The following is a 223,906-nucleotide window of genomic DNA, read 5'->3' as shown; positions in this document are numbered from 1 at the left end:
GCCTCACGACGACCCGCAGCAGCGCGAACTGCACCCGCCGTCCACCGCCGCCACCCTGAACCTGGCCGCCACGGCCGCGCAGGCCGCCCGCCTGTACCGCCCCTACGACAGGGCGTTCGCCGACAAGGCGCTGACCGCCGCCCGCAAGGCCTGGTCGGCCGCGCTCGCACACCCCGACCGTCTCGCCTCCGACAGTGACGGTGTCGGCGGCGGCGCCTACGCGGACAGCGACGTCACCGACGACTTCTACTGGGCGGCGGCCGAGCTGTACCTGTCCACCGGCGAGAAGCGGTACGAGGAGTACGTCCGGAAGTCCCCGGTCCACACGGCCGACCTCTTCAAGCCCATCGGCTTCGACTGGGCCCGCACCGGCGCGGCCGGCCGGCTCGACCTCGCGACCGTGCCGAACAAGCTGCCCGGCCGGGACGCGGTGCGCCGGTCGGTCGTCCGGGGCGCCGACCGCTACCTGGCCACGCTCAGGGCACACCCCTACGGCATGCCGTACGCGCCCGACGGCAACACCTACGACTGGGGCTCCAGCCACCAGGTCCTCAACAACGCCGTCGTCCTCGCCACCGCGTACGACCTCACCGGTGCCCCGAAGTACCGCGACGGCGCGCTCCAGAGCATGGACTACATCCTGGGCCGCAACGCGCTGAACATCTCCTACGTCACCGGCTACGGCGAGGTCAGTGCGCAGAACCAGCACAGCCGCTGGTACGCCCACCAGCTGGACCCCGCTCAGCCCAACCCGCCGAAGGGCACCCTCGCGGGCGGGCCGAACAGCGGCATCCAGGACCCCTACGCACAGAGCAGACTCCAGGGCTGCGTCGGCCAGTTCTGCTACATCGACGACATCCAGTCCTGGTCGACCAACGAGCACACGATCAACTGGAACGCGGCCCTGACCCGCATGGCCTCCTTCGTGGCGGACCAGGCGTAGGGACAAGGGCAGGGACGGGGCAGCCGCCGCGTGCCGGGGGAGTCCGCCGGGAGGACGCCTCCGGCACGCGCGCGTAGCCTGGTGTCATGCCAGCGGTGCGGGTCGACGGCATCGAGGTCGCGTACGACCGGGTGGGCCAGGGCCCGCCCCTCGTGCTCGCTCACGGCGCCACCGCGGACGCCCGGCTGTTCCGCCCCCAGGCCGAGGATCTGTCCGACGAGTTCACCGTGGTCGCCTGGGACGAGCCGGGCGCGGGCCGCTCCTCCGACGTCCCCACCCCCTTCACCCTGGCCGACTACGCCCGCTGTCTGGCGGCCGTCATCGAGGACGTCGACCTCGGTCCCGCCCACGTCCTCGGCGTCTCCTGGGGCGGGACCGTCGTGCTGGAGCTCTACCGTCACCACGCCGGGCTCGTCCGGACGCTGCTCCTCGTTGACACGTACGCGGGCTGGAAGGGGTCGCTCCCGGCGGCCGAGGTGCGGTCGCGTGCCGAGGGGGCCGAGCGGATGCTCGCGGTCCCGGCCGAGGCGTTCGCACCGACCATGCCGGGCCTGTTCGCCGGGCAGCCACCCGCCGAAGCCGTACGTCTGCTGTCCGTGATGTCGGCCGACACCCGGCCCCGGAGCATGCGGACCGAGCTGACCGTCATGGTCGAGGCGGACCTGCGGGACCTGCTCCCGAAGATCGAGGTGCCGACGCTCCTGCTGTGGGGCGAGCTCGACGCCCGCTCACCCGTGGAGCCCGTCGCCCACCAGTTCCTCGGAGCGATCCCGCAGGCCACGCTGGTCGTGCTCCCGGGCGTCGGGCACCTCACCAACCTCGAGGCCCCGGAGCCGTTCAACCGGACCGTCCGGGAGTTCTGCCGCGCGCACTCCTGACGGGCCGCCCGGCCCATCGCCGCCGCCGGAGGCACTCACGCGGCCGGCCCGGGCAGGTGAGTGAGCTTGTCGGGGTTGGCCACGACGTAGATGCCGCGCACCCGGTCGCCCCGCGGGGTGAGGTCCAGCACCAGGACGGCGAACGGCGCGTCACCGTCGAACAGCACGGCCGCGTCGTCGCCGTTGACCCGCCGGTAGCGCCAGACCGGATGGTCCGGGCCGCCCCGCCCGGCGGTCAGCAGACGGGCCACCTTGTCCCGGCCGTGCACCGGGCGCAGCCCGGCCCGCCTGCGCTTGCCGCCCGCGTCGGTCCACGCCGTGACGTCCGGCGCCAGCACCTCCATCAGCTCGGCGATGTCCCCGCCGAGCGCCGCCCGCACGAACCGCTCGGTCGCCTCGCGCCGCACCCGCGGATGCGCCTCGTACCGCGGCCGCCGGGCGTGCACGTGTTCCCGGGCCCGGTGCGCCAACTGGCGTACCGCGGCGGGGGAGCGGTCGATGATCTCCGCGATCTCGGCATGCGGGTAGCCGAAGACCTCACCGAGCACGAACACCGCCCGCTCCAGCGGTGTCAGCGACTCCAGGACCACCAGCATCGCGAGCGACACCGACTCGGAACGCAGGGCCGGCCCCTCTGCGGTCTCGGCGTCCTCCGCGGCGACCAGCGGCTCGGGCAGCCAGGGGCCGACGTACGTCTCCTGGCGGCGGCTGATCACGGCACGGCGGCGCAGCGCGTGGTTGACGGCCACCCGCACGAGATAGGCGCGCGGATGGCCGACGCCGGCCAGGGGAGCGCCCCCGCCGCGGGCCGTCCAGGACAGCCACGTCTCCTGCAGCACGTCCTCGGTGTCGGCGACACTGCCGAGCATGTTGTAGACGACGCCGAACAGCAGCTCGCGATGGTCGACGAACACCCCGGTCGCCGCGTCGAACGGGGCGTCGGTACGGGGTACGGGGATCTCGGTCATGCCAGGGCCTCCTCGGGCGCGCTCACCACTGCGAGCCGGACAGCTCCCCGGAATGTGACATCCCGCGCTGTGATGTGACCCGCCTCTCAGCTGGAGCCTGGGCTCCGGTACCGTCGGGTGGACTTCCTGACCTGGGGATATTTACGCGCCAGTACCCGAGCGGTACCGTGAGGGCATGCCAGCTCTCAACGTGGAGTTCAGCGACCGCGAACTTGAGGACCTCAGGCAGATCGCCAAGGAGCGCGGTACGTCCATGAAGGCGCTCGTGCGGGAAGCGGCCGCGGCCGACATCGCCCGCCACCGGGCCCTGCAGGAGGGCGCGGAGGCCTTCCGCCGGTTCTTCGCCACCCACGCCGACGAGTTCGCCGCCGCCTTCCCCGACGACGAACCGCCCGCCAAGGGCGAAGGGCGGGCCGCCTGACCCATGGCGCCCGTGATCCATATCGACGTGCCCTGGCTGCTGCAGCGCCATGAAGAGGTCCTGCCGGACCAGCCCACCGTCAACGACTTCTCCGCGCTGGTCGCCGCCGTCGCCCGGCACCGCGTCGACCCGCCGCGCCTCGGGGTGAACTCCGACCCGGCCTGGCGGGCCGCCGCGCTGCTGCACACCATCACCGTGCTCCGGCCGCTGCCCTCGGCCAACGCCCGCTTCGCCTGCGCGACCGCCGTGGCGTACATGTTCGTCAGCGGCGTCGGCATCGACCCGCCCTACGGGGCCCTCGTCGACCTCGCACGCGACCTGCTGTCCGGCGCCACCGACGTGTACGGCGCGGCGGACCGGCTGCGCTCCTGGCAGATCTGAGGAACCGGGCCGGACCCCCGATGCGCACAGGCCGCAGGGAAATGTCGAAAACGGGTGCGAGCAGCGCGCATCCGTTCCCCCTTTCTGACTTTCTGTCAATGGCGGGGATGTTGTCCGGGCGCCTTGTTGGTCGTGTGCGGGTTGTGCAAGAGTGAAACGCGTGTGCGGGGGGAATGACCGGGTGTCGCACGTGATTTGTGGACCACGTCCGATTCACCGTCGGTGAATTCGCACCTCCCGCGCCGCGCCAAAACAGGTACGCACCAACCGGGCCTCCTTTTTCGGCGCCAGGTCTTCTGTGTGTCACATGCGTGGGAAGGAACCATCTCAGTGCCCACCCCCCACCCCCCTCGTCCCCCGTATCCCCCGCCCGGCGGGGATCCGGGGGAATCCGATGAAGCACTCGCCGCACCGCTGAGAGGCAGTCCGGAGGGCGAGGTCGCCGCCCATTCCGTCGCGCTGCTGATGGCGCGGCACCACCAGGCGGTGCACGACTACGCGGTCATCTGCCTCGCCTCGTCGGCGCAGGTCGCCGCGATGGTGACCGGGACCGCCTACCACCGCACCCTCAACCGTCTCGCCTTCGGCGAGTCCGCCGTCGCGCTGCGCCCGGCCCTGCTGGTGACCGTGCGCGACACGATCCGCGAGTGGGCCGGCGACGATCGAATATCAGCCGTTCTGCCCGCATTGCAGAAACCGGCCGGAGGGCGCGGGCTGCGTGCGGCGACCTCCATGACGCCCGAAAATCGAACCCTCGCGGAGCGGGCATTCCAGGCACTTCCCGCGGGGGCGCGCTGTTTGCTCTGGCACGTCGAGGTCGAGGCAGATCCTTTAAACGTCCCGGCCGGCCTGCTGGGCATGGACACCGACATCGCCTCGGCGGCCCTCGAACAGGCGCGGGACAAATTCCGTGAAGGCTGTGTACGCGCCCATCGGGAACTCGCGCCGACCTCGGATTGCCGGTTCTACAACCGCCTCCTCGACGTGCCGATCCGCCGGGGCGGCGCACTGCTGCCGGACGTCCAGCAACACCTGGACGAGTGCCGCTACTGCCGGAACGCGGCGGAGCAACTCAGCCACTTCGAGGGCCCGCTGGGGCAGTTGATCGCCGAGGCGGTGCTCGGCTGGGGCGCCCGCCGCTACCTCGACTCGCGCCCCGGACGGGCCTCCCACGGCACCCGGGGCGCTCGCGCGGGGCGGCGCGGCGGTGGGCGGCGGGGCGGCGGGCGGCACGGGCTGCTGTCCCGGCTCCCCGTGCCCGCCCGCCGGGTTCCCGAGGGGCTGCGCTCCCCGCGGGCGCTGCTCTCGGGTGTCGGCGCGGTCTCGGCCGGGGTGCTGGCGACGGTGCTCATCATCAGCGCGTCCTCCTACGACGGCGGTGAGGCCGACCCGGCCGGCTCCAACAGCGCTGCCGGCGGCAAGGGGCCCACCTCGGCGGCGCCGCCCGGCACAGCAGGTCTTCCCGCGGCCCAGGGGGTGACACGGCTGCGCAACACCGGCGCCGACCTCTGCCTCGACATCCGCGACCTGCCGAAGGAGGGCTCGGGCACGAAGCTGGCGCAGTGCTCGACGGTCTGGACGCAGCAGTGGACGTACGAGGACGACGGGCTGCTGCGCAGCGTCGCCGACCCTGGGCTGTGTCTGGACTCCCACAAGGACGCCGGTGTCGTCGTCCTCGGCAGCTGCGCCGACGACGATGCCGAGCGGGGCGACGATGTGCGCTACGACCTCACCGTGCAGGGGGAGTTGCTGCCCCGCTGGGACGAGCAACTGGCCCTGGCCCCGGCCGACGACGACCCGGACGCCGACATCGTCGTCAAGGTGCGCGACGGCTCCTCCGACGCCCAGCGCTGGCAGTCGGAGCCGCTGCCGACAGCGGAGGGATCCTTCTCGGTCGAGGGGCAGGACGACCCGGCCGCCCGGCAAGTGACCCTGTCCGGGGGCAGCACCGCGTGATGCAGGGCCTCGGGGCCCGAACGGGGCTGCGCGGCGAACGCGCCGCGCAGCCCTCACACGGATCCCCGGCTCACACCGGATCCTCGACGAGGTCGGCCGGACCGACCGTGCTCGGCGTGGCATGGCCCGACAGGGCGAGCGTCAGGTCGAGTTCGGCGAGCAGACAGCGGATGACGTGCTCGACACCGGCCCGCCCGTCGAGCCCGAGGCCGTAGACGTACGGGCGGCCGACGAGAACCGCGCGGGCACCGAGGGCGAGGGCCTTGACGATGTCGTCGCCGGTGCGGATACCGCTGTCGAAGAGGACGGTGAGCCGGTCACCCACGGCTTCCGCCACGCGGGGGAGGGCGTCGGCCGCGGCGACGGACCCGGCCACCTGACGGCCGCCGTGGTTGGAGACGACCACACCGTCCATGCCCGCGTCGGCGGCCAGGCGCGCGTCGTCCGGGTGCAGGACGCCCTTGAGGACGATCGGGCCGTCCCAGTTCTCCCGCAGGAACGCCAGGTCCGGCCAGCTCTTGGCCGGGTCGGAGAACATCCCGACGAAATGCATCACGGCCGCGTTCGGATCCTCGTGCACCGGCTTGGCCAGACCTGCCAGAAAGGCCGGGTCCGAGAAGTAGTTGGCCGTGCCGACCCCGTGCAGGAACGGCAGGTACGCCTGGTCCAGATCGCGCGGCCGCCAGGACAGCAGCGGCGTGTCCAGGGTGACGACCAGCGCGGTGTACCCGGACGCCTTCGCCCGGTTCAGGAAACTGCGGGCCACCTCGGGATCCTTGGGCCAGTACAGCTGGAACCAGCGCTCGGCATCGCCCATCGCCTCGGCGACCTGCTCCATGGGGGTGCTGGACGCGGACGACAGGATGTACGGCACGCCCTGCGCGGCGGCGGCCCGGGCCGCGGCGGACTCGGCGTCCGGGTGCATGATCGACAGGACTCCGACCGGCGCCAGCGCGAGGGGCGCCGGCAGGGCACGGCCCAGGACCTCGACCGACAGATCCCGGTCGTGCACGTCCCGCAGCATGCGCGGGACGATCCGCCGGCGCTCCAGGGCCGCCCGGTTGGCCCGGGCCGTACTGCCGTCGCCCGCGCTGCCCGCGACATAGCCCACCGGGCCGGGCCCGAGCCGCTGCTCGGTGAGTTCCTCCAGCCGGGTCAGATCGGTGGGCAGCCGCGGCACGGCGCCCGTCATCCCGTTCAGATAGATCTCGTACTGGAAGTCCGCCCAGTGCTTGCCCACCGTACGCCCCGCCTCTCGTCGTCTCCTCGTCGAGACCGTGCCGTGGGGGCGACGATACCGAGCGGTATGCGCTCCGGTGGATCAGGGGCGGGCCGCCGCCTCGTGCAGCACGCGTGCCAGGGCGCTCGGCTGCGAGAACATCGGCCAGTGGCCGGTGTCCAGCGTCACCAGCTCCCAGCTGTCACTCCCGAGCAGCGCGGCCACCGCCGGCATCGGTTCGTGGCCGTCCAGGAGGCACTTCACGTACGTCGCCGGCAGCTCGCTCAGGGGGCGGTCGAGGACGGCCGGTTCGGTGAGCGTGATGCCCGGGTGCGGGGTTGCTTCCACGATCCGGGCGATCTGCTCGTCCGTCAGGCCGTGCCCCGCGTACTCCTCGGGACCGAGCGGCGGCCAGTATCCGCCCTGCGCGTCGATCGTCCGCCGTACGTGCTCGCTGGGCCAGCCGGACAGGAACGACTCACCGTCCACCGGTACGTTGGCGTCGACGAACACCACGCGCCGCAGCCGGTCGCCGATCCGCGCGGCGGCCTGCCCGACCGGAATACCGGCGTAGCTGTGCCCGACCAGGACGACGTCCCGCAGATCGAGCCGCTCCACCTCCTCGGCGATGTCCCGGACGTGCGTCTGCTGCCCGTCCGGCCGTGTGTCCCGTCTCTCGGCGAGCCCCGACAGCGTCAGCGCGTGGACGTCATGCCCGGCGCCGCGCAGCTCCACGGCCACCTCGTCCCACGCCCCGAGCCATGCCCCGGCCACCAGTATGAAGTCGCTCATGCCTGCAACGTAACCGAAGGGTCTGACAACCCCTCACTCCTCCTCGTCCGTGCGCGGTGTGGGGTCCGGCTCGGTGTCCGGTCCCTGGGCCCTGACGCGCTGGACGTGTTCGAGGGAGTCGCGCAGCTCAGCGAGCCAGTCGTCCGTGTGGCGCTGGACCAGACGCACGCACCAGGCCAGCGCGTCGCTGCGGCTGCGGGCGACGCCGCCGGCGATCAGGGTGTCGAGGACCTGGCGTTCGGGCTGGCGCAGCCGTGTCATGACGGGTGCGGCCACGTGCGTGAAGAGGGTCCGCCGCCCGCCGCACTCCACGCCCCAGGACACCTTGCGGCCGAACCGCTGCTCGGCCTCCCGCGCCACGGCCATCCGGTCCTCGCGGGTGCGCTCCCGGAACTCCTGTGCACGGCTCTCCAGGGCCGCGTCCCGCTCGGCGGCCGGGGCGTCCCCGGCAAGTCGGGGTGCGGGGATGCGGCCGATGACGGTGATCTCCTCGCGGTCGACCGTGATCTCGGTCAGCTCATCGAAGAGGTCGTCGGGCAGGCGGCCGGCGAACCAGCCGCGGAGCTTCTCTCGCTGCTGTCTCGTAATCATGTAATGACGATTACTCGGCCGTTCCATGAACACAAGGGGTCGCAAAGCAGTCGGCCGAGAGCGGAATCGGAATGTTTCAGGCCTATTAACGAACCCGCGGCAATCGGCCATCTGGCCGCTTCACGCCCCCGGGAACCGCGCAGTTACGGGCTTCACACGCGCAGATTCCGTAACTTCACGCCACTGTTTCAATACGCAATGTTACTGAAACCCGTGGGGTCGATGTGTGTTTCCGCTGCGGACTCGGCAGACTCGCGCTCGCCGCTCCGGGCACCGACCGAGCACGGGACGGCGCACCCTGTAATCGATGCGGAAGGATGCACACAATGCGGACCACCGCGCGCTGGGCCACGACCATCGGCATGACGGCCACCGCCGTCTGCGGACCCCTCTCCGGGGCCGCGCTCGCCTCTCCGGGTCAGGCCCCCACCGCGCTCTACGCCCCCTCGGCCCTCGTCCTCACGGTGGGCCACGGGGAGAGCGCGATCGCAGCGACTCCCGAACGCGCGGTCACCCTGAGCTGTGCGCCGACGCCCACCGGAACACACCCGGCGGCCGGCGCGGCCTGTGCCGAACTGCGCGGCGTCGGCGGCGACTTCAACGCCCTGACGGCGAGGGACGGCGTGATGTGCACCAAGCAGTACGACCCCGTGGTCGTCACGGTGGACGGAGTCTGGCAGGGCAAGCGCGTCTCCTACGAGCGCACGTTCTCCAACGACTGCATGAAGAACGCCTACGGGACGGGAGTCTTCTCCTTCTGAGAGGGCTGAGCCCACAGACCGGGATCGCGCCGTACCCGTGAAGCACAGCGGGCCGTGGCTGGGGAGCCGGGCCGTTGTCACGAGGAGTCGCGATCTCGCGCAAGGGGGCCGGCGGGCGGAGTGGGGCCGCCCGCCGGCCCCTGGGTCGTTCCACGCCCGGGCTCTCACGTGGGGTCAGGGTGTCCAGGCCGGTCGTGCTGAGTCCGGGCTAGGCCCGGTCGCGGTGGCTGGTGTCGCACCACGGGTAGCGGCGGCTGCGGCGGCAGGTGCACAGGGCCACGCGGAAGCGGTCGGAGGAGACGACGGAGCCGTCCTCCAGCTCCACCTCCACCGGGCCCTCCAACAGCAGCGGGCCCTTGCGCTGGACGCTGACGCGGCGCGGCGCCGCGGACCGGTCAGACGGGGAGTTCGGCACGGACGACCACCAACTCTTCCTTGTCCTCGGCGGCGGGCAGCAGTCCCCGCTCCCGCAGCCAGCGTTCCCGGCCGCGCAGCACGGGCCCCAGCGCGATGCGGCGCCGGCGGGTCACCGCGGCCTTCAGACCGGCCGACCGCAACTGTTCGACGGTCAGGTCCGGGCCGCTGAGTGCCGACTGCACGAGCAGCAGCACCCCGCCCGGCCGCAGCAGACCGGGCGCTTCGCGGCAGATCCGGTCGACGACCAGCCGCCCGTCGGCGCCCGCGTCCCACGCCCGGGCAGCACCCCGGGGCGGCCTGTGATGGCCGTCCGGCGACGGCACGTAGGGCGGGTTGGCCAGGATCAGATCGAACGTCCTTCCGTGCACGGGCTCGAAGAGGTTCCCGTGCCGGATGCGGACCGGGAGCCCCGCGAGCCGGGCGTTCAGCCGCGCGGCCCACACGGCGCTCCAGGACACGTCCACGGCGGTCACACGGCCGCCCCGGCGCGCGGCCTCCAGGGCCAGGGCGCCGCTGCCGGTGCCCACGTCGAGGACGCGCGCACCCGGAGGCAGCGGCTCGTCGGACAGGGCACCGGCCAGCAGCTCGGTGTCTTCCTGTGGGGCGTACACGCCCGGGAGTACCAGTGCAATCACGGACGCCGGGTACCCCGGACATCAGGAGATATGAGCTGCTTCCTGGGCGAGGGGAGCATGCAGTGACGAACGAGTTGCGCGCCAGTCGGCCAGGAGCCGGGCGCCGAAGCGTTCCTCCACGAACTCCGTGGCGCCGATGCCGAAGGCGACGTCCGGGGCGAGATACGGCTCGCATTCCAGCAGTCCGCCGATGACGTCGTGCCGCACCACCTGCTCGTGGACCGCGTCCGCCTCGACGTGCTCGTCGTAGAAGTGCTCGGCGGCGGGCCCCGCGCCGGTGCGGCGCATCGCTTCGGCGAGCCGGCGCGACCCCGGTGACGAGGTGATCTCCACCGTCGCGAAGTGCCCGACGAGGGCGCCCCTGAGGGCCCGGTGCAACCCGAAGAGCGACATCATGTTCACCGTGACGAGGGCCTCCGCGCACGCCGCGTCCAGGTAGCGGCCGTAGGCGGTGTCCAGGCCCAGGTCCGCCATCAGGTCCGCGAACAGGCGGGCGTGCACACGCTCCGCGCGGCCGCCGCCCCACTCGTCGAACTCCACCGCCGCCATCGCCGCCTTCGCCCGGCCCGACAGCCGGGGCAGCACCCAGGCGTGCGGGTCCGCCTCCTTGAGGTGGTAGAGGGAGCGCTGGGCCGCGTACTCGCGCACCTGCCACAGCTCGCCCTCGTCCCGCAGGAAGTGGCTGACGCCCGTGCCCTCGACGGGCTCGACCAGAAGCCCGGCCAGTGCCTCGTCCACGCTGTCGTGGACGTGTGCGTCACTGCGCAGGGCGGACAGGAAACGGTGCTCCATGGCCGCGCGGACGCGCAACAGGTCCGGATCCCACTCGCGCTCCGGGGGAACGCCCGCGAAGCCGCGGTAGTGCAGCTCGTAGCACAGGTAGAGGGCGAGCTGGAGGTCGTCGCCGTACACCTCGGCGCGGGCGACCTCCTCCAGGCGGGGCAGGCGGCCTGCGCCCCGCAGATGGGCGTCGACGCCCCTGCTCAGCGGTCCGCGCGGGGTGGGAAGTGGTGGTCCTTCGTGCTCCATGCGCGCCGGGTACCCGCGCGGCGCGCATGGTCACCCGCAGCGTGACACCCGCCCAGGGGGTACTCCGGCGGGTCATGAAGGCACTGGTGGTGAACTGCACCCTCAAGAAGTCGCCCGAGACCTCGAACCGAGGCGCTGCCGAACGTCGTGGTCGAGCAGCTGCGGAAGGACGGCGTGGACGTCGACGTCCTACGGGCCGTCGACCCGGACATCGCTCCGGGAGTGACCAGCGAACCGGTGGACGACGGTGTTGCGTGGCCGGGGGTGCACGCACGCCTGCTGGAGTCGCAGATCCTGGTCATCGCCTCGCCGACCCGGCTGGGCGGGCCGTCCTCGGTGGCGCAGCGGGTCCTGGAACGGATGGACGCCAAGCTGTCCGAGACCGACGAGGAGGGCCGGCCGGTGGCCTACAACCGGGTGGCGGGCGTGGTCGTCACCGGCAACGAGGACGGGGCCCATGTGATCGACGAGATCACGAGAGGCCTTGAGGACATCGGCTGCACCATCCCGGGCCAGGCCTGGACGTACTGGAACCAGGGGCCGGGGCCCGGGCCGAGCTTCCTCGACGCCGAGCGGGGCCACGACTGGTCGCGGTCGACCGGACGGGCCATGTCGGCGAACCTGCTCGGTGTGGCCCGGGCCCTGGCCGCGCGGCCGCGCGGACCGCCGCCCCCGTAGCCCGGGCCCGCCCGGTACCCGTCAGTCCCCCTCGGACTCCTCCTGCGCACGCGTGTTCGGAGTGGTGGCATCCCCGGCCTCGCCCCGGTGGCGGCGCTCCTCGGCGGAGTCCCGGGCGCGTTTCTCGGCGTCCTCGACCTCCCGCAGCACCTCTTCGAGTGCTGTCTCGGCCGGCTTGCCCTGCCGGTCCTCGTCGCGGTGCTGATCCTGGTGCTGGGTCACAGGGTGCTCCTTTCCGTGTGCGGTACGTCCGGTCGTGGTGGAGGTGGTCCGGTCAGCGGGTCACGGCGGGGGCGGTCAGCTGGAGGCCCGGGCGATGCGCAGCGGCACCGGGTCGGCGGGGGCGGCCTCCTCGCTGCTCCTGGCGACCTCGGCCCACCAGGAGGGGCCGTCCTCGATGTGGCGCAGCAGCACGCCCTCTCGGATCGCCCAGGGGCAGACCGTGACGGCCTTGATGCCGGTCAGCTTCAGCGCGGTGTGCCCCACCACCGCTCCGGCCAGGCTCTGTGCGGCGCGCGGTGCGGAGATGCCCGGCAGGTGCGCGCGTTCGGCGGCGGGCAGAGCGGCCAGCTGCGTGATCGCCGTCCGCAGGTCGGAGCGGCGCATCTGGCGGTCCACGAAGGGTCCGTGGCGTCCGGGCGCCGCGCCGCACAGCCGGCCCAGCTGCTGGAAGGTGCGGGAGGTGGCGACCGCGGTGCGCGGTCCCTCCCACCGGATCCGCGCCGCCACGTCCCGCAACTGGTGGCGTACCTTGCGGCGCAGCGCACGGACGCGCTCCGGCGACGGCGGGTCCTCGTCGTCGAAGAACTCGTGCGTCAACCGCCGCGCCCCCAACGGCAAGGACGCCACGAAGTCCGGCAGCCGGCCGCGCCCGAAGGCGACTTCGAGGGTGCCCCCGCCGATGTCGAGCAGGGCGAGCGGCCCCGAGCGCCAGCCCATCCAGCGCCGGGCCCCGAGAAACGTCAGTTCGGCCTCGACCTCGCCCGGCAGGGTGCACAGGTCGACGCCGGTACGGGCGCGGACGGTGCGCAGCACCTCGTGCCGGTTCGGTGCGTTGCGCACCACGGCGGTCGCGAAGGCCGGCGGGTCGGCCGCACCCCAGCGGGTGGCGGTCCTGCTCGCCTCGGCCACCGCGTCCACGAGTTGCGCAACGGCCTGCTCCGGGATGGGTCCCCCCGGTGTGACCTGCTCGGACAGCCTGAGTCGCCATTTGGCGGTGTGCACGGGCAGCGGCACCCCGTCCGCCGCGTCCGCGACCACAAGTCTGACCGTGTTCGATCCCACGTCCACCACGCTGATTCGCATGGCCGGTGGGTACCCATTTACGGGGCCGCCCAACAGGCAGCGCAGCAGGGAAGAGGGACTGCCGGGCCCTGTGCGTGACGGCCCCCTGCGCTCCCGGCCGGTCACCTGCGCATGACCGGCGGAACCGGCGGACCACCAGGACGCGCTCGTGTGGCTCGTCCGGCACCCCCATCGACCGGGCGAGGGCCATGACCGCGAGAGACCGCGAGATCCACCACCGCTTCGGCGAGGCCGCGGGGGGCGTGGTCCGGGCGGCGGGGCCCTCGGGCGCGCTGTCGGGGGAGGGATTTCCGTGGCATGGGAGCACCACGTTTTCGAGGGACGTGTACGAGAAGGGGAAAGTTCGCATTCCTTGACGCGCATATAACTCGGGAGGCATATTGAAGTCATGCCCGACGCCGCCCTCTGGACCGCGCTCGCCGACCCCCATCGGCGGGCCATGGTCGCCCTGCTCCTGGAGCGGCCCCGGTCCGTCGGTGAGATCGTCGAGGCGTGCGGACTGAGTCAGCCGAGCACCTCCAAGCACCTGAAGGTGCTGCGCGAGGCGGGGCTGGTCCGGGTGCGGCAGGACGCCCAGCGCCGCGTCTACGCCCTCGACCCCGGCCCGATCGCCGCCCTGGACACCTGGCTCGCCCCCTACCGCGCGCTGTGGAACAAGAGCCTCGACGCGCTGGGCCGCCGGCTCGACGATACGCCGGACGCCTCCGAACCCCCCGCAGCCAAGGACTGATCACCGTGACCACGGACCTCACCGGCACTTATCTGACCCTGGAGGACGGCCGTCCCGCCGTCCGTTTCAGCCGCCTCTACGACCACCCCGTCGACCGTGTCTGGCAGTTCGTGACCGACCCGGACGAGCTGGAGCGCTGGTTCCCGTCCCGCGCCGAGATCGAGCTGCGCCCCGGCGGCACCGTCACCTTCAGCGGAGACCCGCACATGGAGGACTCCACCGGCCGGGTCCTCGCCGTCGACCCGCCCCGGCACCTGTCGTTCGAGTGGGGCGGGGACGAACTCCACTTCGACCTGGAGCAGACCGGCGAGAGGAGCACCCGCTTCACGCTCACCAACGTCCTCGACACCGACGAAAGCGCCGCCCGCAACGGCGCCGGCTGGGAGGTCTGCCTGGCCGCTCTGGACGCCAGGGCGCGCGGCGAGGAGACCGCGGCTCCGCACGCCGGGGCCGACGCGCCCTGGAAGGAGCTCTACGCCGCCTATGTGGCGGCAGGGGTGCCCTCTGGCGCACCGGTGCCCGGACTGGACTGACCGCTCACGCCATCTGACGCCGCACCAGCTCGTGCAGCCGTCCGCTCGTGTCGGCGAGGAGCTGGGCGGGCGGGCCCTGCTGGATGACCTTGCCGTCCTCCATCACCACGACCCGGTCGGCGTCCATCACGGTCGACAGCCGGTGCGCGATGACGACCCGGGTGGCGTTGAGGGCCTTGGTGCTCTCGATGACCGTGCGCTGCGTCTCGTTGTCGAGCGCGCTGGTCGCCTCGTCGAAGAAGAGGATGCGGGGCCGCCGGATCAGTGCCTGGGCGATCATCAGCCGCTGGCGCTGGCCGCCGGAGACGGCTCCGCTGCCCGCGACGATGGTGTGCAGCCCCATCGGCATCCGCTTGATGTCCTCGGCCAGGCCCGCCATCTCCGCCGCCGCCATCGCCTCCTCCGGCGTGTACGGCTCGGTGCCGCAGATGACGTCCAGGATCGAACCGGTGAACGGCTGCGCGTGCTGGAGCACCACACCGCACTGGCGGCGCACCGCCGACTGGTCGAGGGCCGCCAGGTCCTGCCCGTCGTAGAGCACGCTGCCCGACACCGGCCGGTCGAAGCCGATCAGCAGCCGCAGCAGTGTCGACTTCCCGCAGCCGCTCGGGCCGACGACCGCGACGAACTCGCCCGGCCGCACCTCGAACGACACGTCGTCCAACACCAGGGGACCGTCGTCCGAGTAGCGGAACGACAGCCGCCGCGCCTCGATCGCCCCGGTCAGCGGACCCGGCCGCGTACTCGCCGTACGCACCTCGGGCGTCGCGTCCAGCACCGGCTTGATCTCCTCGAACAGCGGCAGCGCGGCCACCGCCGAGACGAACGAGCCCGTCAGCTGCGTGACGGAGGTCAGCACCATCGTCACCGAGGTGTTGAAGGTGAGGAACGCCGCCGCCGACATCGAGCCCCGGGCCGGACCCGCCAGCAGCATGAACATCAGCAGGGTGCACAGCGGCAGGTACACCGCGCCCAGCACCGTCGTGAGGTTCTTGATGCGGCCGACCTTCTGCTGGAGCTCACGGCTGCGTGCGAACTCCGACGCCCACGCGGCGTACGCGTAGTTCTCGGCGGCCGCCACCCGCAGCTTCGGCAGTCCGCGCAACGTCTGGAACGCCTGGTTGTTCAGCTTGTTGGAGAGCACCACCAGACGCCGCTGCCAGCGCACCTGCCACAGCCCGAGTCCCAGGAACACCGCCGCGATGACGACGAGCATGCCGATCGCGGCCATCGCCATCGGCACGCTGTACCAGAACAGCAGCCCCAGGTTCATCGCGCCGATCGTCACCGACTGGGCGACCGTCGGCCCGACACCCGCCAGCAGCCTGCGGATCGCGCTGATGCCCATGGCCGCGCTCGCCAGCTCGCCGGTGGAGCGCTCGGTGAAGAACTTCGTCGGCAGCCTCAGCAGCCGGTCCCACACCGCCGGCTGGAGCGTGGCCTCGATCCGGCCCTCGATCCGCAGGATGGTCAGGTTCTGCAAGAGCATGAAGGCCGCGGCCACCACACTGCTCAGCATCACCGCGAGACACACCTGCACGATCAGGCCCGTCTGCGCCTTCGGCACGAACTCGCCCAGCACCTTGCCGGTCGCGACCGGCACCAGCGCGCCGATCGCCACCGTGACCAGACCGCTGAGCAGCAGACCCGTCAGATCGCCGCGCATGCCCCGCAGGCAGAACCGCAGCAGCCCCAGTGGACCGAGCCGCCGCTCCGGCAGCGGACGGTAGAACATCACCGCGCGCGGCTCGAACTCGTCGGCGTTGGCCTTCTCGATCGGTGTCTCACGCCCGGTCGACGGATGCACCGCGACGTAGCCGCCGCGCCGCCACAGCAGCGCCACCGGCGCCCCCGACAGGGCCCGCTGACCCACCAGCGGCCCCACGTCGTCCCGCCACCAGCGGCCGTCGAGGCGAACCGCCCGGGTGCGCACGCGGGAGGCCAGGGCGACCTGCTCGACCGGGTCGAGACGGTCGCCGCCGGTGCCCTTCTGGGTCGGCTCGGTGATGCGGATCCCGGCCGCCTGCCCGACCAGCCTGCACGCCGCGTACGTGGCGTCGGCGTCGGCCGAGGTGGTCCGCTTGCCCGACCGCTTCCCGATGGAGGCGAGCAGTGTCCGGTCCGCCTGGGCGCGCACCGCCTCACCGGCCTTGATGCCCTCGGCGGTGCGCGACTCGTGCGTGCGCTCCAGCTGCTCGATCCAGCGGTCCAGCGTGGTCAGCAGCCGGTACTGCTGGTCGACCATGGACTGCCACAGCGCCGGATCCATCAGCAGGTCGGCCGCGGCCTCTGCGCCGTACAGCGAGCCGTACTGCACGCTGCCCGGGGGCACCTGCATCCAGAACACGTCGTCGTCGGTGGGGGCCGCCGCCCGCTCGGTGGCCATCGGCGCCTGGAAGAGGATCGACAGGCTGCGGCCGACCCCGAGGGCGAGTGCGTACTCCAGTGGACTCGTCGTCGGCGGCACGTACTGCGGATTGCCGTACTCGTCGTACGACCAGGTCGCCGTGTCGGCCGGCTGGTACAGCTCGCGCAGCCCGATGCGGTGCACCACGCAGTCCCGCAGCGGCCGGGCCACCAGGGTGTGCTCCGGGCCCGGCACCGGGCCGAGCACCAGCGAACCGGCCTCCAGACGGCCGAGGTGATGCCAGTGGCCCTGCTGCCCGGCGTCGACCGCGAACAGGTCCACGGCGCCGGACACGACCAGCCACAGCACCTGCGGCCCCTCGAGGTCGAGCCGGTTGAAGCCGGCGCAGTCGATGCGCGAGCCCATCTGCCCGAAGGCGCCCAGCACGAGGTCGCCGTCGTGCCCTTCGTGAACGGTCGTCATCTCACCGCTCCCTGACCAGGGCCGCGTACGCACCGCCGCGGGCCACCAGGTCCTCGTGCCGTCCCCGCTCCACGACCGTGCCGTGCTGAAGGACGACGATCTCGTCGCTGTCGCGGACCGTGCTGAGCCGGTGCGCGATCACCACACAGGCACAGCCGCGCCGGCGCAGGTTGTCCATCACGACCTGTTCGGTCTCCGCGTCCAGCGCGCTCGTCACCTCGTCGAGCACCAGGATGCTCGGCCGGCGCACCAACGCCCGCGCGATCTCCAGGCGCTGGCGCTGACCGCCGGAGAAGTTGCGGCCGTCCTGCTCCACCTTGCTGTGGATACCGCCCGGGCGGCGCGTGATCACGTCGTACAGGGCGGCGTCGCGCAACGCCTCCTCCACCGCGTCGTCCGGGATCGACGGGTCCCACAGCGCCACGTTGTCGCGGACCGTGCCCTCGAAGAGGAACACGTCCTGGTCGACGAAGGACACCGAGGCGGCCAGCGCCCCGCGCGGGATGTCCTCGATGCGCTGCCCGTCGATGCGGATCACACCCTCCCACGGCGCGTACAGCCCGGAGATCATCCGGGACACCGTGGACTTGCCGCTGCCCGAGCCGCCCACCAGCGCCACCTGCTGCCCGGGCCCGACCGTCAGGTCGAAGCCGGACAGCAGCGGCTTGTCGAGGGGGCTGTAGCCGAAGGTGATGTTCTCCAGCTCGACATGGCCCTGGAGACGGCGCGTCGACTCGGAGGCGCCCGGCCGGCCGTAGAGCGGGTCGGCCTGGAAGTTCTCCACGTCCTTCAGCCGGGCCACGTCCGCCGCGAAGTCCTGGATGCGGCCCGCGACGCCGTTCAGCCGGGTCAGGGGGGCCGTGAAGCGGGTGACCAGTGCCTGGAAGGCGACCAGCAGACCCACCGAGATGTGTCCCTCGACCGCCCGCATACCGCCGATCCACAGGATCAGCGCGCTGTTGAGGGTGGCGAGCGTCGGCGCTACCACGCCGAGCCAGGCACTCGGCACGCCGAGCCGCTGCTGCTCCTCCAGGGTGGTGGCATGCTGTCCGGCCCACTTGCGGAAGTAGCCGTCCTCGCCGCCGGTGGCCTTCATCGTCTCGATGAGCTGCAGGCCCGTGTAGGCGGTGTTGGTGAGGCGTGCGGTGTCCGCGCGCAGCTTCGCCGTGCGGGTCGCCCGCAGCCGGATGACGACCCGCATCGCCACGACGTTCAGCAGGGCCACGCCGATGCCGACGAACGTCAGCTGCGGGTCGTAGGTGTAGAGCAGCACCGCGTACAGCACGACCACGATCGCGTCCACGCCGGCCGCCGCGAGGTCGCGGGACAGGGTCTCGGAGACCGCGTCGTTGGACTGCAACCGCTGCACCAGGTCGGCCGGGCTGCGCTGGGAGAAGAACGTCACCGGCAGCCGCAGCAGATGCCGCAGGAAGCGGGCGCTGGACAGGGTCGAGGAGATGATGCGGCCGCGCAGCAGGTTGGCCTGCTGGAGCCAGGTCAGCACGACCGTGAGCAGCACGCAGGCCGCCATCGACGTGAACAGCACGCCGAGCAGCGAGGTCTGGTCGCCGATCAGGAACTCGTCGATGTAGGTACGGCTCAGGGCGGGCACCGCCGCGCCGACCGCCACCAGCAGCAGGCTCGACAGGACCGCGGCGGGCATGGTGCCCGCGGTGCCGCGCAGCCGTGCGGGCATCGCGCCCAGCACGCCCGGCTTGCGGCCGCCCCGGGTGAAGTCCTCGCCGGGCTCCATCACCAGCACGACACCGGTGAAGCTGCCGTCGAAGTCCTCCATGGGGACGAACCGGCGGCCCTTGCCCGGGTCGTTGATGTACACGCCGCGGCGGCCGAAGCGGCGGCCCGTGCCGTCGTAGACGACGTAGTGGTTGAACTCCCAGAACAGAATGGCCGGCGACTTCACCTCGGCGAGGGCGGCCAGGTCCATCTGCATGCCCTTGGCCGTCAGGCCGTAGGAGCGGGCCGCCTTGAGGAGGTTGCTGGCGCGAGAGCCGTCCCGGGAGACGCCGCAGGCGATGCGCAGCTCCTCCAGCGGGACGTGCTTGCCGTAGTGGCCGAGCACCATCGCCAGGGAGGCGGCGCCGCACTCGACGGCTTCCATCTGGAGCACGGTAGGGGTGCGGACGGTCTTGGCCCGGGCCTTGGGCACCTTGCGCTTCGGCGGGGCGGCGCGGCGCCTGCTGCGGGGTTCCTGTGCGGTCGCGCTCATGGCAGCAGCCAGTCGACGGGGCGCTGGTCGGCGAGCCGGATCGAACCGGAGGCCAGCGTCATGGAGGTCAGCCTGAAGGGGGGCCCGTCCGCGGACGACCACCGGTAACCGCTCTTCGTGGCGGAGGACTTGTCCAGCCGTACCGTCACGGCCACCGGCCTGCCCTTCTTGGTGAACTGCTCGCCCAGCTGGCTGTCCCCGAGGAAGGCGGCGATCGTCTGCGGGGACTGCGCCGCGCGGTCCACCGACTTCACATGGCCGCGCAGCACGCCGTACTCCTGTGTCGGCACCGACTGCACGGTGAGGTCCACGGCCGCGTCGTCGGGGATCGAGGCTGCGTTCTCCGCCGGGACGTACACGGTGGCGTAGAGCGGATCGCCGGTGTGGGCGACCTTCTCCACGGCGGCGACGTTCGCGCCGGTCCGGATGATCTGCCCGACGGTCGCGGCCAGCGCGGAGACCCGGCCGGCGGCGAGGGTGCGGACGACCGCCTCGCCCTCGGGCGTGCGGACCTTGAGCACGGGGGAGTTCGCGGGGACCTGCTCGCCCTGCTCGGCGAGCACCGCGGTGACCTGGCCCGCGACGGGGCTCTGCAGGAGGTAACTGCCCTGCCCGTGCGTGATGATGGCGGGCGCGCTGACGGTGGAGGTCACCGAGCCGGTCACGGCCCACACCGAGGCGGCCGCCATGGCGACGACCGTCACCGAGAGCACGAGCCAGCCCTGCGGGCGGGCGAAGCGCACCGGCAGGTCGAGCTCCTCCGGGGACTGGAGCTTGGCGAGGGCCTGTTGGCGGAACTGCAAGGAACTTCCCTCACCCGTGGAAGAGGTTCATACGGGACCGTGGAGGAGACTCACGCGGAACCGTGGGAGAGATGTATACGGAACCCGAAGAACCCGGAACCGCGGGCTGCGGTTCCGGGAATCAACGGCACAAGGGCTCGATCAGAGGCCGGAGACCAGACCGGTGACCGGGGCCGTGTTCAGGCCGGTGACGCCCTCGACGGTGCCGACGGCGGTGTCGACCAGGCCGGAGACGGGGGCAATGCCGTCAACGGTGTCGGTGACGGTGTTCACGGCGTTCACGGACAGGCCGCCGGAGATGGCGTCGAGCGCGGCGTCAGCGATTTCGACGGTCTCGACCTGGGGGGTGGAGTTCATGGTGGAACTTCCCTTCATATGGATATCTCACAAGGGGGGAGCGGCCCCCTCTGGGGGACAGATGACGGCCGCGACCGCGAGCGCCGGACATCCGTTTCCGAGTGCCCTGAGCGGCCCCCGCGGTGCGATGGATCAAAGCACGCCGCAGCTCGCAGCTTCCAATCAACCACCCCCCTCACCAGGACACTTGCGCCCCAGCGGTACCGATGAGTGGAGGTCTGCGCACCGCTTGGCGGCGAGTTCTTCACATGCGCCATCGCATCGGCGCATTCGGGGTCTTGAGTCGCCGGGAGGCGAATCCGGCACTCCCGCCCCAAAGGCGTGACCGACGCGGCGGGGTCTGTGGACAACCCTCCTTTCGGTGACCGGGTTGAGCATTCGATGTGCAGATTCGCTGAAGCCGGGATTCGACTCCGGAACTGCGACAGATCGTTCCCGGCCGGATACGAAGCGTTTCCTTCCGGTGGGGCTGACGCGGCGTCGGTTGCTGAAAGGCCGTCATCCGGCCATGGCGCGCCGCGGACCCCGCCGGGCCAGGCCCGCCGGACCGGCCGCTGTGAGCAGGGCGGTCGCCGCGTGCACGGGTCCGCTTGCGCACGGCGGGAGTTGGCTGATTCCGCGGTGCGAAGGGATCACTTGCAAACGGAATTGAACGCCCCGTGCGGCCCGTGCGTACCAACAGCCATCCAGGCGCCCCCCAGAAGCTGCCGGACGGCGGCACCTACTCCGTTCCCCAGGAGGAGAGAAGTTTGAGTCACAAGCGAATTCCGAAGCGCAAGGCCGCGATAGCGGCGGGCAGTGTGGTGGCGCTCGGCGCCGCCGCGATCCTGCTCCCCAACGCCAACGCCTCGCAGGACGGTTCGTCCGGCGACGCGGCCGGCGCGCCGAAGACCCTGAAGGCGGGCGACGCCTCGGATCTCGCCTCCCAGCTCTCCGGGCTCCTCGGTGACGCGTTCGGCGGCTCGTACTACGACGGCGACAACAAGCAGCTCGTCGTCAACGTCGTCCCGGGCGACAACAACAACGTGATCGTGCAGGCGAAGGCGGCCGGCGCGAAGGTCCGCGAGGTCGACAACAGCTGGTCGGAGCTCCAGGAGGGGGCGTCGACGCTGAAGTCCGAGGCGACGATCGCGGGCACCTCGTGGGCGATCGACCCGCGCACCAACAAGCTCCTCGTGACGGCCGACAGCACCGTGACCGGCGCCAAGTGGGACAGACTGGAATCCACCGTGCAGGAGCTCGGCTCCGGCATGGCCACGCTCAAGAAGTCCTCCGGCACCTTCAAGCCGTTCGTCTCCGGCGGCGACGCCATCTTCGCGGGCGGCTCACGCTGCTCTCTCGGCTTCAACGTCACCGCGAGCGACGGCTCCCCGGCCTTCCTGACCGCCGGCCACTGCACCCTCGGCGGCAACGAATGGTCCGACACCCAGGGCGGCCAGCCGATCGCCACGGTCGACCAGTCGACCTTCCCCGGCAACGGTGACTTCGCACTCGTGAAGTACGACGACCCGGCGACCGAGGCGCCCAGCGAGGTCAACACCGGCGACCAGACCGTGCCGATCACCGAGGCCGCCGAGGCGACCGTCGGCCAGCAGGTCTTCCGGATGGGCAGCACCACCGGGCTCAACGACGGCCAGGTCCTCGGCCTGGACGCCACGGTGAACTACCCGGAGGGCACGGTCACCGGCCTCATCCAGACCGACGTCTGCGCCGAGCCCGGCGACAGCGGCGGCTCGCTGTTCACGCAGGACGGTCTCGCCATCGGCCTGACCTCCGGCGGCAGCGGTGACTGCACGGCCGGCGGCGAGACGTTCTTCCAGCCGGTGACCACCGCGCTGGAGGCGGTCGGCGCGACCCTCGGCGCGGGCGGTGCCGCGGGCGGCGGCGCCGGTGCCGGCGACGAGGCCGGTGCGGGGCAGGAGGCCGGCGCGGGCGACGAGGCGGGCGCCGGTGAAGAGGCCGGTGCCGGCGGCGAAGCCGGTGCGGGCGCCGGTGAGGAAGCCGGAGCCGGTGAAGACGCCGGAGCCGGCGAAGAGGCAGGTGCCGGTGCCGGCGAGCAGGCCGGGGGCGACGAAGCGGGCGCCGGAGCCGGTCAGGACGCGGGCGCCGGTCAGGACGCGGGTCAGGGTGCCGAGGACCACTCGGGTCTGACCGAGTCCCGCTGACCCCTGCACAACCGTCGGCAGCCGGTCCGACGCGGCCGGCCCGGTTCCGCCCCCCTTCCTGGCGGAACCGGGCCGGCTCGCCTGCGTCCCCGGCCGGCTGCCGACCCCCGACGGCCCTATCCCAGCGCCCGGATCAGCAACAGGGCGATGTCATCGAGCCGTTCCTCCCCGTCCGCGTGGTGCCGCTCCTGGTGGACGAGGCTGTCGGCCAGCTCGTCCAGCGGCAGGTCCCCGGAATCGCCCACCCGCCGGCCGAGATCCGCGAGGGCCTCCTCGAAGTCCGTACCGGGGGACTCGACGAGACCGTCCGTGTAGAGGACCAGCAGCGAACCGGGGAGCAGGGCGACCTCCGTCGTCGGGTACACCGCGGAGGCGTCGATGCCCAGCAGCGGGCCGCCCGCCAGATCGAGGACCCGCACCCGGCCGTCCGGCCGTCTCAACAGCGGCGGGGGATGCCCCGCCCGGGACATCACGGCCCGCCCGTGCTCCGGGTCGAGCCGCAGGTACAGGCAGCTGGCGAACAGGTCGGACCCGAGGTCGAGCAGTAGCCGGTTGGTGCTGCGCATGACCTCCTCGGGCGCCTGCCCCACGGTGGTGTACGCGCGCACCGCCGTGCGGACCTGGCCCATCAGCCCAGCCGCCGTCACGTTGTGGCCCTGCACGTCCCCGATCACCGCCGCCGCCCTGCCCTGGGCGCCGACCAGGTCGTAGAAGTCGCCGCCGATGTCCATGCCCTGAGTGGCCGGCACATAGCGGCCGACCGCCTCGATGCCGGGCAGCGCCGGCAGGGAGTGCGGCAGCAGCGCCTCCTGCAGACCGTGCGCGAGCCGGTGTTTGGCGTCGTACAGCAGCGCCCGTTCCAGGGCCTGGGCGATCAGCCCGGCCATGCTCGTCATCACGGCCCGCTCGTCCGTCGGGAACGGGTGCGGTTCGGCGTAGGAGAGCACGCACGTGCCCACCGGGCGGCCCTGGGCGATCAGCGGCAGGAACGCCCAGGCCGCGAACCCGTCGGGGGTCGCGCGCCGCGCCGGGTACAGGCGCTCCAGCTGCTCCTGCGACTCGAAGAACGCGGGCACGCCCGTCCGCAGCACCTGGGTGCCCGGTGTCGACTCGGTCAGGGGCATCCCGTCGAACCGCTCCACCACGTGCGGGTCCCGGTACCCGCGGTGCCCGAGCACCCGCAGCCGCTTGGCCCGCGAGCCCAGCATGACCAGGGCCTGGCTGCCCACCGCCGGGGCGATCTCGTCGGCGACCAGCTGCACCACGTCCTGCACACCCACCGCCTCGGTGAGCGCCCCCGCCAGGTCCAGCACCTGCGAGATGGTGACCAGCCGGGACGGCGCCCCGTCGGGCGGCGGCGTGGTCCGGTTCATCCGGGAGACGGTCCGGGACCTGGTGATGCGGACGCTCAGGCCTGTCGTGCTCGGGTACAGCCGGAACGACAGCCACTCGCCGGGCGGGCGCAGCGCCACGAAGGAGGTGACGTGCTGGCTCAGCAGCGCGGCCCGGTAGCGGTCCTCGTACACCGGGTCGTTGAGCCAGGGCACCGATGCCCACAGCTGGGTGCCGAGCAGCCGGCTGACCGGGACGTTCAGCAGCTCGGCCGCCGCCGCGTTCACGAAGCCGACCCGTCCGTGCAGGTCCAGCGAGACCAGACCGTAGGGCAGCCGGCTCACCATCCGGGCCGCCTCGACCGTGCCGAGCGTGCCCGCCATGTCGCCCACCAGGGGCGAGGCGAGCATGTCGGTCTCGGGGTGCGGCGGGATGCTGTGCTGGGCGGCCCGCTCCAGCCGGACCGCCAGCCGCCCGCAGGCCGCGGTCAGATGGTCGCGCTCGTGGTCGGACATCTCCGCCGGATGCGCACCCGGCCAGGTCACGAAGACCGCGCCGTAGACGGTCGACTCGGTGGCGACCGGCACCGCGGCCAGGGCGAACGGGTAGGGCAGCACCACGGCGATCCGCGGGTAGAGGCGGGCCATCTCCTCCTCGCCGCCGACCCACACCAGCCGCCGTTCGCGCGCCGCGTCCGCGACCGGGATCGGCGAGCTCAGGCCCACCCGCTCCCAGGGCGCCGCGAACGCCCGGGGCAGGCCGGCCATCACGGCCATCTCCAGCACCGGCTGATCCGGTGCCATCAGGTACACCGCGCCGGAGTGGGCGTGCACCTCGTCCATCATCGAGGCCAGGGCCAGCGAGAGCAGGGGACGGCCGACCGGCGTCCGGGCGGCTGCCGGCGCCTGTGCGGACGACTGCCCGTCGGACACGCCGACCACCTCCTCGCACGGCCGCGCGACCGGGTTCAGGAACAAATCTCCTCCCTGGCGGCCCGTCCCGCACGACGAGCGGTTCCGCGACGGGTGCCGATTACCGTCGGTCACACGGGGGTCGGCCCCACAGGGCGAATTCTCGTACCCCGACCTTGCCGACCCATGCCCCCGTAGTCGAAGCGTGGCCGGGCGTACGGGCGCTGGGCGTGCGCCCCCGCGCATCCTGATGGCCGGTTCTTCGCGCCCACGGAGGGTCACGGTCGCGAACAATGGGGCAGACGCTCACCACGACGAGGGGGCGTACAGCGAGCCGAGGGGTGGCAGTGATCCGGGTGCTTCTGGTCCACGACGAGTGTCTGGTGCGGTCGGTGCTGGCGGAGTGGCTCCGCCAGAAGTCCGACCTGGCGGTGCACGACACGTCGTGGCGCGGCGCGCCGGGCACCGTGCGGTCGGTCCGGCCGGACGTGTGCGCGGCGGACCTGGAGTGCGCGGACTCCTACGGCATTCCTCCGCTGGGCGAACTGTGCCGGCCCGGGCCGGACCGCGTGCGCCCCCGATTACTCGTGCTCGCCACCGCGAACCGGCCGGGCCTGCTGAAGCGGGCGGTCGAGGCGGGGGCGCTCGGGTACGTCGACAAGGAGGGATCCCCGCAGAATCTGCTGCGCGGGATCCGTCGCGTTGCCGAGGGGGAACGTTTCGTCAACGACTCGCTGGGCTTCGGGTTCCTCAAGGCGGCCGAGATGCCGCTGACCCGCAGAGAACTGAGCGTGTTGTCGCTCGCGGCCGAGGGAGCCTCCATCGCGGAGATAGCCGGGAGTCTGCACCTGTCCCACGGGACGGTGCGCAACTACATGGCCGCCATCACCCGCAAGACCGGGGCCCGCAACCGCATCGACGCGATACGCATCTCCCAGGGCCAGGGCTGGCTCTGACCCCTGCGCGTCGCGTCCGGCCGGATCCGGTCGTTACCGGGCCGGTGCGGGGGTCCAGCTTCCGACCAGGTCACGGTACAGCGCGCAGGACCGCAGCAGGTCCTCATGGCCGCCGTACGCCGTGCTCCGCCCGTCCATCACGAGGATCCGGTCGGCGCGGCGGGCCGAGCTGATGCGGTGGGCCACGACCACCAGGGTCCCGCCCGGCCGCGCGGCGAACGCCCGCTCGGCGCGCTCCTCCGCCCCGGGGTCCAGATGGCAGGTCGCCTCGTCCAGCAGGGCGAGCGGGGCGTACGACAGATAGGCCCGGGTCAGCGCGATCAGCTGCCGTTCGCCCGCCGACAGCGCCGTGGGATCGACCCGGGCGCCCAGTCCGCCGAGCCGCGCGGCCAGCGGGGCGAGGCCGACCGCCTCGGCCGCGGCCAGCAGCTCCTCCTCGGGCACCGGGCCCGGACGCAGATAGGCGAGGTTCTCGGCCAGGGTGCCGCCGAAGACGTACGCCTCCTGCGGGATGAGCACCCGGGCGGCGGCGGCCTCGGGGCCGGGCACGGGGTGCCCGGCGACCCGGACGGTGCCGTGCGAGGGCATGAGCAGCCCCGCCACCAGCGCGGTGAGCGTGGACTTGCCGGTACCGCTGGGGCCGACGACGGCCAGGTGCGCGCCGGGCGGGAGGGTGAGGTCGAAGTCGTGCACGACGGGCGCGCTGGCGGGGCCGTAGGCGAAGGTTACGGACGTGAGCGAGAGGGCGGGGGGCGCGGTGGCGTGGTCCGCCGCGACGCCCGGGGTCACGGGCACACGCAGCCCGGCACCGGCGAAGGCGGGCCGCGTCAGCATGTCCCCGCTGGTGTCGGTCGCCCGGATCTTCTCGGTCACCGTCCCGCACACCGGGCCCGAGTCTTCCGGCGGGCGAGGCGGGTCGGTGTCCGTCGCGGCCAGTCTGCGCAGCACCACCGTCAGGCGGGATCCGCTCGTGCCCAGCCCGTGGATCAGGTTCCGCAGGGCCGGGAGCAGCGACTGGGTGACGTAGGCGAGGGCACCGACCAGGGCGCCCGCGGTGACGCCGTGGGCCAGCAGCCAGGGAGCGGCGGCCAGCAACAGCACGATCGGCATCTGCCCGCCGATCGTCAGGGACGCCACCCGCAGCACGCCCCAGCGGGCCAGCGCGCGAGCCGCCCGCAGTTCCGCCTCGACCCGTTCCCCGGTGCCCGCGGCGATCTGCGCCTCGGCGCCGGTCGCCGTGACGTCGCGCAGGCCCGGGCACACGGTGCCGAGGTCGCCGGCGAGGGCCTCGTCGGCGACCAGGAACGTCTCCTGCCGCCGGGCGAGGGGCCGCAGCGTCGCGGCGAACAGCGCCATGCCCAGGGCCAGGGGCGGCCCCACGACCAGCAGAAGCGGCGGGGCGAGCGTGAACAGCCCCGCCAGGGCACCGGCGGAGGTGAACACGAACGAGCGGGAGACCATGACCAGTCCGGCGAAGGTGTCCCGGGCGATCTCCACCTGCTGGGTAAGCCCCGACAGGGAGCGGGCCTCACCGGTCCGCACACCGCGCGAGACCACCCGCTCCACGAGCCGGTCCCGGAGCGGTTCGACCAGGTCGGCGACGGCTGCGTAGACCCGGGCGGTCCCGAGCGCGCCGAGCAGGACGCCCAGGCCGGTCACCGCCAGCCAGGCCAGTCCGACATCCGCCCGGCCGCGCAGGAACCCCTCGTCCAGGGCCCGGGCGGTGCCGTACCCGATGAGGAAGGTCTGCCCGGTCTCCAGCACGGACCAGGCGGTGAGCCGCAGCAGCACCCGCCGACGGGCCAGCAGGAAGGCCAGGCCCCGGGCGGCAAGGCCGGTGGCGGCGGTCATGGCCGCACTCCGGCCCCGGCAGACCCACCTGTCCAGGTCCGGCTGCTGCTCACGCCGTCACACCCCTTTCCCCGCTCACCGTGCCCCGGGTGTCCGGCGCAGGCCGTGAACCGCCGTCCGCCGCAGGGGTGTCGGCGGGGTCGGCTCCGTCCCCGAACACCGCCCGGTACTCCGGCAGCCGCCACAGCTCCTCGTGCCGCCCCACGGCCCGCACCCGCCCGCCGTCCAGCCACGCCACGGCATCGGCACACGCTGCCGTCGCACCCCGGTGGGCGACCAGGAGGCGGGTGGTTCCCGGGCCGTCGCCCAAAAGCGAGTCGGTGATGTGGCGTTCCGTCACCGTGTCGAGGCTGGAGAGGGCGTCGTCGAGGATCAGCAGGCGCCCCCCGTGCGCGAACGCCCGGGCCAGGCCCAGCCGTTGGGACTCGCCACCCGAGCGTTGGGCATCCGCGACGGGCGTGCCGTATCCGTAGGGGAGACGGCGGACGAAGTCGTCCGCGCGGGCCGTGCGGGCCGCCTTCCGGACCCGGGCGGGGGAGGGGGCGGCCAGGCCGAGGCCGATCGCCTGCTCGACCGTCCCGCCGAGGAGCGCCGGGCGGGCGAAGGCGTAGCCGACGGCACCCCGCAGGTCGTCGTGGCCGAGCTCGCGCAGCGGCACACCGTCGAGCAGTATCTCGCCCCCGTCCGGGTCGGCCAGCCGTCCGGCGAGCGCGGCCAGGAGCGACTTGCCGGAGCCGGACCGGCCGACCACCGCCAGCGTCGTGCCGCCGGGCACGTCGAGATCCACCCCGTCGAGCACGGTGCGTCCGCCGCGCCGGGCCGTCACCCCGCGCAGCTCCAGCCGCCCTGGCCCGGCGGGCAGCCGGCGGTCGCCGTACGTCGTGGCGGGTTCGGTCCCGACCTCGCCGAGGCGCCGGGCCGCGGCCCGGGCCCGGGCCAGGCCCGCGAGGCGGCCCACCACCACACCGACACCGGTCGCCAGCACCGCGTACCGGGAGGCCGCCAGCACCTCGCCCACCGAGAGCCGGTCCCGGGTGAGCAGGACCCCGGCCACGGCGACGACCGCGAGCTGCAGCAGCGGCGCCACGGCGACCGCCCGGGCCGCCGCCCGCCCCTGCACCCGCCACATGCGGTGCCCTGCCCGGGACAGCTCGGGCAGCGGCCGCAGCACCCGGGCCGCCTCCCGGCCTTCCGTGCCGGCCGCCCGGACGGTGCGGACCCCTTCGACGGCCTCGGCCAGCGCGGCAGCGATCCGCCCCTGGGCCTGCTGATAGCGCGACGCGCTGTCGGAGGTGTCCCGGGAGACGGCACGCAGGAGAAACGCCAGCACGGGGGCTCCGGCGAGGAACACGGCCGCGAGCCACCAGTCGATCACCGCGAGGGCGATCACCCCGCCGACCGGCCCGGCGAGCGCGGCCAGCAGCGCCGCACGGGCCGCCGGGGTGGTGCCCGCCTCGGCGGCGTTGCCCACCAGACGGGCCACGAGGTCACCGGAGCCGAAGCGGTCGGCGGCCCGCGGGCCGACGCCCAGGACGTGCCCGGTCAGCCGGCGGCGCAGCCAGGCCGTCGTACGGGCGTCGACGGTGCCGGTGAGGACGGTCTGGGCCGCGTCGAGCAGACCCAGCAGCAGGACGAGGCCGGCGCAGCAGAGCACCCAGCGGGTCGCCGGGGCGTGTGCCAGCACGAGATCGAGGGCCCGGCCGAGCACAGCCGGGAGCAGCAGTCCGGCACCGGTGGCGGCGGTGCTCACCAGGCACAGCACCACACAGCGGGACCCGCTGTACCGGGTGGCCGTGCGCAGCAGCGTGCGCGCGTGTCCGGCCGCCGGGTCGTCGTCGCCGCGCGGGGTCATACGGGCCTTTCCTGGAACGGGAAGGAGCCCGGGCGGCCCCTCCTCGAAGGGAGAGAGCCGCCCGGAGCGAGCAGACCGTGGATCAGAGACAGAGCAGAACGCTCGCGGCGCTGATGCAGGAGAGCAGGCTCACCGTGCTGTTGCCGCCGTCCGTGCGCTCTTCGGTCTCGATGGTCTGCAGGTCGAGAAGTGCCATGGTGATTCCTTCCGTTGGGTGTCCGTCCGTGGTCATCCGTGGGGACGGGGTGGTGTCACGACTCCGCGGGATCGCGGAACCGCGTCTGGGGGCCGCCGGTGGGCGGCGGGAGGAACGGCAGGTGGGCGCCGGCCGCGGGGTCGAGCGCCGCGCCGAGCGCCAGCAGGCACCCTGCCGTTCCGGTGGCGAGGTCCATGGAGAGCCGCATCATCTGGTGTCCCGGGAAGGCGAGTTGGCCCTCGTAGGTCATCGCGAACCAGCCGAGCCCGGCGATCTGCGCGGCCAGCCGGTCCTCGGTCGCGCCCGGCGTGGTGGTGCGGCTGAGGTGCAGGATCATTCCCGCGCGGCCCTGGAAGAGCCCGGGCTGCGCGTAGAAGCGGGAGGTGGCCGCGGTGAGCACTCCGGAACGGGCCCCTGCGAACTCCGCTGCCCGGCCCGGGGAGTGGGCCACGAGATCGTCGAGGACCATGCCCAGGCCCGCGCTGCCGTCGCCGAGGTAGGGCAGGGTCCGCCAGCCCTCGTCGACCTCCAGCGAGCCGTTCTCCCGGGTCACGCAGGACGCCAGGTCCCGGTGCAGGGCCACGGCCGCCGCCTCCAGCCAGGCCTCCTCACCGGTCCACTCGTACTGCCGCAGCATCAGCAGGGCGGCGCCGCTCGCGCCGCGCAGCAGGCCGGCGCGCGGCCGGGACCCGGCAGGGACCGGCTCGGTGAGCCGCTGGACGAGGATCCGGGCGGCCTCGTGGGCCCGTTCGCCCAGTTCCGCCTCGCCGGTCGTGCCGGCCAGGTGCCCGAGGACCAGGCCCAGCCCGGCGAGTCCGCCGTGCAGGTCGGAGGAGAGGTTCTGCCACCGCTCGGCGAGGATGCCCTCGACCAGGTCCAGGGCCCGCTGCCGGTGCCCGAGCCGGTCGAGGACCAGGGCGACGCCCGCGAGCCCGTCGTACAGGCCGAGCGGGGTGCCGACCGGGGGCGGTGAAGTACGGTCCAGCAGCCAGCGCTCGCCCTCCTCGTACCGCTCGGCGCCGGCCGCGTCCAGCGCGAACAGCACCCCCGCGGCGCCGTGTGCGAGCCCGAGCCCGCCGCCGTCGGAGAACTGGGCGATGTCGCCGGGGAAGAGCCGGTCGTCGCGCTCCGGGGTGGCCGAGGCGAGGATGGCCTTGACCATCGAGTCGCGGCTGTAGGGCCAGTCGCCCGGGTCCACCGGCGCGGAGGCGGTGGCCACGGTACGGCCGGACACCTCCCGGGTGATCTCGGTGACCGCCTCGTCGAGGAACTCCCGCGGCACGTCCGGGAACTCCTTGGAGATCACCTCCGCCAGATGCGCCGCCTTGCCGCGGTCGACCACGAACAGCGTGGTGACCGGCAGGAACAGGGCCAGCCGCAGACAGGCCAGCGCATAGCGGTCGACGTCGGCGCCGCGGCGGTCCGGCGGGGCGAAGAACCCGGGGTGGGCGACGACCTGACGGCCGTTCTCCCCGGCCGGTGCCGCGGCCTCGAAGTCGAGGAGGAACACCGTCTCCTCGTCCGGGGCGACCATGATGTTGAAGACGTGCAGGTCGTTGAAGACGATGCCCCGGGCGTGCACCGCCGCCACGGCCTCCTCCACCCGGCGGTGGATGCGCAGCGCCCAGGACGTGTAGGAAGCGACGGTCTCCGCGTCCGGGTCCTGGGTGAGCAGCGGATGCCGCTCCGCGAAGAAGGAGTTGAGCGGACGGCCCTCCAGGAAGTCCATCACCAGGAACCGGTGGCCGCCGAGCTCGAACCAGTCCCGCACCTCAGGCACCACGCCGGTGCCCGCGACCTGCTCCAGCGCCTGCTTCTCCCGCTCCAGCCGGGCGATCGCGTCGGTGCCGTCCGAGGCGAGCCCCGCGTGCGGCCGGCCCTCCTTGAGGACGACCTTGCGCCCGTCACGGGTGTCGGTGCCCGCGTAGACGCCGCCGCCGTTGGAGAAGTGCAGCGCCTTCTCGATGCGGTACGGCAGTTCGCCCGTCGTCGTGTTGTTCCGGGCGTCGAGATACGGCTGGAGGAACGGCGGCAGCGTCACCCACTCGGGCACCTGGAACGACGGCGACCGCCGGTCCGGCACCAGCCGGCCCTCCCCGTCGCGCACCGCCGGCACCAGCGAACCCCGCTCGTCCACCACGAACGCACGGGCGAAGGCGCCGTAGCGCACGTACAGCGGGCCCTCGCCCCAGCGCAGGTCGGTGAGGATGTACGGCCCCTCGAAACCCTTCAGCAGCTCGCCCAGTTCACGCAGCACCCGGTGCAGCTGCCGCTCGTCGGCCGGGTAGACCGTGACGAACTTGCCGCTGCCGTCGCGCGGGGCGTACTTGGTGTTGCGCAGGTGGAGCAGGTGCGGACCCGGCACGAATTTGAAGGGGACCCGCTGCTCGACGCAGTAGTCCCACACGATCCGGGCGATCTCCTCCGCGTTCGCCCGGGTCGCCGAGGCGTGGATCTTCCACCCTTGGGCCGGGCCCTGCAGCGGTTCGCCGTCCGGGCCGAGCGGCGTCATCGTCTGCCAGTCGCCGATCCGGGCCGACTCCCAGCCCTCGGGCAGCGGCCGGCGGGCCGTCTCGTAGAGGTGGACGGCGGCCGTGTCCTGGCCGCCCCGCGTGAGCCGGTCCGGCGTCTCGTAGAAATGCCGGTCGGCCAGCGCGTACACCTCGTACCGCTTGTCCATGCGTCCCCCTCCGTGACGAGCACCGAGCTTTCCAGCCACCCACCGGCCACGCACAGTCACGCCTGTCACGAGAACACCGTGCGGAACGCATGCGTCAAGACATGTTCGGTTTCATTCGAGCGACCCCCGTCGCCGCCGGTCCACGGAACGCCCACAGGGGCTGCGCGGGTGTCCCATTAGCGCTGTAATGGCCAACGTGGTCAGTCAGGGCGCCCAGGAGCGCGGAACGCGGACACTGCGTGCCGAAAGTGCCCTCAAGGCGATCGCGGCCGATCAGGACTCGCCCGGACGGCTGCGCCGCGTCCTCGAACAGGCCCTGGTCTTCGCCGGCGCGTCGCTCGCCGCCGTCTACGCGCCCGGCGAGGACGGCGAGCTGCTGTGCCTGATGGAGTCGGCGGGGGTCCCGAGGACGCTGTACGGACTGCGCGACAGCTACCCGCGCACCGGGCGGTCCCCGGTCGCCGAGGCCCACCGCGGCGGCCGGACGGTGTCGCTGGGCCCGGCGGAACTCGCCGCGAACGCCCAGGCCCGGCGCGTTCCGTCCGCCGACTTCTCCCTGACCGCCCTTCCCGTACGGGCCGAGGGTGGCTGCCTGCTGGCCGTGAGCGAGTGCCCCGGAGGGTTCGCCGCCGACGACATCGCATGCCTGGAGCTCGTCGCCGACGCGGTCGCCTTCACCGTCCCGGCCGCGCCCGCCGAGGCCGGGGAGCTGCCGCCGAGCGCCTTCAGCCTCGCCATGGACACCGGCCGCGTCCGGGTCGGAGACGACCTGCTGGACCTGTTCGGCCTGGACCCGGTGGAGTTCGACGGCCGCGTCGAGACGCTGCTCAGCCTGACCGTCCCCGAGGACCTGCCCTCACTGATGTCCGTGGTGGAGGCCGACCACATGTCCATCGGCGACCGCGAGCTGGAGTTCCGGGTGCTCCAGCCCGCCGGGCCACCGAAGTGGCTCCGGCTGCGCGGGCGCCTGCTGCCCGGCGGCGAGGGCCGCCCGGCGCGGCTGGTGGGCACGGTCGTCGACGTCTCCACGTTGCGCTCCGACGTCACCGACGTGGCCCGGGTCCAGCGGCTGGCCGCCGCGCTGGCCACCGCCGTGACCGTCCGCGACGTCGGCAAGGCCGTGGTCGCCGCGCTGCGCCGGCCCCTGCGGGCCGACCGGATCGCGCTCGCCGAACTGGAGGGCGACCGGCTGGTCGTCACCGTCCTCGACCCGCCCGAACCGGAGGCCTGGCCGGAGTTGTGGCGGTCGGAGTGGCGCAGCGAGTGGCCCGACGCGCCCGTGCGCGCCATGCCCACACTCGCCGCGGCGATGCGCGAGGGCCGGGCCCGCATCTGGCCCGCCGGCAGTCCCCTCGAACGCGCCCTCGCCGAGGTGGGCCCCGGCGGCCTCGCCGTGCTCCCGCTGCCCGCCGGGAACCGCATGGCCGGAGCCTGCCTGATCGGCTGGGACACCCCGCACGACTTCGGCGCCGACGAACGCGCCCTGCTCACCGCCTGCGCCGGCCTCGCCGGACAGGCCCTGGTGCGGGCCCGGGCCTTCGACGCCGAGCACGAGCTCGTCGGCATGCTCCAGCGCCAGTTGCTGCCGCGCAGCCTGCCCAGGCTGCCGGGCGCGGTGGCCGTCGCCCGCTACCTGCCCAGCACCGCCGGGCTCGAACTCGGCGGAGACTGGTACGACGTCATCCCGCTGCCCGACCACCACGTCGCCCTCGTCATCGGCGACGTCCAGGGCCACAGCGCAGGTGCCGCGACCCTCATGGGCCAGATGCGCACCGCCCTGCGCGCCTACGCCGTCGAGGGGCACCCGCCGGACGTGGTCGTCGCGCACGCCAACCGGCTGCTGACGGACATGGAGAGCGACCTCTTCGCCACCTGCTGCTACGTCGACGTCGACCTGGAGGAGGGCGCCGCGTGGTGTGTCCGGGCCGGGCACCTGCCGCCGGTGCTGCGCTACCCGGACGGCCGGACCGAGATCGCGGAGGCCGAGGGCGGCCCGCCCCTCGGGGTGGTCACCCGGGCCGACTTCCCCATGAGCCCGCTGCGGCTCCCGCCGGGCACCGTGCTCGCCCTCGCCACGGACGGGCTCGTCGAGACCCCCGACTCCGACATCGACGAGGGCATGGACCACCTCGCCGAGCGGCTGGCCGACGCCACCCCCGCCGACCTCGGGCTGCTCGCCGACGCCCTCCTGGGCGACGCCCCGCGCAGCGACGACGTCGCCCTGCTCCTGATGCGCTACGACGGCATGGACCTGCGCCCGCTGCGGGAGAGCTGGACGGTCTGGCGGGTGCCGCAGGCGGTCGGCCACGCCCGCCGCTTCGCCCGGCGCACCCTGCGCTCCTGGGGCGTCACCGCCGACTACGACGCCGTGCTGCTCGTCGTCTCCGAGCTCGTCACCAACGCCCTGGTCCACACGGACGGCAAGGTCCGCATGGACCTCACCCTCGTCAACGACCGGCTGCGCATCGCGATCGCCGACGCTTCCCCGCGCTCACCGGTCCGGCCGGCCAGCATCAGCTGGGAGGCCACCGGCGGCCGCGGCATCCTCCTCGTCGAGGCCCTCGCCGCGACCTGGGGCACCCTGCCGGTCAGCGGAGGCAAACAGGTGTGGGCGGAGCTGCTGCTGGGCCGGCCGACGACGTGACCGGCCCCGCGGGGTGGCAGGACGGCCCCGTGCGCGGGGGGCGTGCGTGCCGGCACCCTCAGGCTCGGCTGCGGAGACACGACCGGCCCCGCGGGGCGGCAGGGCGAGTCCGTGCGCGGGGGCGTGCGTGCCGGCACCCTCAGGCTCGGCCGCGGAGGTACGACCGGCCGGGCCCCTGGGCTGCGATACGGACGCCCGGCCCCTCGGTCGCGGGACGCGACCGGCAGGCAGGAGGCGTGGTCCTGTCCCGGTCCTGTCCCCCTGCCCCGTCGAGCCGTGGGGGCCGGGCCGCCCGGCGATGACGCCCTCAGCCCAGCCGCTTCAGCAGCTCCTCCGCCAGCGGGGCCGACGACGCGGGGTTCTGGCCCGTGACCAGGTTGCGGTCGGTGACCACGTGCGGGGCCCACGGCTCACCGGCCCGTACGGTCACCCCGGCCTCGGTGAGGCGGTCCTGGAGCAGCCACTTCGCGCGGTCGGCGAGACCGCCCTGGGCCTCCTCGGCGTTGGTGAACGCCGCGACCTCGTACCCGGCGAAGACGTTCCGGCCGTCGGCCCCCACGGCGGCCAGCAGCGCCGCCGGCCCGTGGCAGACGACGCCGAGCGGCCTGCCCGACTCCAGGGCCCGGGCCAGCAGCCGACCGGAGTCGGCGTTCACGGCGAGGTCCTCCATCGGGCCGTGGCCGCCGGGGTAGAAGACGGCCGCGTAGTCCTCCAGCCGGACGTCCTCGAGCCGGACGGGGCTCCGCAGCTCCGTGAAGGACTCGAGCGCCTTCGCGATGCGGTCGGCGTTCTCCTGGCCCCCGTTCACCTCGGGTGCCAGGGATGACCGGTCGACGGTGGGCTCGACACCGCCGGGCGTGGCCACGACGACCTCGTGACCGGCGGCCCGGAACGCCTCGTACGGGGCGACGGCCTCCTCGGCCCAGAAGCCGGTCGGGTGCCCGGTGCCGTCGGCCAGGGTCCAGGTGTCGGCGCCGGTGACGACGAAGAGGATCTTCGACATGGTGGTGCATCTCCATCAGACGGGCCGCGGTCGGACAGCGCGGCGATGATTCGGACGCTGACGACCGTAAGCGCCCGGATCAGATGTTTTCCAATGGCCTGACCGATGGCTGCCATAGGTTTTCCCATGGCGGACCCCGGTAGGGTCGGGTCTCGTGAGGCCCCACGACCCCGTCGGCGCGGCCGGGACCCCCGCGCAGCCCGACCTCAACCTGCTGCGCACCTTCCTGGCCGTGTACCGGTCCGGTTCCTTCACGGCCGCCGCCCACCTGCTGGGCCTGTCCCAGCCGACCGTCACCACGCAGATCCGCTCGCTGGAGCGGCAGACCCGCCGGGAGCTGTTCGAACGACTGCCCCGCGGCGTCGCCCCGACGGCCGTGGCTCACGACCTCGCGGCGCGTGTGGCGGCCCCCCTCGACGCGCTCGCGGCCGCCACCGGCCCGGGCCCCCGCGAGCAGGCGCACGCGGAGCCGGTCCACCTGGCCGGGCCCGCGGAGCTGCTCTCCACCCGGGCCCTGCCCGCCCTGGCCCCGCTCGTCACGGAGGGCGTCCGGCTGCGCGTCACGACGGGACTGACCGAGCCCCTGCTCGACGAACTGCGCGCGGGGCGCCACGACCTGGTGATCGCCACCAGCCGGCCCCGCGGCCGCACCCTGTCCGCGGTGCCGCTGGCGGACGAGGAGTTCGTCCTGGTCGCCGCCCCCGCCTGGGCCGACCGGGTCGCCGCGCGCACGGCCGCCGACGGACCGGCCCCGCTGCCCGGCAAGCCGGCCGCGGTGCACGAGGGACCGGCCGCGGCGCACGACGTACCGGCCGCCTTGCACGACGTGCCGCTGATCACGTACGCCGAGGACCTGCCCATCGTGCGGCGCTACTGGCGACACGTCTTCGGCCGCCGCCTCAACTGCCGCGCCGCGGTCTCGGTGCCGGACCTGCGGGCCGTCCTCGCGCTGGTCACGGCCGGTGCCGGCTTCAGCGTGCTGCCGCGCTACCTGTGCGCCGGGGAACTGGCGTCCGGCGCCCTGGTCCTGCTCGACGCCCCCGAGGACGCGCCGATCAACACCGGCTTCCTCGTCCAGCGGCCCGGCGCCTCCGGCAACCCGCACGTCGCCCTCGTCCGTGACCGCCTGCTGGAGGCCGGACGCACCTGGTGACGCCGCGGGCCGAACGGGTACCCGCCGTGGCGTAGGACGGAGAGACCGCCACGAGCCGAAGGAAGAGGAACGACATGGCTCAACATGTCCGCGACATCATGACCGGCGACCCGGTCACCGTCGAGCCGCAGACCTCCGTCGCCGAGGTGGCGCGCCTCATGCGCGACGAGGACCTCGGGGCCGTCCTGGTGACGGACGGCGACCACCTGCGCGGCCTGGTCACCGACCGTGACCTCGTGGTGCGCACGGTGAGCCGCGGCGGCGACCCGGAGCGGATCAGCGTCGCCGGCGCGTGCAGCGACGAACTGGTCACCGTCAGCCCCGACGAGGAGCTGGCCCAGGCGGTGCAGCTGATGCGCGAGCACTCCGTGCGCCGCATCCCGGTCGTCGACCACGGGCACCCCGTCGGCATCGTCTCCCTGGGGGACATGGCCATGGAGCGCGACCCCGAGTCCGCGCTCGGCGACATCAGCGCCGCGCGGCCCAACGCCTGACCGGCGACCCGCCGGACGGCCCCGCGCACCACACGGTGCGCGGGGCCGTCGCGCGTGTCCCGAACACCGAGCCGGTGGAGGGCAGTTCGACGCGGTGACACGCGTGTTCCATGCCGGGTTTGTTCGGTTTTTCGCCGGGAACTCGAACGGCAGTGGAAGCAGAAGGAAGATGATGAGTCGTGGAGTCCATGGACACCAGTGAGAAGCCAATCGTCCGTCAGCACGAGACCGGCTGGTCGAAGGCACGCCGACTGCGCGGCAAGGCCGCCCTGCGGACCTGCCTCCCGGCCGTGGAGGACCGCGGCGCACCCGTGGCGTCCCGCTCCGGCGCGGAGTCGAACATCGTCCGGGGTGAAGACTGAGCCCTCCCCGCAGCACCGCGCGGTGACGATCCGAGCAACTCCGCGCATCGACAAGTAAAAGAAGTGATGTTCACATCCGCCGGTTCACGACTAAGGTGAACCGAATGAAGGCTCTCGTGCTGTCCGGCGGCGCAGGAACACGACTGAGGCCGATCACGCACACGTCGGCCAAGCAACTGGTGCCCGTGGCCAACAAGGCCGTGCTGTTCTACGGGTTGGAGTCGATCGCCGAGGCCGGCATCACCGATGTGGGCATGATCGTCGGAGAGACGGCCGACGAGATCGAGGAAGCGGTCGGGGACGGGTCGAGGTTCGGCCTCAAGGTCACCTACATCCCCCAGGAACGGCCCCTCGGGCTGGCCCACGCCGTGCTGATCGCCCGGGACTTCCTCGGTGACGACGACTTCGTGATGTACCTCGGCGACAACTTCATCGTCGGCGGCATCACGGGCCTCGTCGACGAATTCCGCAGCAACCGGCCCGACGCGCAGATCCTGCTCACCCGCGTCGCCGACCCGCGCGCCTTCGGGGTCGCCGAACTCGACCCGTCCGGCCAGGTGATCGGCCTGGAGGAGAAGCCCGAGCAGCCCAAGAGCGATCTCGCCCTGGTCGGCGTCTACATGTTCACGCCCCTCATCCACGAGGCGGTCCGCGCCATCGAACCGTCCTGGCGCGGCGAACTGGAGATCACCCACGCCATCCAGCACCTGATCGACACCCGCGCCGACGTGCGCTCCACGGTCATCAAGGGCTACTGGAAGGACACCGGCAACGTCGGCGACATGCTCGAGGTGAACCGCACGGTCCTCGAGGCCATGGAGCGGCGCATCGACGGCGACGTGGACGACGCGTCGGAGACCATCGGGCGCGTCGTGGTCGAAGAGGGCGCGCGGATCATCGGCTCCCGTGTCGTCGGGCCGGTCGTCATCGGCTCGGGCACGGTCGTCACCAACTCCTACGTGGGTCCCTTCACCTCCGTCGCCGAGAACTGCCGGATCACCGACAGCGAGCTGGAGTTCTCGATCGTGCTGCGGGACTCCTCGATCGAGGGCGTCGGCCGGATCGAGGCCTCGCTGATCGGCCGGCACGTCGAGGTGACCCCCGCCCCCAGCGTCCCCAGCGCCCACCGCCTCGTCCTCGGAGATCACAGCAAGGTGCAGATCACTTCATGAACCTCCTCGTCACCGGCGCCGCCGGGTTCATCGGCTCCCGCTACGTCCGCGCCCTGCTCGCCTCGGACGCACCCGACGCGCCGCGCATCACCGTGCTGGACAAGCTCACCTACGCCGGCACCCTCGACAACCTCGAACTGACCCACCCGCGGCTGGAGTTCGTCCAGGGCGACATCTGCGACGCCGAGCTCGTCGACAAGCTCATGGCCGACGCCGACCAGGTCGTGCACTTCGCCGCCGAGTCCCACGTGGACCGCTCCATCAGCGGCGCCGCCGACTTCGTCCGCACCAACGTCCTCGGCACCCAGACCCTGCTGGACGCCGCCCTGCGCCACGACGTCGGCCCCTTCGTGCACGTCTCCACCGACGAGGTCTACGGCTCCATCGAGTCCGGCTCCTGGCCCGAGGACCACCCGCTCCAGCCGAACTCGCCGTACTCGGCCTCCAAGGCCTCCTCCGACCTGCTCGCCCTGGCCTACCACCGCACCCACGGCCTCGACGTGCGCGTCACGCGCTGCTCCAACAACTACGGGCCGCACCAGTTCCCCGAGAAGGTCATCCCGCTCTTCGTCACCAACCTCCTCGACGGCCACACGGTGCCGCTGTACGGCGAGGGCCGCAACGTCCGCGACTGGCTGCACGTCGACGACCACTGCCAGGGCGTCGACCTCGCCCGCACCAAGGGCCGGCCCGGCGAGATCTACAACATCGGGGGCGGCACCGAACTCACCAACAAGGAGCTCACCGGCCTGCTCCTGGACGCCTGCGGCGCCGGCTGGGACCGGGTGGAGTACGTCGAGGACCGCAAGGGCCACGACCTGCGCTACTCCGTCGACTGCACCAAGGCCCGCGACGAACTCGGCTACCGCCCCCGCCACGACTTCACCACCGGCCTCGCCGAGACCGTCGCCTGGTACCGCGACAACCGGGCCTGGTGGGAGCCCCTGAAGCGGCGCGTCGCGCAGGAGCGGGCATGAGGTGGCTGATCGCCGGGGCGGGCGGGATGCTCGGCCGTGACGTCGTCGAGGAACTCACGCGGCGCGGCGAGACGGTCGTCGGCCTCGACCGCACCGCCCTCGACATCACGGACCCGGGAGCCGTCGACGCCGCCGTACGGGAGCACCGCCCCGACCTCGTGGTGAACTGCGCCGCCTACACGGCCGTCGACGACGCCGAGACCGACGAGGCCCGTGCCCTGGAGATCAACGGCGACGGCCCCCGCTTCCTGGCCCGGGCCTGCGCCGCGCAGGGCGCCCGCCTGATCCACGTCTCCACCGACTACGTCTTCTCCGGCGAGGCCCGCACCACCCCCTACCCGGAGGACCACCCGACCGGCCCGCGCACCGCCTACGGCCGCACCAAGCTGGCCGGGGAGCGGGCCGTGCTGGAGGAACTCCCCGGTGCGAGCGCGATCGTGCGCACGGCGTGGCTCTACGGCGTCCACGGCTCCAACTTCGTCCGCACCATGATCGGACTGGAAGGGCGCCGGGACACCCTCGACGTCGTCGACGACCAGCGCGGACAGCCCACCTGGAGCGCGGACGTCGCCGAGCGGATCGCCGGTCTCGGTCCCCGGCTCGGCCCCGAGGCGCACGGCGTCTTCCACGCGACCAGTTCCGGAGAGGCATCCTGGTACGACCTCGCCCGCGAGGTGTTCTCCCTCATCGGCGCCGACCCCGACCGGGTGCGCCCCACCAGCAGCGCGGCCTTCCCCCGGCCGGCGCCCCGCCCGGCGTACAGCGCCCTCGCGCACCGGCGGTGGCAGGAGATCGGCCTGCCGCTGCCCCGTGACTGGCGCTCCGCCCTGCACGAAGCACTGCCCCGTATCCGCAAGGAAGGTCTTCCTCGTGAAACGCCATGAGTTCCTCCGGGAACTGCACAAGGTCAGCGCCAATCGCAACTACCTGGAGATCGGCGTCAACGACGGGCGCAGCCTGACGCTGTCCCGCGTGCCCAGCATCGCGATCGACCCGGCCTTCAAGGTGGTCTCGGAGCTGAGGTGCGACGTCCACCTGGTGAAGGCCACCAGCGACGACTTCTTCGCGCGTGACAACCCGCTCCAGCACCTCAAGGGCGGCCGCCACCCGCTGCGCAACCTGCGCCGCGGCCGCAGCCCGATCGGCTACTGGCGCCGTACGACGCTGGACCTGTCGTTCATCGACGGCATGCACCTGTTCGAGTTCGCGCTGCGCGACTTCATGAACGTCGAGAAGTACTCGGACTGGGGCAGCGTGATCGTCCTCGACGACATGCTGCCGCGCAGCGTGGACGAGGCCGCCCGGGACCGGCACACCAACGCCTGGACCGGCGACGTCTTCAAGATCACCGAGGTGCTGGCGCGGTACCGCCCCGACCTGGTCACGGTGCAGGTGGACACCGCCCCCACCGGCCAGCTGGTCGTCTTCGGCGCCGACCCGAACAACCGGGTCCTGCACGACAAGTACGACGAGATCATGGCCGAGTACAAGATCCCCGACCCGCAGAAGGTGCCGGAGGCGATCCTGGAGCGGGCCGGCGCGGTCCGGCCCGAGGCCCTCCTGGAAGCGGGCTTCTGGCGGCCCCTCACCCAGGCCCGCAACCGTGGCCTGCCCCGCTCCGTGGGCTGGGAGCCCCTGCGCAAGGCCCTGCAGCAGGTCGGCGTCAGCCGCTGAGACGACGGGGCCGGCCACCGCCCGGGAGCGGCTGGCGCCGACGCCCTTCCCGGGCTGTACGGAGCGCAGGCCCGGACGCCGCTCGCGTCCGGGCCTGCGGTGTGCCCCAGGTCGGGTCGAGGGCTACGTGCCCTGCCCGCTCCGCAGTTCCTCGTAGTACGCCAGGCAGGCCTCGTACGAGGGCAGGAGGCCCTGGCGCTCCGCCTCGGCCAGGGTCGGGGCCTGCTGGTCCTTGGGGGACAGGAGCGGGGTGATGCCCTCGGGCCACTCGATGCCCAGGGCCGGGTCGAGCGGGTGGATGCCGTGCTCACGGCCCGGGGCGTAGCCCTCCGAGCACAGGTAGACCACCGTCGCGTCGTCCGTGAGGGCCATGAAGGAATGACCCAGGCCCTCCGCGAGGAACACGGCGTGGCGCGTGTCGTCGTCGAGCCGTACGGCCTCCGACTTCCCGTAGGTGGGGGAGCCGACGCGGATGTCGATCACCACGTCCAGGACGGCGCCGCGCACACACGTGACGTACTTGGCCTGGCCGGGCGGCACGTCGGCGAAGTGAACACCGCGCAGCACGCCCCGCCGCGAGACCGAGCAGTTGGCCTGGGCCAGGGACAGGTCGTACCCCGTCGCCTCGTGGAACTCGGCACCGCGGTACCACTCGTGGAAGCTGCCCCGGTCATCCGGGAAGATCTTCGGTTCCAGGACCCAGGCGCCCTCTATCCCCAGGGGTCGCATGTCGTCACCGCCCTCCGGCCTTGATGCGGGAATTCACCTTCCGGCGTGCGGCGCCGAGGACGCGCCGCGCGCGCCGGGCCAGCCGCAGCGCGGCACCGGGCCCGGGCGCCGGTGTCACCAGTACGCTTCCGCCCCCGGCGCGCAGCGCGAACGGCAGGCCGGCGAAGCGGGCTCCCTCGGCGCCCGGGTTCGGACACACGGCCACCCGCCAGACGTCGCCGGAGAGGTCCTCGGCGGGCAGGTCCGCCGCCAGCACCGAGCTCGCCCGGTCCCCGTCGGGGGAGAGGGTGCCGGAGATCTCCAGGATCCGGCTGGAGGAGACGAACCGCAGCCGTGCCCGGGTCTCGCCCGGGACGTGCACCGGGAGCAGGACACGCAAGCGCCCGTCGGAGACGGTGACGTCCCCCAGCTGCACGCGGCCCAGTCCGAGCCGCTTGCCGCGCACGCCGAGCTCCAGGGAGAGGTTGCCGTGCGGTGCGGTCCAGTACGGCAGTACCGCGCGGTCGCCGACGACCCCCGCGGGGGGCGTGGGCCGCTCCTCGCGCGGCGCCGGGCCCAGTCGGCACTCCTTGGTCCAGCCGCCCGACTTCACCCGGACGAGGGCGTCCCAGACGCCGTCGCGGGGCAGGTCGGCCGGGTCGACCGTGGCGGTCGCCCGCAGCACCAGCCGGACCTCCTCGCCGTCCCCGGCCGGCACGGTCTCGCGGGTGAACTCCACCGGCTGGAAGTACTGCGCGGCGCTGGTGCGCTCCCGCAGCAGCAGATCGGCCGTGGCCTGCCCGAACCGCGCGGCGGTCTCCGAGGCCACCCAGCGCACCGCCTCGGTGACGTCCTTGGGCACGTCGGTCAACGGCGCCGCCTCGGCGTCGGCGGGGAACAGCATCGGTTCGCCGCCGGACAGGTACTCGGCGGTGAATGCGATGCGGAGCGCGCCGTCGCGCCACTCGATGTCCCCGGGGGCCGCCGTGGGGGCGACGCCCGCCTCCCACTCCGCGAAGGCCACCACGTCGTCGTACCGGTCGGCCGCCGTCAGCGCGGCGATGACCTGCTGCGTCGGCTGCAGACCGGCCGCGACGCCGGGCCCGAAGCGCTCGACGACGACCTCGTGGATCTCCCCGAACAGCTCGCGGCGGTAGTCGTCGGGCAGGCTCAGCAGGCGCCGGGACCGCAGCCGCTCCACCATCTCCACGCGCAGCCACCGCCGGAACAGGCGGTCGCGCACCGGACCCGGCTCCGTGTACTGCTCGACGACGTCGAGGGCCTCGCGCAGGTTCGCGAAGTAGCCGACGGGGTCGAAGCGTTCGAAGCCCGCGTTGGAGCCGTCGTCCCGCCGGATGTGGTAATAGCAGACGTAGTCGCTGAGCACCGAGACGTTCTCCGCGCGCAGATACGCCTCGGTGACGAAGACGTGGTCCTCCAGGCGCCGCCTGCCCTCGGGAAAGCGCAGGCCGATACGGTCCAGGAAGGCCCGGCGGACCATTTTGTGCGGGGTGAGGCTGTCGATGAGCGGGGCGTTCTCGACGGTGGCACGCGGACGGTTGCGGCGGAACAGCTCCACCGGCACCCCGCGGTTCTTGCCCGCCATCTTGCCCACGACGACGTCGGCGCCGTGGGCCGTGCCGTAGTCGTACATCCGCTCCAGGGCCTCGTCGCCCAGGTAGTCGTCGTTGTCGACGAACATCACGAACTCGCCCCGGGAGGCCTCGATGCCGACGTTGCGGGGCTTGCCCGACCAGCCGGAGTTCTCCTGGTGGATGACCTTCATCCGGGGGTCCTCGGCGGTGAGCGCGTCGAGCCGGGCCGGGGTCTCGTCGGTCGAGCCGTCGTCGACGAAGATCACCTCGAACTCGTCGGGAGGCAGCGACTGCCGCTGCAGCGAGGAGATGCAGTCCTCGATGTAGATCCCCGGGTTGTACACGGGGACGATGACGCTGACCTTGACCGGCATCGGGTTTCCGGGCCCCTTCGGGTCGCTTGCCGTAGACGTCCTGTTGTACTGCGTGTTGCCCGATGCTAACCCGCTCGGCGAGGTCGCCTCACCTTTCGAGACCTCGCCGTGATCATCTCCGCCGAAGGGCAACTGAGCTGCTGCGTCTGTCTGTTCGCGGTCAAAGAGTCTCGTCGGCCGCGTCAGTCGGAGACATCCACGCCGTAGCCGCGGGCGAGAGCGACCAGTCCCCGGTCGTACCCCTGGCCCACCGCACGCAGGGCACGAACGGCAACGGCAGTTCGAGGCGCGCCGCCTCCCGCAGCGAGGCGCGCAGCACGCCCGCCAGCACCCGGGTGTCGTCGAGCGCGTCGTGTGCCCTGCGCCGGGGGAACACCGTAGTGGGCGGCGAGCGTGCCCAGCCTGAGGTCCTCGGTCGGCGGGTCGACCCGTCGATGCAGCGCGAGGGTGCACAGGCGACGGGCTACCGGCAGCGCCGCGCCGGCGCGGGCGAACTCATGGGCGAGGAAGTCGTAGTCGAACTGCGCGTTGTGCGCGACGAGCCCCCGGTCCCGCTGCATCCCGGCGATCCGCGGCGCGACCTGGTCGAAGACCGGCGCACCCCGCAGCCTCTCGGCCGTGAGCCCGTGGACATGCACCGGCCCGGGATCGCAGCCGAGGTCCAGGAGCGTCGAGAACTCGTCCGTCTGTTCCCCGTCCGGCCCCAGCACCCCCAGGGCCACCGCCAGCACCCGGTCCCGTCGGGCGACGAGTCCTGACGTCTCCACGTCGAGCACCGCCCAGTCGTGGGCGTGGTCGCGCAGGCCGGGCGAAGGCGGGGGAGAGGAGAGACGTGGAGGAAGGATGGAGGGATCTTCACCATTCCTTCAACCCGGATGCCGATTCATCCGGATACGTGGATGGCGAACGACACCCTCTAGGGTGAGGACGTGCGACTGCTCCTGATGTCCGACACCCACCTGCCCAAGCGCGCCAGGGAACTGCCCGCCCCCCTGCTCGCCGAACTCCCGCACGCCGACGTGGTGTTCCACGCCGGGGACTGGGTCGACACGGACACCCTCGATCTGCTGGAGGCGCGCTGCCGCAGGCTCGTCGGGGTGTACGGGAACAACGACGGGCCGGATCTGCGGGCCCGGCTGCCGGAGGTGGCCTTCGCGGATCTGGGCGGGCTGCGCTTCGGCGTGGTGCACGAGACGGGCGCCAAGCAGGGCCGGGAGCAGCGGTGCGCCGCCCGCTTCCCCGACCTGGACGTACTCGTCTTCGGCCACAGCCACATCCCCTGGGACACCACGGCCTCCACCGGCCTGCGTCTGCTGAACCCGGGCTCCCCGACGGACCGGCGCCGCCAGCCCCACTGCACCTACATGACCGCCACGGTCGCCGACGGACGGCTCACGGACGTGGAACTGCACCGGCTGCCGCCCCGCGCACCGCGCTGAACCGCCCGGCCGTGCCCGTGCAGTGATCGCCGCATGGGTCCGGACGAGGGGTACCTCCTGAATCCGGACAACCGGCAGGCCGAGGAGATCGACGGGCATCTCGCCGCGGTGGAGGCGGGCCGCCTGGACCTCGCGACCTCGCCGATGATCTCGGCGTGGGGCCGCACACCGGCAGGCGACGGCTCCCACCTCCTCGTCTAGAGTCGCTCCCATGACGGAGGCACCGGCTCTGCACCGCGGCGCACGCTCCCGTGACGCGATCCTGGACACCGCCGGTGAGCTGATGTCGCTCCACGGCTACGCCGCCACGTCCATCTCGATGATCTCCACCGCATGCGGTCTGCCGGTGAGTTCGATCTACTGGCACTTCGGAAGCAAGGACGGGATCTACGTCGCGGTGCTGGAACGCGCCAGGACGGCGCTGCTGGCCGCCCTGCCCCCGGCCGAGGTGCCGGGGGCCGACGTCGGGCAGCGTCTGGACACCTTTCTCGGCGACTTGGCGGGCGCCTTGCGGCACCACCCGCGGGGTGTGAAGCTGCTGCTGGGGCTGGGTACGGTGCAGAAGGACGCCAGCGCGGCGGCCCTGACCGAGGTGCGCCGCTACCGCGACGCGCTGGTGGCCTGGGCCCGGGATTCCGTCAGTTCCGTCTTCGCCCTGCACGACCGCCCCGAAGTGGCGGACGAACTGGCGCGCTTCACTCTGAGGATGACGACCGGGACCGCGGTGGCCCGCTGGTTCGAGCCGGACGCGGTCCTGGAGACCGAACCGCTGCGCGTGGCGTTGCTGGCGCTGGCCGCCCACCACGGCGTTGGCGTCCGCGTCAGCGGGGGCCGTGGCGCGGAATCATGACGCGGCCTCGTAGGCGCCGATGTCACAGGCTGCGCCCTGCGGGCGGGCGACGCCGCGCTGGTCGGTGTCCGGGCAGCCGACGGCCGCGTCCAGAGCGGGACTGCCGGGGAGCAGCGCGACGGTGTCGGTGGGGCCGCCGTTGTCCGTCAGCGGCCCGAACAGGGCCGTGCGGCTGGGCAGATCGCCCGCCGCGGTCAGTCGGCAGCTGCCGTCGCCGTCGAGGTTGTGGCCCTGCGACGCGATGGTCGCGAATGCCTTCTTGCAGTCGGCGGGCGCCCCGTCGACCGTGTTGTTCGCGATGACGGAGTTGCGCAGCGTCAGGCGCCCCAGGGGAAGATCGACGATGTCGGGGATCGGCGCGGGCAGGCTGTCGAGGTAGGCGGGGGCGATGTTGATCCCGCCCCCGCCGTCGCTCGAACGGTTGCCGGTGATGGTGGAGTTGAGGATCTCCACGGCTCCGGTGCCCCGGATGTCGATGCCTCCGCCGTATCCGGCGAGGCTGCCGGGGCGGTCGCCGGGGTTCGTCACCCGGTTGTCCGCGATCGTGGAGTTGGTCACGGTGCCGGTGTCGTCGAATCTGATGCCCCCGGCCTCTCCCGCGGTGTTCCCGCTGACGGTGCTGTCGATGAGGTCGAGGTGGGAGTCCGGGACGTTGAAGACGCCGCCGCCGTAGCCCGCGGAGTTCCCTTTCACGGTGACCCGTCGCAGTGTCATGTGATGTCCGTTGGCGATCGCGCCACCACCGGTGTCGGTGATGGGGAGTTCGCGTTGTCTGGCCACGCCTCCGGTGATCGTCAGATCGGACAGCCGGGAGTCCGCCTGCATGCGGAAGGCCCGGTCGAGGCGGTTGGCGTCGATGACGGTGGTCCGTGCGCCGCCGCCCTTGATCGTGACGGGGGCGGCGACGTTGAGGTCGCCCGTGGTGGGGTCGGGGTTGTCGCCGATGATCAGCCGCGGGTCGGGCGGGATCGTCAGCCGGTAGTGGCCGGGAGGCAGCGTGATCGTGCTGCCCGGCCGGGCGTTGGCGGCCATCACCGCGGCACGCAGGCTGCATCGGCCCGAGGCGGTGAGGCACCGGCCGTCCGCACCGTCGGCGTCGACCGCGTCGGACGTGGTGTCCACGGTGTATTCCGCAGGACCGGAGTCCACGGGAGCGGCGGCATGGGCCACGGGGAGTGCGGCGGTGGTGAGGAGGACGGCGGTGATGGCGGCCGTGACGGCGGTGCGTTTCATCTGGAACCCCTCTCGGCGAGGCATCCGGGCATACCAGGGCCCGGCTGCTGCGGGGACTTCGTGGAGCACGTCGTGCCGGTGAGCGGTGCGCGGTTCGCACGGGGTGCGGCATCAGGGCGTCCGGAGGTGCGCCTTCCGCGTACCGCCTCGCGTTCTGGAGGGAGCGTTCCATTCAGAGTGGCTGATGTCCACCGACGCACTGCGAAATGGCCGAATGGGGATGCCGCCGCCACGGGCCGGGCGAGGTCGACGCGGAGCGAGGACCCGTGGTCCCCTGCGCCTCCGGCAGGCCGGTGCCGGGGAAGCCGGACTCCAGTTCCACACGGTGGCGTTCAGGAAGAAGGCCATCATCCGGTACTGCCCCACGGGCATGACGATCGCGATGAGATGAGGTGTGAAGATTTTAGGGACCCCGCCCCCCGGCTCGTGGGGAGCGAGGGCCAGCCGTTCGCGGGTCCGCGGGTCCCGCTGCTCCTCGGGGAGCGACATCAGCCGCGGACGGCTCGGTCGGGCGGCTCCGTCGCGCTGGGGCGGGGCGGCCTCCGGTCTCCGGGGGTACTCACCCTGGGAGACCGGCCGCACGCCGGGCGGTGACGTGCCGGGAGCGGTCAGCCCGTCGGGTCGAGGACGATCTTGCGGACGCCGTCGGAGCGGCCCGCGAACAGTTCGTACGCCGCCGGTCCGTCCGACAGGGCGAAGCGGTGGGAGACCACGACCTCGGGCTTGATCCGTCCGGCACGGGTGAGAGCGATCAGGGGAGGGAGCTCGTAGTGCACCGAGCACAGCCCGATGGCGAACTCCAGTTCCTTGACCTGCGCCAGGTACATGTGGAACGGGAAGGCCTTGTTCTGGCTGACCCCGATCACACTGACCCGGCCCGCCTGCCGTACGGCCTTGCAGGCGAGCTGGATGGTGGCGTCGGACCCCACGGCCTCCACGACGGCGTCCGGCCCGCGGCCGGCGGTCATGTCCCGGACGGCCGACCGCACGTCGTCCCCCTCGACCGGCTCGACGCCCAGTCCGGCCGCGAAGGCGCGGCGTTCCTCGACCAGGTCGACCCCCAGCACCCGTGCAGCGCCCATCGCGAAGGCGGACTGAGCCGCCATCAGGCCCACCGGGCCGAGGCCCACGACCAGGACGGTCTCACCCGGCTGGATACGGGCACGGCGGCAGCCGTACCAGGCGGTGGGGGCGTTGTCCGTCAGGACGACGGCGGCCTCGTCGGAGATGTCCTCGGGCACGTGCACCAGGTTGACGTCGGCCTGGGGCACCGCCAGGGCCTGGGCCTGGCTGCCCGGGAGCTTCGGACCGACTCCGTAGCAGAGCTCCGTGCTCGACGTGGCGCGCTCGCACCGGGCGGTGAACCCGGCCGCGCACTGCCGGCACTGCGCGCAGCCGACGGAGGCGGGCACCAGGACCCGGTCGCCGGGCTTGAAGCGGGTGACCTGGCTGCCGGTGTCGACGACCACGCCGACGCACTCGTGGCCCGGCGTGTAGCCCAGCTCCGGGCTGAACGCGTTGCCCTCGTAGATGTGCAGGTCGCTGCCGCAGATGCCGGCCGCGGTCACCCGCACCACCGCGTCCGCGGGGCCGGTGACGGCCGGGTCCGGGACGTCCCCGTAGCGGATGTCGTGACGGCCGTGGTAGGTCAGTGCCTTCATCGGATCTCTCCCTCCCCTCGGCCCGGTCAGTCCGCGATCTTCAGCACCAGCTTGCCGTGGTTGTCACCACGGAACAGGCGCATCAGGGTCTCGGGGAACGCCGTGACCGGGCCGGACACCACGTCCTCCAGGGACTTCAGCCGGCCCTCCGCCCGCCACGCGGCCATCTGCGCGATGCCCTCCGCGTACCGGCCGGCGTAGTCGAACACCACGATGCCCGTCATGGAGGCGCGGTTGACCAGCAGCGACAGGTAGTTGGCGGGGCCCTGCGGCTTGGTGCTGTTGTACTGGGAGATCGCGCCGCAGACCACGACCCGGGCGCCGCGCGCCAGTCGGAGCAGCACGGCGTCCAGCACGTCGCCGCCGACGTTGTCGAAGTACACGTCGACGCCCTCGGGGGCGTGCTCGCGCAGCGCCTTGCGGACGTCCTCGCTCCGGTAGTCGATCGCGGCGTCGAACCCGAACTCCTCCACCACCATCCGGCACTTGGCCTCGCCGCCGGCGATGCCGATGACCCTGCAGCCGAGGATCTTGGCGATCTGCCCGACGACGCTGCCGACGGCCCCGGCCGCTCCGGAGACCACGACGGTCTGCCCCGGCTCGGGACGTCCGACCTCGATCAGGCCGAAGTAGGCCGTCAGACCCGACATGCCGAGCGTGCCGAGGTAGGTCGGCAGGGGAGCGGCCTCGGGGTCGACCTTGGTCACGCCGCGTCCGTCCGACACGCAGTACTCCTGCACACCGAACGTGCCCGACACATGGTCGCCGACCGCGAACCCGGAGTGCCGGGAGGCGACCACCCGTCCCACCGCGCCGGCGCGCATCACCTCACCGATCTCCACCGGGCGGATGTAGGACCGGCCGGCGTTCATCCAGCCGCGCATCGCCGGGTCGATCGACAGGAAGAGCACCTGTACCAGGAACTCCCCGTCGCCCGGCTGCCCCGCCGGCTCCTCGACGTGCTCCCAGTCGGTGGGGGCGGGCTCTCCCACGGGACGTGCGGCCAGGCGTATCTGGCGGTTGATCGTGCTCATCTGCGGCGACTCTCCTCGGCTGCATACCGTCCAGTCGGTACGGCCGTGAGCGTACGGGCGCCCGCCGTCCGAGGCAAGAGCCGGGCCGCAACGACGTGCGGCTCCCGCGGACGGCGGCGCCCGGGGAGTGAGCTATCCCTGCCCGGGCACGGCCATCTCGCCGAGGAGCGACCAGTCGTCCTGCGGGACGTTCGCGTTCACGATGCGCGGCGTCTCGGCCAGATGCGGGGGCAGCGTCTGCTGCGCGGCCTTGAAGTGCGCGGACTGCACGTGTGCGGCTCCGGCCTCGTCGTCGCGGAAGGCCTCGACGAGGACGTACTCCGACGGCTCCTCCACGCTGCGCGACCAGTCGAACCACAGGCAGCCGGGCTCGGCACGTGTCGCCCGGGTGAAGTCGGCGGCGATCTCGGGCCAGCGGTCGGCGTGCTCCGGGCGGACCCGGAACTTGGCGGTGATGAAGATCATGGAGTTCCCTTCGCGGTGTGCTGTTCGATCACTGTGTCAGGAGGGGCGGCGCGGATGCACCGCGCCCTCCGTCGCGCTCAGCGGCGCTCCGCTGCCGCCCCAGCGCAGTGCCACGATCTCGGCGGCGACCGACACCGCCACCTCCTCGGGCGTACGGGCCCCGAGGTCGAGGCCGACCGGTGAGCGCAGCCGTACAAGTTCGCCTTCGGTGAGTCCGGCCTCGGACAGCCGCGCCGTCCGGTCGGCGTGGGTGCGGCGGCTGCCCATCGCCCCGATGTAGGCGGCGGGGCGGCGCAGTGCCTCCGTCAGCAGCGGCACGTCGAACTTCGGGTCGTGCGTAAGGACGCAGATCACCGTGCGCTCGTCCGTGGCCGTCTCCCGAAGGTAGCGGTGCGGCCATTCGGCGACCACCTCGACGCCCTCGGGGAAGCGCCGCGGCGTGGCGAAGACGGGGCGGGCGTCGCAGACGGTGACCCGGTAGCCCAGGAAGGCGCCGATGCGGGCCACGGCCGCGGCGTAGTCGATCGCGCCGAAGACCAGCATCCGCGGCGGCGGGGCGAACGACTGCAGGAACACGCTGACGGCGTCCTCGCGGCGCTGCCCCTCGGGCCCGTAGTGCCGCAGGCCGGTCGCGCCGAGGGCGAGTTCGCCGCGGGCGTCGGCGGTCACGGCCGCGTCCAGGCCGCTCGTGCCGAGCGTGCCGAGGGTCCGGTCCGGCCACACGGCGAGGGCGGCCCCGCGCGGTGCCGGTCCGTCGGTCACGGTCGCCACGGTGACCGGTTGGCCCGCCGCGACCGCGTCCGCGACCGCGCCGAAGCCGGGATCGCGCTCGGGTGTGACGGCACGCACGAGCAGCGTGATCTCGCCCCCGCAGGTCAGGCCGACCGCGAAGGCGTCCTCGTCGCTGTAGCCGAAGGTCTCGAGACGGGCCTCGCCGTCCGCGGCGACGGCCTGCGCCAGCTCGAACACCGCGCCCTCGACACACCCCCCTGACACGCTGCCCACGACCTCGTCGTCCGGGCCCACCGCCATCGCCGCGCCCGGGTCGCGCGGCGCACTGCGGCTGACCCCGACCACCGTCGCGAGACCGAACGGGACCGCGGCCGCGTACCAGCGGCCGAGCACCGGCAGAACGTCACGCACGAGCCGCTCCTCTCCCTGCGGGCACCTCGCCGGGTACCCCGGCGGCGGTTAATTCCGTTGTGGCCCCCCGCGCCGGTCTGCTGCACTGCCCAGGACAGCGACGCCGACAGTTCCGAGGAGTTCCCGAATGCGCACTGCGTGCATGTCCCCCCAGTCAGGAAAGGACCTCTCTCCGAAGGACATGACGCTCCGTGCACATGCTCAACCTTGGAATTCTCGCCCATGTCGACGCCGGTAAGATCAGCCTGACCGAGCGGCTGCTCCATTCGGCCGGTGTGACCGACGAGATCGGCAGCGTCGACGACGGCAGCACCCGCACCGACACCCTGGCCCTGGAACGGCAGCGCGGCATCACCATCAAGTCGGCCGTCGTGTCGTTCCCGCTCAACGGCGTGACCGTCAATCTCATCGACACCCCCGGCCACCCGGACTTCATCGCCGAGGTGGAGCGCGTCCTCGGCGTGCTCGACGGCGTCGTCCTCGTGATCTCCGCCGTGGAAGGTGTGCAGGCACAGACGCGGGTGCTGATGCGGACGCTCCAGCGGCTGCGCATCCCGACCCTGCTCTTCGTCAACAAGATCGACCGGAGCGGCGCCCGCCACGAGGCGGTGCTGCGGGAGATTCCGGCGCGGCTGACGCCCGCGATCGTGCCGATGGGGACCGCCACGGCCTCGGCACCCGCGCCGCCCGCTTCACCCCAGGGCCGGGCCCGGCCGGCGCCCTGGACGTCCTGGCCGAGCACGACGACGCGCTGCTGACGGCGTACGTCGAGAACACCGTCACGGACGCGCTGCTCCACGCGTCCCTCGTCCGGCAGACACGGGAGGCGCTCGTGCACCCCGTCTACTTCGGTTCCGCCGCCACGGGTGCGGGCGTGACGGCGCTGCTGTCCGGCGTCGAAACCCTGCTCCCGGTGGCCGGCGGCGACGCGGACGGGCCGGTCTCCGCCACCGTGTTCAAGATCGACCGGGGCCCTGCGGGGGAGAAGGTCGCCTACGCCCGGATGTTCTCCGGGACCCTGCGCACCCGCGACAAGGTCCCCTTCGGAGCGGACGGAGCCGAAGGCAGAATCACCGGTATCAGCGTCTTCGGCCACGGCACGCAGACCCGTGCGGAGTCCGTCGGGGCGGGCCGGATCGCCTGCCTCACCGGGCTCGCCGACATCCGGATCGGCGACGCGATCGGCGAACCCCGCAAGACGCACGAGCACTTCTTCGCCCCGCCGACCCTGGAGACGGTCGTGGTCCCGGGCCCGGACACCGACCGGGGAGCGCTCCACGTGGCGCTCACCCAGCTCGCCGAGCAGGACCCGCTGATCGGTCTCCGTCGCGACGAACGCCGCCGCGAGACCTCCGTGTCCCTGTACGGCGAAGTACAGAAGGAGGTCATCCAGGCCACCCTCGCCGGGGAGTACGGCTTGGAAGTCACCTTCCGCGAGACGACGCCCCTGTGCGTCGAGCGGCTCGTCGGCAGCGGGCACGCAGTGGAGTTCAACAAGCAGGACCCCAATCCGTTCCTCGCGACGGTGGGCCTGCGCGTCGAGCCCGCCCCGGTCGGCTCGGGCGTCGCCTTCCGGCTGGAGGTGGAGCTCGGCTCGATGCCGTTCGCCTTCTTCAAGGCCGTCGAGGACACCGTGCGCGAGACCCTGGAGCAGGGCCTGCACGGCTGGCGGGTCACGGACTGCGTGGTCACCATGACCCACAGCGGCTACTCGCCCCGCCAGAGTCATGCCCACCAGGGATTCGACAAGGGCATGTCGAGCACGGGCGCCGACTTCCGCGGCGTCACCCCACTGGTGCTCCTCGAGGCGCTGCGGCGGGCCGGGACGCGGGTCCACGAGCCGGTGCACCGCTTCCGCATCGAGGCGCCCGCCGACACCCTGGGTGCTCTGCTGCCGGCCCTCGCCCGGTCCGGGGCCGTTCCGGAGACGACGCGCAACAGGGACGAGCGCTGCGTCCTGGAGGGCACCGTGCCGGCCGCCCGGGTGCACGCCCTCCAGCAGGAGCTGCCGGGGCTCACCCGTGGGGAGGGCGAGCTGGAGAGCTCCTTCGCCCACTACGCCCCGGTCACGCACGGCACGATCCCCGAACGCCCGCGCACCGACCACAACCCGCTGAACAGGAAGGAGTACTTGTTGAACGTGACACGAAGGGTGGGTGGTTGACGTGTGAGGGTTCCCCGAGCGGGAACTTACTCTGGAGTCAGGGGTGTTGACGGTGTCCTGATATGGCCGGACTGTAATGGACATGCCGACTATCCGAGCGCGTCTGCTGGTCGTCCTGGCTGTCCTCTCAGGCTCCGTCTCGGTGGCGGGCGTACCGCCGGCCACCGCCGCGCCTCCGTCCGGTTCCCTCTGGTTCGACGATCCCACCGTCACCGTGCAGGGCGGCCGCTTCACCGACGCCCACGGCCGCGAGATCGTGCTGCGCGGCTACAACGTCTCCGGCGAGACCAAACTCGCGGAGAACAAGGGCCTGCCCTTCGCCTCGGTCGCCGACGCCCGCACGTCGGCGACCGCGCTGCGCGCCCTCGGCGGCGGCAACACCGTCCGCTTCCTGCTGTCCTGGGCGTACGCCGAGCCCGAGCGCGGCCGGGTGGACCCGGCCTATCTGGCCGCCGCGACCGACCAGATGAAGGCCTTCCTGGACGCCGGCATCCGGGTCTACCCCGACTTCCACCAGGACCTCTACTCCCGGCACCTCTTCGACCGCGACAGCTGGTACACCGGCGACGGCGCCCCCAAGTGGGCCGTGGACGCCGGGAACTACCCGGACGAGTCCTGCGGGATCTGCCTCTTCTGGGGACAGAACATCACCCAGAACGAGGCCGTGAAGCGCGCCTCGTACGACTTCTGGCACAACGCGCACGGTGTGCAGGACGCCTTCCTCGCCACCGCCCAGAAGACCATGGCGTATGTGCGACAGCACCTGAGCGCCGACCAGTTCCAGGGCATCGCCGGCTTCGACCCCTACAACGAGCCGCACGCGGGGGTCCACGACTCCGGGCAGACCAGCCGCTCCTGGGAGAAGGACCTGCTCTGGCCCTTCTACGAGAAGTTCCGGGCCCGCATGGACGCGGCCGGCTGGCGCGACAAGCCCGCCTTCGTCGAGCCGAACCTCTTCTGGAACGCCAACCTCGACTTCCAGAAGCAGGAGGGCGGTCTGCTGGACGCCGGCCCACTCGGCCCGCGCTACGTCTTCAACACCCACTTCTACGATCAGAAGGCCATCTCCGGGGTCTTCATGTGGGGCAAGGCGGCCGACGGCCAGTACACGGGCGACTTCCGCACCGTCCGCGACCGGGCCGCCGCCGCACGGACCGCAGCCGTGGTCAGCGAGTTCGGGCACCCCCTCGCCGGCACCGTCTCCGACAAGGCGCCGACCGTCCTCAAGGCGATGTACCAGGCGCTCGACTCCCGCCTCAAGGGCGCCGACTGGTGGTCCGACCCGGCCGCCTCGGGGCCCGTGCTCTCCGCCTCGCAATGGCAGTGGGACCTCTACAACGGCCGCCATCGCGAACCGATGAACGGCAACCCCGACAAGGTGCTCACCACCGGCGACGCCTGGAACGACGAGGACCTGTCCGCCGTACGTCTCGACGACGCCGGCAAGCCCGTGCTGCGCCAGGACGCCCGGCTCCTGGACCGCCTCTACCCGAGCGCCACGGCCGGTGAGACCGTCGGCTTCACCTACGAGGACCGCTCCCGTGACGGCTCGACGACCCTGACCTGGAACCCGGTGCCCGGCTCCCTGCCGAACGTGCAGCGGCTGGTGGGGTCCGGCCAGTACGGGCTTCTGCTGTGGCGCTCGAACGGCGGCCCGGCACCCACCGAGGTGCACCTGCCGGCGAGCTTCCCGACCGCGTCCACCACGGTCGTCTCCGACCTGGGCACGGTCCACGGCCCACCGGCCTACACCTCGACGACCCCGGTCGGCGTGGCGCTGGAGCCCGGCGGCACGGGAAGCCGCCGCCTGCTGCTCACCGCGCGGGACTCGGGCGTCCTGCACTACGCGCTGGTGACCAACGGGGCGACGGCTCCCTCTGCGGAGCTGCTCACCGCGGCCCGCTCCGAACTCGCCGCGTGGGCCGCGAAGGAGGTCAGTTAGCGGAGGGGCTCGTCCAGTCGGCCGCGACATGGCCGAGCCGGACGCGCTGCGGGTGGTCACCGACCGGCACGGACACGACCTTCTTCCCGGAGGCGAAGTCGATGGCCGTGACCTGGTCGGTGCCGCTCTCGGAGACCACGCAGGACTTGCCGTCACCGCTGACGGTGGCCCAGTAGGGCTTGGAGGCGGTGACGAGCGGGCCCTCCTGGAGGGTGGTGCGGTCGACGACGGTGGCGTAGTCGTCCATGGTGCCCGCGACGCACAGCTTGCGCCCGTCCGGGCTCATCGAGATGCCGTGGTGGCGCGAGTCGTTGACGAAGGTCGTGCGGTCGTCGCTGGTCGCCGGGTTCTTCGGCAGGGTCTTGGTGCGGGTGATCTTGTCGGCGGCGACGTCGTACTCGAAGAAGCCGTTGAAGAAGGAGACCTGGAAGTACAGCTTCGACTCGTCCGGGGAGAAGGCGGCGGGGCGCACCGCGTCGGAGTAGTCCTTCAGGCCGAGCGCGTCGAGCTGCGGGCGCATGTCGATGACCTTGACCTGCTTGTACGTCGTCGCGTCGACCACGGTGATGCGCCGGTCGCCCTTCGTCCAGTCCAGCCACGGGGCGTCGGTCTGCGTGTTCACGTCGCCGATCGCCATGTTGTAGATGTACTTGCCGTCGCCGGTGAAGATGTTCTCGTGCGGCTTGTCGCCGGTGCCGAACCTGCCCAGTTCCTTGCCGGAGACGATGTCCAGCACGTGCACGGTGTTGGACGTCGACGCGGATACCGCCACGCGCTTGCCGTCGGGGGAGACCGCCATGTGGTCCGAGCGGTAACCGGACACCGCGAAACGCCAGTTGAGCTTCCCGGAGGCGAGGTCGATCGAGACGACGTCCGCGAAGCTGGGCCGTGAGACGACCACCGCCGTCCCGTCCGGCGTGGAGTACATGTCGTCGACGAACTGGTCGTGCCCCTCGCCGACGCTGTTGCGGATCGCCATGAAGTAGATCCACTTGATCGGGTCGGCGTTGATCGCCGCCATCCGCTCGTCCTTGTCGGGGACGACGTCGATCCGCCCGATCTTCGCGAAGTCACCGCCGGAGCGGATCACATCGGCGGTGCCGTCCCAGTTGTTGCCCACGAACAGCACCTCGCGCAGCGCGCCGGAGGAGCCCGGGGCCGCGGTGGCGGCGGTCGCGGGGACGGTGACGGTCAGGGCCAGGGCTGCGGCTGCGGCTGCGGAGCACAGGTGCCGGCGTCGGAAGACGGGCATGGCGGCTCCCCTCTCTGCTGTGGGGTCGCTGCTGCGGAGCGAGCTTTGTGAGTGGGACATGCCAAAGCGGATGGCGCGTGGAAACTGAACACACGTGCTTTCAAAGTGAACTTACTGCAAAGTAAGGAAGGGGTGGCCTTCTCCACAAGACCGCGTGCACGACAAAATCGGTGTTCGAACGACGAAGGGAGAGCCGGTGCCGGGCAGACTCAGAGCGCCGACCGGCCGCTACGGCGGCAAGACCGCAGAGGAGCGGCAGGCCGAGCGACGCCGGCGGTTCCTCGACGCCGCGCTCCAGCTGTTCGGCGACACCCCCGGCTTCCGCTCCACCACGGTCGCGGCGCTCAGCGAAGCGGCCGGACTGTCCACCCGGCAGTTCTATGAGGAGTTCCGCACGCTGGAGGATGTGCTCGCCGCGCTGCACCTCCAGGTCAACGGCTGGGCCGAGGCCGCGGTGCTGGAGGCGGCCGCGGCCTCGGCCGACCTGCCGCTCGTGGAGCGCGCCACGGCCGTCTTCCGCGCCTACGCGGGGAACGTCACCGCCGATCCGCGCCGCATCCGCATCACCTTCGTCGAGATCATCGGCGTCAGCCCGCGCCTGGAGGAGCAGCGGCTCGCCCGCCGGGCCGACTGGGTGGAGCTGATCTGCGCCGAGGCCGACGCCGCCGCCGCACGCGGGGAGGCCGCACCCCGCGACTACCGCCTCCCCGCGACGGGCTTCATCGGCAGCGTCAACGGTCTGCTGCACGACTGGAGTGCGGGCTGGGTCGACGCGACCCTCGGCGAGGTCGTCGACGAACTGGTCCGGCAGTTGCTGGGCCTCCTGTGGCCGCCGGGATGGAAGCCGGAAGGGTGACGGTGGTTGCCGGGTGGGTGGGTGCGGAGGGGCCCGGCTGGACCAGGGCCTGACCGGCTGTCAGCTCAACAACCGCTTCCTGACCGCGGCGAGGACTTCCGTGCGGCTGCGCGGGCCGTTGTCGGCTGCGATGAGGTGGTCGCCGATACGCAGCGAGAAGGTGATCAGGCAGCGGGCCTCGACATCGTCCTCGTCGGGACAGAAGGCCCCGTAGAGCTCACGCAGATAGTCCATGCGCCGGTTGTCGGCTCGGCGGAGGCAACGCGCGACGCCTTCGTCGCGCCGGGCCCAGTCCCGGATCGCAAGCTCGACCCCGGCGCTGGTCACGGGTGTTTCGCTGGACCCTACGAAGTCGAAGAGACGCCCGAGCCGCTCGCGGGCGTCACCGCCTTCGCGCTCGATCCGCTCGATGACATCCTCGGCGACCCCGCGCTCCCAGGTGTCGAGCATCTCCTCCAGCAGGCCGGCACGGTTGCGGAAGTAGCCGTAGAAACCGCCCTTGCTGACGCCGAGCGCCTGGGCGAGGACCTCGACCCGGACCGCCTCGGGGCCACCGGCGGCGAGCGCCCGCAGCCCTTCCTCGATCCACTTGTCCCGCGGTGTACGGATCGCGCCCATGCTGTGCCTTCCCTCACGTGTCCCGCCAAGTATACGGAGGCGTATAGATGGGTCTATGCTCGATCTATACGCCACCGTATAGACAAGGATCTGCCATGAGCGGTCTGCGCCTTCCCTCAACCGACCACACGTCCCGCCCCTGGCGGATCCACGAGATCGCCGGCGACTTCCGGCTCGAGGATCTGTGGGTCCTGCCGACGCCGGGCGGCCCGGACGACCTGCATCACCTGGTCCGGCAGATGGCGGACGGCAAGGGCGGTCCGGACGGCGGCAACCCCGTGGGCCGTTTCCTTTTCGCAGTGCGCTGGAAGGTCGGCGCGCTGCTGGGCTGGGACAAGCCGGACTCGGGTGTCGGCGGCCGGGTGGCGACGCTGCGCGACCGGCTGCCGGACGACCTGCGCGAGGGGCCGCAGGGCCCCGACCTCAGCGCGGCGCCCTTCACATCGGTCTTCCAGACACACGACGAGTGGGCCGCCGAGTACGCCAACAAGACCATGCACGGGGTGATGCACATCGGCTGGGTGCCCGACGGGAAGGGCGGCTACCGCGGTCAGATGGCCGTCCTGGTGAAGCCCAACGGCCGCCTCGGCTCCCTGTACATGCTCGGCATCAAACCTTTCCGGTACCTGGGGGTGTACCCGGCCCTGATGCGGTCGATCGGCCGGGAGTGGCGAGAGAACGCGGCGCGCCGAACGGCGCGCTGACGCCTCTCCTCCCGGTAACCCGGGCTCCACCCGATCCCCCGCCCCCCGAACGGCGGGGGCTCGGGCGAAAAACCCGAGGGTCCACCAGAACCGCTCAGACCGAAACCAGCACCGCGAGTTCCGCCGCGACCACCATCGCGACCGCCAAGAGCGCCAGGGCGAGCAGCCGCGCGCGGAGCCTTCGGTACAAGGCCTCGTACTCGTCCCGCAGTTCCCGCCCGCGCCGGGCCGTGCGCTGCCACGAGGCCCGGGCGAGGCCGAGATGCTCCGCCGCGAACCGCCGCTCCACCTCCGCCCGTTGCTCCGCCGACAGCCAGTCGAGCCCGGAGGTGAACCGAGCGGCCGCCCTGCGTGCCTCCTGGTGCGCGGCTGCGGCGAGCAGATGACCCTCGACGTCGTTGTGGAACGCCCGCAGATCCACGGGGAGCCCTTCCATGGCGGTCATCGCAGCGTCAGCTCCCGCTCCGCCGCCGCGATGGCGTCGTGGTGCAGGTCGAACGCCGGGGACTCGCTGCGGATCCGCGGCAGGGCGACGAAGTTGTGCCGCGGCGGCGGGCAGGAGGTCGCCCACTCCAGGGAACGCCCGTAGCCCCACGGGTCGTCGGTCGTGACCTTCTCGCCGTACTTCGCCGTCTTCCACACGTTGTAGAAGAACGGCAGCATCGACATGCCGAGCAGGAACGAGAAGACGCTCGACACCGTGTTGAGAGTCGTCAGGCCCTCCACCGCCAGATAGTCGGGGATCCGCCGCTGCATGCCTCCGGCGCCCAGCCAGTGCTGCACCAGGAACGTGCCGTGGAAGCCGACGAACAGCGTCCAGAAGGTGATCTTCCCGAGCCGCTCGTCCAGCATCCTCCCCGTGAACTTGGGCCACCAGAAGTGGAACCCGGAGAACATCGCGAAGACCACCGTCCCGAAGATCACGTAGTGGAAGTGCGCGACCACGAAGTACGTGTCGGAGACGTGGAAGTCGATCGGCGGCGAGGCCAGCAGCACACCCGTGAGCCCCCCGAACACGAACGTGACCAGAAAGCCCGTCGCCCACAGCATCGGCGTCTCGAACGACAAGCTCCCGCGCCACATCGTGCCGATCCAGTTGAAGAACTTCACACCGGTCGGGACGGCGATGAGGAACGTCATGAAGGAGAAGAACGGCAGCAGCACACCGCCGGTGACGTACATGTGGTGCGCCCACACCGTCACGGACAGACCCGCGATCGCGATGGTCGCGCCGATCAGACCCGTGTAACCGAACATCGGCTTACGGGAGAAGACCGGGATGACCTCGGAAATGATGCCGAAGAACGGCAGGGCGATGATGTATACCTCTGGATGGCCGAAGAACCAGAAGAGGTGTTGCCACAGCAAGGCGCCGCCGTTGGCGGAGTCGAAGATGTGGGCGCCGAACTTGCGGTCCGCCTCCAGCGCGAACAGGGCCGCGGCCAGGACCGGGAAGGCGAGCAGGACCAGCACACCGGTCAGCAGCACGTTCCAGGTGAAGATCGGCATGCGGAACATCGTCATGCCCGGGGCGCGCATGCAGATGATCGTGGTGATGAAGTTGACCGAGCCGAGGATGGTGCCGAAGCCGGAGAAGGCCAGACCCATGATCCACATGTCGGCGCCGATGCCCGGGCTGCGGACCGCGTCCGACAGCGGGCTGTAGGCGAACCAGCCGAAGTCGGCCGCGCCCTGCGGGGTGAGGAAGCCACCGACCGCGATGAGCGAGCCGAACAGGTACAGCCAGTAGGCGAACATGTTCAGCCGCGGGAAGGCCACGTCGGGCGCGCCGATCTGCAGCGGCATGATCCAGTTCGCGAAACCGGCGAACAGCGGCGTCGCGAACATCAGCAGCATGATCGTGCCGTGCATCGTGAACGCCTGGTTGAACTGCTCGTTCGACATGATCTGCAGACCGGGCCGGGCGAGCTCGGCGCGCATGACCAGCGCCATGACGCCGCCGATGACGAAGAACGCGAACGACGTCGCCAGGTACAGCGTGCCGATCGTCTTGTGGTCCGTGGTCGTCAGCCACTTGAGGTGCCTCATGCCCCGCCTGTGTCCGCGCCCGGGCCGGGCGTCACACTTCACCGAAGCGACGAGCATCACGCAATCGGGTGTGACGATCGGGAAAGTGCCGGACACGAACGGGTCATGAGCAACGACGAGATCTTCGCCGCTGCCTACCGCGAGCACTACTGGGCGGTCAGCCGCTATGTCGCACGGCGACTGGACGGACGGACCCTCGACGTGGAGGAAGTGGTGGCGGAGGTGTTCACGGTGGCCTGGAGGCGCCGGGCGGACCTGCCGCCCTCCCCGCTGCCCTGGCTGTACGGCGTGGCGCGCAACTGCCTGGCCAACGCGGTACGCGGCCACGGGCGCCGCCGACGGCTCCTCGACCGGCTCGGCAACGACGACACCGCGCACGGACGGCACATCGCCGCGGGCCCCGAGGCCGACACCCCCGGCGCCTGGGTGCACGAGGCACTCGCCCGCCTCTCCCCGGCCGATCAGGAGGTACTGCGTCTCACGGCCTGGGAGGAACTCGGCGTCGACGAGGTCGCCGTCGTCCTCGGCTGCGGCAGCCGGGCCGCCGCCATGCGGCTGCACCGGGCCCGGCGCCGGCTCAGAGCGGAGATCGACCGGGTACGTCCCGAGGCCCCGACCGCCGAGCACCCCTGCATGACCGCCCCGAAGGAACACGGCCATGGCTGATGAACTCGAACTGCTGCGCGGCGCCGACCCGGTTCCGCCCGACGGCCCCCACTTCGGTGACGGCCCCCTCGACCACAACGCCGAACGGCGACTGGAGCGACTGCTGCGACAGCAGGAGGACCGGCTCCCGGACGGCGCGGGGATGCTCCCCGGCCGGTTCCCGGGGAGAGCACGGCTGCTGCCCGGCCGCACGCGCGCACGGTGGGGCCGGTTTCCCAGCCACACGGGCGCGCGGTCGGGTCCGCTCTCCGGCCGTCCGCGGGCGCGGCGAGGTCCGGGGACCGGCCGTCCGCCGGGCCGGCTGCTGCCGGTGTCCGGGCGGCTGCGGCTGGCCTGGGGCGTTGTCGCCACCGCCGTCGTCGCCGCCCTGACCCTCACCCTCGTGCTGAGCGGCGCGAGCACCCCACCCGCGGTCGCCGCGCCCCGCCCGCTGGTGGTCGAGTCCGGCTCCACACCCGTGTCCCTGGACCGAGTGGCCGAACGGGCCGCGGCCGCCGCCGAGGCCCCCGGCGCGCCCCGCCTGCGCAAGGGGACACACGTGCAGTCCTGGAGCCTCGGCATGTCCGACGACAAGCCCCCGATCACCCTGCCCGAGGAGCGCATCGTGCGCTGGAGGGCCGACGACAGCCACACCGAACTCGTCGTGGCCACCGACCCCGGGCACCCGGGCCGCCCGGTCCTCTCGGACGCGGGCGGCAAGCCGCACCTCGTCGACGACGGCCACGTCCTGCTCGACCGGACGTACCCGCCGAGCTGGAGCGACGCCCCGCCCCACTCACCCCCGCCCGGGGACCCGGCCCGGCTGCGCGCCTATCTGATGGAGGCTCAGTTCACCGACACGTCGCTCACCACGCCCCAACTGCTGGACGCCGTGGCGACGCTCCTGGACCACTGGACCCTCGGCGCACGTCAGAGCGCGGCGCTGGCCCGGCTGCTGGCCGGCGCCGAGGGGCTGCGGCCGGCCGGCCGGGTGACCGACCGGCTGGGCCGGCAGGGTCAGGCCTACGTGAACGACGACGGCGGCGTCCGCCGCATGCTGATCATGGACCCGGCCACCGGCGCGGTCCTCGGCCTGGAGAGCACCGTGACCCGGCCGGAGCCCGCGTTCGGCGTGGAGTCGGGCGACGTCATGTCGTACAGCGCGTGGATGCGCTGATCACGACGGCCGCTCCGCGCCGTGACGGAGACGGGTCCTCACCGGCCCCGGCCGCTACTCGTCCCAGGCCTGGACCAGCGTCTGCTCGGTGATCTTCCCGTCGCGCAGCGACAGCATGGACTCGGACAGGACGCGCACCCCGTCCGCGTACTCGCAGCTTTCGCAGTAGGCGGCCTCGTCGCCCTGGATCACGCAGCGCTCCAGCTTGTGCGACATGTCGCGGCTGTAGACGTCCTCCAGCATCCGCCCGATCTCGTCCCGGCCGTGCAGGACCTTGGGGTGGCTGGGCTGGGTCGTGTGGTCCACGATGCGCAACTCGGCGTCGTCGGCGTAGAGGGAGAGCAGGATGTCCGGGGTGTGACCTTCCAGGCCCTGGCGCAGGGTCTCTCGGTCGAAGGCGGGGGCTGCGGCGGTTCCCATGATGACCTCCTTCGAAGGGCCGCGACCCGCCGGGAGCGGGCCGCGAAAGGCCTCTCCTGTCGAGCCTGCTCCCGCCCGGCTGAGTCGGCAAGCCCGGCCCGGGCACTGGGCCTGTCGGGTGAGCGGCACCGCCCGCCCGCGTTGCGCCAGGCGTGGTCTCAACACGGCGTATCGTCGCCGTCGTTGGCTCTCGCCACCGGGGTCACGGGCCCGCCGCGCCGAGGGCTAACCAGGCTCCGGCGGAGGCGAAGAGCCCGCTCAGCCCGATGGCCACATTCGACTCACTGACCGTGAGCGACATCCCCGCCGAGCACAAGGACGTGATCCCGCGCTCCTCCTCGCAGCCGGCCGGGCTCAACCGGCTCAACGACCTCGACCAGCTGAACCAGGTCGTCGGTCTGGTCTCCCCGCTCTCCGGCTTCGTCCCGAACACCCGCTGACCGCCTGCGCGTGCGAGTGGGCCGCCCGGACCCGGGCGGCCCTCACCCCGTGCCCGGGATCAGTCCGCCGTGGCGAGGAACTGCGTCGCCGCCAGCTCCGCGTAGAGCGGATCGGCCGTCACGAGCTCACGGTGGGTGCCGACCGCCCGCACCCGGCCCGCGTCCATCACCACGATCCGGTCGGCCATCGTCACCGTGGACAGCCGGTGCGCCACGACGAGGACCGTGGTCGACCGGGCCACGTCCGCGACGGTGTCGCGCAGCGCCGCCTCGTTCACCGCGTCCAGCTGCGAGGTCGCCTCGTCGAGCAGCAGCAGCCGGGGGCGGCGCAGCAGCGCGCGGGCGATGGCGACCCGCTGCCGCTCACCGCCGGACAGTCTTGTGCCGCGGTGCCCGACCAGCGTGTCCAGGCCACCCGGCAGCCGGGCGACCAGGTCGTCGAGGCGGGTCGTCTTGAGCACCCGTGCGAGGGCGTCCTCGTCGGCCTCCGGATGGCCCAGCAGCAGGTTGTCCCGCAGGGACCCCGACAGGACCGGCGCGTCCTGTTCCACGTAGCCGATCGCGGCACGCAGCCGGGGCAGCTCCCAGTCGTCGAGATCCTGCCCGTCCAGGGTGATCACGCCGGACTCGGGGTCGTAGAACCGCTCGATCAACGAGAAGACGGTGGTCTTGCCAGCGCCGGACGGGCCGACGAACGCCGTCATGCCCTGCGCGGGCACGGTGAAGCTCACGCCGTGGTGGACGTAGGGCAGGTCCTCGGCGTAGCGGAAGCGGACGTCGTCGAAGGCGAGTGCGGCGGGCCGCGCGCCGGGTGCGGGCAGCCCGGCCGCCTCCGCGGCCGGCTCGGCGGGCAGCCGCAGCGCCTCCTCGATGCGGGTCAGGGCCGCCGCCCCCGTCTGGTACTGCGTGATGGCACCGACGACCTGCTGGATCGGCGACATCAGGTAGAAGACGTACAGCAGGAACGCCACCAGCGTCCCCACGTCGACCGCGCCGGTCGCCACCCTGGCGCCGCCCACGGCGAGGACCGTGATGAAGGCGACCTGCATGGACAGCCCCGCCGTGTTGCCCGCGGCGGCCGACCACTTGGCGGCCCGCACGCTCTGCCGCCACGACTCCTGCGCCGCCTCGTGCAGCGTCCGCTCCTCCCGGTGCTCCGCGCCGGACGCCTTCACGGTGCGCAGGGCGCCCAGGATCCGCTCCAGCGAGGCACCCATGACCCCCACCGCGTTCTGTGCCTCACGGCTCGCCTTGTTGATGCGCGGCACGATCACCCCGAGGACCACGCCCGCGCCCAGGATCACGGCCAGGGTGACGCCCAGCAGCACGGCGTCCACCAGCCCCATCATCACGATCGTGGCGATGAGCGTGAGCCCGCCCGTGCCCAGGCCGACCAGCGAGTCGGTGGTGACCGCGCGCAGCAGGGTGGTGTCGGAGGTGATACGGGCCATCAGGTCGCCGGGCTCGCTGCGGTCCACGGCGATGATCCGCAGCCGCAGCAGATACGACGACAGCGCGCGCCGCGCGCCGAGCACCACCGACTCGGCGGTGCGGGTCAGCACGTACGAACCCAGCGCGCCCAGCGCCGCGTTGGCCACGACCAGCGCCGACATCGCCAGCAGGGCACCGGTGATGGCCCGCTCGTGCGACAGGTCGTCGATCAGGTCCCGCGCCACCAGCGGCAGCAGCAGCCCGGTCGCCCCGGTGACCAGGGAGAGCAGCGCACCGGCGAACAGGGACCAGCGGTGCGGACGTACGTATCCGAGGAGCTGTCGCCACGGGGGTGTGGCGGTCCCGGTCTCTGCGATGCTCACGGCGCTCCCTCGGCGTCGGCGGAGCGTTCAGGCTACGTCGCCGCCGACCCGCGCGGCCTGCCCTTTCGCTCTGCTCCGTGCCGGGGAGCGTGGCCGATCCCCGCCCCTTACCGATCAGTCGCGCGTAGGGTCGGAAAGGAACGGACCCAGGCCGACGAAGGAGTCAGCACCATGGCCCAGGAAGTACACGGCGTGATCGCACCCGGCAAGGACGAGCCGGTGCGGATCGAGACGGTCGTGGTGCCCGACCCCGGCCCGGGCGAGGCCGTGGTGCGGGTGCAGGCCTGCGGGGTGTGCCACACCGACCTGCACTACAAGCAGGGCGGCATCAACGACGAATTTCCCTTCCTGCTCGGCCACGAGGCCGCCGGCGTGGTCGAGGCGGTCGGCGCCGGTGTCACCGATGTCGAGCCCGGTGACTTCGTGATCCTCAACTGGCGTGCGGTGTGCGGGAAGTGCCGGGCCTGTCTGCGCGGGCGGCCCTGGTACTGCTTCGACACCCACAACGCACAGCAGAAGATGACCCTCGCCTCGACCGGCCAGGAGCTGTCCCCGGCCCTCGGCATCGGCGCCTTCGCGGAGAAGACACTGGTCGCGGCCGGGCAGTGCACCAAGGTCGACCCGCGCGTGGCCCCGGAGGTGGCCGGGTTGCTCGGGTGCGGTGTGATGGCCGGCATCGGCGCCGCGATCAACACCGGGAACGTCGGCCGCGGCGACTCGGTCGCCGTCATCGGCTGCGGCGGGGTCGGCGACGCCGCCATCGCAGGATCGCAGCTGGCCGGAGCGGCGACGATCATCGCTGTGGACATCGACGACCGCAAGCTGGAGACCGCCCGCTCCATGGGCGCCACCCACACCGTCAACTCGCGCGAGAACGACCCGGTCGAGGCCATCCGCGAACTCACCGGAGGCTTCGGCGCCGACGTCGTCATCGAGGCCGTCGGCCGCCCCGAGACGTACCGGCAGGCCTTCTATGCCCGCGACCTCGCCGGCACCGTCGTCCTCGTCGGCGTCCCCACACCCGAGATGAAGCTCGAACTGCCGCTGCTCGACGTCTTCGGCCGCGGCGGGTCCCTGAAGTCCAGCTGGTACGGCGACTGCCTGCCCTCCCGTGACTTCCCCATGCTGGTCGACCTGCATCTGCAGGGGCGCCTGGACCTCGGTGCGTTCGTCACCGAGACGATCCAGCTCGACGAGGTCGAGAAGGCCTTCGAGCGGATGCACCACGGCGACGTGCTGCGCTCGGTGGTGGTGCTGTGATGACCACGCGCATCGAACACCTCGTCACCTCCGGGCAGTTCAGCCTTGACGGCGGCACCTGGGACGTCGACAACAACGTGTGGATCGTCGGCGACGACCACGAGGCGATCGTCATCGACGCCGCCCACGACGCCGACGCCATCGCCGAGGCCGTGGGGGACCGCCGGCTCACCGCCATCGTGTGCACCCACGCCCACAACGACCACATCGACGCCGCCCCCGCCCTAGCCGAGCGCACCGGCGCCACCATCTGGCTGCACCGCGACGACCTGCCACTGTGGAAGCAGACCCACCCGGACCGCGAACCGGACGCCTGGCTGGTCGACGGCCAGACGATCGAGGCCGGCGGCGCCGACCTCAGGGTCCTGCACACCCCGGGGCACGCGCCCGGCGCGGTCTGCCTCTACGACCCGGGACTGGGCACGGTCTTCACCGGGGACACCCTCTTCCAGGGCGGCCCCGGCGCCACCGGCCGGTCCTTCTCGCACTTCCCGACGATCATCGACTCGATCCGCGACCGGCTGCTCGCCCTGCCGCCCGAGACGACGGTCCGCACCGGCCACGGCGAGTCCACGACCATCGGCGCGGAGGCCCCGCACCTGGAGGAGTGGATCGCGAGGGGCCACTGATCGTGTGCCGCCCGTGGAGCCGACCGCGTGTCGCTCGTAAAAGGCGACAGAAGATGTCCGGCTTACCCGTCACGCTGAAGGCGACACGCAGTCACCGTCACGGGAGGTCGGACATGTCAGCTCCGTTGCAGCACAAGGTCGCACTGGTCGCCGGTGCGACCCGGGGAGCCGGGCGGGGGATCGCCGTGGAACTCGGCGCGGCCGGCGCCACCGTCTACGTCACCGGCCGCACCACCCGCGCCCGCCGCTCGGAGTACGACCGGCCCGAGACCATCGAGGACACCGCCGACCTGGTCACCGCCGCCGGCGGCCGGGGCATCGCCGTCCCCACCGACCACCTCGACCGGGCGCAGGTCCGGGCCCTCGTGGACCGGATCGCCGACGAGCAGGGCCGCCTCGACGTCCTGGTGAACGACATCTGGGGCGGCGAGAAGCTCTTCGAGTGGGACACCCCGCTGTGGGAGCACGACCTCGACAACGGCCTGCGTCTGCTCCGGCTCGCCGTCGAGACGCACGCCGTCACCAGCCACCACGTCCTGCCCCTGCTGCTGCGCAACCCCGGCGGCCTGGTCGTCGAGGTCACCGACGGCACCGCCGACTACAACGCCGGGAACTACCGGGTGAACTTCTTCTACGATCTCGCCAAGGCCTCCGTGCTGCGCATGGCCTTCGCCCTCGGCCACGAACTCGGCCCGCGCGGCGCCACCGCCGTGGCCCTCACCCCCGGCTGGCTGCGCTCGGAGCTGATGCTCGACGGGTTCGGGGTGCGGGAGGAGAACTGGCGCGACGCTCTGGAACGCGTCCCCCACTTCGCCATCTCCGAGACACCGCACTACGTGGGCCGGGCCGTGGCCGCGCTCGCCGCCGACAAGGACGTGTCGCGCTGGAACGGGCAGTCTCTGTCCAGCGGCGGACTGGCCCAGGTGTACGGCTTCACCGACCTCGACGGCTCCCGCCCGGACGCCTGGCGTTACCTGGTGGAGGTCCAGGACGCGGGGAAACCCGCGGACGTCACCGGCTACCGGTGACGCGGAAGCGCTGCGGGACCGTCACAGGCCCCTCTCGACGAACCGGTCCAGCAGCGCGTCCAGCCCGGCCGCCAGGCCCTCCGGGCCGCCCCGCTCGGCCAGGGCGGGTGCGATCGCCCGGAGCCGCGGCAGCTCCTCCGACGGCAGGCGGTACAGACCGAGCCGGAACGCGGGGTCCGGCTCCCTCGGGTTGTCCACCATGGCCCGCAGCTCCACGGACACGTACCCGAGGACCCAGGCGGTGAAGACGCGCAGGACCAGGGCGGAACGGGTCTCCTCCACACCGGCGTCCCAGAGCACGTCGAGCACGCGTTCGTGGTCCCGCAGGACCGCCGGCGCCCTGCGCGCCAGAGGCACCTCGGTGAAACGCGTGAAGACAAGCGGTGCGGCCTGAGGGTGGTCGAGACAGACCTCGTAGGTGATCCGGGCGATGCGGTGCAGTTCGGCCCGCCACTCGGGGCTCGCGGCCACCGCCGCCGACTCCGCCTCGGCGAGCCGGTCCTCCAGCTCCAGGAACAGGGCCTCCACCACCCCGTCCAGCAGCGCGGTCTTGCCCGGCGCGTAGCGGTACAGGGACATGGCCTCCACACCGAGCTCGGCTCCCAGCCGGCGCATGGTCAGAGCCGACACGCCGTCGCGGTCGACCAGCTCCAGGGCCGCGGCGAGAACCCGCTCACGGCTGAGCCTGCCGGGACGTCCGTCCTCGTCGCCGCCGGGCCCTGTGCCGTCCGCCATGACCTGCCTCCTTCCCGCAGCTCCCGCTCACCCGTCATGTCCTGTGCAGTTCGCCCCACACGACGAACCGGTGGACGTAACGGCCGTCCCACCCGCGGTCCGTGCAGGTGATGAGGGTGATCCGGGCCTTGTCGGGCCGGGCTCCCGGCTTGCCGGGGACGGGAAGGAGGACGCCCACGTCGGAGGGCTCCACCACCTTGCTGCGGGTGACCCGGTACGTGTAGGTGGTCCCCTGCCGCTCGACGGCGATCGTGTCACCCCGCCGCAGCTCCGTGAGCCGGTTGAAGGGCTGTCCCCAGCCCGTCCGGTGACCGGCCACCGCGAAATTGCCCGTCTCGCCCGGCAGTGCCGACTGCGGGAAGTGCCCGGGGCCCTTCGCCAGCGCCTGCTGTGAGACGCCCTCGACGATCACCGGCGCGAAGCGCTCACCGAACCGGGGGACGCGCAGTACGGCGAAGGCCCGGCCCTCGCGAGGGCCGGGCTCGTCCGCACGGGCCTTCGCGGGTGGGGCGTCCGATCGCCGGAGATCTTCGCGCAGCGCCTGCTGCGTGTGGCCGTAGGCGTCGTCCGCCTGCCGGTCGTGGAAGATCTTGACGCCGCCCAGGGCCAGGCCGACGAGAATCAGACCGACGCCCAGAAAGCGCAGCACCCTTCTCATCCCGGACCTCCCGCAGTGCGGTGGGGCCACGTCGGTGGCCCCGCCCCGGCGACCTCGTCAGGCGTCGTCCCCGGCCTTGCGCGGGATCAGCCGCAGTGCGGCGCATCCCGCCGAGACCAGAACGAAGACGACGATCCAGAACCAGACACTCCCGGGGCCCCCGGTGACCGGCAGCAGCCCGGCCCCGGTGGTTCCACCGGCTGTGGTGCCGGCGCCTACATAGTTCGCCATGATCTTTTCCTTTCTTCGCGCGGATTTCTTTGTGGAACGTCGTGTGCGAGTCGTGCGTGTGTCACCAAGCGCGGTCCCTGCGCAGAGCCGTGTCCGCGAGCGCGCGGAGGTGGACGCCCTGGAGGAACAGGTCGTAGAACCATTCGGGCAGGACCAGCATCGAGGCGATCGACACGCGCCAGCCCCGGGACTTCACGGTGACCGCCCGTTCGATGGCGTAGAACGCCGTGAAGGCGATCCAGAACGGAGCGATCCGCACTCCCGCGCCGACGGCGAGGAACCAGACGACCGAAACCAGGTAGGCGGTCGACACGGAGGCTCCGAGGAACGCCACGAGCTGTCTGGCCCAGCCTTCCGTCGTGTAACGCGTGAGGCCGTAGTCGATCAGGTTCTCCAGCGCGCCGCGCTTCCATCGGAGGCGCTGCTTGGCGAGGGCAGGCCAGGTCTCCATGACTTCCGTGGTCATGGTGGCCCGTGTGGGGGCGACGATGCGGTGGTGCAGGTGCTTCAGGGCCAGGGTCAGTTCGTTGTCCTCGGTCAGCGCCTTGGTGTCGTAGACGCCCTCGGCCGGAGGGAGCAGGCCGGACCTGCGGGCCTCGAGGACCTCCTTCAGGGCTCCGGCGCGGAACAGGCAGGCGGTGCCGGTCAGGCACAGCACCTTGCCCTTCTTTCGTGCGGTGTCACGGGCGTACCGGGCGAACTCGTTGCGCTGGAACGCCCCGCACAGCCGGCCGCCGGAGCGACCGCGGAACGTACCGCCGACCGCGCCGTACCCCTGAGCCATCTTCCTGCGGGTGACCTCGATGAACTGGGGGTCCAGGAAGGTGTCGGCGTCCTGGACGAGTATCGCGTCCTGATCGGAGACGACCGGCAGCAGTCTGCTGAGCGCCCCGTTGAGATTGCCGGCCTTCTTGTGCCGGTTGCCGACCGAGTGCCAGACCTCGGCGCCGCCCGCCCGGGCGACGCGCTCCAGCTCGGCGGTCCGGCGGCTGTCCGTGTGCGGGTCGAGCGTCACGATGACGCGGTCCGCGGGGCGCGTCTGCGCCCGCAGCGCCTCCAGCACCCGGGGCAGTGAGTCCACCTCCTTGTAGGCGGGCACGAGCACGATCACCCGGGGGACTTCCTGCGGTGCGATGGGCGTCTCGGTCATCACGTGCTCCGTGCCACTGGAGGAACAATCACCTGATGTCCGTAATCTTACGTTGTAAGCGTATCCGTGCAACTTATGCCGTCGGCTTCACCCGTCTGTTTAGCTCGTCGGTTCAGCTCGTCCACGGCTGCCGTGGGCTCACACGGCCCCATGGGGAATGTCACTGTTCCGTCCCAGCCCGGCCGGCAGCACAACCGCAACCGTTCTCCGTCCGTCTAGCTGGCAGACATCGCAGACCCGCATTCGCGAAAGGGCATGACCAGCCATGGGGGACGTACGCAGACGGAGCGCCGTCGCACTGGGGATCACCGGACTGGTGGCACCGCTCACGCTCGCACTCGGCGCCGCACCGGCCCAGGCCGCGAGCTGCACCACGCAGGCCGGCCCGTACCAGAAGAAGGTGGAGAAGTTCCTCGGCCGTCCGGTCGACGGCAAGCAGTCCGCCGCCGACTGCAAGGCCATCAAGGCCTTCCAGACCAAGCACGGCATCTCCCCGAACATCGGCTACGCCGGCTCCGTCACCTGGGGGGTGATGGACCTGATGCAGAAGCAGAAGGCCGTCGGGAAGACCCCCAACAAGGACGGCAAGTGCCCGGTGAACAAGGGCCGCATCGCCTGTGTGAACCTCACGCTCCAGCTGAGCTGGATCCAGGACGGCAAGAAGCTCGTCTACGGCCCCGTCCCGGTCCGCACCGGCCGCGACGGCTACGAGACCCGCACCGGACTGAAGAAGATCTACTGGCGCAACATCGACCACGTGTCGTCCATCTACAACGTGCCGATGCCCTACGCCCAGTTCTTCGACGGCGGTCAGGCCTTCCACTCGGTCGGGGTCAGCATGTGGAACCCGCCGGGCTCGCACGGCTGCACCAACATGACGAAGACCGACGCCAAGAAGTACTGGTCGCTGCTGAAGAAGGGCGACGACGTCTTCATCTACGGCCGCAAGCCGGGCACCTGATCCCAGCCTGAGCCCGCCCTGCCGCGCGGACTCGTGCGCGATGATGCCCGGCAGGGTGTAATGGGCCGCCACCCAGGCGTTCACCGACGGCAGTGTGCGGTGGTTGACCGCGGCCACGAGGTTTTTCACGCTCGGGCATCAGCTCGCCGTGCCGGTCGGCCTGGAGACGAAAGTGTCCGACTTCCACGACCGGGCCCGCGGTGCGGCCGTCTTGGCCATCAAGGTGCTGGTGCTGGGATCGGCCGAAGCGAGACGGACAGTGAACTTCCCGGCGGCGAAAGGTGCTCGCAGGCGGCTGATGTGAACAGCCTCACGTTTACCGGGAGATGGACGTGATCAGTAACACTGTCCGATATGACCGTTTAGCTCGTGATTACTCACATCGTCTTCACGTCTGGCGACGTATGCTTCACAGCATGTCCACCACTGTTGAAACCTCATCCGAGCGATCGGCTGACGAGGTCAACGAGGAGATCCGCGCGTTGTGGCGCCGGTCGGGCGGGACACTGAGCGTCGAGCAGCGCGAGGAGTACCAGCGGCTCGTCCTGGAGTGGGCCTCCGCGGCCCCGCAATCGGCGCCCGCGGCCTGACCCTCGTCCCGGCCCGCTGACCGTCGGACCCTCGTCGAAGGGCACCCCGGATCCCATGGGTGCCCCCCTTGTCGCACTCTCCTCGGCCGTCCTCTACGGCATCGTCGTCCCCCAAGGTCTCGGCACCACTCGAGCAGGGACGGGCCCCTCACCGACGGCCTGTGCCGGCCTGCCCGTCCCCACGCCCCGTCGCCCGCATCATCCCCAGGTGGCCGAGTAGTACTGCCGGTACGCCTTTCGGTCCTGCTCCGCGCGGATCCAGCGGGTCGCCACCAGGGCGACGAGGCTGCCCGCGATGACGAGCATGCCGGGGCCGACATTGCGCGGGTCGGTGAGGCGGCTCAGCAGGGTCGACACGTCCGTACCCGTGATCGGGGCCGGCGAGCCCGGCGAGGCGGCGCCCTGCGTCGCCGAGGGTGCGGGTGCCGCGCCCGTACCGCCCGCCGACTTCGCCACGATCAGCTTGACGCCCAGCTCGGTCAGCGCCTTCGTCACCGGCTGGAAGAACGTCGTACCGCCCGCCCTGCAGTCGCCGCTGCCGCCCGACGTCACGCCGAGCGCGATGCCGTCGGCGAACATCGGGCCCCCGCTGTCGCCGGGTTCGGCGCACACGTTGGTCTCGATGAGGCCCGTCACCGTGCCCTCGGGGTAGTTGACCGTGGCGTTGAGCGCGGTCACCTCCCCTTCGCGCAGTCCACTGGTGCTGCCGCTGCGGAAGACCTTCTGCCCGACCTCCGCGTCGGCGACGCCCGTGATCCGCACGCCCTTGCCGTCGCCGACCGCGACGACGTCCGCGCCCCTGCCCGCACGCCCGCCGTCGTACTTCACCAAGGAGTAGTCGTCGCCGGGGAAGCTCCCCTTGAGCGAGGTGCCGACCTGCTGCCGGCCCCGGTCGTCGGCGAACCAGATGGAACCGTCCGGCCCGCAGTGCCCGGCGGTGAGGATGAAGTCGCTCTTGCCGTCCGTGACGTTGAAGCCCGCCGAACAGCGCCCGGCCGTCGACAGGATGGGCTGCGCGCCGTTGATCCGGGTGGTGAACGTGCCCTCGGTGCGCTCCATGCGCACGAAGGAGCCGATGCCCTCGGCGACTTCGGTCATCCGGGACCAGTCGGAGGCGGAGACGGTGCTGTCGCCGCGCACCACCACCTGGTTGTTCTTGTAGTCCAGGGCCCATGAGGTGCCGGGGACGCGGGGGGCCGAACGCAGTGTCTTCGCCGCGGACTTCAGGTCGCTCATGCTGTGGCCGACCATCTTCGCCCGCGCACCGGCCCGCTCGACCTCGGCCGCCGCCCGTTCGTCGGTGACCGCCACGACCGGCCGCCCGGCCGAGTCGACCCAGCTGCCCGCCGTGCGGGAGTTCCCGAGCCGGGACACGAGGTCGCTGCCCTCACCCGTCGCCGGCGGCGCGGTGAAGGGGACGCCGATGGACGGGGGCGCGGGCTCGCTCGCCACGGCGGTGGTGACCATGGCTCCTCCGAGGAGGAGTCCGCCGACGGCCGCCAGCCGTGTCACTCGCCGGACGACCCGTCGTCGTGCGTGCCTCATGCATGGCTCCCGAACCCGAACATCACGATGCGAACAGCGCGGGGCCCTCCTTGAGTTGAGTGCCCCTCATTCATACGGGGCGCACCCGTGCCGCGTTCAGCGCACCGGTGATCTCTTCCGCGTCAATCCTGGACCGGCCCCGCGAGCAGCGCCCCGCTGCGGGCGTCGCCCCACACCGAGTCCGGGTCGACGTAGGGCCGCAGCAGGGCGGTGAGCGCCGCGTCCCCGCGGCCGTTCAGCTCGTCCGAGGCGATCTTGCGGGCGATCCCCGCGAGGAAGTCCGCCACCTGCACCCGGGCGTCGTCCCGCGCGACGACCAGCCGCAGCCCGGCCAGGCCGATCCCGGCCCGCCGGGCCGTCCCCTCGATCCACGCGATGCGGTCGGGTGTCAGCATGTTCTGCCGGTCGTGCACCAGGTGTACCGTCCGCCCGTCACCGCTCCAGAGCGCGGCCGTGCGCACGATCGCCGGGAGCAGGGGGTTGAGCAGCGGGATCAGCGGCGGCCCGGCCAGGAAGCCGTCCCGGTACGACACCGCGAGGGACCGGGTCGCGGAGAGCCGCTCCAGGACCCGAGCCGCGTCCGTGCGCGGATGCGCCCGGCGCAGGGCGTCGACGGTGTCGTAGAAGACGTCCACCGGGTCCCCGTCGTGACGGACCCGCAGCAACTGGTTGGCTGCCTCCAGGAACGCCCGCCAGCCGGTCTCTCCGAAGTCCGTGCGCCCCGCGCGGAACAGGACGGCCGCCTCGTCCGCGTCGTCCAGCAGCAGGCCGACCGTCCGGTCCACCACGAAGAACGTCTTCTCCATGAGGTGCACGCGCGCCCGCCCGTGGATCGGCCCCCGCGGCGCGAGCAGCCACTCCAGCACCGCGCGGTGCTTCTCCCGCAGCAGGTGGTTCGCCTTGTACTCCTCGGCCGGTGAGCGGATCCGGTCCCGGATCTCCCGCACCGCCGCCGCAGCCGCCGCCTCGGACAGCGAGACCCCGGCGTGCGCGAACACGTCCGTGTTGCCGCCGGTGAGGTTCTCACCGTCCGACCCCGACTCGTCGCAGGCGACCTCCAGGACCGTGTCCGCCGCCCCGCCCCGCCGCCCGTTCACATGATTCCCGCTCACCGCACAGCCCCCTATCGTGTGCCCATGCCCAGGATCCCGCACGAACCGTCCGGTGAGCCGAATCCCCTGCAAGCCCTCACCCTCGACCGTCTCCGGCAGCGCACGAGCATGAAGTGGCGCACGTATCCGGAGGACGTGCTGCCGCTGTGGGTGGCGGAGATGGACGTGCCGCTCGCGGAGCCCGTCGTCCGCGCCGTCACCGACGCACTCCGCCTCGGCGATACCGGCTACCCGGCCGGCACCGCCTACGCGCAGGCCCTGGCCGCCTTCGCCGGGAAGCGGTGGGGATGGAGCGGGCTCGCCGTGGAGCGCACCGCCATCGTGCCCGACGTCATGCTGGGCGTCGTCGAGATGATCAAACTGGTCACGGGCCCCGGCGATCCGGTGGTCGTGAATCCGCCCGTGTACCCGCCGTTCTTCATGTTCGTCGAGCACATGGACCGGCGCGTGGCCGAGGCTCCGCTCGGTGCGGACGGACGCCTCGACTTCGGGGTCCTGGAGGAGACCTTCCGCAAGGCCGTGGCCGGTGGGCGGCGAGCGGCGTATCTGCTGTGCAACCCCCACAATCCGACCGGCACCGTGCACACGGCCGAGGAGCTGTCCGCCGTCGCCGGCCTCGCCGAGCGGTACGGCGTCCGCGTCGTCGCCGACGAGATCCACGCCCCGCTCGTGCTCGGCGACGCCGGCTTCGTGCCGTACCTGAGCGTGCCGGGAGCCGAGCGCGGTCTCTCCCTGATGTCGGCCTCGAAGGGCTGGAACCTGCCCGGGCTCAAGGCCGCCCTGGCGATCGCCGGGCCCGGGGCCGCCGCCGACCTGGACCGGCTGCCCGAGGAGGTGGGACACGGGCCCAGCCACGTCGCCGTCATCGCCCACACCGCCGCCCTGCGAGACGGCCTCGCCTGGCTGGACGCCCTGCTGGCCGGGCTCGACACCAACCGGTGGCTGCTCGCGGACCTGCTGGCCGAGCACCTGCCCGCGATCCGCTACCGCCCGGGCGACGCCACCTACCTGGCCTGGCTCGACTGCCGCGCACTCGGACTCGGCGACGACCCGGCCGACGTGTTCCTGGAGCGCGGCCGGGTGGCCCTCAGCTCCGGCCTCCCCTTCGGTACGGGCGGCGCCGGCCACGCCCGCCTCAACCTGGCGACGTCGAAGGAGGTGCTCGCGGAGGCCGTGCGCAGAATGGCGGCGGCGCTGCGCTGAATGCGGCCGTACGCTCGTACACTGCCCGCCATGGACGACAGGACGCTGGACGGACTCGGCGCGGGAAAGTACCTGCTGATCACCAGTTACCGCAGGAACGGCACACCGGTCGCCACCCCGGTCTGGGTGGTGCGCGACGGCGCGGCGCTCGGCGCGTGGACGGCCGCCGACTCCTGGAAGGTGAAGCGGATCCGCAACCGCGCCGATGTGCTGGTGGGGCCCTGCGACCTGCGCGGCAAGCCCACCGGCGACCCGGTGCCCGCGACGGCGGAGATCTGCGACCCGGCCACCACCGCGCGCTACCGGCAGCTCATCGCCCGCAAGTACGGTCTGACGGGCCGGCTGACCCTGCTCGGCAGCCGGTTGCGCCGGGGCGTGGACGGCACCGTGGGCATCCGCATCACCCCCTGACGACCGGCCGGCGCGTGCGCGGCGAAAGGCCGCCCGGGGGCGTCAGCTCCAGGCCCGGTACGGCTCGTCCAGGAGCTGGAAGACCGGCTCGCCGCGTACCGGGTCCTTGGCCGTGGACAGCCGTACCCGGTCCCCGCTGTGGATGCCGATCGGCGGGCCCATCACCCGGCCGCGCACCACGAAGCCCTCGGCCATCTCGATCATGGAGACGTTGCGCGCCGCAGGGGTGTTGCGGTGCACCACGGTGGAGTGGCGCACCGTGCCCGTGCCCTCGGCGCGCTCGGTGCGCAGTTCGCTGCCCCGGCAGACCGGACACAGCAGCCGGTGGTACATGGCGGTGCCGCACCAGGTGCAGCGCTGGTAGAGGATGGCCTCCGAGCCCTGGCCCCTCGGGTCGAGCAGACCCGTGGCGGAGCCGGCTGCCTGCTGAGTGACGCTTCCTGAGTGGTACACGCTGGTCAACTCCCTGCCCTCGGCCGGAATCCGTGCACGCGATCACTCGCGCACACGGGTGCGCGGCTCGCCGTGCCACCGTGCACGCAGCACAGAGTATGGCACTGAGTGCCACTCGTAAAGGCACTCCGTTCCCTCAATCTGCGGAGCCTCAGCCCCGCCCCAGCGTCGTCTCGATCTCCTGCACCACCCGCCACAGCGGTGCCCCGCGCCGCGACACGACGACCACGACGTCCTCCGGCTGCTCCACGGCGGGCGGCATCGGCACCCCGCCGAACGCCGACTGCACGTAGGCCAGCGCGTGGTCGACCGCCGCGCTCGCCTCGCCCTCCCCGTCCGAACGCAGCCAGGACCGCAGCGCGTTGTTGTGCGCCGCGACCACGGCCGCCGCGATCACGTCGGCCTGCAGGGTGCCGTCCCGCCGGGCCCGGAAGCGCCGGCGCAGATAGGCGGCGAGAGCCCGCTCGTAGCGCCAGACGACCGACAGCTCGTAGGCCCGCAGCCCCGGCACCTGCTTGGTGAGGCGGTAGCGCTGCACGGAGAACGTCGGGTTCTCGGCGTACATGCGCAGCACCAGCCGGGCCGCGTCGCAGACCCGCCGCACGGGTTCGTCGTCGTCGGAACCGTCGGCGAGGAACGCCGTCATGTCGGCCAGGCAGCGCTCGTGGTCCGGGAAGACCACGTCCTCCTTGGAGGGGAAGTAACGGAAGAACGAGCGCCGTCCGACCCCGGCGAGCGCCACGATGTCGTCGACGGTGGTCTGTTCGTACCCCCGCTCCAGGAACAGCTGGAAGGCCGCCGCGACCAAGGCGTCCCGCATGGGCGGTTTCCCGGAGCCGGCCTCGGCTTTCTCGGAGCTCATGAGCGCGAACGTAGCACCCGGCGAATGGTCATGGCACTCGGTGCACTCTCCCGGGGGTACTGAGTGCTCTGCCTTTCGGTTTCCCGAGCCGGTCTTTGAACCCCGGAGGCGGTGGCCGCGTATCCAATGCCGTGGCAGGCGGCGTTCGCCCTGTCGCGGCACCAACATCAGGACGATCCCCGAAGACGGGCGCCCCCGGGCCCGGACGAAGGAGAACAGCGTGTCGACACCGTCCGAGCCACGGCCGCCGCAGGACGGCCCGGTCCTCGAACCCATCCGCGTCCTGCGGCCCCGCCGGACCGACGCACTCGCGGAACTGATGCGGGAGTTCCAGCAGGAGACCGGCCGGGAACCCAGCCGCGAACCCGACGGCTACGAGCCCGTCGGGCTGCCGGCACATGGGCCCGGCTCCGAGGCGTCCCGACCCACCTCGGGCTCGGAGGCCTCCCGGCCAGGGTTCGGCCCAAAGGCGGCCCGACCAAGGCCCGGCTCGGAGGCGACCCGTTCCGAGGCGGCCGGTTCGGAGGCCCTGACGCAGGAACTCCCGCCCGTCGGCCGCGAGCACCGCCGGCGTGCGGACACCGTGCCCCCGGGAGCCGGGTTGCACCGCGCCGCCGTCGCGGTGGCCGTCCTCGCGGCCGCGGTGCTCGGCTTCGGCGGTGCGCTCCTGCTCCGCGGCGAGCCCGGCGACGACCGCGCGGCACCCGCGCCCGCCCCGCCCCGGTCCTCCGCCTCCGCCTCCGCCTCCGCACCCGAGCCCACGCCCACCCCGTCCGGCCCGCCCGCCACCGCGCCCGTGGACCCCGACGGCGCCGGCACCCTGCGCGAAGGGGCGTCCGGCCCGGAGGTGACCGAGCTCCAGCAACGCCTGCTGCGCATCCCGGACGTCTACCGGGACGGCTCCACCAGCGGCCGCTACGACCCCACCCTCACCGCGGCGGTCGCCCGCTTCCAGCTCTGGTACGGCATCCGCGGCGACGAGACCGGCGTCTACGGCAACGACACCCGGGCGGCCCTGGAGTCGCGCACCCCGGCGGGCACGACCTGATGTGTGACCATGGCCCGCATGGACGAGTTCATTGACCGGCTGAACCCCGAGATGTACGTGGTCACCGCCGCCGCGGGCGGTGAACGGGCGGGCTGTCTCGTCGGGTTCGCCTCGCAGTGCTCGCTGCGGCCCGTGCGGTTCGTGGTGTGGCTGTCCGAGCTCAACCACACGTTCCGGGTGGCCCGGAACGCCGACGTCCTGGCCGTGCACCTGCTCGGCCGCGAACAGCACGCGCTGGCCGAGCTGTTCGGCGGGCACACCGGCGACCGGACCGACAAGTTCGGGGACGTCCGTCTGCGGGAGGCGTACGGCGGAGCCCTGGTCCTGCGGGACGCGCCGGCCTGGTTCGTCGGCCGGATCGTGACGCGCACGGGCGGCGGCGACCACATCGGCTTCGTCCTCGACCCGGTCGAGTGGGGCGGCGACGAGGACCACGACGGGCCACTGCTGCGTCTGTCCGACGCCCTCACCATCGACCCGGGCCACCCGGTCGACTGACGGCGCTCCCCGTCTGTCGAACGCCGGGCAACGGCTGGGAAAAACGCCGGGACGACGGGGCCGCCCGGCGTCACCCTGGGCCCGGGCGCGGAACGCAGCGCCCGAACCGCCGCGAACCGAAGGCTCGCCCATGAACGGCTCCCGCATCCCGGGCCTGCTGCTGCCCACCCTGTTCCTGCTGGCCCTGCTGGTGAGCCTGTGGTGGTACTGGCGCCACCGCGGGGACCTGTGAAGCGGCGCGAGCCCGGGGTGCTTCCGGCGGACCTGCGCGGAGGACGGCGAGCCGCCCCCTAGCGGTCCTGCACCCCGGGGACCCTGACGTCCACCACGCACACGTCGTCGCGGCGCACGTCCGGCAGCATCCGTGCCAGCAGCGGTCCCAGCGACGCGGGCCCGTCGCCGTGCGGGGCCGCCACCGCCTCGGCGAGCTCCTCCAGGCCCCGGTCGATGCTGTGCGGAGGGTGCTCGACCAGGCCGTCCGTGTACAGGATGAGCCGGTCGTCCGGGTACAGACGGCACTCGGCCTCCTGGTAGACCGGCGTGGCCGACGCCCCGAGCAGCATGCCGCCCGGGCGGCGCAGGTACCGGGCCTCGCCGTCGCGCAGCAGCAACGGCGGGGGATGCCCGGCCTGCGCCCAGACCAGGCGACGGCGAAGGGGGTCGTAGCGGGCCAGCACCATCGTGGCCGTCGTGTGGGAGTCGCGCGAGTGCAGCAGCAGCGTGTTCAGCCGGGCGAGCGCGCCCGTCAGGGACGAGCCCGTGATGACCATGCCCTTCGCGGTGAACCGGAGCTGGGCCATCGTGGCCACGGCGTCGACCCCGTGCCCGGCGACGTCGCCCACCACCAGCAGCGCGCTCCCGTCGGGCAGTTCGATGGCGCTGAACCAGTCCCCGCCCACGTGCACACCCGACTGGGCCGGCAGATAGGCGACCTCGACCCGCAGCCCGGCCAGGTTCACGGGACGGTTGGACATCGGCAGCAGCGCGTGCTGGAGCCGGGAGGCCAGGGTCCGCTCGGCCTGGAGCACGTCGTGCTGCGTCAGGATCGCCCGCTCGCTCTCGACCAGGGCCAGCTCCGCCCGGCGGCGGGCGGTCATGTCCTGTACGAAGCCGTGCACCTCCACGGGTGTGCCGTACCGGTCGGGCACCGCCTCGGCCACCAGCCGCAGATGCCGGATGCCGCCGCTCGTCCGGATCCGGAACGGCACGTCGAACGGCCGCCCGGCATGCACGAGTTCACCGATGGCGCGGGTCAGGGCGGGTGTGTCCTCGGGCAGCGCGAGCTGCGGCACCTCGGGCAGGCGCACCGGACCGTGCCCGGGGTCGAGACCGAAGAGGGAGAACACCTGGGTCGACCAGGACGCCTCCTGCCTGGCCAGGTTCCAGCTCGCCCAGCCGAGGTTGCCCAGTCGCTGCAGGTCCGCCAGCCGCTGCTCCTGCCGGTCGGAGGAACCGTGCCGGACCCACGAGACGACGAGGGCGTCGCCCAGCGGTGCCACGCGAGCCGTGTACACGGACAACGCGGCGACGCCCCCCGCGACTTCCTCGTGCGCGAACGGTTCGCCCTCGTACGCCGTCCCGGTGGCCAGCACCTGAAGACAGCCCTGCCACAGCGGCTCGACAGCCAGGGACGGGCGCAGTTCCAGCAGCCGCCGCCCGGCCGTTTCCTCACCGCTGCGGCCCAGCAGGTCACCCACCTGTGCGGTCGCGGCCTCCACCCGGAAGTCCTCGGTCTCACCGGTCGCGGCCCGCAGCGGGGTGAGGAGCATCGCCGCGACGGGCAGCGCCTCGAACAGCGCCTGCACCGCGTCCGTGGCCGCGTCGGCGTCACGCTCGGGCGGGGTGTCCAAGGCCCGCAGCCGGCCGGCGCACAGCCCGGTGACGCCCTCCAGGTGGGCGCGGTCGCGCGGGGTGAACGCCCCGGCCCGGCCGCGCAGCACACCGATGCAGACTTCGGCGGAGCCCGCGGCGAGCACGGGCAGCCAAGCACGCGAGAGCCACCGGTCGGCGGGGTCACCGATGAGGAGGTACCGCCGTTCGTCCGCGGGGAAGTCCTCCAGCCAGCGCGGCTCGCCCGCCCGCAGCGCGTCCAGTGCCGCCATTCCGCTCAGCGGCGGGACCTGGCCCCACTGGGCCGCCAGTTTGTCGTCGATCCCGGCGTGCCCGATCAGCTCCAGGCCGCCGTCGGGCCTGCGGGCGTAGATCAGGACGGCGTCCGCGGCCATGTCGGGACCGAGATGCTCCAGCAGACAACCGGCGAGGTCCTGCGGGGTCAATACTCGAACGAGGGCCCGGCCGAGCCGGGCCAGGGCTGCGGTGACGTCGTCCGGCAATGCCGAGTGCTCCGGCGCTCCTGCCCGGTCGGGAGCCTCGGCGTCGTCGGCCTCGCTCCCGGCGCCCGGGCGGGACGACATCGGCGCGAGGGTACCGAGGGTGATCCAGCACTCCTCGAGCAGGGTGTGAGGGCTGGCCTCGGCCCGTCGGCGCAGCTGTTCACCCGCCGCGTCGGCGGAACAGCCGGTCAGTGCCATGACCGCGCCCTTGGCCCGTTCGACGACAGCGGAGATGGCCGCCTGGTCGCGCAGCCGGTCCAGCTCGGCGCGCTGCCGGGCGACGATCTTGGCCAGTTCGACCAGGTCCGGTGCGGCACCGGGCTGCGCCGGCGTCACGGGCTCGCTCGTCACGCGTCGAGCATTGCACATCTGGCCCGGTTCGCCGACCGACTTGTGGGCAGGGGTTGCTCCCCCTTCCCCGAGGTCCCTCCCGGCACATCCGCCTCACGGGGAACGCTCACCGTCCACCGCGCGGATACAGCCACAGCCGGAACAGCCGGCTGAGCCGCGGCATGACCAGGTAGGTCAGCAGCGGCAGCAGCACCAGCGGGAAGACGGCCGCCCGCAGGGGCAGTGGCCAGCCGGTGGTGTGGGGCGTCACCAGCCACTGGATGAGCAGGGTGAGGGGGTAGGCACCGAGGAAGGTGGTCAGGACCATCTTCCACCGGGGCGGGGCCTGCACGGTGGTGCCCGGCAGGCTGAACCAGGTCTCCATCCCGGTCGTCGACTGGCGATCGCTGCTGACCTCGGTCGCGACGTCCTCGATCTGCCGGTGCCAGTGCGCCCGCTCCTCGGACTCCAGCCAGGCGGCGAGACGGTGCGGATCGGACCAGCGCAGTACCGCGTGGTAGCGGTGGCCGTCCTCGGGCGCCAGCCAGGAGACGCCCTCGTTGCCGGGGAACTCTCGCGCGCAGCGGGTGATGCCGTGCGTCCACTCCTCGAACCGCCGCTCCCGGCCGGGGCGCACCTGCCAGGTCAGGACCGTGGTCACCGGCTCACCGCGCCGGCCCGTCGTGGTGCTCATTCCCTCACGTGTGCCACGCCGGGCGCCGGTCATGCCCGGCGGCTCACGTCTGTCGGTTCGCCTCGACCAGGGCCTGCGTGACCGCCCGGACGCTGCGGGCGATGTGCTGGAGCTGCATGACCTCCGCCGCGTACAGCTTGATCGTGTGCTCGATGACGCCTTCGTGCAGGCCCAGCCCGGGCAGGTCGGCGCGGGCGGTCTGCAGAGCGGTGCGGGCGACCCGGATCTCGTTCTGGACCTGGATGTGGGCGTGGCGTGCGAGGAGGACGGGGTGGCGGACGAACGCCGGGTATCCGGCGTAGCGCGTGGGCACCAGCTCGCGCAGCCACTTGGCCGCCGAGCGCTCCCAGTCGTAGCTCCCGGGGGTCTTGACCTGGCAGGGCCAGTCCGGGCTGATGCGCGTAGTCGTCAGGGGCATGATCATCGCTTCCGGGTGTGCGGCGTCGCGTGGGTGGACGACGGGTCGGGGCGGCCCCGGCCTAGGGGATGGCCGGGGCCGCCACGGACACCCGGGACCCGGAGTGGGTAGGACCCGGCTCCACGGGTGCGGAACGGATCCGGAACTGCCGGGTCGCGATCCGTGAGCAGTATTTATATATGCCATCCGGTTTGCAAGGAGCATGAAAACATTCATGCGAGCTTTGTTGCGGATGGTCCTCATGTGGGATCCGCCGTACGCGGCTCAGTCCCTGAGAAAGAACTGGTGCTGGTCGGCGACCTGCTCGTACTCCTCCAGACGCGCCTGGGTCCGCTCCGGATCCGCGTCGGTCATGGCCTGCAGCAACGCCGAGCACATCACGCCCGGGGCCGCGTAGGAGTCGAAGACCAGCCGCGAGCCCGTCCCGATGGCGAAGACGACGTCGGCCTCGTCCGCGAGCGGCCCGAGCGCGAGGTCGGTGATCAGGGCGACCTTGAGCCCGGCGCCCCGCGCGACCCGTACCGCCGTCAGGGTCTCCTGGGCGTGCCGCGGCATGGAGAACGCCAGCACCCACGTGCCGCCCGCCTCACGCGACTGCAGCAGTGCGTCGTAGGCGACGCTGCCGCCCCGGGTCACGAGGCGTACGTCCGGATGGATCCGCCGTGCGGCGTAGGCGAAGTACTCGGCGAGCGAGACGGAGATGCGCAGCCCGAGGACCGTCAGGGGAGCGGACGAGGACAGCTTGCGGCCGACGTCGATGACCAGGTTCGGGTCGGCCAGGTCGCGCCGGAGGTTCTCCAGGTTCTCGATCTCGGCGTCGACCGCCGCCTGCAACTCGTTGCCCCGCAGTTCCTCGGCCGGGCCGACCGCGAGGGTGCCCAGCGCGATCGACTGCAGCTTCTCCCGCAGTGCCGGGTATCCGCTGAAGCCGACCGCCGAGGCGAACCGCGTCACCGAGGGCTGGCTGACGCCGACCCGGTCCGCGAGATCCGTGATCGACAGGAACGCCGCCTCGGTGATGTGCTCGATCAGGTACTGCGCGATACGCCGCTGCCCCGGGGACAGCCGGGGCCGGTCGAAGAGCGTCCTGAGCTGGGCGGACGGGGAGACCTCCGCTTCGGGGGCGGCCTTCCCCGAGGTGATCGCGGATGCCTGTGCGCGTGCCTGCTGCGGCGATGCCACCGGTGCGCCTCCTTCATCTCCCACGGACGTTCAACATAGCTCACGCACATGGTGACCAGGGCTTCTCCGGGCTGCATGAGCCGCCCCGCGGGGGGTTACCCGTACGCCGGGCGGGAACCCGCCGCCGCACACCACCGAAGAAGGAGCTGTTGGCCATGACCGTCCCCGAGGAGAACCGGCCCAAGACCGAGACCACCGACGAACTGCTGGAACAGCACGACGAGAACCGCACCCGCCCGCCGGGCGCGACCGGCCGCACGATGCGCGAGGCACTGGAGGAGGCCGAAGTGCGCCCCGACGACTACGACGATCGCTAGGGACACCTCCCGCACCGACCGAACCGACGACGCTTCCGGCAGGAGAGACGGTATGAGCGCGCTGAGTGCGCTGGAACAGACCCTGGAGAACCGCTGGGACGCGCTGTGGGCGCGGCTCCGCGACAAGGAACCGGTCGAGGTCCTCGACGCCCTGCGGCGTGAGTGCGACGACAACGCCGTCGTGTGCAGTGAGGGACGCGTCATGGTCCCCAACGCCTACGACGTGGAACTCCCCGACGACGTGCACGACCATCTGACCCGTACCGGCACCGACGTGGGGCAGGCCCTCACCGACCGTCTGTCCCGCCACGCGGAACGCCGCGGCTACGAGTTCGCCGGCCCGCTGGCCGTCCACGTGGCGAGGTGCCCCGACGTGCCCAACGGCCGATACCGGGTGGCGAGCAGGGTCATGCAGCACGTGAGCGCGGACGGCTTCTTCCACGCGATGCACTGACGTACCCGCGCTGACGTACCCGCGCGCCGCGGCACTCAGCGGCGGTACAGCGTGATCGAGTGCCCGACGTCGTCGACGGGGCGGCTGCCGCCGATCAACTCGGCCAGCCGCCCCGTTGCCTTCGCGGCCGCCGAGTCCGACACGGCCAGCAGCCCCCGCACCTCGCGGACCGGCACCCGCCGGGGATCCGACGCCTCGATGCCGTAGGAGGACGGCACCCCGCCGCCCTTGTACACGAGCCACACCCGCTCGCCCGGATACCGCTCCCGCAGCCGCTGCGCGAGCCGCCCGAGATCCTGCCCCCAGTCCACGTTCGAGTCGTGCAGCCACTCCCGCGTCCTCGCCGGTCCCCCGAACGCCTCGTTGGAATAGGGCAGATAGTACGGGTACGTCCGCACCGAACTCAGCGCGACGACCGCGACCAGCACCGCCACCCCCGAGGACACCCACCGCGACCGCAGCACGAGCACACACCCCGCGGCCACCGCGAGGAACAGGGGCAGGAAGAGGGCGTACCGGGTGCCGAAGTTCCGCGCCCCCTGCATGGCCGCCACCAGCAGCACCAGGGGAGCGGCGAGTACATACGGTGCGGCAGGGCGCAGTCTGCGGACGGCGACGAGGGCCGCGGCGCCCCCGGCCCACGACGCGAGCATCCCCAGCGGCGTCTTCACCAGCAGCGCGGCCGGCAGGTAGTACCAGAGCGAGCCGTCGTACCGCCGCCCGTACAGGAACCCCTGCCACGGCCGGTTCTCCAGCCCGAACTGCACCCGCATCCCGTCCCGGTAGGCCTCCGGGAAGGGCATCGCCTCCACCAGCAGCCCCCGCAGCCCGCGCACCACCGGCACGTGCTGCTCCGGAGCCCAGCGCAGCCGCGGATCGACCATCAGATACGTGAGCCACACGACGGCGATCGCGACCAGGACCACGCCGCCCGCGGCCGCCACGGCCCTGCGCCGGCTGCCGCCCGGCGACCGCCGCACCGACACGGCGGCCAGCAACGTCAGCACCGGCACGGCGGGCAGTGTGCTCATCTTCGTGGCCAGGGCGGCGCCGAGCGCCGTCGCCGCGAGCGGCAGGTACAGCCGGGGCGCACCGCGCGCCCGCCACATCAGCCACGCCGATGTCAGCACGAACCCGGCGGCCGGCACGTCCAGCGTGGCGAGCGAACCGTGGGCGATGACGTCGGGGGAGAAGCAGTACAGCGCGAGTGCCGCCAACCCCGCGGCGCGCCCGGCCAGTTCACGGGCGAAGGCGAAGACCACCAGCCCGAACGACAGGGTCAGCGCGATCATCGGAAGGCGGGCCCACAGCATCAGCCGCGAGGGGTCGTTGCCCGACCCGTACAGCAGATGCCGGCCCCACCGCCCCTGGTCCCCGGTGAAGAAGGGGTCGATGTGCGGATCCGCGAGGGCGACGCCCGCGCCGATGGCCAGCTTTCCGAGCGGTGGATGCTCGGGGTTGTGCCGCAGCCGGTGTTCGTGCACGTACTCCGCTGCCGCGCCCACGTACACCGGTTCGTCGATCGTCGGGGTCTGCTGCACGGCGGTCGTGACCATCGCCAACGCCATCTGCGCGAGCAGGACCGCCATGAGGAGGGGCACCGGCCATCGTCTGCCCGCCCGGGGCGTGGCGCCGGCCCGTGCCGGCGGCGACAGCGACACGGGCCGCGGAACGGCGCGAGCGATCCGGAGGTCCCACATGGACCCACTCTGCATCAGCCCCCGTCGAAGAAAGCGCTACCGCCGCACGAGCCGCACCGACAGACCGTCAGCTGCATAGAGGGCAACGGCCCGCAGCGCCCTCGAGTCCAGCTCGACGCGGTCGAACCGGCCGCGCACCTGCGAGGCCGACAGCACCGGCACGGTCGTCCCCGAGACGGGTGGCCGCGCGGCGTCGAGGCGCAGCGACAGCACACTGCCCCGGCCCAGCAGCACCCGCCGGCCCACCGTCAGCGCCGGGCCGTGGTCCCCGCGCAGCAGCAGGTCCAGCGTCGAGTCGCCCTCCTGGACGTAGGAGCCGCGCACCCGCAGCACCCGGTCCGCGCGGAGTGTGCCGCCCGAGACGCGGACGTCGCCCTCGCCCAGGGCGCGCGGCGACGCGGCCACCAGGGTCCCGCCTTCCAGGGTGGTTCCGCCGTGGTAGCCGTTGTGGCCCGTCAGGGTGAGCGTGCCCGAGCCGCGCTTGGTCAGCCCGCCGTCGCCTTGGATGTCGTTGCGCCAGCTGTCGGCCCCGTGGAAGCCCCCGGCCGTCGCGTCCAGCGTCACGGTGACGTCCCGCTCGAAGGCTCCGTAGCCGTCGGCCGCGGCGAACAGGTTCAGCCGGCCCCACTGCTCGAAGCCGTCCAGCAGGACGTACCCGGAGGGCAGTGCGGTCGTGCGCAGCACCTCGCGCCGCTGGTCCGCGCTCAGGTACGGCAGCCGCGTCTCCAGCAGCACCTCCGCACCCTTCGGCACCGTGAGCGGGTCCTTGCGGCCGCGGCGGGGCAGGATGTACTGGGCCGCACCGCACGGGCGTTGGCGTCCCGGTCGGCGTAGGGGTCGGTGCCGGTGTCCGCGGAGTGCGCGTACGCGTACAGGGAGTCGGGCGTGGTGCCGGTCTGCCGCGTGAAGTAGGCCAGGGCCTGTGCCCGGGCCGCTTGCTTGAGGCCGGCGTTCGCCGGGTCCGCGAGGGTCGCGGCGGCCAGGGCGGTGGCCATGATCCGGCCGCCGAGTACGTCTACGGGGGAGTGCATGCCCGCGACGATCCGGGTGTGGGCGAGCTCCAGGGCGCGCGTCACCAGCTCCTGGAAACGCTCCGGCACCGCGTACGCGTAGGCCAGCGACGCCAGGTGCAGGGCGTTGGTGTGGCCGCTGGGGAAACCGCCGTCCTCGGCGGGCTTGTCGCCGCGCTGGCGCAGCAGTTGCGGGGCGACGACGACCTTCGACTCGTACACCGGGAAGCCGAACTCGTCGGTCCGGCCGGTGTCGACGACCTCGCTGTCCTCGTTCATCCGCCAGGGGCGCGGGTACTGGTAGGCGAGCTTGGCCGGGTTGCCGGAGGCCCAGTTGCCGCGCAGGGTGTCCACCAGCCGTGCCACCTGGCCGAGTTCGGAGTCGTACGAGCCGGCGCCCAGCGCGGAACCGGCCGGGGCACCGGCGGGCACCGCGTCGTTCACCTTGGCCGGCGGTGTGCCCTCCGGCGCGCCGGTGATCGACGTGACCGCCTTGGCGCCCGATGTGTAGAGCGCGGCGAGCGGTCCGAGACCCTCGATCATCGAGTAGCTCTGATGCTGGCGGTCGATGACGAAGGCCTGCTTCGCCTCGGCGTCGGTGCGCTCGGCGGTGATCCGCTCGCAGTAGCGCACGTTGGCGCGCAGGATCTCCGGCATGAGCGGTGTGCCGGTGTTCCAGTCGCCGGTCTTCCACATCTCGGCGAAGCCCACCAGCGCCCGGACGACCGCGTTGGTCTCGGGGGTCTGGTTCGTCAGGAGGTTGGTCTTGTAGTCGTCGACGAACGCGGCGGGGGTGGTGGCGGCCTTCGCGTCCGCGGCGCCCAGCCACCCGACGAAGGCCGGCGCGGCGACCAGCGCGGCCGAGCCGCCCAGGGACGTTCTGAGGAAACCCCTCCGGTTCAGGGTGGGGGAGTGGTGCCCGGCGGATGACGGCATGGGTGTGCCTCTCTTCAGTTCTTCGGCGACGCGGCCGGGGAAGTCGTGCGGTCTTGCGTGATGCAAAAGCCGGGCGGTGTCCCCTCGCCGAGGGCTCGGTGGCCGGGACCTGTCCCGCCGGTGAAAGCGCCGCCCCGCCTCACAGGAGCGACCGCGCCAGTGCCACCGCGCCCTCGACCGGTGGCACCTCCAGAGGCCTGGCGCGGGCCGTGGGCACCGTTTCGGCCAGGGCGTCGGTGAAGGCGTCGTACAGACCGGGCTGGGACAGCACCGTGCCGCCCGCGACGACCACGTCGTCGACGGCGACCCCGCGGGCGGCGAGCCGGTGGACCAGCAGGGCGAGCGCCCCACCGGCCTCGTCGATCACGGTCCGGGCGAGCGCGGAGCCGTGGGTGGCTGCCGCGAAGACGACCGGGGCGTGCCGGCCCCACTCGGCGGAGACGTCCGTGGCCCGCTCCAGGGCCGCGCCGAGCGCGGGCACTTCGGGTACGTCGAGCGAGGCGATGAGCCCGAGCGCGAGCGCGTCGGGCCCTTCCCCGCGGTCGTGGGCCGCCCACACGGCCCGTGCCGCCTCCCGGACGAGACCGGCGGCGCCGCCCTCGTCGCCGAGGGCCGCGCCCCAGCCGCCCACCTGGACGGCGGTGCCGTCGGGCAGCCGCCCCACCGCCACCGAGCCGGTACCGGCGACCAGGCCGACGCCCTTGTCCAGTCCGGCGGCGGGGACGAGGAGCTGCGCGTCGCCCACCACCAGGGCGGGCGCGTCGACGTACTCCCGGAGCGCGGCGCGTATCCGCTCGCACTGGCGGGGGGTCTCACAGGCGTGCCCGCCGATGGCCACGGAGGAGGGGCGGGCGCCCGCCGGGAGCACGTCGGTGACCAGCGCGGCCAGCCACCGGGCTGCGGCCACCGGGTCGTGCGGCCGCCAGCCGGCGCTGGTACGGATGTGGTCGGCCACGGGGGCCTCGCCCGCGAGCGCGCGCAGATGCGTCTTGGTGCCGCCCACGTCGATGCCGACCACAAGGGGCGCGAAGTCCTGCACGGAACCTCTTTCGTCGTTGCGCTGTTGCTGCGACGGCGGGCGAACCGTGCCTGGATGAGGGGCAGTTGAAGGACTAGGGAAGCCCCGGGACGGGCTTCTGGCGGTGCACGGCAGGCGAGTACCGTGACGTTCGTTAGGAAGTTAACTAACGAAGTAGAGTGCGTCAAGAGCCATCCCTTCGCCGCCTCCGTGGAGACGACCCGTGACGATCCGAGACGATCGATCCGGGAGCGCGGCCCGTCACCCGTTGGGGGAACTGTTGGAACCTGACGTGGCAAGAGCCCCCCGTCTGACCGAGAGCGCCGGTGCGGTGTTCGCCGTCCTGGCCGACGCGGGCCGGGCCACCCGGCCGCAGCTCGCGAGCCTCGCGGGCCTGTCCAAGCCGACGGTGTCCTCGGCCGTCGCGGAACTGGAGGGCGTCCGGCTCGCCGCCCACTCGGGCACGGCCTCCAGCGGCACGGGACGCAACGCCGCCGTCTACCGCCTCGGGCCGGCTGCGGGGGCCGTGCTCGCCGTCGACCTCGGCCCTGCCGTCACCCGGGTCCGGGGCTGCGCGCTGGACGGCACGCTGCTCGCCGAAGCCGCCGGCTCCCGGGCGGACGCCGCCGACGTCGTGCGCGAGGCGCTCGGTGCGCTGCCTGCCGACGCCCCGCTGCGGACCATCGTCGTCGCCGTCGGTGACGTCACCGCGCCGCGCGCGGAGGGCGCGGGGGTGCGACCGGCGACCGCCAAGGCCGGACCCGTCTTCGACGCGGTGGCCGTCGCGCTGCCGCCGGGCGTCCCCGTCCACCTCGAGAACAACGTCAACTGCGCCGCCCTCGCCGAACTGCACGAAGGGGCCGCCCAGGGCCGGAACACTTTCGGCTACCTGCGCATCGGCGTCGGTATCGGCCTCGGCATCGTCGTCGGCGGCCAGGTGCTGCGCGGAGCGAACGGCGCCGCGGGTGAGCTGGCCCGGCTGCCCTACCCGTGGGACGACGACCGGGAACCCCGCCACGAGGGCCTGGAGGAGTACATCGGGGCGCAGTCACTGCTGCGGCGCGCGGCCGAGGCCTGGCCGGACGGCGACGGGCCGTGCCCGGCCACCGCCGAGGAGCTCTTCGCCCTCGCCGAGCAGGGCCGTGCCGCCGCCCGTGCCGTCGTCGACCGTCATGCCGTGGACGTGGGCCGGCTGGCCGCCGCCGTGACGGCCGTACTGGACCCGGGGCTGGTCGTGCTGGGCGGCAGCACCGGCGCGTACCCACAGCTCCTGCACGGGGTCCGGGCAGAACTCGCCCGGCTGAGCTGGCCCACCGAAGTCGTCAGCAGCACGGTCGGCGATCTCGGGACCGTCGTCGGGGCCGCCCGCCTGGCGGTTTCCCGAGGAGTCCAAACCGTGACCCAGGTCGCGGAGACCAAGGATTGACGGCTTCCAACTCGATCTGCCAATGTCCGGACAAGCGCTTTCTGAGTCGGCCGGGACGCCGACTCCGGGTGAGCCTTCCGCCCGCACACGACGTACGGCAGACGCACGAGGGCGTGCTTGTGCGACGCCGGCCGACAGGGCCGGGGACCCCACCCGTCAAGGCGACGCGGCCGGGCGAGGCCGTGCCTCCGGAAAGCGAAATTTCCTGCAAAATGCACCCGTGCCGCCTCGGCTGGCGCCGTGCTTCTTCCGCTACGAAGAAAAGGGATCGAAGATGATCAGTGTGGGTGTGCGGCGCTCCCGCCGACTCGGCCGCGGTGGTATACGCCGCGTGGTTCCTCTCGCTGCCGTGGCCACGGCAGGTGCTCTGCTGCTCTCCGCCTGCGGGTCGGGTTCCGACTCGGGCGGTACCTCCAAGTCGCTGACGTTCTGGATCTCCACGGTCCCTGGGCAGGACGCGGGCTGGAAGAAGATGGTGTCGCAGTACAAGAAGGACACCGGCGTCACCGTCAAGCTCGTCAACATCCCCTACGACGGATACCCGACGAAGCTGCACAACGCCGCCCAGGCGAACTCCCTGCCCGACGTTGCGGCCGTGCCGGCGCTGGACCCGATCTGGTCGAGCAAGCTGATCGACCTCAGCTCCATAGCCGACAGGAAGAGCAACAAGATCAACGCAAACTTCCTGGCCAAGGACTCGTCCGGGAAGGTGCTGTCCATTCCCTCGGACGTCACCGCGTCGGGCCTGTTCATCAACAAGACGCTGTTCAAGAAGGCCGGCGTCTCCTTCCCGACCTCGCCGCAGAAGACCTGGACCTGGACCGAGTTCATCAAGGCGGCGAACAAGGTCCGTGAGAAGACCGGCGCCAAGTACTCCCTGACCTTCGACCAGTCGCCGTCCCGGCTGCGCGCCATGGTCTACGAGATGGGCGGGAAGTACGTCCACGCGGACTCCTCCGGCACATTCTCGGTGGACGCGGCGACCAAGAAGGCCGTGAACACCTTCGTCGGATGGAACGACAACAAGACCATGCCGAAGTCGGTGTGGACCAGCGGCGCCGACCCGTCCGCCATGTTCCAGAGCGGTGACGTGGTCGCCTACTGGTCCGGCGTGTGGCAGATCGCCGCCTTCTCCGAGAGCATCAAGAAGTTCGACTGGGCCAGCGTCCCCACTCCCGCCCAGCCGGTACAGGCCAGTGACGTCAACAGCGGCGGCATGATGGTCGGCTTCAACAACAACGGTGACGCGGCCACCGCCGCGAAGAAGTTCCTGTCCTGGATCTACGAGCCCGACCACTACCGCGTGCTGTGCGAGGCCTCCGGATTCCTGCCGGTCGAGAACGGTCTGAACCCCAAGTACCCCTTCACCTCCGAGGCGGCACAGGCGGCGTTCAAGCTGTACAACGAGTCGATCCCGCTGTACGCCCCGATCTCCGGCTACTTCAACAGCGCGCAGACGCGGTGGGTGCTGAACGGCAAGAGCCTCACCGAGGACCCGACCAAGACGGAGCTCGGCAAGGCGATCAACGGCCAGCAGTCGCCCGGCAAGGCCCTGGAGAACATCGTGGCCGGCTACAACCAGCAGGTCGGCGGCGGATCGTAGGCCGCGGGGCCGGGCGGCGGGCGTGACACACCGCTGCCGCCCGGCGCTGGACGCGCCCCGCGATTCCGGGCTCATGGGTGAGCCCGCCTGCAAACCCTTCCACCAGCACGGAGTCAGGAAGATGACAAAACGCGCCTCGGACGTGTCCGCGAGCCCGCCCAGGAGAGGCAGTAAGTACACCCTTGCGCCGCTCGTCCTCATCGCGGCCAACGTCGTGCTCTTCGCGTTGTTCTTCGTCTGGCCGGCGGTGATCGGGCTCCTCTACTCCTTCACGAACTACACGGGCGTGGGGGTGTTCCAGTGGGTCGGACTGGACAACTACCACAACCTGTTCGGGGACTCCACGTTCTACGACGCGCTGAGCCGGACCCTGCTGTACACCGTCCTGTTCGTCCCGCTGAACTTCGCGCTCTCGCTGCTCGCCGCCAACCTGGTGGTGAACAAGCACGCCAAGGGCTCGTCGGTCGCCCGAGTCATCTTCTTCATACCGTGGCTGCTGTCGCCCATCGTCGTCGGCGTCCTGTGGCGGTGGCTGTTCGGTGAGAACTTCGGGCTGGTCAACTACGTCATCGAGAAGTTCGGCGGCGGGGCCGTCCCGTGGCAGTCGAACGCGGACCTGTCGCTGCTGGTGGTGGTGATGGCGGCGGCCTGGGCGTGGACGGGCTTCACGATGCTGCTGTTCATCGCGGCGATCAAGAACGTCCCGGTGTCGTACTACGAGGCGGCCGAGCTCGACGGCGCCGGTTCGTGGCGCAAGTTCGTCAGCATCACGCTGCCGAGCATCGCGCCCACCTCGTTCATCGTCATCCTGCTCAACACGATCAACGCCATGAAGGAATACCCGGTGTTCGTCGCCCTCAACAACGGCGGACCCGGAACGTCGAACAACCTGCTGGTCCAGTACATCTACGAGACCGGCTTCAAACGGGGCCAGATCGGCTACGCGAGCGCCGCGTCGTTCGTGCTCATGCTCATCCTGATGGCCGTCGCGATCATCCAGCTGATCGTCAACCGGCGGGTGGAGAACCGATGACAACCACAGACATGCCACGCCCGCTCGACGCCGACGCCGAACAGCCCGTGGCCGGGAAGAGGCCCCGCAACCCGGCCACCGGCGGGCTGCGGCGGGCGGTGCCCGCGACGACCCTGCTCTGGATCCTGGCGTGCCTGTACGGTCTGCCGGTGCTGTGGTTCATCCTCAGCTCCCTCAAGCCGTCCAGCGACCTGTTCTCCTATCCGCTGACGCTGGTCCCGCACAACCCCACGCTGTCGGGGTTCAAGGCGGCGTGGGACAGTGCCAACTTCTCCCAGTACTTCATCAACACGGCCATCGTGTGTGTGATCACGACGATCCTCACGGTGGGGGTCAGCTGCTGCACCGGGTACGCGCTGGCCAAGTACGACAACAGGTGGCTCAAGGTCTTCTTCATCTGCATCCTGGCCACCACGATGCTGCCGTCCGAGGTCATGCTCGCCCCGGAGTTCCTGGTGGTCCGCAACCTCGGCCTCTACAACTCGTTCGCCGGCATCATCCTCCCGGCCGTGCTCACCGCGACCGGATGCTTCATGTTCCGCCAGTTCTTCCTGACGGTGCCCGACGAACTCGTGGAGGCCGCACGCATCGACGGCGCCAAGGAGCTGTCGATCTTCCTGCGGATCATGGTGCCGCTCTCCCGGCCCATCATGCTGACCCTCGCCATCCTGTCCTTCCAGTGGCGCTGGAACGACTACATCTGGCCGCTGCTGATGCTCAACGACCCCGAGAAGTTCACCGTGCAGATCGGCATCCAGAGCATCGTCGGCGCGCAGAACATCAACTGGTCGGTACTGCTCGGCGCATCGGTCATCTCCATGATCCCCCTGATCGCCATCTTCCTGGTCTTCCAGCGCTACGTCATGGGCGCCGACATCAACGCCGGACTGAAGGACTGACCTTGCCCACCCCGCTCGACCACGAGTTCCTCCGTGCGGTGGCCGGTGCCGCCGACCGGGAGGCCGCCCCGCTGGCAGCCGCGTCCGACGCGGAACCCGCAGGCCTGGCCCACCGCACCCTGGCCCGCCGGGTGAAGACGCTGATCGCGGCCTACCGGTCCCCGGACTCGGCCCTGCACGGCAGCGCGCGGGCCGTCGCCGCCGCGACGACCCATCTGCGCGCCCTGCGGGCCGCGCAGACCGCCACCGGCCTGTTCGCCGGCGGTGACAACGTGCAGTCCCCGCCGGACTCCGCGTTCACCGTCAACGACGTGTGTGACGCGCATGTGCTGGCCGCCGGCGCGGGCCCGGAACTGCGCGACGTCACGGCCGCCCTCGCCGAGATCGCCCGCGCCGCCTCGGGCAGTCTCCTGACCGGCGGCGTGCACACCCCGAACCACCGCTGGGAGCTGTGCGCGGCGCTGGCCCGGCTGCACCGGTCGTTCCCCGACGACCGGCTCCGCGACCGCGTCGAGGAGTGGCTCTCGGAGGGCGTCGACATCGACGCGGAGGGCCTGTACTCGGAGCGCAGCGCCAACTACGCCGCCCATGTGTCCAACCCGTCGCTGCTGCTGCTCGCCGACGTGCTCGACCGCGCCGACCTGCGGGACGCCGTCGAACGCAATCTCGCCGCGACCCTGGACCTCATCGCGCCGGACGGCACGGTGGAGACCCTCCTGTCGCGACGGCAGGACCAGCACCGGCCGTTCCCGCTGGCGCCCTACCTGCCGCACTACCGGCTGCTGGCGATCCGCACCGGCCGGGGCGACTTCAGCCGGGCCGCGCGGCTGGCGGCGGCCGGCGGCATCGACGACCCCGACCTGCTCGCCGGGACCCTCCTCACCCCCGACCTGTGCCACCCGCTGCCGGCCCCCGCCGCCCGGACACCGCCCCGCGAGCGGTACTTCACCACCGCGCGCCTCGCCGTACGCGCCTCGGCCACCGCGCACACGGTGGTGTACGGCGGCTCCGACGTGCCCGCGCACCGGCGCATCCGCTCGGGCCTCGCCTGCAATCCCACCTTCATGCGCCTGTTCGCCGGCGACGCGGTCCTCGACGCGGTCCGCCTCTCCCGGGGATTCTTCGACCTGGGCCCGTTCCGCGCCGCCGAGGTGCAGCGGCCCGCCGACCACCGGTACCGGCTGACCGAGACCCTCACGGCCGCCTACTACCAGCCGCTGCCCCTGCAGCTGCGGCGGGACGACGCCGCGTACCGCGTGACGGACGAGGGACGCTTCTGCGCTGCGATGTCCTTCGCGGACCGGCCCCGGGACGAGATCTCCCACACCACCCGCGTCGAGGTGGACCTGCGGGAGGACGGCGCCGACCTGCGGATCGGCCTCAGCGGACCACGGGTGCCCTGGGCCCTCGAACTGACCTTCCGGCCCGGTGGCGTACCCGAGGGCGCCGCGCCGCTCGGCGAGGGGCGCTGGTGCCTGACGACCGGGCCGGTGACCTACCGGGTCGGTGACGACGAGATCAGCATCGAGGCCGACGTCGAGGCGGGCGAACCGCTGGCCGGACCGGACCGCAGCGACCTGCTGGGGTACGACCCCGGACAGGACTACGCGGTGGTCGGCGGCACCGACGCGACGACGGGGAACCGCGTCTACCTCGGTGGACACGGCCCGCAGACGCTGACTCTCGCCCTGCGCGCCCACCGGGCCGCACCCGCCGCGTGACACGGACGGCCCACGCGGCGGCCACGCCGGACGTCACCGGGGGTGGCGCGCGTGCCGCTCCTGCGGGTCGGCGGCCCGGGTCCGGACGGGCGGTGCCTGGGCCGCGAGCTCCCTGAGGGGATCACCGCTCAGCCTGCACACCTTCCACTCCTCCAGGAGCTCGACCCCGAGCGACGTGTAGAAGTCGATCGTCGGAGTGTTCCAGGCCAGGACCCACCACTCGAAGCGGTCGTAACCGTTGCGCCGGCACGTGGCCGCGAGGGCGGCGAGCAGAGCCTTGCCGTGGCCCGCGCCCCGGGCGTGCGGACGGACGTAGAGGTCCTCCAGGTGCATGCCGCGGGTGCCCGTCCAGGTCGAGAAGCGCGGGAACCACAGGGCGTAGCCCACCACCTCACCCGTGCCGTCGTCCTCGGCGATCAGGGCGACGGCCGCGGGGTGCTCACCGAACAGAGCCTCGCGCAGCTGCTCCCCGGTGGCCCGGGCCTGCTCCTCCGCCCTTTCGTACGCGGCGAGTTCGCGGATCATCGCGCGGATCTCGGAGATGTCGTCCAGGGTGGCGGATCGGATCATGCGGCAGATCATGCCCCATGGCAGAACGGCGCACGGAGCCGGCCTGCGTGCACGCCCGACGGGTCGTCAGGCCCGCTGGCACGGCATCGCCGGCTCCGGCACCACCAGGTCCGCCCGCCCCCGGGTCGTCGCGACCAGCTCGGCGTTGCGCTCGTCCGAGCGGGACACCCACGCCACCGCCTCCTCGTGCGTCTTGCCGAACCGCTCGTGGCGGGCGACCAGGCGGCGGACACGCTCGCCCTCGGGCAGCTCGCAGAACCACACCTCGTCGAGGAGGGAACGCACGCGCGGCCAGGAACCGGTGTGCAGGAGAAGGTAGTTGCCCTCGGTGACGACCAGTCGGGCGCTCGGCGGCACCGGGATGGCACCCGCGATCGGCTGCTCCAGGACCCGTTCGAAGCCGGGCGCGTAGACGACGTCGTCGCCGGGCTCGTCGCGCAGCCGCCGCAGCAGGGCCGCGTACCCCGCCACGTCGAACGTCTCGGGTGCTCCCTTGCGGTCCCGGAGGCCGAGGCGCTCCAGCTCGGCGTCGGCGAGGTGGAAGCCGTCCATGGGGACGTGCGCGACCCAGGGGTCACCCGTGCCGTTCAACTCCCGCACCAGGTGCTCGGCGAGCGTCGACTTTCCGGAGCCGGGACTGCCCGCGATCCCGAGGATCGCACGGCCGCCGTCCCGGGGGAGCGCACGGGCGCGGTGAAGGAGGTCGTCGAAGGTGAGCGGCACAGGGAGAGTCTGTCACCCTGGCCCTGCTCGCACGCCGGACGTCCCGCCCCCTCGCGCCCCCGGCATGTGGCGTGCGCCACTCACTGGAACATCTCCGCAGGGGGAACCGGTCCTGTATGACGCAGCTCGGTCTTCCCGAAAGCATCCACGCCTGTCTGTTCGACCTCGACGGCGTCGTCACCAAGACAGCCGTCGTGCACGCGGCCGCCTGGAAGGAGATGTTCGACGCCTTCCTGCGCGAGCGCGACGGCGCGGACTTCCGGCCGTTCGACGCGGCGGACTACGACGAGTACGTCGACGGGCGGCCACGCGCCGACGGCGTGCGCACGTTCCTCGCCTCCCGCGGCATCGACCTGCCCGACGGCGACCCCGACGACCCGCCGGGCGCCGAGACCGTGCACGGCCTGGGCAACCGCAAGAACGAGCTGGTCCTCGAGAAGATCCGCACCGACGGCGTGGAGGCCTACGACGGCACCCTGCGCTACCTGGAGGCCGTCCGCGCCCACGGACTGAGCACCGCCATCGTCTCCTCCAGCGCCAACTGCCGCGACGTGCTCCGCTCGATCGGCGCCGAGCACTTCTTCGACGTACGCATCGACGGCGTCGTCGCCGCCGAGCGCAAGCTGCCCGGCAAGCCGCACCCCGACACCTTCCTGGCCGCCGCCGAGGACCTCGGCGTCGAACCCTCCGAGGCGGCCGTCTTCGAGGACGCCCTGGCCGGCATGGACGCGGGCCGCGCGGGCCGGTTCGGATACGTCGTCGGAGTCGACCGGGTCGGGCAGACCGACGCGCTGTACCGGCACGGCGCGGACATCGTCGTGCAGGACCTCGCCGAACTGGGGGACACGCAGTGATCACACAGCGGGCGTACGACGTCGAGCCCTGGACCGTCCGAGAGAGGGAACTCAACCTCGACGTCCTCGCGCAGAGCGAGTCCGTCTTCGCCCTGTCCAACGGGCACGTCGGCTGGCGCGGCAACCTCGACGAGGGCGAACCGCACGGCCTGCCCGGCTCCTACCTCAACGGCGTCCACGAACTGCACCCGCTGCCGTACGCCGAGGCCGGCTACGGCTACCCCGAGTCCGGCCAGACCTCCATCAACGTCACCAACGGCAAGGTGGTGCGCCTCCTGGTCGACGACGAGCCGTTCGACCTGCGCTACGGTCGGCTCGTCACCCATGAGCGCACGCTCGACCTGCGGCGGGGCGTCCTGGAACGGGTCTGCGAGTGGACCAGCCCGGCCGGTTCGACCGTCCGGGTGCGCTCCACGCGGCTGGTGTCCCTCACCCAGCGCGCGATAGCCGCCGTGGCGTACGAGGTGGAACCGGTCGACAGCCGCACCCGCGTGGTCGTCCAGTCGGAACTCGTCACCAACGAGAGCCTGCCCGAGCCGGACGGCGATCCCCGTGCCGCCAAGGCACTGAAATCGCCGCTGGAGCCGGAGGAGGACCTCGCCGAGGGCAGCAGGCTGCGGCTGGTCCACCGCACCCGCCGCAGCGGCCTCAGGGTCGCCGTGGCCGCCGACCACACCGTCACCGGTCCCGAACGGACCACCACCAGCAGCGAGAGCAACGTGGACGTGGCCCGGCTGACCATCACCTCCGTCCTGGAGCCGGGGGAGCGGCTGCGCGTGGAGAAGCTGGTCGCGCACGGCTGGTCCGCGGTCCGCTCCCGGCCCGCGATGAGCGACCAGGTCGAGGCCGCCCTCGCCGCGGCCGGACACAGCGGCTGGCAGGGACTCCTTCAGGACCAGAAGGCGTACCTCGACGACTTCTGGGCGCGCGCCGACGTCGAGATCGACGGCGACGAGGAGATCCAGCAAGCCGTCCGCTTCGCGCTCTTCCACGTCCTCCAGGCCGGTGCCCGGGCCGAACAGCGTGCCATCCCTGCCAAGGGACTCACCGGCTCCGGCTACGACGGCCACGCCTTCTGGGATTCCGAGGCGTTCGTGCTGCCGCTGCTGACCTACACCGCGCCGAAGGCCGCCGCCGAGGCCCTGCGCTGGCGCCTCGACACCCTGCCCGCCGCCCGGGAACGCGCGACCCAACTGGGCCTGCGCGGAGCCGCGTTCCCGTGGCGCACCATCGAGGGCTCGGAGGGCTCCGCGTACTGGCCGGCCGGCACGGCGGCCTTCCACGTGGGCGCCGACATCGCCGACGCCGTCGTCCGCTACGTGGCCGTCACCGGCGACGAGACCTTCGAACGCGAGGTCGGCGTGGAGCTGCTCGTGGAGACCGCCCGCCTGTGGCGCTCCCTCGGCCACCACGACGACCGGGGCACCTTCCACATCGACGGCGTCACCGGACCGGACGAGTACAGCGCCATCGCCGACGACAACACGTACACCAACCTCATGGCCCGGGCGAACCTGCTGGCCGCCGCCGACGTCTGCAAGCGCCATCCCGACAAGGCCGCGCGGCTCGGCGCCGACGACGAGGAGACGGCCGCCTGGCGGGCCGCCGCAGAGGCCATGAACGTCCCCTACAACGACGAACTCGGCGTCCACGAGCAGCACTCGGGCTTCACCCGCTACCAGCGCTGGGACTTCGACCGCACCGGCCCGGACCAGTACCCCCTGATGCTGCACTTCCCCTACTTCGACCTGTACCGCAAGCAGGTCGTCAAACAGGCGGACCTGGTGCTGGCGATGTACACCTGCGGCGCCTTCTTCGAGGAGTTCTTCGACGAGGAACAGATCGCCCGCAACTTCGCCTACTACGAGCCGCTGACCGTCCGCGACTCCTCCCTGTCCGCCTGCGTCCAGGCCGTCATGGCCGCCCGGTCCGGCCATCTCGACCTGGCCGCCGACTACACGGCCGAGGCCGCGCTGATGGACCTCGGCGACCTGGAGCACAACACCCGCGACGGACTGCACATCGCCTCGCTGGCCGGCACCTGGATGGCGCTGGTCGCCGGGTTCGGCGGCATGCGCTGCAGCGACGGCGCCCTGCGGTTCGCGCCCCGCCTCCCCGGGCGCTACCGCCGGCTCGCCTTCACCGTGGGCTTCCTCGGCCGGTGCCTGCGCGTGGAGGTGACCGCCGACCGGGCCACCTACACCCTGAACTCCGGACAGCCCCTGACCATCCACCACCACGGGAGCGAACTGACGGTGAGCGAGGACGCCCCCGTCTCCCGGCCCGTCCCCGAGCTGACCCACCGCCCCGCCCCGAGCCAGCCGCCGCACCGCGCCCCGCACACCCGCTGACCCGCATCCGCGGGTCAGGCACTTGGCCCAGCTCCGCCCTGCACCCCCCGGCCCCGCGGGTTAGCTTGATCGGGATTTCCGATCGACGGGGAAGGGGCGGACCATGCCCGACGGCGCGATCTCCATCCTCGTACGGAGGCGAGGACGCGACCAGGCGGCCACGACGCGTGCCCTCCGCGGTCAGCGCGGCACGCCGTCCCTCGCCGCCCTGGCCGCCGTCTTCGCCCTCGCGCAACTCGTCCTCGTCCGGCCCGTCCTCGGTCTGGGCTGGGACGAGATCGTCTACGTCAGCCAGGTCACCACGCACCACCCCGCGGCCTTCTTCAGCGCCCCCCGCTCCCGCGGCGTCTCGCTGCTGGTCGCGCCGGTCGCGTCCTGGTCGGCGTCCGTCCCGCTGCTGCGCGTCTACCTCGCCCTGCTGTCCGGCCTCGCCCTCTACCTGGCCCTGCGTGCCTGGCGGGGGCTGTTCCCCACCCGTGTCCTGGTCGTCGCCGGGGCCCTCTTCGCCTCCCTGTGGGTGACCCTCTTCTACGGTCCGCAGGCCATGCCCAACTACTGGGTGGCGATCGGCGCCCTGATCGGCGTCGGCTGCTTCCTGCGGGCGCGGGCGGAACGCTGCTCCTCAAGGGCCCTGTGGGGTCTCGCGGCGGGCGGCGCGCTCATGGCGTGGATGCGGCCCACCGACGCCGTGTACGCGGCCGTGCCGCTGCTCGTCCTCGCCCTCGTGCGCCGCCACTGGCGTCCGCTGCTCGTGCTCGCGGCGGGCCTCGCGGCGGGCGCCGTCCCCTGGGTGATCGAGGCGTACCTGAGCCACGGCGGCCTGGGGGCGCGGCTGGCGGAGGCGTCCCGGATCCAGGGCGGACTGGGCTGGCAGATCGCCGTCGACGACCAGCTGCGCAGCCTGGGCGGCCGGGCCCTGTGCCGGCCGTGCACCGGGTCGATGCCCAGCCCCCTGGTCACCGTCTGGTGGTTCGCCCTGCCCGTCCTGGCCGTGCTCGGGCTGGTCGTCGCAGCCCGGGCGCGCCGCCTGGAACGGACCCTGGTGCCGCTGGCCTGTGCGACCACCGCCGCCCTGCCGTACCTCTTCATGATCGGCTACGCGGCCCCGCGCTTCCTCCAGCCCACCTACGCGTTGCTCGCGATCCCGGTCGCCGACGCGCTGTGGCACCTGGTCAGAAGCCCGGGCGGGGCATGGCGCCCGGTGGCCGCCCCTCTTGTCGCGCTCGCCCTGGCCGGGCATCTCGCGGCCCAGCTCGCCGTGCTGGACGGTGCCGTGTCCCGTAACACCGAGAGCCGCCGCGACTGGGCGCGCACCGCGGACACCCTGCACCGGCTCGGCGTCCGCCCGCCCTGCCTGCTCACCGGCCACGAAGCCATCCCCCTCGCCTACTACACCGGCTGCTCCTCGGGGGCGACGTCCGGGAACAACGAGAACATGACGGTCGCCGGCGTCCTGCGCACCGCGGACCGCCTCCCGGTCGCCCACCTCGCGGCGGCCGGCGACGCCCCGGCCCGTTACGCCCGTTCCTGGCCCGTCCACCGCATCTCGGACCTGGACGTCCGCGTCGCACCCGGCCCCTGAGACCCCGTACTGCGTTTCCCGCCCGTCCGGCTCAGGTAGGAGTCGGTTGACGGTCACGATCGAGGGGGGGAACGGCATGGCGGCGAGCGAGCACGAGGGCAGACTGGGGGAGGAGTTCTTCACTCCCGGCTGCTCGTCCTTCTCGGAGTTCCTGGCGGCCCACCGGCCCGAACTGCTGAGCACCCGGCGCGTCCTCCCGGACGGCGTCCGCGCCGAGGGCGCCCCGCACGGCACGACGGTGCTGGCCCTCACCTACCGGGAGGGCGTGCTCATCGCGGGCGACCGGCGGGCCACGATGGGCAACCTCATCGCCCAGCGCGACCTGGAGAAGGTGCACGCCGCGGACGACCACTGCGCGGTGGCCTTCGCGGGCACGGTTGGGCTCGCGGTGGACATGGTGAAGCTGTATCAGGTCGAGCTGGCGCACTTCGAGAAGATCGAGGGCATCCCCATGACCCTCTCCGGGAAGGCGACCCGGCTGGCCACCCTGATCCGGAACAACCTGGGCCAGGCCATGCAGGGCCTCGCCGTCGTCCCGCTGCTCGCCGGGTACGACCCCGACGCCCCTGAGGGCGCAAACGGCCGTATCTTCTCCTTCGACGTCGTCGGCGGCCGCTACGAGAAGTCCGGCTTCCACGCGGAGGGCTCCGGATCGCCGTATGCCCGGGGCGCGTTGAAGAAGCTGTTCCGCCCCGGCATGACGCGCCGCGAGGCGGCCCTGACGGCCCTGCAGGCGCTGTACGACGCGGCCGACGACGACTCCGCCACCGGCGGCCCCGACCTCACCCGCCGTATCTACCCGGTCGTCTCGGTCATCACCGAGGGCGGCTTCGAGCGGCTGTCCGAGGCGGAGACGGAGGGGCTCAGCCGGGAGATGGTCGAGCGCCGCCGCACCCGGCCGGACGGACCGAACGCCGAGGTCTGACAGCGGACGGCTCCATCCGCCGGCCGGCGGAGTTTTCGGTTCCATGGGCAAGACCTGTCACGGGCTTTACTGCACATTGATTGCAGGTGCCCAATGATGGCGGGAGGCTGCCACCGCGGCCGCCCGTCCCACGGAAAGACCTTCCCCCCGATGACGGCCGCCCCTGAGTCCACTCCGCACCTCCCCGCCCAGTGGACCAGGGCCGGGGGGATGGCAGCCGTCATCCTGGCGCACGCTCACGCCCCCGGCCGCAGCTCCTTGCGCCACTTGATGATCTGTTTCTCCGCGTCGCCCGTGTACGACCAGGGAGTGCGGGTCGCACGGGAGCCCAGCATGCCCAGCAGGACACCCGCGATGTCCGTGGCGCCCGCGGAACAGGCCGCGTGGGCCAGGTAGTTGAAGTCGCGGAGTTCGCCGGGCGCGATGCCGGTCTCCCTCCGGCCCATCACCCAGCGCTGCCAGGTCCGCCGCAGGTCGCTCGTCGCGCCGTCGTGATTCCAGTGCTGTGAGAGGCCGACGGCGGAGTGCCTGCCCTGTGCCGCGTCCAGGGCGAAGCGGTACTCCTCTACCCGGGCGTACTGCACCAGCACCGGCAGCGAACAGCCCGGGGGCGCCACTCCGGCGGCGTCCCGGGCGAAGTCGTACATCAGGCCGTGGGTGCCGTGCCAGCGCGCCGAGTAGTAGTGCAGCACCTGGAGGTGCCCCTCGACGCTGTACGGGTCCCGCCCGTGCAACTCGTCCCACCAGCGCCCCAGTTCCTGTCGGCGCACGCCGGTCGGGTACAGGCGGGCCACCGAGATCAGCGACACCCAGGGGGTCGGATCCTCCGGGTACGCCTCCGCCGCCGTCAGGCACGCCAGCACCGCGGCGTCCACGCGCTGCTGGTCGATCGGCACGCCCCGCCCCGCCGCGATGGCCACGTTGAAGGTGCGGGCCGTCTCCGTCGCCGCCCGCAGCACCAGCGCGTCCGCGCTGTGCGGATCGGCCGAGAGCCACGACTCCACCGTCGAACTGCCCGCGCACACCTGCGCGAGCTGCCGGATCCGGTGCCCACGGGCCACCCAGTCGCGGCCGGTGCCGGCCAGCAGGTCCCGCAGTCCCTGCCAGCGGCCGATCACGACGTCCTGGCGGGCGGTGGTGAGCTCGGTGTCCCCGCAGTCGGGGTCGAAGTCGGGAGTGAAACCGCGTCTGAGCCCGCGTGCCATCGACGTGCCCCTCAGAAGTCGGTGGACAGACCTTCGTGGACCCGGACGTGCGCGTCCCGTTCGTCAGGGACGTAGTCCGTCTCGACCGCCCGCGAGGCGTCGAGTTTCGCGGGCCGGTAGTAGTCGCTGCCCTGCCTCCAGTACCAGAGCATCGGTACCAGTCCGGCCGCGAGCCCGCCGATGCCGATCGCGATCGCGGCGCCGCTCAGCTCACCCAGCGACTCGACGAACACCCAGAACATGAACAGGGCACCGCACAGCGGCCACAGACCGCCGAAGACGAAGTGGGCGGGGGACTTCAGCAGCGTCTTCCGGTATGCGACGACCACCGCGAGCCCCGCGAGACCGTAGTAGACGGCGATCTGCAGGCCGATCGCCGAGATGGCGTCGGAGAGGATCTCGCCCACCGACCCCAGGGCATTGGAGGCGACGAACATCGCCAGCGCCACCGACCCGACCACCACGATCGCCACCCAGGGCGTGTTCCACCGGCGGTGCACGCGGCCCAGCGCCGACGGCATCGTGCGGTCCCGGCCCATCGCGAACAGCGAGCGCGTCACCTGGATCAGCGTCGTCTCCAGCGTGGCGATGGTGGACAGCATCACCGCCACGATCAGCAGCTTGCCGCCCCAGCCCGGCCAGACCTCCTCGCCGAGCACCGCCAGCACGTTCGCGTCGTTCTCCTCGATCTGCTTCGAGGACAGGATCACGTTCACGGCGATGGTGAACACCTCGAACAGCAGGAAGACGATGCCCACCCCGATCAGGCCCGCGAGGCCCGTCGTGCGGCGGCTGTTGCGGGTCTCCTCGCTGAGGTTGCTGGTGACGTCCCAGCCCCAGTAGTAGAACGCGGCGATGAGCGCGCCCGAGGCGAAACCGGCCATGCCGTCGAAGTGGGAGAAGCCGAGCCAGGTCCAGTCGAAGGAGCGGGCGCTGCCCGTGTGGAAGAGGGCGAGCACCGCGAACAGCGCCAGGATGAGCAGCTCGACACCGGACATGACCAGCTGGGCGCGGACCGTCAGCCGGGCACCGCCGAGCACCACGCAGAGCATGATGACGAACCAGGCCGCACCGACCAGCGTCGACAGCGCGGTGTCGTCCGCGAGGCCTTCGTCGAAGAGCGCGAGCGTCATCGATCCGGCGGGCAGCGACCCGGCCACCATGAAGATCGTCGCCGAGATCACCAGCGCCCAGCCGCTGATGAACCCCAGGAACGGGTGGAGCGTGCGCCCCACCCACGAGTAACTGGCGCCCGCGTTCACATCGATCCGGCCGAGGTAGCTGAACGCCAGCGCGATGCCCAGCATGGGAATCGCGCAGTACAGCAGGGCGGCCGGACTCGCCAGCCCCACCGCGCCGACCAGGACGGCGGTGGTCGCGGCCAGCGAATACGCCGGTGCGCTGCCGGCGACCGCCATCACCACGGTGTCGAACGTGCCGAGGACGTTGGCCTGTAGTCCTCTGCCCCTGCTGTAGCTCATGGATGCGCTGCTTTCACTTGTGCGCGACCGGAGGCGGGCAGGCCGTCCCGGCGGCGTTGGGGGTGGGGGAGGAACTCGCCGCCGGACGGAGGGAAGGGTGGCCCCGGGCTCGGTGGCGATGACAAAAGGGGTGGCGGATACCGTGCTGCCGCCGCGTCGGCAACCGGTCACACCGTGTGTGCGAGTGATGATAGTCCCGCTGATTGAGCTTTCAAGATTGACTGGTGGGTAATGTCCGGTCCCGCCACGGCTTTCAGTTCCTGTTGGCCCGCGAGACCTGCGCAGCCCCCTCCCGGCCGGGGTGCGTCCGCCGAGGTTAGAGCCCGCGTATCGGGAAACGCGGAACGGGCAGGCGAGACGAACGAGCCGAGCAGTGGACAGGAAAGGCAGGAGTGATGGGCACGGAACCGATGCGCCCCGAACCGATGGCGGACGACGCGTACCAGCCCACCGGTACCAACGAGGAGCAGGAGGACGCCGCGCCGCTGGACCTGCAGGACGCCGTCGACGAACGGACCTACGACGACATGCTCGACGAGGGCTACTCCCCGCCGGAGAAGCCCCTGGGCGTCACCAAGCGCGGCACCACCGCGGCGGAGCAGCACGAGGGCGAGAGCCTCGACGAACGGCTGGCCCAGGAGGTCCCGGACGTGTCCGCCGAACCCGCCGGGGACGGTGTGGGCGACACCCCGGACAGCGACGGCGAACCGGTGGACCCCGAGGCGGGCACCGCCCGCGCCGGCCGCTTGGTCGCCCCCGACGAGGGGGCCCGTCCCGACACCACGAAGGAGACCGTCGCCTCCGACGTCGGCATCGACGGCGGAGCGGCCGGCGCGGAGGAGGCCGCCGTGCACGTGGTGGAGGAGGACGGCGCGCTGCCCGAGGACGACGGCAGGGTGTGACCCGCCCGCCGGGGCGCGGTCGTCCCCGGCACGCGGAAGGCCACCGGCCCGGCGCGGGGCGTCCGGGTCCGGTGGCCTTCCGCGTGCCCGGCTTTCCGCCCGGGCGATGCCGCGGGGGCGGCTAGGGCAGCAGCTTGTCGAGGGCGGCGGGTCCCTCCGCCGCCAGCTTGCGCTTGGCCCACTCGAGGTTGTGCGGGGTGAGGTCCTTGCCCGAGGCGAGGACGAGGTCCTCCGGCGACACGTCGGTGCCGGTGCGGGCGTGGAGCAGGTGGTCCGGGGTGGCACGGTCCTCGGGGGGCCGGGATGCTGCGGGCTCTGACGTCGACATGTTCTCTGCTCCTAGGGTCCGGATCACTGGGGCGGCCCCGGTGCTGAAAAAAAGGGTCCGCTATCACCATTCCCCTCGGGAGCGCGGCGTGCATCCGGAAGAGCGCGCCCCGGCCCCCGGCACCCCGTTCGGCCGCCCAAGGATGTCGCCGGGCCTTACTCCGGGTGACGGTGGAGTCACGTGTTCCCGCGCCCGACAAGCTCCCGCATGCGTGCACGTGTGACCTTGCGGCCGGCCCGGCCTGCGCCGCCGGCCGCTGTCCTCAGGTCCCGTCCCGCGGCGCCAGCACCAGCATCGTGACGTCGTCCTGTACGTCGGGGCAGTGCCGGACGAGGTCGCTCCAGACCCGCTCGGCCAGCGCGACCGGGTCCTCGTCTGCGAGACCCGGCAGCCGCTCGGCCAGGGGGTAGAAGATCCCTTGCGCGTCTCTGGCCTCGGTCACCCCGTCGGAGGCGAGGAAGAGCCGGTCACCGGCGCGCAGCGGCACCGAGACGACCCGGGGCGGGACCGCCTCCGCGAGGCCGAGACCGAGCGGCGTGCACGGCTCGACGTCCAGCTCCACGGCCCGGCCGTCCCGCAGCAGCAGCGGCCCGGCCTGCCCGCACGCCACGATCCGCACGACCCGGGCGTCGGCCGAGAAGTCGAGCAGCACCGCCGTCGCGAACAGCTCGGCGTGCGGGTCGCCCGCCGAGTCCACCGCCAGCCTCCGGTCCAGCCGGGCCGCCACCGCCTCCGGGTCCGGCTGGTCCAGCACCGCCTCCCGGAACGCCCCCAGCAGCGACGCGACCGTGGCCACGGCCGACAGCCCGTGCCCCTGCACATCGCCCATGACCGCCCGCACGCCGTACGGGCCCGCCCGCACGTCGAAGAAGTCGCCGCCGACCAGCGTCCCGCTCTGCGCGGCCCGGTACAGCCCCGCGCACCGCACCGGTCCGACCCGGTCCGGCAGTGGCGGCACCACGGCCCGCTGCGCGACCTCGGCGACGGCCCGCTCGGTGACCAGCTGCGCGTCCCGCCGGGAGCGGACGTACGACAGCAGCACGCTCAGCACCGAGACGAAGCACACCGTCAGCAGGTCGGTGCTGCCGGGATCGTTGAGGTTGAAGACGGGTACGGTCAGCACGACCACCACCAGCGCGCCGAGCACGGCCGTCGCCACCGGGCCGTGCGCCAGCACGGCCAGCGGCGGGATGGCGCCCAGCAGGAATCCGATGTCGAGCGGCTCCGGACTGATCAGCTCCGCCAGACAGACGCCCGCCAGCAGCGCGGACGGCAGCACCCGGGCCCAGACGGGCGGCGGTGCGCCGCGCAGCCAGCCACGCAGCTCCGGGTCCCGGCGCGCCGGCCGGACGTGCACACTGCTCACACCACCACGCTGCTACGGCCCATCCGCCGCCGCACCCGGGCCCGCGCCGCCGCGCACGGTGAGTGCGCCACCCGGGCGGGAGCGACAGGCGTCGCCCGACCCGCCTCGCCAAGGGCCCGCCGGCCCGGGCGGAAACCGATGGACGGCCCGCCGAAGATCCCGTAGCGTGTGCCGCGCCACGCCCCGACACCGGCAACAGGAGGGCAGAGCCGTGCAGTTCACACCGTTCCCGCGCTCCCTCTCCCTGCCCCGGGCGTGCCTCGACTGACCGACCGGGAGCGCTCCGAGCAGCTTGCGTCCCGGAGGACATCCCATGACCGACGTGGTCATCCGCGCGCTCGACTCGAGCGACGCCGCTCTCTTCGACACCCTGCCCGACCCGCTGGGCGCCCGTGAGGGCCACCGGCTGACCCGGCACCGCGCCGACTGGAAGCGCGTGGCCCTGCGCGACGGCCGCGTCGTCGCCCGCGGCGCCTGGTGGGGCGGCCCCGACGACACCGAGCCCGTCAACATCAACTGGTTCGACGTGGCCGAAGGCGAGGAGGAGGCGGGCGCCGCACTGCTGCGCTCCGCTCCCCGGCAGGTCGAACTGGAACTGAACCTGCCCGCCGGCTGGCGCGACGACCCCGCCCTGCGTGCCGCCGCCGAGACCCGCGGCACCGCCGCCCGCAAGGCGGGCTACCACCTCCTGGCCGAACGCCTCCTGTACCGCTGGACTCCCGACCACGGCCTGCCCGAGCGGCCCGCACGCCTCGAGTTCCGCGCCGAACCCGACGACGCCGTGTTCTTCGACGCGCTGCGCCGCATCCACTCCGCCACCCTCGACGCGCACGCCCTCAAGGCCATCGAGCAGGGCGGCCCCGACCGGGCGGCCCAGGAGGAACTCGACTTCTTCCACTGGTGCCCCTCACCACGCGAGTGGTGGCAGGTCGCGCGCACCCCGCAGGGCGACCTGGCCGGCATCCACATCCCGGCCCACAACCCCTCGGGCCCCTGCGTCGGCTTCATCGGCGTCCTCCCGGAACACCGCGGCCGCGGCTACGCCTTCGACCTCCTGGCGGAGTGCACCCACTTCCTGGTCGAGCAGGGCGCGGACTTCGTCGCCGCCGCCACGGACCAGGGCAACGTCCCCATGGCGGTGAACTTCGCCAAGGCCGGCTACCCGGTGGTGAAGGAGCGGCTAAACTTCGCCCCGGCGTAGCGCCGGGCCGCCCCGCGGACTCACTGGTCCAGCTGCTCCTGCACCGCGGCGAGGATCTCCGTCACCCGCAGGCCGAACGCCGCGTCGCAGGCGTGCCGGCGACCGGTCCGGGCGGCGCCGAGCAGCGCGTCCGCGGCCCGCTTCAGCGCGGGCACCGCTCCGTCGGAGCCGTCCGGCAGCGCGGCCACCCCGGCCTCCCCCCGCAGCTCTACGGCGGCACCGGCTGCGGCGGGCGGTGCCGTCAGGCTCAGGGTGAGGGTGCTCGACGCGCCGCCCGCGTGATCGAGGACGACATGCGCCGTGTCCCCGGGCCCGTACGCCGCCGCCGTCACGTGCCGCACGTCGCCGAGGACCGGCAGCAGCACGGACAGGGCGTGCGGGCCGACGTCCCACAGGGCGCCCTTCTCGCGCCGCCACGGCGTCGCGAAGGGGCTCTCGCTGGTGAACACCGCCCCGAGCCACTCGGCCCGCGCCGTGAACCAGCCCGGCACCGCCGCCTGCTCGGCGATCCACGCCGCCGGTCCGGGCTGGAAGCGGGTCGTGAAGAACACGACCGAGGCGACACCGGACTCCCGGACCGCCTCGACCACGGCCCGTCCCTCCTCGACCGTCGGGGCGAGCGGCTTGTCCAGCAGCAGATGGCACCCGGCCCGCGCCGCCCGCGCGGCGAGTGCGGCCTGCACCTGCGGCGGCAGTGCCACGGCGACGGCGTCCACGTCCGCGAACAGCGCGTCGACGTCATCGTAGGCCGGAACGCCGTACCGCTCGGCCAGTTCCTTCGCGGCCTCCGGACGCCGGCCCCACACACCGGCGAAGTCCAGCTCCCGGTGCCCGCTCAACGCGGGGGCGTGGGCCATCCGGGCCCAGGGTCCGGTACCGAGCAGTCCTATGCGCATGCCTGCCGCCTCTCCACGCTGCCGGGACGACGAGCGTGCCACACGGGAACGGCCGACGGGCACCAGGGGCGGGCAACAAGAAAGGCGAGGAGCCCTCTCCTCGCCTGTCTCAAGCCATAGCCCACGGGGGCCTTGCGGCAAGGCTCCCCGGCTGCCGCAAAATGTCCGGCCTGAGCCCAGGACCTGCGGAAACGGGAGCATGACGTGACCCCCGCGACCACGAGCGCGTTCGACCTTCCCGACCGCCTCGCGCACAAGGCCGACCCGGCGTCGATCGCCGCGGACACACGGCACTTCGCGGCCATCGCCGACTGCCTGGAGCAGTCGATCGCCGACCTGTCCGACCGGCTGGAGGCCGCGCGCCGGGCCCACGGCGGCAACGGCAGGCACGCCGCCCAGCGGGAGGGCATGGCCGGTGTCGTCGACAACCTGCTGGAGGCGCACAGCTACGACGACGGCGAAGGCGTGCTGGTGATGCTGCACGGCCAGGACATGCGCAACTCACTGGTCGACGACAGCGCCCTGCCCACCGCCGACCCCGACCGGCTCGCCGGGCCGTTCGTGCACATCGTGGTGGACGAGGCGCAGGAACTGACGGACGCGGAACGGCAGATGCTGCTGCGGCGCTGTCCGTCCCGCAGCTTCACCGTCGTCGGGGACCGGACCCAGGCCCGGCACGGGTTCACGGAGTCGTGGCGGGAACGCCTGGAGCGGGTCGGTCTGGACCGGATCGAGAGGGCGTCCCTGAGCATCAAAGGACGCCAACGTGCCGACGTCGATCCGCAGCGGCGGCGTCCCCGTTTGTCACGGGTCCGCCGCGGAGCTGACGTCCGTCCTCGACGCTCGTCGACCCGGAGTCCTTCGGCGACGGCGTCGAGGCGCCGTCGACCACTACGTGGCGACGACCCGGGCGACACGGGAGCTGGTGATCCTGAGGAGCTCCTGATTCCTCCGGGACCGGCCCGCTCAGCTCTCCGTGCTGATGTTGACCATCCAGGGGACCCCGAAGCGGTCGGTGCACATGCCGAACACGTCGCCCCACATCTGCTTCTCCAGCGGCACCGACACCGAACCGCCCTCGGACAGCTTCTCCCAGTAGCCGCGCAGCTCGGCGTCGTCGTCGCCGCTCAGACTCACGGAGAAGGGACTGCCCTGTGCGGACTCCGTGCCCGGCGGATTGTCGGCGCCCATCAGGGTGAAGCCGCTGGGCGTCTCCAGCATGCCGTGCATGATCTTGTCGGCGTTCGGGGCGTCCGGCTGCCCGAACTGACCGTAGCTGTTGAGGTCCAGGGTGCCGCCGAAGACCTCCTTGTAGAACTCCATCGCCTGCCGGGCGTCACCGTTGAAGGTGAGGTACGGGTTGAGACGCGAGGCCATGAAAACCTCCCAGAAAGGGGCGAAAGGTCGCTTTCGCGCAGCGTAGCGCCAGGCACGGACGACGTCGCGTCGAACCCGCCACGCCCCGGGCGGGGTCGAGCGCCGCCGCTGCCGGTCCCGTGGCCAACTTCCCTGTGTGTCTTACCGCTTGAGCGGGAGGAGACACCGCGGCTCATGCCGTCGAGGCTCCGCACCAGCGGGGGCCGGGCGTCACCCTGATCGATGCCTGACTGCTCGACCGTGCGTCGGTAGGGATCGCAACGGGGGTACGCGGGCTCACGCCTCGTCGGACGACCCGCTGCTCCAGTCGTACGGGCCGCCGCCCTGCCACTCGATCAGCTCGGTGTCGTCGACGGCCGTGTCGGTGGTGGGCAGGCCCTCGCGGTGCAGCAGGTCCAGTACGTCGAAGAGGCTGTAGGCGACGCCCATGCGCTCGCCGTGGATGGTCACCAGCCGTCCGCCGTCCGTCGCGGGCGGCTGTACGACCACAGGGGGTTGACCGTCCATAGCAACACCATGCTCCCGAAACGGCCGGTTCGCAGCTCGGTGGGCCCAGAAGCGGTACGACACCGTCTCTCCGACCCCTTCCCGGGACCGGCTGTGCACCCGTGACAGGACGCGATCCGGAAGCTGAGGTCTCATCAGCACTGCCGGAAGACGGCGGGGCCACCGCCCTGGCATCCGTGGCATGGACATGAATCGCTGGAACAGAGGGAAAGGGCGCGGCGCCGCGTTGGCGGTACTGCCGGCCGCCGGCACACTCGCGGCCGCCGCTCCGGACGCACGCGCCGACGGGGCGCGCACCGAGACAACATGGCCTCCGCCGACCAGCACGCCGCCGTCGACGCCACCTCGGCGCCCGACACCCGCTCCGAGACCCTGGTCCGTCCGGGGCGTACACGGCTCTGCACAGCGGCCAGCTCACCCAAGACCGGTTGCATCCGATCAGTTCTCGTCAAATCCGCCCCAGGTGAGAAAAACCTGTGAATGTTTCCGCGTGGTTCGGGCATACGCAGCGAAAACACAGAGAGGGGCGCTACGTGCTTGTACCGGACCGGAAGATCGTCAGGGAGCTGCTGACGCGGTACGCGTCGCTGAGGATCGCTCAGTCGGAGAGGCACGTGCCGACGGCGGCACGCGAACTGGAGGACGTCAGCTACACGCTGTGCGTGATGATGGGGACGTCCGACATCAGTGACGCCATTGCCAAGGCGGATGTCCTGCTGCTCACCGAGGGGCGGACGGACGCGGCGGACGCGGACGGGGAGAACGGCCTGACCCTGGTCGGCTGACGGTCGACGCAGGCCCGGACGGACCGGGCAGCGCGCCTCGGCGGCCCCTGAGTCGTATCCGCACAGTCGTCGCACCGGACGCCGCGGGGCCCGCCCTCCGGGCGGACGACGGGACCGTGCGGATACGGCCTAGGAAGGGGCCGCCGAGGCGTTCGTCCGTCCGTGGAACGCCGCGCGGTAGGCGTACGGCGTGGTGCCGACCACCTTGCGGAACCGCTCCCGGAACGCGGTCGGCGAGCCGAATCCCGCCTGGTGCGCGATCCGTTCGACGGAGTGGTCGGAGTTCTCCAGCAGGTACTGGGCGCGCCGCACCCGCGCCCGCAACAGCCACTGCAACGGTGTGGTGCCCGTCTGCTCCCGGAAGCGGCGGCTGAAGGTCCGCTCACTCATGCCCGCCCGCTCCGCCAGCGCCCCCAGCGTCACCTCACGCCCGAGGTTGTCCTCGATCCACTCCAGGACCGGTTCCAGCGCCGACCCCCGGGGCACGGGCGGATGCCGGTGCACGATGAACTGGGCCTGGCCGCCCTCGCGTTCCAGTGGCATGACCGACATCCGGGCGATGTTCGCGGCGACGGCCGACCCCAGGTCCCGCCGGATCATGTGCAGACAAAGATCCAGCGCCGCGGCCGCACCGGCCGAGGTGAGAATCTGGCCGTTGTCCACGTACAGGACGTCCGGCTCCACCTCGACCCGTGGGAAGCGGCGGGCCAGTTCGCCGGCGGCCACCCAGTGCGTGGTGGCGCGCAGCCCGTCCAGCAGCCCGGCCTCCGCCAGCACGAAGGCACCGACGCACACCGACGCGATCCGGGTACCTGACCGGGCCGCCTCACGCAGGGCCGCCAGCACCCGTGCGGAGGGCGGCGCGGCGTTGGGGGAGCAGCCCGGAACGATGATGGTGTCGGCCTCCGCCAGCGCCTCAAGACCCCGGTCGATCCGCAGGGTGAAGCCGCCGTCCGCGCGCACCTCGGGTGTCTCGGCGCACAACCGGACCCGGTAGGCGGGCCGCCCGTCCGGCAGGTGGGTCCAGGCGAACGTCTGCTGGGGTGCCGCCATGTCGAACGGCACCACATGATCGAGAACCAGGATCGCCACGGTGTGCATGACCGCCACCCTAGGTGTCTTCCCGCCGGACCTGTGGCCTGGGGGCGGTGACGGCTTCGGCCGTGCGGCGCAGGCCGGCGAGGTGGCGAGAACCCGTTGGAAGCTGTCGTTCCCGCCCCTGTGCGCTCATCCGGGAGCGTCCTAGCGTGGGCGCCGTCGACCGCGCATACGGAAAGAGCCCTGTGACCAAGATCCTGTTGTCCCTCCATGTCCTGGCCGCCATCGTCGCCGTCGGTCCCGTGACCGTCGCGGCCAGCATGTTCCCGCCCGCCGTACGCCGCGCGGCCCCCACGAGCGCCGGCACGGCCGCGCTCCTGCACCGCATCTGCCGCGTCTACGCCGGCGTCGGGCTGGCCGTCCCCCTGCTGGGGTTCGCCACCGCGGCCGCGATGGGCGTCCTCGGCAGCGGATGGCTCGTCACCTCCATCGCCCTGACCGCCGCGGCCGCGGGTGTCCTGGCCGCGTTCGTCCTGCCCCGGCAGGAGGAGATCCTGGACCAACTCAGGGGCGAGCGGGCGCCCGACCACCGCGCCACCGTGCAACTCGCCCTGTTCACCGGCGTCTTCAACCTGCTGTGGGCGACGGTCACCGTCCTGATGGTCGTCCGGCCCGGTTCCACCACGGGAGCGTGAGCAAGCAGGCATCCGCCTGTCATGGATGTCCGGTCTGCGTCAAGTCATCCCAAGGAATTCACACTCCGGGACACCCTGCCGCCTACACTCGCAGTCTCGCCCCCGCACGGGGCCGACGAGCAGAAAGGCGCGTTGACGGGTGTTCCAGGATTCCCCCATCTACGACCGACTCATCGCGGAGCGCGGTGACGTACCGGCACAGGTGCGCCGCGAGGCCGAACGTGTGAGCAGGGAACTGGAGCTGGTCATGCGGCCCTCACAGTCCCTCGGCTACGACCGACCGCACTCCCCGGGCGCGGGCTGGCAGCGCACGGGCATGCTCCCGGGCCCGCGCCCGCAGTGAACCGGGCCACGGCCCGGACGAGGCCCGCGCACCGGACCACGGCCCGGGCCCGGCCCGGGCCGGACCCCCGGGTGTGTCAACGGGCTTTCAAACGCGCGCCGTTGACGTGTGGCGGCTGGACCGGGACGGGCCGGGCCAGCCACTCGGCGATGGTGCGGGCGATCGGCTGACCCGTCTCCACCTCGACGAACCCGAACTGCCCCGACTGGTTGCACTCCAGGAACCACCAGGTCCCGTCGGAGTCCTCCACGAAGTCGAAAGCCCCGTATGCCAGTTCGGCCTCGCGCAGATACGCCAGGACACCCGGCGCGATGCAGGACGGCACATCGACGGGGAGCCACGGCGAGCCGGGCGTGGCGAACCGCACGTCGACGTCGTCCGGGTCCGCGTCCGCAGCGGTCGCCTTGCGGGCGGCCAGCATCCGCTGACCCACGACGGTGAGCCGGATGTCGGCCCGTTTGGTGATCCGCCGCTGAAGCAGCGTCGGCCCGAACGCCACGGCGGAGAAGTCCGTGTCCGGCGCGACCCGGCTGGTCGGCACGGCCCGCGGCGGGTCCTGGGGGTGTGCGCCCGACACCGGTTTGACCACCAGCTCCGGATAGCGCTCGGCGAACTCGCGGGCGGCACGCGGAAACGTCGTGATCAGCGTCGCGGGCACGGGCAGGCCGCATCTCTGGGCGACGCGCAGCTGCCATGGCTTGTGGCGGGCCCTGCGTGCGGCGTCGGGATGGTTCATCCAGCGCGCGTCCGAGCCCCGCAGCATGCCGTAGAGCGCCTGGGCGGCCTCCTCGGTCAGCCAGTCGGACGGCTGGGCCGCCCGTGCGGCCGGGACGCCGGGACGGCGCACCCAGACGGACCGGAGTCCCCCGATGCTCACCAGCCGCCCCCCGGCGGACAGATGACCACGGAACCGGCCGTGCACGTATTCCCCCGACAGCGCGACACCACCGGTCAGGTCCGCGGGATCGACCCGGACCACCGGTACGCCCGTTGCGTTCAGGTGCACGACCACCATGTCCGCGGTCACGTCCTCCTCGCAGGTGAGGATCAGTACGGTCATCGTCGGCGGCCCGCGGTCAGTCGTCGAAGTGCGTCTTGGAGCCGGCGGTGGACGTCGTGGTGCCGAACTCCCTCAGCAGAGCGAAGTCACAGGCCGCGACGCGGCCGTCGTGGAGCACGTTCAACTGCAGTCCCGCGTCGTACACGTACGGAATGGCAGCTTCCAACTCCACGGCTGGGCGCGCATAGTTGAGCGCGAACGGTTGCATCGTCTCTCCCTCGTCGGTACTGCGCCGATCAGGTGTCGGTCCAGGCGCGAATCCCCCCGGCCCGCCGGTCTGTTTCGGCTTCCAGAGACTTATACGAATCGAACGGGTGGTTGGTTTCCTTACTTTCCGTAGTCATCGGCCAGTTGCCGGTCCGGCCGGTGTGCCGAACTGCGCTCCCGTGCGCCGAGGGAGCCGCGGACGGTGCGCAGAGCGAGCAGCAGGACTCCGATGTCGTCCAGGTACACCGGGTCCGGCACCAGATCGGTGGGCAGCACCAGGTAGAGCACCGCGCCCCAGAAGACCCACCGGGGGCCCGTGGGCAGTCCCGCGCGCCGCAGATCGCGCCGGGTCCGGACCAGCCGTACGAGGACGGCCAGGGCGAAGACGAGGACGACGGCCGCGAGAACCGCGGCCAGGATGATCACCTTGGTGGTCGTATCCACGGGTTGCCCTCCTCTTGGCATGCCGCGACACGGGATGTCCCTAGCTGGATTCCCTTTTCCGGCGGCTGTATTGCGGCCGGAGCCCGACATGTCGGCGAGTCGGCGCATTTTCCCGTGCGCGCGGCTCAGCCCGTGACTCACCCGAGTGGCACGGGGTGACAGGGGTGTCTGGTCATGGTCAGCGTAACGTCGCTCGTCACACGACGGGGTGCAGGAGCAGCCGCACCCTTCCCGTGGAGGCGAGCATGACCACCTGCTCTTCCTCACCGGCTCGAAACACAGCCCCCGGCCCTCGAACCGGACCGGGTCGCCACGTAGCCGGCTCTCCCTGCCGACGACTGGCTGGATCCCGCCGAGGCGCGGCCCGCGGCTCCTGTGCCGGACGAGTGGGATTACTCACAGGTGCCCGCCCGGTCCGCCCCCGAGGACAGGGGCGAGGTCGCCGAGCCCTGGTCCGGGCCGCCGTCTACCCCCCCACTACGCCCGGCGGTCCAGAAGCCCGGACAGCACGCGGTCCGGTGTGAGCGGGAGTTCGCGCAGGCGGACGCCCGTGGCGTGGTGCACCGCGTTGCCGATCGCCGCGGGCGTTCCGACGATGCCGATCTCCCCGATGCCCTTGCTCCCCATGGGGTTGAGCCGGGAATCTTCCTCGTCGAGCCAGTGCGCCTCGATCTCGGCGATGTCGGCGTGCACCGGCACGTGGTACGACGCCAGGTCCGACTCGGTGAAGTCACCGAACGCGGCGTCCATGGTGCTGCCCTCGGTCAGCGCCATGCCCAGGCCCATCGTCATGCCGCCGACGAACTGGGAACGCGCCGTACGGGCGTTGAGGATGCGGCCCGCCGCGTACACCCCGAGCAGCCGGCCGACCCGCACCTCGCCGGTGACCGTGTCCACGGCGACCTCGGCGAAGTGCGCCCCGAAGGCGTGCCGCGCGAAGTCGCTCTCGGCGTCCGCGACGCCCTTCGTGTCGGCCCGGGCGTCGAGGCCCTCCTCCGGCAGCGGCCCGGTGTGCTCGGCGAGCCGCCGGGCCAGCCGGTCACACGCGTCGTGCACCGCCCAGCCCCAAGAGGCGGTGCCGGAGGAGTCGCCGGCGAGCGGCGCTGACGGGAGTTCCGTGCTGCCGACCTCGATCCGTACCCGTTCCAGCGGCACCCCGAGGGCGTCCGCGCCGACCTGTGCGAGCACGGTCCGGGCGCCCGTCCCGATGTCCGTGGCGTTGGTCCGCACCAGGAACGTCCCGTCGCGCAGCGCGCGGGCCGCCGCAGTGGAGGGGCTCACCATGACCGGGTAGGTCGCCGCCGCCACGCCGGTCCCCAGCAGCAGGGGGCCGTCCCGGCGCGTGCCCGGGCGGGGATCGCGCCCGTCCCACCCGAAGCGCCGGGAGCCTTCGCGCAGACAATCGATCAGGTGCCTGCTGCTGAACGGCTTGCCGCTGTCGGGCTCGACGTCGGGCTCGTTGCGCACGCGCAGCTCGATCGGGTCCATGCCGAGTTCGCCGGCGAACTCGTCCATGGCGGACTCCAGCGCGTACATCCCCGGAGCCTGGCCCGGCGCCCGCATCCACGACGGCGACGGCACGTCGAGCGCCGCGACCCGGTGCACCGTACGACGGTGGGGAGCGGCGTACATGACCCGCGCGGGCACCGCCGCGTGCTCCACGTACTCCTTGATGCGGGAGGTGTGCGTGGTGACCTCGTGCACGAGGGCCGTGAGACGGCCGTCCTCACCGGCTCCGAGTCGCAGCCGGGGGAGGTCCTGGCGCGGTGCCCCGCGACGGCCGGCAGGTAGCGGCGCGGCAGAGCGACTGTCACCGGCCGTCCGGTCTCCCGTGCCGCCATCGCGGCGAGCACCACGTCGGGCCGTGGCGTGCCCTTGGACCCGAAACCGCCGCCCACGTGCTCGGCGGTGACGACGATCCGTTCCTCGGGCAGGTCGAACAGCTTGGAGAGCACGACCCGCACGGCACCGGTGCCCTGGCTGGAGGTGTGCACGAGGAGCCGGCCGTCCTCCCAGCGGGCGGTGCTGGTGTGCGGCTCCATGGGGTGGTTGTGCAGAGGGGGCACCCGGTAGGCGACGTCGACCCGGGCGGCCGAGGATCCGAACGCACCGTCCGGATCGCCCTGCTCACGGACAGCCGGCTGACCTCCGCTCGCCTCCTCCGGCACGTACACGCCCGGGTGCGAGGCGGTGAGGACCACATCGTGCGCCTCGGCGTCGTAGGTGACGCGAACCGCGGCGGCACCGGCCCGGGCGGCCTCCAGGGTCTCGGCCACCACCAGGGCCACGAACCAGCCGCGGTGCGGGACCCGGGGATTCTGCAGCACGGCGAGCGTGGGATCGTCCGGCTCCGCGAGACGCGGCGCGTTCTCGTGGCTGAGGACGGCGAGGACACCTGGCACCGCCAGGGCGTCCGCCGTGTCGACGCCGGTCACCCGGCCCCGGGCCACACGCGCCGGCACGGGCCAGGCCTGCGCGCGGCCGGGGTCGTGGAACTCGGCGGCGTAGCGGGCGGTGCCCCCGACCTTCTCGCGTCCTTCCCGGCGCTCCGCGGGAGCGCCCACACTGCCGGTCATGAGGCCCTCCCGGTGGGCGCGGTGTCCGTGAGCCGCGTCAGCACGTCCACGGCGAGATTGCGGGCCAGCGGCACCTTGTAGGCGTTGTCCCGCAAGGGCTGTGCATCGGACAGTTCGAGTTCGACGGCGTGCTCGAACGCCGCGCGGGTGGGGGCGGCACCCAGCAGTGCCTCCTCCGCGCGCCGGGCCCGCCAGGGCCGGTGCGCCAGCGCCCCGAAGGCGAGCCCGGCATGGCCGACGACCCCGCCCTCCAGGCGCAGCACGACCGCGACGGACGCGAGCGCGAAGGAGTACGAGGCCCGGTCGCGGGCCTTGCGGTACGCCGACGGAAGCCCGGCCGTGGCGGCCGGCAGCACCACACCGGTGATCAGCTCGCCGGGACGGATCTCGGTGTCCTGCTCGGGCCGGTCCCCGGGCAGCCGGTGGAAGTCCACCGCCTCGACACTCCGGGTTCCCTCGGGCCCGTCCAGCTCGACACGCCCGTCGAGGGCGGCGAGTGCCACCGCCATGTCCGAGGGGTTGGTGGCGATGCAGTGCGCGGAGTGCCCGAGCACCGCGTGATCACGGTGAACACCGTCCCGCGCGCCGCATCCGCTGCCCGGCTCGCGCTTGTTGCACGGCTTCGACAGGTCCTGGAAGTACGGGCAACGGGTGCGCTGGAGTAGGTTCCCGCCGGTCGTCGCCGCGTTGCGCAATTGCCCCGAGGCTCCCGCGAGCAGTGCCTGGGACAAGGCGGGGTACCGGTCGCGGACCAGGGGGTGGGCGGCGAGGTCGCTGTTGCGGACCGTCGCCCCGACGCGCAGGGCGCCGTCGGGCAGTTCGTCGATCGTGTCCAGGGGCAGCCGGGTGACGTCGATGAGCGTGGCGGGCGTCTCGACGCCGAGCTTCATCAGGTCGACCAGGTTCGTACCGCCGCCGAGATAGCGGGAGCCGGCATGCGAGGCGAACGCGGAGGTCGCCTCCTCGACGCTGCCGGCGCGGACGTAGGCGAACTCCTTCACGGGATCACGTCCTCGACGGCCTCGGCGATCCGCGGATAGGCACCGCACCGGCACAGATTGCCGCTCAGCCGCTCCTTGATCTCCGCACGGTCCAGCTCCACCGGTTCGCCCGAGGGCGCCGCCGTATCGGTGACGTGCGAGGGGTGACCGGCCGCCGCCTCGGCGAGGACACCGACCGCGGAGCAGATCTGGCCCGGGGTGCAGTAGCCGCACTGGAAGGCGTCGCGCTCCAGGAAGGCGGTCTGGAGCGGATGCGGTTCCTCACCGTCGCCGGAGAGACCTTCGACCGTGGTCACGTCGCAGCCGTCCAGGGCGACCGCGAACAGCAGACAGCTGTTGACACGCCGCCCGTCCACCAGAACCGTGCAGGCGCCGCACTGGCCGTGGTCGCAGCCCTTCTTGGCGCCCGTGAGCCCGAGATCCTCGCGCAGGAGGTCCAGCAGGACCCGCCGGTGGTCGACGGTGAGCGTGTGGGGTTTGCCATTGACGCGGAGCGTGGTCCGCGAGTGGTGCTGGTGATTGCCCATGTCGTCGGGGACCTTCCGGGGCGGGCCGTGATGCCGTACGGACCGCGTATCCAGGGGGCGAGGACTGACACGTGCGCCGTCCGAGGAAGCCGTCACTCCCACACGACGCCTCGTGCGCCGCGTCAGGAAGCCGTCACCCCTCCGACGCCGCGTGCCGGGCGGCGTGGCTCCTTTCGCGGTCCTCCTCGCGGCTGCGTTCGTCACCGGCCGCGGTCGCCGGGCGCTTGACCTTGAACCGTTCGAACGTCCGTGTCAGCTGCTGGAGCGGGGACGCCGCGGGCGGGCCGGACGGCCGGGGTACGGCGGGAGCGTTCGCGGCGGACTGCTGGTAGGCGGCCAGGGCCTCGTGGGCGCTCTCGGCCGCCTCCCGGTACAGGTCACGGGACTTCGTCATGGCCTCCAGCGCCTCCGCGTACATGGCCACCAGGCCGCGCTGGCGCTCCAGCTCCTCCTGGAGGGTCAGCAGGTGCCAGTCCTCCCGCAGCGCGGTGAGCGCGTCGGCCGCGCCATCGGGCAGGGGCCTGGGCAGCGCCGCGAACCGGGTCACCGCGTCGACGAGGTCGGCCGGCTCGGAGCCGTCGAGGAAGACCGCGCGGACCGAGAAGTCCTGGGCCTCGTAGCCCTCCGGTGCCGGGACGCCCGGCAGTACCACCGCGCCACCGCGCGGCACCTGGACGCCGGAGTCCCGCAGGGCCCAGTTCAGGCCGCGCAGCTGCTGCGGCGCGGCGTGGTGCTCCACCACCCGCTGGCGCAGGCCCGGCGGCAGCCATCGCGCCACCGGCGCACGCCCGCGGTCGTCGGTGGTCATCGCCTCGTGGACGACCACGTGGATGTGCCATCCGCCGCGCACGGCGTTCTTCAGCAGGCGGCGGATCTCCTTGTCGTCCTGGGGCAGCGCGTTGATTTCCCCCAGGGCCAGGCGCGTGGCGGCGTCCTGGTTCCAGGCGGTGTCCGGCTCCTCCGGCCAGATGAGGCCCGCGGGGGAGGGCCATGCGTCGTTCCACGGCTGCTCGGCCTCCGCGACGAGCGTCCACTCCTGCCCGTGCCCGTCGTCCGCGGCGGGCCGCACGCTCAGCCGGGCCCGCACGGTCACGTCGTCGCCGGCCCGCCAGCGGGCCTCGAACACGCGCTCCGCCGCGGCGGTCCCGTCGTCGGGCAACTCCAGAAAGTCGTCGATCGCCTGGCTGTCCTTGCGCTGCTGCAGCGTGCGCCGGAGAACGTCTTCCGCGGGGCCCGGGGCATGGCGGCCGCGTGCCAGCCACACCGTGTCGGGAGTCATGGGGCGGACGGTGAGGGAGGTCTGCATGGGTCCATCTGTGAGCGGGGGTGGGGGTGCCTGCCAGTATCGTCGCCGCAGGCAGACGGGTGCTACCCGGGGTCGCACGTGGCGGGTGCCGGTGGCATACGTGTCTACCACCGTTCACCTCCCCGGTCGGGCCGGGACGCGCCGCGGAGCCCGCCCGGCATTCCGGGCCCCGCGTCCGCTGCGGCCTGCCAGGGGCCGATGTGCCCGGTCGCGCGCACGCCCGGCTCTCCGTCCGTCTCACCCTCGGTCATGCGCACCGCCTACCCACGCCGGGCTGCACCATGTGACACGAGCGTGGCGCCGTGCGACGACCGGACGGCGCGATGCGGCACGGGGTGGCGCCCCGCCACGGTTGACGCCGGTTGCACGGGATGTGCGCCGCGCGCGCCGGGTGTGCGCGGCGCGCGCACATCGGACGATCTCACGCGTGGCCCGCGCGCCCCGAGGTCCCGACAATGGTGCACACGAGCAGGGCCCGCCCACCATCCGCATCGGGGCGGGTCCTGCTCGCTCCGGCAGACCGGGAGCGTCGCTCAGCGATCCATCAGGTCCAGGGGCTGGTAGATCAGTTCCGGGAAACCGGCCTCGGGGTGAGGGAACCGCTGCGGCCCGCCGTGGTGGATCCGCACATGTGGGCCGCCCAGCGGGTCCGGAACGCGTCACAGCGGGTCACACCGTGGAGAATCGCCCACGAGTTGGCGCAGCCCCCGGTCGTTGGGGTATGGGCCCGCCTCGGCGCGCAGGAGCGCGACGGTGATCCGGGCGTCGCTGTCCCAGTCATCGACGAAGTCGTGGGAGCCGGGTTCGAGGATGGGTCAACTGGTCCACGGCATCCCGCTGTTCGTCAACGGCGGCAGCGCGGTGCGTCCCCACCTCGACCGTGCGGGCACCTCGATCGGCCTTGCCGCCGAGAGCGCCCACGTGGCCATGCTGCACCAGGCCCTGGAACGCCGGGGGTTCCGCCATGTCGCGGAACGATGCCGGGTTGAGGTGTCCCCATGCCTGCCTGGTCACGGACCGGGTACACGGTCTCGCACGAGCCGGTGTGGACCGAGAAGAGGGGACCGGGGGCAGTGGCGGTAAAGGCGATGGGCTGGGCGCACTCGTTCCGGATGTCCGAAGGAGTGCGCGCGGGCAGGGAGTGGACGCGCGAGCGTCTCGACTCCCTGCCGTGGGCCGCTGCGGAGCCGGACACGGTGGACGCCGTCGTTCTGGCGGTGTCCGAGCTGATCACCAACGCGCACGTCCATGCGCACAGCGACGCGCACCTGGTCCTCACGTGGGACGGCGACTGCCTCCATGTGAGCGTCCACGACGAGGACCCTTCGCTGCCGCGCCAGCGCGACCCTGAGCCGGGTGAGGTCTCCGGCCGCGGAGTGGCGATCGTGAGCAAGCTGGCCGACGAGTGGGGCATGAGGTGCCAGCGGCACGGCAAGACGGTGACCGCGTGTTTCCGTCCGGCCGACCCCGAGGCCGGCGCCGACCGGCAGGACGGCGACGGCAGTTGAGCGCTGTTCACCGTCGCGTCCCGCTTCCGAAGGAGAAGTGTCGTGTACCTGGCACGAGGATCGAGTGATGACGACCCCTATGTCTGGCTCTGGGTCCTGGGCGCTCTCGCGCTGTACGCACTGATCAGCTACGGGCTGACCTACCGCGCCCGCGCACGGCGCGGTTCCGCCCATCCGGCGCAGGACGCCCTGCACGATCTCAAGGACCGTGAGGACCCCCAGCCGCCCGAGAACCGCCTGGTCAGCCGCGTGATCATGCTGTGCGGAGCAGGGCTCACGGGGTGTGCCGCCTACCTGACCAGTGGCGCGGTGCGGGTCTTGACGGTCGGGTTCACGGCCGTGGTGACCGTGGTCGTCTGGGCGTACTACGACCACCGCACGCAGACGCGCACCCCGGCACGAGGCTGACGTGTCCGGGCCCGGGCCCCTCACTCCTCCCGGGAGGAGTGAGGGGCCCAGGCACGTCAGCCGGACGCCGGGTGCTTACCGGGTCCCTCGGCGCCGGGAAACAGGGGAGTGGGTGACAGCTTGGTGTCCTCCTCACCCGGCTCCAGGAGGGTGTCGGCGGCGCCCACGATGAGGGGGTCGGGCGTGCCCACCGCCTCGCGGTCCTTGCTCGCGTAGTCGACGCGCGACAGCAGGCTGCGCATGGTCTCCAGCCGTGCGCGTCGCTTGTCGTTGCTCTTGACGACGGTCCAGGGCGCGTGCGCGGTGTCCGTGGCGCGGAACATGTCCACCTTCGCCTCGGTGTAGTCGTCCCAGAGGTCCAGCGAGGCCAGGTCGGTGGGGGACAGCTTCCACTGGCGCACCGGGTCGACCTGCCGGATCGCGAACCGCGTGCGCTGCTCGGAGCGCGACACCGAGAACCAGAACTTCACCAGCAGGATCCCGTCGTCCACCAGCATCCGCTCGAAGGCAGGGCACTGCTCGAGGAACAGCTCGTACTCGTCCTTGGAGCAGTAGCCCATCACCCGTTCCACCCCGGACCGGTTGTACCAGGAGCGGTCGAGGAAGACGATCTCCCCGGCCGTCGGCAGGTGCGCGATGTACCGCTGGAAGTACCACTGACCCGCTTCACGTTCGGTGGGCTTGTCCAGGGCGACCACGCGGGCGCCGCGCGGGTTGAGCCGCTCGGTGAGGCGCTGGATCGTGCCGCCCTTGCCCGCCGCGTCCCGCCCCTCGCACACGACGACCAGGCGTGCGCCGGTGTCCTTGACCCAGCGCTGGAGCTTGAGCAGCTCTATCTGCAGGATGCGCTTGGTCCGCTCGTACTCCTTGCGGCCCACCTTGCGGTCGTACGGATAGTTCTCCCGCCAGGTCCGGATGGGGCGCCCGTCACCGTCCAGCACGATCGGCTGCTCCTGGCGGCTGGTGTCCACGGTCAGCCCGTCCAGCAGCTTGCCCGCGTCTTCGGCGCTCATCACTCGACTCCCCGTCGGCTCGCACGGTCGGCACCGAGCGTACGGCGCGGGCCCTTCGGGACCGGCTCCCGTCGCTGGTCGAACGGGCACACGGGTGCCCCGTCCGGTCCCGCTCATGTGGGATGCCGGGCCTTTGCCGGCTGCCGTCCGACTCCTACGGCCTGAAGTCCCCCTGCGTCGGCCGACGCCCGGTGGGGTGGGCTCGCCCGGAGCGGGCGCGGGGATGGGGGGACTCCGCTCACAGCGCCGTGCCGGTCTCCTCCGCCAGGGCCCGCACGAGACGGTCCTGGAACGCCTCGTCGTGGACGGCGCGGTGCGACTGCGTGCGCTTGCCGTGGTACCAGTAGCCGCCGGTGGACAGGGCCTCCGGGTCGTCGCTCGAGGCCAGCCACTCCTGCGTCCGGTGGCCGAGCTCGAGGTCGTCCGGTGCGTGGGGCCCGCCCATCCTGGTCGGAACCCAGCCGGGGTCCACGGCGTTGCTCGCCACCCCGGGGCGCAGCCGGGCCACCGCGGCCGCCAGCGCCGTCACGAACAGCTTGCTGTCGGCGTACGACCCCGCGCTCGCGCCCCGCCAGTCGGTCCCCTCCAGCGCCGACGGGCGTCCGCCGAGATGCGAGCCGCTGCTCAGGTACACCAGCCGGCGCGGCCCGCGCAGCAGGGCCGTGAGTAGATAGGGCGCGACGATGTTGACCGGCATGACGGCAGGGCCGCTCCACACCCCGGCGTTGTGGACGACGGCGTCGAGCGGCCGGGACGCGTCCAGCTCGTCGGCGACCCGCCGTACGGCGTCACGCTCGGCGAAGTCCCCCACCACGACGTCCGCTCCACGGTCGGCCAAGTCGCCCAGCACCTTGGCCCGTTCGGCACTCCGGGCGTGCACCACCACGTCGTGCCCGGCGTCCAGCAACGCCTCGGCCGTGGCCCTTCCCAGCCCGTCCGCGGACCCGGTCACCAGAATCCGGCTCACGGTTCCTCCCTCGGATCTGTTTCCTCTGCGCAGTGTTCCGCGGGAGTCCTGCCCCAACCCTCTCGACGCCGGTGACGTGCGCCGACCCGGCCGCGCCTCGCGCTTGGGCTACGGCTGTCGGGCCCGGGGCCCGCTCCGGATCTGCATACCGGGGCGGCGGCGGTGCACGGTCACGTACGACAGGCCGTCCGGGCCCGCGGTCACGCTGCGGACGCTGCCGTGCGGCAGCCAGACGAGGCTGCCGGGCTCCACCGGGTGCGGCCCGGCCGTGGAGCCGAGCATGCCGTCTCCGGAGACGACGAGCAGCAGGACGTCGAGGTCGGGTTCGGCGTGCGCGTCGATGGATCCCCGCGGCGGTACGCGGATGAGGTTGGCGTCCAGTTGCCTGCCGGGCTCGGCCAGCCGCCACAGGGCACCGGTCGCCTCCGGGTCGGTCGCGGCGAGCGCGCCGGTGTTGCCGAGGATCCGCGGAACCGGAGCGCCGGCCGCGCCGGGGAGCTCCTCCGGGTCAGTCATGGATCGTGCCACCATCCGATACGGGCCTGCCCTGGGCCGGTTGACCTGCCCGGCCGGCGATCCGCACCCCTCCTGGCGGACGCCCGGAGGAATCTAGCATCGGCCGCCGGCCCGGCCGGCGGCCGATGCCGCTCACTCCTCGTCGGACGTGGTGGGACGCGTCCTTCCGGGCTCCGGCCCCTCGCCCGCCTGCGCGCGGGCGTGCAGTACGTCGCCGATGAACAGGTCGTACACCAGCACGCCGATCACGCCGCCGACGAGCGGCCCGACGATCGGGATCCACCAGTAGTCGCTGAACGCCCCGGCCAGGCTGCCGGGAAAGGCCAGTCCGTCCCATCCCGCCATCCAGGTGAACAGGCGCGGGCCGAAGTCACGGGCCGGGTTGATCGCGTAGCCCGCGTTCGCCCCGTACGACATGCCGATGGCCGCTACGACGAAGCCGATCACCAGCGGGCCGAGGTTCGCCTTCACGGCCGTGTTGCGCAGGTCGATGATCGCCACGACCAGCATGACCAGGAAGGCCGTGCCGACGACCTGGTCGATCAGCGGACCCCAGATGCCACCGCCGAAGTACGGCGCGGGGAACGTCGCGAAGATGGAGAACGAGGCGAGGGTCTTCCCGTTCGTCTTCGGTCCCCTGAAGGCGTCGTCGAAGGCGTTGATGGCGTCGTGGTACACGGCGTAGACCAGGGCGGCTCCGGCGAGGGCGCCGAGCACCTGGGACGCCCAGTAGGGCACGACCTTGACCCAGGGGAACCTGCGGCGGACCGCGAAGGCCAAGGTGACGGCCGGGTTGATGTGCGCCCCGCTGACACCGCCGGCCACGTAGATGCCCAGGATCACGGCCATGCACCAGCCCCAGGTGATCAGGAGCCAGTCCCCGGCGCTGAGGAAGAAGATGGTGGGCCCCTCGGTACGGCCCGAGCCGGGCAGCGCGGCGACCGTCATCGCCACCACGCCGCAGCCGAAGGAGATGAGGACGAACGTCCCGAGGAACTCCGCCAGACACTCGCCGGCCAGGCCTGCGCGACGTCTGAGCCTGGAGGGTTTCACCAGCGGCTTGATCTCGAGTGCCATGTGATTTCTCCCTGAGGTCGCTGCGGTCGCGGGTGACACGCGGTAATCACGTGGTAACCCGTGGCGTGCGCCGCGGCAACCGCAGGACGTCCCTCTGCCGGCTGGCTCGCCCCCGTTCTCGTCAGTGCCCCGTGGGTGTCTCCGCCGCGGACTCGCAGCCGCCGGAACCGAGCCGTACGCAGCACTCCCCGGGTTCGGGCGCCAGGACCGCGCGGACGCCGCCGACCCCCAGGCCGTCGAGGTAGCCGCTGAGGAACGCCTGGTTCATGCCGCACACCAGCTCCGGTGCCTTCGCCGCCAGCGGATGGAACGGGCAGTTGCGCAGCCGGATCCGCGTCGGGGTCTCCCGGACGGGCTCGTAGCCGTACTGCTCCAGCAGGCCCTCGCAGGTGGTCAGGCCCCGCTCGGGGCCCAGCCGCCCCGGACGGGTCTCGTGCCGTGCGGCCTCGCCCACCTCCAGCCCGCGCTGCCGGGCGGCACGCATCGCGGCCTGCACGGCGTTCTCGTCGGCCCTCTCGGTCAGGACGGCGTCCAGGAGCAGGTCGGCCAGCAGCTCGTGCCGTCGGTCGGGGATGTTCACGGTGATCTGGGCGTCGGTGGGCTCGTACACCTTGGGCTGCCTGCCGACCTTGCGGGTTCCCTCCGGCGACGCGTAGCGGGCGCGCAGCAGACCGGCGTCGACCAGCTTGTCGAGGTGGAAGGCGGCGAGCTTGCGGGAGATGCCGACGCTGCCGGCGGCCTCGTCGCGGGTGACGGGGCGCCGGGCCCGCCGGATGAAGGCGAACATGCGCCGGCGCGAGTCCTCGCTCAGGACGCTGACGGAATCGATGGCGCCGGCGGAGTCGAGGGCGCTGACTGCCGGGTCGGTCTGCTCAGGCGGGTCGGAAGCCACGAGTCCACGGTAACTCCCACATGTATGGGAGCGAGAGTGATTCGGTCCGCGTGGCCTGCACACCTTGACGCCGGAACGCAATAAAGGAAAAACTTGTTGGCGAAACTCAGGGAGGTCACCATGGTCCCGCTCTCACCGCACGGCGAAGCGACGGCACTCGAACGGCCCGTTCTCCGGGTGGTCCACGAACCCGACGGGATCGACCTGGCGGCCGCCGAGATCGCCGCGAGCCGCTTCCTGGAGGCCCTCGGCATCTCCACGGCGACGGAGAGCCTGCGGGGCACGCCCGGCCGGATGGCCCGCGCCTACGCCGAACTCTTCAGCCCCCGCCCCTTCGACCTGACCACATTCCCCAACGACGAGGGCTACGACGAGCTCGTCCTGGCCCGGCGCATTCCGGTCCGCACCGTCTGCGAGCACCACCTCCTTCCGGTGGTCGGCACGGCACACGTCGGCTACCTGCCCGGCGCCCGCATCCTGGGGCTGTCCAAGCTGGCGCGCGTCGTCGAGCACTTCGCCTGCCGCCCCCAGGTGCAGGAGCGCCTGACCAAGCAGGTCGCCGACTGGCTGCAGACCCATCTGGAGCCCAAGGGCGTCGGCGTGGTCATCGAGGCCGAGCACTCCTGCATGACGCTGCGCGGCGTCCAGGCCACCGGCTCCGACACCCTGACCTCCACCCTCCTCGGCCTCCTGCGCTCCGACGCCCGCTCCCGCGGCGAGTTCCTGGCGCTGACGGGGGTGACCAGGTGAGCACGGCGCGGCGCCCGGGCCGTTCCGGGGGGACGGTCCCGGGCGTCGGGGGTCAGTCGGTCATCGCACATCTCGCGCATGGCGACCACGACCTGACCTGAACCCGGGCGGCGCGTTCTTCTGCAACGACCTACCCACTTCGAGACGTGCGGCGCGCAGCCGATCGCCGGACTCGTCGCCGGTGACGTCCGCAGGCCGAACCACGGCTTTCCGCCTATCTCCGCGAGTGCCCGGATGCGGCTACGACGCGCTGCTTAGCATGGCTGCCGACAACCGACGGCCGTGTCGGCCTGACAGCCGACCGGCCGACGGGCTCCGGCAGAACACGGAAGGGCGCAGCACGATGACGGGCCTCAGCGACGCCGCCGCACTCGACGACCCGGTGGGCGAGTCGCTCCGCGCGCACCACGCGCACCTCGCTCGCCGGCTCGGCGGTGCCGCCACCTACATACCCACAGTCGCGACGTTCTCCGCGGTGCCCGCCGAGCCGGACGCGGCGGCCTGGCAGGACCTGGCCAAGTTGCTCGGACCGGGCGAGTTCGCGGACATGTTCAGCTGCCCGGCGATACCGCCGCCGGACTGGGAACCTGTCTTCGTCCTCGAGGGCCGCCAGATGGTCTGGGCCGGTGACAGCGTCCCCGACCCCTCACCTGACGAGGCCGGGGCCGGCGTGATCCAACTCGGGGCCGAGGACGTGCCCGAGATGCTCGACCTCGTCGAGCGGACCCGGCCGGGACCCTTCCAGCCCCGCACGCACGAGCTCGGCACCTACCTCGGCATCCGCGACGGCGGCACGCTGGTGGCGATGGTGGGGGAGCGGCTGAGGCCTCCCGGGTGGACCGAGATCAGCGCCGTCTGCACCGCACCCGAGGCCCGGGGCCGGGGCCATGCCGTCCGCCTGCTGCGCGCGCACCTCGCACGCGTCGTCGCCCGCGGCGAACGTCCCTTTCTGCACGTGGCCGAAGCGAACAGCGGGGCACGCGCGCTGTACGAACGGCTCGGCTTCGAGACCCGCAAGAAGGTGACGTTCCGCGGGTTCCGCACCCCGTGAGCGGACCGGCCCCATGAGCGGACCGGCCCCGTGGGCGACGTGTCGGACGCGGCAGCACGGAGGGCCACGGGGCGGCGTGTCTCGGACGCCTACGCCGGTCCGGAGCCGTGCAGCACGGCGAAGACTGCCCGGGTGCGGGTGCCGTCCGCCGTCGCCCAGGAGCCGGTGACGTGGCCGATCGGGCCCTGCGGAGGGGAAGGCGGGCCGTCCGGGGCGGGCTCCAGGACGCGGTGCAGGCGGAGCGTCGCGCCCTGCGGCGTGGCCAGCGCGGTGCCCTCACGGTCGTCGGTGACGGTGAAGTCCGTGAAGGGGGTGTCTCCGCCGGTGCCGGAGACGACGACCCCCTGCGCGGGTGCGTCGCTGACGTCCTGGTCCTGGGCCTGTTCCCGTCCCTCGATCAGTGCGGTCAACGCGGCGACGAGCACGGCGTCCCGGCAGCCGTCGTAGGCCCAGCGCCGTCCCAGCACGCCGTGTTCCATCGTGCCGACGAGCGCGTGCTCCGCCCCTTCGAGCGGGGCACCGCGATAGGTGAGGGGCACCAGGTACGTCGTCGGCCGGTCGCCGGAGGTGTCGGTGACCACCATGAACTCGATGCCCACCTCGCCGCTCGGATCGTCGAGCCGGAATCCGCCCGCCTTCACCAACACCGGTCCGGCCGCCCCTCCGCGGTACCACGGGCGGGACGGCAGCCAGGAGGTCACGAGCTCCAGCTTGGTCGGCTTGAGGGTGGTGTGATGGATGACGGCCATGCCGAGGTTCCCTTCCGACGCGTCCTGCGGGTGATCACACTGTCCCACCGCCCGGGTGCGGCAGGGCCGTCGTCGGCCCCCGGTCCACCCTGTGCCGTCCCGGATGTCCGGGAAGGCCCGAGGAGAGCACCCCCGGCTGGGACGGCGCCTCGTTCAGCACCCACAGGCCGATCAGTGTCATGCATGGCCGGAATCGGCCGGGCCGCCCACGACGCCGCGGAAGTCGCGCAGTGCGACGGAGAGGAGCGGCCGGTGCCGGCCGAGGACGGACAGAGGAGCGCCGGGCCCGGGCGTGACGCGACCGCGGCCGAGGGCCGGGCGTCCCGTGATCCGCAGGGGGACACGGCACCGAGAACCGTCGGACAACTGCTGGACCAGGTGGCCGCGGGCGGGCAGCCGGAAGGGCAGCCGCAGCACGTCGCGGTACGTGAGGCGGACCGCCGGAACGCCGGGAGCGGTCAGCTCGCCCAGGGCGCCCCGGCTGTCCGTCCGGACCGTGATCGTGCCCAGCTCTTTCGGAATGCCCCACAGGGTGCGTCCCCCGGCGAGGGAGCGTTCGTCGTCGACCCATGCGGCCACGCAGCCGGCGGTGAGGCGGTGTCCCTGACGCACGGCCAGGGCGACGAGGAACTCACGGTAGGCGAGGTCGCCGCCGGGCCGGTAGTCGACCCAGAACGTCGCCAGGGTGGCGCGGCGTCGCACGACCCACGGGCGGATCCCGGGCGGCAGCGGCCAGGACGGCAATTCGCCGACGGGGACGCGCCACAGCGAGACGATCATGTCGCCGGTGAGGTGCCACGGAGAAGGAGGAAAGGGGACGTCTGATCGTTCCACGGTGTACCGACCGGCCTTCCTCGGCTCGGACTGACTGGGCCGATTGTTCCATCGGGAGGGCCGGGGCCGGGCTCGCGAGGCCGGGGGCCGCCCTCAGCCCTGTCGCTCTCCCGAGCGCACCAATCCCGTCTCGTAGGCGATGACGACCAGTTGAGCCCGGTCACGGGCGCCGAGTTCGGCCATGGCCCCGTCGGCGTGGGTCTTGACGGTGACGGGGTGACGAAGAGGCGTTCGGCGATCTCGTCGTTGGCCAGGCGGGCGGCATGACGCTGCTGAACAGGTCGGGCGGACGCGCGGCGACGGTTCGCAGCACTGGAGGCAGGGCCGGGACACCCGGCGCGGCGGCTCGTGATGCCGCGCGACGAGGACGAACCGGGAAGCCCCGCTCCGGACGGGGTCACACCGGCCCCGGTGCCGTCATCCAGCGCCACTGCGTGAACTGCTCCAGACTGGCGGTGCCGCCGATGCGGGAGCCGTTGCCCGAGACCCCCATGCCGCCGAAGGGCGCGTTCGCGGCGTCCTTCGCGGACACGTCGTTGACGTGGACCATGCCCGTGCGCAACCGCTGTGCGAGAGCCGTCGCCCGGGGCACGGACCGGGAGTGGACGGCGGCGCTCAGTCCGTACGCCGTGTCGTTGGCGATCTCCACGGCCTCGTCCTCGCCGCGGAACGGAATGACGGGGGCGACCGGCCCGAAGATCTCCTCGCGGTAGGCCGGCATGGACCGTTCGACGCGGTCCAGCACGGTGGGCGGGTAGAACAGCCCGGCGCGGGTGCCTCCGGCCAGGACGCGGGCGCCGGCGGCGACGCTCGCGTCCACGATCCGTTCGATCCGGGCCGCCTGCCGCTCGCTGATGACCGGGCCGAGCGCCACGCCCTCGTCCCGTGGATCGCCGACCGGCAGCGCCTTCGCCTGCCGGACGAGCGCCTCGGTGTACTCCTCGACGAGGTCCGCGTGGACGACATGGCGTCCGGCGGCGACACAGGCCTGGCCCTGGTAGCCGAACGAACTGATGGCCCCGGCCGTGGCGGCCGCCTCCACGTCCGCGTCCTCCAGGACGACGATCGAGTTCTTGCCGCCCAGCTCCAGGGAGACCCGCTTCAGCCCTTCGCCGGCGATCCGGGCCACCTCCCGCCCCGCCTCGGTGGAGCCGGTGAACGAGACCATCGCGACCTGCGGGTCGGCGGCGACCGCACGTCCGGCCGCCGCGTCGCCCGCAAGGACGTGCAGTACACCCGCGGGCAGCCCGGCCTCCTCGAACAGCTGCGCCACCAGGACGCCGCCCGACACGGGGGTGAGGGGATCGGGCTTGAGCAGCGCGGTGTTGCCCAGGGCCAGCGCCGGCGCCAGGGCCCGCATCGCGAACAGCAGCGGCGCGTTCCACGGGGTGATGACCCCCACCACCCCGAGCGGGACCCGCCACGCCAGGCTCGTTCCGCCCGGATCCTGCGGCACGAGGACTTCGCCCGGGGGCTGTGAGGCGAGCCCGACCGCGTGCCGCAGCTGGGCGAGCCCGGCCGTGATCTCGTAGTCGCCCTTGGCCGGGACGCCCCCCGTCTCCCGGACGATCCACGCACGGACCGCTGCGCTGCGTTCATCCAGGGCGCGAGCGGCGCGCAGCAGCACATCGGCGCGGTCGGACGGCGGGGTCGCCGCCCATTCCGGTGCGGCCCGCGCGGCCAGGGCCCCCGCCCGTTCGACATCCGCCGCGCAGGCCAGCCCCACCTCCGCCAGCCGCTCACCGGTGGCCGGTTCGACGACCCGGCGGGTGCCGCCCCCGGCGGTCCGCCAGCCCCCGCTGTAGATCTTCCCGGTCCACTCGGCCGCGTCCGGCCAGATCCGCTCGCCGTCGAGAGGCATGATCACGACCTCCGCCCCTGGTCGGGGTGATGCGCGCACTGCTCACCAGCGTCTCCGGCCATTCAACCCGCCGCCGGAGTTATCTGTCATTCTTGGTGCATATCAGCACGAAGTAGTAAGGATGCCCAGCGGGTGAGGCGGGTTGAGGCTCCATGGCGAGATCTGCGTCCGTCCCGGACGAGGACAGCGGGGCACCGCCCCATGACCTCGTCGACGAGGCCGCCACCGCGAAGGCCGTCGTGGACGCGCGCGGCGTCGTCACGGAGTGGAGCGAGGGAGCACACAGACTGCTGGGCTACCCGCCCTCCGAGGTGGTCGGCCGGCCCGGGGCCGTGCTGCTCGCCGACGGGGTCCCGCCCGGTCTCCTGGATTCCCTGCTCACGCTCCCCAGGTGGAGCGGAGCGGCGACGCTCCGGCACCGCGAGGGGCACTCCCTCACCGTGAACCTCCTGGCCCACCTCCGGCAGAACGACGGCGCCGGCAGTGAGTGGCTGCTCCTCACGGCGGCCGGCCGCCTCGGGACGAGCCCCGAGGACGACGCCTTCCTCAGGAGGAGCTTCACCCAGTCCACCTGCACGACCGCCCTGTACGACACCGGCCTGCGACTGGTCCGGGCCAACGCCGACATGCAAAGGGTGATCGGCCTCCCCGAGGAGGCGATGCGCGGACTGCGCGTCTCGGAGATCGTCCACCACCCGCAGGCCGACCGCACCGAGCAGGCCATGCGGCGCGCGCTGGACACCGGCGAGCGGCAGGACCTCCAGGTCTCCCTGCAACTCGCGGGCCATGAGCGCCCGAGCGTGTGGACCGTCTCCCTCGCCCCGGTCCGGGCGGACGACGGCCGGACGCAGGGGGTGCTGCTCTCCGCGCACGACATGACCGAACAACACCTCGCGCGGCAACGGCTGGCGCTGGTCAACGAGGCGAGCCTGCGCATCGGCAGCACCCTCGACCTGGTCCGCACCGCCCAGGAACTCGCCGACGTGGCGGTGCCGGGGCTCGCCGACTTCGTCACCGTCGACCTCTTGCCGTCCATCGACGACGGCGACGACCCGCCCACGGGTTCTCCCAAGGGCCCCGTGCGGCTGCGCCGCGTGGCCCACCAGTCGGTTCTCCAAGGCTGTCCCGAGGCCGTGGTGCCGAACGGGACCGTGGCCGTCTACCCGGACGGGTCGACGGCGGCCGAGTGCCTGGCCCTCGGCCGGCCGCTCATCCAGCACGTCACGGGCGAGGCCATGGAGCAGGTGCTGCGCCAGACCCCGGAGCGGGGGGAACGGATGCGGCGCTTCGGCTTCCACTCGGTGCTGGCCGTACCCATGCGGGCGCGCGGCCTCACCCTGGGGGTGGCCACCTTCTCCCGTCACCGGAACCCGGAGCCCTTCGAGCAGGACGACCTGCTGCTCGGCCGGGAGATCACCGACCGGGCCGGCCTCTGCATCGACAACGCCCGCCGGTTCACACGGGAGCGCGCCACCTCGCTCACCCTGCAGAGCAGCCTCCTGCCCCAGCGGCTGCCCGAGCAGTCCGCCCTCGAGATCGCCTCCCGCTACCTGCCCGCCACCACCCGGGCCGGAGTGGGCGGCGACTGGTTCGACGTGATCCCGCTGTCCGGCGCCCGCGTCGCACTGGTCGTCGGCGACGTCGTCGGCCACGGCATCCAGGCCTCCGCCACCATGGGGCGGCTGCGCACCGCCGTGCGGACCCTGGCCGACGTCGACCTTCCGCCCGACGAACTGCTCACGCACCTGGACGACCTGGTCGGTCACCTGGCCGCGGGAGCCGACGACACCGGCGACATCGGGGCCACCTGTCTGTACGCCGTGTACGACCCGGTCTCGCGCCGCTGCTCCCTGGCACGCGCGGGCCACCCCGTCCCGGCGCTCCTCACCCCGGACGGGCAGGCGGAGTTCCTCGACGTCCCCGCGGGACTTCCCCTGGGGCTCGGCGGCCTGCCGTTCGAGTCCGTCGAACGGGAGCTGCCCGAGGGGAGCGTGCTGGCGCTGTACACCGACGGCCTCGTCGAGGCGGGATCCCGTGACATCGACGACGGCATGGACACCCTGCTCCGCACGCTGCGCAGCTCCGCCACCTCACTGGAGGGCACCTGCGACGCGGTGCTGCGCACCATGCTCACGGAGCGGCCGGCCGACGACGTGGCCCTGCTCGTGGCCCGCACCCGTGCCCTGGACACCTTCCACGTGGCGTCCTGGGACGTGCCCCCCGATACGGCGGAGGTCGCCGTGGCGCGTAAGAAAGCGTGCCGGCAACTGGCCGAATGGGGCCTCGACGCGTGCGCGTTCGTCACCGAGCTGGTGGTCAGCGAGCTGGTCACCAACGCCATCCGGCACGCCGAACCCCCCATCGAACTGAGGCTGATCTACGACCGTTCCCTCATCTGCGAGGTGTCGGACGGCAGTACCACCGCCCCGCACATGCGGCGGGCCCGCACCTACGACGAAGGAGGCCGCGGCCTGCTCCTCGTGGCCCAGACGTGCCGGAGCTGGGGCGCCCGGCACACCGGTGACGGCAAGGTCATCTGGGCGGAGCAGGCGCTGCCGTGACGCGGCGGCGGGTCCTCCACCTGGACGGGCGGGGCGTCTCTCAGACCGCACTGAGTTGATGGGGGGGTACGGGCTCAACCCCCTTACTGACGAAGGCCGGCGGTCGGGCCGGCGCGGTACGGGTGAGGCGGAGAGGGTGACCTGTGCCGACGACTGTTCGCATTGATCCGTTGCCGCCCAAAGACGACAGGTCCTGCCCACTTCGGATCGATCTCATCGCGCCCTTGCCCGCTCCGCTGCACATTCACTTGGAAAATGCCAAAGCGTTCATCTGCGCCGAGCACATTCCGTAGTGTCGTGCTCACGTTCGCGGGAACTGCCGTGCAGGGGGAGGGGAGTCGGCGTGCCCGGAATCGACGAGAGTCTGCTGGAAGCCATGCGCTTGCCAGGTGCTCGAGGGGCGTCGGTGGTCGATTGGATCAGTGGTCTTGCGCTGGGCGCGGTGGGTGACGCACCCGGTGGTGATGCCGAGGCGACGGCGGCGGAAACCGCCGAACTCGCCCGTCTCGCCACCGAGAGCGGTGCCCTCGCCCTGACGGGCCAGGCCCCGGGCGGACTGCCCGGCGACGAGGCCGCCGGGTCGTCCGGCGGTGACGCCGGTGGCGCGGACGGGCCGTCCGGCAAGGAGCCCCCCGTAGAGGACCTGATCATCACGAACGCCGACTCTTACCACCTGCTCAGGTTCGTGACGACGACCTTCGACAGCACCGTGTTCGTGCACCTATGGCTCGACCGCAGCGAGGGGAACCTGGCCCTGGCCCGCATCCGGCTGGCCGAGATGACGGACCGGCTGGTGCTCGGATGACCACACCGACCCGGGCCCCGCGCACGGACGAACCCGCCTCGGCCCAGCTGAGCACCCTCGCCGCGCAGGGGGCGACCGGTGCCCTCTCCACCGAGTCGGGGATCGTCTACCTCGCGGCAGGACGCGTCGTCCACGTGGAGTCCGCCGTCACCCCCGACCTGGGCGACCTGCTCACCCACAGCGGTGCGCTCGCCCCGGACGGCTGGTGGCAGGCGATCGACCAGGCCGGGCGCCGCTGCCGCGTCGGGCGGCAGCTGGTGGACGGCGGTCACCTCGCCGCCGGCGCCCTGGAGCTGTGCCACCTGGGCGCCCTCTTCGACGCGGCGTACTTCGTCCTCGCCCAGGACGGACCGGCGCTCCGGTTCCGGCCCGGAGCCTCGCACTGGCTCGGTGCGGTCCGTTCCGTCCCGGTGGACACCGTCCTGCGTGAGTCCAGACGCCGCCGCGAACTGCTGCACCGCATATGGCCCGAACCCGCCGTCGACCGCGCGCCCCTCGCCCGCGTGCCCGGCTCGGGCGCAGCCGATCTGCCGGCCCGCCGCGGCCGTACCCTCGCCCAGGTCGACGGCGTCCGCACCGCCGCCCAGATCGCCACGGCCCTGGCCTGCCGCACCTTCCACACCCTCGTCGAACTCCGCCGCCTGGCCGCCGCCGGACTGGTGGCTCCCGCAGCCCCCGTCGCCCCCGTCCCCACCTCTTCCCCGACCCCGGTCGAAGCCCCCGCCCCCGCTCTCGTGTCCGCCGAACCGGGCCCCCCTCCTCGTCCCACCGCACCGGACGAGCCCGAGACCGCACTGCTGCGACGGCTCCTGCACGCCTTGGAGGCACTGTGATCCGCGCGCGAAGACAGCGTGCCGAAAGGAGACAGCTCATGGCCGTCGAGACCGACGTCCAGGACGAACTGCGTCGGCTCCGCACCCGCATACCCCGACTGACAGGATCCCTCGCGGCCACCGTCGACGGACTCGTCCTCGCCCACGACGTGCCGGACACCGAGCCGGAGGGCCTCGCGGCGCTCACCGCCGCCGCCCTCGGAGTCGCCTATCGCATGACCGACGCGGCCGCCCGCGGTGACTTCCGCGAGCTGCTGGTGCGGGGCTCCAGAGGCTACGTCGCCACCTACGCCGCCGGAACGACCGCCGTCCTCACGCTCCTCGCCGAGGATCGGGTCAACGTCGGCCGGCTCCACCTCGAAGGCCGGCGCAGCGGCGCCCGGATCGCCGACCTGCTGGCCACGCGCGTCGGCCCCGGCACCGGCCGCCACGCCGAACGGCAGCCGCCCGAGGAGCACCTCGCCACGGCGACCCCGGCCACGGACCGCCCCATCGGCACCCTCCCGGTCCGCACGCCACAGCGGCCCACGCACCAGCCGCGCCCCCAGACGGGCCTCTGAGCCCGCCCACGAACCATCCGACCCACCGAAGTAGCAGACCCGAACGAAAGGAACCGAGCGCATGGCCAACACGGAGACCGCGCTGAAGGAATGCCTGAGCTCCATCGACGGAGCGACCGCCGTCGCCCTCGTCGACTACACCAGTGGCATGGCCCTCGGCACCCTCGGCGGAACCAAGGACTTCAACCTGGAAGTCGCCGCCGCGGGCAACACCGACGTCGTCCGCTCCAAATTGCGCACCATGGAGCTCCTGGGAATCAAGGAGGAGATCGAGGACATCCTCATCACCCTGAACACCCAGTACCACCTCATCCGCCTCCTGAAGGGCCGCGGAGGCAGTGGACTCTTCCTCTACCTGGTGCTCGACGGGAGCCGGGCCAACCTCGCGATGGCCCGGCACCAGCTTCGCCGCATCGAAGCCGATCTGGAGGTCTGAACCGGCACCACCGACGGGAGCCCTCCGCCACCCACCACGGGTAGCGGAGGGCCCCTCCACGTCGCGGGGCGACCGCGCCGGGGCGTCCGGCCGCGTCTACGGTGGGTGCCATGACGGCACCCCTGGACGTGCTCGTGGTCGGCGCGGGCCCCACCGGACTCGCACTCGCGCTCCAACTGCGCTCCTACGGGACCCAGTTCCGGATCGTGGACCGCTCGCTGGACCGCGCCCGGGAGTCACGCGCCCCGGCGATCCAGCCCCGCACCCTGGAGATGCTGTCCGCGTTCGGCGTGACGGACGAACTCGTCGACCGGGGCAACGCGGCGGTGGGGCTGCACCTGCACCTGCCCCGGCGGGTGCTGCACGTGCCGGTGTTCGACGTGGGCTGCGACGACACGCCGTACCCTTTCCTGCTCTTCCTCCCGCAGTCGGAGACGGAAGCGACCCTGACGGCTCATCTGGCCGCGCGGGACGTGACGGTGGAGCGGGGCACGGAACTGCTGCACGCCGAACGGGAGGGCGAGTACGTCACCTGCCGCCTCCGACACCGGGACGGCGCCGAGGAGACGATGCGGGCGCGCTACGTCGTCGGCTGCGACGGCGCGCACAGCACCGTGCGCTCCATGGCGGGCATCGGTTTCGAGGGACGCGCCTATCCGCAGACGTTCCTGTTGGCCGACCTGGAGGCCGATGGGATCGAACCGGGCGCCGCGCACACGTACATGACCGCGGCCGGGCTGCTCTTCTTCTTCCCGCTCGGCACGCCGGCCACCTGGCGGATGATCGCGATGCGCCCGCCGGGCGCACCCGGTGAGGAGGTGACACTGGACCTTCTCCAGCGGATCGCCGACGACTGGAGCCCCGACCAGGTGACCCTGCGCGACCCGGTCTGGATGACGAGCTTCCGCATCCACAACCGCGGCGCCACCCACTACCGCAGGGGACCGTTCTTCCTCGCCGGCGACGCGGCGCACATCCACAGCCCGGCCGGGGGGCAGGGCATGAACACCGGCATCCAGGACGCCCTCAACCTGGGCTGGAAACTCGCCCACGTCTGCCGCGGCGCGGCACCGGCGGAACTGCTGGAGACGTACGAGGCGGAGCGCGCCCCGGTCGGACACGGCGTACGCCGCCTCACCGACCGTGCTTTCACCGCCGGTACGAGCAGCCACCCGGCCCTGCGGCTGGCCCGCACTCATCTCGCCCCGCTCGGCGCTCCGTTGCTCCTGCGCGCGACCGGCGCCCGGGCACGCCTGTTCCGCACGGTCTCCGAACTCGGCATCCACTACCGCCGCGGCCCCCTGTCCGTCACCGGGCCGCACCGCCCGCACCGGGGCCCACGCGCAGGCGACCGACTTCCCGACACCCCGGCCGGACTCCAGCGCGGCGTCGCCGGGCCCGGCTACCACCTGCTGCTCACCGGCCCCGGTCGGCATCAACCGGAGGACATGCCCCCGGGCGTGCGACGCGACCTGCTGAGCGTGCGGCACATCGGCCCGCGAAGTCCCTGGCCGGGCATCACCCACGCCCTCGTACGGCCGGACGGGTACGTGGGTTATCTGGGCCGGGGCGCCGACCTCGCGGGCCTGCGCGCCTACCTCGACCGCTGGCTGCCGGTCCCCTGACACAGAGGGCCGGCGCCGGGCGGGCGAAGGGATCAACCGTGGTACGAGATGTACCCGTTGCGGTCCGGGTCGGAGCCGCTCTGCGTGTACGAGTGCACGTCGGCGCGGCTGCCCGACGGCTTGTACACGTAGATGGTGTCCTTGTCGTTGTTCCACATGAAGTTGCAGTTGTCGCGGTAGACGACGTTGTTCGCGTCGGAGTCGGACCCGTTGCCGCCGCGCAGCTTCACGTAGTCACCCGGCTGGAGGCTGTGGCTCGCGGTGAAGGTGAACTTGTTGCCCGTGGCGTCCTTCACGACGTACCCCTTGAGGTTCACCGTCGTGGAGCGCGAGTAGTTCTTGATGGTCAGGTACTCGTCCTTGGTGTTCCCCCCGGAGCAGCGGTTGGAGTCGCTGCCGGGAGCGTCGTACTGGATCCCGCGGATCTTCAGCGCGGAGTCGTACTCGGCGGCCTGGGCCGGGACCGCGGACAGGGCGGTCAGGGCCCCGGCGGCGAGGGCCGTGGTGGTGACAAGGCGTATGCGCATGGACGTTCGTCCCCCCTGCATGGCCTTCAGGTGAAGGCGATGTGTTCGTTCGGTGAAGCATCCGGATCGTACACGCTTCAAGTGCGCGAAAGGGCGGGTCCGGTGACATTGCACCGAACCCGCCCCGCGGCAGGTAGGACGTCAGGTGTGAAGCGTCAGGCGCCGCTGGCCCGCAGCATGTCCTCGCGCTCGACGATCTTCACGCGCTCGCGGCCCTCGGGCTCACCCAGAGCCTTCTCCGCGGCGTCCAGTTTGTACCAGCCTTCCCACGTGGTGAAGCGGATGTCGCGCTCGGCGAGGAACGCGTCCACCGCCTCCGGGGCGGGAGCCGCGGGCGTGTGCAGCCGGTCGTTGCGGTAGTCGTCCAGCAGGTTGGCCACCGTCTCGTTGGCGTCGCCCTTGGTGTGCCCGATGAGGCCGATGGGGCCGCGCCGGATCCAGCCGGTGACGTACGTGGACTGCAGGTGCTCGCCCGACTCCTGCACGACCCGGCCGCCCTCGTCCGGAACGGTGCCGGAGTCAAGGTCCCAGGGCAGCTTGGGGAGTTTGTCGGACAGGTAGCCCACCGCCCGGTACACGGCGCCGACGTCCCAGGTGTGGAAGGTGCCGGTGCCCTTGACGTTGCCGGTGCCGTCGAGCTCCGTGCGCTCGGTGCGCAGACCCACGACCTTGCCGTCCTCGCCGAGGACCTCGACCGGCGACTCGAAGAAGTGCAGGAAGAGCTTGTGGGGCCGGTCGCCGACGTCGCGGATCGCCCAGTTCTCCAGGGTCTTGGCGACCATGTCGGCCTGCTTGTTGCCGCGCCGCGTGGCGATCGAGCCCTCGTCGTAGTCGATGTCCTCGGGGTCGACGATGACCTCGATGGTGGGGGAGTGGTCCAGCTCCCGCAGCTCCATCGGGCTGAACTTCGCCTGCGCCGGGCCGCGGCGGCCGAACACGTGGATCTCCTTGGCCCGGTTGGCCTTCAGACCCTCGTAGACGTTCGCCGGTATCTCCGTCGGCAGCAGCTCGTCCGCCGTCTTGGCCAGGACGCGCGCGATGTCGAGCGCGACGTTGCCGACGCCGAGCACGGCGACCTTCTCCGCCTCCAGCGGCCAGGTGCGCGGCACGTCAGGGTGGCCGTCGTACCAGGAGACGAAGTCCGCGGCGCCGTAGGAGCCGTCGAGGTCGATGCCCGGCAGGGAGAGCGCCCGGTCGGCCGTCGCGCCGGTGGCGAAGATCACGCCGTCGTAGAACGCGCGCAGGTCGTCCAGGCCGATGTCGGTGCCGTAGTCCACGTTGCCGAAGAGACGGATCTGCGGCTTGTCGAGCACCTGGTGCAGGGCGGTGATGATGCCCTTGATCCGCGGGTGGTCGGGGGCGACGCCGTAGCGGATCAGTCCGAACGGCGCCGGCATCCGCTCGAAGATGTCGATGGACACACCGGGTTCGGCGGCCACCTCGGACTTGAGCAGGGCGTCGGCGGCGTAGATCCCGGCGGGGCCGGATCCGACGATGGCGACCCGCAGGGGGCGGGGCATGGTCAGGTTCCCTTCGAGCGGCGACAAGCGATCTCTGGGGAAGCCTAAACTAAGGCATGCCTAACCCGGTACGAGGGTCCGGTCTATGAGCTCATAAGGCTACTTTATGGGAAGCCCCCGGTGAGGCTTATGGCAGGGGCTGCTCCGCCCAGATCACCTTCCCGTCGGGCAGGTAGCGCGTCCCCCAGCGTTCCGCGAGCTGCGCGACGAGGAAGAGACCGCGTCCGCCCTCGTCCGTCATCGTCGCGTACCGCAGGTGCGGTGAGGTGCTGCTGTGGTCGAACACCTCGCAGATCAGGTTGCGGTCACGCAGCACCCGGACGCGTATGGGACCGCCGCCGTACCGGAGCGCGTTGGTGACCAGCTCGCTCAGGATCAGCTCCGTGCTGAACGTCAGCTCCTCCAGGCCCCACTCGGCCAGCTGCCGGCTGACCGTCGCCCGCACCTCGCCGACCGCGGCGGGATCGGCCGGCACCGGCCACTCGGCGACCGAGTCGGCGGCCAGCGCCCGGGTCCGCGCGACGATCAGCGCGATGTCGTCGCTGGAACGGGCCGTCAGCTGCGAGTCGAGCACGACCCGGCACGTGTCCTCCGGCGACTGCCCGGCCCGGCCGAGCGCCTCGCGCAGCATCTCCAGGCCGACGTCGATGTCCCGCTCCCGGTCCTCGACCAGTCCGTCGGTGTAGAGGACGAGCCGGCTGCCCTCCGCCAGTTCCAGCTCCGCCGTCTCGAACGGCAGGCCGCCCAGGCCCAGCGGGGGACCGGCGGGCACCTCGGGGAACTCCACGCTGCCGTCGGGGGGGACCAGGGCGGGCGGGGGGTGTCCGGCCCGCGCGACGGTGCAGCGCCGGGAGACCGGGTCGTACACGGCGTACAGACAGGTAGCACCGGTGACCGGGGCGCTGCCGTCCTCCTCCGTCTCGTCCTGGTCGATACGGCCCACCAACTCGTCCAGCAGGGCGATGAGTTCCTCGGGCGGCAGGTCGAGGGCGGAGAAGTTGTGCACCGCCGTACGCAGCCGGCCCATCGTGGCCGCGGCGTGCAGCCCGTGTCCGACGACGTCTCCGACCACGAGCGCCACCCTGGCGCCCGACAGCGGCAGTACGTCGAACCAGTCGCCGCCCACCCCGGCCTGCGCGGGCAGATAGCGGTAGGCGATCTCCAGGGCCCCCTGCTCGGGCAGGTTCCGGGGCAGCAGGCTGCGCTGGAGCGTCACCGCCATGCTGTGCTCGCGGGTGTAGCGGCGCGCGTTGTCGATGGAGACGGCGGCCCGCGCCACCAGCTCCTCCGCCAGGGCCAGTTCGTCCGCGTCGAAGGGCTCCTGCTTCTCGCAGCGCCAGAAGCTGACCACGCCGAGCACCAGGGCGCCCGCCCGCAGCGGCACGGTGATCAGCGAGTGGATGCCGTACGCGACGATCCGCGCCGAGCGCTCCAGGTCCTGCGCCTGCCAGCCGGCGGCCTCGCCCAGCCGGGGCTCCAGGACCGGGACGCCCGTGGCGAGACTGCGGCCCTGCGGGGAGGATTCGACGAACCTGATCCGCTCGCCGGTCGGGTACAGCGGCGCGTCCTTGCGGATCCCGCTCACCGCCGTCCGGCTGAGCGTCGCCGCCGCGTTCGGCTGTCCGCCGCCCAGTACGGCGTCGAACAGGTCCACGGTGACGAAGTCGGCGAACCGGGGCACGGCCAGCTCGGTGAGCTCCTCGGCCGTGCGGGTCACGTCCAGGCTGGTCCCGATGCCCACCCCGGCGTCGTACAGCATGTTGAGCCGCTCCCGCGCGGTCTCGGCCCGCCCGGACAGGGCCCGCAGCTCGGTGGAGTCGCGCAGGGTGGCGACGCTGCCGGGCGGGACACCCGCACGGTCCGTGGTCCGCTGGTTGAGGGCCAGGAGCCGGTCCCCGACCAGGTGCACCTCGTCGGTGGCGACCCGCCCCGAGGCGAGCAGGTCGGCGATGCCCGGGTCGAGACCCAGACTCAGGACGTGCCGGCCTTCCGCGTCGGCGGGCAGTCCCAGCAGGCGGTGCGCCTCGTCGTTGGCGAGCAGCAGGGTGCCCCCGTCGTCGACGATGAGCACGCCCTCGCGCACGGCGTGCAGCACGGCGTCGTGGTGTTCGTACATCCGGGTCATCTCGTGCGGGCCGAGACCGTGGGTCTGGCGCAGCAGCCGCCGGCTCACCAGCGCGGCACCCGCCGTCGCCAGCGCGAGCGCCGCGGCGGCGGCCGCGAGCACGAGCGGCAGCTGGCGGTCGGCCGTCCCGCCGACGTTCTCGGTGGTGATCCCCGCCGACACCAGGCCCACGACCTCGCCGTTCGAGTCCTTCACCGGAACGACGGCCTGGACGAGCCGGCCGAGGGTGCCGTCGATCTCCTCGGTGAAGGACTTGCCGGCGAGCGCCGGGGCGGTCGTACCGACGAACTTCTTCCCGATGCGGTCGGGCTTGGGGTGGGTGTAGCGGATCCCGTCGGTGTTCATGACGACGACGAAGTCGACCTTGGACCGCTCACGGGCCGCTTCGGCGCGCGGCTGGAGCACGACGGTGGGGTCAGGGCTCCGCAGCGCTTCGACGGTGCCCGGGGCGTTGGCGAAGGTCTCCGCGACTGCGAGTGAACGGTTGCGGGCCTCTTGCGTGGTGTCGTGCCGCACCTGCAGCACCAACGCCACGACGGCCGCCACGACGAGCAGCAGCACGATCACCACGACGAGCAGGAACACCTGGCCGGCGACGCTGCGTCCGCCCAGCACCGACCGCAGCCCCGCCGCCGGTTGCCACCGCGACGGGCCCGCCTCCCGCCGCTGCCGTGCCGACGGAGCAGCGCCGGGCCGCAGGGGCGATCGAGTCGCGGATCGACCCAGGAGTCGGACCATGTGCCATGTCTACACTGCCGTGCCCCGCGAGGCGAGGGGCATCACCCATGGTGACAGGGGGTCCTCACCGTTTCGTCACGTCTGGGGGCCTGCGCGGGCTCCCCGCCCGCCGCACACCGTACGACGCAGTCAGGCGCCCAGCGACCGGGCCAGCTCGTTCGTCGCCCGGGCGATCTCGCGGTCCTCGTCCACCATCAGCCGGCCGAGCTCGCCGCGCCGGGCCCGCACGGCCTGGCGGGCCGCACGCTCCCACACCACCGGGTTCTCCCGGTGGTTCAGCAGCTTCGGGTAGACGGCGGCGGTGCTCTCCCACTGCCGTGCGTCGGCGATGCTCTTGAGCAGCCGGATGATCTGGGCGCGGCAGGTCACCTGTGGCAGCTTGGCCAGCTCCCACAGGAACGGCACCGTGGCCGCGGTCGCCTGCTCCACGACGAAGCCGAACTGGCAGATCCGTTTCCGCAAGTCCTCGAGAGCGGAGCGGGCCGTGTCGGCATCACCGCCGGCGATGCCCTTGAGGAGGACGGGGATGGCCGCCGCCGAGCCGGTGGAGTCCTGGATGTCGCCCCACGGCACGCGGTCCAGTGCCGTGAGCGGCGTGTTCCGGGCCACCTGGGTGGGGGCGTCGGGGCGCTGGGGGCGCTCGCTGCTCGGGTGTTCCGTCGAAGCGCTGCGCATGGCGAGGGGCCTTTCCGCGGCAGTGGTGTCAGATGGGTGGGCAGGGGGTGGCCGACCGGGTGGCCAGGCGGGCCCAGACCGTCTTGCCCGCCGGGGGACTGGGAGTCCAGCCCCACTCCTCGGACAGGGCGTCGACGATGCACAGCCCCCGGCCGTGCTCTTCCAGGGCGGCGCCGGTCGGCGCGAACACGGGCGGGTGGTCATCGGGGTCGGAGACGGTGACCAGCAAGTGGCCGGGGTCCAGGCGGAATCCGAGCCGGATCTCCGGCGCAGCCGGGCTCCTCGGCAGCGCGTGCGTCGCGGCGTTGGCGGTGAGCTCGGTGATGACGAGGGTCGCGTCGTCGCAGCGGTGGTCCAGCGACCAGCCGTGCAGCGTGTCGCGGGTGAACGACCGGGCCCGGGCGAACCCTTCCCGGCTGCACTCGACCCGCAGGGTGGCCGAGGCGGACAGGGACCCCGAGAACTGCGGGAGTGTCGTCGGCACCAAGGGCGGGGTCCCGAACGGCGAGGCCTTGGGCCGGCCGGACGGCGCGGCCCGCTCCGTCCAGGGGGCGCCCGCGTGTGCCGCGGCCCCACTCGACGGCCGGAGCACGTGCTGCGCAGGTGATGACACGGCATCTCCCCGATGCGACGTCAGAACGGGGCGCCAGCACGGGGGTTGACGCCGCAGCTATTATCCACGCTGAAGGCGCTCGCGTGCAATTGCACGAGAAATTGCGTGAAAATCCAGCCGTTGAGGGTACGCAAGCGGGGGCGAGTGCGGCCGAAGGGACGCGGCCGCACTCGGCCGAACGGCCGGGCACACCGTGCGCGGCGGGGAACGAGAACAGCAAGGAGACTGCGGTGCCACCAGTGCGGAACGGAGTGCAGGCCAGCTCGTTGGAAGCCTGCTGGATCAAGAGCCGGCACAGCAACGCCGAGGGCAACTGCGTCGAAGTCGCCCCCCTCGTGGACGGCGGGATCGCTGTGCGCAACTCCCGTGACCCCGACGGACCCGCCCTCGTGTACACGTCGGCGGAGGTGGCGGCCTTCCTGGCCGGCGCGAAGGACGGCGAGTTCGACCATCTGCTCTGAGAGGGCAGTGGCATGTCGCGTGCGCTCGGCACCCCTGGGGAGAAGCGGAGCCCAACTCCCTACTTCTGCGGGGGTGCTGCGGGCCGATGCGTGAAGACCCGGTGAAGTGCGATAGTGTTAGTCGCCCTTGTGCCGGTCTGCTGGGAGTCAGGATGTCCGCCGCGTCGCATCGCATCTCCCGTCTGGAACCCTACCTGGACCGGTCCGAGCCGGCGCCGACTCTGCTGAAGATGCTGGTCGGTGTACAGCTCGCCGGCTTCCGCGAGGACGCCGGGCTCGCCCAGGACCAGGCGGCGCGCGCTGTCGGGTTCAGTGCCGCGAAGTTGTCCCGCATCGAGTCCGGCAAGGGCCGCCGCCCGCCGACGGAGAACGACGTCCGAGCGCTGCTGGAGCTGTACGGCACCGACGACTACGAGGTCTCGGTGCTGCTCAAGCTGCTGCAGCGCGCGGGGGAGCCGGGCTGGTGGCAGCGGTACGACAAGCGGCTGATGCCCGAGTGGTTCGACCGGCTGGTCGGACTGCAGGAGGCCGCCGCCACCATCCGTACCTTCGAGATCCAGTACGTGCCCGGCCTGTTGCAGACCGCGGCCTACACCAGGGCCGTGGTGGAGCGTGGTCTGCCGAACGCACCGGCCGCCGAGGTGCAGCGCCGTGTCGAACTGCGCATGCACCGGGCCCGGTTGCTGTCGCGGACGGACGCCCCGCAGCTGTGGGCGGTCATCGACGAATCCGTGCTGCTACGCGTCCTGGGCAGTACCGAGGTGATGCGGGAGCAGCTCGCGCACCTCGCCGACATGGCCGAACGACCCAATGTGACGCTGCAGATCGTGCCGCTGAGCGTCACCAACGCCTCGGCGCCGGCCATCCCGATCACGTATCTGCGCTTCGGCGGACTCGACCTGCCCGACGTGGTCTACCTGGAGCACATCAAGAGCGCGAACTTCCTCGAGGACCGCGACGAGACCGAGGAGTACCGGATCGCGCTGGACCGTCTCGCGGACGAGGCGCTCAAGCCCCGTGACTCGCTGGAACTGCTGCGCCAGACCATGGAGCAGCGCTACCCGTGACAGGAGAATGCCCCGTGCGGGACGGTTCGTCCCGCACGAGGCATCGCGTCACTATTGCAGGGGGATCCGCCCGACTCCGCCGAACTCGATCCACTCGTGCGTGAGCTGACGGGGCGCCACCTCCGTGTCCGGACGCCAGGTGGACACCTCCACCAGGCCCGGCTCGAGGATCTCCAGGCCCTCGAAGTACGTCTCCACGTCCTTCGGCTCCCGCACGCGGCCCCAGTGGCCCTGGGTCGCCTGGTCCATGAAGTCCGTGACGAAGGCGCGGACCTCGGGGTCCTCGCTGACCAGCTGGCACATCACCATGAAGCTGCCGGGCGCGAGCCGTTCCCGCACCCGGCGGGCCACCGCGAGCGGTCCGTCGGTGTCGCTGTCCGGGATGCAGTGGAACACCGAGTTGAAGAGCACACACACCGGCTCGTCGAAGTCGATGAGCCGCTTGGTGTCCGCGTGGCCGAAGATCAGGTCGGTCTCGCGCATGTCCGCGTGGATGACGGCCGTGCGCTCGTCCTGCTCCAGCAGCGCCCGGCCGTGGACCAGCACCATCGGGTCGTTGTCGACGTAGACGACATGGGCCGTGGGGTCGATGCGCTGCGCGACCTGGTGGACGTTGTCCTGCGTCGGCAGACCGGATCCGTGGTCCAGGTACTGCCGGATGCCGTACTCCTCGGAGAGGGTCTTCACGACCCGCTGCAGGAAGCGCCGGTTGTTCAGGGCCAGGCGGCGCGTGCTGGGCACGACCTTGTCGAGCTCCTCGCACGCCGCGCGGTCGGCCGCGTAGTTGTCCTTGCCGCCCAGGTAGTGGTCGTACATGCGCGCTGCCGTCGGCACGGACGCGTCGATCTCGGTGGACAGCTGCTTCTCGGAGTGCATCGTTCCCCCTGCAAGGTGCCGCGCCAACGGACTGGCTGGACGGGAAATACATCCTAGGGAGCGGGAGTTGGGCGGTGCCAGCCCGTCGGCGAAGGTCCCCACGATCGAACGACAAGATGATCGCCGGACGCGCCGCGTATGCACCTTGAGTAACCGTCCGCGCGCTTTGTGTCATGCGTGGCCGGGTGGGTACCCGCGGTCCACGATGTCGTCTTCTGCGGGAGGTGGGCCGTGGACACGGCAGACCGGATCGCGGACGTCTGGGGCTCGCGCACGCCGTACGAGCCCGGCACGCCCTGGCCGTCCCGGACCGACACGCACCTCACGGCGGGGCTCGGCGAGCAGGACGTGGAGCGGTGGGTGCAGGCCGCCTCCCTGCTGCACTCCAACGGCGACGCGATGGACATCGCGGTGCGCGAGGGCCGCATGGTGGGTGTGCGGGGCCGGGCCGCCGACCGGGTGAACCGCGGGCGCCTGGGCCCCAAGGACCTGTACGGCTGGCAGGCCAACGCCTCCCCGGACCGGCTCACCCGGCCCCTGGTCCGCGAGGACGGCCGGCTGATGGAGTGCGACTGGGACACGGCCATGGACCGGATCACCACCCGGACCCGGCACCTGCTGGACGACAAGGGCGCGGGCTCGATCGGCTTCTACACCACAGGTCAGCTGTTCCTCGAGGAGTACTACACCCTGGCCGTCCTCGCCCGTGCCGGCATCGGCACCAACCACCTGGACGGCAACACCCGGCTGTGCACGGCGACGGCCGCCGAGGCCCTGAAGGAGACGTTCGGCTGTGACGGACAGCCCGGCTCCTACGAGGACATCGACCACGCCGACACCGTCGCCCTGTTCGGGCACAACATGGCCGAGACCCAGACGGTCCTGTGGATGCGCCTGCTGGACCGCCTGGAGGGCGCCGCCCCGCCCAGGCTGGTGTGCGTGGACCCGCGCCACACCCCGGTCGCCCGGCGGGCCGACGTGCACCTGGCGCCGCGGGCGGGCACGAACGTCGCGCTGCTCAACGCACTGCTGCACGAGATCATCCGCACCGGCCGCACCGACCGGGCCTACATCGACGCGCACACCGTCGGCTTCGACGAACTCGCCGCCATGGTGGAGAAGTGCACACCCGGTTGGGCGGCCGGGATCTGCGACGTCCCGGCGGCGCAGATCGAGCGGGCGGCGGAGATCCTCGGCGGCGCCGAGCTACTGCTGTCCACCGTCCTCCAGGGCGTCTACCAGTCCCACCAGGCCACCGCGGCCGCCGTCCAGGTCAACAACCTGCACCTGATCCGCGGCATGCTGGGCCGCCCCGGCTGCGGACTGCTCCAGATGAACGGCCAGCCCAGTGCCGAGAACACCCGCGAGTGCGGCGCGGACGGCGACCTGCCGGGCTTCCGCAACTGGCAGAACGAGGAGCACGTGGCCGAACTGGCCGCCGTGTGGAACGTGAAGCCGGAGACCATCCCGCACTACGCCCCACCCACCCACGCGATGCAGATCTTCCGGTACGCCGAGCAGGGCTCGATCGGCCTGCTGTGGATCACCGGCACCAACCCGGTCGTGTCCCTGCCCGAGCTGTCCCGCATCCGCTCGATCGTCGCTCAGGAGCGCCTGTTCGTGATCGTCCAGGACCTGTTCCTCACCGAGACCGCCCAGCTCGCCGACGTGGTGCTGCCCGCCGCGACCTGGGGCGAGAAGACGGGCACGCTCACCAACGCCGACCGCACCGTGCACCTCGCGGAGAAGGCCGTCGAACCGCCCGGCGAAGCCCGCCCGGACCTGGACATCCTCCTCGACTTCGCTGCCCGGATGGACTTCCGCGACAAGGACGACGGGCCGCTGATCACCTGGCACGACCCCGAGTCGGCGTTCGCCGCGTGGCAGCGGTGCAGCGCGGGCCGCCCCTGCGACTACACCGGCCTGAGCTACGACCGACTGCGCGGCGGCAGCGGCATCCAGTGGCCCTGCACCGACGAGGCCCCCGACGGCACCGCACGCCTCTACACCGACGGGATCGATTTCGCCCACCCGGACGTCTGCGAGAGCTACGGCCGGGACCTGGTCACCGGCGCGAGCGTGGAGCCCGTCGAGTACCGGTCCCTCAACCCGGACGGCAAGGCGGTCCTCAAAGCCGCCGAGTACCTGCCGCCCCACGAGGACACCTCCCCCGGCCTTCCCCTCCAGCTCATCACCGGCCGCACGGTGTACCACTTCCACACCCGGACGAAGACCGCCCGCGCCCCCGAGCTGAACACCGCCGCGCCGGACGTCTGGGCGGAGATGTCGCCCGCCGAGGCCTCCGCCCAGGGCCTCGCAGACGGCGATCTGGTGCAGATCACGACCCCGCGCGGGGCGGTCCGGGCCCGGCTGCGCACCACCGCGATCCGCGACGGCATGGTGTTCCTGCCCTTCCACTACGGCTACTGGGACACCCCGGCGGGCCACCGCCCGCCCGACGACGGCCCGGGGCGCGCCGCCAACGAGACCACCGTCACCGACTGGGACCCGGTCTCCAAGCAGCCCCTGTTCAAGACCGGCGCGGCGCGCGTCACCCTCGTGAGCCGTCGCCCGACCGATACCGCGGCGCGGACCGACACGGCGGGGAGCGGATCATGAGCGGCATCGGCATCACCCTGCGACTCCTGCACGACGGCGAACGCGACTTGGAACAAAACCTGCTGGCCGCCGCCGCACGACACCGCACCGACCACGAGTTCCACCACGTCGCCCTCGACATCGCCCGCTGGTCCCGGGAACACGCCACCCGCCTCGCCGACGCGGGCCGCGACCACGGCCTCGACCTGTCCGGCCCGCGCGACCACCCGTCGCCCGGGGCGCTCGCCGCGCTCCGGGAGAAGGCCTCCGAAGCGCTCGGCCGGCGCCCCGACACCGGACTGCTCCTGCTGCACGACCTGCGGGACCTGCACCTGGCGGCCGCACGCAACTCGCTCCACTGGGAGATGCTCGCCCAGGCGGCGCAGGCCACCCGGGACGAGCGGCTCCTGACGCTGGCCGGCGACTGCCACCCGCAGACGCTCCGGCAGCTCCGCTGGACCAACACCATGGTCAAGATCCTGGCGCCGCAGTTGCTGACCAGCGTCTGAGCGTGTCGGTCACCTCCGCTGCGCGGCGATCATGGCCCCGCACCAGTGGTAGCTGTCCTTCGGCGTCCGCTGCTGCGTGGCGTAGTCGACGCGGACGATCCCGAAGCGCTTGTCGTATCCGAAGGCCCACTCGACGTTGTCGAGCCCGAACCCGCAGCCGGGCGGAAAACTCGGAAAGTCGGTCATGCGCTCCACCACGCCCGGGGCCCGGGGTCGCCGCTGCGAAACCGCTAATCTGGACATACGAGGATGGATCACGAGTCGGAGGGTGTGCCCGCAACCGCTGTTCTCACGGCCCCGGCTGCTTTCCCAGGAGAAACCCATGGGCGACTATTACGACCTCGGCACCTACCGCCGTCCCGTCACCACGTCCTCCGCCGCCGCCCAACTCTGGTTCGACCGTGGCCTGATGTGGACGTACGCCTTCCACCACGAGGAAGCCGTCGCCTGCTTCGAAAGGGCGGTCGAGGCCGACCCGGACTGCGCGATGGCCTATTGGGGTATCGCCTACGCGCTCGGCCCGAACTACAACAAGCCCTGGGAATTCTTCGACGGCGCGGAACTCGTGGAAACGGTCCAGCGCACGCACACCGCCGTGGAAAGGGCCCATGAGAAGGCCGCCCGCGCCACCCCGGTCGAGCGGGCCCTCATCGGCGCGCTGCGAGCCCGCTACCCGCAGGCACAGGCCGTCGAGGACTGCTCGGTGTGGAACGAGCCCTACGCGGACGCGATGCGCGCCGTCTACGAACTGGCGCCCGGCGACCCGGACATCGCCACCCTGCACGCCGACGCCGCGATGAACCTCACCCCCTGGCAGCTGTGGGACCTCAAGACCGGCCGGCCGGCCGAGGGCGCCCGGACCACCGAGGCCCGGGCCGTACTGGAAGGCGCACTCGCCACCGACACCGGCTTCCGGCATCCCGGCGTCCTGCACCTGTACATCCACCTGATGGAGATGTCCCCGACGCCGGAGCAGGCCCTCACCGTCGCCGACCGCCTGCGCGGTCTCGTACCCGACGCCGGGCACCTGCTGCACATGCCCTCACATCTGGACGTCCTGTGCGGCGACTACCGCCAGGTCGTCTCCGCCAACAGCGACGCGATCGCCGCCGACGAGAAGTACCACCGGCAGGCCGGCGCGATGAACTTCTACACCCTCTACCGGGCGCACAACCACCACTTCAAGATCTACGGCGCGATGTTCCTCGGCCAGGCACAGGTCGCCCTCGATGCCGCCGCCCAGCTGGAAGCCGCCATCCCCGAAGACCTGCTCCGTGTCCAGAGCCCCCCGATGGCCGACTGGCTGGAGGCCTTCCTGGCCATGCGGGTCCACGTCCTCATCCGCTTCGGCCGCTGGACCGAGATCCTGGAACTGCCCGCCCCGGCCGACCCGGAGCTGTACGCGACGACCGTCGCCATGCGGCACTACGCCCGGGGCGTCGCCCTCTCCGCCACCGGTGAGGTCGACCGGGCCGAGACCGAACGCGACCTCTTCCGCGAGGCGGTGAGCCGGGTGCCCGAGACCAGGATGCTGTTCAACAACACCTGCCACGACATCCTCGCCATCGCCTCCGCCATGCTGGACGGCGAACTCGCCTACCGCAGGGGCGAGTACGACGTCGCCTTCGCGGCCCTGGAGCGCTCCATCCTGCTGGACGACAACCTGCCCTACGACGAGCCCTGGGGCTGGATGCAGCCCACCCGCCACGCCTACGGCGCGCTGCTGCTGGAGCAGGGACGCGTCGCGGAGGCCGAGGCCGTCTACCGTGCCGACCTCGGCCTCGACGACACCCTGCCCCGGCCCCTCCAGCACCCGAACAACGTCTGGTCGCTGCACGGCTTCCACGAGTGCCTGCTGCGGACCGGCAAGACCGGCGAGGCGGCCGTCGTGGCCCACCAGCTCAAGCTCGCGACCGCGCTCGCGGACGTGCCCGTCGAGGCGTCCTGCTTCTGCCGGCTGGACACCACGGCCGTTTCCGCGGCGGCGAGCGACGGGTGCTGTCACTGACCCGGCGGTGAGGGACATCAGCAGCTCCGGCGTCAGCCTGTGGCGCTCGGCGTGCGCCGGCGGAGCCTCCGCGTCCTCGGCGGGGCTGACGCGGTGGCCCGAGGCTCTCATGGACCGATGCCCGCCCGGCACGTTTGAGCTGCCGCTTCGCGGTCACTCGCTGTGGTGACCCCGTAGTCGGATACGACATGGAGTGAACGAACCGTGGCTGGTGACCAGAAGGGCAAGGCCAAGGCCGAGCAGGCCAAGGGCAAGGCCAAGGAGACGATCGGCCGTGCGGTGGGCAACGAGCGCCTGATCGCCGAGGGCAAGGCGGAGCAGTCGAAGGGCGATGCCCGCCAGGCCAAGGAGAAGACCAAGGACGTCTTCAAGCACTGAGGGCTCCGAGAGCCCGTGGCGGTGCCGCGTCCCCATGGCGGACGCGGCACACGACCACGGCGGTGAGCCGGTCCCAGGAGATCGGACCTGCGTGCCGCGAGTCCCAGCTCGTCTCACGGTGATCACCCAGAACGTACACATGCCGAGCGGGCACCACCCCCGCTCCGCCGTCCGCCACCGGCACGGGCTCTCCCGGAAGTGCGGCCACCCGTTTGATCATGCACGTCGGTATCGCCCGACCTACGGCGTCCGGCGGTCTCAGCCGGATCGCGACCACCGTCCCGCGACGCACCATCGTCCGCGCCATCCTCGCTCCGGGCATCCCGCCGACCGTGCCGGCAGGCAGCCTGACGGCCAGCAGCCGGTCCCCGTCCCGGTAGGTCGGCCGCATGCTCCCCCCGCTGACCTCCAGCAGCACGCACGACGTGCGCAGGGCCGCCGCCGTCAGCCCCGCGGCGACCACGACGGCGCCCACCGGCATCACGGGCACACCCCCTCCGCTTCCGGCTCGTCCCGGTAGCCGCTCGACTGAAGCGTGAACAGCCGGTGGTACGTGCCGGCCCGGGCGAGGAGCCCGCGGTGGTCGCCGAGTTCGGCCACCTGCCCGCCCTCCAGGACCGCGATGACGTCGGCGTCCTTGACCGCACCGAGCCGATGGGAGATCAGCACGCTCGTGCGGCCGGCACGGCGCTCCCGCAAACGGGCGTGGATCTCGTACTCGGCCGCGGGGTCCAGCCCCGAACTGGGCTCGTCCAGGATCAGCAGGTCCGCGTCGGCACGCAGGAACGACCGGGCGAGGCCCATCCGTTGCCACTGACCCCCGGACAACTGGACGCCGCTGTCGCTCCCGTCGCCCTCCGCCGAGCGGAAGGTCCGGCTCAGCAGGGTCGCGTAGCCGCCCGGCAACCGGGCGATGTCGTCGTGCATCCCGGCGAGCCGCGCCGCCTCCGCACAGCGCCGGGGCGCGCCGAGGGACGACAACTCGCCGATCGCGATGTTCTCCCGCGCGGTGAGGTCGTAGCGCATCGGGTCCTGGAACGTGGCGGCGACGCGTGCCCGCAGTTCGGCCGGGGGGATGTCGCGCAGGTCGGTGCCGTCCCACAGGATGCGTCCGCGGGTGGGGTCGTAGAACCGGCACAGCAGCTTGACCAGGGTGGACTTCCCCGAGCCGTTGACGCCGGCGAGCGCCAGTGCCGTACCCCGCTCGATCCGCAGGTCCACGCCCCGCAGCACCCAGGGCAGTTCGTCCTCGTAGCGGAACCACACGTCCTGGACCTCGATCGCCTCGCGCAGCGGCCGTGCCCGGCCGGGGCGGCGCGGCGGGGGGAGGTCCGGGCCGAGGCGGACGACGCCGACGTAGTGGTCGAACATCACCAACGAGTGGTGTGCCTGGCCGAGTTCGCCGGCCAGGCCGCCGATACCGCTCTGCACGGCCGGGATCGCGGCCAGCAGCAGGGAGACGTCCCCGACGGTCATCGCCCCGCGCGCGGCGGCCCCGACCGCCCACAGCAGACCGGCCCCGGCGAGGGCCGCCGCGGCGGTCTGGAGCGCCGACTGGATGCGCAGTTCGCTGCGGTCCAGCCGCTCCCGCAGGGCGTCGGCGGCCCGGCGTTCCCTCAGCATCCGGCCCCGCAGGAAGCCGCCGGCGCCGTAGAGCCTGATCTCCTTGGCGGCTTCGACACTGGTGAGCAGCGTCGCGTAGAAGATCTCCCGGCGTTCGGTGGGGCTGATGTCCCAGTACGTGCGGGCCCGCCTGCGGCTGAGACTGATCTCCGCCCACAGCACCGGAACGCCCGACAGGCACACCACGACGGCCAGCACCGGGTCGAGGACCGCCAGGGAACCCACGAACCCCGTCAGCAGCACCGCGCTGCGGGTCAGACCGGCCGCCCCCTCCACCACCTGCGACGGAGCGAGTCCGCCCGACTGCTGGGCCAGCCGCAGCCGGTCCAGGAACTCGGGGTGCTCGAAACGGCGCAGTCCGGTGAAGGTGTCGACCGCCGTGTGCAGGTCCTCATGCGCCCGCAGGCTGGTCGCGCGCATCATCCGGGCGCGCAGATAGCCGGTGAGCTGCGGCGCGACCGCCGCCACCGTACTGACGACGGCCAGCGCGGCCGCCGGAGCGGCGATGCCGGCGGTGGAGGTCCCCGCCGTGAGGGCGTCGAGGATGTCCCTGACCAGCCAGGTGGCCGCGACGGGCGTGGCGGCCGACAGGAGCGTCACGCCGAGATGCCACACCAGCACCCCCGGGGACGAGCGGAACGCCAGCGCGAGAGCCGCCCGCAGGGCACGTGCGAGGGCCCGGGCGTCCGGAGCGGCGGGAGCACGGCCGGAGTGTGCGGAGCTCGCGGGCGTGGCGCTCACGGCGCCCCGACCGGCGAGGCGCCGAGCGCGGCTTTCCCCACGGCCAGCACGGTGGGGGCCGTGCCGCCCTCCGTCGAGACGGCGAACCTGGAGGGGAACGCCGTGACACCGAAGGCCGAGGTGCAGGGGCCGTCGGGCGTCTCGGCCAGCACCCGCGCCACCGGTGCGAGGTGCCGTGTCATGGACACGGACTCCGCCGTCTCGTCCGGAGTGCCGCCGGGGGACACGACCACGGCGATCACCTGACGCCGCCCGACCAGCGCCCGGGCCTCCTCGACGAAGGCGGGCAGCTCGGTCCGGCAGGGCGCACAGCCGGTGGTGAAGAACGCCACGAGGGCCCCGTCCGTGAGGTCGCCCTCGGTGATGGGGGTGCCGTCCGTGCAGCGGGTGGTGAAGGAGCCCACGGCAGCCCCCACGGGGATACCGCCCGAGTCGACGGCCGGGGCGTCGTACCGCCGTCGGTCGCGGAGTCGGCGGAGGACGGCGAGGGTCAGCATCAGATCCAGCGTGCACAGGGCGGCGACGGCCACGAGGGCGACGGCCAGGTAGACCATGGGGCCTCTCCCGGATAGACGGATCGGACGGATCGAACGGGTCGGACGGATCGCGCGGAGCCCATGGGGCGTTCGGCGAACGGCTCCGACGTGCGTACGGCGACAGGAATCAACGGGCCCACGACGGCAGGACCCAACAGGCCGGAGAGACCGGGCGGTTCACGAAGCGACGTGCCCGCTGCCGGGAGACCGGACGGGGCGGACCAGCGCCACCACCTCGTCCCCGGTCACCACCAGCACGGCGCACACCGCACCGGTGAGCCACGCCGCGAACCAGCCCGGCCAGGGCAGCGATCCCGCGTCCGGGCTCCCGGGCACGGCCGCCGCCACCGCGCCGAGCAGCAGCGCGTTGCGCACGAGCTGGGCCGGCCCTGCCGGGCGGTCGCCCGCATCCCCGAAGCACCGGCACGCGACGGCGGTTCCGTCCCGCAGCGCGCGGGCGACGACGTACGTGAAGCCGGCCAGGAGGACCGCCGCCACCGGCAGCCCCGCGCTGCCCGCACCCGGGAGGACGAGCAGGAGCGCGGTGGCGGCCTCCAGGGCGACGACTCCTCCCGCCACCCGGCCCGCCCGGTGGCGCGGCACTCGTGCGAGCGCCTCGACGGCGGTGCTGAACGCCGCGTACGCGGCCGACGTCCGCACCTTGCTCACGCAGGCGATCGCGAAGACCAGCGCCAGCAGGGCCTGGCAGGTGGCGGACAGGAAGGTCACGGCATGCTCCTCACGGAAGGGGCGGCCGGGCCCCGTCCCCCGGAGGGCCCGGCCGCGCTGGGGATGGAAGGCCTTACGAGGTGCAGCCGCACCGCACGAACTCGCGGCGGTTCAGGTCACAGGACCAGACGCGCTGCGTGTACTGGTTGTGGGAGGCGCACGGCTGGTTGCGGATGCAGCGGTACCACCACTCGCACGCCCCGGCCGTCTCCCGCGGCACCAGTCGGTCCAGCATCCGGTCGGCGAGAGTGCGAATCGTCTTCATCGGGCGATGTCCCTTCGTCGGGTGTCCCCCCGTGGAGCACGGGCGGTCGATCCGGCCGCTCGGCCTTCGGACCGGGCTCGGCCGGCAGGGCACCCAGCCTGTGCGGACCGGGGCGGCGCCCGCCAGGGACCACGGCTGTCCCGGACACCCGTCACCCTGTCCGGGCAGGTCACAGCCCTGTCCGGGACCTGTCCGGCCCCCGCGCGGACGTCCTGAAGGAATGCGCGGTCGCCCCGCAGTACCGCAACGGGATTGGCAGAATCCCGGATTGTCCCCTGCCCGGGGCTGGACCAGGATGCCCGGACATGGGGACACAGCGTCCGTCGCCGCACGAGGCGCGCAGCGCCGCCGAGTTCGTGGCCTGCATGCGCCGTCTCAAGGAGCAATCCGGTCTCACCTACCGGCAGTTGGAGGCGAACGCCGAGCAGCAGGGTGACGTACTGGCGCGCAGCACGACCGCCGACGTGCTGCGCCGGGACTCACTGCCCCGAGCGGAGGTGGTCGCCGCGTTCGTCCGGGCCTGTGGGAGGGGCGAGGACGCCTCCGACTGGCTGACTGCGAGAAACCGGCTGGCCGCGGCCGAGCCGCCGCACCCCGACGAGGCCCCGGCGCCGGAGCCGTCCCGCCGGTCATGGACCGTGGGCCCGATGAGGAATCGCCGCGTGCTCGCCGCGTCCGCCGGTGCCGCGCTGCTGCTCGCCGCCGTCGGGGCCTGGGCGTTACTGCCAGGGGAGGGCGGCGACCGTGGCGCGGCGACGCGCGCGGCCGGGGCCGCACCGCACCGCGCATCCTCGCCGTCCCCGGACTCCACGACCGTCGTGGACGGCCCGGCACCGGGACGGTCCCGCATCCGGCCGGCCCTCGCCCCCGGGCTGTGCGTCACCGAGGGCCATGACCGCAAAGGCCGTTATCGGAGCCAGGTCGCCGTCCAGCGGCCCTGCGCCGATGCCACACCGCCCGACCTCTCTCTGGTGACCGTCGGCACGACCGGCTCGTCCTACATCCAGTGGCGGCATCCCGTGTACGGCGACGGCTGTCTCACCGCGCTGGGCAGCGGCCACGTCGTCGAGGGGATGCTGGAGCCCTGGCCCTGGGAGAGCTGCTCGGCCGACCGGACCAGCCAGCACTTCTTCTTCGAACCGGTCGGCGACGCACGGGCCGACGGATTCCGCATCCACGTGGTGCAGAACGGGATGTGCCTCGGTGTCAACGGCGCCGACGACCGGGCGGCGGGGGCCGAGATCATCCAGCAGCGCTGTACGGGAGCACGTGACCAGGAGTTCCTGGTCGACGAGGTCGAGTGACGGCGGCACTTTCGGCTCGCGCCATCATTCGGGAAGAGCACGCCGAGATGCTGTTCGGGGAGGACGGGCTCCGCCTCAACATCGCGCGCTACAACATCGGCGGTGGCAACGCCCCCGACGTCCGCAAGGGCTACGGCTCACCGGCACGGGAGCACCGGATCGAGCTGACCCGCCGGTGACACACGAGAGCGCGGGGCCCGCACGCCCCGCGCTCTCGTCTTCCGGGGTCAGACCGCCGGGGCCGGGTACGTCGGGTACTCCACGCCGGACACGTGCTGCACGACACGGATGACCTGGCACGAGTAGCCGAACTCGTTGTCGTACCACAGGTAGAGGATCGCGTTGTCGCCGTCGACCTTGGTGGCGCCGGCGTCGACGATCGAGGCGTGGCGCGAGCCGATGAAGTCGCTGGAGACCGCGTCGGGCGCCGTGGTGAAGTCGATCTGGCGCTTGAGCGGAGAGGTCAGGGAGACGTCGCGCAGGTGGTCGAGGACCTCCTCGCGGGTGGTCTCACGGCCGAGCCGCAGGCTGAGGATCGCGATCGACACGTCCGGGACCGGGACCCGGATCGAGCTGCCGGTGATCGGCGCCTTGAGGTCGGGCAGCGCCTTGGCGACGGCTGAGGCGGCACCGGTCTCGGTGATGACCATGTTCAGCGGCGCGGACCGGCCACGGCGGTCGGCCTTGTGGTAGTTGTCCAGCAGGTTCTGATCGTTGGTGAACGAGTGAACCGTCTCGACGTGACCGCGCTGGACCCCGAACTCGTCGTCCATCGCCTTCAGCGGCGGCACGATCGCGTTCGTGGTGCAGGACGCGCAGGACAGGATCTGCTCGTCCGGCTTGATCGTGTCGTGGTTGACGCCGTGCACGATGTTGGGGACGTCGCCCTTGCCGGGCGCGGTCAGCACGACCTTGTCGATACCGGGGCGCAGGTGCTGGGACAGGCCCGCGCGGTCGCGCCACTTGCCGGTGTTGTCGATGAGGATGGCGTCCTTGATGCCGTACGCCGTGTAGTCGACCTCGGACGGGTCGTTGGCGTAGATCACCTTGATCGCGTTGCCGTTGGCGACGATCGTGCTGTTCGCCTCGTCGACGGTGATGGTGCCCTGGAACTGGCCGTGGATCGAGTCGCGGCGCAGCAGCGAGGCGCGCTTGACGATGTCCTGCTCGCCCCCTCCGCGCACCACGATGGCCCGCAGCCGCAGACCGTTGCCCGAGCCGGACTTCTCGATGAGCAGCCGGGCCACGAGCCGGCCGATGCGGCCGAAGCCGTACAGGACGACGTCCCGGCCGTCACGGCGGTCGATCTTGTTGGCGCCGGTCGCGCCGGCGACGGCCTCCGCGGTGAACTCCGCGACCGACAGACCGCGGTCGTCCTCGCGGTAGGTCGCGGCGAGCATGCCGATGTCGATCTGCGACGGGCCGAGGTCGAGCTCGGCGAGGGTCTGCAGGAACGGCAGCGTCTCGGTGACCGAGAGCTCCGCACCGGCGATCTGCCGGGCGAACCGGTGGGTCTTGAGGATGCTGACCACCGACTTGTTCACCAGGGAGCGGCTGTGCAGCAGGACCGTCACGTCCCGCTCCCGGTGCAGCTTCCCGATGATCGGGATCATCGACTCCGCGATCTCCTCGCGGATCTTCCAGTTGGTGAACGAGTCGTCGTTGACAGTCACGAGTCCATCTTTCGAGCTAGGCGGCGCTCATATGTTAAACCGTCGATTTTCCGGGTCATGAGCGGGGTGTCTCCGATCCGTCCGGCGAGCTCTCCGCGCGCCCCGGCGGGCGGTGCCTGAGACGATCGAAACCGGATCTTCCCTGCGGAAAGGGGTGCTCATGGACTACGACTCCGTGGCCGACGAGCTGTACGCCCTGCGCCCGGAGGAATTCACCGCCGCCCGCGCCTCCGCCGTGGCCGCCGCCCGCACCGCCGGTGACAGGGAACTCGCCGAGCGGATCCGCACCTTGCGCAAGCCCAGCCTCGCCGCCTGGGTCAGCAACCTCCTGGTCCGCAGCAGCCCCGAAGAGGTCGAGCCCCTGCTGCGTCTGGGGGAGGGGCTGCGCCAGGCCCACCAGAACCTGGACGGCGCACAGCTGCGCGAGCTGAGCCGCCGGCAGCACGCACTCGTGCGAGCCCTGTCCCTGCAGGCGCGCAGGCTCGCGAAGGAGGCCGGTCACCCGATCGGGGAGAGCGTCCAGCGCGAGGTCGAGAACACCCTGCACGCCGTCCTGGCCGACCCCGAGGCCGCCCGGGTCTGGGCCGACGGCCGCCTGACCAAGCCGCTGAGCGCGACCGTCGGCTTCCCCGCCGTCGCCGAAGGCGCCCGGCCGCAGCGCCCCGCGCCCGCACCCGCGCCCGAACCCGCCCGTCCCGGCAGGAAGGCGAGCGAGCAGCAGCGGCGCCGACTGGACGAAGCCCGCAGGGACGCCGAAGCCGCCGAGCGCGAGCTGCGCGAGCTCCAGGGCGAGGCGGAGGCCGCGGGCCGGGCCGCCGCGGAGGCGAAACAACAGGTCGACGCCCTCCAGCGGCGCGTGGAGGAGCTGACCGGCGAACTGGAGCGCGCCAAGAGTGAACACCAGCAGGCCCGCTTCGCCGAACGGGCCGCCCGGGAGCGGACGCGTACCGCCGAACGCCACGCCCGGGAAGCCGGGCGCAAGGCCGCGACGGCCGCCGCCCGGCTCGAGCGTCTCACCTCATCGGACGTGTGATCCACCGGCCGGCACGGCGGTGCGCGACGCCGTGGGTCACCCCTGACGCCATCATGCGACTGTGACCGGACTCACATCGCTCAAGTAGCCCGCCGCACACAGGCCTCACGCGCCCGACGCCAAAATTGAACCGTTCGTTTTCTTGAACGGATCGTGTTTGTGTGGCTAGGTTGGCTCCATGACCGCAACCGGGAACCCGACCACCGCCGAGGAGCTGCGAGGTGCCGGCCTGAGGGTGACGGCCGCCCGCGTCGCGCTGCTCGAAGCCGTGCGGGACGGTGACCACCTCGGTGCCGAGGCCATCGCCTCCGAGGTGCGCGGCCGCGTGGGCCACATCTCCGTCCAGGCCGTCTACGAGGGGCTGCACGCCCTCACCGCGGCCGGACTCATACGTCGCCTCGACCCACCCGGCAGCCCGGCCCTCTACGAGGGGCGGGTCGGCGACAACCACCACCACCTCGTGTGCCGCTCGTGCGGAGCCGTCGCCGACGTCGACTGCGCGGTCGGCCACGCCCCCTGCCTGACGGCGTCCGACGACCGCGGCTTCGCCGTCGACGAGGCCGAGGTCATCTACTGGGGCCTGTGCCCCGCCTGCTCCACCGCTCGCAGTTCCTGAGCACGTGATCCACCCGAGCACCGTGATTCACCCGAGCACCGTGATGCACCCCGTCCGGAAGGATTTCCATGACTGAGAACCACGACGCGATCGTCACCGACTCGAAGTCGGAGGAGACGGGAGGCGGCTGCCCCGTGGCGCACGGCCGCGCCCTGCACCCGACCCAGGGCGGTGGCAACCGCCAGTGGTGGCCCGAGCGGCTCAACCTGAAGATCCTCGCCAAGAACCCCGACGTGGCCAACCCCCTCGGCAAGGACTTCGACTACGCCGAGGCGTTCAACAACCTCGACCTCGACGCCGTCAAGCAGGACATCGCCGAGGTGCTGACCGACTCGCAGGACTGGTGGCCCGCCGACTTCGGCAACTACGGCCCGCTGATGGTCCGTATGGCCTGGCACAGCGCCGGCACCTACCGCATCAGCGACGGCCGCGGCGGTGCCGGCGCCGGCCAGCAGCGCTTCGCGCCGCTCAACAGCTGGCCGGACAACGGCAACCTCGACAAGGCCCGCCGTCTGCTGTGGCCGGTCAAGAAGAAGTACGGCCAGTCCCTCTCCTGGGCCGACCTCCTGATCCTCACCGGCAACGTGGCCCTGGAGCAGATGGGCTTCGAGACCTTCGGCTTCGCCGGCGGCCGCGCCGACGTATGGGAGGCCGAGGAGGACGTCTACTGGGGCCCCGAGACCACGTGGCTCGACGACAAGCGCTACACCGGCGACCGTGAGCTGGAGAACCCCCTCGGCGCCGTCCAGATGGGCCTCATCTACGTCAACCCCGAGGGCCCGAACGGCAACCCGGACCCGATCGCCGCGGCCCGCGACATCCGCGAGACGTTCCGCCGCATGGCGATGAACGACGAGGAGACCGTCGCGCTGATCGCCGGCGGCCACACCTTCGGCAAGACCCACGGTGCCGGCCCGGCCGACAACGTCGGCGCCGACCCCGAGGCCGCCTCCATGGAGGAGCAGGGCCTGGGCTGGCGCAGCACCTACGGCACCGGCAAGGGCGGCGACGCCATCACCTCCGGCCTGGAGGTCACCTGGACCACCACGCCGACCCAGTGGAGCAACGGCTTCTTCAAGAACCTCTTCGAGTTCGAGTACGAACTCGAGCAGAGCCCGGCCGGTGCCCACCAGTGGGTGGCCAAGGACGCCCCGGAGATCGTCCCGGACGCGCACGACCCCTCGAAGAAGCACCGTCCGAAGATGCTCACCACGGACCTGTCGCTGCGCTTCGACCCGATCTACGAGCCCATCTCCCGCCGGTTCTACGAGAACCCGGAGGAGTTCGCGGACGCCTTCGCCCGCGCCTGGTTCAAGCTGACCCACCGTGACATGGGCCCCAAGTCCCTGTACCTCGGCCCCGAGGTCCCGGAGGAGACCCTGCTGTGGCAGGACCCGCTGCCCGAGGCCGAAGGTGAGCCCGTCGACGACGGCGACATCGCCGTCCTCAAGACCAAGCTCCTCGAGTCCGGTCTGTCGGTCTCGCAGCTGGTGTCCACCGCGTGGGCCTCGGCGTCCACCTTCCGCGGCAGCGACAAGCGCGGCGGTGCCAACGGCGCCCGCATCCGCCTGGAGCCGCAGCGCGGCTGGGAGGTCAACGAGCCCGACGAGCTGGCGCAGGTCCTGCGGGTCCTGGAAGGCATCCAGCAGGAGTTCAACGCCGGTGCCGGAGCCAAGAAGGTCTCCCTGGCCGACCTGATCGTCCTCGGTGGCACCGCCGCCGTCGAGAAGGCCGCCAAGGAAGCCGGCTTCCAGGTGGAGGTCCCCTTCACCGCCGGCCGTGTGGACGCGACGGAGGAGCACACCGACGCCGAGTCGTTCGAGGCGCTGGAGCCGACCGCCGACGGGTTCCGCAACTACCACGGCAAGGGCAACCGCCTGCCGGCCGAGTTCCTGCTGCTCGACCGCGCCAACCTGCTGACCCTCAGCGCCCCCGAGATGACCGTCCTGGTCGGAGGTCTGCGGGTGCTGGGCGCCAACTACCAGCAGTCCCAGCTCGGCGCCTTCACGAAGACGCCCGGCTCGCTGACCAACGACTTCTTCGTCAACCTGCTCGACCTGGGCATCACCTGGAAGTCGACGTCCGAGGACCAGACCACGTTCGAGGGCCGCGACGCCGCCACGGGCGAGGTCAAGTGGGCCGGCTCCCGTGCCGACCTGGTGTTCGGCTCGAACTCCGAGCTGCGCGCCCTCGCCGAGGTGTACGCGAGCGACGACGCGAAGGAGAAGTTCGTCAACGACTTCGTCGCGGCGTGGGTCAAGGTCATGAACCTGGACCGGTTCGACCTGGTCTGATCACCCCCGCACGACAGGACGCCCGGGCCGGCAGGCCCGGGCGTTCCCGTTGGCTGCCTGAGAGACCGTCAAAAGGCGTTCAAGGCAAGAACATCACTCACCCAACTCGCACCATGAATCGGTAAGAACCGCGGCCGACCGCCCATTCGGGCATACGTTCTGGCCGTGAACTCACATGCCACCTCCCCCAGAGGCGCCGGCACCGCCCGCCGGACCCTGCTGCGCACCGCGCTGACCGGGGCCACGGCCCTGGGCGCGGGCCTCGGCGCCGCCCACACGGCCACCCCCGCCCCCGTCGCCGGCTCCGCGGAGCCACGACCCGGCACCCCGGGCCAGGCCCTGCGGGAGCTGGCCGCGGGCAACCGCCGCTGGCAGGCCTTCCGCGAGCGCCACCCGCACGAGGACCCCGCCGTACGGCGGACGCTGGTCACCGCCCAGCACCCCTTCGCGGTCGTGCTCGGCTGCATCGACTCGCGCGTCCCCCCGGAGCTGGTCTTCGACCAGGGTCTGGGCGACCTGATGACCGTCCGCACCGCCGGCGAGGTCCTGGACGAGGCCGTGCTCGGCAGCGTCGCCTACGGCGTCCTGGAACTCGGCATACCGCTGGTCGTCGTCCTCGGCCACCAGTCGTGCGGCGCGGTGCGCGCGGCCGTGCAGGCGGAGCAGTCCGGGGAGCGCCTGCCCGCCCACATGCAGTACCTCGTCGACCGGATACGCCCGGCCATCGACCACGGCCAGGAGGGGGACGCCCGGATCGACGCGACCGTGAGCGCCAACGTCCGGCTCGTGCGCTCCCGGCTGGCCGCCGAACCCGAACTCGCCGCCCGGATCGGCACCGGCAAGCTGGCGATCGTCGGCGCCCGCTACGAACTCACCACCCAGGTGGTCCACCGCCTCGCCTGACGGGCGGCCGGCCCGGACCGCCGCACAGGGCGGCGGACCGGGCCGTTCCGTCACGCCCGGAGCGGATTGAACCGGGCCGTGGCCATCAGGTACCAGGCCGTCGCCCCGGTGTGACGGTACGGGTAGTAACCGAAGCCGAAACCCGTGTCCAGCGGGCTGCTGGCGGACACGACCCCACTGCGCCCGGGCAGCGGTCTGCCCCCGACGGTCTGTCCGTCGCCCAGCAGCTCCTGCGCCCGTTCGATCGAGGCGAGCAGCCGCCGGGCGCGGGGCTCGTCGCCGCGGGTCCCGCGATCACGCAGCGCGAGCGCGAGGTGCGCCGTCCCCTCGAACCACACGCCGTTGCGGTCGGGCTTCGGCTGGCCGTCGGCGATCGGCGCGTCCTCGTTGGCGAGGAGACTCGCCGAACTGAAAGTGACCCCCTCGTACGACTGCCCTGCGGGCACGGTGCTGTTGGTGCGTCCGGCGTGGTCCTGGACGGCCAGCTCGGTCGCGGCCCAGTCCAGGGACCGGGAGTGGCGGCGGGAGTCGAGCGCGAGGTGTGTCCAGGTCTGTGTGTCCTCCGGGACCGGGGACTTGTTGACCGTCACACCGTCGTTCGTGCCGGTGTAGAAGAAGCCCCCGGACGGTTCCCACATCCGGCGCACGAACGCCTCGGCACGGCCGCGCCGCTCCCGCCACACGCGGTCGCCGGTCAGCCGGGCGAGCCGGCCGAACAGGCAGACCAGGTCGGTGTTGTGCTCGGTCGAGGTGAACGGCAGCTTCTGATTCGCCCCGTCCACCCCGAACTTGTAACCGCCGAGGGGCTCGTCGGTCCGGCCGGTCCGCTCGATCCATTCGCCGATGCGCACGGCACCGTTGAGGAAGCGGCGCGCCCCGGTGCGGTGGGCCAGGGCGCCGAGCGCGATGCCCGCCCAGGCCATGTCGCCCACCGCCGTACCGGTGAAGCCGAACTGCGTACCGACATTGACCGTGCCGTCCGCCCGTACGAAGCCGTCGGGCTGCGGTGAGCCGTCGTAGAAGGTGTACGGCCCGACGTTGTAGGCCTGCCGGAGCCTGCCGTCGTCGTGGTCCGGGTCGTGGTGCTGGGCGTGGAGCAGGGCGTCCCCCAGCGCCGTGGCCCTGGTCAGGCCGGCCGGGGTCCGGGCCGCGAGGTGGGCCAGGAGCGCGAGGGCGTTGTCGTAGGTGAACGCGGTGCTGAACAGGCCGGCCTGGTCGGTGTAGCTCTGGGTCAGGCGGATGTCACCGTGGTCGGGATAGGCGTCCATGGCTGCGGCGAGGAAGGCGTACCCCCGGGCCGGGGCCGACGCCCGCCGTGCCCCGGGGGAACCGGTCGCGAGGGCCTGCCCCGAGCCGGCGGCGGTGAGCGAAGCGGCACCGATACCGAGTCCGGCACCGATCAGCGAACGCCGGCTGAGCGCCGGGCCTTGTCTGCCAGTCATGGATCTCCCTTGAGAGCGCTCTCATCCAGTGGTGGCTCATTGTGCTGGCGCTCACGAGCGGGGTCAACGCTCTTGTCAGAAGGGAGAGTTGGCGAGGGTGAGCGGGGCGGTCACTCGCAGACGATCTCGTCACGCGGGGTGTAGTGCGTGCGGTAGGGCTCCCGCTTCACTTCACGGCCGTCGGTGGAGAAGACCCGCTCCACGGTGACGTCGAACCCTTCGAGCGGTGTCTGCGGCACGCATTCCTTGTCGTGGCTCACCGTCTTCTCCGGCTTCGTCACGTTGGTGCGCGGGCCCGTGACCGACTTGATCTCGTCGTACCTGCGGGTGCCGAGGAAGGAGACCGTGACGGAGCTGTCGGTGGACTCGGCCTGGATGTAGAGGGCCTTGCCGGAGTCGTTGGTGAACCGCAGGTCCAGGCTGCCCCAGGCGACCGTCGCCTCGCGTCCTTCGGGATAACGCTCGATGTAGAACGAGTGCGCTCCGTGTTCCACGGGCTTGACCCCGGCGAAGAACAGCGCGTTGTACACGGTCGTCGCCACGGACGAGACCCCGCCGCCGGAGGCCTTCGTGAACTTGTCGTCGAGGATGATGATGCCGTCCATGAAGCCGTTGGCCTCGGTGCGCTCACCGACGGTCCGGTTGAAGCTCCAGGTCTCGTCCGGCCGGACGAGGGAGCCGTTGATGAGTTCCACGGCCCGGCCTATGTTCTTGGTGCGGTACTCGGCCGGTTCGAAGTGGACGGTGAAGGAGGACATCTTTTCCGTCAGCCCCAGCCGGGCGGCGTTCTCCCGGGTCACTTCCGGTGGGATCCGGCGTACCTGCACCTCGCCGTCGCGGTCGGCGCCCGCCTTGGTGAGCAGCGGCAGGACGGCCTTGCCCAGTGCCTTGTCGTCGACCGACCGGCCCACCGTGGCGTCCTTGACCACCACGGCCTTGTCACCCTCCGGCCGCAGCTCGGCGTTCTCGGCGGTCGTGGTGACGGCGTCCAGCGGACCGGCCACGGTGGGCTCGGCGCGCAGGCCCTTCGCGTCGAGCTCGGGCCGGAGTCCGCCGCTGTCGTCCGCCCGCATGGTCAGGTGCTCGCCCAGCGTGTCCTGGCCGACGGTGAAGCGCCGGCCGGCCGCGGTGAGCGTGACGGGGCCCGACATCGCGGGTTCCGCGAAGCCGCGCACGGCCCGCCGCACCTCGTCGGCGGTGACCTTCGGCCGGGTCTCGCGGGCGGGCAGGGCGGTGGCCGAACCGCTGCCGCCCAGGAAGGACTCGCGCAGGGGCTCGACCGCGGCGTTCACGTCCAGGGCGTACCCCGTCCGCGGTGCGACGGTCCGCACCTGCCCGTGGTCGAAGCTCACGGCACCGTCCCGCACCTTCTGGTCGAGTCCGTGCGCCAGCTTCCCGAGGGCCGCCCGGGCCTTGCCCTGGTCGAGGTGCACGACCGGTTCGATGTCGCCGCCCGAGCGGAAGAACCCGCCGAAGACGCTGACCGGATCGGCGCCGGTGCGGGCCGCCCGGTCGACGGTCTCCTCGACGTCGTAGGAGAGACCCGCGCGCCGCGGATCGATCCTGCCGGTGCGGTCACCGACCTTCACGGGCAGCTCCCGGGCGCCGGCCGGGCCCAGCTCCCGCTCCAGCTTCAGCACCGCCTCCGCGCGGCTCAGCCCTCCGATGTCCACCCCGCGCACGGTCGTGCCCGAGTCGATGTGGCCGCCGGTGAGGAGCAGCCCGGCGAGATACAGACCGCCGACCCCCACGGCCAGCGCGCCGCCTGCCAGGGCGACGGGCGGGAGGGAGGCGATACGGGGGACCGGGGTCGTGCGGGGGCGCATGGGTCTCCTGAAGATCGGTACGAGGGTGCACCCTTGGACGCGACGATGCGCGGGCAAACACATCTAGCTATCCACATATCGGGGGCGAAACGGTATGGCCCAGACCACTTCTGTCCGAGATCGTTCCGGAATCGTCCGGCCCGGCCCGGCAGCGGGGCACGGCCACAGAGTGGTAACGGCGAACAACGGTCGGGCCGCCGGCACGGTCTAGGCCACCATGAAGATCTCTTTCCTGATTCACAACGCCTACGGAATCGGGGGCACGATCAGCACCACGTTCAACCTGGCCGGAGCCCTGGCCGAGCGGCACGACGTGGAGATCGTCTCCGCGTTACGCCACCGGGAGCGCCCCCATCTCGTCCTGGATCCCCGCGTGCGGCTCCGGGCCCTGGTGGACCTGCGCAAGGAGGCGGACAATCCGCTGCACGGCAGACCGGCGAAGGTGTTCCCGGCCGCCGAGTACCGGCACCACCAGTACAGCGAGCTGACCGACCAGCGCATCGGCGAGTGCCTCGCGGCGCTCGACGCCGACGCCGTCATCGGCACGCGCCCGGGACTCAACGTGCACATCGCCCGCCAGGCCCCGCAGCACGTCCTGCGCGTCGGCCAGGAGCACCTCACGCTCGACAACCACTCGCCGCGGCTGCGCACCGCGCTGCGCCGCGCGTACCGGCGCCTCGACGTGATCACCACCGTGACGGAGGCGGACGCCGCCGCGTACCGGCGCAAGATGTGGCTGCCCGGGGTCCACGTCGAAGCCCTCCCGAACAGCGTCCCCGATCCCGCGCTGCCTCCCGCCGACGGCACCGCCAAGGTGGTGATCGCCGCGGGGCGCCTCGTCCCGGTGAAGCGCTACGACCTGCTCATCGAGGCCTTCGCCCAGGTCGCGGCAGCGCACCCGGACTGGCAGCTGCGTGTCTACGGCAAGGGCGAGGAGGAGGCGAATCTGCGCCGGCTCATCGAGCGGCTCGGGTTGTGGAACAACGTGTTCCTGATGGGGGCCGCCACCCCCATGGAGGCCGAGTGGGCCAAGGGGTCGATCGGGGCGGCCGCGTCCAACTTCGAGCCGTTCGGCATGACCATCGTCGAGGCGATGCGCTGCGGGCTGCCCGTCGTCAGCACCGACTGCCCCTACGGCCCCGGCGAGATCATCGAGGACGGGGTCGACGGCCGGCTCGTACCGGTCGGGGACCGCGACGCGCTCGCGGCGGCCCTGCTGGAACTCGTCGCCGACGACGAGCGCCGCCGCCGTATGGGCCGAGCCGCCCTGGACAACGCGCGCCGCTTCGCCCCCGGCCCCGTCGTCACCCAGGCCGAACGCCTGCTGGAGACCGCCGCCGCGGCCAGGAGCTCCGGCCGGACGGCCACCGCACAGCACCACCGCCCCCACAGCCCGCTGGCGGGCCGGGGCCACGCCGCCCGCGACGCCGCCCACGCCGCCGCCACCGGCGTGCTGCGCTCCATACGGAAGGGACGCCGATGAGCACGCCGGAAGACAGCCCGACCCCCACGCACGAGGGTGCGACCCCCGGCCCGCAGCACGAGACGCACCCGCGCGCCGACTGCACGATCGACACCGACGGGCGGCTCACCTTCCGGTTGCCGCCGACCGCGGCCGCACACCCCCGACTGCTGCTGCGGCTGCGGCCCAAGAAGGGCCTGCCCGAGACGGCCCGTCACGTGCTCGACCTGGACACCGACCCGGCCGACGGCCGGCACCACGCCGTACTGGACCCGCATCCGGTCCTCGACGAGGGCCGCTGGGACGTGTACCTGCTGCCGGAACCCGAAGCCGAGCGCCGTCGGCTGCGCCCGGGCCTGCGGGACCTGCGCGCCCTCGTGGACGGCCACCTGCGTGACCGGCCCTCGCCCCTCGCGGTCCGGATCCCGTACGCCACGAAGGACGGCTTCCTCGCCCTCAGGGCCTGGCGGCGCACCGTCCACGCGGAAGCCCGCGGCATCGACCTCAGGGACCGGGCCCTCACCGTCACGGCCCGTCTGCACGGCGGCGAGCTCCACCAGGACGCCACCGTGCGTCTGCGTCTGCGGGGCACCGACACCGTACGGACCGTCGCCCCCCGGCTCGACGGCGACGGCAGGGGCTTCTCGTTCACCGCCGGACCCAGGGACCTGACGGTCGGCGGTGGGGGAGCGGCCCGGATCTGGGACGTCTTCGTGCGCCCCGCCGCCGGGGCCCCGCCCGTCAGGGTCGGCCGGCTGCTCGACGACGTGGCGGACCGCAAGCACGTGTTCGTCTACCCGTCGATCGAGGCGGACGGATCCACGCTCCGCCCTTACTACACCGTCGACAACGACCTCGCTATAGAGGTGATGTAACACCGATTCGCCGATATTCCGGACATGAAAATTCCAGGAGTTTCGCATGCTTGTTTCGGTGGCGCGCCGCGACAACCGTGTGTGGATTTTGTGCAATGCGACGGCAAAAGCGGGCGGGGGCTGGCTCTCAACAGCCGCAAAACGGAAGGGGACTTGCGGCGATAAGCAAACTCAAGTACCTAGATGAATCATGAACTTGTTCAACCGCGTTGTGCCGTCCCGTCGGCAGGCAGCGCCCTTCCCCCCACAGCACCGCACCGGCGCACCGGAATCCGCCACCGGCGTGCTGCCGGACCCCAGACTGGCGAATCTGTCCGGTGAATGGGTCGTCGACCCCGCCCACAGCAGGATCGGCTTCTCGGTCCGGCATGCCATGGTGACCACCGTGCGCGGTTGTTTCCTGGAGTACGAAAGCCGGCTGTACTTCGACGCGCACGACCCCACACGGTCACGGGCCGATATCACCCTGTTCACATCGAGCGTCGACACCGGAGTGGAACAACGCGACGCGCACCTGGTCGGCCGTGACTTCCTCGACGCCGCGACCTATCCGCACATGCGCTTCACCAGTACGGCGGTGGAGCAGACCGGCGCCGATCTGTTCCGCATGTCGGGCGAGCTGACCATCAAAGGCGTCTCCCGCCCCGTGGTCCTCGACATGACCTACATCGGCAATGTCACCGACCCGTTCGGCTACGACCGTGTCGGCTTCGACGGCACCACCACCATCAACCGCTCGGACTGGGGCCTGACCTACAACAGCCGGCTGGCCGAGGGCGGCGCGATGGTGAGCGAGAAGGTGCGCCTGCAACTCGACATCGCCGCCATCCGCACGCCGCCGTCAACCGGCTGACAGCCCGGCGCCCCCCCGCAGGGCCGCCCGGGCGGCTGACCGCCCGGGCCCCTTCAGGACCCGTCGTCGGCCCCGGCCACGACCCGGAACGTGGCCGGGCCGAGTGTGAGCACCCCGTCGCTCAGCGGGGTGCACCGCACGCCGCCCCGGCCGCGCAGGGCGCGTTGTGCGCCGGGCCCGATCGTCACGTCCATCCAGGCACAGGGCCGGGCGGGACGCTTCACCTCGAACACCACCGGCCCGGTGCCGCAGTCGAGCGAGATCGTCGCACCGACGAGGGAGTCGACGTCGACGCCTTGAAGCAGGATGTTCCGACGGGTGTGCCGCAGGTCCGCGCCGGCCGGGAGGCTCTCGGCGGCCATGAGGGTCACGGCCGCGTTCCGGTGGGCGGGCCGGGCGTAGTAGCGGTCGCCGACCAGGCCCAGCCCACGGCGTACCTCCACCCGGGTGACCCGCTCGTCCGGCGGACCGGGAGACGGCCCGTCCGACGGCCGCCCGGCCAGCCGGTGCGCGGGCGAGACCAGCAGCTGCAGCACCTCCACCTGGGTCATGACGTCCAGCGTAGGTCGTGGTGCGGCCCGGTCCCGGAGCCCCCAGGTCCGGGACGATGCAGGCCCCCTGAAGTGCGGCTCCGTGGTTCCGCGCCTCGGACGATCCAGGTCCCCGACAGCCCCGGGCTCCCGCTTCCGAGGGCCGGCGCTCACTTCTCCCGGCGTCCGAGCCCGCCCCCCTCCAGTGGAGGCCGGTCGTCCGCCGCCTCGCCCGCGGTGAGGTGCTCCAGCACCTCGACCAGCTCCTGGCACGCGCGCTCCACGGACCGCCGCGTGTAGATCTGCTCGGTGATCACCGCCGAGAGGATCAGGGCCGTGAGCGCCATCGCCCCGTTGAAGGCCTGCAGCTTCATCATCACCTCGACCCGGCTGAGCCGTTCGAACGGTCCGACCCGGTCGGTCGCCGCCACCGTGGTCATGACCGAGGCGAACAGCGCGCACAGCAGGCTGCCCGCCAGCTGGAACCGCAGCGCGGCCCAGATGAGCAGCGGGTAGACGAGGAACAGCAGGCTGACCGAGCTGCGCGCGGCCAGCGGCACCAGACAGCAGGCGATGACCGCCAGCCCCGTCGCCTCCTTCCAGCGCGACACGGGCAGCGGCAGACGTACGCGCGACAGCAGGAGCAGCACCGGCGTGACGATGAGCACGCCCATCGCGTCACCGACCCACCACGCCAGCCACACCGCCCAGAAGCCGGACCATTCGATCTTGTCCGTGGCGATCAGGATCCCGGCGCCGGTGGTCGAGCTGATCAGCATGGCGGTGAAGGCTCCCAGGAACACCAGGGCGAGACCGTCCCGCAGCCGTGCGAGATCGGTGCGGAACCCGGCCCGCCGCAGCAGCAGATACCCGACCACGGGCGCGGCCGTGTTGCCGGCCAGGACGCACAGAGTCGAGGGCGTGAGGGAGGTGAGGGACAGGATGACGAAGAAGGCGCCCAGGGTGATCCCGGGCCAGCATCGCAGTCCGAGGATCAGCAGGCAGGCGACCGCCACACCGGTGGGCGGCCAGATGGGTGTGACGACCGCGCCCTCGACGACCAGCTCCCGCAGCAGCCCCAGTCGAGCGGACACGTAGTAGCAGGCGGCGACGGCCGGCGTCTGCAGAGCGACGACGGCCGGCATGCGCAGATTCCGGCTACCCACCACGGCTTCCCACCACAGCAGCCATGAGACACCGAGGCCGCCGCCTCGGCGAGACAGGAGCGGCGCGGTGCGGCCCTACGGCTGAGCGTCCGGCCCGTCCAGGCCGACGACCAGCACGGCCGCGTCGTCGTCGTGCCCCACGCGTTCGGCTCCCTTGATCACCGCGCCGGCGAGCCCGTCCACGTCCATGCCCGCCACCGCGGCGATGCCCGCGAGCCGCGTCACCTGGTCCAGGCCCTCCTCCAGCCGCATGGACGGCCCCTCGACGACACCGTCCGTGAGCAGGACGAACACGCCACCCGTCGTGAGTTCGTAGCGGGTCACCGGATACGGCATCCCGGCCTGCACCCCGAGCGGCGGCCCGCCCTCGTCCTCGGTCTGGCCGGACTTCCCGTCCGCCGTGGCCCAGACGCAGGGCAGGTGCCCGGCCCGCGCGCTCTCCAGCACGCCCCCGCACGGGTCGAGCCGCATGAACGTGCAGGTGGCGAAGAGGTCGGAGCCCAGGGAGAGCAGCAGATCGTTGGTCCGGGCCAGCACCTCGCCCGGATCGCTCGTCACCGACGCCAGCGCCCGCAGACCGGCCCTCACCTGCCCCATGAAGGCCGCTGCCTCGATGTTGTGGCCCTGGACGTCGCCGATGGACAGGCCGATCCGGCCGTCGCCCAGGGTGAAGGCGTCATACCAGTCGCCGCCCACGTTGAGGCCCCGGTACGCGGGCGCGTACCGCACGGCCAAGTGCAGCCGGCGGGCCACGGGGAGGTCCCGTGGCAGCATGCCGCGCTGCAGCGCGATCGCCAGCTCGACCTGGGACCGCTGCATCTCGGCCTGGGCACGCGCCTGAGCCGTCAGGGCCCCGAGCCTGGTCAGCAGCTCGTCGCCGTCGTCCGTCGTGCCGGTGCGGGACATGGTTCACTCCGGCGAGGATGGCCACGGTAGGTGACGACCGCGAAGGCAAATCACCCGATTTACGTCCATAGGATGATACTCAGGCGAGTGCCTGCCCCACGACTCCAGGCGAGTGCCTCCATCACGACTCCACGGCCCCGGCGGCCCTCAACCGGAGTCCCGCACCGCCTCGGAACCCGTACGCCGCCCGACCGCCGCCAGCACGAACGTCACGCTGATGAGCAGCGCCCAGGCTCCGAACTTCTGCACCCCCACCGGCTCCCAGCCGTGCTCCTGATACGGATACCGCCACGCACCGGCCAAGGTCGCCAGATTCTCCGCCACCCACAGGAAGAACCCGATCAGCACGAACGACAGCGCCAACGGCATCCGCCGGCGTACGCCGCGCACCGTGAACCGCACCGACGTCCCCAGCGTGACGGCCACGAGCAGGCCCGCCAGCACCCAGCGCAGGTCGGGCAGCCAGTGGTGGCTGAAGAAGTTGACGTAGACGGCCGCGGCGACCAGGGCCGTCGCACGCGGCCGGTAGCGTACGAGGCCGAGGTCGAACAGATGCCAGGCGCGGCAGACGTAGCTGCCCACCGCCGCGTACAGGAACCCGCCGTACAACGGGACACCGGCGAACTTCAGCACGGCCGGCTCCGGGTAGCTCCAGGAGCCCAGCGACACCTTCACCAACTCGAAGGCCAGGCCGATGACGTGGCAGACGGCGATGACGGCGACGTCCCGCCCGCTCTCCCAGCCGCGTGCCCAGAACACCAGGGTGAGCAGCACGCCGTAGACGACCAGGAGGTCGTAGCGTGCCAGGGGCAGATCGGGCAGCAGCGCCGAGACGGCCACGCCGGACAGCAGGGCGAGGGCGAAGGCGCAGGCCTGCGCCTGGGTCCAGGCGAAGGCGACCAGCTGACGAACCGGTGCGGCCCCGGGGCCGGCGATGCTTGCGGGGATCATGGTGCCCAGTAGGACGGCCCCTCGCGGCTACCGGTTGCAGGAGACGTCCCGGTCGGATGCCCTGCCGTCCGTGTACTCCCGTGCCTGCGCCACGGCCTGCCGCAGCAGCAGGGAGAGCCGCCGCTCGGCGTCCGGTGCGGCGCACAGCACCCGCAGAGCCGCTTCGAGGTGCCGTCGCCCCGGCCCGCGCCACCACAGCAGATCGGCGACCCGGGACGCCGCACCACCCGTGGGCGCGTGGGCCAGTCTCCGCGCCCGCCGCCGGCACACGCGGCGGTACCGCGCCAGGGGCCGCGACGCGGGCTTCACCCGACGCGCGGCGTCCACGACCGTGCCGACGAGCAGCGGCGCGTAGTCCCGGCCCGGGGGGTGGGCGTCGGCGAGGTCGGCGGCCAGCGGCCACAGCGCGCGTCGGGCGTCGTCGCCGACACCGTCGTTGACCACCCGGGCCAGGGCCGCGAGCGCCGGATGCGTCCCGGCCGGGCTGTCGGTGAAACGACCGGAGGCCAGCAGGGCTGCGGCCTCCATCAGGCAGGCGCCGTCGTCCGGGTGCAGATGCGCGAACCGTGCGGGCGAGGGAAGACCGTCCGGAACCCCGGCGGGGGCTCCCGGGGGCCACCGGCGGTCAGGACGAGCGTTCATGGGCGGCCTCCGGCTGTGCTCACAGACCGGTGACGGCGTGCAGGAACAGGTAGAGCGCCGCCGCCGGGATCCCCGCGCCGGGAAAGGTGAGGATCCAGGCGGTACCGATCGAACGGGCCACCTGCCAGCGTACGGCGGAGAAACGCCGGGTGGCACCGGCGCCGAGGATCGCCGCGGTGATCGTCTGCGTGGTGGAGATCGGCGCCTTCACCAGGAACGCGGTCGTGTACAGGACGGTCGCGGCGGCCGTCTCGGCGGCGAACCCGCGCGGCGGATCGAGGTGCACGATGCGCCGCCCGAGGGTGGTGATGATGCGGCGCCCGCCCGTGTACGTACCGGCGGCCATGGCGAGCGCCACGGCCGCGATCACCCACACCGGCACCGAGAAGCCGTCCTGCCAGCCGGCCGTGACCAGCGCCAGCACGATGACACCCATGGTCTTCTGCGCGTCCTGCAACCCGTGCCCCAGCCCCATGGCGGCGGCGGAGACGGTCTGCGCCATGCGGAAGCGCCCCATGGTGCGGTGGGGTTGCGCATGGCGGAACGCCCACAGGATGCCCGTGTGCAGCAGGTACCCGAGCACCACGCCGACCAGTGGGGACAGCAGCATCGGCAGGACGACCTTGTCCAGGATGCCCGACCAGTGCACCGTGGCGGACGCGGCGAGCGCGGCACCGACCAGCCCGCCGATCAGAGCGTGCGAGGACGAGGTGGGCAGCCCCCGCCACCAGGTGAAGACGTTCCATCCGATGGCGCCGAGGAGCGCGCACAGGACGAGCAGCAGACCCGAGGTCGCCTCGGGCGCCCCGATGATGCCGCTGCCGACGGTCTCGGCGACCCCGGTTCCCAGGAAGGCCCCGCAGAAGTTCATCACCGCGGCCATGGCCAGGGCCACGCGGGGCGTCAGGGCCCTGGTGGAGATGGAGGTGGCGATCGCGTTCGCGGCGTCGTGGAAGCCGTTGGTGAAGTCGAACGTCAGCCCCACGATGATGATCAGCACCACGAGAGTGAGCTCCATGCCCGATCACCTTCCGACGCCCGGCCGCACGGTTCCATCGTGCGCTTCCCGGGCGCACCGGGCCGGGTGACTACGCCAGGTGAGGCAGGCCGAGCGGGGGAGGCCGAAGGAGACCAATGCCCGGCTTTACGGTGTCCTGATGCGATCTGTACCTACCTGGGCGCTGGTGTCATCCGGGTGTGCACCCGTCTTCCTGATCATGGGCTGGCTGGTCGCGGCATCGTTGCAGGGCCCCCCGTACGACCCCGCCGCCCAGACGATCAGCGTCCTCGCGGCTCCCGGTAACCAGGGGTCCTGGGTGATGACGGCGGCCTTCGTCGCCCTGGGGTTCTGTCATCTGCTGACGGCCTGGGGTCTGCGCCCGGCCGCGACCGCGGGGCGGGTGGCCCTGGCGGCCGGGGGAGTGGCGGCGCTGGCGGTTGCCGTGTTCCCGGCACCGAGCAGCGGCGGTTCGCTGAGCCATGGTTCGGTGGCCGCGGTGGGCTTCGCCGTCCTGGCGGCGTGGCCCGTGCTGGCGGCCCGGGCCGGTACGGCCGTGCCGTGGGCGCTGCGTCCCCTCCCGTCCCTGGGGGCGACGGCCGTCATGGCGGTCGGTGCGGCCTGGTTCCTGGTCGAGCTGCACCTCCACGGCGTGGCCGGCGTGGCCGAGCGCGCCGTGACGACTCTCCAGTCGTTCTGGCCGTTCGTCGTCGTCCTCTCCTGCCTGCGCGGACCGCTGCGCGAAGGTGCTCCGAACTGACCCGAGGCTGCACGTCTGTTGACAGGTACGGACCAAGGGCGGGACATTGAGAGCGCTCTCACACCAGCCAACCGTCGAACGGAGGCAGAGCGTGCTGCGAACTCTCAGGAACCGGGCCACGGCCGCGGGGCTGTCCCTGGCCGCGGTCCTCGCCGGCTCACTGCTGGCGACCGGAACGGGAGCGCCGGCCCATGCCGCCGTCCCGGCGACCATCCCGCTGAAGATCACCAACAACTCGGCCCGCGGTGAGCAGCTGTACATCTACAACCTGGGCACGGAACTCTCGACCGGCCGGCAGGGCTGGGCCGACGCGAGCGGCACCTTCCACCCCTGGCCCGCCGGCGGCAACCCGCCTTCTCCCGCCCCCGACGCCTCGATAGCGGGCCCGGCGTCAGGGCAGTCGGCCACGATCCGCATGCCCAAGTTCTCCGGCCGCGTCTACTTCTCGTACGGCCAGAAGCTGGTCTTCAAGCTCACCACCGGCGGCCTGGTCCAGCCCGCCGTGCAGAACCCGACCGACCCCAACCGCAACATCCTGTTCAACTGGTCCGAGTACACGCTCAACGACTCGGGCCTGTGGATCAACAGCACCCAGGTCGACATGTTCTCCGCTCCGTACGCGGTGGGAGTGCAGCGGGCCGACGGCAGCACCGCGAGCACGGGCCGGCTCAAGCCCGGCGGGTACAACGGCTTCTTCAACGCCCTGCGGGGCCAGCCCGGAGGCTGGGCCAACCTGATCCAGACGCGTCCCGACGGCACCGTCCTGCGCGCGCTCTCGCCGCTGTACGGCGTGGAGACCGGTGCCCTTCCGGCCACCGTCATGGACGACTACATCAACCGCGTCTGGCAGAAGTACACCAGCGCGACCTTGACGGTTTCCCCATTCGCCGACCAGCCCGGCACCAAGTACTACGGCCGGGTCTCCGGTGGCGTCATGAACTTCACCAACGGCTCCGGAGCGGTCGTCACGAGCTTCCAGAAGCCGGACGCCTCTTCCGTCTTCGGCTGTCACCGCAGGCTCGACGCCCCGAACGACCAGGTGCGCGGCCCGATCTCGCGCACGCTGTGTGCGGGCTTCAACCGCTCGACCCTGCTGGTCAACCCCAACCAGCCCGATGCCGGCGCCACCGACTTCTACAAGGACAACGTCACCAACCACTACGCGCGCAAGATCCACGCCCAGATGGCCGACGGAAAGGCGTACGCCTTCGCCTTCGACGACGTCGGCCACCACGAGTCGCTCGTCCACGACGGCAACCCGCGCCAGGCCTATCTGACGCTCGAACCCCTCAACTGACCTGTCCCTCCTGAGGCCGCCGGTGCCACGAACTCTGCGTGGCAGCGGCGGCTTTCCGTACGGGCCCCGCCGCAACGGCCACAACAGGCAGGTGGTGACGCAAAGTTGGCCCTTCATCAGTTCTGAAAATCAATTACAACTTTGCCATCTCTTGGTGTAGTTGGGTCGCCAATTACGTGAGCCTCGTTGGCATCACACAGCGACCACAGTCCCGTCCGGAACAACGGCAATTGTGGCCACTTTCCCCCCACGCACATGCGAGGCAACAACGATGACGAGGAACGACGCCCTGCGGTACGGAAGCCGCACGCTCGCGCTGACGGCGACCGCGCTCGGGGTGATCGCGACGGCAGTGCCCGCCGCGGCCGAGGAACAACCCACCGCGGAGCAGATCATGGCCGACTGCGCCTCCGGAGCGGGCAAGTGCAGCTTCAACGACCCCCAACTCGGCAAGGCCTACCTCGGTGAGCCCCGCCAGGTCTCCGAACTGCTCTTCAACTGCACCGACTCGGCCGCCTCCCAGTCGATGTCCTGGGCCGACACGGTGGGCTCCTCCCACTCGGTCGGAGGCTCCGTCACGGTGGGCGGCGGCATCGAAGGCATCATCACGGCGAGTGTGACCGCGACCTACAACTACACCTGGCAGAGCTCGCACACGGAGACGAGTTCCTTCACGGTGACCGTGAAGCCGGGAGAGGTGGGCTGGATCTCCCGTGCCCAGGTGATGCGGCAGATATCCGGCACGTGGCAGACCCACTACGACGACCCCAAGTGGGGGCACTACTACTGGTTCGTGCCCGACACCGTCACCGGCCCGGCCCCGAACGGCACGGACGGCAAGCACAGCGCCGTCGTGGTCAAGTCCCGCAAGATGACGGCCGACGAGAAGAAGCTGTGCGCCGACGGCTCCACCCGGAACAAGGTCTTCACCCGCAGCCACTGATCCGGTCCGCCCCCTCGGCAGGCCTCGTGGCGGCGCTCCTCGCCGCGGAGACCTGCCACGGGCGGGTGGTGCCTGCCCGGCGCACGCCGATCGGCCCCGCCGGACGGTTCTCGCCCGGCGGGGCCGACGGCCGGACCGGACGGGACCGGAGGCCTGCCCGCGGCGTCGTCACCTGCTCGCGGCGGCGACCGTGGCGGGGTCGACGCCGGTCAACTCGACGATGCGGTGCGGTGCCACACCGGCGGCCAGTGCCTTTCCGATCAGGCCGTCCCGCCCGTCCGCGCAGTCACGGTAGGCGAGCAGTTCCTGCTCGACCCGGGCCAGCGGCTGCGGGACCATCTCGTGGCGCAGGCGGCTCAGCTCCTCCTCGCTCAGCGGGACGGGCAGCCGCTCGGCCTCCTCCGGCACGGCCGCCGTCTCCTCCGGCGGCAGCAGGCGCAGATGGGGCGAGGTCGGCGTGCTTCCCTGGGCCTCGAGCCAGGCACGGACCGCGGGAGTGTCCATGCAGGCGAGTTCACCGACGGCGGCCGGCGCCACCCCGAGCTGCGTGGACGCGTCGTCAAGCAGGAACAGATAGGCGTCGTCGGTCATCCTCGGCTCCTTCTCCAAAGGCGTGCTGAACGACATCCCATTACCCCGCCGCGCCCGTCTTACCGGGACCACCAGGCACTCAATCGGGTGAGACGGCATGGCGCCGGGTCTCGGCGATGTGGAGGTCGATGTGCGAGGCCAGGGTGAGCGCGTCCTGGGGCTCGTCGGCCCGGAAGGACACGCGCCGCAGCAGGATCACGTCGTCGAGGGCGATGCCTTCGCGGGCGAGGACGAAGAGCAGGGTGAGGAAGGCGCAGCGGGCGTTGCCGTCGTCGAAGGGATGGAAGAAACAGACGTCGAGGTGGGCGCGTGCGGCGCGAGCGGTCAGGGGGAGGGGCGGCTCGGCCTCGTGCGCGCTCTCGGCCAGGCAGGCATCCAGGCGGCCCTGGAGGCCGGGGGTGATGCCGTAGCGTTCCCGCCCGCCCTTCGCGAAGGCGGGCAGGGTGCGCAGTGGCGGGAGCTGTGGAGTGCCCAGGACGTGCTGCTGCCAGCGGCGCAGCAGCCCGACGTCGAGGCGGGCGCCGCGCGCGGCGTCGGATCGCATCAGCTCCAGGGCGGCGAGCAGGCCTTCGGCCCGGGCCGGGTCCAGGGCGCCGTCGAAGCCGCGGATGTCCTCGGCCGCGCCGTCGCGACGCGGGATCGCCGGTCCGTGCGGGCCGCTGTCCCGGGCCTGCTGCCACGGCACACTTCGCCGCACCGACAGCCAGCGTTCGAGGTGGTCCGGCAGCGGTTCGGCGGACCGAGCACGGTCGGACGGCCGTAGCGACCGCGCGAGCTGCTCCGCGACGTCGTCGACCAGTGCGGAGTCGGGGCCGGTCCAGCTCTCGAACCGCCCGCCGATCGCATGGTCGACCAGCTCCTGCGCGACGTCGGGCGCGACGTCCCAGCGGTCGAGGAACCAGGTGAGTACCTGCCCGCAGTGCCCGTGCCAGCCGCTGCCGCAGCCGGTGCGGTCGGTCACCTGGAGGATCAGATTGCGGGCCGCGCGCTCCCACAGGAGCCGGTCGTCCTCGACGGTGCCGAGGTTCAGCGGGTACGCCTCGATCCATCCGGCGAGGCTCTCGAGCCACGCGCGCCATTCACACAGCGCCGCGACCACGCGGGGGAGTGTCTCCTCGGGGGTGGTGATCGAGTCACGCGGGCAGCACCAGTGCCCGACCGGCCCGCCGTCGAAGTCCCCTTCGTCGTGCGACCAGCGCCAGCCCGTCGCCCAGCGGCCGTAGTGCTCCACCAGGGCTTGCGACATGGCATCGGCCCACAGCTCGGCCTCGTCCCGGCTCCAGGCCGTCATCGCGGGGTCGGCGAAGGGGACGTCCGGCCGACGCGGCACACCCTGGGCCGGACCGAGGGAGTACACGACCTGCGCTGCCGAGGCGGCGTCGAAGGGGCGGCGTGCGGGGTCTACGTCGTCCCAGGTCAGGAATCCAGGTGCCAGTGCAGGTATCGCCACGCGGGCAGCTTGCCACACCGGTCCCGGACCCGATCAAGTCGATTACAGCCGGGCCGCGCTCGTCTGCTGCGACGCCGGCTGGTGACGCCGCACCGCTCAGCACCCGGATCCGGCTGCCTCCCACCCCGCTGTCCCGTCCTCCAGTGCGGCCCCCCAGGGCTGAGGGCCACTGCCGTCCGTCCACGCCTCCAGGCCCTCCCGGTTCACGCACACGATCCCGCACTGCTCGGCGTACTCCAGCGCCGGCGCCGTGAAGTCGCTCGTGGTGACCAGCACGGCCAGATCGGCCTCGTGCACGCTGAAGCACGTGCCGCCGAAGCGCTGCAGATCCTGCGAGCCGACGCGGTTCGACTCGCCGTACTGCTTGCACTGGATGACGGCCCGGCGCCCGTCGGGTGTCACAGCCATGACATCAGCGCCCAAGTCCCCGGCACCTCCGACGACTTCGACCTCCGTGCAGCCGTCGCGTTCACACAGCCCGGCGATCGCCTCCTCGAACCCCTCCGGCGTCAGGGCGTCGTAGTCGACGGCGACGGCGGCGACGGCGATGGGGGTGGTGGGGGCTGTGGCGGTGGCGGAGACGGGTGCGGGCACGGACTCAGCGGGGTCCGGGGCGTCCAGTACCTCGGCTGCTTCCCTGGCCGCCTCGTCCAGGGCGGCCGCCGCCCGACGCGCCACACCCGCCAGACGCCACCGGCGCCGTAGGCCGAGGCAGCCGGCGACGGCTATCGCGACCAGCACGAACACCCAGGCGGGGCGCCGCTCCACGGCACCCGCCGCCACCCGGGCGGCCAGTCCCAGGGCACACACGACCACGGCGAGAAACACGAAGAACAAGGCCGTCGACCGAAGATCGAATCCGTAGCGGCTCCGGTTCACGAACGGCGTACGACGCACAGGCACTGTCACGACATCCCCCCTCATGGGACCCCTCAGGGGGCCAACAGCAAGATCACCCCCAGCGTCTTCCCAAGATCACCGGCTTCACCACCAAGCCCCCTGTGCGAAGCCCCACTTGTGGATGCGGACCTGGCCGAGAGGGGGCGGGGAAGGGGCGTCGAAGGCAAGCGGCCCGCCGAAGCGGCGGGCTAGAGTGACGTCCATGGCAAACGAGCGTTCGGCCGGTCCGGCGGGCTTCAGGTAGTCCGCCAGGAGATACCTGGCGGTGGCTGCGAACGGAGTCCCGTGTCCCGCACCGCCCACCACCTGTCCCCCTCACCGAGCCGAAGCACTCGCGACGTCCCGTCAGGAGCCCCTTGGCGTTCGGTGATCCTCTACGACCTGAGGTACAGCGCACGCAGCCTCACCGACGCCACGCGAGCGTCCCGAAGGCCGCAACCCCGGTCGATCCGCCGCACGGTGAAGGTCTACTCGTTCGCCCGACGCGGCCGGGACCGTTCCATCACCGCATGGTCGGCGCTGGAGGAACGCCGGGAGCGGCAGCGGCTGCGAGCCCGAGTGGAAACACTGCTGGGCCTGGTGCACACGGGCCTCGACGCACACGCACTCGACGCCGTGGACTCGGTGGACATTCCGCCGGCGCGCCACAGGCACAACGCGCTCTGGCAGGCATAGCCCGCCACCGCGGCCGCGGTGACGACGCCCGCACGCGTGGTCGCGCAGGAAGGCAGCGATGCCGTCGCGGGAGGGGTGGTCCGGCAAGGGAGCCGGCTTGTCCTGGAGGACCGAGGTGACAACGGCGGCGGCAGGTTCGGTGTTGCTGTAACGGTGACCCGATCCGTCCGCTCCTAGTGGCGATCGACCGCTCCGTGACGCAACGGACGTCGGCCGGCTCGTACCGGGACCGACTTGAGGAAGGGTCTGCGTACCACGCGCGGCTACGGGCCGGAGATCCGCGGACCGATCGCGGCCCTGCTCCGCGTCGGCCGCCCCGGGCATGCTCACCCGGCGACGGTGTCGGCATGACGGTGGGCCACCCGCCACGCGCCGTCCTCGCGGCGGTACACCTGGGTGGCCCGCAACGTGTAGGTGCGTGGTTGCCCGTCGACGGAGGCGGAGGTGTGCTCCAGGCCGGCCGTGTAGGCCATGTCTCCCGAGACGTCGCACGCCAGCAGTTCGAAGACGTAGGACGTGCAGTCGGAGAAACTCCCCTCCAGCGTGGCGAAGAGACGGTCCAGCTCCTCCTGCCCCCGGGCGTTGCGCCACGCTCCGAGGACGCTCACGGGCTCGTTGCGCGACCAGAGCGCGCGGCGGGGAGCCGCGTCACCGTTGTGCAGCGCAAGCTCAGCCTCGTACAGGGCGGTCTTGACCCACCCCAGGAATTCGTCATGGTCGGTCATGCCTTCATCTTCGGCCGGGACACACGCGATGCCCGCGATTTCGGGCGGCGGCGCGCGGTGACTCCACGGACCGCGCTGTCAGTGGTGGCTGAGAGGCTGAACGGATGAACGGCGACGAGCAGCTGCTGCGCGGCCGGGTCTACGGCCACGACCACGACGACCCCGACCCGGGCCCCCGTCCCGGACGCACCTATGCCCAGCTCATCGGCGGGCCGCTGGACGGGCTGCTGCTGGACGTCACGGGCTGGACGCCGGACGAGCTCGGCACGGGGGCCGCCCTCCCCACCGAACTCGGAAGGTTCCCCGGCGGTCGCGCGCTGTACGACCCCGCCCCCGAAGCCCCGCGCGCACCCGGCCCTGGGGTGACGTGCAGCTTCCACTACCGCGGCGATGCTCCTTGACCGGTGACGAGGGTGGAGGAGACGTGGGCCAGGGCGGGGTCCGCAGGGATGAAGAACGTCTCGACTCCGGCCAGTTCGTGGTTCATGCGCGCCATCGGCATCTCGTAGTCCAGGTCGGCAACGCCACGTACGCCGCGGACGACGACGCCGATCCCGGCACGGCGGCAGTAGTCGACCAGCAGACCGCCGGTGTAGGAGTCGACCGTGACGTTGCTCAGGCCGTCCGCCACCGCGCGGAGCCGGTCGAGCCGCTCGGCGACGGGGAAGCGGCCGGACTTGCTCGGGTTGAGCATGACGCAGACCACGACCTCGTCGAACAAGGCGGCGGCGCGGCGGAGTACGTCCTGATGCCCTGGAGTGACCGGGTCGAAGGATCCTGGGAAGAGGGCTCGCATGACCGGAGAAGATAACAGGGCCGGAACAGCGGTCGGTCGCCCCACGCTCAGGAGTACGCGGGCCACCCGCGTACCCGTCAGCTGCCGGTCAGAGCGCGGTCGAGGAGCGGGAGCAGCCGGTCCCCGTGGCGTTGCAGCCCGGCGGGGTCGAAGGCGTCGGTGTCGGACATGGTGAAGCCATGGACGGTGCCGGGGTAGATCTCGGAGGTGTGGTCGATACCCGCGGCGTCCAGCGCCTCGTTGAGCTCACCGAGAGCCTCGGGCGTCAGGTCGGACGCGGCGTGCCCGAGATGCACCTCCGCGGAGCGCCCGTCGAGGTGGGGGGCGAGCGGCTGGTGCCGTGGGGGGAGGCAGGACCACCCCGAACGCGCCCGTGTCGCACGGCCTTTTCCTCCGAGCCGGACTCGACGCCGCCCTCGGGAGCGTGCGTGTAAAACCGGGCTGATAGACGGCGCGGATCGGGGTACCTGCGTCGGCATGGCTTCGGAAACTGATCACGCTGAGTCCGTACGAGCCCTGCGGCAGCTGCGCCGGATGCGCACCTTCTACGCCGGGGGAGCGGTTCTGTGGGCCGCTTCGGCCGGGTCGGCGGGGTGGGCCGACCCGGGAAGCAGGCAGATGTGGGTGTCGGTGGTGTTCCTGGTGGTGTTCGCCTCCCTGCTGGCCATGACGGCCCTGTGGCTGAGGCGCGGGCAGGCCGACCGGCCCGCCGAGCCCGTCCACCATGCCGCCCCCCGCAGGACGGCCTGGCGACGCCACGCCAACGCCTGAGCGGGGGCGCCCCCCCGGAGGGAGGGCTCAGTGCAGCCTGGGGCGGTAGATGAGTTCCTGGATGTGACCGTCGAGCGTCCGGGCCTCGATCAGCTCCAAGTCGAAGTCTGCCGCACCCCGGAAGACCGGGTCCAGGCCGGTCCGGCCGGTGATGACCGGAAAGAGCGTCACCTGCAAGCGGTCGACCAGACCGGCGGCCATCAACGCCCGGTTCATCGACAGGCTGCCGTGTGAACGCAACGGCACGTCGGACTCCTCCTTGAGCCGGGCGACCACGTCGACCGCGTCACCGCTCACCACGGTGGCGTCCGGCCAGTCGAGGGGGCCTTCGAGCGTCCTCGACACCACCGTCGTCGGCAGGTTCCTCATCCGCGTCACCCACGGGTCACGCACGTCGGAGTCCTCCGTACTCGTGGCCAGCATCTGCGCGAAGGCCCGGTAGGTGTTCGCCCCGAAGACCATCCGTTGCTCCTCGCCGTACAGGGCGAGGCGGCGATCGAGCAGTTCGGGTCCTTGTTTGCCCCAATAGCCGGTCCAGTCGGCGCTTGCGGCGCCGTAGCCGTCGAGGCTGGAGAAGACGTCGAACGTGTAGGGGGCGGTCATGTCGTCCTCCTCGCGAGCGGCCGCTCGGGATGCGTACGGCCCGGTGATCATCTGTCCAGGTGCCTCTCGCCGACCGTCGCACTCACAGACCCGCCGCGCCCCGAAACTCGTCGCCATGACCATCACACGGGACCGCCGACCCCTCGAACGGCGGAAGGCACGCCGAACACCCGGCTGCCGGGCCGTGGGCGAAAAGGCCGCGCGGCCGTCTCCTGACCCGGGCATGATCTCCCCCGTGTACGGGGGCAGCGGACAGCGACGGTATGCCTTGACGGAGTCGGAGCACGGCCACGTCTGGGGCGTCTGCGACGAGGTGCAGGGACTGTTCCGGGAGCCCCGGCGTGCCGTCTACGAACTCTTCGACTGGGCGTCCGACGGCACCGATGTGCGTGGCTGGGTCGGCTGCCGGGTGTGGCTCGTTCCAGAGGACAGGACGCTCGACCCCTGGCTGCTGGAAGACGCGGAGAGTCTCGGGCGGCAGGGGCGATCGGGTGCCCTCGTCCTCACGGGCCTGGACGACTACATGGGCCCGCCCGAGGGGTACCGGCGTCCGGTACGCCTGCACGACGGGTACCGATGGCTGGGATCGTGTCGGGAGTTCGCCCGGGTCCTGCTCGACGAGCAGCCCGCTCCCTCGCTCGTCCTACGGGGCCTCGCCCCCAGCGACCGGCTGCGGCGTGCCCTGGCGACGGGCACCCGACGTGCGTTGGACCTGGACGAGGCCTGGCTGGAGATACGGGACGACCACGGCGCGCCGCTCACCGACCGGCTGCTGCGGCCCAAGGTCCGCGCGTGGCGCCCCTCCTCGCATGGACCGGCTCTGATCGACCTGGAGCTCCAGGACGAGGTCGAAAGGCCCGTGCCCGGATACGCCCGCCCCGTCTGGGACCGATGGCTCGCCGGTCCGCCGGAGACGGCCGGAGCGTGGACGGGACTGGACACCCGGCAGCGCGAAGCGTGGCTCGAACTGGTCCGCGAGCGGGGCTGCCGACTCGACCGCCGGAGCCGCCCGGCCGGAGGCGTGTACGAGCTGGAGGGCCGGCACATCACCGACGAGCCGGGCCTCTTCCTCGCACTCGGCGAAGCCGTCAACGGGCCGGGCGGCTACTTCGGCGGCTGCGTGGACGCACTCGCGGACTGCCTGCGCGGCGGCTTCGGCTACACAGCACCCGCAACCCTGCTCTGGCGGAACGCCGCCACGGCGCGAGACCATCTCTCCCACGTCCTGACAGCGAACGGCACGCACTACGACCTGGTCGCCCTGGCGCTGGAGGTCTTGGCCGAGGGCCGGATACGGGTCGTCTGCGAGTGAGTCTTGCGTATGCCATGCCCGCACTACGACAGCGAACCGGGGCGTCGTACCTCCTACCGAGGAGCCGTGGCCTCAGGGATGTCGGCCGGTGGCACGGGGCCGCCGAGCGGGCGGTGCCGTGCCGGTTGCTCCGTGGTTCGTCTGACACGCGGTAGGCGGTCACAGGTGCCGATCACCGTCACGCGGGTACACGCGCCGCATGTCCGAGGTGATCCAAGCAGGTGGTTGGGGGCTGCTGGCAGGAAGTGCGCTCCTGCTGGGAGCGGTGTTCGGCTACGGGATGCGCGTCTCGCAGAAGGTCATCGCGCTGGTGATGGCGTTCGGTGCCGGCGTGCTTCTCTCCGCCGTCTCCTTCGAACTGGTCGGCGAGGCATACGAACAGGGCGGGCTCGGACCGGCGGCTGTCGGGACACTGGCCGGAGCGGCTGCCTACACGGGAGGCAATCTCTGGCTCGCACGCCGGGGCGCTCGCCACCGCAAGCGATCCGGCTACCACAGCGAGCAGACGCAGCCGTCCGAGGAACAGCAGAGCGGCTCGGGCCTGGCCCTGGCGCTGGGCGCGCTGCTCGACGGTGTGCCCGAGTCGGCGGTGATCGGCGTCAGTCTGCTCGACGGTGGCGCGGTCAGCCTCGTGACCGTCGCTGCGGTGTTCATCAGCAACATCCCGGAGGGTCTGTCCAGTTCGGCCGGGATGAAGAAGTCCGGCCGCGGCAAGGGGTACGTCTTCGCCGTGTGGGGCGCCATCGCCGTCGCGAGCACCGTTTCCGCCGTCCTCGGGTACGCCGTCCTGGGTGGTTTCTCGCCCACCGTGATCGCGGGCGTGACGGCCGTGGCCGCCGGTGCGATCCTCGCCATGATCGCCGACACCATGATCCCGGAGGCCTTCCAGGAAGCGCACCTGGCGATCGGACTCGTCACGGTCAGCGGCTTCCTGGTCTCCTTCGCGCTGTCCCACGCCTGACCCCGCATCCCAGGGGTTGTCCCCTCGGTGACCGGCCTGTGCGGGACTGTTCCTGCCCGCCCCTCCCCGCCACCATGGGTGGCACGCACGCGAGCCGGGGGAGGACGCGGCATGACGACGCGTACGGAATCACAGGCCGCTTCACCGGGGCGGCGGCCGGAGCTGGACGCGATACGCATGCTGGTGGTGATCGGGCTGATCTTCTTCCACTCGGCACTGGTGTTCGCGACGGAGGGCGACTTCTACGTCACGAACTCCGAGACCACGGAAGTCGTCACCGTCATCGCCGGGTTCGGGGTGGTCTGGGCGATGCCGCTCCTGTTCCAGATCTCCGGCCTGGGCGCCCGGCATTCGCTCCAGCGCCGTGGTGAAGGCCGTTTCGTCACGGAGCGCCTGCTGCGACTGGGCGTTCCCCTGCTCGTCGCGACCGTCCTCCTGAACCCGCTGCCGCAGTGGCTCCGGCAACGCGCGTCCGACCCCGGCTACGACGAGTCGTACCTCGCGTTCCTGCCCCGCTTCTTCGATGTGCACGTGGAGTTGGACGAGTTCCCCTTCCTGGTGCAAGGGCGGTACTTCGAGACCGGTCACCTGTGGTTCGTCGTGCTGCTGCTGACGTTCTCCCTCATGCTGGTCTGCCTCCACCGGTGGCTGCCGCACGCGCCTGCCCGACGTGCCATGGACCGTATGGCGGAGGCGGTGTCCTTGTGGCGAGGCCTCGTGCTGCTTCCTGCCCTCGCCTTCGCCGCCCTCTGCGCCTTCGCCGGCATGGAGGAGGACTACGCGGGCTGGCACCGGTGGTCGTACCTGCTCTTCTTCGCCGCCGGTTTCGTCCTGGCCACCGACACGCGCTGGCGCACCGCCATGCGGCGTGATGCGCGTACGGCGGCCTGCCTCGGCGTGCTGTTGTTCGTCTCGGCGGCCCCCGGTTTAACCACCGTCGACGACCCCTTCACACAGACGACCCCCCTGGCCGTCGCATCACGCGCCCTGTTCGGGGCGGCCGGATGGTGCCTGGTCGTCGCCATCCCCGGCCTCCTCGACCGCCCAGGACGCCGACCGCCACAGGAGCCCCGGATGCCACCGGAAAGGGCCTCGCGTCGACGCGCCTACGGCTATCTCGCCGCCGCGGTCCTGCCGCTGTACGTCCTCCACCAGCCGATCGTCGTCGCCGTCGCCTATGCCGTGGTGCGCTGGTCGGCGCCGATCGCGGTCGAGTACCTGGTGCTGGTGACGATCTCCCTCACCCTGACCCTGACCGCATACGAACTGCTGGTGCGCCGGACACGCCTGACGCGCTTCCTGTTCGGCATGCGGGCCTGACGCCCGCCGCCTGACGCCCGATCCGACCTCGGCTCAGCAGCGTCGTCCGTTCGCCGTCCGGGTCTCCAAGGCGTGCAGGACGGCCACCATGTCGCGCTCCCCGTGGCCCTGTTGGACGGTCTCGTCGTAGAGCGCGTGGCACACGTCGAGGAGCGGAGACGTCAGGCCTGCCCCGCGGGCGGCCTCGGCGATCAGACGGTTGTTCTTCAGGACGTCCACGGCGGCGGCCTGGACGGAGAAGTCACGCTCCAGCAGTTTCGGCGCCTTGCCCCGGGACACGGCACTGGCCATGGGGCCGGCATCCAGGACGTCCCGGAGGAGGCGCTGGTCGAGACCGTGCCGCTCCGCGAAGTGGAACGCCTCGGCGAGTCCCGTGACCAAGGTGATCAGGAACAGATTCACCGAGAACTTCATCAGCAGCGCACCCGGGACGGCCCCGCAGGCGAACGTCTCACGGCACATCGGCGCGCACAGGGGCCGTACGGCCGCCACCGCTTCCTCGTCGCCCGCCAGCATTCCCACCAGTTCGCCCCGCTCGGCAGGGACACGGCTGCCGGAGACCGGGGCCTCGACGTACCGCCCGCCCGCGGCCCGCACGTCCTCCTGGAGGTCGCGGGAGAAGCGGGCCGAGGTCGTGCCCATGTGCACGACGGTACGGCCGGCCACACGCTGGGCGAAGTCCGGTGTGCCGCGCCCCAGCACCGTGGCCACGGCCGCCTCGTCGGCCAGCATGAGGAACACGGTCGCCGCCCGGCGGAAGACCTCGGCGGCACTCACCGCCACCTCGGCGCCGGCGCCCCGCAGCACCTCGCAGCGCTGCGAGGTGCGGTTCCATACCACGAGAGGTGTCCCGGCCCTGGCGAGACGCAGGGCCATGGGCTGCCCCATGACCCCCAGACCGATGAAACCGACGTACATGACGCACCGCCTTCCCGGGCTCTGCGCGCAGGCCGAGCCGTCCTCGCCGCCGCCGAGCCGAGCTCACCACCCTCGACTATGACCGCGGTCATAGTAGCGGTGATTATGACCGCGGTCATAGACTGCGGACCCGGGCGCGAGGCGCGAGAACGGCGCGGGTGAACCCGGTGCACGCGGCGAGCGGGGATGGAGGTCGACGATGGCGAAGGCCGAACGGGGACCGCGCGAGCGGATGGTCTTCAGCGCGGCCCAGTTGATCCGCCGCGACGGAGTCCACTCCACCGGCATGCGCCAGGTCGCCGCCGACGCGGCGGCGCCACGCGGATCGCTCCAGCACTACTTTCCCGGCGGCAAGACGCAGTTGGTCGACGAGGCGGTGGGCTGGGCCGGGCGGTACGCGGCCCGCCGTGTTCCGCGCTTCCTGGCCGCGCTGCCCGAGCCGACGCCGAGCGGGCTCTTCGCCGAGATGGTGCGTCAGTGGACCGACGAGTACGAGGCCGCCGGCTTCGCGGGCGGATGCCCGGTGGCCGCCGCCACGGTGGAGTGCGCGGAGTCGGTCCCCTCCACACGGACCGCCGCGTCCGGGGCCTTCACGACGTGGACCGGCGCGGTCGCCGAGGCCCTGACCGGGATGGGCGTCCCCGAGGAACGGGCCGGTGCACTGGCCACGCTCATGATCAGCAGTCTGGAGGGAGCGATCCTGCTCGCGCGCGCCGAGCAGGACGTCCGGTCCCTGAGAACCGTGGCCCGGGAACTGGGCCCTCTGCTCGACGCGGCCGCGAGGCAGGAGAATCCCTGACGAAGCCGGGGCCGACCCTGGCGGGCCCCGGCCCGACTGCCATCCGTGGCCCCGCGTCACCCTGCCCTGCGTCACCCGACCCGGTTACCACCCCTGTCCCTGCGTCACTCGGCCCGGTGACGCCCGCTCCGCTTACCACCCCAGTCCTTGCGTCACTCGGCCCGGTGACGCTCGCTCCGCTTGCCACCCCAGTCCTTGCGTCACTCGGCCCGGCGACGCTCGCTCCGCTTGCCACCCCAGTCCTTGCGTCACTCGGCCCTGCGACGCCCGCTCCGCTTACCACCCAAGTCCCTGCGTCGCCCGGCCCGGCGACGCCCCGCCCCCTGCGATCGTCGCTGATCCTGCTTCACCCGGCTCCGACCGCCCCCGTTCCACCCAGGCGGCGTGTGACCATGCCCGTCACCGCCAGGAGCAGCACCGCCGCCGCGATGACGAGCAGCGCGCGCCCGGTGCCCAGCGGCACCAGCAACAGCGTGCCGAGCACCCCGCCGCTGAAGATGCCCCCCGCGGTCGCCGTCCAGCGCATCCTGGCCAGCCGCTGCTTCGCCGTCATCCCGCGCAGCGCCGCCCGGGGGTGTCTCAGCACGTCGTTGATGAGTTCGGCGATGGCCGTCTGGCTCAACAGCGTCGGCATGCCCGGCACATGCACCCGCAGCACGGTGGAGGCACGTACTCCCATGGCCAGCGCGACGAGTGCCACGACCCCGTGGTCGTCGGCGGCGGGGACGGCCCCCGTGCCGTTGCGTGCCAGGGCCAGCGCCCCGGCGGACACCAGCAGGACGGCCTCGCAGAGGAGCCCGACCGGGAACCACGGCCCTCTTCGATCCGCGAGGTGCTGCAGTACGAGGCCTGCGACGGCCGCTCCGGCCATGAACGCGACGATCGCGGTTGCGGGCCGTGCCACGGGGACATCGCCCTCCCCGGCGAGCGCGAAGGAAAGGAAGAGCACGTTGCCGGTCGCCAGCGCGCAGAACACCTTGCCCATCGTCAGAAAGCTCACGGCGTCGACGGCACCCGCCAGCACGGTGAGCACGGTCATGACGGCCACCCGCCGGGCATCGGTCGCGAGGACCGGGGACGCATCGGACATGCGCCCAGTGTGATCAGCACCCGCGGCCGGCGACCGGACCACGGCCGGGACACGCGACCGAAGGCTGCGTGCGGGCTATCACGGCCGACGCGAGGCGGCCGAGGACGCTGCCTTCCGCAGCGGCGCCCCGGCGGTTAGGGTTCGGGCGCAGCGAGACACCCACGAGGAGCTGAGACATGGTCGGTCGCCCGAGCGCGCGTTGACGCCGTAGGCCGTACGACCGGCCTGTCATCGCGTGCTGCCCGTGAGGTTGCGGCACGAGCCTTCTCCTGCCCGGACAGCCGACGCACGGCCCACGTGCTCGGCGACGGGTCTCGTTGTCGGCAACCCCAAGGGACACCCGTGCCGTCCGCTTCCTCTCCTTCCTCTCCTCCCTCTCCCTCCTCCGCTTCGTCCGCCGGATCCGGTTCCGCTCGGCCCGCTCCGCCCGGTCTGTGGCAGGACGCCGACTTCCGCAGACTCTGGTGCGGTCAGACAGCGTCGCAACTCGGTGAACACGCAACTCTGGTCATCCTGCCGCTCCTTGCCGTCCTGCCGCTCGACGCCGACGCCGGCCGACTCGGCGTCCTGCGCGCGGTGGGGCAGGCGCCCGTCCTGCTGCTGTCGCTGTTCGTCGGTGCGTGGGTCGACCGTTGGCGTACCCGCACGACGATGGTGCTCTCGGACCTCGGCCGGGCCCTGGCTCTCGGCGCGGTCGCCGTCGCCTGTCTCGTCGGCGGGCTCGGCATGCCCGGACTGCTGGCGCTCGCCGTCACCGTCGGCGTCCTGTCGGTGTTCTTCGACGTCGCGTACCAGGCGTCTCTCGTGCGGCTGGTGGAGCGTGAGCAACTGGTGCGGGGCAACAGCGCGCTCGAGGGCAGCCGGTCCGCCGCGCAGATCGGCGGTCCCGCACTCGGCGGTGCACTGGTGTCCCTGTTCTCGGCGCCCGTCGCCGCCGCCTCCGGGGCGCTGTTCTTCGCGTTGTCGTTCCTGTCGATCCGGCGCATCCGACGCGACGAGCCGACGTCGGCAGGCCGGGAGGAGAAGCCCGCACGGGTCGGGCGGCGGATCCACGAGGGGCTGCGTTTCGTCGTCCGGGACACGTTGCTCCGGTCCGTCTGTCTGGCCTCGGCCGCGTTCCAGTTCTCGTTCGCGGCCATGATGACCGTCTACCTCCTGTTCCTGCCACGGGAGCTGCATCTGTCGGGCACGGTCGTCGGACTGGCGCTCGCGGCGACGGGACCGGGCGCGCTCCTCGGCTCGCTGCTGGCCGCCCGCCTGCCGTCCCGGTTCGGACACGGCACGGTGCTCGTGGGCGCGGCCGCACTCGGCGACGGCGCGTTCCTGCTGGTCGTCCCGCTGGACGGCGCCCGCGCGGTCACGGTTCCCGTGCTCCTCGGAGTGGGCTTCCTGTTCGGGTGCGGCGGCCAGTTGGTGAATGTCACGGTCATGGCCGTCCGGCAGGCCGCCACCCCCGACGGGATGCGGGCCGCGTGGCGGCGACGATCACGTGTGCCGGCATGGGGCTGACCCCGCTCGGCTCCCTGACCGGCGGATTCCTCGCGGGGGAGTGGGGGCTGCGCACCGGGCTGCTGGTGACCGCCGCGGGCATGCTGCTGTCCCCGGCGGTGATGGCCCTGTCTCCGCTCGCCCGCCTGGGACGGCGGCTCCCGGCCCCGCCCGACGGTCCGCGGGCGGCCGCCCACCACGACGCCCCGGCGACGCCCCCGCGCCGGCCCCTCGACACTCACCCGCCTCACCGACCTGGAAGGACGAACCCCCGCGAACCGTGATCTCCTCGGTCGGAGCCGGACCTGTGGAAGGCTGGAGGTGTACGGACCGACCTGCGAGCCGGACCCGGTGCGAATCCCGTGCTGGTCTCCGGGCCGTGAGATTCGAGCGGGGCGCGACGCCCTCCCGGCGCGTCCCCTGGCTGTTCGCAGGTCGTGTACCGCATCGTGAACGGGTTGCTGACCTGCAAGGAGGCCGCCGCGGACGTCTGCTCGGGCAGACGGGTGCGCCGGTGAGGTCGACAGGCCTGAGGGGCGAATGTGATGAGCCGAGCGAATCAGCTTTCCGAGCAGGCGGGAGACCCCGAGGGCTCGGCTTCCGGCCCGAGCGCGCTGATGGACGTGCTGGGTGTCGCCGCGGTCCTGGTGGAGGCCGACGGCCGGATCGACATGTGGAGCCCGCAGGCCGAGGCACTGTTGGGGTACACCGGTGACGAGGCGGTCGGGCAGTACGCGGCCGAACTGCTCCTCCATCCGGAACACCGGCAGGCCGGGATGAAACTGTTCGCCGAGGTCATGGAAACCGGCCAGGGCTGGGCCGGATCGTTTCCCGTCCGGCACAAGGACGGCAGCACCCGCATCGTCGAGTTCCGCAACATGCGCCTGACCGACAGCCTCGGCGACCACTACGCCCTCGGGCTGGCCACCGACCGGGCCACGGTGCAACAGATGGAGCGCGAGGTGGCCCTCTCCAGCCAGCTCGTCACCCAGGCACCGATCGGACTGTCCGTCCTGGACACCGCATTGCGGTACGTGGCGGTCAACGGCGCCCTCGCTTCGATGCACGGAGTCCCCGAGGCCGACCACCTGGGCCGCCACTTCCGGGAGATCCTGCCCGGCGCGCCGTTCGAGACCGCGGAGAACCAGATGCGGGAGGTCCTGGAGACCGGGCGGCCCGTGGTGGACGAGCAGGTGGTGGGCCGGACCCGCGCCGACCCGGACCGCGACCACGCCTGGGCCCTGTCGCTCTACCGCCTGGAGGACCAGGTCGGGCACGTGCTGGGGATCGCCAACGTGGTGGTGGACGTCACCGACCGGTACGAGGCCGCCAGGCAGGCCGACCGGGCCCAGCAGCGTCTGCGTCTGATGGCCGACGGCTCGGCACGCATCGGGACCACCCTGGAGGTGGAGCGCACCGCTCAGGAGCTGGCGGACGTCCTGGTGCCCGACCTGGCCGACATGATCGCGGTGGACATCCTGGACTCCGTGCTGCGGACGGGCCGCCCGGATCACGGAGTGGGCCCGGCGCTGTTCCGGGCGCTGGCGGTGAAGACCGCCTACCCCACCGGGGCGTCCGAGGCGATCATCGCGCCGGGACACCTGACGACCTACCACGCGGACCATCCGGCAGCCCACTGCCTGCGCACCCGCAAACCACTGCTGATCACGCACCTCGACAAGAGTGAACTCATCCGTATCGCAGCCGACGACGCCGCTGCCGGGCTGCTCGCGCAGGCCGGTGTCCACACCGACATGGCCGTCCCCCTCATCGCCCGCGGAGAGATCATCGGCGTGATGGGGCTGGCCCGTGCGCGCAATCCGCAGCCCTTCGACGAGGACGACCTCACCCTGGCCTGCGAGCTGGCCTCGTCCGCCGCGCTGAGCATCGACAACGCCGTCCTGCACCAGCACATCCGCACCGCGGCCGAGACCCTGCAGCGCAGCCTGCTGCCCCGGCCCTCGCCCCGCCGCCCCGGTCTGGAGATCGCCGCCCGGTACCGGCCCGCGGTGGCCTTCAGCGAGGTCGGCGGCGACTGGTACGACATCGTCCCCCTCAGCGGGGACCGCACCGCCCTCGCCGTGGGCGACGTCATGGGCAGCGGGATCCCGGCCGCCACCGCCATGGGCCGCCTGCGCACCGCGACCTCCACCCTCGCCGACCTCGATCTCGCCCCGAGCCGCATCCTCACCCACCTCGACAAGATCACACAGGGCCTCGACCCCTATATCGCCACGTGTGTGTACGCGGTGCACGACCCGCACGCGGGCCGCTTGCAGGTCGCCTGCGCAGGCCATCTCCCGCCGGTCCTGGTGCGGGCCGGCCGGGCCCCCGAACTGCTCGACCTGCCCACCGGCACCCCGCTGGGAGTCGGCAGCGGTCACTTCGAGACCTCCGCCGTCGCCATGAACCCCGGCGATCAACTCGTCCTGTACACGGACGGACTGGTCGAGACCCGGGACGACCCCATCGACGAGCGTCTGGAGGAGCTCCTGCGGCTGCTCTCCCCGCCGTGCGACTCGGCGGAGGAGACCTGCGACCGGCTGCTCCGGGAGCTCCGGGGACCCGCCGACCACGACGACGTCGCGCTGCTCATCGCCCGCGCACGACCACTGACCTCGCCCTGAGAACGGCACCGATCCCCGTCCCCGGTGCCCGTGGTGGACCGCGCAATCGGTGGTGTGTGCGAAGCGGTCTCCGGTGTTATTCAATGAGATGTGCGGTCAGGGATCTCGGGGCCCAACCGCACGGGTCCGCCAACGGCCCCGGCACCGTGCCGGGGATTGCTGAGAGAGCCGCATGGACTCCACACCCTCGCCCCCGCCCTCGTCCTCCTCGGCGTTCGAACTGGTCAGCCGCGCCCTGGGGCGCTACATCCCGCAAGGCGGCGCGTCACCGGCCGACGCGCCGCGTGAACGCGCCCCGCGCGAACGGGTCCCCGACGATCCGGCGGCCGGTGGGCAGGAGCAGATCCTCGGCGCCCTCAACCTGGACCGGGATCTGGTCATCACCCGCTGCAACCTCGACGCCCCCGTGTTCGCGGGGCTGGAGGCCCGGGCCGGCAGGCCCTTCGTCGACCTCCTGCCTCCCGGGGACGTACCCACGGTCACCCGCCGCCTGCGGCAGGTCGTGGAGAGCGGCGAGGCGCACGTCGCCCGGATCCAGCGGCTCAGGCGCGCCGACGGGTCCGAACTGGTCGTGTCGATGAGCATCCTGCCCGCCGCGTCACCCGAGGAGGACCTGACCGTCTCCGTGATCGCCATGGCACGGAGACTGCACCTCTACGCCGCCGAGACCGCCATCGGCACCTCGCTGGACATCGGCGAGACCGCGCAGTCGTTGGCGGAGTCGTTGCTGGCCTGGGGAGACGTCGCCGCCGTCGACCTCGACTTCGCCGTGTGGACGGGCGAGGGGGTGACCGGCAAGACCCAGGGGCGCATCCACCTGCGGCGGGCGGCGCTGGTCCCGGACCGGGTGTGGCCCGAGGGCTACCTCACCCCGGGCGACGACCTGCCCGGCGACGCGAGCCGACTGCTGGCGCAGGCGGTCCTGCGCGACGACTCCCCGCAGACCATCGTCATCCCCGACCGGCAGGCGGTCGAACGGGTCTTCGGCAACCCCCGGGTGGTGCGTGCCCTGGTGCCCAGTGGCCGGTCGGCGGGCGTGGCGTGCATCCCCCTGGTCCTGGACGGCGTGCCGCCCGTCGTCCTGGGCGTCGCGGAGGTGTGGCGGCGGGCGGACTACCCCTTCCGCGACAGCGAGCTGTTCGACCTTCAGGAACTGGTGGCCAGAACCGCCCACCACGTGGACCTGGCCCGTCAGCACCAGCGCGAGCACACCCAGGTGCTGGCCCTGCAACGCCGGCTCCTGCCCCGCACCGGCGGCGACACCATCGACATCGCCAGCATCTACCAGCCCGCCACACCCGACAGCGCCGGCGTCGGCGGTGACTGGGTGAACAGTTTCCCCCTGCCCGACGGCCGTACCGCGCTGGTGGTCGGCGACGTCGTCGGCCACGGCCTGGGAGCGGCGGCGACCATGGGCCAGCTGAGCATGGAGGCCCGCGCTCTGCTGTCCGCGGGACTCGCGCCCGACCAGGTCCTGGAGCACCTGGACGAGACCGTGACGCTGCTGGACGACGCGGAGTCCGGGCTGGCCGCCGGCTACAGCGCCCTGGGCTCGACCTGCTGCATCGCCCTGTACGACCCGGTGGGCCACCATGTGACGCTGTCGAGCGCCGGTCACCTGCCCCCGATCCTGGTCTCCCCGGACGGGTATGCGGGGCCGCTCTCAATCCGCCCCCACCCGGGTCTGGGCGCCGAGTTCGCGCTGCGGGAGCCGTTCGACGTGTACACCATCGGCGTGCCCCCGGGCTCGGTGTTCGCCCTGTACACCGACGGCCTGGTGGAGGATCCCGCCCTCTCGATCGACGAGGGAATCGACCGGCTGGCGGAGATCGTGTCCAGGGTGCACCCCTGGGACGCCCTGCAGCAGACGGCACGGGACGTCGTCTCCGCCCTGGCGCCCGCCCCCCAGCGCGACGACGTGACCCTGCTGCTCGCGCGGATGATCGGCTACCGCAAGGGCGACACGGCCACCTGGCGGCTGCCCGCACGCAGCGACGCCCCCGCCCGGGCCCGCGAGCAGGTCGCGGAGCGGCTGAGGCAGTGGGACACCAGGGACGACACCCGGGAGAAGGCCACGCTGCTGGTCAGCGAGCTGGTCACGAACGCGGTGCGCTTCGCCACCGGCCCCATCACCGTACGGCTGATCAGGGCCGGTCACGGCCTGCTGTGCGAGGTGGGCGACACCGGCAACGGCAGGCCCCGCCTGAGGCGCGGCGACCTGCTCGACAACGGCGGTCGTGGCCTGGGCGTCGTGCACCGTCTCACCACCCGGTGGGGGGTGCGGTGGACCGACACCGGGAAGGTGGTCTGGGCGGAGATCGCGAAGTGAAGCGGCGCACCCGTCTCCCGCACAGCCGCCGCGGAGCCAGACCGGTCTCCTCGGGCGGGGCTGCCGGGGGGCGCCTTCCGGCGTACTACAGCCACTGCCCTTCCAGAGCGGTGGCGGTGAGCCCCGGGGCCGCCGCGTACAGCACCGCGCGGTTGCCCGGCTTCTGCTGCCCCGCGTCATGCGCCCGCCGCAGGATGTCGAAGACCGCCGCACCTCCGCGGTTGCCGCTGGTGTAGCTCTCCCGGCTGTAGTCCAGCAGTCCGGAAGGCCACCCGTCGGGCATCGTCTGCTCCATGTACTCCAGCACGCGGGTGCCCCCGGGGTGCGCGAGCAGTACGTCGGGGTGCCAGGAGTCGGGGTCGTCCTGGTACCGGGTGCGCAGCCACTCCCACATCGCGGTGACCGTCTCCTGTACGGCGCGCGGCCCACGCCGGTCCATCACGAAGTGGGTGCCGTCCGCCCGCGTCTCCAGCCGGTGCAGGTCCTGGGTGCCGGGCAGGGTGTGGTGCCAGGCCGCGTCGAGGCGCAGCACCGACTCGGGCCGCGGGCGACCCGTGACCACCGCGGCGACCGCGGTGTCCGCGAACAGCAGCCGGACGATCAAGGACTCCAGCGTGTCGTCCCCGGGCTGGTAGGTGGTGCTCAGCGCCTCCGAGATGACGGCCAGGATGACCCGGTCGGGGTCCGCGGCGACCAGGTCCGCCGCCAGCGCCAGGGAACGCGTCCCCGCGATGCACGCCCACTGCGTGGCGGGCAGCAGCATCACGTCGTTGCGCAGCTGCAGCCTGTTGGCGAGGGACATGTCCAGGCCGGGCAGGGCCGGGGTCGTGGAGTGACTGGTGATCAGGCAGTCGACGTCAGCGGTATCCAGACCGGCCGTCTGCAGGGCTCCGCGCGCCGCATGCTCACCGTAGGCCTGCACGGCCTCCCAGGCGGGCGCGGTGCGCTCCTGGACGGTCTGCGGTGCGGGTATGGACTCCAGGGCGGCGATCACGCGCTCCACGTCCTGCGGGGTGAACCCGTCGCGGGCCAGCGCCTCTTGGGCCGGCTCGACGCCGACCCCCAGGCCGCCGCCCTTGCCCGGTGCGACGGCGGTCTCCAGCGGCAGCATCCAGCCGCGCGTCTCGATGCCCGTGCCGGCGGCGATGCCGTCGATCCGTGGCGCCCACGCCGCATGCGGGTGCCGTTCGCTCACCTCCGCCACGATCTGGCTGGTCTTCACGGTGTGCTCGCCGTGTATCACGGCTGGCGGGCAGAGGTAAGCGGCCATGAGGGGGCACCTTCCGAGGTGAAACGAGGAGAATGTCGAGAGTGCTGTGTCATGGGTCACTTCTGGACGCGGCACCCAAGGGGATGTAAATCGGCCCCAGTTCAGGAGCACTCATCCGCTTCGAGCATGGACGCCAAAAGGACATTTCCGCTGTGATGCAGACAACTTAGGTGGGTTTTCGGGGGTGTGACACGGCGCACGCCACCGTCTCCGAATGCCACGCCACAGCACAGGAGTTGTCAGACGTCCCGTCGACCGCCCGGCGAGATCCAGCCAGGAGGGCATAGCGACGGGTGGGCGATGCGGGGGAGAGGCCGGAGGGGGCCGACGCACACCCGAACGGGTGGTTCCCGCACTCCGACAGCGTAGGAGGAGGGCTCACGCAGGGCGGCGGAACCCGGTACGACCGGAAGCTCCGAGGTGCGGCCCCTCCACCTGCCCCACCGGAACCCGGCCTCCTCCCTCGCCTCCTACCGCCTCACAGCCCGGGAGCCCACCATGTCCCCTGCGCACCCTCCCCGCGTGAGCGTGATCATCCCCGCCTACAACTCCATGCCGGAACTCACTAAGTGCGTCACGTCCGTCATGGAGCAGACGCTCGGTCCGGACGAGATCGAGATCATCGCCGTCGACGACGGCTCGACCGACGGCACCGGCCCGGAACTCGACCGCCTCGCACGGACCTGCTCCCACATGCGGGTCGTCCACCAGCCCAACAGCGGAGGAGCCGGGGGCCCCCGCAACACCGGCCTGGACCTGGCCGGCGGCGACTACGTCTTCTTCCTCGACTCCGACGACTACCTCGGCCCGGACGCCCTGCGCCGCATGGTCGCGATGGCGGACGAGAACCGCACGGACGTGGTGCTCGGCAAAATGGTGTCGGTCGGCGGACGAGCCGTGCCGACGGCCGTCTTCTCCCACAACCAGTCCCGCACGGACATCTTCTCCTCCGCCGCCTACCGCACCCTCGGCTGCTGGAAGCTGTTCCGGCGCTCGCTGATCGAACGGCTGGGCCTGCGGTTCCCGCCGTACCGCAACTGCGAGGACAAGCCATTCACCGCGGCGGCCTACCTCAACGCCGACGGCATCTCCGTCGTCGCCGACTACGACTGCTACTACTCCCGCAACCGCCAGAACGGCAACAACCTCACCCTCACCGCCGCCGACCTCGTCCACCGCATGGACGGCACCCGGCTGTGCTTCGAAACGGTGGCCCGCTACCTGGAACCGGGCCCGCGCCGGGACCGGATCATGCGCCGGCATGTGGAGTGGGAACTGTGCGGACCACTGCGCGCCCTGCTGCCCCGCGAGAGCGAACAGCGGGCCAGGGAGTACTTCTACCCGCAGTTCCGGGACTGGGCGCGCAGTTACGTGAGCGACGGCCTCTTCCGGTCGCTCACCCCGCCGGACCGGCTGATCGTCCATCTGCTGCGCACGGACCGCTTCGAGGACCTCATGACCGTGGCGCGGAACGCCAAGGAGGACGCGGCGCGCGGCAACGTCGTGGACAAGGGCCGCGTCTACTGGTCCCACCCCTTCTTCCGAGACCCGGACAAGGCGGTCCCGGACGACTGCTTCGACGTCACGGACCGCATCCCGGTCCACCACGAACTGGCCGAGGCGGCCTGGACGGGCGACGGCGACGTGCTCCGACTCACCGGCCACGCCCGCATCGAGTCCCTCGGCCCGCTCCAGCCCACGACCCGGCTGATCCTGCGCCCGCACGGCTTCCGGCACCCCGACATCCCCGTGCCGGCGGCCGTCGGCACCGCCCCGCAAACCGGCGACGACCCGGCCACCGGTTTCACCGTCGACGTGGACCTGCGCACCGTGGACGCGGGCGCCCCGCTCGGCGACGGCCTGTGGGACGCCTACCTCGACGTACGCGCCCAGGGAATCAGCCGAACCGTCAGGCTGCGAACGACCTCGACGGACACCGACGGCCGACGGGCGACGCCACCACGGCGCGAGCTGAACGCCGACGTCCGGCCCGGTGAACCCGCCACCGCCCGCCCCATCTTCACCGCCCACGGCCACTTCTCGCTGGAGGTCCGGCGCACCGACGCCGGTGCGGCGTCTCCCGTGACCGACGTCGCCTGGGACCCTTCCCGACGCGCCACGCTCGTCGTCAGCGGTCGACTGGACGACGAGGCCGGAGGCCCCCGCCCCACCGCGCTGCGCGCCGAAGCGGACCGGGGCTCCGTACGTGAGGTGCCCCTGCGATACGCACGGGACGACAGCCGCTCCTTCACCGCCCGCATGCCGGTGGGGAAGTGGCGGCCGGGGCGGTGGACACTGACCCTCCGCACGGACGCTCCGGGGCGTCGCCTCCCCGTCCCGGTCACGAGGGAGCTGTCCGGCACCCGCTGGTTCCGCGCGTCACGACTCGGCCGCCCCTACTACGCCAAGCCGCTGCGGAACGGGCCCCGGGGAGCCTTGATGCTGCGCGTGGCGCCGATCAGGCTGGTGGCGGCCGTCCGGCGCCGGCTCGGCTGACGCCACCTCACCTGACCGCAGGGCGCGGTCTCACCCGTCCAAGGCCGCGGACTCCGCCGCCACTCAGTCGAGCGGAAGGCCCAACTGCAGTGCGACGGTGCTCAGGGCCGCCCCCAACGGAAGAGCGACCCTCGTGAGGGCGTGCCGGTCGCCCCGGGTCTGATCCCGGTTGACGATGAGCACGGGTTTCCCGGCCTGGGCCGCCTGGCGGACGAAGCGGAGGCCGGACATCACGGTCAGGGAGGAGCCCAGGACCAGCAGCGAGGTCGCCGCGCGCACCAACTCGCGGCACTGTTCCACCCGCTGAGGGGGAACGGCTTCGCCGAAGAATACGACGTCCGGCTTGAGGATGCCGCCGCATGCCGTGCAGGGGACCACGCGGAAGCCGGTGACCTGGTCGTCCGTCAAGTCGGCGTCCCCGTCGGGGTTGATCCCGGCGGCCACGGGCGCGAAGCCCGGGTTCGCCTCCTCGAGCCGCCGGGCCAGTTCGCGGCGCGGGCTGAAGGCGCCGCAGGAGAGGCAGACGACCCGGGCCAGGGACCCGTGCAGTTCCACGACGCCCTCACTTCCGGCGGCCTGGTGCAGACCGTCGACGTTCTGGGTGACGACACCCGAGAGCAGGTCGCTCCGTCCGAAGGCCGCCACGGCCCTGTGCCCGGGATTGGGGCGGGCTCGGCCGAAGGTGCGCCAGCCGAGGTGGCTGCGCGCCCAGTACCGGCGTCGCGCCTGGGCGGCGGCGGTGAAGTCCTGGTAGGTCATCGGGGTGTGCCGGCTCAGGCTCCCACCCTCGCCCCGGTAGTCGGGGATGCCCGACTCCGTGGAGATGCCGGCTCCGCTGAGCACCAGCACTCCACCGGCACGCAGCGCATCGGCGACCGGCTCGAGATCCGTCGTCCCCGGCGGCAGATCCTCGGCAGGGGTCCAGCTCAGGGTGGGACGCATGCGCATGCCGCAAGGGTACGAAACAGCAGCCCGGCGGAGCGTTCACTCTCACATCATTGCAACGAAGTAGGTCATGTCATTGCGTTAAGCGTCAATGTCGTTGCAATGATGTAGCGCCTCTGAGCTGCTTATATAAACTCAGTGCGCAACATGGACGTTGCTGATGCCGTGAATGCAACGTAGCTTTTCCATCGTTGGAAACAGCGCGCCGCGCGAAACGAATGGAGAGCACGATGCACCAGTTCGCCACCCCCGCCCCCATCTCGGCCGTCCTCGACGTCCCTGCCGGGCGCATCCGGTTCATCGCCGCCGACCGGGCCGACACCACCGTCGAGGTCCTGCCCGCGGACGCCGCCAACAGCCGCGACGTGAAGGCCGCCGAGCGGATCGAGGTCCGCTACGACGACGGTGTCCTGCGCATCACGGCCCCCGAGGCGAAGAACCGGACGCTCGGCCGGTCCGGGGCCGTCGAGGTCACCGTGCAGCTGCCCGCCGGCTCGCACGTGGCGGGCCGGGCCGCCGCCGGTGACCTGCGCGGCGTCGGACGGCTCGGCGAGGTCACCTTCGAGGCGGCGCAGGGCGCGGTCAAGCTCGACGAGACCGCCGGCGCCCGCCTGAGCCTGCTCGCCGGCGACATCACCGTCGGCCGCCTGCGCGGCCCGGCGCAGCTCAGTACCCAGCAGGGCGATCTCACCGTCACCGAGGCCACCCGCGGCGCCGTCGCGCTGCGCACCGAGCAGGGCGACATCTGCGTCGGCGCCGCCCGCGGTGTCTCCGCCGCCCTGGACGCCGGTACCGCCTACGGCCGCATCCACAACTCCCTCCACAACACCGACGGCACCGCCGCCCCTCTGACCATCCACGCCACCACCGCCCAGGGCGACATCACCGCCCGCAGCCGCTAACCGGGCGCCGATCCCCGGCAGCCCGCAGCACACCTCACACGGACAGGAGCACGACATGGCCGAGCACAACACGACCCCGCATCGCAGCAGTTGGGCCGGCATGGTGCCGGTCGAGGACACGGCCCTGGCCGTCACCGACAGCGGCGGCACGGGCATCCCCGTGGTCTACCTCAACGGCCAGTTCGCCACGCAGGGGTACTGGCGACGGACCCTCGCCGAACTGGGGCCGCAATGGCGGCACATCACCTACGACGAACGGGCACGTGGTAAATCGAAGCGTTCGGCGGACTACTCCTTCGAGGCGGCCGTCCGGGACGTGGACGCCGTCCTCGCGGCCAGGGGCGTGGACCGGGCCGTGGTGGTCGGCTGGTCCTACGGAGCGGTCGTCGCGGCCCACTGGGCCGCCCGGAATCCCGGCCGCACGGTGGGCGCGGTCATGGTCGACGGCGCGTTCCCCCACGACTGGCTCGACGATGCCATGGAACAGCGGATCCGGACGTTGTTCCGGCGGTTGTCCTGGGTGATGCCGCTGCTGCGCCCGACGGGCCTCGCCCCGCAGATGACTGCCGAGGAGCAGGCGAACAGCAACATCGAACTCGGCAGGCTCTCCCGTGAGCGTGAGTTGGGCCCCGTGCTCGACCGCATCGACGTCCCGGTGCGATACGTCGTCGCCTCGGGGACGTCGTTCGGGAGTCGTGGCGACGAGCAGGAGCGGATCCGGGCGAGCCTCGAAGCGGTGACGGCCCGCCGCGCCAACATCCGCAGCGCGAAGGTCGCAAGCAACCACGGCGCCATCCTGAAAAAGGACTTCGCCGCCATCGCCGACGCCGTCCGCGAGGTCGCCGACCTTGACCGTTTCGGCTCTCGCTGAGCCCCGCCCAACCCGTCGTGATCCAGGGCGGACAGAGCCGATATCGGAAGGAGACGTTTGATCGGGCGGGATCGGCGCACCCGATGACTTAACAGAATCCTTATACGAGGAAGCGGAGACGCACCATGGGCATCATCGCGTGGATCATCATCGGCCTTCTCGCGGGCGCCATCGCCAAGGCCCTGATGCCGGGCAAGGACCCCGGCGGCATCATTGTCACCATGCTGATCGGTATCGTCGGCGGTCTGCTCGGCGGCTGGCTCGGCAAGGTGATCTTCGGGGTGGACTCCATCGACGGGTTCTTCGACCTCTCCACGTGGATCGCTGCGGTCGTCGGTTCCCTCGTCCTGCTCGCCCTCTACCGTCTCGTCACCGGCAGCCGACACTCGCACCGTCACGCGTGATGCGTTGACGGCGCACACCTGAACAACACACCTGGACGGCTCCTCCCCTCCATACGAGGGAGGAGCCGTCAGGGTTTGCTCAGTCGTCAGCCGCCCCGGCCGTCCCAGTGAGCGACACCCGCGTCGTCCGGCCCTCCGTCGGGTACGTAGAAGTCCAGCCAGTCGCTGCTGTCCTCACCCTCACGGATCGCCACACCGCACACCATGCACCACGCTCAGCAGGGGCTCCGCCACACCCCGAGCTCCGGCTCCTTCCGCATCGACGACAGACCCAGCCGGCGCGACTCGGCACAGAAGGCGCTTCGTGGCTCCGCGTACTCCACGTGGAACACCGCCTTGCCCGCCGCGATGAACGGCGACAGCTCGCCGCACTCGTCGTACTGGGCGCACTCCTCGTTGACCGCGAAGTCGAAATCGCGCACGAGCTGGGGGATCTGCGGGAGGTCGTTCTTCAGCCCCACCGACAGCCCCCGCTCATGGGCGATGTCCGCGAGCATGCGGTTGTAACGGAGCTGATCGCGTGCGGTGAGGCGAAAGCCGGTGTCGTTGCCGTAGCCCTCCACCAGGTCCGGTTCCACCGCGTCGAAGCCCTTGTCACGGCACATGTCGAAGCGGCGCTCCATGATCGGTCGCAGCACCGTCAGCTGCCGGATGTCCAGCCAGCGTTCGCCCGCCCACCCGTTGGGCTCGCCGAGCACCGCACGCGGGAACGCGCCCCGGTCCGGCCGGAAGTTCTCCCACGCCCCCACGTTGATGTAACAGATGACCTTCCTCCCCGCACGGTGCAGCCGGGCCACGTCCGCCGCGGAGTTCTCGAAGCCGTCGATGTCGTAGACGGGCACGTCGGCCGACCCGTCGACCCTGCCGTCGAGCTGCCACTGCCAGGCGAGGCCCGGGCGGGGCTTCCACACGGCCCGCGACGGCGACACCGTGCCATGACCGTCGTCGGGACGTCCGGCGCCGCCGAAGCAGCCCGTCAGCGCCACGGCCGTCAGCGCCGTCAGCAGGGCCGTGCAGGTCACCGCCCGCCCGCTCATCGACTCGCCCCCGTGAGCGCGGGCGTCAACTCGGCCCAGGGATTGGGCGGTTCGCCCGTCACGGGGCCGCACACCGCCGCCCCCCTGTCGTGCGCGGTGCGTACGGCGAGGGGCACGAGGGCCTCGGGTACGCCGTAGACGAGGTGGCACAGCCGCTCGGGCTGGTGCCGTGCGGTCCACGCCGGCCGGCTGAAGGCGGAGACGTACGTCGACCAGTGGCCCTCGAAGGTGACGGTCAGGTCGGCGAGGCGGGCGTACCCCGGCGCCGGATGGACGCCGGGGTTGAGGACGACCGTCCCCGCACCCAGCCCGCGTACCGTCCGCACCAGCCTGCGGCAGGCCGGAAGTCCCTCCGCGGTCGCCGTCACCCGGTCCAGGAAACAGCCGTCCGCCGCGTACCACTCCTGGTGCCGGCGCACGTCCTCGGCGACGTCCGCGGGGGCGCGCACCCCGTAGTCGGTGTCGACGTAGCCCAGCAGACGCGCACCCGCGGCCCGCAGTGCCCCTGCCGCCGCGGTGAACGCCGGGTCGGGCACCTCGCCCGGCCCGCTCGCCGGATTGAGGACCACACCGTAGGTACGGGTGGCGGCCGTGATGAGCCGGTGCCACGCGCCGGGGTCCTCGGCCGGATGGACGTACAGCGGGATCAGCAGGCTCACGGTGTGCGGCCGCCTTCCCACAGCGCGGTCAGCGCGTCGTCGAGGGTGTGGGCCGGACGCCAGCCCAGGGCCTGCTCGGCCGCGGTGATGTCGGAACACTGCCATGACACCTGCGCGGAACGTACCGAGCCCGCCGCGCTTGCCGTGCTCTCCTCGATCCTGCCCCGGAAGCCGGCGAGCGCGGCCAGAGCGCGCACCAGGTCGCGCACCGGGACCGCCGTGCCCCCGCCGATGTTGAGGACGGGCGGCAACGGCCCCGGGACGGTCGCCGCGAGGACTGCCGCCCGCGCCACGTCACGCACGTCGACGAAGTCACGGTAGGCGGACAGATCGCCGAGCCGCAGCACCGCCTCCGGGCCCCCATCGGTCTCGCGCAGCAGCGCGGCGATCCGGCCGGGCAGACCGGTCGGCGGAGCTCCGGGCCCCACCGGATTGCCCACCCGCAGCACCACCGCCTCCAGGCCGGAGCCGGTCACCGCGACCGTGCCCGCGAGCTTGGTCGCGCCATAGGGACCGACCGGGCAGGTGGGCGCCGACTCCGTCACCGCGGCGTCCGGCGTGCCCGGGCCGTACTCGGCGGCCGAGCCCAGGTGCACCAGGCGGGCCGCGGGTGCGGCTTCGCGCAAGGCGGCGCAGAGCACGGCCGGCCCACGGGCGTTGACCTCGGCGAGAGTGACGGCGTCACCGCCGGTCGCGCCCGCGCAGTTGACGACCGTGTCGGGCGCGGCGGACGCGAGGGCCTTCACCAGCCGCTCCGGGCTGACACGGGCGAGGTCGACGTCGAGGTCGGCGGCCGGCGACCGGCCGCCGCCGAGGACCTGCGCGCCCGGCAGGGCGCGCAGCCGCTCGACCACATGAGCCCCGAGATAGCCGGTGAAGCCCAGGACGAGAATGCGCATGACGTGCTCAGGCTCCCTTGAGCAGAAGCGACTTGCGGGTGGTGAACTCGGCGTTGGCCCGGTCGTAGTCGTCCGGGCGGCCGATGTCCAGCCAGTATCCGTCGAACTCGTAGGCATGCGGCTGGTTGTCGGTCTTGAGCAGGTCCAGCACCAACTCGTCGAAGCCGAGCGGGAGTCCGGGCGTGTACCCGTCCAGGGTGCTGCGGGACAGGCCGTAGACGCCCATGGACACGCGGTAGTCCATGCTGGGCTTCTCGGTGAACGCGACGACCTTGCTGCAGTCCGTCGTCAGTACCCCGAAGTCGATGTGCACCTTCCGGGCGTACGTCGCGATGGTCAGCGGCGCCCCGGACGCACGATGCCGGTGCAGGACGTCGGCGTAGTCGAGGTCGGTGAGGACGTCGCCGTTCATCACCAGGAACGTCTCGGGCAGCCGGTGGCGCAGGGTGAGCAGCGGTCCCATGGTGCCCAGCGGGCTGTCCTCGGTGGCGTAGTCGACGGTCAGGCCCCACTGGGAGCCGTCGCCGACGTAGGCGCGGATGATCTCCCCGAGGTGGCCGATGGCAATGGTGCAGCTGGTGAAGCCGGCCGTGGACAGCTGGCGCAGCACGATCTCCAGGATGGCGTGCTGGTCACCGATGGGCACGAGCGGCTTGGGCAGCGCGGTGGTGTACGGCCGCAGCCGGACGCCCTTGCCTCCCGCCAGGATCACTGCGTGCATGGGGCTCCTCCTTCGTGAACGCTTCGTGGACATGCGCGAACGTGCGCAGACGTGTGCGACGTGATGGACGAGATCCGCTGGGCGGGTCAAATGTTGTAGATGCCGGTCTTGTACCGGGCGAGGTTGGCCGGGTCGCGGAAGAACTCCACGGTGGCCGCCAGCCCTTCCTCCAGGGAGTGCGCGGGCTGCCAGCCGGTGGCCGCGCCGAGCCGGCTCGCATCGGCGACCAGCCGCATCACCTCGGAGTTGGCCGGGCGGATGCGGGCGGTGTCCTCGCGCACGTCGAGGGCGGTGTCCATCACCTTGCCGATCAGCGCGACCAGGTCGCCGACCGAGATCTCCCCGCCGGTCCCGGCGTTGAAGGTACGGCCCACGACCCGCTCGGCGGGCGCGGTGCCGACGGCGAGGAAGGCCTGCGCGGTGTCCTTGACGAAGGTGAAGTCCCGGGTGGGCCGCAGATCGCCGAGGGTGATGGTGCGTTCTCCCGCGGCGACCTGCCCGATGACCGTGGGGATGACCGCGCGCATCGACTGGCGCGGCCCGAAGGTGTTGAAGGGCCGCAGCGTCACGACCGGGGTGTCGAAACTGGCGTGGTAGCTGTCCGCCAGCCGGTCCCCGCCCGCCTTCGAAGCGGCGTACGGGGACTGGGTGTTGATGGGATGGTCCTCGGTGATGGGCACGGTCTGCGCGGTGCCGTACGTCTCACTCGTGGAGGTGTGCACCAGCCGGGGCGTACCGAGGGCGCGCACCGCCTCCAGCACGTTGAGGGTGCCGGTGACGTTGGTGTCCACGTAGCTGTGCGGGGCCTGGTAGGAGTACGGGATCGCGATGAGGGCGGCCAGGTGGTAGGCGGTGTCGGCGCCTTCCAGTAGACCGCGGACCGAGCCCGGGTCCCGGACGTCGCCGAGGACGATCTCCACCTGGTCCAGGACGTCCGGGCGCAGGGTCTCCAGCCAGCCGTAGGAGGAGAAGGAGTTGTACTGGGCCATGGCCCGCACACGGTGTCCGGAGGCGACCAGCGCCTCGGTGAGGTGCGAGCCGATGAAGCCCTCGGCTCCGGTGACGGCGGCGAGCGGTGCGGAGGTCAACTGCGTTGTCCCTTCGATGAGGAGAGAAGCGGGGGAGAAGCGGTGAAGCGGAGTTCAGGCGTGCGGTGCGGGCCGGCCGAGCAGCCGCAGCACGCACGCCGACAGACACAGGGCGGCGCCGCCGCAGCCGGCCGGCAGGGCGAGCGCGGCGCCCGGTGGCAGCCCGAACAGGACGACGGTTCCGGCGGCACCGGCCGCCGCCAGGCAGATGCCGGCCGACGACCAGGCCGCCCCGAACGCCTGGAGCAGCAGCGCGGTCCACAAGGCCGCGGCGAGCGGCAGCAGGGCGGCCGGGTCGGCCCCGGTGAGCAGGGCCGCGGGCAGCAGCGGTGCGAGGTAGGCGAGCAGGCAGAGGCCGAGGATGCCGGCCGAACGCAGCAGGAACCCGGCGGGGGTGGCGGTGGCGCGCAACGCGGCGACCGACAGCCCGCGGTAGCGGTACAGCAGCCATTCCGCCGGCCCCATGCTCAGCGTCAGCACGATCACCGCGTACGGCTCCTCCCGCCCCTCCAGCAGCACCAGCACCCCCGCGGCCAGCCCGAACAGGCCGTACGGCAGGGACCACAGCAGCCGCGGCCGGGTCGCGCCGGTGACAGCCGGGACGGCGAGGGCGCCCCTCAGGACCCAGCCCGTGACGCCGAGCGTGCCGAGCAGCGCCAGCAGGGGCAGACCGGCCCGGACCAGGGAGCCCGGCTCCCACCACGGCAGGATCGCCGCCCCGGCGAGCAGGGGACTGAGCGCGGCCAGCAGCAGCCGCTCGCGGCCCAGCACCAGCAGGACACCGGCGGCCGCCAAATACGCGGACTGCGCGGCGGCCACCAGAGTCACCGGCCCGCCGTCGGCCGGCAGCGCGGCCACCACCGTGGCCACCACCGCGCCCACGGGGGCACCGGCCAGGAGGGTGCGGCCGGCCTCCCGTCGTCCGGTCGCCATCCGCAGGTGCGCGCGGTGACCGAGCGCTTGCCCCCACGCCCAGGAGACGAGTCCGGCCACGACGAGGGCGGCGGCGTGCCCAAAGGCGTCCCACAGGGGCGCGGTCAGCAGGTAGGCGAGCCCGGGCAGGGCGAACAGCACGCCCCGCAGCAGACAGCGCACGGTGTCGGGGCGCCAGGGGTCGGCCGCCGGGGCGGGTTCGGGGAAGGTGCGTGGCACGCGCTCGTACAGGGCGGAGGCGAGGGAGAACAGGTTCGGGTGACCGTACCGCTCGTTGATGAGCGAGGCGGACAGCCCCTCGGCCTCCAGCAGTGCGGCGACCTCGTAGGGGTGGACGGCGGGTCCTATGCGGTCGGCGAGCTCGGCGGCGAGTTCGCTGACGGCCTCCTCGTCGGGGCCGCGCCGGGGCAGCCGTATGGCGAGTGTGGTGTCGTCGAGGGCCCAGCGCGGCCGCCGACGGGGTGGGCGGGCGCCGGCCAGCCGGATGGCCAGTGTGTCCTGTTCGGCGCCCCCGGGTTCGAGGGATATCGGCCCGCTCACAGGGCGAGGCTTCCGGTGCCGTGGACGGCCGGGGCCGGGAACCTGACCGAGGGCATGACCGTCAACTCCTGTTCCGGGTGGTCCAGTTCCATGTAGATGGATCGAAACGTGTCAATGGTCTGCCGGAGAGTGAACTGCTCGATGACCCGCAGCCGGGCCGCCTCGCCCATCGCCCCGCGCCGCCCGGGGTCGCCCAGCAGCTCCAGCGCGGCCGCGGCCATCGCCTCCGGATCCCGCGGGGGCACCACGAGCCCGGTGTCGCCGACGGCCTCGCGCACCCCGCCCACGTCGGTGGAAACGGTCGCCCGGCCGCAGGACATGGCCTCGATCAGTGTGAACGGGAAGCCTTCGCTGATGCTGGAGAGCATCACGACGTTCCCGGCGGCGTAGGCGTCCTTGATGTCGTCGACCCGCCCCTCGAACGTGACGGCGTCGGCGTGCCCGAGCTCGGCGGCCAGGGCTTCGCAGCGTTCGCGGTAGGCCTCTCCGCCCCGTGGTGTGCCGCCGAACAACCGCAGCCGGGCGTGCGGGAGTTCGGCGCGGACCAGGGCGAAGGACCGGATGAGGGTCTCCAGGTCCTTGATGGGGTCGACGCGGCCCGCCCAGCTGAGGGTGGGGACGTCCGGCTCCGGTCCCGCCGCCGGGAACGCGGTGGGGTCGACGCCGTTGTAGACCGTGCGGATCGACTCCGGGTCGGCGCCGCCCTCTTCCTCCCACAACCGGTTGTAGCGGTTGCCGGGGGTGATCAGCGCGGCCCGGCGGTAGCTCTCCCGCGCGAGCAGCCGGAAGAACCCGAGGATCACGGCCTTCACCGGCCAGCGGTAGGGCGCCGTGCGGTAGCCGAGGTAGCGCTCGCGCAGGTAGACCCCGTGCTCGGTCAGCAGCAGCGGAACACCGTGGCGTTCGAGGGCCGTGAGGCCGGGCAGCACGGCGACTCCGCCGCTGACCGCGTGCGCGACCCCGTGCTCGGGGACGGGCGCGGCCAGTGGACGCAGGGCGTGCTCCAGCAGGGCGGTCGCGGTGAGCGCGTCGTGGAGCGTCGGCTGCGCCTCGCGCACGGCGAGACCGGGGCGGTTCCACAGCGCGGTGAGGATGCCGATCGCCCGGTCCGCGCGCAGGAACGGGCTCAGCGTCCCGTCCGAGGCGGCCCGTGCCAGGGCGTACAGGGCGGGCGCGAACCCGTCCTCGGCGTGCGGGTCGAGCAGCGCGGCCAGGAACCGTTCGTAGGCGGCTGCGAGTTGGTTGCGGGCCCTGCCCCGGGGCGGGCGGCCCTCGGGCGGGGCGCCCCACATGGGGACGGACAGCACGCTCGAGACGTGCGCGGGCAGGTCCCATACGACCGGTTCACGCCCGGTGCCGGTGACGGCGATGACGTCGAAGGCGAGGTCGGGCATGCCCTGGACGAGCTGGTCGCACCAGACGCTGACGCCTCCGTGGCTGTGCGGGTAGGTGCCTTCGGTGAGCAGGGTGACGCGCGTTGCTCCGGTACGTCGCGCGCCCTGGGGAACGGGCATCGATGTGCTCCACGGCCGAGGAGTGAAGTGGTTCGGGCCGGTCCTGGCCGCTTGAGCGGCCAGGACCGTCGGTCGGACGGGGGTGTATGCGCCGTTCAGCCGTCTGAGGTGTGACCCACGGGGTCGGTGACACCCGCGGGGACCCGGGTGCGCGGTGCCGTGCCGGTGGCCGGGGCGGGCCCGGCTTTGGCGTCGGTGGCCGGTGGCGCCGCGGACGCGGGCAGGGTGAGTGTGAGCGGCGTACCCGTGGAGGGCGTCCAGCCGGACACGGCACCGGCGTACGCCTGACCGAACGCGGCGCCGGCGAGGGTGGCGCCGGTGGGCAGGGTCGCGGGGACCGCAAGCCCGTTCGGCGCGTCGACGGTCACGGTGTTTCCGATGCGGTGGGCGGTGACCTGCCCGGCGCGCAGAGCGGCCTGCCAGTCGGCCCGGCGCCGGAGCTCGACGCCGATGTCCTTCATCCGCGGGTTCACCACGGGTGTGTCCTCGGCGAACAGTGCCGCGTAGCCGTCCAGGACGCCGTTGAGCACGGGGTAGGCGATGCGGTCCTCGGCCAGGTTCGACTGGTGGATGAAGTGCGGTTTGGGGTCGTTGGCCAGTACGTGCCCGAGGGCGATGCGCGTCTCCAGCGGGACGATGTGCTCGGCGTAGCCGGTGGCGGGGTTCAGCGGTGCGGGCAGACAGGTGGTGGTGGCCGGGTTGTCCTCGCAGATGCCGCTGCCGCCCTGGGCGCGACTGGTGTAGATCCAGTTGTACTCGTCGACCTGCTCGGCCGCCCGGCCGGCGTTGTAGAAGACGTTCATCGGGTAGCGGGGCACGGTCGTGGCCGGGCCGACCCGGCGCTGGGCGGGCTCACGGGAGTTGTCGGAGCCGAGCCAGGTGATGCGGTTGTCGCCGAGGGCGAGTGCCAGGTTGGGGTTGTCCTCGGGCTGCTGCGGCAGCACCTTCATGCCCGAGTGCTCGCCGGTCACCAACTCGTCGTTCACCAGGGGCAGTCCGGCTCTATCGCCCCACACCCGGTTGGTGGCGATCTCGTCGGAGATGTCGTTGCGGCTCATCCAACGGGTGCTGCCGTCGGCGTTGGTCGCGCACTTCCAGGGCACGACGGTGGTGTCCTGCACGCAGCCGAGGAAGGGGTGCGAGTAGGTGTGGTTGATCCACCGGAACTCGCCTCGCCGCGCGATCAGCCGGTCGGCGAGCGGGTCGGCGCCGTTGTGGTCCTCGCGGTGGTCGGCGCTGCCGGCGCCGTTGTAGGCGAAGTCGAGGGTGAACTTCCTGCTGTTCTGCCAGTCGATGGCGTGGTCGACGTCGGCGGCCGTCATCCGGATCGGGTCGGGCGTCGCGGCGGGGTCCTCGCAGTCGACGTCGCCGGGTGTGCAGTTGAGCTGGCTGTTCCAGCGGTCGTCGGCGGCGAACACGTCGTCCACGTGTACGGAGAAGTAGTTCCGTGAGGCACCCAGGTGCACCCCGCCGGTCATCCACTCGACGATGCCTCGGGCCAGGAGCCGGAACTGCTGCTGGTACTGGTTGTAGACGAACGTGACGACCAGCTCGCGCCGCCCGTCGTGCCGGTACTCGCCCACCAGCGTGCCCTTGGTGGTCTGCCCGGGGATCGCCGCCTCGACGTACGGGGTGAAGTCGGCCCCCGCCAGCGGCTTGGACAGGTAGGCGTAACTCTCGCCGACGGACGGGTCGTTGTCCTCGAAGGGCACCGCGCCGTCGAGGTAGCCGAAGGGCCCCGCCTTGCCCGCGGCGGTCACCTCCGCCCGCTTGCCGTCGATGCTGCCGGAGTGGCCCCCGTAGAGCGGGTACTGCAGTCCGGCCTCGGGACGCGCGTAGGTGTAGGCGTCGACCTGCGGCACGTCGTACGTCCGCTCGTACGCCGTGAGGGCCGCCATCTCGGCGGAACCGGCCGGGAACGGATTGTCGTTGGGCAGCACGACCGCCTGGAACTTGGCGCGCGGCCGGCCGTCGACGGTGTCCGCGAGGAAGTCGGCGTCGATCACGGTCCGGGCGGCCTGCGTGAGGTCGATCCGCGTGTACGGCGTTCCCGCCGCGGCCAGTGCGGCGGCTATGGCGTCGGTCGACGGGCCGCCGTCGCTCACCACCAGCACCCGCAGGTCGATGCGGGGCATGGTGTCGGCCTGTGCCGCGCCGGCCGGCAGGCCGAGTGCGGCGATGAGCGCACCCACCGTGAGCACGGTGGTGCGATAGGTCCGCTTCATGCGGTGAGGTCCCCTCCCCGGGCAGGGGTGAGCACAGCTCCCGTGGAGCGGACGCACCCCCTTGCGTGCCGCCGGCGTCCCCCTCAGAAGCCAGTTCGTCACGCATCCGTTCGGGTCACATAGTGATGTCTGTGTGGAGATTTCGCGGTCATGTTGCGGAACATGACGGAAAAGCGCAGGTGTCGAAATGGGCGATTCCGAAAGCGAAACGAGTCGTTCCGTGCCGCCGGGCGAAGTCGGGTCCGGTGGGGACCAGGGCCCGGCGCGCTGGTCCGGACCCTGCACGGCGCACCGGCGGGCCTCAAGGGCCCGCCGGTCGAAGTGCCAGTGGTCCAGACCGGAGCCGATATCCGCATGGCGAAACTTTCAGGTCACGGCCGTCGGCTCCGCGGACGGGGCGTCAGGAGCAGAGCACACGTGTCACCGGCGTGTAGACCGGCCCGCCGCTGACGTTCGTGGAGTCGCTGAACTCGGCGTAGAAGTACGAGTAGAAGCCGATGTTGCCGTTGCAGCCGGAGTCGGCGGCGACGTCCAGAGTCAGGGTGACTGTGCGGCTCTGACCGGGCGGGATCGTCGCGCCGTAGTTGCCGCCGAGGTTGGCCGGGCCGGTCCCGGAACAGGGTGCGGGGCCGTTCACCGTGGTCAGGCTGCACCCGGAGAAGCTGTACTTCAGGTCGGGACGCTGCGTGGTCAGCCACGTCGGCTCGATCGTCTGGTACACGAACCAGACGTCGTAGGTGTTGTTGTTGGTCAAGGTCATCGACAGCTTGACCGAACCGCCGGGGGTGGTGGTGGCGCTGTTGGTGGTGAAGGTCAGCTCCGCCGGAGCCGGCGCCGCACTCGCGGTGGGCGCCAGGCCGAACACGGCGAGAAGGAGGGCGAGGACGGCGCCGAGGCCGAAACGTCTCATCTGGGGTGATCGCATGGCCCGGGAGGCTAGGCAGGGCCCGGGCGCACCGTCTGCCCCGCGGACGGGACGCGGCTCTCGACTCGGCCGGAAGTGTTCATGGTGTGATGGAGTCGTGTCGAACGCATGAAGGAGCAACAGGCGTGTCGTTTTCCCAGGCGGCGGGTGCGGCCCGGGGGCGGTCGCGCCGGTCGGCCGCTGCCGGCCGCTTTCCCGCCGCGAGAAGATGACATTGGCGCATATCGGATCGGCCGGCCCGCTCCCGCCCCCGGACTCACCCCGGGGTTCTCGGCCACCTGCCGGTTTCCGGCCTGCACGGCGTCGGCGACGTCCGTCAGGGCGCTCCCAGGCCGCGCAGCAGCGTGTCGACCACGACGTCCGCCGCCCGCGCGGGGCTCAGGGCGGGCATCTGCCGGGACACCAGGTGCATGAGCTGCGGCAGCAGTGCGCTCGCCCATCCCGGGGGGAGGCCCGGGCGCAGAAGCCCCTCGCTCGTGGCGCGTTCGAGGAAGACGTCGACTTCCCGGACGCAGGCGTCCCTGCGGGCGCGGACGCGGTCGTCGGCGAGCACGCGGGCGAGGTCCACCAGCCAGGTGCGGTTCACGGCGATGATGTTCTCGACGTAGCGGTGCAGGGCGACGCCGACCGGGGCCTCGTGCAGCCGCGCGTCGGCGATGGCGTGCTCGATGGCGCCGAGACGGGAGACGTAGATCGCGGTCAGGAGGTCCTCGCGGGAGGAGAAGCGCCGGTAGACGGTGCGCCGGTCCACGCCCGCCTCGGCCGCGATGGCCGCGATGCTCGCGCCCGGGTCGGCGGCGAGCATGCGCGCCCCGGTGGCCAGGACGGCTTCCAGGTTGCGCGCTGCGTCGGCTCTCACGGCACCGAGTCTAGCGACGCCGTGTGCAACCTGAGCCGACTACTGCCTCAGTGCTGCGGTTATAAGTGATCGAACTGCCACACGGATGCAGCGGATCGCATGCGCCCACCGCGACACGGCCCGGCCGTGACAGTCCGACCCGTCACCTGTCAAGATGGTGACTACAGCGAGTGCGGACGAACACGGCAGGAAAGGTGATGCGCCATGAGTGACGTAGAGGAGAAGGCGCTGCTGGCGGGCGGCTGCTTCTGGGGCATGCAGGAGCTGATCCGCTCGCTCCCCGGAGTGATCCGCACCCGGGTCGGCTACAGCGGCGACAACGACAAGCCGAATGCCACCTACCGTGATCACGGTAGGCACGCGGAGTCGATCGAGATCGTCTTCGATCCGACCGCCACCGACTACCGCGCGATCCTGGAGTACTTCTTCCAGATCCACGACCCGACGACCCGGGACCGCCAGGGCAACGACATCGGTGCGAGCTATCGCTCCGCGATCTTCTACCTCGACGACGAGCAGCAGCGCGTCGCTCTGGACACCATCGCCGACGTCGAAGCCTCCGGTCTGTGGCCGGGCCCGGTGGTGACCGAGGTCGTGCCCGCCGGCGCGTTCTGGGAAGCCGAGCCGGAGCACCAGGACTACCTCCAGCGCTACCCGGAGGGATACACCTGCCACTTCCCGCGCCCGAACTGGCGGCTCCCCAAGCGCGGCTAGTTCTGTACGCCGACGTGGCCGGGAAGGGGCGTTCGCCCTTCCCGGCCCTTCGTCCGCATCGCCAACGACTCCGCGTACGGCCTCTCCGTCGGCGTCTGATCCTCGAAAGGGCCCACGTCCCGAGGCGTCACCCTCTTGACCGGTGACGCATGGCGGTGCAGGCTAACGCCACGGTCCAAGGTGGCAGTGTGATGAGCGAGGGGGAGGCCGGTCATGGACGGGGATCGGACGACGGACACCGCCACGGCGGCACGACGGGTGCGGTACGGAAAGCTCCCCGAGCGCATCCGCTTCGCCGACATGGCAGAAGAGGTGGAGGTCAGGCCGGGCGGCAGGGTGCGGGCCCACGATCCCGAGGGCTCGTGGCAGTACTACTCCTGCCTCGCGCTCGATCTGGGTCTGTAGGCCCGGCCGGCTCAGGGGTTCAGGCGGTCGACGCCCCCGCGAATCGGAATCCGTCACCACCTCAGCCGGTGCACCTGGGCCGCGCCTCCCTGGGGGTTCAGCTCCCGCCGCCCTGCGCGCCCGAGCGGCTCCAGGCGGTGCTTGCTGGCCGGTCGGTGCTTGGTGGTCGTTGGTCGCCCCCAGACCCACGGCGCGGCCGCGGCCCACCGCACTCACCGACGGCCGCGGCCCACCGCACGTGCCTGGGTGTCGGGCAGGTCCAGGATGAGTCGCGGCTCCTCGCGCACCGGGCCTCCGGCCTCGTCGAGCCGGGCCTACCCGGGCTGAGTGCATCTCCGGCCCGTCCGGCGGACTCCTGCGCACCCCGCTTCATGGTGCCGACGAAGATGCGCGGCAGACCGGCGTTCTTGAGGTGCGCGCGGCGTTGCCCGCACGGCGCCCGGCCCGTTCGGAGAAGTCGCCCCCGTACCAGCGCAGTTCACCGCTGCCGAGCTCGGCGATGCGTTCCACACAGGCGTGGGAAAAGGGGGGCATGGTGAACCGGCCGCGTCGGCGGCGCTTCCTCAGCGCGTCCGGTGGCCGACAGCTCCGGTCCCACCCGGAGATGTCGCCGTCCCCCGCCACGCCTGTGACTCCTCAGTACAAGGTCAAGGTCGCGTGCAGCGCAACGGCCGCCTCAACGGGAGTCGCACAGGACGAGCGCGCACCACGCTAAGAACGGCCCCGGAAAGCACAAACGGCAAGGAGAACTCTCCTTGCCTCTCCCAAGTTATAGCGCACAGGGGGGCTTGCGGCAAGGCCCCCGTCCTGCCACACAATCGTCGGCCGAAGCCACAACCTGCGGAAACGGGGACACGAGGTGTGTGTGTCGGACATGGGGACGTGCTCGTCCAGGAAGTCGACAGCGCCGGAGGTATCGCGATGACCGAGCGGTACGTGCTGGACCTCCACGAGGTCGACGAGACGCAGCTCGCGCTTGTCGGCGGCAAGGGCGCCCACCTGGGCGCGCTCGCGCGGATCGACGGCACCAGCGTGCCGGGAGGCTTCTGTGTGACAACAGAAGCCTTCCGGCGGATCATGAAGGAATCGCCGTCGGTCGAGGATCTGCTGGATGAGCTGAGTCGCTCGGACCCGGACGACCGCGAGGCGGCGCGCACACTCGCCGAGCGAATTCGCGGAATCATCGAGGCGATCGCCGTCCCCGACGACCTCGTCGCGGCGATCACCGGGGCGCTTTCCCGGCTCGGCGAACAAGCCGCGTGCGCCGTCCGGTCCAGCGCCACGGCGGAGGATCTGCCGACGGCCTCCTTCGCCGGCCAGCAGGACACGTACCTCAACGTCGTCGGCCCGGCGGCGATTCTCCGGGATGTCAGCCGGTGCTGGGCCTCGCTCTTCACCGAGCGGGCGGTGACCTACCGTCAGCGCAACGACATCGACCACCGTACGGTCGACATGGCCGTGGTCGTGCAGAAGATGGTCCTCCCGCACGCGGCCGGCATCCTGTTCACGGCCGACCCGGTCACGGGCAACCGGAAGGTCGCCACCGTCGACGCGGGCTTCGGACTCGGTGAGGCCCTGGTCTCCGGCCTGGTGAACCCGGACGTCTACAAGGTGCGCCACGGCGAGGTCGTCGAGAAGACGATCGCCGCCAAACAGCGCGCCGTTCACGCCCTGCCGGACGGCGGCACGCTGCACGTGGCCGTCGACGCACGGCAGCAGCGGCAACCGGCTCTCACGGATGAGCAGGTCCTACAGCTCGTGCGGCTCGGGCGGCGTATCGAGGAGCACTTCGGCCGCCCGCAGGACATCGAATGGTGCCTCGGCGACGACGGGTTCCACATCGTCCAGAGCCGGCCGATCACGACGCTCTTCCCGATCCCCGAGACCGACGACGAGGACAACCACGTCTACGTCTCCGTCGGCCATCAGCAGATGATGACCGACCCCATGAAACCCCTGGGACTCTCCGTCTGGAAGCTGACGGCCATGGCGCCGATGACCGACGCCGGGGGAAGGCTGTTCGTCGACGCCACCCGGGCCCTGTCCTCGCCCGCGAGCCGTACCGGACTCCTGGACCTC

208 protein-coding genes and 12 pseudogenes (2 of these 220 only partly in view) are annotated in these 223,906 nt (G+C 72.0%); 101 read left to right on the top strand and 119 right to left on the bottom strand.

What is annotated here, in order from left to right; translation table 11 throughout:
- A protein-coding gene (locus tag ACFZDI_RS13420) for a glycoside hydrolase family 9 protein (RefSeq protein ID WP_391250184.1) crosses the window boundary here: on the top strand, positions 1–943 show its end. 1,301 nt of this gene lie to the left of the window's left edge; only the last 943 of its 2,244 coding nucleotides appear in the window; the start codon falls outside the window, past its left edge; it ends in the stop codon at positions 941–943.
- An 86-nt stretch (positions 944–1,029) separates the two neighbouring features.
- A complete protein-coding gene (locus ACFZDI_RS13415; RefSeq protein WP_391250182.1) occupies positions 1,030–1,821 on the top strand; it encodes an alpha/beta fold hydrolase in 792 nt (263 codons plus the stop codon).
- Between the two features lie 35 nt (positions 1,822–1,856).
- Here ACFZDI_RS13415 and ACFZDI_RS13410 read toward each other — a convergent pair whose 3' ends face one another.
- The gene (locus ACFZDI_RS13410) at positions 1,857–2,789 is read right to left on the bottom strand and encodes a sigma-70 family RNA polymerase sigma factor (RefSeq protein WP_361112414.1); all 933 of its coding nucleotides are present in this window, start codon (positions 2,787–2,789) and stop codon (positions 1,857–1,859) included.
- Positions 2,790–2,964: 175 nt separating this feature from the next.
- Here ACFZDI_RS13410 and ACFZDI_RS13405 point away from each other — a divergent pair, with 175 nt between their 5' ends.
- The 3 genes from ACFZDI_RS13405 to ACFZDI_RS13395 all read left to right on the top strand — a co-directional run bounded on the left by ACFZDI_RS13405 (position 2,965) and on the right by ACFZDI_RS13395 (position 5,547).
- A complete protein-coding gene (locus ACFZDI_RS13405) occupies positions 2,965–3,210 on the top strand; it encodes a hypothetical protein (RefSeq protein ID WP_030845137.1) in 246 nt (81 codons plus the stop codon).
- A gap of 3 nt (positions 3,211–3,213) precedes the next feature.
- Positions 3,214–3,591 (top strand): toxin Doc, encoded by a 378-nt coding sequence (locus ACFZDI_RS13400; protein ID WP_097222448.1) that lies wholly within the window; start codon positions 3,214–3,216, stop codon positions 3,589–3,591.
- 330 nt (positions 3,592–3,921) lie between these two features.
- Positions 3,922–5,547 (top strand): ricin-type beta-trefoil lectin domain protein, encoded by a 1,626-nt coding sequence (locus ACFZDI_RS13395; RefSeq protein WP_391250179.1) that lies wholly within the window; start codon positions 3,922–3,924, stop codon positions 5,545–5,547.
- A 70-nt stretch (positions 5,548–5,617) separates the two neighbouring features.
- On the opposite strand, the gene ACFZDI_RS13390 is transcribed toward ACFZDI_RS13395, so the two are convergent.
- The 3 genes from ACFZDI_RS13390 to ACFZDI_RS13380 form a co-directional block, all read right to left on the bottom strand.
- The gene (locus tag ACFZDI_RS13390; protein ID WP_391250177.1) at positions 5,618–6,787 is read right to left on the bottom strand and encodes an alpha-hydroxy-acid oxidizing protein; all 1,170 of its coding nucleotides are present in this window, start codon (positions 6,785–6,787) and stop codon (positions 5,618–5,620) included.
- Positions 6,788–6,868: 81 nt separating this feature from the next.
- Positions 6,869–7,558 (bottom strand): alpha/beta fold hydrolase, encoded by a 690-nt coding sequence (locus ACFZDI_RS13385; RefSeq protein ID WP_391250175.1) that lies wholly within the window; start codon positions 7,556–7,558, stop codon positions 6,869–6,871.
- 33 nt (positions 7,559–7,591) lie between these two features.
- Entirely contained in the window at positions 7,592–8,149 is a 558-nt protein-coding gene (locus ACFZDI_RS13380; RefSeq protein WP_391250172.1) for a hypothetical protein, read from the bottom strand.
- Between the two features lie 326 nt (positions 8,150–8,475).
- On the opposite strand from ACFZDI_RS13380, the gene ACFZDI_RS13375 reads away from it, so the two are divergent.
- Positions 8,476–8,910: a protease inhibitor gene (locus ACFZDI_RS13375; protein ID WP_234850728.1), complete on the top strand. Its 435-nt coding sequence runs from the start codon at positions 8,476–8,478 to the stop codon at positions 8,908–8,910.
- Between the two features lie 208 nt (positions 8,911–9,118).
- Here the strand turns inward: ACFZDI_RS13375 and ACFZDI_RS13370 are convergent, their stop codons facing one another.
- Genes ACFZDI_RS13370 through ACFZDI_RS13360 form a run of 3 tightly spaced genes read right to left on the bottom strand, consistent with a single transcriptional unit; the run spans position 9,119 to position 10,991 of the window.
- Positions 9,119–9,325 carry a CDGSH iron-sulfur domain-containing protein gene (locus tag ACFZDI_RS13370; protein WP_391250170.1) on the bottom strand — a complete coding sequence of 69 codons (207 nt, stop codon included), beginning with the start codon at positions 9,323–9,325 and terminating at the stop codon, positions 9,119–9,121.
- Entirely contained in the window at positions 9,306–9,962 is a 657-nt protein-coding gene (locus ACFZDI_RS13365) for a HemK2/MTQ2 family protein methyltransferase (RefSeq protein ID WP_234850726.1), read from the bottom strand. The genes ACFZDI_RS13370 and ACFZDI_RS13365 overlap by 20 nt, the downstream gene beginning before the upstream one ends.
- Before the next feature lie 21 nt (positions 9,963–9,983).
- Complete coding sequence (locus tag ACFZDI_RS13360) at positions 9,984–10,991, bottom strand: iron-containing redox enzyme family protein (RefSeq protein WP_391250168.1); 1,008 nt, start codon at positions 10,989–10,991, stop codon at positions 9,984–9,986.
- 74 nt (positions 10,992–11,065) lie between these two features.
- Here ACFZDI_RS13360 and ACFZDI_RS13355 point away from each other — a divergent pair.
- Positions 11,066–11,669, top strand: a pseudogene (locus ACFZDI_RS13355) (flavodoxin family protein).
- 21 nt (positions 11,670–11,690) lie between these two features.
- Here the strand turns inward: ACFZDI_RS13355 and ACFZDI_RS13350 are convergent.
- Positions 11,691–11,891, bottom strand: coding sequence for a hypothetical protein (locus tag ACFZDI_RS13350; protein ID WP_234850724.1), 201 nt, complete (start codon positions 11,889–11,891; stop codon positions 11,691–11,693).
- Between the two features lie 75 nt (positions 11,892–11,966).
- Complete coding sequence (locus ACFZDI_RS13345; RefSeq protein ID WP_391250165.1) at positions 11,967–12,974, bottom strand: Ppx/GppA family phosphatase; 1,008 nt, start codon at positions 12,972–12,974, stop codon at positions 11,967–11,969.
- Positions 12,975–13,362: 388 nt separating this feature from the next.
- Between ACFZDI_RS13345 and ACFZDI_RS13340 the strand changes: the two genes are divergently transcribed.
- Both ACFZDI_RS13340 and ACFZDI_RS13335 read left to right on the top strand, forming a co-directional pair.
- Positions 13,363–13,704 carry a metalloregulator ArsR/SmtB family transcription factor gene (locus tag ACFZDI_RS13340; protein WP_391250163.1) on the top strand — a complete coding sequence of 114 codons (342 nt, stop codon included), beginning with the start codon at positions 13,363–13,365 and terminating at the stop codon, positions 13,702–13,704.
- A gap of 5 nt (positions 13,705–13,709) precedes the next feature.
- Complete coding sequence (locus ACFZDI_RS13335; protein WP_391250161.1) at positions 13,710–14,237, top strand: SRPBCC domain-containing protein; 528 nt, start codon at positions 13,710–13,712, stop codon at positions 14,235–14,237.
- Between the two features lie 4 nt (positions 14,238–14,241).
- Here ACFZDI_RS13335 and ACFZDI_RS13330 read toward each other — a convergent pair whose 3' ends face one another.
- The 4 genes from ACFZDI_RS13330 to ACFZDI_RS13315 form a co-directional block, all read right to left on the bottom strand.
- Positions 14,242–17,067 carry an NHLP bacteriocin export ABC transporter permease/ATPase subunit gene (locus tag ACFZDI_RS13330; protein ID WP_234847778.1) on the bottom strand — a complete coding sequence of 942 codons (2,826 nt, stop codon included), beginning with the start codon at positions 17,065–17,067 and terminating at the stop codon, positions 14,242–14,244.
- Between the two features lies 1 nt (position 17,068).
- On the bottom strand, positions 17,069–19,294 hold the full coding sequence (locus tag ACFZDI_RS13325) for an NHLP family bacteriocin export ABC transporter peptidase/permease/ATPase subunit (protein ID WP_391250159.1): 2,226 nt from the start codon (positions 19,292–19,294) through the stop codon (positions 17,069–17,071).
- Entirely contained in the window at positions 19,291–20,097 is an 807-nt protein-coding gene (locus tag ACFZDI_RS13320) for an HlyD family efflux transporter periplasmic adaptor subunit (RefSeq protein ID WP_391250157.1), read from the bottom strand. Before ACFZDI_RS13320 ends, ACFZDI_RS13325 begins: the two co-directional genes overlap by 4 nt.
- A gap of 141 nt (positions 20,098–20,238) precedes the next feature.
- Positions 20,239–20,454, bottom strand: a complete 216-nt coding sequence (locus ACFZDI_RS13315) for a type A2 lantipeptide (RefSeq protein WP_234847775.1) — start codon at positions 20,452–20,454, stop codon at positions 20,239–20,241.
- 749 nt (positions 20,455–21,203) lie between these two features.
- On the opposite strand from ACFZDI_RS13315, the gene ACFZDI_RS13310 reads away from it, so the two are divergent.
- Positions 21,204–22,619 carry a trypsin-like serine protease gene (locus ACFZDI_RS13310; protein WP_391250155.1) on the top strand — a complete coding sequence of 472 codons (1,416 nt, stop codon included), beginning with the start codon at positions 21,204–21,206 and terminating at the stop codon, positions 22,617–22,619.
- Between the two features lie 116 nt (positions 22,620–22,735).
- Here the strand turns inward: ACFZDI_RS13310 and ACFZDI_RS13305 are convergent, their stop codons facing one another.
- Positions 22,736–24,892, bottom strand: coding sequence for a SpoIIE family protein phosphatase (locus tag ACFZDI_RS13305; RefSeq protein ID WP_391251098.1), 2,157 nt, complete (start codon positions 24,890–24,892; stop codon positions 22,736–22,738).
- A gap of 317 nt (positions 24,893–25,209) precedes the next feature.
- Here ACFZDI_RS13305 and ACFZDI_RS13300 point away from each other — a divergent pair, with 317 nt between their 5' ends.
- Complete coding sequence (locus ACFZDI_RS13300; RefSeq protein ID WP_391250153.1) at positions 25,210–25,818, top strand: LuxR C-terminal-related transcriptional regulator; 609 nt, start codon at positions 25,210–25,212, stop codon at positions 25,816–25,818.
- A 33-nt stretch (positions 25,819–25,851) separates the two neighbouring features.
- Here the strand turns inward: ACFZDI_RS13300 and ACFZDI_RS13295 are convergent, their stop codons facing one another.
- The 4 genes from ACFZDI_RS13295 to lanKC all read right to left on the bottom strand — a co-directional run bounded on the left by ACFZDI_RS13295 (position 25,852) and on the right by lanKC (position 32,397).
- On the bottom strand, positions 25,852–27,669 hold the full coding sequence (locus ACFZDI_RS13295; RefSeq protein WP_391250151.1) for an ATP-binding cassette domain-containing protein: 1,818 nt from the start codon (positions 27,667–27,669) through the stop codon (positions 25,852–25,854).
- 49 nt (positions 27,670–27,718) lie between these two features.
- Positions 27,719–29,521 (bottom strand): ABC transporter transmembrane domain-containing protein, encoded by a 1,803-nt coding sequence (locus ACFZDI_RS13290; protein WP_391250148.1) that lies wholly within the window; start codon positions 29,519–29,521, stop codon positions 27,719–27,721.
- A gap of 82 nt (positions 29,522–29,603) precedes the next feature.
- Positions 29,604–29,717, bottom strand: coding sequence for a SapB/AmfS family lanthipeptide (locus ACFZDI_RS13285; protein ID WP_234847770.1), 114 nt, complete (start codon positions 29,715–29,717; stop codon positions 29,604–29,606).
- Positions 29,718–29,772: 55 nt separating this feature from the next.
- On the bottom strand, positions 29,773–32,397 hold the full coding sequence (lanKC, locus tag ACFZDI_RS13280; RefSeq protein ID WP_391250146.1) for a class III lanthionine synthetase LanKC: 2,625 nt from the start codon (positions 32,395–32,397) through the stop codon (positions 29,773–29,775).
- Between the two features lie 187 nt (positions 32,398–32,584).
- On the opposite strand from lanKC, the gene ACFZDI_RS13275 reads away from it, so the two are divergent.
- Positions 32,585–35,041 carry a SpoIIE family protein phosphatase gene (locus ACFZDI_RS13275; RefSeq protein WP_391250144.1) on the top strand — a complete coding sequence of 819 codons (2,457 nt, stop codon included), beginning with the start codon at positions 32,585–32,587 and terminating at the stop codon, positions 35,039–35,041.
- Between the two features lie 307 nt (positions 35,042–35,348).
- Here ACFZDI_RS13275 and ACFZDI_RS13270 read toward each other — a convergent pair whose 3' ends face one another.
- Positions 35,349–36,044: a DJ-1/PfpI family protein gene (locus tag ACFZDI_RS13270; protein ID WP_391250142.1), complete on the bottom strand. Its 696-nt coding sequence runs from the start codon at positions 36,042–36,044 to the stop codon at positions 35,349–35,351.
- A gap of 154 nt (positions 36,045–36,198) precedes the next feature.
- On the opposite strand from ACFZDI_RS13270, the gene ACFZDI_RS13265 reads away from it, so the two are divergent.
- The 7 genes from ACFZDI_RS13265 to ACFZDI_RS13235 all read left to right on the top strand — a co-directional run bounded on the left by ACFZDI_RS13265 (position 36,199) and on the right by ACFZDI_RS13235 (position 41,876).
- Positions 36,199–37,197 carry a LysR family transcriptional regulator gene (locus ACFZDI_RS13265; RefSeq protein WP_234847766.1) on the top strand — a complete coding sequence of 333 codons (999 nt, stop codon included), beginning with the start codon at positions 36,199–36,201 and terminating at the stop codon, positions 37,195–37,197.
- A 74-nt stretch (positions 37,198–37,271) separates the two neighbouring features.
- Positions 37,272–37,691 (top strand): CBS domain-containing protein, encoded by a 420-nt coding sequence (locus tag ACFZDI_RS13260; RefSeq protein ID WP_391250139.1) that lies wholly within the window; start codon positions 37,272–37,274, stop codon positions 37,689–37,691.
- Between the two features lie 179 nt (positions 37,692–37,870).
- Positions 37,871–38,053, top strand: a complete 183-nt coding sequence (locus ACFZDI_RS13255) for a hypothetical protein (RefSeq protein WP_234847783.1) — start codon at positions 37,871–37,873, stop codon at positions 38,051–38,053.
- 104 nt (positions 38,054–38,157) lie between these two features.
- The gene (locus ACFZDI_RS13250) at positions 38,158–39,225 is read left to right on the top strand and encodes a glucose-1-phosphate thymidylyltransferase (RefSeq protein ID WP_234847764.1); all 1,068 of its coding nucleotides are present in this window, start codon (positions 38,158–38,160) and stop codon (positions 39,223–39,225) included.
- Positions 39,222–40,202 (top strand): dTDP-glucose 4,6-dehydratase, encoded by a 981-nt coding sequence (gene rfbB, locus ACFZDI_RS13245; protein WP_391250137.1) that lies wholly within the window; start codon positions 39,222–39,224, stop codon positions 40,200–40,202. The genes ACFZDI_RS13250 and rfbB overlap by 4 nt, the downstream gene beginning before the upstream one ends.
- On the top strand, positions 40,199–41,086 hold the full coding sequence (gene rfbD / locus ACFZDI_RS13240) for a dTDP-4-dehydrorhamnose reductase (RefSeq protein ID WP_234847762.1): 888 nt from the start codon (positions 40,199–40,201) through the stop codon (positions 41,084–41,086). The genes rfbB and rfbD overlap by 4 nt, the downstream gene beginning before the upstream one ends.
- Positions 41,073–41,876: a class I SAM-dependent methyltransferase gene (locus ACFZDI_RS13235; RefSeq protein ID WP_234847761.1), complete on the top strand. Its 804-nt coding sequence runs from the start codon at positions 41,073–41,075 to the stop codon at positions 41,874–41,876. The genes rfbD and ACFZDI_RS13235 overlap by 14 nt, the downstream gene beginning before the upstream one ends.
- A gap of 123 nt (positions 41,877–41,999) precedes the next feature.
- On the opposite strand, the gene rfbC is transcribed toward ACFZDI_RS13235, so the two are convergent.
- The 3 genes and pseudogenes from rfbC to ACFZDI_RS13220 all read right to left on the bottom strand — a co-directional run.
- Positions 42,000–42,605, bottom strand: coding sequence for a dTDP-4-dehydrorhamnose 3,5-epimerase (gene rfbC, locus ACFZDI_RS13230; protein WP_234847760.1), 606 nt, complete (start codon positions 42,603–42,605; stop codon positions 42,000–42,002).
- A 4-nt stretch (positions 42,606–42,609) separates the two neighbouring features.
- On the bottom strand, positions 42,610–44,553 hold the full coding sequence (locus tag ACFZDI_RS13225; RefSeq protein WP_391250134.1) for a glycosyltransferase: 1,944 nt from the start codon (positions 44,551–44,553) through the stop codon (positions 42,610–42,612).
- 256 nt (positions 44,554–44,809) lie between these two features.
- Positions 44,810–45,356, bottom strand: a pseudogene (locus ACFZDI_RS13220) (exonuclease domain-containing protein); the annotation flags it as partial.
- 126 nt (positions 45,357–45,482) lie between these two features.
- On the opposite strand from ACFZDI_RS13220, the gene ACFZDI_RS13215 reads away from it, so the two are divergent.
- From ACFZDI_RS13215 to ACFZDI_RS13205, 3 genes are read left to right on the top strand one after another with little or no spacing between them, the layout of a single operon-like run.
- Entirely contained in the window at positions 45,483–45,992 is a 510-nt protein-coding gene (locus ACFZDI_RS13215) for a YfcE family phosphodiesterase (protein ID WP_391250133.1), read from the top strand.
- A 33-nt stretch (positions 45,993–46,025) separates the two neighbouring features.
- On the top strand, positions 46,026–46,193 hold the full coding sequence (locus ACFZDI_RS13210) for a hypothetical protein (RefSeq protein ID WP_234847782.1): 168 nt from the start codon (positions 46,026–46,028) through the stop codon (positions 46,191–46,193).
- A gap of 10 nt (positions 46,194–46,203) precedes the next feature.
- Entirely contained in the window at positions 46,204–46,842 is a 639-nt protein-coding gene (locus ACFZDI_RS13205) for a TetR family transcriptional regulator (protein WP_391250131.1), read from the top strand.
- Here the strand turns inward: ACFZDI_RS13205 and ACFZDI_RS13200 are convergent.
- From ACFZDI_RS13200 to ACFZDI_RS13180, 5 genes are all read right to left on the bottom strand, one after another.
- Complete coding sequence (locus ACFZDI_RS13200; protein WP_234847756.1) at positions 46,837–48,075, bottom strand: right-handed parallel beta-helix repeat-containing protein; 1,239 nt, start codon at positions 48,073–48,075, stop codon at positions 46,837–46,839. The two genes, ACFZDI_RS13205 and ACFZDI_RS13200, sit on opposite strands and share 6 nt — an antisense overlap.
- Positions 48,076–48,683: 608 nt before the next feature.
- Positions 48,684–49,736 carry an alcohol dehydrogenase catalytic domain-containing protein gene (locus ACFZDI_RS13195; RefSeq protein ID WP_234847755.1) on the bottom strand — a complete coding sequence of 351 codons (1,053 nt, stop codon included), beginning with the start codon at positions 49,734–49,736 and terminating at the stop codon, positions 48,684–48,686.
- Positions 49,737–49,762: 26 nt separating this feature from the next.
- The gene (locus tag ACFZDI_RS13190; RefSeq protein WP_234847754.1) at positions 49,763–50,770 is read right to left on the bottom strand and encodes an NADP-dependent oxidoreductase; all 1,008 of its coding nucleotides are present in this window, start codon (positions 50,768–50,770) and stop codon (positions 49,763–49,765) included.
- Between the two features lie 132 nt (positions 50,771–50,902).
- The gene (locus ACFZDI_RS13185; RefSeq protein ID WP_391250128.1) at positions 50,903–51,235 is read right to left on the bottom strand and encodes an antibiotic biosynthesis monooxygenase; all 333 of its coding nucleotides are present in this window, start codon (positions 51,233–51,235) and stop codon (positions 50,903–50,905) included.
- Positions 51,236–51,271: 36 nt separating this feature from the next.
- Positions 51,272–52,378, bottom strand: a complete 1,107-nt coding sequence (locus ACFZDI_RS13180; protein ID WP_391250126.1) for an XdhC family protein — start codon at positions 52,376–52,378, stop codon at positions 51,272–51,274.
- Positions 52,379–52,569: 191 nt separating this feature from the next.
- Here ACFZDI_RS13180 and ACFZDI_RS13175 point away from each other — a divergent pair.
- A pseudogene (locus ACFZDI_RS13175) lies at positions 52,570–54,542 on the top strand (GTP-binding protein).
- A 76-nt stretch (positions 54,543–54,618) separates the two neighbouring features.
- Positions 54,619–56,484 carry a cellulase family glycosylhydrolase gene (locus ACFZDI_RS13170; RefSeq protein ID WP_391250124.1) on the top strand — a complete coding sequence of 622 codons (1,866 nt, stop codon included), beginning with the start codon at positions 54,619–54,621 and terminating at the stop codon, positions 56,482–56,484.
- Here the strand turns inward: ACFZDI_RS13170 and ACFZDI_RS13165 are convergent.
- Positions 56,477–57,736, bottom strand: coding sequence for a YncE family protein (locus ACFZDI_RS13165; protein ID WP_391250122.1), 1,260 nt, complete (start codon positions 57,734–57,736; stop codon positions 56,477–56,479). The genes ACFZDI_RS13170 and ACFZDI_RS13165 overlap by 8 nt on opposite strands.
- 196 nt (positions 57,737–57,932) lie before the next feature.
- On the opposite strand from ACFZDI_RS13165, the gene ACFZDI_RS13160 reads away from it, so the two are divergent.
- Positions 57,933–58,592, top strand: coding sequence for a TetR family transcriptional regulator (locus tag ACFZDI_RS13160; protein ID WP_391250120.1), 660 nt, complete (start codon positions 57,933–57,935; stop codon positions 58,590–58,592).
- Positions 58,593–58,652: 60 nt separating this feature from the next.
- On the opposite strand, the gene ACFZDI_RS13155 is transcribed toward ACFZDI_RS13160, so the two are convergent.
- Positions 58,653–59,210 (bottom strand): TetR/AcrR family transcriptional regulator, encoded by a 558-nt coding sequence (locus tag ACFZDI_RS13155; RefSeq protein WP_361112533.1) that lies wholly within the window; start codon positions 59,208–59,210, stop codon positions 58,653–58,655.
- Between the two features lie 95 nt (positions 59,211–59,305).
- Here ACFZDI_RS13155 and ACFZDI_RS13150 point away from each other — a divergent pair, with 95 nt between their 5' ends.
- Positions 59,306–59,914 carry a DUF2867 domain-containing protein gene (locus ACFZDI_RS13150; protein WP_391250117.1) on the top strand — a complete coding sequence of 203 codons (609 nt, stop codon included), beginning with the start codon at positions 59,306–59,308 and terminating at the stop codon, positions 59,912–59,914.
- 94 nt (positions 59,915–60,008) lie between these two features.
- Here the strand turns inward: ACFZDI_RS13150 and ACFZDI_RS13145 are convergent, their stop codons facing one another.
- Positions 60,009–60,359 (bottom strand): hypothetical protein, encoded by a 351-nt coding sequence (locus ACFZDI_RS13145; protein WP_391250115.1) that lies wholly within the window; start codon positions 60,357–60,359, stop codon positions 60,009–60,011.
- A complete protein-coding gene (gene ctaD / locus ACFZDI_RS13140; protein ID WP_391250113.1) occupies positions 60,356–61,963 on the bottom strand; it encodes a cytochrome c oxidase subunit I in 1,608 nt (535 codons plus the stop codon). Before ctaD ends, ACFZDI_RS13145 begins: the two co-directional genes overlap by 4 nt.
- A 105-nt stretch (positions 61,964–62,068) precedes the next feature.
- Between ctaD and ACFZDI_RS13135 the strand changes: the two genes are divergently transcribed.
- Positions 62,069–62,629, top strand: a complete 561-nt coding sequence (locus ACFZDI_RS13135; RefSeq protein WP_234850094.1) for an RNA polymerase sigma factor — start codon at positions 62,069–62,071, stop codon at positions 62,627–62,629.
- Positions 62,622–63,785 (top strand): CU044_5270 family protein, encoded by a 1,164-nt coding sequence (locus ACFZDI_RS13130; protein WP_391250111.1) that lies wholly within the window; start codon positions 62,622–62,624, stop codon positions 63,783–63,785. The genes ACFZDI_RS13135 and ACFZDI_RS13130 overlap by 8 nt, the downstream gene beginning before the upstream one ends.
- A gap of 54 nt (positions 63,786–63,839) precedes the next feature.
- Here the strand turns inward: ACFZDI_RS13130 and ACFZDI_RS13125 are convergent, their stop codons facing one another.
- Positions 63,840–64,205, bottom strand: a complete 366-nt coding sequence (locus ACFZDI_RS13125; protein ID WP_234850096.1) for a nuclear transport factor 2 family protein — start codon at positions 64,203–64,205, stop codon at positions 63,840–63,842.
- Between the two features lie 266 nt (positions 64,206–64,471).
- Here ACFZDI_RS13125 and ACFZDI_RS13120 point away from each other — a divergent pair, with 266 nt between their 5' ends.
- A complete protein-coding gene (locus ACFZDI_RS13120) occupies positions 64,472–64,645 on the top strand; it encodes a hypothetical protein (protein ID WP_391250108.1) in 174 nt (57 codons plus the stop codon).
- A 59-nt stretch (positions 64,646–64,704) separates the two neighbouring features.
- On the opposite strand, the gene ACFZDI_RS13115 is transcribed toward ACFZDI_RS13120, so the two are convergent.
- Positions 64,705–66,459 carry an ABC transporter transmembrane domain-containing protein gene (locus ACFZDI_RS13115; RefSeq protein WP_391250106.1) on the bottom strand — a complete coding sequence of 585 codons (1,755 nt, stop codon included), beginning with the start codon at positions 66,457–66,459 and terminating at the stop codon, positions 64,705–64,707.
- Positions 66,460–66,630: 171 nt separating this feature from the next.
- On the opposite strand from ACFZDI_RS13115, the gene ACFZDI_RS13110 reads away from it, so the two are divergent.
- The 3 genes from ACFZDI_RS13110 to ACFZDI_RS13100 all read left to right on the top strand — a co-directional run bounded on the left by ACFZDI_RS13110 (position 66,631) and on the right by ACFZDI_RS13100 (position 69,376).
- On the top strand, positions 66,631–67,719 hold the full coding sequence (locus tag ACFZDI_RS13110) for an S-(hydroxymethyl)mycothiol dehydrogenase (protein ID WP_391250104.1): 1,089 nt from the start codon (positions 66,631–66,633) through the stop codon (positions 67,717–67,719).
- A complete protein-coding gene (locus ACFZDI_RS13105) occupies positions 67,719–68,348 on the top strand; it encodes an MBL fold metallo-hydrolase (protein WP_361112547.1) in 630 nt (209 codons plus the stop codon). The genes ACFZDI_RS13110 and ACFZDI_RS13105 overlap by 1 nt, the downstream gene beginning before the upstream one ends.
- Positions 68,349–68,461: 113 nt before the next feature.
- Positions 68,462–69,376 carry an SDR family oxidoreductase gene (locus tag ACFZDI_RS13100; RefSeq protein ID WP_391250101.1) on the top strand — a complete coding sequence of 305 codons (915 nt, stop codon included), beginning with the start codon at positions 68,462–68,464 and terminating at the stop codon, positions 69,374–69,376.
- A gap of 21 nt (positions 69,377–69,397) precedes the next feature.
- Here ACFZDI_RS13100 and ACFZDI_RS13095 read toward each other — a convergent pair whose 3' ends face one another.
- From ACFZDI_RS13095 to ACFZDI_RS13080, 4 genes are all read right to left on the bottom strand, one after another.
- Complete coding sequence (locus ACFZDI_RS13095; RefSeq protein WP_391250099.1) at positions 69,398–70,111, bottom strand: TetR family transcriptional regulator; 714 nt, start codon at positions 70,109–70,111, stop codon at positions 69,398–69,400.
- A gap of 34 nt (positions 70,112–70,145) precedes the next feature.
- Positions 70,146–70,760 carry a class E sortase gene (locus tag ACFZDI_RS13090; RefSeq protein ID WP_391250097.1) on the bottom strand — a complete coding sequence of 205 codons (615 nt, stop codon included), beginning with the start codon at positions 70,758–70,760 and terminating at the stop codon, positions 70,146–70,148.
- Between the two features lie 66 nt (positions 70,761–70,826).
- Entirely contained in the window at positions 70,827–71,000 is a 174-nt protein-coding gene (locus tag ACFZDI_RS13085; RefSeq protein ID WP_234850104.1) for a hypothetical protein, read from the bottom strand.
- A gap of 61 nt (positions 71,001–71,061) precedes the next feature.
- A complete protein-coding gene (locus tag ACFZDI_RS13080) occupies positions 71,062–72,150 on the bottom strand; it encodes a glycosyltransferase family 2 protein (RefSeq protein WP_361112558.1) in 1,089 nt (362 codons plus the stop codon).
- A gap of 265 nt (positions 72,151–72,415) precedes the next feature.
- On the opposite strand from ACFZDI_RS13080, the gene ACFZDI_RS13075 reads away from it, so the two are divergent.
- Entirely contained in the window at positions 72,416–73,111 is a 696-nt protein-coding gene (locus ACFZDI_RS13075; RefSeq protein WP_391250094.1) for a L,D-transpeptidase family protein, read from the top strand.
- Positions 73,112–73,114: 3 nt separating this feature from the next.
- Here the strand turns inward: ACFZDI_RS13075 and ACFZDI_RS13070 are convergent.
- A pseudogene (locus ACFZDI_RS13070) lies at positions 73,115–73,240 on the bottom strand (gfo/Idh/MocA family oxidoreductase); the annotation flags it as partial.
- On the opposite strand from ACFZDI_RS13070, the gene ACFZDI_RS13065 reads away from it, so the two are divergent.
- Positions 73,215–73,415 carry a hypothetical protein gene (locus ACFZDI_RS13065; protein WP_391251156.1) on the top strand — a complete coding sequence of 67 codons (201 nt, stop codon included), beginning with the start codon at positions 73,215–73,217 and terminating at the stop codon, positions 73,413–73,415. The pseudogene ACFZDI_RS13070 and the gene ACFZDI_RS13065 overlap by 26 nt on opposite strands.
- 100 nt (positions 73,416–73,515) lie before the next feature.
- Positions 73,516–73,701, top strand: coding sequence for a hypothetical protein (locus ACFZDI_RS13060; protein ID WP_033312444.1), 186 nt, complete (start codon positions 73,516–73,518; stop codon positions 73,699–73,701).
- 198 nt (positions 73,702–73,899) lie between these two features.
- Here the strand turns inward: ACFZDI_RS13060 and ACFZDI_RS13055 are convergent, their stop codons facing one another.
- The gene (locus ACFZDI_RS13055; protein WP_391250092.1) at positions 73,900–75,246 is read right to left on the bottom strand and encodes an alpha-lytic protease prodomain-containing protein; all 1,347 of its coding nucleotides are present in this window, start codon (positions 75,244–75,246) and stop codon (positions 73,900–73,902) included.
- A gap of 122 nt (positions 75,247–75,368) precedes the next feature.
- Complete coding sequence (locus tag ACFZDI_RS13050; protein WP_391250090.1) at positions 75,369–76,358, bottom strand: hypothetical protein; 990 nt, start codon at positions 76,356–76,358, stop codon at positions 75,369–75,371.
- A gap of 24 nt (positions 76,359–76,382) precedes the next feature.
- Here ACFZDI_RS13050 and ACFZDI_RS13045 point away from each other — a divergent pair, with 24 nt between their 5' ends.
- Positions 76,383–77,561 (top strand): aminotransferase class I/II-fold pyridoxal phosphate-dependent enzyme, encoded by a 1,179-nt coding sequence (locus ACFZDI_RS13045; RefSeq protein WP_391250088.1) that lies wholly within the window; start codon positions 76,383–76,385, stop codon positions 77,559–77,561.
- 30 nt (positions 77,562–77,591) lie between these two features.
- The gene (locus ACFZDI_RS13040; RefSeq protein WP_391250086.1) at positions 77,592–77,972 is read left to right on the top strand and encodes a PPOX class F420-dependent oxidoreductase; all 381 of its coding nucleotides are present in this window, start codon (positions 77,592–77,594) and stop codon (positions 77,970–77,972) included.
- A 42-nt stretch (positions 77,973–78,014) separates the two neighbouring features.
- Here ACFZDI_RS13040 and ACFZDI_RS13035 read toward each other — a convergent pair whose 3' ends face one another.
- Together ACFZDI_RS13035 and ACFZDI_RS13030 are read right to left on the bottom strand one after the other, a co-directional pair.
- Positions 78,015–78,425 (bottom strand): Zn-ribbon domain-containing OB-fold protein, encoded by a 411-nt coding sequence (locus tag ACFZDI_RS13035; RefSeq protein WP_234850110.1) that lies wholly within the window; start codon positions 78,423–78,425, stop codon positions 78,015–78,017.
- A gap of 151 nt (positions 78,426–78,576) precedes the next feature.
- Positions 78,577–79,245, bottom strand: coding sequence for a TetR family transcriptional regulator (locus tag ACFZDI_RS13030; protein WP_372486692.1), 669 nt, complete (start codon positions 79,243–79,245; stop codon positions 78,577–78,579).
- A 262-nt stretch (positions 79,246–79,507) separates the two neighbouring features.
- On the opposite strand from ACFZDI_RS13030, the gene ACFZDI_RS13025 reads away from it, so the two are divergent.
- Together ACFZDI_RS13025 and ACFZDI_RS13020 are read left to right on the top strand one after the other, a co-directional pair.
- Positions 79,508–80,335, top strand: a complete 828-nt coding sequence (locus ACFZDI_RS13025) for a peptidoglycan-binding protein (RefSeq protein ID WP_391250083.1) — start codon at positions 79,508–79,510, stop codon at positions 80,333–80,335.
- A gap of 9 nt (positions 80,336–80,344) precedes the next feature.
- Positions 80,345–80,833 (top strand): flavin reductase family protein, encoded by a 489-nt coding sequence (locus ACFZDI_RS13020; RefSeq protein WP_361112581.1) that lies wholly within the window; start codon positions 80,345–80,347, stop codon positions 80,831–80,833.
- A gap of 290 nt (positions 80,834–81,123) precedes the next feature.
- Here the strand turns inward: ACFZDI_RS13020 and ACFZDI_RS13015 are convergent, their stop codons facing one another.
- From ACFZDI_RS13015 to ACFZDI_RS13000, 4 genes are all read right to left on the bottom strand, one after another.
- On the bottom strand, positions 81,124–83,517 hold the full coding sequence (locus ACFZDI_RS13015) for a SpoIIE family protein phosphatase (RefSeq protein ID WP_391250081.1): 2,394 nt from the start codon (positions 83,515–83,517) through the stop codon (positions 81,124–81,126).
- 106 nt (positions 83,518–83,623) lie between these two features.
- The gene (locus ACFZDI_RS13010; protein WP_391250079.1) at positions 83,624–84,190 is read right to left on the bottom strand and encodes an antibiotic biosynthesis monooxygenase; all 567 of its coding nucleotides are present in this window, start codon (positions 84,188–84,190) and stop codon (positions 83,624–83,626) included.
- Between the two features lie 43 nt (positions 84,191–84,233).
- The gene (locus ACFZDI_RS13005; RefSeq protein WP_234849763.1) at positions 84,234–84,608 is read right to left on the bottom strand and encodes a hypothetical protein; all 375 of its coding nucleotides are present in this window, start codon (positions 84,606–84,608) and stop codon (positions 84,234–84,236) included.
- A 264-nt stretch (positions 84,609–84,872) separates the two neighbouring features.
- The gene (locus ACFZDI_RS13000; RefSeq protein ID WP_234849764.1) at positions 84,873–85,790 is read right to left on the bottom strand and encodes a MurR/RpiR family transcriptional regulator; all 918 of its coding nucleotides are present in this window, start codon (positions 85,788–85,790) and stop codon (positions 84,873–84,875) included.
- Between the two features lie 155 nt (positions 85,791–85,945).
- Between ACFZDI_RS13000 and ACFZDI_RS12995 the strand changes: the two genes are divergently transcribed.
- Together ACFZDI_RS12995 and ACFZDI_RS12990 are read left to right on the top strand one after the other, a co-directional pair.
- Positions 85,946–86,107 (top strand): hypothetical protein, encoded by a 162-nt coding sequence (locus tag ACFZDI_RS12995; protein WP_234849765.1) that lies wholly within the window; start codon positions 85,946–85,948, stop codon positions 86,105–86,107.
- Positions 86,108–86,159: 52 nt separating this feature from the next.
- Entirely contained in the window at positions 86,160–86,561 is a 402-nt protein-coding gene (locus ACFZDI_RS12990) for an FhaA domain-containing protein (RefSeq protein ID WP_391250076.1), read from the top strand.
- Between the two features lie 35 nt (positions 86,562–86,596).
- On the opposite strand, the gene ACFZDI_RS12985 is transcribed toward ACFZDI_RS12990, so the two are convergent.
- The 3 genes and pseudogenes from ACFZDI_RS12985 to ACFZDI_RS12975 all read right to left on the bottom strand — a co-directional run bounded on the left by ACFZDI_RS12985 (position 86,597) and on the right by ACFZDI_RS12975 (position 91,246).
- Complete coding sequence (locus ACFZDI_RS12985; RefSeq protein WP_391250074.1) at positions 86,597–88,276, bottom strand: phospholipid carrier-dependent glycosyltransferase; 1,680 nt, start codon at positions 88,274–88,276, stop codon at positions 86,597–86,599.
- Between the two features lie 21 nt (positions 88,277–88,297).
- Positions 88,298–90,207: pseudogene (locus tag ACFZDI_RS12980) on the bottom strand (phosphatase PAP2 family protein).
- 139 nt (positions 90,208–90,346) lie between these two features.
- Entirely contained in the window at positions 90,347–91,246 is a 900-nt protein-coding gene (locus ACFZDI_RS12975; protein WP_391250071.1) for a BadF/BadG/BcrA/BcrD ATPase family protein, read from the bottom strand.
- A gap of 271 nt (positions 91,247–91,517) precedes the next feature.
- Here ACFZDI_RS12975 and ACFZDI_RS12970 point away from each other — a divergent pair, with 271 nt between their 5' ends.
- The 5 genes from ACFZDI_RS12970 (at position 91,518) to ACFZDI_RS12950 (ending at position 97,907) form a co-directional block, all read left to right on the top strand.
- On the top strand, positions 91,518–92,651 hold the full coding sequence (locus tag ACFZDI_RS12970) for an ROK family protein (RefSeq protein ID WP_391250069.1): 1,134 nt from the start codon (positions 91,518–91,520) through the stop codon (positions 92,649–92,651).
- Positions 92,652–92,925: 274 nt separating this feature from the next.
- Complete coding sequence (locus tag ACFZDI_RS12965) at positions 92,926–94,254, top strand: extracellular solute-binding protein (RefSeq protein WP_391251096.1); 1,329 nt, start codon at positions 92,926–92,928, stop codon at positions 94,252–94,254.
- A gap of 121 nt (positions 94,255–94,375) precedes the next feature.
- Complete coding sequence (locus tag ACFZDI_RS12960; RefSeq protein WP_391250067.1) at positions 94,376–95,287, top strand: ABC transporter permease subunit; 912 nt, start codon at positions 94,376–94,378, stop codon at positions 95,285–95,287.
- Positions 95,284–96,186 carry an ABC transporter permease subunit gene (locus tag ACFZDI_RS12955; protein WP_391250065.1) on the top strand — a complete coding sequence of 301 codons (903 nt, stop codon included), beginning with the start codon at positions 95,284–95,286 and terminating at the stop codon, positions 96,184–96,186. The genes ACFZDI_RS12960 and ACFZDI_RS12955 overlap by 4 nt, the downstream gene beginning before the upstream one ends.
- 2 nt (positions 96,187–96,188) lie before the next feature.
- Complete coding sequence (locus ACFZDI_RS12950) at positions 96,189–97,907, top strand: hypothetical protein (RefSeq protein WP_391250063.1); 1,719 nt, start codon at positions 96,189–96,191, stop codon at positions 97,905–97,907.
- 33 nt (positions 97,908–97,940) lie between these two features.
- Here ACFZDI_RS12950 and ACFZDI_RS12945 read toward each other — a convergent pair whose 3' ends face one another.
- Together ACFZDI_RS12945 and ACFZDI_RS12940 are read right to left on the bottom strand one after the other, a co-directional pair.
- Positions 97,941–98,477, bottom strand: a complete 537-nt coding sequence (locus ACFZDI_RS12945) for a GNAT family N-acetyltransferase (RefSeq protein WP_391250061.1) — start codon at positions 98,475–98,477, stop codon at positions 97,941–97,943.
- Positions 98,478–98,543: 66 nt separating this feature from the next.
- The gene (locus ACFZDI_RS12940; RefSeq protein ID WP_391250059.1) at positions 98,544–99,200 is read right to left on the bottom strand and encodes a nucleoside/nucleotide kinase family protein; all 657 of its coding nucleotides are present in this window, start codon (positions 99,198–99,200) and stop codon (positions 98,544–98,546) included.
- Between the two features lie 116 nt (positions 99,201–99,316).
- On the opposite strand from ACFZDI_RS12940, the gene ACFZDI_RS12935 reads away from it, so the two are divergent.
- The 4 genes from ACFZDI_RS12935 (at position 99,317) to prcB (ending at position 104,912) form a co-directional block, all read left to right on the top strand.
- On the top strand, positions 99,317–100,054 hold the full coding sequence (locus ACFZDI_RS12935) for a beta-phosphoglucomutase family hydrolase (RefSeq protein WP_391250057.1): 738 nt from the start codon (positions 99,317–99,319) through the stop codon (positions 100,052–100,054).
- Positions 100,051–102,405 carry a glycosyl hydrolase family 65 protein gene (locus ACFZDI_RS12930; protein WP_391250055.1) on the top strand — a complete coding sequence of 785 codons (2,355 nt, stop codon included), beginning with the start codon at positions 100,051–100,053 and terminating at the stop codon, positions 102,403–102,405. The genes ACFZDI_RS12935 and ACFZDI_RS12930 overlap by 4 nt, the downstream gene beginning before the upstream one ends.
- A 103-nt stretch (positions 102,406–102,508) precedes the next feature.
- On the top strand, positions 102,509–103,987 hold the full coding sequence (locus tag ACFZDI_RS12925) for a hypothetical protein (RefSeq protein ID WP_391250053.1): 1,479 nt from the start codon (positions 102,509–102,511) through the stop codon (positions 103,985–103,987).
- Between the two features lie 76 nt (positions 103,988–104,063).
- Entirely contained in the window at positions 104,064–104,912 is an 849-nt protein-coding gene (prcB, locus tag ACFZDI_RS12920) for a proteasome subunit beta (RefSeq protein ID WP_391251095.1), read from the top strand.
- A 236-nt stretch (positions 104,913–105,148) separates the two neighbouring features.
- Here the strand turns inward: prcB and ACFZDI_RS12915 are convergent, their stop codons facing one another.
- Together ACFZDI_RS12915 and ACFZDI_RS12910 are read right to left on the bottom strand one after the other, a co-directional pair.
- A complete protein-coding gene (locus ACFZDI_RS12915) occupies positions 105,149–106,117 on the bottom strand; it encodes a hypothetical protein (RefSeq protein WP_234848346.1) in 969 nt (322 codons plus the stop codon).
- Between the two features lie 11 nt (positions 106,118–106,128).
- Positions 106,129–107,598: an APC family permease gene (locus tag ACFZDI_RS12910; protein WP_234848345.1), complete on the bottom strand. Its 1,470-nt coding sequence runs from the start codon at positions 107,596–107,598 to the stop codon at positions 106,129–106,131.
- A gap of 410 nt (positions 107,599–108,008) precedes the next feature.
- Between ACFZDI_RS12910 and ACFZDI_RS12905 the strand changes: the two genes are divergently transcribed.
- Positions 108,009–108,500, top strand: coding sequence for a DUF5709 domain-containing protein (locus ACFZDI_RS12905; protein WP_234848350.1), 492 nt, complete (start codon positions 108,009–108,011; stop codon positions 108,498–108,500).
- Between the two features lie 121 nt (positions 108,501–108,621).
- Here the strand turns inward: ACFZDI_RS12905 and ACFZDI_RS12900 are convergent, their stop codons facing one another.
- Together ACFZDI_RS12900 and ACFZDI_RS12895 are read right to left on the bottom strand one after the other, a co-directional pair.
- On the bottom strand, positions 108,622–108,828 hold the full coding sequence (locus ACFZDI_RS12900; protein ID WP_234848344.1) for a hypothetical protein: 207 nt from the start codon (positions 108,826–108,828) through the stop codon (positions 108,622–108,624).
- Positions 108,829–109,090: 262 nt separating this feature from the next.
- Positions 109,091–110,194 (bottom strand): SpoIIE family protein phosphatase, encoded by a 1,104-nt coding sequence (locus ACFZDI_RS12895; protein ID WP_391250050.1) that lies wholly within the window; start codon positions 110,192–110,194, stop codon positions 109,091–109,093.
- A gap of 313 nt (positions 110,195–110,507) precedes the next feature.
- Here ACFZDI_RS12895 and ACFZDI_RS12890 point away from each other — a divergent pair, with 313 nt between their 5' ends.
- The gene (locus ACFZDI_RS12890; protein WP_391250047.1) at positions 110,508–111,395 is read left to right on the top strand and encodes a GNAT family N-acetyltransferase; all 888 of its coding nucleotides are present in this window, start codon (positions 110,508–110,510) and stop codon (positions 111,393–111,395) included.
- 20 nt (positions 111,396–111,415) lie between these two features.
- Here ACFZDI_RS12890 and ACFZDI_RS12885 read toward each other — a convergent pair whose 3' ends face one another.
- Positions 111,416–112,291: a Gfo/Idh/MocA family oxidoreductase gene (locus tag ACFZDI_RS12885; protein WP_391250045.1), complete on the bottom strand. Its 876-nt coding sequence runs from the start codon at positions 112,289–112,291 to the stop codon at positions 111,416–111,418.
- Positions 112,292–112,642: 351 nt separating this feature from the next.
- Between ACFZDI_RS12885 and ACFZDI_RS12880 the strand changes: the two are divergent.
- Positions 112,643–113,237: pseudogene (locus tag ACFZDI_RS12880) on the top strand (AAA family ATPase); the annotation flags it as partial.
- Positions 113,238–113,257: 20 nt separating this feature from the next.
- Here the strand turns inward: ACFZDI_RS12880 and ACFZDI_RS12875 are convergent.
- Together ACFZDI_RS12875 and ACFZDI_RS12870 are read right to left on the bottom strand one after the other, a co-directional pair.
- On the bottom strand, positions 113,258–113,668 hold the full coding sequence (locus tag ACFZDI_RS12875; protein ID WP_234848341.1) for a VOC family protein: 411 nt from the start codon (positions 113,666–113,668) through the stop codon (positions 113,258–113,260).
- Between the two features lie 276 nt (positions 113,669–113,944).
- Positions 113,945–114,175: a hypothetical protein gene (locus ACFZDI_RS12870; RefSeq protein WP_234848340.1), complete on the bottom strand. Its 231-nt coding sequence runs from the start codon at positions 114,173–114,175 to the stop codon at positions 113,945–113,947.
- Between the two features lie 533 nt (positions 114,176–114,708).
- On the opposite strand from ACFZDI_RS12870, the gene ACFZDI_RS12865 reads away from it, so the two are divergent.
- Complete coding sequence (locus ACFZDI_RS12865; RefSeq protein ID WP_234848339.1) at positions 114,709–114,960, top strand: DUF5133 domain-containing protein; 252 nt, start codon at positions 114,709–114,711, stop codon at positions 114,958–114,960.
- Between the two features lie 129 nt (positions 114,961–115,089).
- On the opposite strand, the gene ACFZDI_RS12860 is transcribed toward ACFZDI_RS12865, so the two are convergent.
- The gene (locus tag ACFZDI_RS12860) at positions 115,090–116,061 is read right to left on the bottom strand and encodes a helix-turn-helix domain-containing protein (protein ID WP_391250042.1); all 972 of its coding nucleotides are present in this window, start codon (positions 116,059–116,061) and stop codon (positions 115,090–115,092) included.
- Positions 116,062–116,243: 182 nt separating this feature from the next.
- On the opposite strand from ACFZDI_RS12860, the gene ACFZDI_RS12855 reads away from it, so the two are divergent.
- A complete protein-coding gene (locus ACFZDI_RS12855) occupies positions 116,244–116,693 on the top strand; it encodes a DUF2269 family protein (protein WP_361112650.1) in 450 nt (149 codons plus the stop codon).
- 139 nt (positions 116,694–116,832) lie between these two features.
- A complete protein-coding gene (locus ACFZDI_RS12850) occupies positions 116,833–117,036 on the top strand; it encodes a hypothetical protein (protein WP_102913449.1) in 204 nt (67 codons plus the stop codon).
- Positions 117,037–117,112: 76 nt separating this feature from the next.
- Here ACFZDI_RS12850 and tgmB read toward each other — a convergent pair whose 3' ends face one another.
- The 8 genes and pseudogenes from tgmB to ACFZDI_RS12810 form a co-directional block, all read right to left on the bottom strand.
- A complete protein-coding gene (tgmB, locus tag ACFZDI_RS12845; RefSeq protein WP_391250040.1) occupies positions 117,113–118,096 on the bottom strand; it encodes an ATP-grasp ribosomal peptide maturase in 984 nt (327 codons plus the stop codon).
- A gap of 16 nt (positions 118,097–118,112) precedes the next feature.
- On the bottom strand, positions 118,113–118,304 hold the full coding sequence (gene tgmA, locus ACFZDI_RS12840) for a putative ATP-grasp-modified RiPP (RefSeq protein WP_234848335.1): 192 nt from the start codon (positions 118,302–118,304) through the stop codon (positions 118,113–118,115).
- Positions 118,305–118,423: 119 nt separating this feature from the next.
- A complete protein-coding gene (locus ACFZDI_RS12835; RefSeq protein ID WP_234848334.1) occupies positions 118,424–118,747 on the bottom strand; it encodes a YkvA family protein in 324 nt (107 codons plus the stop codon).
- Positions 118,748–119,224: 477 nt separating this feature from the next.
- Positions 119,225–121,323, bottom strand: a pseudogene (locus ACFZDI_RS12830) (molybdopterin cofactor-binding domain-containing protein).
- Positions 121,320–122,324, bottom strand: a complete 1,005-nt coding sequence (locus ACFZDI_RS12825) for an FAD binding domain-containing protein (protein ID WP_391250037.1) — start codon at positions 122,322–122,324, stop codon at positions 121,320–121,322. Before ACFZDI_RS12825 ends, ACFZDI_RS12830 begins: the two are co-directional and overlap by 4 nt.
- Positions 122,321–122,851, bottom strand: a complete 531-nt coding sequence (locus tag ACFZDI_RS12820; RefSeq protein WP_234848331.1) for a (2Fe-2S)-binding protein — start codon at positions 122,849–122,851, stop codon at positions 122,321–122,323. Before ACFZDI_RS12820 ends, ACFZDI_RS12825 begins: the two co-directional genes overlap by 4 nt.
- Positions 122,852–122,984: 133 nt before the next feature.
- Positions 122,985–124,157 (bottom strand): hypothetical protein, encoded by a 1,173-nt coding sequence (locus ACFZDI_RS12815; RefSeq protein WP_391250035.1) that lies wholly within the window; start codon positions 124,155–124,157, stop codon positions 122,985–122,987.
- 659 nt (positions 124,158–124,816) lie between these two features.
- Complete coding sequence (locus ACFZDI_RS12810; RefSeq protein ID WP_391251092.1) at positions 124,817–124,915, bottom strand: hypothetical protein; 99 nt, start codon at positions 124,913–124,915, stop codon at positions 124,817–124,819.
- 315 nt (positions 124,916–125,230) lie between these two features.
- Here ACFZDI_RS12810 and ACFZDI_RS12805 point away from each other — a divergent pair, with 315 nt between their 5' ends.
- Together ACFZDI_RS12805 and ACFZDI_RS12800 are read left to right on the top strand one after the other, a co-directional pair.
- Positions 125,231–125,665 carry an ATP-binding protein gene (locus ACFZDI_RS12805; protein ID WP_234848329.1) on the top strand — a complete coding sequence of 145 codons (435 nt, stop codon included), beginning with the start codon at positions 125,231–125,233 and terminating at the stop codon, positions 125,663–125,665.
- Between the two features lie 42 nt (positions 125,666–125,707).
- Entirely contained in the window at positions 125,708–126,073 is a 366-nt protein-coding gene (locus tag ACFZDI_RS12800; RefSeq protein ID WP_391250033.1) for a hypothetical protein, read from the top strand.
- 56 nt (positions 126,074–126,129) lie between these two features.
- Here ACFZDI_RS12800 and ppk2 read toward each other — a convergent pair whose 3' ends face one another.
- The 5 genes from ppk2 to ACFZDI_RS12775 all read right to left on the bottom strand — a co-directional run bounded on the left by ppk2 (position 126,130) and on the right by ACFZDI_RS12775 (position 130,538).
- Positions 126,130–127,086 carry a polyphosphate kinase 2 gene (ppk2, locus tag ACFZDI_RS12795; RefSeq protein WP_391250031.1) on the bottom strand — a complete coding sequence of 319 codons (957 nt, stop codon included), beginning with the start codon at positions 127,084–127,086 and terminating at the stop codon, positions 126,130–126,132.
- 238 nt (positions 127,087–127,324) lie between these two features.
- The gene (locus ACFZDI_RS12790) at positions 127,325–128,053 is read right to left on the bottom strand and encodes an SDR family NAD(P)-dependent oxidoreductase (RefSeq protein WP_234848326.1); all 729 of its coding nucleotides are present in this window, start codon (positions 128,051–128,053) and stop codon (positions 127,325–127,327) included.
- Positions 128,054–128,161: 108 nt separating this feature from the next.
- Positions 128,162–128,569 (bottom strand): hypothetical protein, encoded by a 408-nt coding sequence (locus ACFZDI_RS12785; RefSeq protein WP_234848325.1) that lies wholly within the window; start codon positions 128,567–128,569, stop codon positions 128,162–128,164.
- A 132-nt stretch (positions 128,570–128,701) separates the two neighbouring features.
- Entirely contained in the window at positions 128,702–129,646 is a 945-nt protein-coding gene (locus ACFZDI_RS12780) for an MIP/aquaporin family protein (protein WP_234848324.1), read from the bottom strand.
- A gap of 121 nt (positions 129,647–129,767) precedes the next feature.
- A complete protein-coding gene (locus ACFZDI_RS12775; protein ID WP_391250027.1) occupies positions 129,768–130,538 on the bottom strand; it encodes a helix-turn-helix transcriptional regulator in 771 nt (256 codons plus the stop codon).
- 120 nt (positions 130,539–130,658) lie between these two features.
- Between ACFZDI_RS12775 and folE the strand changes: the two genes are divergently transcribed.
- Positions 130,659–131,288: a GTP cyclohydrolase I FolE gene (gene folE / locus ACFZDI_RS12770; RefSeq protein WP_391251090.1), complete on the top strand. Its 630-nt coding sequence runs from the start codon at positions 130,659–130,661 to the stop codon at positions 131,286–131,288.
- A 343-nt stretch (positions 131,289–131,631) separates the two neighbouring features.
- Positions 131,632–132,339 (top strand): GNAT family N-acetyltransferase, encoded by a 708-nt coding sequence (locus ACFZDI_RS12765; RefSeq protein ID WP_391250025.1) that lies wholly within the window; start codon positions 131,632–131,634, stop codon positions 132,337–132,339.
- A gap of 89 nt (positions 132,340–132,428) precedes the next feature.
- On the opposite strand, the gene ACFZDI_RS12760 is transcribed toward ACFZDI_RS12765, so the two are convergent.
- From ACFZDI_RS12760 to ACFZDI_RS12745, 4 genes and pseudogenes are all read right to left on the bottom strand, one after another.
- Positions 132,429–133,088 (bottom strand): 1,4-alpha-glucan branching protein, encoded by a 660-nt coding sequence (locus ACFZDI_RS12760; protein ID WP_391250023.1) that lies wholly within the window; start codon positions 133,086–133,088, stop codon positions 132,429–132,431.
- A 177-nt stretch (positions 133,089–133,265) separates the two neighbouring features.
- A complete protein-coding gene (locus tag ACFZDI_RS12755) occupies positions 133,266–133,868 on the bottom strand; it encodes an acetoacetate decarboxylase family protein (protein WP_391250021.1) in 603 nt (200 codons plus the stop codon).
- Positions 133,869–134,015: 147 nt separating this feature from the next.
- Positions 134,016–134,176: pseudogene (locus tag ACFZDI_RS12750) on the bottom strand (response regulator transcription factor); the annotation flags it as partial.
- A 143-nt stretch (positions 134,177–134,319) separates the two neighbouring features.
- On the bottom strand, positions 134,320–135,783 hold the full coding sequence (locus tag ACFZDI_RS12745; protein ID WP_391250019.1) for an aldehyde dehydrogenase family protein: 1,464 nt from the start codon (positions 135,781–135,783) through the stop codon (positions 134,320–134,322).
- 152 nt (positions 135,784–135,935) lie between these two features.
- Here ACFZDI_RS12745 and ACFZDI_RS12740 point away from each other — a divergent pair, with 152 nt between their 5' ends.
- The 6 genes from ACFZDI_RS12740 (at position 135,936) to ACFZDI_RS12715 (ending at position 142,603) form a co-directional block, all read left to right on the top strand.
- The gene (locus tag ACFZDI_RS12740; protein ID WP_391250017.1) at positions 135,936–138,344 is read left to right on the top strand and encodes a SpoIIE family protein phosphatase; all 2,409 of its coding nucleotides are present in this window, start codon (positions 135,936–135,938) and stop codon (positions 138,342–138,344) included.
- A 343-nt stretch (positions 138,345–138,687) separates the two neighbouring features.
- Positions 138,688–139,149, top strand: coding sequence for a hypothetical protein (locus ACFZDI_RS12735; RefSeq protein WP_391250015.1), 462 nt, complete (start codon positions 138,688–138,690; stop codon positions 139,147–139,149).
- Positions 139,146–139,982 carry a hypothetical protein gene (locus tag ACFZDI_RS12730; protein WP_391250013.1) on the top strand — a complete coding sequence of 279 codons (837 nt, stop codon included), beginning with the start codon at positions 139,146–139,148 and terminating at the stop codon, positions 139,980–139,982. The genes ACFZDI_RS12735 and ACFZDI_RS12730 overlap by 4 nt, the downstream gene beginning before the upstream one ends.
- 38 nt (positions 139,983–140,020) lie before the next feature.
- Complete coding sequence (locus ACFZDI_RS12725; RefSeq protein WP_234849321.1) at positions 140,021–140,542, top strand: roadblock/LC7 domain-containing protein; 522 nt, start codon at positions 140,021–140,023, stop codon at positions 140,540–140,542.
- 61 nt (positions 140,543–140,603) lie between these two features.
- On the top strand, positions 140,604–140,978 hold the full coding sequence (locus tag ACFZDI_RS12720) for a hypothetical protein (protein ID WP_234849319.1): 375 nt from the start codon (positions 140,604–140,606) through the stop codon (positions 140,976–140,978).
- A gap of 110 nt (positions 140,979–141,088) precedes the next feature.
- Positions 141,089–142,603, top strand: a complete 1,515-nt coding sequence (locus ACFZDI_RS12715; protein ID WP_391250010.1) for an FAD-dependent monooxygenase — start codon at positions 141,089–141,091, stop codon at positions 142,601–142,603.
- Positions 142,604–142,635: 32 nt separating this feature from the next.
- On the opposite strand, the gene ACFZDI_RS12710 is transcribed toward ACFZDI_RS12715, so the two are convergent.
- The 5 genes from ACFZDI_RS12710 to ACFZDI_RS12690 form a co-directional block, all read right to left on the bottom strand.
- Positions 142,636–143,130 carry a lamin tail domain-containing protein gene (locus ACFZDI_RS12710; RefSeq protein WP_234849316.1) on the bottom strand — a complete coding sequence of 165 codons (495 nt, stop codon included), beginning with the start codon at positions 143,128–143,130 and terminating at the stop codon, positions 142,636–142,638.
- 155 nt (positions 143,131–143,285) lie between these two features.
- Positions 143,286–144,650 carry an FAD-dependent oxidoreductase gene (locus tag ACFZDI_RS12705; protein ID WP_234849315.1) on the bottom strand — a complete coding sequence of 455 codons (1,365 nt, stop codon included), beginning with the start codon at positions 144,648–144,650 and terminating at the stop codon, positions 143,286–143,288.
- A gap of 127 nt (positions 144,651–144,777) precedes the next feature.
- Complete coding sequence (locus ACFZDI_RS12700; RefSeq protein ID WP_391250007.1) at positions 144,778–147,513, bottom strand: SpoIIE family protein phosphatase; 2,736 nt, start codon at positions 147,511–147,513, stop codon at positions 144,778–144,780.
- A gap of 129 nt (positions 147,514–147,642) precedes the next feature.
- On the bottom strand, positions 147,643–148,188 hold the full coding sequence (locus ACFZDI_RS12695; protein WP_391250005.1) for a hypothetical protein: 546 nt from the start codon (positions 148,186–148,188) through the stop codon (positions 147,643–147,645).
- A 28-nt stretch (positions 148,189–148,216) separates the two neighbouring features.
- Complete coding sequence (locus tag ACFZDI_RS12690; protein WP_391250003.1) at positions 148,217–148,801, bottom strand: ATP-binding protein; 585 nt, start codon at positions 148,799–148,801, stop codon at positions 148,217–148,219.
- A gap of 230 nt (positions 148,802–149,031) precedes the next feature.
- On the opposite strand from ACFZDI_RS12690, the gene ACFZDI_RS12685 reads away from it, so the two are divergent.
- Complete coding sequence (locus ACFZDI_RS12685; RefSeq protein ID WP_234849312.1) at positions 149,032–149,262, top strand: DUF397 domain-containing protein; 231 nt, start codon at positions 149,032–149,034, stop codon at positions 149,260–149,262.
- A gap of 152 nt (positions 149,263–149,414) precedes the next feature.
- The gene (locus ACFZDI_RS12680; RefSeq protein WP_234849311.1) at positions 149,415–150,329 is read left to right on the top strand and encodes a helix-turn-helix transcriptional regulator; all 915 of its coding nucleotides are present in this window, start codon (positions 149,415–149,417) and stop codon (positions 150,327–150,329) included.
- Between the two features lie 51 nt (positions 150,330–150,380).
- Here ACFZDI_RS12680 and ACFZDI_RS12675 read toward each other — a convergent pair whose 3' ends face one another.
- Positions 150,381–151,205: an SAM-dependent methyltransferase gene (locus ACFZDI_RS12675; protein WP_234849310.1), complete on the bottom strand. Its 825-nt coding sequence runs from the start codon at positions 151,203–151,205 to the stop codon at positions 150,381–150,383.
- A gap of 231 nt (positions 151,206–151,436) precedes the next feature.
- Here ACFZDI_RS12675 and ACFZDI_RS12670 point away from each other — a divergent pair, with 231 nt between their 5' ends.
- A complete protein-coding gene (locus ACFZDI_RS12670; protein WP_391250000.1) occupies positions 151,437–153,824 on the top strand; it encodes a molybdopterin-dependent oxidoreductase in 2,388 nt (795 codons plus the stop codon).
- Entirely contained in the window at positions 153,821–154,312 is a 492-nt protein-coding gene (locus ACFZDI_RS12665) for a hypothetical protein (protein ID WP_391249998.1), read from the top strand. Before ACFZDI_RS12670 ends, ACFZDI_RS12665 begins: the two co-directional genes overlap by 4 nt.
- A 9-nt stretch (positions 154,313–154,321) precedes the next feature.
- Here the strand turns inward: ACFZDI_RS12665 and ACFZDI_RS12660 are convergent.
- Positions 154,322–154,456, bottom strand: a pseudogene (locus ACFZDI_RS12660) (family 1 glycosylhydrolase); the annotation flags it as partial.
- Between the two features lie 178 nt (positions 154,457–154,634).
- On the opposite strand from ACFZDI_RS12660, the gene ACFZDI_RS12655 reads away from it, so the two are divergent.
- The gene (locus tag ACFZDI_RS12655) at positions 154,635–156,320 is read left to right on the top strand and encodes a hypothetical protein (RefSeq protein WP_391249996.1); all 1,686 of its coding nucleotides are present in this window, start codon (positions 154,635–154,637) and stop codon (positions 156,318–156,320) included.
- A gap of 204 nt (positions 156,321–156,524) precedes the next feature.
- Positions 156,525–156,698: a CsbD family protein gene (locus ACFZDI_RS12650; protein ID WP_234849307.1), complete on the top strand. Its 174-nt coding sequence runs from the start codon at positions 156,525–156,527 to the stop codon at positions 156,696–156,698.
- Here ACFZDI_RS12650 and ACFZDI_RS12645 read toward each other — a convergent pair.
- The 5 genes from ACFZDI_RS12645 to ACFZDI_RS12625 all read right to left on the bottom strand — a co-directional run bounded on the left by ACFZDI_RS12645 (position 156,688) and on the right by ACFZDI_RS12625 (position 160,592).
- A complete protein-coding gene (locus ACFZDI_RS12645) occupies positions 156,688–157,179 on the bottom strand; it encodes a S26 family signal peptidase (RefSeq protein WP_391251088.1) in 492 nt (163 codons plus the stop codon). The genes ACFZDI_RS12650 and ACFZDI_RS12645 overlap by 11 nt on opposite strands.
- On the bottom strand, positions 157,179–159,062 hold the full coding sequence (locus ACFZDI_RS12640; RefSeq protein WP_391249993.1) for an ATP-binding cassette domain-containing protein: 1,884 nt from the start codon (positions 159,060–159,062) through the stop codon (positions 157,179–157,181). Before ACFZDI_RS12640 ends, ACFZDI_RS12645 begins: the two co-directional genes overlap by 1 nt.
- The gene (locus tag ACFZDI_RS12635; RefSeq protein ID WP_234849304.1) at positions 159,059–159,616 is read right to left on the bottom strand and encodes a redoxin domain-containing protein; all 558 of its coding nucleotides are present in this window, start codon (positions 159,614–159,616) and stop codon (positions 159,059–159,061) included. The genes ACFZDI_RS12640 and ACFZDI_RS12635 overlap by 4 nt, the downstream gene beginning before the upstream one ends.
- Positions 159,617–159,775: 159 nt before the next feature.
- Positions 159,776–160,327, bottom strand: coding sequence for a MauE/DoxX family redox-associated membrane protein (locus tag ACFZDI_RS12630; RefSeq protein WP_391249990.1), 552 nt, complete (start codon positions 160,325–160,327; stop codon positions 159,776–159,778).
- Positions 160,328–160,400: 73 nt separating this feature from the next.
- Positions 160,401–160,592 (bottom strand): hypothetical protein, encoded by a 192-nt coding sequence (locus ACFZDI_RS12625; RefSeq protein WP_234849300.1) that lies wholly within the window; start codon positions 160,590–160,592, stop codon positions 160,401–160,403.
- Between the two features lie 305 nt (positions 160,593–160,897).
- Here ACFZDI_RS12625 and ACFZDI_RS12620 point away from each other — a divergent pair, with 305 nt between their 5' ends.
- Together ACFZDI_RS12620 and ACFZDI_RS12615 are read left to right on the top strand one after the other, a co-directional pair.
- On the top strand, positions 160,898–161,896 hold the full coding sequence (locus ACFZDI_RS12620; protein WP_234849299.1) for a helix-turn-helix domain-containing protein: 999 nt from the start codon (positions 160,898–160,900) through the stop codon (positions 161,894–161,896).
- The gene (locus ACFZDI_RS12615) at positions 161,893–162,075 is read left to right on the top strand and encodes a hypothetical protein (RefSeq protein ID WP_391251154.1); all 183 of its coding nucleotides are present in this window, start codon (positions 161,893–161,895) and stop codon (positions 162,073–162,075) included. The genes ACFZDI_RS12620 and ACFZDI_RS12615 overlap by 4 nt, the downstream gene beginning before the upstream one ends.
- A 48-nt stretch (positions 162,076–162,123) precedes the next feature.
- Here ACFZDI_RS12615 and ACFZDI_RS12610 read toward each other — a convergent pair whose 3' ends face one another.
- Positions 162,124–163,569 carry a glyceraldehyde-3-phosphate dehydrogenase gene (locus ACFZDI_RS12610; RefSeq protein WP_234849297.1) on the bottom strand — a complete coding sequence of 482 codons (1,446 nt, stop codon included), beginning with the start codon at positions 163,567–163,569 and terminating at the stop codon, positions 162,124–162,126.
- Positions 163,570–163,729: 160 nt separating this feature from the next.
- Between ACFZDI_RS12610 and ACFZDI_RS12605 the strand changes: the two genes are divergently transcribed.
- The 4 genes from ACFZDI_RS12605 (at position 163,730) to ACFZDI_RS12590 (ending at position 168,415) form a co-directional block, all read left to right on the top strand.
- On the top strand, positions 163,730–164,602 hold the full coding sequence (locus ACFZDI_RS12605) for a hypothetical protein (RefSeq protein ID WP_391249987.1): 873 nt from the start codon (positions 163,730–163,732) through the stop codon (positions 164,600–164,602).
- Positions 164,603–164,780: 178 nt separating this feature from the next.
- Positions 164,781–165,218, top strand: a complete 438-nt coding sequence (locus ACFZDI_RS12600) for a Fur family transcriptional regulator (RefSeq protein WP_351646146.1) — start codon at positions 164,781–164,783, stop codon at positions 165,216–165,218.
- A 68-nt stretch (positions 165,219–165,286) separates the two neighbouring features.
- On the top strand, positions 165,287–167,512 hold the full coding sequence (katG, locus tag ACFZDI_RS12595) for a catalase/peroxidase HPI (RefSeq protein ID WP_234849294.1): 2,226 nt from the start codon (positions 165,287–165,289) through the stop codon (positions 167,510–167,512).
- A gap of 165 nt (positions 167,513–167,677) precedes the next feature.
- The gene (locus ACFZDI_RS12590) at positions 167,678–168,415 is read left to right on the top strand and encodes a carbonic anhydrase (protein ID WP_391249984.1); all 738 of its coding nucleotides are present in this window, start codon (positions 167,678–167,680) and stop codon (positions 168,413–168,415) included.
- 50 nt (positions 168,416–168,465) lie between these two features.
- On the opposite strand, the gene ACFZDI_RS12585 is transcribed toward ACFZDI_RS12590, so the two are convergent.
- Positions 168,466–169,857, bottom strand: coding sequence for a Tat pathway signal sequence domain protein (locus ACFZDI_RS12585; RefSeq protein ID WP_391249982.1), 1,392 nt, complete (start codon positions 169,855–169,857; stop codon positions 168,466–168,468).
- Positions 169,858–169,967: 110 nt separating this feature from the next.
- Positions 169,968–171,683, bottom strand: coding sequence for a VanW family protein (locus ACFZDI_RS12580; protein WP_391249980.1), 1,716 nt, complete (start codon positions 171,681–171,683; stop codon positions 169,968–169,970).
- Between the two features lie 217 nt (positions 171,684–171,900).
- Here ACFZDI_RS12580 and ACFZDI_RS12575 point away from each other — a divergent pair, with 217 nt between their 5' ends.
- The 3 genes from ACFZDI_RS12575 to ACFZDI_RS12565 all read left to right on the top strand — a co-directional run bounded on the left by ACFZDI_RS12575 (position 171,901) and on the right by ACFZDI_RS12565 (position 174,873).
- The gene (locus ACFZDI_RS12575) at positions 171,901–173,166 is read left to right on the top strand and encodes a glycosyltransferase (protein ID WP_391249978.1); all 1,266 of its coding nucleotides are present in this window, start codon (positions 171,901–171,903) and stop codon (positions 173,164–173,166) included.
- Complete coding sequence (locus ACFZDI_RS12570; protein ID WP_391249976.1) at positions 173,163–174,020, top strand: transferase; 858 nt, start codon at positions 173,163–173,165, stop codon at positions 174,018–174,020. Before ACFZDI_RS12575 ends, ACFZDI_RS12570 begins: the two co-directional genes overlap by 4 nt.
- A gap of 190 nt (positions 174,021–174,210) precedes the next feature.
- A complete protein-coding gene (locus ACFZDI_RS12565) occupies positions 174,211–174,873 on the top strand; it encodes a YceI family protein (protein WP_234848638.1) in 663 nt (220 codons plus the stop codon).
- A gap of 53 nt (positions 174,874–174,926) precedes the next feature.
- Here ACFZDI_RS12565 and ACFZDI_RS12560 read toward each other — a convergent pair whose 3' ends face one another.
- The 6 genes from ACFZDI_RS12560 to ACFZDI_RS12535 form a co-directional block, all read right to left on the bottom strand.
- Positions 174,927–175,424: a molybdenum cofactor biosysynthesis protein gene (locus ACFZDI_RS12560; RefSeq protein ID WP_391249974.1), complete on the bottom strand. Its 498-nt coding sequence runs from the start codon at positions 175,422–175,424 to the stop codon at positions 174,927–174,929.
- Positions 175,425–175,573: 149 nt separating this feature from the next.
- Positions 175,574–176,572: an MASE1 domain-containing protein gene (locus ACFZDI_RS12555; protein ID WP_372486658.1), complete on the bottom strand. Its 999-nt coding sequence runs from the start codon at positions 176,570–176,572 to the stop codon at positions 175,574–175,576.
- A gap of 72 nt (positions 176,573–176,644) precedes the next feature.
- The gene (locus ACFZDI_RS12550) at positions 176,645–177,475 is read right to left on the bottom strand and encodes a PP2C family protein-serine/threonine phosphatase (RefSeq protein ID WP_234848636.1); all 831 of its coding nucleotides are present in this window, start codon (positions 177,473–177,475) and stop codon (positions 176,645–176,647) included.
- Between the two features lie 147 nt (positions 177,476–177,622).
- Entirely contained in the window at positions 177,623–178,426 is an 804-nt protein-coding gene (locus ACFZDI_RS12545; RefSeq protein ID WP_391249971.1) for a DUF817 family protein, read from the bottom strand.
- A gap of 27 nt (positions 178,427–178,453) precedes the next feature.
- Positions 178,454–179,068, bottom strand: a complete 615-nt coding sequence (locus tag ACFZDI_RS12540) for a hypothetical protein (RefSeq protein ID WP_391249969.1) — start codon at positions 179,066–179,068, stop codon at positions 178,454–178,456.
- A 19-nt stretch (positions 179,069–179,087) separates the two neighbouring features.
- Entirely contained in the window at positions 179,088–180,086 is a 999-nt protein-coding gene (locus ACFZDI_RS12535) for an inorganic phosphate transporter (protein WP_391249967.1), read from the bottom strand.
- A gap of 139 nt (positions 180,087–180,225) precedes the next feature.
- Here ACFZDI_RS12535 and ACFZDI_RS12530 point away from each other — a divergent pair, with 139 nt between their 5' ends.
- The 3 genes from ACFZDI_RS12530 to ACFZDI_RS12520 all read left to right on the top strand — a co-directional run bounded on the left by ACFZDI_RS12530 (position 180,226) and on the right by ACFZDI_RS12520 (position 183,065).
- Positions 180,226–180,825, top strand: a complete 600-nt coding sequence (locus ACFZDI_RS12530; RefSeq protein ID WP_391249965.1) for a DUF998 domain-containing protein — start codon at positions 180,226–180,228, stop codon at positions 180,823–180,825.
- Positions 180,826–180,916: 91 nt separating this feature from the next.
- Positions 180,917–182,122: a beta-1,3-glucanase family protein gene (locus ACFZDI_RS12525; protein ID WP_391249963.1), complete on the top strand. Its 1,206-nt coding sequence runs from the start codon at positions 180,917–180,919 to the stop codon at positions 182,120–182,122.
- A gap of 271 nt (positions 182,123–182,393) precedes the next feature.
- Positions 182,394–183,065: a hypothetical protein gene (locus ACFZDI_RS12520; RefSeq protein ID WP_391249961.1), complete on the top strand. Its 672-nt coding sequence runs from the start codon at positions 182,394–182,396 to the stop codon at positions 183,063–183,065.
- Positions 183,066–183,233: 168 nt separating this feature from the next.
- On the opposite strand, the gene ACFZDI_RS12515 is transcribed toward ACFZDI_RS12520, so the two are convergent.
- From ACFZDI_RS12515 to ACFZDI_RS12505, 3 genes are all read right to left on the bottom strand, one after another.
- Positions 183,234–183,656, bottom strand: coding sequence for a DUF6003 family protein (locus ACFZDI_RS12515; protein WP_391249959.1), 423 nt, complete (start codon positions 183,654–183,656; stop codon positions 183,234–183,236).
- Between the two features lie 79 nt (positions 183,657–183,735).
- The gene (locus ACFZDI_RS12510) at positions 183,736–185,106 is read right to left on the bottom strand and encodes a Fic family protein (RefSeq protein ID WP_391249957.1); all 1,371 of its coding nucleotides are present in this window, start codon (positions 185,104–185,106) and stop codon (positions 183,736–183,738) included.
- A 96-nt stretch (positions 185,107–185,202) separates the two neighbouring features.
- On the bottom strand, positions 185,203–186,015 hold the full coding sequence (locus ACFZDI_RS12505; protein WP_391249955.1) for a restriction endonuclease: 813 nt from the start codon (positions 186,013–186,015) through the stop codon (positions 185,203–185,205).
- Between the two features lie 357 nt (positions 186,016–186,372).
- Here ACFZDI_RS12505 and ACFZDI_RS12500 point away from each other — a divergent pair, with 357 nt between their 5' ends.
- A complete protein-coding gene (locus ACFZDI_RS12500) occupies positions 186,373–186,681 on the top strand; it encodes a hypothetical protein (RefSeq protein ID WP_391249953.1) in 309 nt (102 codons plus the stop codon).
- Positions 186,682–187,007: 326 nt separating this feature from the next.
- On the opposite strand, the gene ACFZDI_RS12495 is transcribed toward ACFZDI_RS12500, so the two are convergent.
- Positions 187,008–187,406: a nuclear transport factor 2 family protein gene (locus ACFZDI_RS12495; protein WP_391249951.1), complete on the bottom strand. Its 399-nt coding sequence runs from the start codon at positions 187,404–187,406 to the stop codon at positions 187,008–187,010.
- 104 nt (positions 187,407–187,510) lie between these two features.
- On the opposite strand from ACFZDI_RS12495, the gene ACFZDI_RS12490 reads away from it, so the two are divergent.
- On the top strand, positions 187,511–187,807 hold the full coding sequence (locus ACFZDI_RS12490) for a hypothetical protein (RefSeq protein ID WP_391249949.1): 297 nt from the start codon (positions 187,511–187,513) through the stop codon (positions 187,805–187,807).
- On the opposite strand, the gene coaD is transcribed toward ACFZDI_RS12490, so the two are convergent.
- Both coaD and ACFZDI_RS12480 read right to left on the bottom strand, forming a co-directional pair.
- Entirely contained in the window at positions 187,786–188,202 is a 417-nt protein-coding gene (coaD, locus tag ACFZDI_RS12485; protein WP_391249947.1) for a pantetheine-phosphate adenylyltransferase, read from the bottom strand. The two genes, ACFZDI_RS12490 and coaD, sit on opposite strands and share 22 nt — an antisense overlap.
- Before the next feature lie 77 nt (positions 188,203–188,279).
- Positions 188,280–188,507: pseudogene (locus ACFZDI_RS12480) on the bottom strand (dienelactone hydrolase family protein); the annotation flags it as partial.
- Between the two features lie 172 nt (positions 188,508–188,679).
- Here ACFZDI_RS12480 and ACFZDI_RS12475 point away from each other — a divergent pair.
- Positions 188,680–188,973 (top strand): hypothetical protein, encoded by a 294-nt coding sequence (locus tag ACFZDI_RS12475; RefSeq protein ID WP_234848622.1) that lies wholly within the window; start codon positions 188,680–188,682, stop codon positions 188,971–188,973.
- 27 nt (positions 188,974–189,000) lie between these two features.
- On the opposite strand, the gene ACFZDI_RS12470 is transcribed toward ACFZDI_RS12475, so the two are convergent.
- Positions 189,001–189,576 carry a dihydrofolate reductase family protein gene (locus tag ACFZDI_RS12470; RefSeq protein ID WP_391249944.1) on the bottom strand — a complete coding sequence of 192 codons (576 nt, stop codon included), beginning with the start codon at positions 189,574–189,576 and terminating at the stop codon, positions 189,001–189,003.
- A gap of 223 nt (positions 189,577–189,799) precedes the next feature.
- Here ACFZDI_RS12470 and ACFZDI_RS12465 point away from each other — a divergent pair, with 223 nt between their 5' ends.
- The 3 genes from ACFZDI_RS12465 (at position 189,800) to ACFZDI_RS12455 (ending at position 193,169) form a co-directional block, all read left to right on the top strand.
- The gene (locus ACFZDI_RS12465; protein ID WP_391249942.1) at positions 189,800–190,888 is read left to right on the top strand and encodes a barstar family protein; all 1,089 of its coding nucleotides are present in this window, start codon (positions 189,800–189,802) and stop codon (positions 190,886–190,888) included.
- 199 nt (positions 190,889–191,087) lie between these two features.
- The gene (locus tag ACFZDI_RS12460; protein WP_361122247.1) at positions 191,088–191,849 is read left to right on the top strand and encodes a ZIP family zinc transporter; all 762 of its coding nucleotides are present in this window, start codon (positions 191,088–191,090) and stop codon (positions 191,847–191,849) included.
- 111 nt (positions 191,850–191,960) lie between these two features.
- Positions 191,961–193,169, top strand: coding sequence for an acyltransferase family protein (locus ACFZDI_RS12455; RefSeq protein WP_391249939.1), 1,209 nt, complete (start codon positions 191,961–191,963; stop codon positions 193,167–193,169).
- 33 nt (positions 193,170–193,202) lie between these two features.
- Here ACFZDI_RS12455 and ACFZDI_RS12450 read toward each other — a convergent pair whose 3' ends face one another.
- Complete coding sequence (locus ACFZDI_RS12450; protein ID WP_391249937.1) at positions 193,203–194,087, bottom strand: NAD(P)-binding domain-containing protein; 885 nt, start codon at positions 194,085–194,087, stop codon at positions 193,203–193,205.
- Between the two features lie 199 nt (positions 194,088–194,286).
- Here ACFZDI_RS12450 and ACFZDI_RS12445 point away from each other — a divergent pair, with 199 nt between their 5' ends.
- Complete coding sequence (locus ACFZDI_RS12445; RefSeq protein WP_391249935.1) at positions 194,287–194,886, top strand: TetR family transcriptional regulator C-terminal domain-containing protein; 600 nt, start codon at positions 194,287–194,289, stop codon at positions 194,884–194,886.
- Positions 194,887–195,232: 346 nt separating this feature from the next.
- On the opposite strand, the gene ACFZDI_RS12440 is transcribed toward ACFZDI_RS12445, so the two are convergent.
- On the bottom strand, positions 195,233–195,976 hold the full coding sequence (locus ACFZDI_RS12440) for a DUF1275 family protein (RefSeq protein ID WP_391249933.1): 744 nt from the start codon (positions 195,974–195,976) through the stop codon (positions 195,233–195,235).
- Positions 195,977–196,318: 342 nt separating this feature from the next.
- Between ACFZDI_RS12440 and ACFZDI_RS12435 the strand changes: the two are divergent.
- From ACFZDI_RS12435 to ACFZDI_RS12425, 3 genes and pseudogenes are all read left to right on the top strand, one after another.
- Positions 196,319–197,634 (top strand): annotated as a pseudogene (locus ACFZDI_RS12435) (MFS transporter); the annotation flags it as partial.
- A gap of 375 nt (positions 197,635–198,009) precedes the next feature.
- On the top strand, positions 198,010–200,091 hold the full coding sequence (locus tag ACFZDI_RS12430) for a SpoIIE family protein phosphatase (protein ID WP_391249931.1): 2,082 nt from the start codon (positions 198,010–198,012) through the stop codon (positions 200,089–200,091).
- A 172-nt stretch (positions 200,092–200,263) separates the two neighbouring features.
- Entirely contained in the window at positions 200,264–202,420 is a 2,157-nt protein-coding gene (locus ACFZDI_RS12425) for a SpoIIE family protein phosphatase (RefSeq protein ID WP_391249929.1), read from the top strand.
- Positions 202,421–202,505: 85 nt separating this feature from the next.
- Here the strand turns inward: ACFZDI_RS12425 and ACFZDI_RS12420 are convergent, their stop codons facing one another.
- Complete coding sequence (locus ACFZDI_RS12420) at positions 202,506–203,690, bottom strand: type III polyketide synthase (RefSeq protein ID WP_391249927.1); 1,185 nt, start codon at positions 203,688–203,690, stop codon at positions 202,506–202,508.
- A 522-nt stretch (positions 203,691–204,212) separates the two neighbouring features.
- On the opposite strand from ACFZDI_RS12420, the gene ACFZDI_RS12415 reads away from it, so the two are divergent.
- Entirely contained in the window at positions 204,213–206,186 is a 1,974-nt protein-coding gene (locus ACFZDI_RS12415) for a glycosyltransferase (protein WP_391249925.1), read from the top strand.
- Between the two features lie 63 nt (positions 206,187–206,249).
- Here ACFZDI_RS12415 and ACFZDI_RS12410 read toward each other — a convergent pair whose 3' ends face one another.
- Entirely contained in the window at positions 206,250–207,134 is an 885-nt protein-coding gene (locus ACFZDI_RS12410; protein WP_391249923.1) for an NAD-dependent protein deacetylase, read from the bottom strand.
- A 227-nt stretch (positions 207,135–207,361) separates the two neighbouring features.
- Here ACFZDI_RS12410 and ACFZDI_RS12405 point away from each other — a divergent pair, with 227 nt between their 5' ends.
- The 3 genes from ACFZDI_RS12405 (at position 207,362) to ACFZDI_RS12395 (ending at position 209,308) form a co-directional block, all read left to right on the top strand.
- The gene (locus ACFZDI_RS12405; RefSeq protein WP_391249921.1) at positions 207,362–208,033 is read left to right on the top strand and encodes a DUF4097 family beta strand repeat-containing protein; all 672 of its coding nucleotides are present in this window, start codon (positions 207,362–207,364) and stop codon (positions 208,031–208,033) included.
- Between the two features lie 55 nt (positions 208,034–208,088).
- A complete protein-coding gene (locus ACFZDI_RS12400; RefSeq protein WP_391249919.1) occupies positions 208,089–208,904 on the top strand; it encodes an alpha/beta fold hydrolase in 816 nt (271 codons plus the stop codon).
- A gap of 125 nt (positions 208,905–209,029) precedes the next feature.
- Positions 209,030–209,308 carry a GlsB/YeaQ/YmgE family stress response membrane protein gene (locus ACFZDI_RS12395; protein ID WP_391249917.1) on the top strand — a complete coding sequence of 93 codons (279 nt, stop codon included), beginning with the start codon at positions 209,030–209,032 and terminating at the stop codon, positions 209,306–209,308.
- A 215-nt stretch (positions 209,309–209,523) separates the two neighbouring features.
- Here ACFZDI_RS12395 and ACFZDI_RS12390 read toward each other — a convergent pair whose 3' ends face one another.
- The 10 genes from ACFZDI_RS12390 to ACFZDI_RS12345 form a co-directional block, all read right to left on the bottom strand.
- A complete protein-coding gene (locus ACFZDI_RS12390; protein ID WP_391249915.1) occupies positions 209,524–210,345 on the bottom strand; it encodes an endo alpha-1,4 polygalactosaminidase in 822 nt (273 codons plus the stop codon).
- Entirely contained in the window at positions 210,342–211,004 is a 663-nt protein-coding gene (locus ACFZDI_RS12385) for a spherulation-specific family 4 protein (protein WP_234849834.1), read from the bottom strand. The genes ACFZDI_RS12390 and ACFZDI_RS12385 overlap by 4 nt, the downstream gene beginning before the upstream one ends.
- The gene (locus ACFZDI_RS12380) at positions 211,001–211,903 is read right to left on the bottom strand and encodes an NAD-dependent epimerase/dehydratase family protein (RefSeq protein WP_391249912.1); all 903 of its coding nucleotides are present in this window, start codon (positions 211,901–211,903) and stop codon (positions 211,001–211,003) included. Before ACFZDI_RS12380 ends, ACFZDI_RS12385 begins: the two co-directional genes overlap by 4 nt.
- Before the next feature lie 7 nt (positions 211,904–211,910).
- Positions 211,911–212,624 (bottom strand): sugar phosphate nucleotidyltransferase, encoded by a 714-nt coding sequence (locus ACFZDI_RS12375; RefSeq protein WP_391249910.1) that lies wholly within the window; start codon positions 212,622–212,624, stop codon positions 211,911–211,913.
- Positions 212,625–212,710: 86 nt separating this feature from the next.
- Positions 212,711–213,712 (bottom strand): GDP-mannose 4,6-dehydratase, encoded by a 1,002-nt coding sequence (locus tag ACFZDI_RS12370; protein WP_391249908.1) that lies wholly within the window; start codon positions 213,710–213,712, stop codon positions 212,711–212,713.
- A gap of 54 nt (positions 213,713–213,766) precedes the next feature.
- Complete coding sequence (locus tag ACFZDI_RS12365; RefSeq protein WP_391249906.1) at positions 213,767–215,185, bottom strand: hypothetical protein; 1,419 nt, start codon at positions 215,183–215,185, stop codon at positions 213,767–213,769.
- Entirely contained in the window at positions 215,182–216,699 is a 1,518-nt protein-coding gene (pelF, locus tag ACFZDI_RS12360; RefSeq protein ID WP_391249904.1) for a GT4 family glycosyltransferase PelF, read from the bottom strand. The genes ACFZDI_RS12365 and pelF overlap by 4 nt, the downstream gene beginning before the upstream one ends.
- 95 nt (positions 216,700–216,794) lie before the next feature.
- A complete protein-coding gene (locus ACFZDI_RS12355) occupies positions 216,795–218,924 on the bottom strand; it encodes a hypothetical protein (RefSeq protein WP_391249902.1) in 2,130 nt (709 codons plus the stop codon).
- Positions 218,925–219,324: 400 nt separating this feature from the next.
- On the bottom strand, positions 219,325–219,849 hold the full coding sequence (locus tag ACFZDI_RS12350; protein ID WP_234849827.1) for a hypothetical protein: 525 nt from the start codon (positions 219,847–219,849) through the stop codon (positions 219,325–219,327).
- A gap of 316 nt (positions 219,850–220,165) precedes the next feature.
- Positions 220,166–220,654: a TetR family transcriptional regulator gene (locus ACFZDI_RS12345; protein WP_391251086.1), complete on the bottom strand. Its 489-nt coding sequence runs from the start codon at positions 220,652–220,654 to the stop codon at positions 220,166–220,168.
- A gap of 258 nt (positions 220,655–220,912) precedes the next feature.
- Between ACFZDI_RS12345 and msrA the strand changes: the two genes are divergently transcribed.
- Together msrA and ACFZDI_RS12335 are read left to right on the top strand one after the other, a co-directional pair.
- Positions 220,913–221,422 (top strand): peptide-methionine (S)-S-oxide reductase MsrA, encoded by a 510-nt coding sequence (msrA, locus tag ACFZDI_RS12340; RefSeq protein ID WP_391249899.1) that lies wholly within the window; start codon positions 220,913–220,915, stop codon positions 221,420–221,422.
- 213 nt (positions 221,423–221,635) lie between these two features.
- Positions 221,636–221,827: a hypothetical protein gene (locus tag ACFZDI_RS12335; RefSeq protein ID WP_391249897.1), complete on the top strand. Its 192-nt coding sequence runs from the start codon at positions 221,636–221,638 to the stop codon at positions 221,825–221,827.
- Positions 221,828–222,060: 233 nt separating this feature from the next.
- Here the strand turns inward: ACFZDI_RS12335 and ACFZDI_RS12330 are convergent.
- Positions 222,061–222,277 (bottom strand): annotated as a pseudogene (locus ACFZDI_RS12330) (ABC transporter ATP-binding protein); the annotation flags it as partial.
- A 471-nt stretch (positions 222,278–222,748) separates the two neighbouring features.
- Between ACFZDI_RS12330 and rph the strand changes: the two are divergent.
- A protein-coding gene (gene rph / locus ACFZDI_RS12325) for a rifamycin-inactivating phosphotransferase (RefSeq protein ID WP_391249895.1) crosses the window boundary here: on the top strand, positions 222,749–223,906 show its 5' portion. 1,443 nt of this gene lie beyond the right edge of the window; only the first 1,158 of its 2,601 coding nucleotides appear in the window; its start codon is at positions 222,749–222,751; its stop codon lies beyond the right edge, outside the window.

The sequence above is a fragment of the Streptomyces sp. NPDC007907 genome, assembly GCF_042959365.1.
In the GTDB taxonomy this organism is placed as follows: domain Bacteria; phylum Actinomycetota; class Actinomycetes; order Streptomycetales; family Streptomycetaceae; genus Streptomyces; species Streptomyces indiaensis.
This window is presented reverse-complemented; position numbering and strand designations above follow the sequence as displayed.

What these genes read in the sequence shown, in the direction of transcription:
- ACFZDI_RS13415 (WP_391250182.1), top strand. Translation starts at nt 1,030, where the DNA reads ATGCCAGCGGTGCGGGTCGACGGCATCGAGGTCGCGTACGACCGGGTG.
- ACFZDI_RS13410 (WP_361112414.1), bottom strand. Translation starts at nt 2,789, where the DNA reads ATGACCGAGATCCCCGTACCCCGTACCGACGCCCCGTTCGACGCGGCG.
- ACFZDI_RS13405 (WP_030845137.1), top strand. Translation starts at nt 2,965, where the DNA reads ATGCCAGCTCTCAACGTGGAGTTCAGCGACCGCGAACTTGAGGACCTC.
- ACFZDI_RS13400 (WP_097222448.1), top strand. Translation starts at nt 3,214, where the DNA reads ATGGCGCCCGTGATCCATATCGACGTGCCCTGGCTGCTGCAGCGCCAT.
- ACFZDI_RS13385 (WP_391250175.1), bottom strand. Translation starts at nt 7,558, where the DNA reads ATGAGCGACTTCATACTGGTGGCCGGGGCATGGCTCGGGGCGTGGGAC.
- ACFZDI_RS13380 (WP_391250172.1), bottom strand. Translation starts at nt 8,149, where the DNA reads ATGATTACGAGACAGCAGCGAGAGAAGCTCCGCGGCTGGTTCGCCGGC.
- ACFZDI_RS13375 (WP_234850728.1), top strand. Translation starts at nt 8,476, where the DNA reads ATGCGGACCACCGCGCGCTGGGCCACGACCATCGGCATGACGGCCACC.
- ACFZDI_RS13360 (WP_391250168.1), bottom strand. Translation starts at nt 10,991, where the DNA reads ATGGAGCACGAAGGACCACCACTTCCCACCCCGCGCGGACCGCTGAGC.
- ACFZDI_RS13345 (WP_391250165.1), bottom strand. Translation starts at nt 12,974, where the DNA reads ATGCGAATCAGCGTGGTGGACGTGGGATCGAACACGGTCAGACTTGTG.
- ACFZDI_RS13340 (WP_391250163.1), top strand. Translation starts at nt 13,363, where the DNA reads ATGCCCGACGCCGCCCTCTGGACCGCGCTCGCCGACCCCCATCGGCGG.
- ACFZDI_RS13330 (WP_234847778.1), bottom strand. Translation starts at nt 17,067, where the DNA reads ATGACGACCGTTCACGAAGGGCACGACGGCGACCTCGTGCTGGGCGCC.
- ACFZDI_RS13325 (WP_391250159.1), bottom strand. Translation starts at nt 19,294, where the DNA reads ATGAGCGCGACCGCACAGGAACCCCGCAGCAGGCGCCGCGCCGCCCCG.
- ACFZDI_RS13315 (WP_234847775.1), bottom strand. Translation starts at nt 20,454, where the DNA reads ATGAACTCCACCCCCCAGGTCGAGACCGTCGAAATCGCTGACGCCGCG.
- ACFZDI_RS13295 (WP_391250151.1), bottom strand. Translation starts at nt 27,669, where the DNA reads ATGACCGCCGCCACCGGCCTTGCCGCCCGGGGCCTGGCCTTCCTGCTG.
- ACFZDI_RS13290 (WP_391250148.1), bottom strand. Translation starts at nt 29,521, where the DNA reads ATGACCCCGCGCGGCGACGACGACCCGGCGGCCGGACACGCGCGCACG.
- ACFZDI_RS13285 (WP_234847770.1), bottom strand. Translation starts at nt 29,717, where the DNA reads ATGGCACTTCTCGACCTGCAGACCATCGAGACCGAAGAGCGCACGGAC.
- lanKC (WP_391250146.1), bottom strand. Translation starts at nt 32,397, where the DNA reads ATGGACAAGCGGTACGAGGTGTACGCGCTGGCCGACCGGCATTTCTAC.
- ACFZDI_RS13275 (WP_391250144.1), top strand. Translation starts at nt 32,585, where the DNA reads ATGGCCAACGTGGTCAGTCAGGGCGCCCAGGAGCGCGGAACGCGGACA.
- ACFZDI_RS13270 (WP_391250142.1), bottom strand. Translation starts at nt 36,044, where the DNA reads ATGTCGAAGATCCTCTTCGTCGTCACCGGCGCCGACACCTGGACCCTG.
- ACFZDI_RS13260 (WP_391250139.1), top strand. Translation starts at nt 37,272, where the DNA reads ATGGCTCAACATGTCCGCGACATCATGACCGGCGACCCGGTCACCGTC.
- ACFZDI_RS13250 (WP_234847764.1), top strand. Translation starts at nt 38,158, where the DNA reads ATGAAGGCTCTCGTGCTGTCCGGCGGCGCAGGAACACGACTGAGGCCG.
- rfbB (WP_391250137.1), top strand. Translation starts at nt 39,222, where the DNA reads ATGAACCTCCTCGTCACCGGCGCCGCCGGGTTCATCGGCTCCCGCTAC.
- rfbD (WP_234847762.1), top strand. Translation starts at nt 40,199, where the DNA reads ATGAGGTGGCTGATCGCCGGGGCGGGCGGGATGCTCGGCCGTGACGTC.
- rfbC (WP_234847760.1), bottom strand. Translation starts at nt 42,605, where the DNA reads ATGCGACCCCTGGGGATAGAGGGCGCCTGGGTCCTGGAACCGAAGATC.
- ACFZDI_RS13225 (WP_391250134.1), bottom strand. Translation starts at nt 44,553, where the DNA reads ATGCCGGTCAAGGTCAGCGTCATCGTCCCCGTGTACAACCCGGGGATC.
- ACFZDI_RS13210 (WP_234847782.1), top strand. Translation starts at nt 46,026, where the DNA reads ATGGGTCCGGACGAGGGGTACCTCCTGAATCCGGACAACCGGCAGGCC.
- ACFZDI_RS13205 (WP_391250131.1), top strand. Translation starts at nt 46,204, where the DNA reads ATGACGGAGGCACCGGCTCTGCACCGCGGCGCACGCTCCCGTGACGCG.
- ACFZDI_RS13200 (WP_234847756.1), bottom strand. Translation starts at nt 48,075, where the DNA reads ATGAAACGCACCGCCGTCACGGCCGCCATCACCGCCGTCCTCCTCACC.
- ACFZDI_RS13195 (WP_234847755.1), bottom strand. Translation starts at nt 49,736, where the DNA reads ATGAAGGCACTGACCTACCACGGCCGTCACGACATCCGCTACGGGGAC.
- ACFZDI_RS13190 (WP_234847754.1), bottom strand. Translation starts at nt 50,770, where the DNA reads ATGAGCACGATCAACCGCCAGATACGCCTGGCCGCACGTCCCGTGGGA.
- ACFZDI_RS13185 (WP_391250128.1), bottom strand. Translation starts at nt 51,235, where the DNA reads ATGATCTTCATCACCGCCAAGTTCCGGGTCCGCCCGGAGCACGCCGAC.
- ACFZDI_RS13170 (WP_391250124.1), top strand. Translation starts at nt 54,619, where the DNA reads ATGGACATGCCGACTATCCGAGCGCGTCTGCTGGTCGTCCTGGCTGTC.
- ACFZDI_RS13165 (WP_391250122.1), bottom strand. Translation starts at nt 57,736, where the DNA reads ATGCCCGTCTTCCGACGCCGGCACCTGTGCTCCGCAGCCGCAGCCGCA.
- ACFZDI_RS13155 (WP_361112533.1), bottom strand. Translation starts at nt 59,210, where the DNA reads ATGGGCGCGATCCGTACACCGCGGGACAAGTGGATCGAGGAAGGGCTG.
- ACFZDI_RS13150 (WP_391250117.1), top strand. Translation starts at nt 59,306, where the DNA reads ATGAGCGGTCTGCGCCTTCCCTCAACCGACCACACGTCCCGCCCCTGG.
- ACFZDI_RS13145 (WP_391250115.1), bottom strand. Translation starts at nt 60,359, where the DNA reads ATGACCGCCATGGAAGGGCTCCCCGTGGATCTGCGGGCGTTCCACAAC.
- ctaD (WP_391250113.1), bottom strand. Translation starts at nt 61,963, where the DNA reads ATGAGGCACCTCAAGTGGCTGACGACCACGGACCACAAGACGATCGGC.
- ACFZDI_RS13135 (WP_234850094.1), top strand. Translation starts at nt 62,069, where the DNA reads ATGAGCAACGACGAGATCTTCGCCGCTGCCTACCGCGAGCACTACTGG.
- ACFZDI_RS13130 (WP_391250111.1), top strand. Translation starts at nt 62,622, where the DNA reads ATGGCTGATGAACTCGAACTGCTGCGCGGCGCCGACCCGGTTCCGCCC.
- ACFZDI_RS13125 (WP_234850096.1), bottom strand. Translation starts at nt 64,205, where the DNA reads ATGGGAACCGCCGCAGCCCCCGCCTTCGACCGAGAGACCCTGCGCCAG.
- ACFZDI_RS13120 (WP_391250108.1), top strand. Translation starts at nt 64,472, where the DNA reads ATGGCCACATTCGACTCACTGACCGTGAGCGACATCCCCGCCGAGCAC.
- ACFZDI_RS13110 (WP_391250104.1), top strand. Translation starts at nt 66,631, where the DNA reads ATGGCCCAGGAAGTACACGGCGTGATCGCACCCGGCAAGGACGAGCCG.
- ACFZDI_RS13105 (WP_361112547.1), top strand. Translation starts at nt 67,719, where the DNA reads ATGACCACGCGCATCGAACACCTCGTCACCTCCGGGCAGTTCAGCCTT.
- ACFZDI_RS13100 (WP_391250101.1), top strand. Translation starts at nt 68,462, where the DNA reads ATGTCAGCTCCGTTGCAGCACAAGGTCGCACTGGTCGCCGGTGCGACC.
- ACFZDI_RS13095 (WP_391250099.1), bottom strand. Translation starts at nt 70,111, where the DNA reads ATGGCGGACGGCACAGGGCCCGGCGGCGACGAGGACGGACGTCCCGGC.
- ACFZDI_RS13085 (WP_234850104.1), bottom strand. Translation starts at nt 71,000, where the DNA reads ATGGCGAACTATGTAGGCGCCGGCACCACAGCCGGTGGAACCACCGGG.
- ACFZDI_RS13080 (WP_361112558.1), bottom strand. Translation starts at nt 72,150, where the DNA reads ATGACCGAGACGCCCATCGCACCGCAGGAAGTCCCCCGGGTGATCGTG.
- ACFZDI_RS13075 (WP_391250094.1), top strand. Translation starts at nt 72,416, where the DNA reads ATGGGGGACGTACGCAGACGGAGCGCCGTCGCACTGGGGATCACCGGA.
- ACFZDI_RS13060 (WP_033312444.1), top strand. Translation starts at nt 73,516, where the DNA reads ATGCTTCACAGCATGTCCACCACTGTTGAAACCTCATCCGAGCGATCG.
- ACFZDI_RS13055 (WP_391250092.1), bottom strand. Translation starts at nt 75,246, where the DNA reads ATGAGGCACGCACGACGACGGGTCGTCCGGCGAGTGACACGGCTGGCG.
- ACFZDI_RS13045 (WP_391250088.1), top strand. Translation starts at nt 76,383, where the DNA reads ATGCCCAGGATCCCGCACGAACCGTCCGGTGAGCCGAATCCCCTGCAA.
- ACFZDI_RS13040 (WP_391250086.1), top strand. Translation starts at nt 77,592, where the DNA reads ATGGACGACAGGACGCTGGACGGACTCGGCGCGGGAAAGTACCTGCTG.
- ACFZDI_RS13030 (WP_372486692.1), bottom strand. Translation starts at nt 79,245, where the DNA reads ATGCGGGACGCCTTGGTCGCGGCGGCCTTCCAGCTGTTCCTGGAGCGG.
- ACFZDI_RS13020 (WP_361112581.1), top strand. Translation starts at nt 80,345, where the DNA reads ATGGCCCGCATGGACGAGTTCATTGACCGGCTGAACCCCGAGATGTAC.
- ACFZDI_RS13010 (WP_391250079.1), bottom strand. Translation starts at nt 84,190, where the DNA reads ATGAGCACCACGACGGGCCGGCGCGGTGAGCCGGTGACCACGGTCCTG.
- ACFZDI_RS13005 (WP_234849763.1), bottom strand. Translation starts at nt 84,608, where the DNA reads ATGCCCCTGACGACTACGCGCATCAGCCCGGACTGGCCCTGCCAGGTC.
- ACFZDI_RS12995 (WP_234849765.1), top strand. Translation starts at nt 85,946, where the DNA reads ATGACCGTCCCCGAGGAGAACCGGCCCAAGACCGAGACCACCGACGAA.
- ACFZDI_RS12990 (WP_391250076.1), top strand. Translation starts at nt 86,160, where the DNA reads ATGAGCGCGCTGAGTGCGCTGGAACAGACCCTGGAGAACCGCTGGGAC.
- ACFZDI_RS12985 (WP_391250074.1), bottom strand. Translation starts at nt 88,276, where the DNA reads ATGCAGAGTGGGTCCATGTGGGACCTCCGGATCGCTCGCGCCGTTCCG.
- ACFZDI_RS12965 (WP_391251096.1), top strand. Translation starts at nt 92,926, where the DNA reads ATGATCAGTGTGGGTGTGCGGCGCTCCCGCCGACTCGGCCGCGGTGGT.
- ACFZDI_RS12960 (WP_391250067.1), top strand. Translation starts at nt 94,376, where the DNA reads ATGACAAAACGCGCCTCGGACGTGTCCGCGAGCCCGCCCAGGAGAGGC.
- ACFZDI_RS12955 (WP_391250065.1), top strand. Translation starts at nt 95,284, where the DNA reads ATGACAACCACAGACATGCCACGCCCGCTCGACGCCGACGCCGAACAG.
- ACFZDI_RS12945 (WP_391250061.1), bottom strand. Translation starts at nt 98,477, where the DNA reads ATGATCCGATCCGCCACCCTGGACGACATCTCCGAGATCCGCGCGATG.
- ACFZDI_RS12935 (WP_391250057.1), top strand. Translation starts at nt 99,317, where the DNA reads ATGACGCAGCTCGGTCTTCCCGAAAGCATCCACGCCTGTCTGTTCGAC.
- ACFZDI_RS12925 (WP_391250053.1), top strand. Translation starts at nt 102,509, where the DNA reads ATGCCCGACGGCGCGATCTCCATCCTCGTACGGAGGCGAGGACGCGAC.
- prcB (WP_391251095.1), top strand. Translation starts at nt 104,064, where the DNA reads ATGGCGGCGAGCGAGCACGAGGGCAGACTGGGGGAGGAGTTCTTCACT.
- ACFZDI_RS12915 (WP_234848346.1), bottom strand. Translation starts at nt 106,117, where the DNA reads ATGGCACGCGGGCTCAGACGCGGTTTCACTCCCGACTTCGACCCCGAC.
- ACFZDI_RS12910 (WP_234848345.1), bottom strand. Translation starts at nt 107,598, where the DNA reads ATGAGCTACAGCAGGGGCAGAGGACTACAGGCCAACGTCCTCGGCACG.
- ACFZDI_RS12905 (WP_234848350.1), top strand. Translation starts at nt 108,009, where the DNA reads ATGCGCCCCGAACCGATGGCGGACGACGCGTACCAGCCCACCGGTACC.
- ACFZDI_RS12900 (WP_234848344.1), bottom strand. Translation starts at nt 108,828, where the DNA reads ATGTCGACGTCAGAGCCCGCAGCATCCCGGCCCCCCGAGGACCGTGCC.
- ACFZDI_RS12890 (WP_391250047.1), top strand. Translation starts at nt 110,508, where the DNA reads ATGACCGACGTGGTCATCCGCGCGCTCGACTCGAGCGACGCCGCTCTC.
- ACFZDI_RS12885 (WP_391250045.1), bottom strand. Translation starts at nt 112,291, where the DNA reads ATGCGCATAGGACTGCTCGGTACCGGACCCTGGGCCCGGATGGCCCAC.
- ACFZDI_RS12875 (WP_234848341.1), bottom strand. Translation starts at nt 113,668, where the DNA reads ATGGCCTCGCGTCTCAACCCGTACCTCACCTTCAACGGTGACGCCCGG.
- ACFZDI_RS12870 (WP_234848340.1), bottom strand. Translation starts at nt 114,175, where the DNA reads ATGGACGGTCAACCCCCTGTGGTCGTACAGCCGCCCGCGACGGACGGC.
- ACFZDI_RS12860 (WP_391250042.1), bottom strand. Translation starts at nt 116,061, where the DNA reads ATGCACACCGTGGCGATCCTGGTTCTCGATCATGTGGTGCCGTTCGAC.
- tgmB (WP_391250040.1), bottom strand. Translation starts at nt 118,096, where the DNA reads ATGACCGTACTGATCCTCACCTGCGAGGAGGACGTGACCGCGGACATG.
- tgmA (WP_234848335.1), bottom strand. Translation starts at nt 118,304, where the DNA reads ATGCAACCGTTCGCGCTCAACTATGCGCGCCCAGCCGTGGAGTTGGAA.
- ACFZDI_RS12820 (WP_234848331.1), bottom strand. Translation starts at nt 122,851, where the DNA reads ATGGGCAATCACCAGCACCACTCGCGGACCACGCTCCGCGTCAATGGC.
- ACFZDI_RS12815 (WP_391250035.1), bottom strand. Translation starts at nt 124,157, where the DNA reads ATGCAGACCTCCCTCACCGTCCGCCCCATGACTCCCGACACGGTGTGG.
- ppk2 (WP_391250031.1), bottom strand. Translation starts at nt 127,086, where the DNA reads ATGAGCGCCGAAGACGCGGGCAAGCTGCTGGACGGGCTGACCGTGGAC.
- ACFZDI_RS12785 (WP_234848325.1), bottom strand. Translation starts at nt 128,569, where the DNA reads ATGACTGACCCGGAGGAGCTCCCCGGCGCGGCCGGCGCTCCGGTTCCG.
- ACFZDI_RS12780 (WP_234848324.1), bottom strand. Translation starts at nt 129,646, where the DNA reads ATGGCACTCGAGATCAAGCCGCTGGTGAAACCCTCCAGGCTCAGACGT.
- folE (WP_391251090.1), top strand. Translation starts at nt 130,659, where the DNA reads ATGGTCCCGCTCTCACCGCACGGCGAAGCGACGGCACTCGAACGGCCC.
- ACFZDI_RS12765 (WP_391250025.1), top strand. Translation starts at nt 131,632, where the DNA reads ATGACGGGCCTCAGCGACGCCGCCGCACTCGACGACCCGGTGGGCGAG.
- ACFZDI_RS12760 (WP_391250023.1), bottom strand. Translation starts at nt 133,088, where the DNA reads ATGGCCGTCATCCATCACACCACCCTCAAGCCGACCAAGCTGGAGCTC.
- ACFZDI_RS12755 (WP_391250021.1), bottom strand. Translation starts at nt 133,868, where the DNA reads ATGATCGTCTCGCTGTGGCGCGTCCCCGTCGGCGAATTGCCGTCCTGG.
- ACFZDI_RS12745 (WP_391250019.1), bottom strand. Translation starts at nt 135,783, where the DNA reads ATGCCTCTCGACGGCGAGCGGATCTGGCCGGACGCGGCCGAGTGGACC.
- ACFZDI_RS12740 (WP_391250017.1), top strand. Translation starts at nt 135,936, where the DNA reads ATGGCGAGATCTGCGTCCGTCCCGGACGAGGACAGCGGGGCACCGCCC.
- ACFZDI_RS12730 (WP_391250013.1), top strand. Translation starts at nt 139,146, where the DNA reads ATGACCACACCGACCCGGGCCCCGCGCACGGACGAACCCGCCTCGGCC.
- ACFZDI_RS12725 (WP_234849321.1), top strand. Translation starts at nt 140,021, where the DNA reads ATGGCCGTCGAGACCGACGTCCAGGACGAACTGCGTCGGCTCCGCACC.
- ACFZDI_RS12720 (WP_234849319.1), top strand. Translation starts at nt 140,604, where the DNA reads ATGGCCAACACGGAGACCGCGCTGAAGGAATGCCTGAGCTCCATCGAC.
- ACFZDI_RS12715 (WP_391250010.1), top strand. Translation starts at nt 141,089, where the DNA reads ATGACGGCACCCCTGGACGTGCTCGTGGTCGGCGCGGGCCCCACCGGA.
- ACFZDI_RS12710 (WP_234849316.1), bottom strand. Translation starts at nt 143,130, where the DNA reads ATGCGCATACGCCTTGTCACCACCACGGCCCTCGCCGCCGGGGCCCTG.
- ACFZDI_RS12705 (WP_234849315.1), bottom strand. Translation starts at nt 144,650, where the DNA reads ATGCCCCGCCCCCTGCGGGTCGCCATCGTCGGATCCGGCCCCGCCGGG.
- ACFZDI_RS12700 (WP_391250007.1), bottom strand. Translation starts at nt 147,513, where the DNA reads ATGGTCCGACTCCTGGGTCGATCCGCGACTCGATCGCCCCTGCGGCCC.
- ACFZDI_RS12695 (WP_391250005.1), bottom strand. Translation starts at nt 148,188, where the DNA reads ATGCGCAGCGCTTCGACGGAACACCCGAGCAGCGAGCGCCCCCAGCGC.
- ACFZDI_RS12680 (WP_234849311.1), top strand. Translation starts at nt 149,415, where the DNA reads ATGTCCGCCGCGTCGCATCGCATCTCCCGTCTGGAACCCTACCTGGAC.
- ACFZDI_RS12675 (WP_234849310.1), bottom strand. Translation starts at nt 151,205, where the DNA reads ATGCACTCCGAGAAGCAGCTGTCCACCGAGATCGACGCGTCCGTGCCG.
- ACFZDI_RS12665 (WP_391249998.1), top strand. Translation starts at nt 153,821, where the DNA reads ATGAGCGGCATCGGCATCACCCTGCGACTCCTGCACGACGGCGAACGC.
- ACFZDI_RS12655 (WP_391249996.1), top strand. Translation starts at nt 154,635, where the DNA reads ATGGGCGACTATTACGACCTCGGCACCTACCGCCGTCCCGTCACCACG.
- ACFZDI_RS12645 (WP_391251088.1), bottom strand. Translation starts at nt 157,179, where the DNA reads ATGCCGGTGGGCGCCGTCGTGGTCGCCGCGGGGCTGACGGCGGCGGCC.
- ACFZDI_RS12635 (WP_234849304.1), bottom strand. Translation starts at nt 159,616, where the DNA reads ATGGTCTACCTGGCCGTCGCCCTCGTGGCCGTCGCCGCCCTGTGCACG.
- ACFZDI_RS12625 (WP_234849300.1), bottom strand. Translation starts at nt 160,592, where the DNA reads ATGAAGACGATTCGCACTCTCGCCGACCGGATGCTGGACCGACTGGTG.
- ACFZDI_RS12620 (WP_234849299.1), top strand. Translation starts at nt 160,898, where the DNA reads ATGGGGACACAGCGTCCGTCGCCGCACGAGGCGCGCAGCGCCGCCGAG.
- ACFZDI_RS12605 (WP_391249987.1), top strand. Translation starts at nt 163,730, where the DNA reads ATGGACTACGACTCCGTGGCCGACGAGCTGTACGCCCTGCGCCCGGAG.
- ACFZDI_RS12600 (WP_351646146.1), top strand. Translation starts at nt 164,781, where the DNA reads ATGACCGCAACCGGGAACCCGACCACCGCCGAGGAGCTGCGAGGTGCC.
- katG (WP_234849294.1), top strand. Translation starts at nt 165,287, where the DNA reads ATGACTGAGAACCACGACGCGATCGTCACCGACTCGAAGTCGGAGGAG.
- ACFZDI_RS12585 (WP_391249982.1), bottom strand. Translation starts at nt 169,857, where the DNA reads ATGACTGGCAGACAAGGCCCGGCGCTCAGCCGGCGTTCGCTGATCGGT.
- ACFZDI_RS12580 (WP_391249980.1), bottom strand. Translation starts at nt 171,683, where the DNA reads ATGCGCCCCCGCACGACCCCGGTCCCCCGTATCGCCTCCCTCCCGCCC.
- ACFZDI_RS12575 (WP_391249978.1), top strand. Translation starts at nt 171,901, where the DNA reads ATGAAGATCTCTTTCCTGATTCACAACGCCTACGGAATCGGGGGCACG.
- ACFZDI_RS12570 (WP_391249976.1), top strand. Translation starts at nt 173,163, where the DNA reads ATGAGCACGCCGGAAGACAGCCCGACCCCCACGCACGAGGGTGCGACC.
- ACFZDI_RS12565 (WP_234848638.1), top strand. Translation starts at nt 174,211, where the DNA reads ATGAACTTGTTCAACCGCGTTGTGCCGTCCCGTCGGCAGGCAGCGCCC.
- ACFZDI_RS12560 (WP_391249974.1), bottom strand. Translation starts at nt 175,424, where the DNA reads ATGACCCAGGTGGAGGTGCTGCAGCTGCTGGTCTCGCCCGCGCACCGG.
- ACFZDI_RS12550 (WP_234848636.1), bottom strand. Translation starts at nt 177,475, where the DNA reads ATGTCCCGCACCGGCACGACGGACGACGGCGACGAGCTGCTGACCAGG.
- ACFZDI_RS12545 (WP_391249971.1), bottom strand. Translation starts at nt 178,426, where the DNA reads ATGATCCCCGCAAGCATCGCCGGCCCCGGGGCCGCACCGGTTCGTCAG.
- ACFZDI_RS12540 (WP_391249969.1), bottom strand. Translation starts at nt 179,068, where the DNA reads ATGAACGCTCGTCCTGACCGCCGGTGGCCCCCGGGAGCCCCCGCCGGG.
- ACFZDI_RS12535 (WP_391249967.1), bottom strand. Translation starts at nt 180,086, where the DNA reads ATGGAGCTCACTCTCGTGGTGCTGATCATCATCGTGGGGCTGACGTTC.
- ACFZDI_RS12530 (WP_391249965.1), top strand. Translation starts at nt 180,226, where the DNA reads ATGCGATCTGTACCTACCTGGGCGCTGGTGTCATCCGGGTGTGCACCC.
- ACFZDI_RS12520 (WP_391249961.1), top strand. Translation starts at nt 182,394, where the DNA reads ATGACGAGGAACGACGCCCTGCGGTACGGAAGCCGCACGCTCGCGCTG.
- ACFZDI_RS12515 (WP_391249959.1), bottom strand. Translation starts at nt 183,656, where the DNA reads ATGACCGACGACGCCTATCTGTTCCTGCTTGACGACGCGTCCACGCAG.
- ACFZDI_RS12495 (WP_391249951.1), bottom strand. Translation starts at nt 187,406, where the DNA reads ATGACCGACCATGACGAATTCCTGGGGTGGGTCAAGACCGCCCTGTAC.
- ACFZDI_RS12490 (WP_391249949.1), top strand. Translation starts at nt 187,511, where the DNA reads ATGAACGGCGACGAGCAGCTGCTGCGCGGCCGGGTCTACGGCCACGAC.
- coaD (WP_391249947.1), bottom strand. Translation starts at nt 188,202, where the DNA reads ATGCGAGCCCTCTTCCCAGGATCCTTCGACCCGGTCACTCCAGGGCAT.
- ACFZDI_RS12475 (WP_234848622.1), top strand. Translation starts at nt 188,680, where the DNA reads ATGGCTTCGGAAACTGATCACGCTGAGTCCGTACGAGCCCTGCGGCAG.
- ACFZDI_RS12470 (WP_391249944.1), bottom strand. Translation starts at nt 189,576, where the DNA reads ATGACCGCCCCCTACACGTTCGACGTCTTCTCCAGCCTCGACGGCTAC.
- ACFZDI_RS12465 (WP_391249942.1), top strand. Translation starts at nt 189,800, where the DNA reads ATGATCTCCCCCGTGTACGGGGGCAGCGGACAGCGACGGTATGCCTTG.
- ACFZDI_RS12460 (WP_361122247.1), top strand. Translation starts at nt 191,088, where the DNA reads ATGTCCGAGGTGATCCAAGCAGGTGGTTGGGGGCTGCTGGCAGGAAGT.
- ACFZDI_RS12455 (WP_391249939.1), top strand. Translation starts at nt 191,961, where the DNA reads ATGACGACGCGTACGGAATCACAGGCCGCTTCACCGGGGCGGCGGCCG.
- ACFZDI_RS12450 (WP_391249937.1), bottom strand. Translation starts at nt 194,087, where the DNA reads ATGTACGTCGGTTTCATCGGTCTGGGGGTCATGGGGCAGCCCATGGCC.
- ACFZDI_RS12445 (WP_391249935.1), top strand. Translation starts at nt 194,287, where the DNA reads ATGGCGAAGGCCGAACGGGGACCGCGCGAGCGGATGGTCTTCAGCGCG.
- ACFZDI_RS12440 (WP_391249933.1), bottom strand. Translation starts at nt 195,976, where the DNA reads ATGTCCGATGCGTCCCCGGTCCTCGCGACCGATGCCCGGCGGGTGGCC.
- ACFZDI_RS12430 (WP_391249931.1), top strand. Translation starts at nt 198,010, where the DNA reads ATGAGCCGAGCGAATCAGCTTTCCGAGCAGGCGGGAGACCCCGAGGGC.
- ACFZDI_RS12425 (WP_391249929.1), top strand. Translation starts at nt 200,264, where the DNA reads ATGGACTCCACACCCTCGCCCCCGCCCTCGTCCTCCTCGGCGTTCGAA.
- ACFZDI_RS12420 (WP_391249927.1), bottom strand. Translation starts at nt 203,690, where the DNA reads ATGGCCGCTTACCTCTGCCCGCCAGCCGTGATACACGGCGAGCACACC.
- ACFZDI_RS12410 (WP_391249923.1), bottom strand. Translation starts at nt 207,134, where the DNA reads ATGCGCATGCGTCCCACCCTGAGCTGGACCCCTGCCGAGGATCTGCCG.
- ACFZDI_RS12405 (WP_391249921.1), top strand. Translation starts at nt 207,362, where the DNA reads ATGCACCAGTTCGCCACCCCCGCCCCCATCTCGGCCGTCCTCGACGTC.
- ACFZDI_RS12400 (WP_391249919.1), top strand. Translation starts at nt 208,089, where the DNA reads ATGGCCGAGCACAACACGACCCCGCATCGCAGCAGTTGGGCCGGCATG.
- ACFZDI_RS12395 (WP_391249917.1), top strand. Translation starts at nt 209,030, where the DNA reads ATGGGCATCATCGCGTGGATCATCATCGGCCTTCTCGCGGGCGCCATC.
- ACFZDI_RS12390 (WP_391249915.1), bottom strand. Translation starts at nt 210,345, where the DNA reads ATGAGCGGGCGGGCGGTGACCTGCACGGCCCTGCTGACGGCGCTGACG.
- ACFZDI_RS12380 (WP_391249912.1), bottom strand. Translation starts at nt 211,903, where the DNA reads ATGCGCATTCTCGTCCTGGGCTTCACCGGCTATCTCGGGGCTCATGTG.
- ACFZDI_RS12375 (WP_391249910.1), bottom strand. Translation starts at nt 212,624, where the DNA reads ATGCACGCAGTGATCCTGGCGGGAGGCAAGGGCGTCCGGCTGCGGCCG.
- pelF (WP_391249904.1), bottom strand. Translation starts at nt 216,699, where the DNA reads ATGCCCGTTCCCCAGGGCGCGCGACGTACCGGAGCAACGCGCGTCACC.
- ACFZDI_RS12355 (WP_391249902.1), bottom strand. Translation starts at nt 218,924, where the DNA reads ATGAAGCGGACCTATCGCACCACCGTGCTCACGGTGGGTGCGCTCATC.
- ACFZDI_RS12350 (WP_234849827.1), bottom strand. Translation starts at nt 219,849, where the DNA reads ATGCGATCACCCCAGATGAGACGTTTCGGCCTCGGCGCCGTCCTCGCC.
- ACFZDI_RS12345 (WP_391251086.1), bottom strand. Translation starts at nt 220,654, where the DNA reads ATGCTCGCCGCCGACCCGGGCGCGAGCATCGCGGCCATCGCGGCCGAG.
- msrA (WP_391249899.1), top strand. Translation starts at nt 220,913, where the DNA reads ATGAGTGACGTAGAGGAGAAGGCGCTGCTGGCGGGCGGCTGCTTCTGG.
- ACFZDI_RS12335 (WP_391249897.1), top strand. Translation starts at nt 221,636, where the DNA reads ATGGACGGGGATCGGACGACGGACACCGCCACGGCGGCACGACGGGTG.